Origin of the sequence: Methanospirillum hungatei JF-1, assembly GCF_000013445.1 — an archaeon.
Lineage (GTDB): Archaea > Halobacteriota > Methanomicrobia > Methanomicrobiales > Methanospirillaceae > Methanospirillum > Methanospirillum hungatei.
In genome coordinates this window covers 3,220,325-3,451,010 of sequence record NC_007796.1, presented here as the reverse complement: position 1 = coordinate 3,451,010, position 230,686 = coordinate 3,220,325, and the positions used below count along the sequence as shown (strand labels likewise).

The following is a 230,686-nucleotide window of genomic DNA, read 5'->3' as shown; positions in this document are numbered from 1 at the left end:
AGAATTATCGGGTGGGATGGATGCCCCTGTGGAAGAAGGGGTGTGTTTTTTGAATTTTTAAACCGGGTCGAACGTGCAGAAATACGGGGATGCGGGGATACCTTCCGGGTGGATCATGGAAGATAATATTCATATTTATGCAGGGGGTTGTGTAGACAAAGAACGATATGTTGAATCATTCACCGAATTGATACAGGAACTGGAGGAGAATCGTCGTGCCCTGTTTGAGTGTCCGGATGAGATCATCATTCACCTGTTTGCACACTTTGGAAAGGAGATTATTAAAGATTCTTCTCTGGCATATATTCCTGGTCTTTCTTACCTTTCCCTGTGGCTTCGGAAGGAAAACCTCCATGCAATCTATCTGGCAAATTTTGGGATAAAACCGGGCATAAGGGATTCTATCCAGGTAGATTCCCGAAGTGAGATGATTCATGTTCCCCGGGGAGTCGTCTGTCATTGGATTGCAGGAAACATTCCGCTTCTTGGTTTTTTCTCTCTGGTTTTAGCAACTCTTGGAAAAAATGCCAGTATTTTGAAAATTCATCCATCAGTCTATAAATATCTCAACCCGTTATTACAGAAACTTGAGGAGGTTACCATTGAAATTGATAGAGTATCATATAGCGGGAAAGTCATAACCTTATCAGTCTCGCTGGTTTCCTTTCCTGGAAAAAATGAGATCATGAGCCGGGACTTTTCATTGTCTGCAGACTGCAGGGTAATCTATGGCAGTCATGAGGCAGTGCAGGCGATATCCTGTCTCCCACATCAGGTCCATGCTGATACAATAGTATATGGTCCCAAATATTCTTTTGCGGTTTTTGATAAGGAAGCGGTTGAGTCACCTGAATTCTCTTCGATGCTGAAGGGACTTGCTCAGGATATTGTTCTTTATAACCAGGCAGCCTGTTCTTCGCCTCATACGATATTTTTCGAAAAGAGTAAAATGTTACTTCATGACATTGCAGAGCAGTTAAAATCGGCTTTTCAAACTCTTCCTGAAAGAATGTTTTATCCCCTGGATGAGGGGATCGCCATCTCGGTTATTAATACCCGTGCCCGATATCTGCTTGATAGTTCCAAGGATATTCTTTTATCTGATGATTTGAAATGGACTGTCTGTATAAATGATACCATCTCTCTTGAGGAACCGGTTCAGGGAAGGTGTGTTTTTGTGAAGGAAGTATCCGATATTGATCAGGTTCTTCCCCTTGTAACCCGGAAGGTTCAGACGGTTGCTTTGGGGATGGTTGATCAAGTCAGGAAAGAGAGATATGTCCGGGAACTTGCTTACCGGGGAGTGGACCGGGTGATGGCTCCAGGGGCGATGCATGAATTTACTCAGCCATGGGATGGGATGCTTGGAGCCGGAAGGATGGTCCGGTGGATTGCGGTGGTGAAAAAATGACGGGTTTACTTGAGAATAAGGTATTATTAGTAACAGGTGGTAGCCGGGGTATTGGTAAGGCCATCGCTCTTCGCTGTGCTGACGAAGGTGCAAAAGTTGTAATAACTTGGGAATCACATGAAGAGTCAGCAAAGAATGTGGTAAACGAGATTCATCATAAAAACGGTTCGGCTATGGCAATTCAGGCTGATGTCCGGAATGAAGATGATGTTAAAAAGGTAATAAATAAAATAAAAGGGGAATATGGAAGACTTGACATTCTTGTGAATAATGCAGGGATAATGAAAAATAACCTACTTCTTATGACAAAAACAGAAGAGTTTGATTTATTACTTGCAACAAACTGTAAAGGACCGTTTCTCTATTCCCGTGCTGCTGCAAAACTTATGCTTAAACATAAATCAGGACGTATTATTAATATTTCTTCTGTGGTCGGGGTTTATGGCAGTAAGGGTCAGTCGGTTTATTCAGCCACAAAATCATTTTTGATTGCTTTTACTAAATCACTCGCAAAAGAACTAGGGCCTTTCGGAATCACTGTTAATGCTATTGCTCCTGGTTTTATCGATACTGATCTAACTCATGATGTGAAGGATGAAACCCGCCAGGATTTATTATCTCATATCCCTTTAGGAAGAATCGGGCAGGCGGATGATATTGCAAAAGCCGTAGTCTTCCTTGCATCAGATCTTGGCTCATATGTGAATGGCCAGATTCTTGGGGTTGATGGCGGTCAGGTGATCTGATTATTTTTAAGTTGACAATAATATGAAAGATTTTACCCTTGAAATGTATAGGGAGTTGGTACGGTTTTTTTTAACCTCCGGATATACGATATGTTCAGTTGATGATTATCTTTCCGGGAGCAATGATGCCCGGAATACGGTAATCATGAGACATGATATTGACCGCCGGATTTACAAAGCAGTTGATTTTGCACATATTGAACGTGATTTAGGTATCCGTGCAACGTATTATTTCCGGCATCCGTATACTTTTCAGCCTCCAGTCATTCAAAAAGTCAGAGATATGGGTCATGAAATCGGTTATCATTATGAAGTAATAAGTAAAGCTGATGGCGATCCTGATCTGGCGGGTAAGTTATTTCAACAGGAATTAAATGACTTTAGAAAATATTTTCCAGTTAAAACTGTTTGTATGCATGGTGCTCCATTATCAAAATATGATAACCGTGATTTCTGGAATCATTATTCCTTTGAAGAATTTGACCTTTTAGGTGAAGCCTACCTGTCGATAAATTGTGTGTATTATTATTCAGATACCGGCCGAACCTGGAGTAATACTCATAAAATACGGGATAGATTGCAGAACCAGATAAATAGTTCATCTGAAGATGTGCATTCGACATGGGATCTTATCCGGGCTATTGATGATAATAAACCCCATATTGTGTATATTCTGACTCATCCGGAACGATGGGCAGGTTCATCCGGGGAATGGATATATTTAGGGGGAGTGGATACTGTCGTAAATGCAGGGAAAAAGGTACTGAGTTGTATCAGGTAATTATCCCTTTAAATCGTTCACGTTTTATTGTCCAATTATCCTTTACCACCATTCCAGGACCAATATTTTTCGTGACCCTGGATCCTAATGTAACATAACAGGAGTCTCCAATGTTCACTCCAGGGTGGATGGTGGCTCGAAGCCCTATCCAGCAGTTTTTTCCGATAGTTACATACTCTCCGATCTCAGAATTTGCTGTGATAAGGGAACAATCATTGACAACGGCTCCCTGTCTGATAGTGACCAGATTGTCGATATGGCATCTTTTACCTATGATAGTTGTATCCTGAAACCATGGTTTCTCTATACAACAATTTGCGTGGATAACAACATCCTGTTTGATATGGACCGATCCAAATAGATGATATTCTTTTAATGATTGATCTGAATCATCTGATTGAGGGATTGAACCGATTAGAGTATTTGGTCCGATAATGGAGTTATCTTCAATTATTGAACCTTCATGAATAATTACATGTTCATATATCTGTACTTTTTTACCGATACTTACATCGTTTTCAGAGATGATTGCAGTAGGGTGTATGCTTGCAGAGGGATGTATTTTAGTCGGTTTTTTGCTTTCTCCGGATTTCTGGTAAATCTCTTTTTGAATAAATAGTGCTGTTTTCAGAGGATTTGGGGAGATTAATAAGCCTTTTTCTGTATCAATTGGGAGAAGAATAGTCATTGGAATTATGAAACCTGCAATGGTTTCTGACAGTACGGCATATTGAAAATCCTGCTCTGAATTAATTGGAACAAGCCTTTTTTCTCCTTTTCCATGTAGATGACCAATAGTTGAAAAGTTCGCATCATTGGTTATTTTATTCTCTAATTCGGCAAAATCTGAAATCTTCATAATTGATTATCCTGATATACCGCGTGTTGCAATAGTTTCCGGTTTCAGAACAGAGTGAGAAGAGATATTGATTCGGTTGGATATCACGGAATTATTTCCAATGTGCACTTTTTCACCGATGAGAGTGTTACCCCCGATAGTGACTTTATTTCCTATAATACTGTCTGGTCCGATCCAAATGTTATGTCCAATATGAACATGTTCTCCTATCTTTGATCGAGGGCCAATATATGTATTTTTTCCAAACAGGCCTCTGTCAATGCAAGTATTGGGTCCGATATATACATCATCAGAAATTAAAACTCTTCCCGTATGAATAATTGGCAATCGTTTTGTTTTGTATCGATAGATTTGATAGCCTGAGTCACCAATTACACACTGGTCTTGGATAATAACTCCGGAATTTATGGTGGTATGAGGTTTTATAACGGTTTTTTTCCCGATTTTCACATTTTTGTCAATTACAACTCCCCAAGGAGATATGCATGCTGATGGATGTATTTGGGCAGTGGGGTGTATTTTTGTCTGTTTGGTTTTTTTATGGAGGCGCAGAATAGCGGATCCATAGATATTATAAATATAAAATAGTAAAAATAAAAAAGACCTCACTAGCCAAATTCTTTTACTTATATGGTCAAATTTTCTTATTAATAATCTATTAATTTGCATTTTGAGTATTATTTATACGGCTGTTGCTTTATTTTACCTGAATGCGATCGATTTTCGCTTTTTTTACCCGGTGATGCTATTCAATGAATTAAGATGGAAGAAATATTGCAAAAAATGTCAGCATCGAAATAATCGTTCATGTGATTTCGTATGATTCATATAAATTAGACATTGGTGAATGATTCATATACTCATGACTTGGGATTTTTGATCAATCGAATACATATAGGATTTGGTTAATAATTTATATATTCATTTTCCGCAATTGGGATAATAATGGAAACATCATCTCGTCACCATCGGATCATTCGTCCACCTGGTAGAGGAATAAATTGGAACTTTCCGGACTCTGGGCTTATCAAGAATTATTCTACATAACATCGAGAGAGGTAAAAATTCGTTATAAACAGACAATTATGGGCGCCAGCTGGGCGATTTTACAACCTCTCTTTCCGATGATATTTTTTTCGTTGCTTTTTGGAAGACTTGCCAGAATGCCCTCGAATGGAATTCCATATTCGCTTTTCTCCTATTCAGGACTCATTCTATGGATATTTTTTAGTGGAGTACTTTCTGATGCGTTAATAAGCCTTGTGAGTAACGCTCACATGCTTTCCAAGGTCTATTTTCCACGTATATTTTTCCATGCAGCACCTAAATTTCCGGACTATTGGATTATTTCATCGCTTTAATTGTTCTTTTCTTACTAATGGGGTGGTATGGTTTCATTCCCACCCTTTTAATACCGATATTGCCAGTTATCATTCTGGGCACGATGCTGTTTGCAACAGGACTTGGATGTTTTCTCTCTTCAGTCTATGTAAAGTACCGGGATGTACAGTTTGCCCTGCCGTTCTTCATTCAACTCGCCATGTTTGCATCACCAGTCATCTACCCGGTCAGTATTATTCAGGAGCACCTTCAATGGCTCTTATATATGAATCCCATGACCGGATTTCTTGATGCAGACCGTGCTTGTACGCTTGGTCATGTGGTTTTTGACTGGGCAGGATTATTCGTGGCTTTTGGGATCAGTATTATGGTTTTTATTGTGGGAGCGATTTATCTGAAGAAAACGGAGTATTATTTTGCAGATCTGATATGAATGCCAAATCCCCTTTCATATCGATCCGGAACTTCAGTCAAATGTAAATAAGAAGTTTTCTTATGGATATTATCAGCATTGTTTGTCGGTCATCTATGCTGTCATTATATTGAATTTTACATTCATCACGGGCCGTTCCGTAGTTGATTTTCCTATAGTTTCAAATATGGTTTGTTCCCCTTTTTACACCCCTTAAACTTCTCCTGAATTTTCGACCTCTATCTTTCAGGAGATGTGTATTTCACATGTCCATAGGTTTTTTATAAGGAGTAATGGTTTTCTGCTTTTGAGGACATGAGATATTGTATAAGTTTTCAGGTACATGCAGGAGGTTCTCTCCTCTAACACGCGGGAAAAAAGAAATGATTAGATCATATATGTAACTTATTCTTGGTATGAGTTCAGATAAACTGCCCATTGGAATCCAGTCTTTTACTGAAATCAGGACACGAGGTTATGCCTATGTAGATAAGACAGCCTTTGTTGCGTCTCTTGTTGACTCTGGGAAGTATTACTTTCTTTCCCGTCCTCGTCGGTTTGGTAAAAGCCTGTTTGTAGATACGCTTGACTGCGCTTTCTCCGGGAAAAAAGAATTATTTCATGGACTCTATCTTTCTCAACCGGAGGTATGTTGGGATTTTGAAACGCTGTATCCGATATTGCGGGTTGATTTTTCCGGGTCAGCTCTTCGATCCACGATAGATCTCGAGCAATGGTTCGATCGGCTCCTTACACGATGGGAAGCCAGATTTGATCTACATAAGACTGAAGGATCTCCTGGAGAACGACTTATTTCCCTCATCTCAATGATTGTCGAGAGATTAGACAACCAGGTTGTTATCCTAATTGATGAGTATGACAAGCCCATCCTGGATAATCTGGGAGATCCGGCTCTTTCCACTCGAATGCGTGATATACTGAAGGATTTTTATGGGGCTATCAAGCCTTTGGATAATTATCTAAAGTTTGTTTTCCTGACCGGGGTTTCAAAATTTGCTAAGACGGGGATATTCTCAGGATTGAATAATCTCAATGATATAACCATGGACAGATCCTATTCTCCGATTTGTGGTTACACTGAAATGGATCTCTCCAGGACCTTTAGATCATGGATGAGTAGGTTTAATCAGGATGATGTCAGGAGATGGTATAATGGTTATTCGTGGGTCGGTGAATCAGTCTATAACCCGTTCGATATACTTCTTCTTTTTTCTAAAGGAGAGTTTAAATCGTATTGGTTTGAGACCGGAACACCTTCCTTCCTTATCAAACTGCTTTCTGAAAATCCCCGTTCTCTGCCAGTTCTTGATTCTTTTCTGGCAAGTGAAGAACTCCTGGGGTCGTTTCTCATAGAAAAAATTTTGCCAGAAACTCTCTTGTTTCAGACGGGGTATCTAACGATAAAGGGTGAATCACGGGTTGGAGAGAAACTCTTCTATTCTGTAGGATTCCCTAACCTTGAGGTAAAAAGCGCATTTTCAAGCCTAATGCTCAGTATCCTTGGTGGATCCGCGGATATCTCTATGAATCAAATCGGCCTTGATTCAATTCTGAATGCCGGTGATCCCAATCGGCTACGTGATGTTTTCCACTCCTTTTTTGCCTCAATACCTCATGACTGGTATCGTAAGAATAAACTATCCGGGTTTGAGGGATATTATGCCAGTATCGTATATGCCTACTTTGCCAGCCTTGGGTATGAGGTCATCCCTGAAGATACTACGAACAAAGGGCGTATTAATTTGACAGTTATGACTCGTACAGGTATCTGGATTTTTGAGTTCAAAGTTCAACGATCCGAGGGCTGTAAGGATCAAGGTCCACTCGCTCAGATCAGGGAACGAGGGTATGCTGAAAAATATCGTGCAGATGGACGGAAAGTATATGAGATCGGAATTGTTTTTGATCCTGAAAGTCGGAATATTGTGACATGGGAAGTTGGGTGATAAAAAAACATTTTGAATGGCGTATTCATGCACTGCAACAAATGATTTCTAGGAATATTTCCAGAGGAGATGCCCTTAATAATCGTTATTCTAGAAAGATTATTCAATCATGCCCTTTTGACTAACCCTATCCCAATTTTTCTAATTTAGGTCATTCACATGGAAGGCCACTACAGAAATTTTAGTCGAAAAAACCCGCCTGTCAAATTTCATTTCTCGATGAAAATCTAAAAAATTTTGATCATGATAGTGAGCGATCTCGTTGATTGTATAAAGTCAAAGTGCCAAAGTTAGTTTATATATCCTAACTCTACAGCGACGCAGACTATCGCTTGAGAAGAAGTCAATTCGGGTATTTTCTCTCTAAAAGGTTTTAATTTGTGCTCCAATGGAGATCATGGGTGCCATGTTGGGCTTTTATATATACTTGCCGAAATTGTATGTTTGAAAATTTTGTTTTTCATTAGATGAAGAGCATGCGGTAGATGCAACCATTATCATTCCTAAACCGATACCATATAAGAGTTTTTATGGATATATCAGTAGCGCTGATATACTCTGGCAGTTCATCATCCGACTCACCCACGATGATCAGGCGACGAACTGAATGCTGGGGACGTTTGTTTTCAATGATCTTTGGGGGATTCCCTTTCGAATCTACGATAAAGAGGGCCCCTGAATCATCTCCTCGTTCACCTCAATCACCTTCCCAGTTTCTTTTATCCGATATGGTCCAGTTGCATGAACAGGCCAGGCTGTCTGATTGGTGGAGTATGGAAGAATAAATGATCCGTTTATACTCTGCTGCCGGTACGTGAATTCTCTCCCCCGGTTTGTGATCATTGGCAGCTCAATCGTCCCTTCTCCCTGGATGGTAGCACCAGGAACACGCTCAAATATCTTGACCTTCCGGATATCATGCTCATCAGTCGTTGATAATGAAGTACTGGATTCCCAGATAAGACGATAATGCTGAAGAGCTTCAATATCCTTGAGCGGACGGGTTATGGATTCAGAAATTTCCGGATCCGGACCACCCGGGAAGATGACAAGCATATCAGTACCCGGGACTGGTGTTCCTTCCTGTTCAAGAATTTTCCGCTCACCTCGCATGCTGGATCCATCGAAAACATGGAGCCTGGTTACCATGCTTTCGTAGAATGGCTGGCGGTAGCCAATTGAACTTACCGGCTTTCCGGTTGCTGTGTCATTTATGGAGATTAATCCCATATATTGTCCGGGAGTTGCATCACGTGAATAAACCCGCATCATCATCTGCATGGTATCAAAGAGCATGTCTGCATCGGTGATGATATATTTGATAGAATTTTCTGAGGTTATTAGGTCTGCAGGTTTTTCTGACCGGCTCATGAAGAATTGTGCGGCCATATCCAGATTTGCCTGGAATGGATTTGTGACTGCCATCCGGTGGGCTATCGTAGTGATCCAGTGTCCATAATCCCACCAGGAAAGAACTCCGTATGATGAATCCGGGTATCTGAATGAATCGGCGTGGTATACCTGGTAGTAATCCACACCCGGATCAGGCGTTTCATTTTTCATCCAGAGTAATCCCTCAACCCAATCTTCTGATGCGATGTATGGTTGATAGTTATAATCTGCTGTTGCAATTATACTTGATATACATAAGGATATTCCAACAGCTCCAATGAGAAGAACAAGAGCGATAAGTGCAACTGGTCGCTTTTTCCAATTAATTATCTTATAGGTAGAGTTTTGGCAAGATTCTTCATTGTAAATTTCAGTTCTTTGGTCATTAAAATGGAAGAGCCAGTCCAGGAAATAAGCAGATGTCAGTGTTAAAGGCACAGCAAAAAGAATCTCAAACCTGATGTTGATAATAGTTAAAACTCCGACAAATCCGGTCCAAAGAAGAAGATAGACTATATTACTATTATGTTTGCGTATTCCGGTAATGAGCAGGAGTATTAGGGCGGGTATGAGCAGGAAAAGCATAACATGGTAATTAAAAAAAGCAACATCTAAATTGAGCGGGTGGTACTCTGCAATCGCAAAGTTTGTCGGGGTGGAGGAAAAAAAATCCTGTACTCCATTTAGTATCTTGGTTGCATAACCGGGGATGAGGAGGAAAAGCAGAATTGCTAAGGTTAATACTGGCAAGAAAACAGCTACAAAAATTTTTTGATGGGAGAGATGTGTCTTTTGAATGACTATCTGAATGGCCAGAAGGAAAACTCCGAATAATACGGGAATAAAAAGAAATGATGCAAGAGAAACCGGATCCAAGATGAATGGAACCTCTCCGGTCTTATCTGGTGTAAAGAACTGGAGAGTTATTATTGCTCCCATACATGATGAGATACCTATTAAGATACTAAAAGGCAGGAGAGTTTTTGTCAGCTTTATAAGTTGATATCCAGCAAGGATTACAAAGCACGTGGTGATACCTGCCGCAATAACCATTGTTGGTGCATTGATCATACCAAGTCCGAGCATCAACCCGGTGATCCCCCCTCCAAGGATTGCGACTTTAAATTTTGGTCCCCCTTCACCAGAATAAAGGCGATTGAAGGAAATTACGAGGAAGAGGGAATATGCAAGCATGAAAAAAGATTCGAAGATATGGTGGTCTACGTATCCATACATAGACCGAATCAGGTAACTTCCAGGCATAACTGCTATAAGAAGTGCTGCCGCAACTCCACACCATTCTCCTTTGATCTCTTTTCCAAAACAATATGTAAGGGGAATAGTCAGTATTGCAGCTAGTACCGGTATCCAGGAGACGAAAAGGATCATTGCTTTTTCATTTCCTGATCCTGAAATTTGGGTGAGTAATCCACCGAGCAGGGGGAGGAACGGGCCCCAGAAAATTATTGCACCATCCGGGAAATGGGTGAAAGGATCAAACCAAGTATAGGAGGGGAATGAATGAGCAGCAAGTTCTGTCTGCCTGATAATATACCAGGGATCCGGTGTCAGAACCTGAGGCGATTGTCCGGATGTGAGAAGAGAAAATGTTTGTGCATGAAGGATAAGTGTGATGATCATTGAAATTAGAATTAAAATAAAAATGATGACTGAGTTTAGTTTCATGTTCATGACTATGCCTGTACTAGAAATTGACTTTTACAGATTAATAATTCTGGAAAGGTTTGGTTCACCAGTTTATTTGTCGTGGAAATCCCCCTCTTTTTTTTAATTAGATCGACCTGAAAGATGCATTATTGTATTTTTAGGGCCCTCTTTGCGATGAAGAAGGTGCTGGTGTTGGGATTTATTGACAATAGGTTATATAACCCATATTCGTCAGATCTATTACAATTTTATATAATAGTAAACTATATAACTAAGAAGATCTCCATTACTATAATTAATGAAAGATGAGGATGTTTCATTAGAAATAGACTCCATAAAAACCATTGATCATCTTGGAATCGTTGCAGGCACGTTCCATAAGCTTGGTTTAGCTCCTATAATTGACCGGGCAATCCCTAAAATCGGTCAACATCACCTATCAAGTTCTCAAATTTTATTAGTCCTCATTCTCAACGGACTTGGATTCACAGAGAGACGACTCTATCTTTTTCCCGAATACTGCAAGCATCTTGATTTGGAACGTCTCATAGGTCCGGATATTTCTGCAAAAAATCTAAATGAATCAGTCATTGGTCGCCTTTTGGATAAGATATATGCATATGGCCCCAGCAAGCTCTTTACTGATCTTGTCACCCAGATGTTTATTGTTTACAAAGATGGAGTACAGCTTTGTCATGTTGATACAACCAATTTCAGTGTTCATGGTGAATATGGAAATGAATCCGGAGATGGATGTATCAAAATTACAAAGGGACATCCAAAAGACAAACGCTGGGATTTAAACAGATTTGCCTTAAGTATGGTGGTTAACCAACACGGGATACCGATTTTTGCTCGTGCACACGATGGCAACGAATCAGATAAGGAAGTTCTTGTGCAAACAATCCTATCATTGCAAGATTCATTCACATTTGATCCTGATGTAATCTTCATGGGTGACAGTGCCCTGTATACTGATAAAAACATCAAAACCCTCGGTCCGGAAACAAGGTGGATATCAAATGTCCCAGCCACAATAAATGAGATGACAGAGTTACTCAAATCTGATCTTCTCTTCACTCCTACCTCAGATCCACGGTATTCTTGCAGTAGCGTTGACTCACATTATGGTGGTGTTCCTCAAAAATGGATTGTTGTCTCATCTGAAGAGATGAAAGCTCGAGAATTGAAGACGTTTCAGAAAAACCTCCCTGTGAGGTTCAAAGCCGCATTAAAAGGGTTAAAACAGATTTCTAAAGTATGCTATGCATGTGAAACAGATGCCAATAACGCTCTCTTACGCTATCTTAATGAAACACCTTTAGAAAATTGGTGGATTCAAGGATCAAGGTCAGTTATAAACGGGAAAATGGTAAGAAGGGGCGCCCAAAAGCAGGAGAAACGTTAATCCCACAATATTCGATCGATGCAAGGGTTGAACTTGCTCAGGATTTCGTTGAAAGTGAAAAAAAGTATCTGGGCAGATTTATTCTTGCAACGAATGTTTTGAGTTTGGATTCTGAAACGGTTCTGAATCACTATAAAGGACAGATGCTTGTCGAAAAAGGTTTCCGGTTTTTAAAGGACAAATCATTCCGGGTTGCTGAAGTTTATCTGAAAAGTGAAAAAAGGATCGAGGCTTTATGTATGGTTATGGTTCTCTGCCTCATGGTTTACTCATATACTGAAATGCTGCTGCGAAAAAGGCTGAAAGAAGAAGATGAAACGGTGTTGAATCAGAAGAAGAAACCTACCTCTCGTCCAACGCTCAAATGGATTTTTTTTAAATTCAGAGAGATTAAGTCATGTATTATTTCAGTCAATGATGCACTCCATTCATCTATCCAGAATTTGGATCGAGAACTATTGAAGATATTGCGATTGCTTGGGCCGGAGTACGAAAAATTCTATTGTTGAAAAAAGATCTGGCGAATGTGGGTTCTAATGTCGTTGAACCTTATTAAGGAATATTTTAAAATAAAAATTGAATATATAAAAATCACGCTTATAACTACATATACCATTGAAGTCTCTAAATTGATACTAATCGTCGTGCAACAGAACCCGAGACATATAAAAACTGTAATGAATTGTATGATTCTCTTTAAGTTAGATCCAAGATGATTTTTGACCCACTCTAGTAAGATAAAAATTGAAATTACATATGAAATCACTACCGAAAATGCGGTGCCCTTTATTCCACACAAATTCGTCCCGATAATCATGAAAATTACCAATTGGGTTATCATAAATATTACAAACTGTAGATATGAGTTGTCCTCGTTTTTTGATAATACAAACCATGACAGAATTGTAATCATTATTGCAATTGGTACATACCATATTAATATTTGCATTATCATGATACTCCTAAAATAGTGTGAACTGTATAAAATGCTTATTAAAGAAGGAGTAAATAATTCTACACAACAGATAATGGGAATTGATAGGGCAAAAATAAAAACAATTACAAACTCAAGTATATTCTCGTGATCAATTCGATAATCTCTACTTTTTCTACAGAAAGCGGGAAATAATGGGATGAAAATCATTCCTATAATTGATATTAATGTCGATAAAATCCTAGATACAGCTGCATATTCTCCCAAATTTTCCGGAGAAATAAAAAAGGCTAATACAATAAGATCTGCATTAATCAAAAAAAGAGACAATATTTGGGTTAATCCTATGGGGAAACTGGAAATTATAAGGGTTTTATCCTCTAAAAGTACTCCTGTTTCAAAAAATGGTTTTTCACTCAAAAGATGTGTCAATATCAATGATACTATTGCAACTATGCTTGCAATGATGAAATAAATAATTGGTACCCAAATAATATCGTTTTGAAAGTGAATAAAAAAAATGCATAATAACAATACCCCTATTGATGTTATGGTTCGTAAAAATGCCCGTATTTCCATTTTTTCCAGACCGGTAAAAACCCATTCGAGATTAAAAGCGTAAGGAATGAGAGATGTAAAAAATAACCAGCAAATCGCGACAAAAATACTCTCGGGATTTATGTATAGGAAGATAATCCCTGAAAATGCAATTACCAATATTGCCAGAAAAATTTTAATTCGGGTAATTTTTTTTATTAAATTTAAGGTGGCAGCTTTTTTTGAGGCGATATATCGAATCCCATACATAGATAGTCCAAGATCAACAATGGCAATAGAGACTCCATAAATGGAAATAGCCGAACTATAAATTCCGAAGTTTTTCGGGCCTAATGTTGTTCCAAGATGGGAGATTAAAATTATTCCTGATAAAACAATTATTAATTGAGATAAAGTTATGCTAGAAATATTCCGAATAACTAGGGGGAATTTCACTTATAAGTATCCAATTATGATATATGCTATACTAAATGATATAATTGTTATTCATGTAAGACAGCTTTGGAGATAGATCCAGATTCGGCGACATAATTTTTCAACTTTCCGTAATATCAAATATGTCTCATACATAAACCTCGAGATACCTCTCCCACTTTATTCTACTACTCGTACGCGCTAATGTGTCACTATAGCGGTCTAAACTAAAAACATTGAAGCTTCGTATAGGCACTAGAGAAAAAAGGAAGAATTACGAGTTTTTCCTGATTTTTTACCGATAGCCAGTAGTACCTAACCCTCCATCGGGTCATTTATCCGAAGATAAGACCCTATTGAATTTCTGAAAATTTCAAGGTGAGAGTTTCGTTATTGTTGCGGTTTTGCCAAGGTGCCGCAGTGATCTTTCTAATTTATCCCATCGTTTCTTAACATTGCCTGTGCCAAATAAATTTTGATTCAATATGCTCAAAAACTCCAATCCTTTCTCTGAAAATACTTTTGACCATAGCATCTGAGTATATTTTCCTTTATCATTTTTTCGAGTCGTAGATACAATCCAGGTAAACAGATCTCTGCTAATAATAAACCGTAGCAACATGGAATAAATGTGAATAAACGCCATTGGTTCATTATTGAGTAACATTTTTCCAAGGTCGTAATCCCCTTTCAATTCCTTGAAAATAAGTTCAATCACCCAGCGAAATCGGTATAACTCATAAATATCATCAGCAGAAAAAACCTCTTTTCCGAGATTTGTGATGTAGAGATGCCATTTTTCAGTGAGAGGATTCCAAGAACAAATTACCCTGAATTCTTGAAATATTGGAGTTTTAATTTTGTTAATATGCTTGTCTCCAATATGAAATGAACAGATGAGATCATAAACACCTTTCTTTGGCATTCTATCTAAAAAATCATCACCATTTATGCTTTTAAAGCAATTATGATCTACAATTGATGTTATTTCTGGAGGGCCTGAATTAATTGAAACAACCTTAAAAACGGCATTGCTTTTTACTCTACTAGCAAAAAAACCTCCATATTCTTGAATTTTAGAGAATGTTTTCAGAGAATAGTATCCCAGATCGTTAATCAGGAGAATATTTTCAACATCAGGTCCAATTTTTAGCATCTTATAGTCATGAACTCTTTCTGTTGTAATTATTGCATTTTTTACAGAATGGTAAACAACACTGTAAACTGCATGGATCTTTAATCCTGCAGAATCGTCACGGGAACGTGCTGCGGGATGCAAATCGTAGAGCTTTTTACTAATTCGAATAATGCTGCTGTCTTGAACTAAAATATCTTTGAAATCCTCAACAATTCCCTTTAAATGAGCAGGGGACTGATGAACTATTTGATCGATATAATGATCCATCAGGGATTTCAAAAAATCTACTAATTTATAATTAAACCGTTTCCTGAAACTTTGGTTACGAATTGAGGTTTCAATCTTTGGATTATCATCAAGATCAACATAATGACGATGAATCTCCTCTAATGTGGGTTTTAGATGACTGCTGACTCCAAAAATGAGGGAAAATATCAAAAGGACAGGATCGAGTTTCCGTTTTCTCTGCATAAATCCCGTTTCCCGAGTTTTTTTCTATAAAATCAAAGGTAAATTTCTGAAATACCCAAGATTTTAGATTTTTTTGACCCTTAGAAGAAGGCTTCTTCATATTCTTTAGGTCGCCCGACGGTGCTCACCGTAGGGCGGCGCCGAAAATATATAAAGGTATCGATTTAAGGTTGGAATTGTATTCTTGCTCAGTAACACTGATTTTTGCTTAGTTAGGTATCAGGTCATAAAGCTGTCTTACATGAATTGTTATTGAGATGGGTATATGATGTATTTCTAATATTTCGTATTGAGCAAAGTGATATAATAAATGGATAATGATATATTATTTATTGACATTCGCCCTTTATTCAAAATGAAAATTGAGATATGATTAAATCTAACCATTATGGGACTGCCAAAGAGTTGGAAGGGCTCATCGAATTTATTTTTATATATGAAAAATTTAATTGTATTGAGCAGTAGTCTTCCAGATCACTGCGAAAAATTTCAAGGTAATTTTGTATTTGATCTATCAGCAGCGATATCTGAAAAAGGTGTAAATGTTGTCATATTGTGTCCTCATAACTATAAAGCAAAATTTTTTGAAAATGCAAAGGGGATACTGGTGTATAGATTTCCCTATTTTATTCCATTTTCATTTCAAAAACTTGCAGATGGAACTGGCATTGCAAAAAATATTCAGACAAGCATATTATCAGTAATTCAGATACCATTATTATTACTATCTGAAATATTTTTTACTTTCATTTTAGTTTTAAAAAACCAAATAGACTATGTCCATTCACATTGGATAGTGCCTCAAGGTTTTGTGGGTGCAATTATTTCATTCGTTCTAAAAAAACCACATATCTGCACGATTCATGCCGCGGATATTTTTTTACTGAGAAAATTATTCTTCCATAAATATCTATTGAAGTTCATAATAAGAAATACCAATCATTTTTTTATTGTGAGTAATTATGTATTTAATGCAGTTAACAATCAATTGTCTTCAAAAGATTCTGAAATTTTAAGTAAAAAATATTCCATTCTACCGATGGGGGTTCATGTAAGTCGCTTTGAACTGGATAAAAAAATAATTCCTATCAGGAAAAAATATTGTGTTGAAAATAAATTTATACTGCTATTCATAGGCCGACTTACTGATAAAAAAGGAGTAGAATATCTAATTGAATCCCTCTATGAGGTCATCCAATATGATGCAAACATACACTTACTTATTTGTGGAAATGGGCCTTTACATGAAATTTTATTGGATAAGGCAGATAACTTAGTTCTCAATAATTTCGTCTCATTTTTGGGGTATATTACCGAGAAAGAAAAAATCGAATTGTTATCAATTGCTGATGTTCTTGTTGTTCCCTCTATAGTTCTGGATAATGGGGAAACGGAAGGAATGCCTGTGGTTGTTCTTGAAGGTATGGCTGCTGGTTTGCCGATTATTGCAAGTGATGTCAGTGGAGTGAGGGATGTTATTCAGACAAATTTTAATGGCTTATTAGTTCAGGCGAGAAATTCGCATCAGATAGCGATGGCAATCCTAATGCTCATGAAGGATCCTGTTTTAAGGGAAAAACTAGGAAATGAAGCGAAAAAATCAAGTAAAATGTATGATTGGGAAAATATTTCACAATCCTATCTGTCACAATTAAATGGAATGAAAAAATGAAACCCGATTCAACGATTTTAGCATATCTTCGTGGAGAAAAGTTCTCTAATGGGACTTCTATTCATATTTACTCAAGAAAAGAGGTATTTAAGGAAAAATTTCAATTAATCGAAGAGATTGTATGTAATAAAAAGATTATCCACATAGGATGCTGTGATCATCTCCCGCTAATTGATTTAAAAATGCGCCACCATACATGGCTTCATGCCCGTTTGTGCGAGTGGTGCCAAAAGTGTATTGGTATTGACATAAATAGAAATGGCATTGATTATTTAAAAAATTCAAAGGGATATGATGATGTTTTTTGTGCGGACATTACCAATACTCCTGAGAAATTTATTCTTGAAGAAAATTGGGATTATTTTGTTCTAGGAGATATTTTGGAACATGTCGATAATCCATGTGATTTCTTAAAAAAGATTTGTGAAAATTATTCGCAATGTGTTGATAAATTACTAATCAGCGTTCCAAATGCATTATCTGGATTCAATATTTTTTATGCATTATTTAATAGAGAATATGTCAATACTGATCACAGATATAATTTCACCATATATTCTCTCTCAAAAATTGTTTACCAAGCTGGAATGACCGTTGATCGGTACTGGTTCTGCCAGTCGAAACCAAATTATCAAATCACTCTTGGACAGAAAATTCTTAAAAATTCATTTTATCTGCAAAAAATTTTCTTCCGCTTATTCCCAACATTACAACACTCCCTGATAATGATTGTTAAAGTAAAAGAAGACAAATAAATTATTATGGATCCAATATTAAATCCCAGGATCTGGGATAAATCATATCTGGTTTTAACAGAACTAGCGAAATCTCTAAAGATGTCGATAATATCCGAAATACCTCCTGAAAAAAAAGATAATGTAATTTTAGACATCGGATGTGGCACAAAACCATATTATAAGTTATTCAAACATCTTACTAAGTTTTACATCGGTATTGATATTGAAAAAAATCCTGGTACCGATATTATTTGTGATGCTGCTTATCTTCCATTTAAAGATGATTCATTTACTATTGTAATTTCAACGCAGGTTCTAGAACATGTTCAAAAACCAGATTCTGTGATAAGTGAGGGATATAGAATATTACAAAAAAATGGGGTTATTTTTCTCTCTACACATGGGGTATGGAGTAAGCATGGAAAGACTGATTATTGGAGATGGACTGATTCAGGCCTTCAATTATTATTTGCAAAGTTTTCGGACGTTCATGTTATATGTAATGGCGGGGCGATATTATGTCTCTTTCAATTAATAAATTTATATATATCTGTTTTACCATTTGGGAAACGAATTTTATGGTTAATCTCTAACATTGTAGGTGGATTATCTGATAAGGTTTATCGCTGTGAAAAATATTTAATCATTAATTATTTAGTAACCGGTAAAAAGTGATGAAATATTTTGAGAACACCGTATTTCAAAAAATATTTTATTCTTTGTTCATGAGTTGTAATTGTCAATTTTTTTGATGAGCCTAACCTCTCAAAAATCAGAGGTTTTTTTACCTTAATTCACAATCTGGATTACATATGTGAAGAGGTATTGCAAAACCGGTTGCCAAAAGGGATATCCGTTCATCTTTACATGTGAATAGATGAGGATAATCATCAATTGGATCGATGATGGGATCCCCAACATGATTGCATATAATGTTGGGAAAATATTTTTTGAGTCCCAGAATCCAGGGTATATTGTTGCGCATACTGCAATGGATAGGTATACAATTAACAATATTTTAATCATCAGCGAAAAGTGTATGTAAAGAGAAAATCCATCTAAAAATATGCTTTGATATGCAATTATTAACAACGGGCTGATGATAAATACTGAAAATAATGAATAATTCAGCCAGCGTTGTTGATTCAAAGATATCTGCGGGGATAAAAGGATAACAGAAATAATCCCCATCGGGATGTATAGAGGGGAAAAGTATCTCATATCTGGTAAACTGCCCTCACTGACAGTTGATCCATGAATCACCCGGGCATATGCAAGTACAGTTAATACTATGATGAAGAAAGAGAAGAGCAATATACTCACGGTTTCTTTCGAAAAGTATTTATTATTGTTTTTCTTGGCTCTAATCCCATAAATAAGTGCAGGAATTATTATTGGACATATTAAAAGTATGCCTAGACTCCCATTTGGTGAAATCCAGAATAGCCTGTATAGATCTAATATTTCTTCTATTCCCGGGGAAAAAAATGTAAAGATCTGATTAAGGTAATAAAATCCCTGAGAAATAACGTCGACATTTTCCGAATTTACATCCTGAATGATGGAAGTAACATTTGTTCGGCTATTTGCAACGTAGAGATACTGGGGGGGTATAAGAGGATTTTTTGTGATAAGAATATTATTTAGAAAAAATGGAACAAGGCCAATAAAAATTCCTGATATGCACGCATATATCTCCTTCTCTTGAAAAAGATGTAATAATTTCAGTTTTGTATCTTTCTTTCGTTTATACAATGACCCAAATTCCCAAATCACCAGACCCCCAAGAATGAAAGATCCATATTCGGGTCTGGCCCAACAAATGAGACCTCCCACCACAAAGAGAGAAAAGACATGAAGATAGGAGCTTTTCACCTGATAGATAGTAAAAACATACACTAAAAAAGTGATCAAAAAGGCAATCAGAAGATGATCCTTTGCTGATCCAGCCCAGAAAAGATATGATGAGCAACAAATCACTGATAGTGATCCGAATATAGAGACAATCCGTGACATCTGAATATATCGGAAGATTATATAAATCATAGATGGAATGAAACTGAACAAGATAGTGTTTGTAAAAATTATTGCGGCTGATTCTATCGGGCTATCCGCCCATGTACTCTCAAATGGCTGGTAAAAATAAATATTAAGTAAGAATAATCCAAAAAAGGCGAATAGAATGATCAAAAATATCCGTTCAATATTTTTTCTTTTATAGTCTGAAGCAATTCGCACACAGGTCAGAATCGTTCCGGTCCCAACCAAGAACCAAAAAACAAGGAAAAGTAGTCTGAATGAATCACCAGCAGTGTATATTAAAAAGAGACTTGGGGTTGAAATAACGGGAAGCATTAGGCTGTATGCCAGATAATTATCCCGTGTTGTGAAATATGCGCCCATTTCTCCTGTAAATAGTTTTCCGTACTTCCCTTCATTTTCAATAAACTGGTTCCCGGTGAAGAGTTGATTCAATTGATTGGTAGTAATCCATTCATCATTCATATAGAGAGAGGGTGAAGAAATCCCAAAACATATGCAAAATGAGAAGCCTGCTAGAACAAGCATAATAATAATATCATCTTTTGTGATCTGGGCCATATCCAGTATCAAGTTAATTTTTCATACATAAGTATCCTTCATACCTTTCAGTACGAACTATCAATATTGAAGAATAATAACTAGGTATGCAGTTAGGACGAATTGTCTGTCTTCTCATAATCTCCACTTTCCTATTTCCCGGGGTTTCTATTGGCACAGAAATAACTGATGATCTTCAGGATGACTTATTATTTCAGGCAATTGAATTATATTCTGATGGAAAATATAATGCTTCAAAAGAAATAATAGATCGATATCTGATTTTTAATGGTGAAAATGCATCTGCCCTGAATATCAAGGGTCTAATCCAGATGAATACGGGTGACCATAAGGGCGCTCAGACTAATTTTCTCAAGGCACTTGAGTTTTCGGACAATCACGCTCCTCTCTATTATAACCTTGGTCTCACCTCTTTTTACTTGAGTAATATGGAGGAAGCCGATGAATATTTCTCGAAAGCAAGGGCATGTAACACCTCTTCATTTGACTTGTTTTTTTATTCAGGACTAGTAAAATATGCTCTTGGTTCTTACAATGAAGCTGTTGAACTGCTACATAATGCTTCTATGTTAAACCCGAATGATTCAGCAACTTTGTTTAATCTAGGGATGTCATATGAACAGATAAAAAAATTTGATTTGGCTGTGAAAGCGTATGATCAGGCAATCAATATTGACCCCCAATATGAAAAACCATGGTTTTTTAAAGGAAGAATTTTCCAGTCATTTGGTAATGATACTTTAGCCATTAAAGCATTAGAAAATTATACTGCTCTCGCCCCGGAGGATGATCTGGGTTGGTTTTTTTATGCCAAATCACTGCATGATAATGCCAGAAATAATGAATCAATACGAGCTTTACGAAAAGCAATCGACATTAATCCCTCCAAACAGATGTATAAAGAATTTTTAAGTGTGTATGAAAGTGATAATCAATCCACACCGAATGAATTGATCTTTGGACGACTTTCAGATAACCTCACAATATTTATTCTAGTAATAATTTTTATTATGTGTGGATGTGCGATTTATCGTAGATAATTGTTTTTTATTTTATTTTTTAGGGTCCCACCTAAATAAAACAATCATAAGGGTATGTACCCGGTTTAAATTCATGAAATTACTATTTATCCTCCTTTGTCCGTTCGCATTGGTTTTCAGAGGTGATTAAATATTGTGTAGAAAAGAACATGGGTTAATACAGAGGTTGTTGCATAACTTTAAACCGCTGGTACAATGAGGAAAAAACCAGATTTTTTATCGCTGATTTTAGGTTCCACTCGAATGGAAATTATCTTCTTGCGGAAATGACATTTTAGTTATGCAAAAGCCTCTATAATTGTATAAATTGATTGATGTGCTAAAAACTGATAAAAATACGTTTCGAAAAAAAAGGAAGTTAGATAATAACTCCGCCATTATATCCATCGCTTAAAGTTCTTGTTACAATCGTTGATGCTCCAGTCTTCGGTTTAATTTCCAGAACAAATTTCTGTCCTGCAATTGGTTTGTATCCTGTTGGTGCAGTAATTGTTACCTTAACACGAGCACCAGGGTTTAATTGTTGATTAGTTGGAGTTATACTCGTCAAGGTTGTAACGGCTTTGTTCTCCTTAGTCCAGAGATAGGTGACATATTTAAGATCCTGAGTCTCTCCGCCTTCGGGAACCTTCACATAGAAATAAAGTTGCGCTAACCCACTGCCACCTTTAGAATATGACCCGTAGATCATACCATCAAGTATCAGGTTTGATGTTGCCTGTTTCATTCCTGAGTAGGTTACTTCTTGTGACTTCTGAGTTGCGAAGAACCCTGCACCCAGCATCACATAGGAGAACACTGCGGCGACTACAACGAATGCAATAAGCACAATCGCTGCTTCAAGGCCGGAAAATGCTGTTTCTTTTCTCATATACGATACTCCTTTCCGGATCACCCGGAACGAAGATTATATTCTACACAATTGGTAATAAAGATTAGCATAAGTGAATAAATAGTTCAACCCTAAAAAAATATTATATAATTACTCCTCCATTATACCCTTCGCTTAACCACCGTTTTATTAATAATGTGGATCCCTGTTTTGGCCGGATCTCAACAGCAAACCACCCCCCATTCGTCGGCCCCTTGACATCTGCTAGATCAATGCGGACATTTTGTCCCTCTTTAAGTAAATCAAGCCCTTGTGCAAAAAAGTGTGAATTATCTGCTACAGTTGCGCTCCAGGTATAATCTTTTGGATTTGAAATGTCACTCTGGGTATATGAGATGATCATCTGCTTCAGATCCTGATCTAAACCTTCATCCGGGACATATATGGTAAAAGAAAGTTTATCGAGCTGATGAGTTGTTTCATGCATTGTCCCATATATTCCCCCTTCTTGATAAACTGATGCAGCAGCGGTTTTTGTTCCTTCATGAACTGATAGCTGGGCTTTGTCGGCGACAAAGAATCCAGATCCGAGCGTTGCATACGCAAAAACTGCTGCAACAACCACAAAGGCAATCAGAACAATCATAGCTTCAAGTCCAGAAAACCCATCCTCATTATTCATATAATCCCTTTTTGATCATACTAATTAAAGTATTATGGTGATGGCATCATGAAAGTTTTTCTTTTAAAAATCAATACTCTCCATTCACCTAGCGTAATTAAAATGGTTTTTTCTTTACAAGTTTGTGAAATTTGCACCAGTAAAAAAATTAAGCCTTTTTCACAAAGGATAAAAGATTAATGAAACTTCATTGGCACTTTTTTATATACCCAAAATCCCTGCCCTGATAGATTATTAAAGGAGTTTCAATCAGCCCTTCTCCTGGATTTCAGTAATGTTCTTGTATTCGAAGATTTTTACCCGAGGTATCTTATCCAGCGCGGTCTCTTTTGAGGGAGACGATTCCACATCAAACAGTTTTAATGAATCCTGAACTGGTCCGGTATACGGGGTAACGGTTGTATTTGATTCGTATACTAGTCTGAAATGGTGTAATTCATCAAGGTCATATGGGGGAGAAAGAATTGATTCTGATCCCTGTTTAGCATTTCTTACTGTAAATTTCCCCTGCACATGACTTCCGTTAAAAAGATAGAGATGAATGGCAAGAGTTTCGTAGAATGGCTGGTAAAATTCAGGATAGAATTTCTCCTCCCCTGTAATGTCTGTATCTGTAAGAAAACTCAGATATTCATCAATACTTATTATGGGCGGTATCTGACTGCCACGATACAGATACATGGGCAATTCATCATTTAAAAAATCTGCAGTAACAATAAGATATCTCCCCCCGAGTGATTTCATCACCTCATCTGTAAATGACTGATTCCGGGATCCATATAATGATTCAATCAGGGCACCGTTTGTCTCTTTATTCCCGCTTGTACTGACTGGGCGCTTTGCCCAATAATGAGCAGCATATCCATAGACCCATGGAGTAATAAGAGAATATCCATCAGATGGTACTTCATAATGATTTGCTAAATATATCTGGCTCGGATTAATCCCGGTATCCGGGCTGTTATTCTGCAGCCAAATCATTGCATCAATAAAGTCCTGATTGAGAACATCGTTTTTAAAGTCATCTTTTACCCATTCATATGATACGCTGCTGAATTGCAGGATGATACAGAAAAAAATGAAAATCGCCAAAATTCTTCCAAGCCAATCGGATAACGGGATTGAATTTTTTTGAAAAAAGCTTGGTGGTATACTTTTCCCATAAGGTAAATCAGCATTATCCTGAATCAGACTATCAGTATTTTGGCTGGTATATAGTTTGAATGTTCTGATAAATTTACCTCCGTTTATCCAGATTTCATTCAGACCAGCACCTGCAAGTATCACAAATGGATAATCCAGATAATATAAATGACGTTGATGCTGAAATGCAGCGAAAAGGAAAAAAGAGAACCAAAATAAGATAAAGATCCATTGTATGTTTTTCAATTTCCATATCTGATGAATGCTATAAATAAGGCCTATTGATATGGGAAAGAGAGCAATACCATACATCTTCAAAAATCCATCAATTGTGAGCGGAGTCCATTCAAGATTTAAAGTATATGGATAAGCAAAAAAATAATTGATGAGTTCCCAGGATTGTGGTAGAAATAAATTCGTTATTGCAATTAATAATCCGGATAGGAAAATAAGAAATAAAATAAAAAATCGTTTTAATGATAGTCTTTGAAAAACCTCTGGAATTGAAAAAATTATCCATAACCAGATGCCTCCGCCCAACAGTGCCAAAGCAAGAAGATTAAACGTGCGAAAGATTACGGATGATTGACTTATAATACTTAATAGAATTAAAATAAACGTCGATGGCAGAAAGATTAAATAATAAATTAAAATGAGTCTCTTTTTGTTGATTATTAATGAATCTACAAATAAGGAAGCTATGGTTAGGACAATCATTACAATAGCAAAAAAGACCATCATTGTGATTACATTGAGTATTCCCAGCGTGAAAAATAATGCTGATAAGATTATTGCAGAAAGTGGTAATCGTATGAAAATTTCGCCATTCGAGATCTTTTCGACGGTTTTTTCTGGAAAAATCTCCGGAATCAACTTTACAAAGTAATAACAAAAACCAGCTGAAAAAAGAATTTCAAAACAATGATGATCCAGATATCCAAGAGTTGTCCTTATAAGAATAGAAGGAATAACACACACAAGAGCTGCTGCAGCTATCCCTGCAAATTTCCCATGCATCATCTTTCCGAAATAATACGTTATTGGAATAAGAAGTAAAGAGGAAAAGAATGGGATAAATGAAATTATCGAAATATTCGTTACCTCTCCACTTCCACTCGTAAGGAGCAGGATGGTAGCAGCAATCAAAGGAAGGAGAGGATTCATTTCTATAGTCTCTAATCCCTGCGGGAATCCAATAGAAGGATAGAACCACGAATACATTGGATAATTATGTGCCACGAGTTCTGTTTGTGTGAGAAGAAACCATGTATCGCATAGTCCTTCAAGTCGTGGGTGATTACTGATAATAATGCCAAAGGGGATCAGACGAACAGATACGCCGATTAATGCTGAAAAAAGGATAGCAAAATAAATTAAAATAAAATATTTATGCGACTCAAATGATTTTCTCAATTAGATTCTCCTCTCAATTTTTCCAATTCTTCCCTTGCCCTGACCCTGACTGCACTATTGGGATCATTCATACATCGGCTTATTACCGGGATAACCTCTTCTCTCTCACCAATTTTTCCTAAAGCAGTAATCGCCCGAATTCTGACACCCGCATCCTGATCTTTTGTCGCCTGGATAATATACGGAACAATCAGAGAGTTGCCAATACGTCCAAGTGTCTTGACTGCTTCACGCCTGACATAGGGCGACTCATCATATAACCGCTCAAGAATAGGATCAAGGGTAGGGATCACTCCGGATGAGACACGGAGAGCAATGAGAGATCCGACCCGGATTCTCCAGTCTTTCTCCTGAACCCCCCTCACCAAATCAGGAATAGCTACCTCACCAAGACGCCCTAACGACTCAGCGGCAGCTTCCCGGACATACCGATCATCGTCTGCCAGTGCCCTCATAAGTGGTTGCACCGCTTTCAAAGAACCTGTCTTCCCGAGTGCTTCTACAGCCATTCTTCTGACAAACGGACTTTCATCCGTTAATGTCCTAATCAGGGGAAGTACTATCCTGGGATCAGACAGTTCAGATAAAGCTTCGACAGCATCCTCCCGTTCATGCTCATCTCCGCTCCCCAAGGCCGTGATAATTGCATCAAAATCTCCGCCGAATTTTGATACTTTCTCATCCTTGTTTCTTCCCCCCCGTTCGATAAGATCAGATATTACCGCCTCAACCAATCTGCGATCCTTCACATATAACAAAAGGACCATGATAGTTGCCAGGTCAAGACCCGTATAAAGCATGACAAAGGCAATACTGAACTGATACCCAAAAATATCTGAAAAGATCCAAAAAGCAACAATAGACAGGAGAATAACCCCCAACAACCTCAACCCTGATTTCGGGTACCAGAGGGCCAGGAGAACTATTGGAATCAGATAGAGGTGTGGTATGAAGACATAAATAAACCGAAAGCCGGTCCACGGGCTCTCCCACAAGACATATATCGAGACAAATAATGCAAGAAGAGCCAGAAGAGCAATGAAGAGTATCTTTCCTGTCTCAATATATCCCCGGTGACGATGAATCATTGACAGGATTTTCTCAAGCATAATCCTGACCCCGTCAACAAAAATTATACTTCCCCGAATATCGCCATCCGCGCTTCTTTCTCGTACTCTTCCTGATTCTTGAGCGCCGCAGCCTGATGGGCAGGAGTATCCCAGAAGTAATATTTCTCAATCTGCATGAGCCGTATCCACCGGTTTGTTATCTCCTCTCCCACCTGGTATATCTGATAATACGTCTCCGGACGGGGATGCTCACAGACCGAGGCGACCTTGAGTTCCTTTAAGATATTGACCATGGCATCACCAACAAGTTTGGTCTGGTACCATGGATTTTTCTGCCACCGGTGGGTAAGCATCTCCATGAGATTCAGATTTTTGAACTTCTTCAGTTCAGGAATATTAATCATCGGGTTCAACTTCATCTCGCTCATGACCTCTCCGAGCATCAGGTCTCGGGCAAAGAACATCCCGTTATGCATGACAAAATATCGCCTGGGGATATAATCCTTGAATGAGACCAGATCATGCATGTCACGCATGCTCTCTTTCATGAGGTAGTAGACCTGCGCGTTTCGCATGACCGGACAGAGTTTTGCAACCACCACATTTGAGAGCAGAGTCCACGGAAGTTCGATGATGGATTCATGAAAGAGCATGTACAGGTAAAACATCAGTTTTTTCTTGATCCAGAAGTCCAGGTGGCGTGTCTTTTCATCTTTCAGGACATCAAGGTAGATCTGTTCCATACCGGAGGTAGCAGATTTCGCATCAAAGGAGAGGACTTTATAGCCATTGTTCTTTGCTGCAATACCCCGAAGCAGGAGCTTGATTGCATTCTGCGCGATGACAAAGTCCTTGAGCATACCGATCTGCTGGTTGGAAAATGCGATGACATTCCGTGATCCCTGGTAGGTATATTGATCAAGCAGTATCCCTTTTCGTGGGGCTTCCTGTTTTCGTGAGAGATGTATCGTTGTTCCCAGCTGTTCCTCAATATGGTCGAGAAGTGACTGAAGGGATGATGATATCTCGTACTTATTTTCCATGAACTCATCGAGTTATTTGGTCATCATCGTATTTGACGGCAGCGATATGATGGTCATGATTCATGTGAGTGAAGGCATGAGTCGTGTTTCTTCAAGGGGTGAAGGAATCAGAGGTATGGCGGGTACATCGATCCGTACAGGGCTTCGCATGTGTGATAGTCTCTTTACTTGGGCTGAACATTCGCATCGAAAGGGCGAAAGTTGGTAGATTTATGGAATAGACGAATAAAAAGTTGATACACATAAATCAAAGGTTCTCAATCCCCAGATATGCCCTCCCACCTGACATTTAAAGATATTGCCGAAGTTCCCGGGGAGAAATATTGAGGTGCTTATGTGCTGTGAACAGGAAAAACTGGGGAAGCATTCTTGCAGATGAAATCACACCTGGTTCCTCCTCTGAAACTTTCATTGCGTATGTATGTACGGGACCGTCTGGATTTTGAGGGGGAGCATGGTAATTTTTTATCGGTCTGGGTTGAGGCGAACCCTCCATAAGTTTTTTAAAACATTCTGCAAGTTAAAATATTTACACCTTAAATTTAATTGATAATAACCAATATTTCGCATAGGTTTTTCTGCAGTTCTTTCCGGGATCTCCTAAATATTTTATGCCATGATTCCGTGTTTATGGAGAGCATTCTTTACCTCCTGCAATTCATGCTCAATTTTATTGAAACGTTCATTCATTTCGGTTTTTAAGTCATATCGTAATGTTTGTATCTCTTTGTTGGTCAGTTTCTGGGTGTCAATCATCAGATCTTGTTTTCCCAACATTTGGTCCTGTTTTTCCAGCATCTGATCCTGTTTACCAATCATCACATCTTGTTTCTCGAGCATTTGATCCTGTTTCTCGAGCATCCGATCCTGTTTCTCCAACATTTTTTCCTGTGATGATTGAATACTTAAAATCGCAGGAATTCCTTTATCCAGTTGTTCAACCTGGACAAGGTGCATATAGTCCATTATCGTGATTACCCGCTTACCGTATGGCTCAATGGAAATTGTATCAACGATGGCATGAACGGGGATATTATCATGCAGATCTGTGGTAAACTCTTCAATGGATTCAGTATCTCCTTCTATGCAGATCTCAATCTGCTGTATATTATCTGGCAAAGTATGATTAAATGCAGAAAAGCCAATAAGTCCTGATTGGAGTGCACGATTTAAGAGAAAAACTCTATATCCCACATCGTGAACTTTTGGTCCCTGAATGATGATTTTATTTTTTATTGTAGTCATAATATGATTGATTATTTCGTATCAGGATCGTAAATATTTTCACAAATAACAGAAAGGTAATGAGGCCACTTCATTGTTTATAATCAAAACAAATGAGGTATTTTATAAGCAATGAATATAGGTTTTAAATCTCATGTTTCTGCAGAATTTTCATCGGGATAACTATCGTTTATATCCGATAATTTATTTAGAATTTATCGTCTATATGCGATAGACATATCTCCTTGTATATTCAATCTCTTTGCATGGATACCCGGGCAAAACTAAAAACTGCGATTGTTGAATGGCAGGAGAGTGCATTGCCTTTTGTGCACATTAGAAATCGCCCGATTCAGATGGATCTTCCTCATATACATGACATTATTGGTGTGAGACGCTGTGGGAAGACCTATTTTATGTATCAGTTAATTTCAGACCTGCTCATGCACGGTGTTCCAAAGTCATCTGTTCTCTATCTGAACCTTGATGATGACCGATTGCAGCCTATTCAGGGAGATGAGTTATCTCAATTAATAGATACATTTCGGGAACTGTATGCCTCATCGGATGATCAGAAACTCTATTTTTTTTTGGATGAGATACAAAATTTTCCTTTATGGGAAAAATGGTTAAAAGGAATCTACGATAAAAGAAAAAATATAAAATTTGTAATAAGTGGCTCAAATGCCTCACTTTTGTCAGAAGAAATCTCTTCCCGGCTGACTGGAAGGCACATTACCACCAGAATGTTTCCGTTCAGTTTTTTCGAATTCCTGAAATATAAAAACATCTCGTTTGATCTGAAAACAATCGCATATTCTGATAAGAAGATCGAGATAAAAAGGATTTTCAATGAATATCTTGTTCGGGGAGGATTTCCTGAAGTAATTATCTATCCTGCAGGAGATCACATTACATTGCTCCAATCTTATTTTGATGATATCATATACCGGGATATCGTGTCGCGACATGGAGTGCGAAATCCGAAAATATTCAAAGAACTAGCTCTTTTCTGTGTGTCCAATATTGCGAAACCTCATACCTATAACTTACCTTTCGCTGATCTTATAAGGTAAATGTTAAATTATAAAGCTTAACTTTATATCTGAGAAGTGTACATATATATGGGATGATCGCTCCGACACATCAAATTGAACACATCGGCGGAATCCCATATATCTTTGAAACATTAAAAGAACTTCAAATCATACGAATTTTGAATGAGGTATATTCGCCTCACAGAAACTGGGTGGGTTTGCCGATTGGTGAAACGATTGCCATTTGGATCTGCTACTGCCTGACCGAAAATGATCATCGTATGTGTCCCTTGGAGAAGTGGGTTACTACCAAAAAAAATTTACTGGAAAAATTGATTGGTTTTCAATTTAGTCCAAAATGCTTTACTGATGACCATTTGGCTCGTATATTATCTCTATTGCACAATAATGAACTTTGGAACCGATTTGAATCTGAATTAAATCGTTCTACACTGCGTATATATGGTTTAACGGATGAAAACATCGTCCGTCTTGATATGACAACAGTAAACAGCAATGGAATTATCGATAAAAACGGATTAATACAATTTGGCAACTCAAAAGATGACGCCTCCCTCCCTCAAATAAAAATCGTACTTTCAGTGCTTGATGTGCTGGGTTTGCCCCTCACCGTTAGTGTAGTCCCTGGAAATTGTGCTGATGATCCTCTCTATATCCCTGCAATGGAAAAGGTGAAAAAATCTACGGGACAATCTGGATTACTTTTTGTGGGAGATTGCAAAATGGGTGCCATAGCAACTCGTTTGTATACGACTATCAATAATGACTTTTATTTATGCCCGTTATCAGAAGTCTCTCATCCTACTCAGGAAATTTATTCTGCAATCATAGCACATCAGGAGTCTAATCTTTCCTTCACACAAGTTTCACGATCGTACTATGATGGAAGCGATGCGATTATAGCCGAAGGATTTGAGAAAAAAATATCTCATTCAATGGAATATGAGGGGAAAATCATAACCTGGGAGGAACGGCTAATCTACGCAAAATCATTTGCTCATGCAAATAAATTCAGATTATCACTTGAAGAGCAAGTAAAAAAAGCTTTCTTTGAGATAAATTCAATGAATAAAAGAGGAAAGGGAAAGAAAATTTACCGAACAATCGAGGAAGCAAAAGAAAAAGTACATGCTATTCTTGGAGATAAGGGATTAACAGCGGTATTCGAAGTTGAGTATATCGAGCATATTAGTAATACTCCAAAACGAAAATACGGAAACAATCCCGCCAGAATTGAACAATCGACGAGAATTGAGGTTAAACCAACTATTAACTTGCAAGCCCTTCAACAAGCGCAGGAATTATCAGGATGGAGGGTATATGTAACAAATAAACCAGAAAATGAATTATCGATGCAAGATGTTGTTCTGACTTACCGTGATCAGTATATCATAGAGCATCAATTTCATCGGCTGAAGGGAAAGGCACTTTCACTTGCCCCAATGTTTATTCAACGAGATGACAGAATTGATGGTTTAGTGAAGTTTTTGACTATTGTAATGAGACCACTTGTTATTATTGAGAAAAAAGTCAGGGATTCGCTGAAAAGTAGAGGTCAGGGTTTGAGTGGTCTTTTCGAATATAATCCAACGAAAATAGTAAATAATCCTAAAACTGAAAGAATTATTGAGTTTTTCAAAGAGATTTATTTGTTAGTTTCATTTTATGGTGAACAGGTTTTTTACACAATTACTGGGATAAATCAAAAGCATCGAGAGATTTTAAATCTGATGAATGTTGATATTAGTGTTTATACTCAATTGGGATCAATTCAGGAATCTGAATTTAAGATCAGCGAACGGTGAGTATAATTCTTTGAAAAGGCTCTTTTCTGATTACCAGAGCCTGAGTACTGATGCAATAATTAGATATCTCTCATACCTGGAAGACGCATTTCTGCTTTTTTCTGTCAATCACTACGATACGTCGTTAAAAAGACAAATACAAAAGCCCAAAAAGCTCTATTGCATCGACCATGGGATGATGCAGGCAGTCTCTTTTTGGTTTTCAAATGATATTGGGAGAATATTTGAAAATATTGTATACATAGCCCTGCTTCGTCAGGGTAAAGAGATATACTATTGGCAGGATGAAAAAGGATTTGAGGTCGATTTTGTCATAAAATCCAGGGATGACTCCATTCGGCTTATTCAGGTCTCTGTTGATATTTCAGATCCGATGACCCGTGAAAGAGAAAAAATAGGGCTGATTTCCGCAATGAATTATTTTGAGATTGGTGAGGGGATTATTATTACTTCTGATATATTAGATGAAGAGATCTTTCAGGACCGGAAAATTACGTATTTTCCCCTCTGGTTCTGGCTCCTCACCGAAGAGTCATATATATAAGAGGTTGTTGCACAACTAAAATGTCGTTTCCTCAAGAGCACAATTTCCATTCGGTTGGAACGTTAATTGGCAATGAAATTTATGGGCTTTGCCTCATTGTACTATTGGTTTAGAGTTATGCAACAGCCTCATAAATTTTCAGTTATTTCTGGAGCGGGCTGATTCTGTTCTCCGAAGATTGGGTTCCTGCTCACATCCGCGACACCGACTGCTGTTCCAAATTTCGGAGTTGCCCATTAATCTAGGCAGTATATTCGACAAACGGTGAATACGATTCAATCAGTGAAATGATGGTCTGGGATTTTTTGGGTGAAAGCATAAATACTGTCCCCACCTAATGTGAAAGAATCAGAAATATGGCAGAAAATTCAACCCACAAATTCCTTAGCAAGCGTGATGTTCTCCTCAATAAGGCTGATGCATTTGCATTGGAGGCAGATCAACTGGCATACCAGGGGAAGTACGAGGAAGCGGTGGACAAATATGATCAGGCGCTCGCAATATATCCGTCCAACCCTGATCTCTGGGCATTTAAGGCCATCACACTCTCCGGTGGCCTGGGGAGAAATGAGGAGGCGCTCGAATGCTGGGAACGGGCGAAGAAACTGGATCATGTGTTAGCGGATGCAATCACCGATGTACCTTCATCTGAAACGACCATGACTGTGCATGAACGGGACCTTGTGGATTTCAAGGGGAGCACTGCGGATAGGATCCGAAACCTGGTCAAGCAGCAGGCGATGGATAAGAAGAAGAAATAACTATTTTCTTTTATTTTTTCCTGTTGATATATAACATTTGACCCTGTTTTCCCATTTTTGAAAGTATATACCAAAATTTTAAGAACTTTTTAAATACTCTCCCAGTCACTGTTCATAGCAACTTCAATATTTATAATCTGTCTGGGGGTCTTGCCTAATAGGCAGATTAAAAACCACTTTTACAATATAAATCAAATAGCGCTTAACCAGAATTATATATAATAGTTGTGTAATAGGGATCATATTTTTTCGAGGTACTTTTCATGTCCAAGCCAATAGTATTAATATTCATTCTGATATTGCTCATAAGTATCGGTTTAGAGTCGGGAGCGGCAACATCAGTTACGATATTGCCCGGTTCACAGGCGGTGATGAAACCTCCTGATAGTGGTGTCGCTCCTCCATATTCCCTGCCGTCGATTGTAATCCCAGTCACTCCAAAGTCAACTTTACAAGGAGATGGGCCGGTATCAGGCATTGTACAGTCACCAGTTCTGTCAGGTATAATATCCTCCAAGGTGGAACCTGAACAATTACTCCCTTCTACAAACATTACACAAAATAGTTCTGTATGTGCACAAGCATATATTCCTGACCGGGTTATTGTAAAGTTTAAGACAGACCACTTTTCTCCCTTATCTTCTGTAAATCAGATTCAGGCAGAGGCACACGCAGCCATGGGCGCAACGGTTCTTGCAGACCCATCCACTCTGGGTGTTGAGGGAATGCAGGTTGTCAGTGTTCCCAACACTACCGGGACCATGAAAGCGATTGAACTATATCGGATGAACCCGATGGTCGAGTATGCCCAGCCGGATTACCTGTATTCTATAAATTCAACAATTATTGATCCTCCGGTGTCTGTAAATCAGCAGACAGTCCCCTATCCTGAAACTATTCAGGTAAAACCGTCTACAGTTCAGGTTCCGAATGTTCCTCCTCCATCATCACCGCCTTCCTGGTCGACCTGTTTATCATCGGGATATCAGAGCGGGGTAGTAGGATTTGAAGATCCGTTGAGCGAAGAAGAGCGATATAATGCAGCACAAGCAGAAGTGGATGACATAAATGCCTATGTGAAAGAACATAATCTCTCCTGGACTGCAGCGGTAAATCCAATCATGCTCATGAGTCCAGAAGAGCGTGAACATCTGAAAGGACTCCGGCATGATCTGAAAAGCAGCACGATAGTGAGTGGCGCCGGTATCACACCAATGGAAGGACTTCCCACTTCGTTTGACTGGCGGAACAATGGTGGAGATTATACCACCCCTATTAAGAATCAGGGAAGTTGCGGGAGTTGCTGGGCATTTGCAACAACCGGTGCCTTTGAATCATATAAAGAGATAAAATCCGGAAATCCGGGTATGAACCCTGATTATGCTGAGCAGTACCTGGTGAACTGTGCAGGTGATCAGCGTGGATGTAATGGCGGACTCTTCACGGCAATGGCATACTTTGTAAATAAGGCGGGTTTGAGTGGTGGAGTCGGGACGGTTACCGAGGCGAACTATCCCTATACCGGTTCGGATGGTACGTGTAAGAGTCTGTCCGGGTATACCAGGTATTCGGTAGATACGGCCGCAGGAGAGACCTGGGGGTATGTCGGTGGAGGGAATGAGTGGAGTATCCCATCTGATGATGCGATAAAGACGGCGATTTATCTCTATGGTCCGGTTGCCGCCGGAGTCTATGCAGAGAGCACCTTTGATTCATATCGATCAGGTATACTTGACAGTACGTCCAGTGCATCCTATGCAAATCATGCAATTATTATTGTGGGATGGGGAACGTTAAATGGCCGGACTTACTGGATTTGTAAGAACAGTTGGGGGACATCCTGGGGCGAATCAGGGTGGTTTAGAATTTTCTCAGGAAGGCTCCGTATCGGGGAAGGTGCTGCATATTTTAAATATACAGCCTCAAATCCTTCTGGCGGGACGATTGCTTTCAATTCTAATCCATCCGGGGCCCAAATCTGGATTGATGGGGTGAACACCGGTCAGGTTACTCCCTATACTCAAACATCAGTTCCAATCGGAACCTATTCGGTGACCTTGAAACTCAGCGGGTACCAGGAGTATACTCGTTCGGTATCTGTAACTTCAGGACAGACAACTGTCATATCTGCCACCCTTTCACCAATACCTACCGGGAGTATTGCAGTTAGTTCAACTCCTTCCGGTGCACGGATCTGGCTTGACGGGGTTGATACCACAAAGAGCACACCTGCGACGTTATCTTCCGTGCCGATTGGTTCACATGCTGTATCACTGGTTCTCTCTGGATATAATTCATATTCGACCGTTGTGATGGTTCATGAGGGTCAGACAAGTATAGTCTCCGGAACTTTGAATCAAATTAACCCTGGCACCCAGGTTCTTCCGAATGATCCTTCATTTAGCAGTCTGTGGGGACTTCATAATACCGGACAGAGTGGAGGAACAGGTGATGCCGATATAGATGCTCCGGAAGCATGGAGCATAACCACCGGTTCACTAGGGGTTATTGTCGCGGTTGTTGATACCGGTGTGGATTACAATCACCCAGATCTGGTCGCAAATATCTGGAGGGATCCGGTAACAAATACTCCCGGGTATGATTTCTATGGTTCTAATGATCCAAATCCCATGGATGAACATGGTCATGGGACTCATTGTGCCGGGACGATTGGAGCAGTCGGAAATAATGGGATTGGTGTGACCGGGGTGAACTGGAATGTGAAAATTATGCCTCTTCGGTTCCTTGGAGCTGACGGGTATGGCTCTACAAGTGATGCGATTGAGGCTTTTGCCTGGGGATATGCAAAGGGAGCGAGAATTTTCTCAAACTCATGGGGAGCCTATGGTATCGATTATGCTCTTCGTGATTCCATTAATCTCTATCCCGATGCACTCTTTGTATGTGCGGCCGGAAATGGCGATATATATGGAAATCCCTATAATACTGATTCATATCCCCATTCTCCATCATCGCTGGCTAATGTGAATATTCTCTCTGTAACAGCAACAAACCGATATGATCAAAGAGCTTCCTGGGCAAATTATGGTGCGACAACGGTTGATGTTGCTGCACCGGGTGTGTCTATCATGAGTACTACCAAAGGCAACTCCTATGGCACCATGAGCGGGACCTCTATGGCGACCCCGCATGTGGCAGGTGTTGCAGCCCTCATAAAGGCACAGAACCCTTCATATTCAGCATCCCAGATAAAATCCGCCATAATGAATAATGTTGATCTCAAATCCGGACTATCTGGTAGATGTGTTACCGGAGGTCGGATCAATGCGTTCGCCAGTCTGGCCTCCTCCCTTCCACTTAAGGCAAAGTTTTACGGGGTTCCTGATACAACAATCAAACCTCTTCGAATCCGGTTCTATGATGTCTCTGAAGGGATAATCTCCTCAAGACTCTGGAACTTTGGGGATGGAAATACTACTGGTGAAGTTAATCCATCGCACACCTATTATAATCCAGGCATCTATACTGTCACGCTTCAGGTAAATGACGGTGTTGGTACTCATGCCTCTGTGCTGGAGATACAGGGAGGTTGATTTCATTATTCTTCCAAAATTTGTTTTTTTCCGAGCAGAGGTATAGCAGTGAAATCCGGATTAGCTATGTAATTATTTGATAGTATTCTGAAAAAATGGAAGATATTGGTTACCATCCTTCGAATAAAACAGAAGGATATCATTGTAAAATCTGTGACGGTATTTAATCTATTCGTATGGGCGTTGCCTAATAGGATGTCTCTAATCTTTCTTGGCATATAAAACATGAAGCGCATGCACACTATTATATATAATAATTGCGTATTAATTCTTAACTTTCGAGGGTGATCAATCATGATGAAACAACTAACATTCATTTTCATTTCTCTCTTGATTATCAGTATGGGTTTACATACGGTTGCGGCGACTTCAGATCCATTTACTCCCGTTCTATCGACGGTGGTCAAACCTCCAGATGTGGGAGTTCCAACATATCATTCCCCGCCATCGATAGTCGGTCCGGTACCGCAAGTGGCTGGCCCACCGGTTAGTAGACCAGTTATGAGCATTGTCCAGTCCCCAGTGATGAGCAGTACAATGTCAGGTCTGACGCCAACAGAGCAGAGTGGATTGTCCATGAATAATACTCTTAATAATTCGTTGGAGAGCCCTGAATATGCACCTGACCGGGTTATTGTTAAGTTTAAATCTGCTTTAGGCTCTGAAAAGTCATCCTTAAGCCAGGTACAGGCAGAAGCACATGCAGCCATGGGTGCCACGGTGATAGCTGATTCAAAAACTCTTGGCGTGGAGGGTATGCAGGTCGTCAGTGTTCCAAACTCTACCGGGACCATGAAAGCAATCGAGCTGTACCGGATGAACCCGATGGTTGAGTATGCACAGCCGGATTATGTGTATCAGGCATATCCGGTTGAAAAGATCCACATCCCCGTGAATGTAAATCAGAATGCCGTTTCATACCGTGATTCTATTGTTCAGGGTAAGGTGAGTACCCCCTCTGGAGGGCCATCTCCCGCACCCTCTGATCAGAATGACCATCCCTCGGCACCTCCATCCAGTGTATCTGCTGGTGCCATTTCTACGATGAATGAGACGGAAGGATTTGGATACATGCGGTTGTCTCTTGAAGATATTGCACAGATCCAGAGCGATTACAATGCCGCTGTTAAGGTGGAAAATGCGCCTCTCTCTACCACGTTGGGGAGTAAAAGCCTTCTTTCCAATATCCAGTACACCCCATCGGAGCGGAACCAGGGGAACTGTGGGAACTGCTGGGTATGGGCTTCAACCGGGGTTATCGAGAATGCCCTGACCGTTCAGAATGGGATAAAGGATCGACTGTCAATACAATATTTTGATTCGAATTATAATGGCGGAAGTGCAATAACCGGTGCATGCAATGGCGGATGGGCCAGCACGTTTGCAAATTTCCACAGCACCTCCGGATTTAAACAGGTTATCCCCTGGTCAAATACCAATGCCTATTACAATGACCGGTATGCCTGCTCATATGGATGCGGGGCACAGACCCCTGCCTCAAGTATTGCAACCTCTCCGAACTACCCGATAACCAGCATTTCCACCAGCTGGATATCGACAAACGGAGTCTCACAAGCACAGGCTATTGCCAATATCAAGGCACAGATCGATGCAAACAAAGCGGTCTGGTGGGCGTTTTTCCTTCCGGACAGTTCATCGTGGTCTGCATTTAATTCATTTTGGGCATATCAGACCGAATCGACTCTCTGGAATCCGGATCCGTATAACAATATCGCTTATGGATCATCCGGAGGTGGTCATGCGGTTGTCATAGTCGGTTATGATGATACCAGCAGTGATCCAAACCAGCGGTACTGGTTAGTCCTGAACAGCTGGGGCAGCAATTCTAAGCGCCCGAATGGTCTTTTCAGACTTAAGATGAACATGGACTACAGCGGAAAGTCGTCCCAGGGGTACCAGAATCATTACTTTTCAATCTTCAACATCAACTACGGGATAACTGCCCAGACTGGATCAATAAGTGTATCCTCCAGTCCGTCCGGGGCCCAGATCTGGCTTGACGGGGCCAATACGGGGAAGGTAACTCCGAATACCCTCACATCCGTGACTGCAACATCCCATACCGTCACGGTGAAACTGACCGGGTATACAGATTATTCTACCTCGGTTACAGTTCCATCCGGTGGGACTGCGACAGTATCGGCCACTCTTACTGCAGTTCCAAAAGGATCGATATCAATAAGTTCAAATCCGACTGGTGCGGCCGTGTATCTGGATAGTGAGGCAAAGGGAGTTACCACTCCTACCACTTTGAGTGATGTTCCGGCAGGAACTCATACGATCAGGCTGACCAAAACCGGGTATCAGGACTGGTCACAGAGTGTGTCGGTCACTTCAGGTCAAACGACACCCGTCAGTGCAACGATGACTGCTGTTTCACCAGGGGGCCAGGTCATTCCAAATGATCCTTCGTTCTCTTCCCTGTATGGTCTCCATAATACCGGACAGACGGGGGGAACTGCTGATGCAGATATTGATGCCCCTGAAGCCTGGTCCTATGTGACCGGGTCATCTGATGTCATTGTTGCTGTGGTGGATACCGGGGTTGACTATAATCATCCGGATTTAGCAGCAAATATGATTGCCGGGTATGATACCCGGAATAATGATAGTAATCCGATGGATGATCACGGTCATGGGACCCATTGTGCGGGTACAATAGGAGCGGTCGGGAACAATGGTATTGGGGTCGCTGGTGTGAACTGGAATGTGAAGATCATGCCACTCAAGTTCCTTGATTCATCCGGGTCAGGATATACCAGTGATGCGATTGAGGCCTTTGCCTGGGGATACTCCCGAGGAGTGAGAATCTTCTCAAATTCATGGGGTGGAAGCGGAATTGATACCGCTCTTCAGGATTCTATCAGCAGTATGCCGGATGCTCTGTTTATCTGTGCAGCGGGGAACAGTGCACTCAATACTGATACAAATCCACACTCACCCGGTTCACTGCCAAATGCGAATATCCTCACCGTTGCAGCAACCGACTCACGCGATGTACTCGCTTCGTTCTCAAATTATGGAGCAAGCACGGTTGATGTTGCAGCTCCTGGTGTGAGTATTTACAGCACCTATCCGGGGAATCGATATACTACCATGTCCGGGACCTCGATGGCAACTCCCCATGTTGCTGGTGTTGCGGCATTACTTAAGGCAGCAAATCCTGCGCTGACAATGGATCAGATAAAGACAGCAATCATGAATGGTGTGGATGTAAAGAGCGGTTTATCCGGGAAATGTGTGACCGGGGGCCGGGTCAATGCATATACCAGCGTTCGTGCGGTGTCCCAGGTTCTCGCGAAATTCTATGGGGTGCCGGAAACGGTGGTTTATCCTCTGACTATCAGGTTTTATGATGTATCAGAGGGATCAGTGGCATCCCGGACCTGGAACTTTGGTGATGGGAACACCTCCACGGTTCAGAACCCGGTTCATACGTTTTATAATCCGCAGACCTACACCGTCACATTGCAGGTCAGTAATGGAGTTCAAGGAGTAAGCTCAGTTTCGAACGAGGTCGGGGGGCTCTAAGTCCCTTTTATTTCCTGGAGGTTGATATCAGTAATAATTTGATGAATTTTGAATGCCTGGATAAAGCAACCTTTTTGTGGCGAACTCACATCGTATTGGAATGCAGAGGGGATAGAGGTTTGAAGAACGGAGAAAAACAATTAATAGAAGTCAAATATCTTATTCGGAAAAAATCCTTGTATTCAAATCGCGAACCTTTTTTTTATTGTGATGTCTATCGCATCGGTGTTGATGATTCGGGCTTGGAGGATGTGATCCGGACCTATAAGGTTAAATCTGGGGTTTTTGCCAGGTCAGAACATAGATTTTATCCACTCAAAATTGATATTGATAGCATTTTTGGATAGAGTAGACCTCTTTCATAGGCTGTCGCTATGTCCGGATCTCTTTCTCATCGTGGAATTCCAGGTGGCGAATCCTGTAATGATAGCGTGCCTCTATATGCTTATTATTATTCGGATTTTAGGCAAACAGACTGTTAATTGAGGTTAGTTCTGATATTAAATCTAATTCGATCCCTTTGTCGCGTAATTTTCTGAATAGATGGTAATATACCCGTATTTATGTAATGCAAAATTGGGAATATGAGTAATATACTTATATTTATTTAACCCCACCTCAAGTTTAATTTTAAATTTTAAGATTATCTCTCGAATCACGTCAGAGGTTTGATTGGAGTCGATTTTTTTCGGGCAGGGCTTCGGAGGGAGAGGATCCAAAACTGGTTCTTCTTCAGGTTTACAAAGCCAATGACTTTAGGCCGGTTCTGTGTATGCCCGGATGTCCGGTTTTGGTCCGCAGTGGAGAGATCCCGGGTATTTTCTGCAGGAATGGTGCGGGCAAATCAACGCTAAAAAGGGATTATCACAGGCCCATGATTTCTTCCTTCGGTGAAGGAGTATTCTGGTGTATCTTTATTTGATTCGCCTTTCTGATGTTTACATCTTCATTTTTTGGAGAAATTCAAAATTATACTAGAGGCTGTTGCATAACTCTAAACCGATAGTACAATGAGGCAAAGTTCATAAATTTCATTGCCAATTAACGTTCCAACCGAATGGAAATTGTGCTCTTGAGGAAATGACATTTTAGTTGTGCAACAACCTCACTAATGAGCAAATAAAATAAATTTTCCCGAATACGTTCAAGAAACCTCTGATAATACTGAACTCTTGATTTTCCGGGTCTGGACCTTCCAAGGATAACTGGTGTGTTACAAAATGAATATGCCGGGTTGATACCCGGGATAAGTTTTAGATCTCGTATTCTGGCTGGAGAATGGCATGATACTGCACATAGAGGAGCTGACCGAATTGATAGCAGAGGATCGATTCGGGTTGTATACTATGATCTTCGCGTATACATACAACACCGGGTCCGTATCCATATGGCCTTCCTTTCCGCGTAATATTTAAAAAAGAGTGATTCAATAACCATTAATTCGATTGTCTTCAGTATTCTGTTCGTCATCTGGTTATTAAGATCCGGAATGCTCATGAAGTACTGGAATGGGCAAAATCTCCTGGAAAACTGTTAAACTCCTGAATTCAAGGCAAAGGGCAGTTGGGTTTGTACTCTTTTGGAGAGGATGATGAGGTCTCTTCATGCAGCAACACCAGCTTTGATTGAGTAAAATAAAGAGGAATTTATTCCCGGTATGTATGGTGAATTACCATATCTTCGGCTGAAAGTTTTCCTGGTTGATGATACTTGCACTATCTCCCGTTGCTCGTATGACAAAAAGTCCCTTTTTCTCTGCCATTGCTGCTGTGCCTGCATCTTCGGATATGAATGCCATCGCCCCGTAAATATTTTTATCTGAATATTCCGGCATCCAGTTTTTTGCCTGCTTCAGTTTTTTCAAAAAATCACGAACATCTCCTGGTCTTAAGGTTGTCTTTACCTCAATGATTACGATATCTGTCCCATTTATTGCGATAATATCAAATTCGTAGTCTATTCCATCACGTCGTCCCGTTCGTCGCCTCAGGGTATCAGTAACTTCTATCCCTCGTTCATTCAGAATTTTAATTACGTCTCCTTCTACCAGGGATTCCACAAGTTTGCCCCATTGTGAGGTGAATAATTGCTCGAGTTTGTTGAGTTTTTTATCCGTCTCTTTAAATTTATTATCCGTTTCCTGGAACTTTTCTGTTAATAATCTGTCAGTCTCCTGAAACTTTTCAGTCAGTATTTTATCCGTCTCTTTGAATTTTTTATCAGTCTCTTTGAATCTTTTATCCGTCTCCTGAAACATAAGCCATACTTTTTCGAATGAAAGGGGGCTATTGATAGATTCGGTGTCAGCTGGTGGGGATGAATTTGTCTTTGAGGATGGAACCATATCAGGATATATTGTCGGTATAATGCGAAATATCTATTCAAAGTTTTTCTATCTGATGAAGTTGAAGCATGAATAAAAGCACTTGGAACTAACTGATTTTAAGCTTTGATAGAGTACAAGTAAGGGGATTTTATTCCAGGTCCATATGGTGAATTACCATATCTTCGGCTGAAAGTTTTCCTGGTTGATGATACTTGCACTATCTCCCGTTGCTCGTATGACAAAAAGTCCCTTTTTCTCTGCCATTGCTGCTGTGCCTGCATCTTCGGATATGAATGCCATCGCCCCGTAAATATTTTTATCTGAATATTCCGGCATCCAGTTTTTTGCCTGCTTCAGTTTTTTCAAAAAATCACGAACATCTCCTGGTCTTAAGGTTGTCTTTACCTCAATGATTACGATATCTGTCCCATTTATTGCGATAATATCAAATTCGTAGTCTATTCCATCACGTCGTCCCGTTCGTCGCCTCAGGGTATCAGTAACTTCTATCCCTCGTTCATTCAGAATTTTAATTACGTCTCCTTCTACCAGGGACTCCACAAGTTTGCCCCATTGTGAGGTGAATAATTGCTCGAGTTTGTTGAGTTTTTTATCTGTCTCTTTAAATTTATTATCCGTTTCCTGGAACTTTTCTGTTAATATTCTGTCAGTTTCCTGGAACTTTTCTGTTAATAATCTGTCAGTCTCCTGAAACTTTTCCGTCAGTATTTTATCCGTCTCTTTGAATTTTTTATCAGTCTCTTTGAATCTTTTATCCGTCTCCTGAAACATAAGCCATACTTTTTCGAATGAAAGGGGGCTATTGATAGATTCGGTGTCAGCTGGTGGGGATGAATTTGTCTTTGAGGATGGAACCATATCAGGATATATTGTCGGTATAATGCGAAATATCTATTCAAAGTTTTTCTATCTGATGAAGTTGAAGCATGAATAAAAGCACTTGGAACTAACTGATTTTAAGCTTTGATAGAGTACAAGTAAGGGGATTTTATTCCAGGTCCATATGGTGAATTACCATATCTTCGGCTGAAAGTTTTCCTGGTTGATGATACTTGCACTATCTCCCGTTGCTCGTATGACAAAAAGTCCCTTTTTCTCTGCCATTGCTGCTGTGCCTGCATCTTCGGATATGAATGCCATCGCCCCGTAAATATTTTTATCTGAATATTCCGGCATCCAGTTTTTTGCCTGCTTCAGTTTTTTCAAAAAATCACGAACATCTCCTGGTCTTAAGGTTGTCTTTACCTCAATGATTACGATATCTGTCCCATTTATTGCGATAATATCAAATTCGTAGTCTATTCCATCACGTCGTCCCGTTCGTCGCCTCAGGGTATCAGTAACTTCTATCCCTCGTTCATTCAGAATTTTAATTACGTCTCCTTCTACCAGGGACTCCACAAGTTTGCCCCATTGTGAGGTGAATAATTGCTCGAGTTTGTTGAGTTTTTTATCTGTCTCTTTAAATTTATTATCCGTTTCCTGGAACTTTTCTGTTAATATTCTGTCAGTTTCCTGAAACTTTTCTGTTAATAATCTGTCAGTCTCCTGAAATTTTTCCGTCAGTATTTTATCCGTCTCTTTGAATCTTTTATCCGTTTCCTGAAACATAAGCCATACTTTTTCGAATGAAAGGGGGCTGTTGATAGATTCAGTGTCAGCTGGTGGAGATGAATTTGTCTTTGAGGATGGAACCATATCAGGATATATTGTCGGTATAATGCGAAATATCTATTCAAGGCTCGTCTAATTGATGAGGGTTAGAATATTCATTTGACTAAACCCCGATTGTGGGGCTACCTGGTACCTTACTGACAGTTATCTTTTGAAGGCTAATTATATAATTAAAATAAAATTACCCGAATTATATCTTCAACGGTTCAAAATCGAGGTCGTTTTAGGATTTAAATTCTCTCCGTATTGGTTTTCTTTCAGGTGCAATAATAATACTGATACACTCCGGTTATGTTGATGTCAATGCAACTAATGTCATAGGTAATTCAACAGAGATCACCTGCACAATCCCAGTCAAGGGATATATGCCTGGAAGATGGAATGTCGTGGATACTGCTCCAAATGGGCGATATGGTACATGAAAAATTGATGTACGATCATGAGGCGAGTTATTGATCCGGACATTTGAAAATCCTGTGAAGTACCTGATGTCGAAATGATTTCCATTCCGAAAACTTTTACGTGATATCCGCTAATTCTCCTGCCTCCCGGAGTTGGACTTTTGGTGATGGAACATCATCTGCAGAATAGAATACAACCTATACCTATGAGACAACGGGGACATATGATGTCTCCCGTACTGTCAGTGACGGGGTGACTGTCAGTATGGGTGGTAGTGCGGTCTCTGGAACTGCGGAGGAAAGGGGAATTGGTACCGGATTTCTGCGGTCAATCGAGTGGCACTAATACTGTTGTTCCGCCAGAGGATATAATCTATATAAGGTATTGGAGGGGTTGGTTGCCTAATAGGCTGTTTCGCAATATTTTATTCTATTTATGAGTTCTTGCGCACAGATCTGATTTTATATAATGATTGTGTATTATTGCATTAGGATTACTGAAGTGATTTCATACTATGATGTCTACATATACTTATATTATTGAATTCGTTTTCCGGTTCCTTCGTATGTCAGGTATCAATCCACGGGTGCTCTATCCCTGGCTATACCTTCGTCCAACGCCATATTTCGCTCAAGGTCTTGTATTAGAGGAGGAAAAATCATGAGATCAAACGCGCTTCGTCAAACCCGATCATATACTTCCGGGATAGGGTATACTGTTCTGTTGTTAATTATTACCGTCGCTCTTCTTCTGGTTTCCTGTAGTGGAATTGCCGGGGCCGAGTCTGTCCGTCCCCCGATAGTGGTCCCATCAGTGAGTGGGCCTGTTGTTGCTCCGCCTGGTCCGACGGGTGTGGTGCATTCGGATGGTACGTCTGTACTTTCCGAGACGCCGGTCAATATGAGTGAAATAAATCTTGAGTCGTTAGGTTATGTGAGTAGCACGGTGACCGTGGTTTCAGGTCCTCCAGCGTTTTTGAGTGGATGGAGTTATCGAAAGATTCATGCGATTGGTGGGAGTCCGGATGGGGATTTGACGAATTATCAGATGCGGTTTGTAGTCTGGCGAACGACCGGGACTGATTCCGGGGAGAATGTGTATGTTGGAACCAATGTCCGGGAAGATTATGGCGATCTCCGGTTTACTACGGTTGCTGGTGCCCAGATACCCTACTGGATTGAGTCGGTAAATGCGACCGCTGCGGTTGTGTGGGTGAAGGTTCCGAGTATTCCAAGGGCTGGGACGCAGATTGTGATGTATTATGGGAATCGGAGTGCAGTGAGTGAGAGCTCGGGGAGTGCTGTTTTTAATGTCTTTGAGGATTTTGAAGAGAGTGTGTTAAACGGTTGGACTCTGGATTCCGGTGTAACCGTCAGTCAGGTAACTGAGGGTTCAAACAAGGTTGGGCGGTTTACTTCAAACGGTGTTGCCGGTAGCGGAGCGTATAAATCCTGGACTGCTGGTTCCGGAATTATTGAATATTCCATCAAACCTGCCCAGACCACTGCGTATCATACTGTTTCAGCGTTTTCCGGCCATGCCTCCGGGGTAAAAGGTGCGTGGTTCTTTGCTGCAAATATTGGTAAATTCGGCTCTGCAACTCCTTCCTGGGCATATTTCACCAGTTATGTTGCAAATCAGTGGTATACTGTCCGGCTTGATCTAAAGGGGAACGGATATTATGATGCTTATGTCAATGGAGTGAAAATTGGGGCCGATTGGGCATATTATGGTGCAACCACTACTGACCGTCTAGGTCTTGTCGGGTGGACAACCGGAGGTCAGGCATACTATGATAACATCCGTGTCAGAAAGTTTACAAATACCAGACCTGTTCATGGAGGATGGTTAAGTGGAGTTACAACTGAACAATTGGCGGCCGATTTTAGTTTCACTCCGACAAGCGGTCAGTATCCACTCAATGTCACCTTCACCGATCTGTCCACTGGACCTATCACTTCTCGTAGCTGGGACTTTGGTGACAGTGGTAGTTCTACCGAACAAAACCCGTCTCACACGTTCACCGGTGCGAATACCTACTCTGTCACCCTCACGGTCAGTTCTACCTATGGACAATCACCCAGTTCAATCACAAAAACGATTGTAGTCTCTGCTCCTCCCAGTTTCCCTGCTGACTGGCAGAATCAAAAGATCTTTATCGTCTCATCTGGAACAGGCTCAACAGTTACCAACACTCCATTCAAACTCACCCTTTACCGGACAAGCGGGACAGATAGTGGGAATACTGTGTACCTTGGTAGTTCAGTTCGTTCAGACTTTGGTGATATCCGGTTTACTGATTCCGGAGGTTCACAAATTCCATATTGGATAGAATCCGTCAGTGATGGAGTTGCAGTTGTCTGGATAAAACCCTCAAGTATCAGCAGTACCGGAACTCAATTCAGTATATATTATAACTGTGCTGGAGCAACAAGTCAGTCTGATGGAAGTTCTATCTTCTCCGTCTTTGAAGACTTCGAAGAGAGTGTTTTATCCAGCTGGACTCTGGACTCCGGTGTTACGATGAGTCAGGTAACTGAGGGTTCAAACAAGGTTGGGCGGTTTACTTCAAACGGTGTTGCCGGTAGCGGAGCGTATAAATCCTGGACTGCTGGTTCTGGAATTATTGAATATTCCATCAAACCTGCCCAGACCACTGCGTATCATACTGTTTCAGCGTTTTCCGGTCATGCCTCTGGAATCAAAGGTGCATGGTTCTATGCTGCAAATAATGGTAAATTCGGTTCTGCAACTCCTTCCTGGGCATATTTCACCAGTTATACTGCAAATCAGTGGTATACTGTCCGGCTTGATCTAAAGGGGAACGGATATTATGATGCATATGTCAATGGAGTGAAAATCGGCACTGATTGGGCGTATTATGGTACAACAACCACTGACCGACTAGGTCTGGTTGGCTGGACAACCGGAGGTCAGGCATTCTATGATAACATCCGCGTCAGGCCTTATGTTTCAACTGAACCGGGAATCGAATGGATAGATCCCAGCACTCCTCTCATGGCCGATTTTAGTTTCACTCCGACAAGCGGTCAGTATCCACTCAATGTCACCTTCACCGATCTGTCCACTGGACCTATCACTTCTCGTAGCTGGGACTTTGGTGACAGTGGTAGTTCTACCGAACAAAACCCGTCTCACACGTTCACCGGTGCGAATACCTACTCTGTCACCCTCACGGTCAGTTCTACCTATGGACAATCACCCAGTTCAATCACAAAAACGATTGTAGTCTCTGCTCCTCCCAGTTTCCCTGCTGACTGGCAGAATCAAAAGATCTTTATCGTCTCATCTGGAACAGGCTCAACAGTTACCAACACTCCATTCAAACTCACCCTTTACCGGACAAGCGGGACAGATAGTGGGAATACTGTGTACCTTGGTAGTTCAGTTCGTTCAGACTTTGGTGATATCCGGTTTACTGATTCCGGAGGTTCACAAATTCCATATTGGATAGAATCCGTCAGTGATGGAGTTGCAGTTGTCTGGATAAAACCCTCAAGTATCAGCAGTACCGGAACTCAATTCAGTATATATTATAACTGTGCTGGAGCAACAAGTCAGTCTGATGGAAGTTCTATCTTCTCCGTCTTTGAAGACTTCGAAGAGAGTGTTTTATCCAGCTGGACTCTGGACTCCGGTGTTACGATGAGTCAGGTAACTGAGGGTTCAAACAAGGTTGGGCGGTTTACTTCAAACGGTGTTGCCGGTAGCGGAGCGTATAAATCCTGGACTGCTGGTTCTGGAATTATTGAATATTCCATCAAACCTGCCCAGACCACTGCGTATCATACTGTTTCAGCGTTTTCCGGTCATGCCTCTGGAATCAAAGGTGCATGGTTCTATGCTGCAAATAATGGTAAATTCGGTTCTGCAACTCCTTCCTGGGCATATTTCACCAGTTATACTGCAAATCAGTGGTATACTGTCCGGCTTGATCTAAAGGGGAACGGATATTATGATGCATATGTCAATGGAGTGAAAATCGGCACTGATTGGGCGTATTATGGTACAACAACCACTGACCGACTAGGTCTGGTTGGCTGGACAACCGGAGGTCAGGCATTCTATGATAATATCAGGGTCAGACCATATGTTGCCGCTGAACCTGGAATAGAATGGATTTCATAACTATTTTTCCATGAAATACCAGATCCTGATCTGATTTGAGGGCTATACTCTCTAGAAGATCCGGTTTTTTCATGGGAAAAAGTAAAGAAAATTATTATTGCACCTTTCATATTCTCGCTTCTATATTATGCTCTCAATATATATTTTCGATACTCCTTTATATGTGGTGCACAAATCTTTTTTTTTATAGATTAGAAGGATAGGGAGGATTTCAATTCTCCATATTCTCTTCATGGATTGTTAAAATGGTTCAAAAGAATATTTTTTTCCTAATTTTTTTAATTGTTGAGGCTGTTGCACAAACACAAAAAAAGCTTAATATAAATTATTAAAGCTTAATTATATATATTATTAAGATCAATATATTATATGTCTCATCGCTATAACATGATTAGAGGATATGGTAATGAACAACAATTTTTACTCCCTGTCAATGCGATGGACTGGCTATCTGAAAATGATATTACTTATGGCATATTAGAAATTCTTTCGATTCTCGATATTAGTCCATTTATTAATAAATATCGTGACGATGGTCGCGGTTCTGCCTTTTTTGATCCTCGTTCAATGCTTGGAATAATAATTTATTCAATGATTCGTGGAGAAAAATCTAGCAGAAAAATTGAGATGTGCTGCCATTATGATATTGGATATCGGATCGTCGCCAATAATCTTACACCTGACCATACAACGATCTATCGTTTCAAGAAGAATAATTCAAAAGAAATCAAATCCCTTTTTAAACAATTATCTCAAATTATCGTAGAATCCGGGATAGCAAGAATCGGTGTCCTAGCCCTCGATGGATCAAAATTTGGCTGTAATGCCTCTTTATCAGCCAATAAAAAATTAAAATACCTTGAAGCAGAGCTAGGTCGGCTTTTTGATGAATCACAGGAAATTGATGAGTTAGAAAACGATGATATAAATATTCAGGATATGGAGATTAACCGACTACCTGAGCATCTTTCAACAAAAGAAAAACGAAAGGAAGTTCTTAATCGGGCTAAAGAGAAATTAATTGAACGACATGATATCGAATCTAAAAAACAAGAAGAAAAGATTCTGGACCGCGAAAAAGAAGAATTAGAATCGGGTAAAAAGAAACGAGGTAGAAAGCCTTTAGAGCCTAAAAAAGAGCCATCTTCAGATTCAAAAGTAAATCTCACTGATCCTGAAAGTCAGATAATGTCAACCACCAATGGCTGGATTCAAGGGTATAATGGGCAGATTATCGTTTCTGAAAATCAATTTATCCTCGCTGCAATGATATCAGATGAGCAAAACGATAAAAAATTATTAATACCTATGCTAAATGAACTCGAAGACCTTTTTACGGGTATTCATCCATCAATTTCGCCTAATATACTACTATCTGATGCAGGTTATTTCTCATACCCGAATTCTTTAGCAGAATTGGATTATGGCATTCAACTCATCATCCCTCCTTCTAAAGAAAGAAAAATTCCAGAATATTCAGATAATGATGGGTATATCTCACGAATGGAAATGATATGTCGGGCGATTTGTATGGGAGAAATAATCACATTTCCGGAATTGCAAAGTATCGGGACGTTTGTTTGGCAATCTTTTATGAACAGAGAGAAACAAGCAACAACTCAGGAAATTTGTAAACGAGTTATGGAAGTACGTGTGAAATCCCCCACTGGTAGAGAGTTATATCGAAAACGAAAATACATGGTCGAACCAGTTTTTGGTAATATGAAACATAATATGAGGTTTAGGAGTTTCTCTCAAAAAGGGAAAGAGAATTGCGAGGGAGAATTCTTTTTAGCTGCATTAGTGCATAATATAAAAAAACTTATCAGATTTGAGGGTATAGTTAAAATTAAAGAATTTGCTACGAATATTATAAAACCGTCAAGAGGTTCAGGTTTTTCCTATATTTTTGCAAACACAGTATGTAAAGTGGGAATTGATACATGCAGGTTCATACATCAATTAGTCTATTTTGGTTGATAGCTTAAGGGGTAGAGATCGATCATTTGTGATCCTGCATGATATTGATCATTGGTGCAACACCCTCTGTTATCCTTATCAATTCTTTAGTTATGGCTGATGTTCAGGTTGATTTAGGTACTGGGTCTCAAAAAATTCTGTCAAAATCATGCGCAAATTCAGATAAAACGACAGCATATCAATCGTATCTTCTTTTAAATAATTCTCAGTCACTTACAAAAAAATCTACTGAAGAGCAATTATTTGGTTCAATTTCTCAAGATATTTTGTCAGTTTCTCCAAATGTAGAAAAAACTTCTACCGGAGACTTGGTTCGTTTTAATCCCTCTAATGAATTGAATACAATTAAGTGCGACAAGAAGCAGTAAATCGGATTGCGAACCCGGCTTAAAACCGGTAACGCCACCCAATCCATTCTGGGCGTCCCTACCTGCACGTGCGTGTTTAGTAATAAACGGGTGCGAAGCTGCAGGAACATACGTGGTGATTCCCATAGTCTCATTTGGATAAGCTGCCAGGGAAAGGTATCATGGACAAACAAACGTTGAACCGCTGCAGGATCGTTAATTATATCAGGAGGAAAGAGATTTGCCCCTGTCCCCACTGAGGGAGAATCACGGTATCAGTAGTTTGAATTATGCTGGTACGAATGGACGAAGCTGATTCCGGTCTATGGGCGGGTCCTAAAATACCACAATTATCCGATTTATTGAACTTGGAAAACCCAATACGCTCCTAAAAAAAAAAATTTTTTTTAGGTAAGAACCTTGTGAGAGGAACCACATGCGTAGTGGGAGTAGGAGGCTGCAAAACGCGAATGCCCGGCTGTAATGGCTGTGGATAGGGGTTCAAACTTTGCCCTGACCTGAAAGGGTGCCGACGTGCAGCTGGTTTTTCACGGCGAACAGGATGGTTTCAATGAACGGGATAAGTTCAATTACGCATAAAAGCGAGGACATCTCGGACAGAAAACTTGCAAAACAATGGAAGAAATTTCCATTTGCTAAAGCAAGAGATTATGTAAAGCGACTTCAGACACGTATCGCAAAAGCAGTGAAGAACGGCCAATATCGACTTGCAAGACGACTCCAGTATCTGCTTACACATTCGTTTTATGCAAAAATGTTGGCAGTACAACGAGTAACCAAAAACAGAGGTAAAAGAAGTGCAGGAGTAGATGGGGAAAAATGGACCACCCCTGAACAGAAAATGAAAGCAGCATTAACGCTTTCGGACAAGGGCTATCGGGCAAAACCTCTCCGGAGAATCTACATCCCTAAACCGCAATCGAGTAAAATGCGACCTCTTTCGATTCCAACCATGTATGACCGTGCTATGCAAGCTTTGTATGCAATGGCTCTTATGCCTTGGGCTGAGACCACAGCAGACAAGACATCATTCGGATTCCGAATGAAGCGAAATGCACAGGATGCTGCTTCATACACTTTTCAGTGCTTAAGCAGAAAGACTTCAGGTCAATGGATATTAGAAGGTGATATCCGCGGGTGCTTCGATAATTTCGCACACCAATGGATGCTTGATAACATCCCTCTTGACCAAAGAATCCTTAACCAATTCCTGAAAGCCGGCTATATTTATGATGGAATACTCTACCGTAACAAGTCAGGTACGCCCCAAGGCGGCTTAATTTCCCCCTTATTGGCTAACATGGCTCTTGACGGCATGGAAAGAATGTTGAAAGAACACTTTCCCGGAAATAAGGTTCATCTCATACGGTTTGCAGATGATTTTCTCGTAACGGCAGACTCACAGGAAACGGCACTCCAGTGCAAGGAACTCATCACTGAATTTCTTCATGAACGAGGGCTTGAACTCTCTGAGGAAAAGACCAAAATCGTTCATATCAACGAGGGGTTCGATTTCCTGGGCTGGAATTTCAGAAAATTCAAAGGCAAATTCCTGATACAACCTTCGAAGAAAGCTATTGCCGCAATCATTGATAAAGTAAGGGTAATCATTAAGTCGGCGAAGGCCTGGAAACAGGAAGACCTTATCAAAGCCCTAAATCCCGTAATTAAGGGATGGGCAATGTATCACCGGACGGTTTCTGCAAGTATGACCTTTGGGAAACTTGACTGGGTTGTCCGAAATATGTTGTGGAGATGGGCAAAGCGCCGTCATAATAATAAAGGGAAGAGATGGATTGCCAGAAAATACTGGCACCCAACACTTACCAGAAAACAGGTCTTTAGAACCTCTACTCTTATAGGAGTTACGCAGTTAACTTTTATTATAGAAAGATCTATATATATTGACAACGCCTATAATATACGTGCCTATAACGAAGCAGCCTTCAGATGTAGATTATATCAATTACCTCATCGCAGCTCGATGCGACGTTTCTTGTGTAAAAGTCGCTGATTGTTATTCGACGTCTGAATTCTCGATATCACATGATACCTTCAATCGATTCCTAACAAGACAGTCTCTAACTCCTGAGACGTTGTGGGCTGAAGTTGAGGCATATGTTGACAGAAAAAGGGGCTGGTTGGTTCTGGATGACACTATTCTAGATAAAAAACATTCCAAAAAAATCGAATGTACATATTACCAGTGGAGTGGAAAAGAGCACAAAGTAATCAAAGGAATAGGATTGATTACCTTAATTTGGACAGATGGAATCACTTCATTTCCAATTGATTATCGAATTTATGATAAGGATGTTGATGATAAGACCAAAAATGATCATCTCCAAGAAATGGCCTTGACAGCTTTCAAAAGAGGATTTACTCCTGCCTTTGTCATGTTTGATAGTTGGTATTCCGGAAATGAAAATTTGAAGTTGATTAACCGTCTTGGATGGTTTTATTTCACACGAGTTAAGAAAAATCGTATGGTCAATCCCGATGCCCAAGGTAATGTTCAAGTGTCATCATTAAATATACCAGAGGAGGGATTAGAAGTCCATTTAAAGAAATATGGATTTATTCGTCTTTTTCACTCACTAAATCGTAAAGGTGTAAGTAGATATTGGGCAACCAATTTTTTGCCGATGAATAATGAAGATAGGCTGGTTTTACAATCTATTTGCTGGACAATCGAGAATTATCATAGGGCTATCAAAGAACTATGTGGTGTCGAAAAATGCCAAGCTAGAAAGGGAATTATCCAACGAAATCATATTAATTGCTCACTTCGGGCATATTTACGATTCGAAGTCAATAAATTTTTGAATGGTGTTACTCCGTACGATGCTCAATGGCAAATCATAAAAGTTGGAATTTCAGAATATATTCAGAACCCAAAATATGCGCTATAAATTTTTTAGAGGTTGTTCTGCGTAACTCCTACTGGAATATCACGGTCACCAATACGAACATGGAATCCGGCAGTCTGACAAACGGATTTAGAATCACCAGATCCGGGACTCAAAGTAAGATCGGTATGTCAGATGGCAAGACCTGGCACCTTGATCTGAACGGAAACAATGTCTGGGACTCTTCGAGTGACCTTTCTGCCATCTTCGGTTCCGCCGGGTGGAAAGCTGTGTCTGGGGACTGGAATGGCGATGGGATCACCGAACTGGGTATATCAGATGGCAAGACCTGGTATTTTGACCTTGATGGGAATAATGTCTGGGATCCATCCATAGACAAAACCAGCATCTTTGGTCTTACCGGCTGGTTTCCGGTCAGTGGTGACTGGGACGGCGATGGAACAACCGATATCGGCGTTGTAAATGGGGATACCTGGTATCTTGATCTGAACGGCAATGCGGTCTGGGATGCATCAACAGACAAAACATTTAAATTTGGAGCATCCGGGTGGAAACCTGTCGCTGGTGACTGGAACGGAGATGGTAAAAGTGAGATCGGAATATCAGACGGCAAGACCTGGTATCTGGACCTGAACGGAAATAATATCTGGGAACCATCTCTGGATGCGAGTTCTGTCTTTGGTCTAACTGGCTGGCTTCCGTTTACCGGAGACTGGAACAGTGATGGTATTACCGAAATAGGAGTTGTCAATGGTAATACGTGGTATCTGGATATGGACGGAAACAATGTCTGGGATGCATCAATCGATAAAACCTTTATTTATGGTACATCAGACTGGTATCCGGTATCCGGTAACTGGGTATAGTCATTTTCCATTTCGGGGTTTTTCTATATGATATTACCCCTGAATTGTACCAATTTTTGCATTACCAAGGGATATTAAAAATGATAATCCCTAAAAAAATAAGTATACATGCTCCAATCTTTTTTAATGTCACTTTCTCATGCAATAAAAGCCATGAAAACAACACTATAACTACAAGGTTAAGTGATGCAATTGCATATAATAATTTTAAAGGTATTATTTTCAAAATATATACATTTATTATTGTAACTAGTAAAATTGATCCATATGCAATAATAGTGTATGGATTAAAATATGCGGTGAAAATAGAATCATTCTTATTTCCCTTATACATTGCTCCAATCTTTAGCAATACTTGACCAATGCCTGTAAAAAAAACAGTAAGGAACAAGAGTAAGAAGATGAATGTCATGATGCATTTTCCATTTCTTGTGACAGAACAAGTATCCCAAATAAAATAAAGATCAAACCGGCAATATTGAAAAACGTCACTCCTTCATGAAAAAAAACTGCCGAATATAAGAGTACAAAAAAATTTACCAGACCCATGAAAGGATACGCGAATGATAACGAAAAAAAGCGTAACGCCTGCTGCCATACAATAGCTTGAAGAACCAGGCAAAGAAGTCCGAGAATATAAAAGATATTTGTCAATATTTCAATTAGAGAAGGATTTGAAGACAGAGATAGTGTTGCATATTTCCCAATAATTCCACTAGCGGACTGGAATAATATCGAAAGAATGATAAAAGAGAAATTTAGACCCGTTTTCATTTTAAAGTTCAATTTCATCAATTACATATTGCTGCCCGTATGAAACTTCCATAAGGATTCTGCGAAGGTATTCACCAATTATTGCGATGGAAAATAAAATAGTCCCTCCTAGAAATGATAAGGCGACCATAAGGGAATTCCATCCCATTACTCCATATGATGGATCAATAATATACCTGCCAATTATCGATAATCCGTAACCAAGGCTAAAAAGACTGATGAAGATTCCGAAGAGTCCAATCATTACTAATGGGAGTGTAGAATAGTTTATTATGAGATTTAGTGAGAGTGATAAATATTTTCGGATATTGTAGTTTGACTTTCCATATTTTCTTGGGTTATGGGTTACCTCAACGTTAGTAATTTTTCTTGTTGGAACGCTTTTTTGCATCAATGCAGGTAAAAAAATATATGAGGATTTGATCGAAATCATATTTTTTACCACATCCCTTTTTAGTATTACGAAACTGGAAATAAATATGTCTGTAGGAATATCCAGAATATGGTGTATAAATCCTTGGTATCTCCTGCTAAAAAAATTTTCAATCGAACTATGATATTTAACTTTATATTTACCAAAAACAACAGAATATCCCTCCCAAATTTTATCAATTAATATCGGAATATCTTCTGGAGAATTTTGGAGGTCATCATCCATTACAATAATATATTCACCTTTAGCGTAAGAAAAACCACAAAGCAAAGCATTATGCTGACCAAAATTTTTAAGGAGGTGGATAATTTTTAGCTTATTTGTCGTTTGATGAAGTTTTTTTAATAAATTCCAACTATCATCATAACTACAATCATCAATCAAAATAATTTCAAATTGTTCGGTTATTAAAAACATTGAGGAAAGAATTCTATTGACTAACTCCTCAAGAGATTTTTCACTATTGTATACTGGAATGACGATTGAATATTGAATACAGTCATCATTGTTTTCCATTCCTCCACCCCCAAATATAATTCGGTGCTTTATCTCCACAGTTGAAAATTAAATCAATAATAGAAACCGAATGTTCAAATCCGTTCCACAATTGAGGATATTCAGGGTAACCAGAGTAGTCCTTGAATTCAAGTTCGATATTTGCATTAGAAAATTTGTCTATTTTTATATAATTCTTTGCTGCAGGGCCAGACATATATGAATTTGCTCCGATTTTTTGACAAATTCCAATTAACTTATCATCTTTTGTTCCATCTACGTTTAGATCTGTTGATTTTGAAAATTTCGTTTCTATTCCTAATATTTTTGAAATCTTTTTTATTGCAAATATATTCAATTCTGATAAAGAATCAAAATTTTTTATAAAAATATCTAAAAGCTCTTTTTTATAATTTTCATAATAATGAGCTTTACAATATGAGTGCTCAATTTGTCTTTTTTGTTTCTCGATCCAATTTGATGAATAATCAATCTTGACATCAAAAATTTTTTGATGAATCCCTCCTGTAACTGGGACTATTATCCATTTCGGACCATGAGGTGTTTTAATTCTATTTCGGTTTCTCCAGTCTTGTTTTGTATATTGAACATCCTCAAGAAAAACAAATACGTCCACATCGTGGATTATATCAAAATAACCTTTCCACGGTAAATAGTTTGATTGAATAATTGCCGCTTTCATTTTTGAATTCGTTATTAATTAATTGAATTAGGAAAATATTAAATTTTGACTTTTAAACTGTTATGATAAATTTTTTTTGCAGGATTTCCACTATAAACCCCTTTTTCATCAGTATCCGAATTTACAACAGAACCCTGACCGATTATTCCCATCTTTCGGATAATTACATGATCTTTTATAGTAGTATTCATCCCAACAAAGCAATATGGTTCAATTGTTACCATTCCTCCAATACACGCAGATCCCGCGATATAGCAATGATCTTTAATAAATGAATCATGAGCAATATAACTCGAACCATTTATTATTACATTATTCCCAATTTCTACAAATGGTTGAATAGTAGGATTCTCATGAATGAAACAATTTTCTCCAATTTTTAAATCTGGCCAATAATTAACTTTTGAACCAATATAGGAGATTAATTGATATCCCTTTTTCTTTGCATCATGATATTTTTGCGCTCTTATTGTATTAACTACTGAATAACCAATTGCGATAAACATTTTATATTCAGATGGTGGATATTGTTCCTCAATTTTCTCATATGGAAACACTGGAAGATTACAAAATTGATCTTCTTTGATATACTCTGAATCCACAGTAAAACCCATGATGTCGAAAACTGAATCGTTCAAAAGATAATAATATACCAACTGAGCAAAGGACGAATTCCCAAAAATTACCACTTTTTCCATAGAAATCACTTTTCCATTTATGAAGATTCAATTACTAATGAGCGTTAAATAGGAAAAACTGGAGAAAAAATACGTTTAGATTTTCGTTCATATATTAGTCTCCCATCCAAAAAATTTTATTTTAAGTCAATAACCGATTTATCTATATAAGATATAATTCATATGGTATCAAATATTGGTTGCGAAAAAGTATGTAAATAACTACCTTGTTAGTCAATGTGGATCAATTTAAATTTAAAAATTCTGTATTCAGAAAAAAGGACATTTTAATTTTGGACTTAAAAAAAGACGGAATATTTAGACAAATTATTAATTGGTTAATAAAATAATGATATGGGTGAATTTATGGATAATTATTTAGATGAATATGAAGAGGGATATAGTACAACAAATCAACACTGGATTGACAATCAACTCTCTATGGAATGGTATCCCCGTAGAATAATTGAAATTTCTGCATCGACTGGTAATGAATCGTTATTAGACTTAGGGTTGGGTCATGGAAAAACAACTGATTTTTTTGATAATTTTTTTAGAGATTATGAAGTGATTGAGGGTTCATCGCTCTTCATTAAAAAATATCAAATCGAAAATCCTGAATCAAAAATTATTTTTCATAATTGTTTTTTTGAAGATTTTAATTCGCCAAAAAAATGGGATCTAATAATAATGGGTTATATCCTTGAACATGTGAAAGATCCAGATCTCATTTTAAAAAAATATGCAGATTTTTTAAACCCAGGGGGTGCCATTTATATTGTGGTTCCTAATGCCGAATCACTTCATCGCAGGATTGGATATGAGGCAGGATTGTTAAATGATTTGTTTAAATTATCAAATGATGATTTGATGTTCGGTCACCAGAGATACTTTACTGTTAAAACTCTTACTGATTTCGTCCATTCGCATAACTTAAAAATCACAAGAATCGAAGGTATTTTTATAAAACCTATCACATCTCAACAGATACGAAAATTGGAACTATCATCAGAAATATTAATGGGTATGTGTAAGGTTGGTATTGAATACCCTGAACTTAGTAATAGCATTTTAATGGAAATAAAGAAAAAATGATAGAATTCAGGAAAAAATATCCCGCTTATTTTTTATTTTAAATTATCTGGCAACCATCAATACCTATAATCTGCCCGCTGATATAATCAGCAGATGATGAACTCAGGAAAACAATTACCTTTGCGATATCTTCTGCAGTACCAATACGACCAAGATTAATATTATTCAATAATCGTTGCTTCTTTTCTTCCTTAACATCTTTTGTAAGATCTGTGTCAATAAAACCAGGTGCCACCGCATTGACTGTTATCCCATATTCGTCAGATCTATTACAATTTTATATAATAGTAAACTATATAACTAAGAAGATCCCCATTACTATAATTAATGAAAGATGAGGATGTTTCATTAGAAATAGACTCCATAAAAACCATTGATCATCTTGGAATCGTTGCAGGCACGTTCCATAAGCTTGGTTTAGCTCCTATAATTGACCGGGCAATCCCTAAAATTGGTCAACATCAAATATCAAGTTCTCAAATTTTATTAGCCCTCATTCTCAACGGACTTGGATTCACAGAGAGACGACTCTATCTTTTTCCCGAATACTGCAAGCATCTTGATTTGGAACGTCTCATAGGTCCGGATATTTCTGCAAAAAATCTAAATGAATCAGTCATTGGTCGCCTTTTGGATACGATATATGCATATGGCCCCAGCAAGCTCTTTACTGATCTTGTCACCCAGATGTTTACTGTTTACAAAGATGGAGTACAGCTTTGTCATGTTGATACAACCAATTTCAGTGTTCATGGTGAATATGGAAATGAATCCGGAGATGGATGTATCAAAATTACAAAGGGACATCCAAAAGACAAACGCTGGGATTTAAACAGATTTGCCTTAAGTATGGTGGTTAACCAACACGGGATACCGATTTTTGCTCGTGCACACGATGGCAACGAATCAGATAAGGAAGTTCTTGTGCAAACAATCCTATCATTGCAAGATTCATTCACATTTGATCCTGATGTAATCTTCATGGGTGACAGTGCCCTGTATACTGATAAAAACATCAAAACCCTCGGTCCGGAAACAAGGTGGATATCAAATGTCCCAGCCACAATAAATGAGATGACAGAGTTACTCAAATCTGATCTTCTCTTCACTCCTACCTCAGATCCACGGTATTCTTGCAGTAGCGTTGACTCACATTATGGTGGTGTTCCTCAAAAATGGATTGTTGTCTCATCTGAAGAGATGAAAGCTCGAGAATTGAAGACGTTTGAGAAAAACCTCCCTGTGAGGTTCAAAGCCGCATTAAAAGGGTTAAAACAGATTTCTAAAGTATGCTATGCATGTGAAACAGATGCCAATAACGCTCTCTTACGCTATCTTAATGAAACACCTTTAGTAAAATTGGTGGATTCAAGGATCAAGGTCAGTTATAAACGGGAAAATGGTAAGAAGGGGCGCCCAAAAGCAGGAGAAACGTTAATCCCACAATATTCGATCGATGCAAGGGTTGAACTTGCTCAGGATTTCGTTGAAAGTGAAAAACAGTATCTGGGCAGATTTATTCTTGCAACGAATGTTTTGAGTTTGGATTCTGAAACGGTTCTGAATCACTATAAAGGACAGATGCTTGTCGAAAAAGGTTTCCGGTTTTTAAAGGACAAATCATTCCGGGTTGCTGAAGTTTATCTGAAAAGTGAAAAAAGGATCGAGGCTTTATGTATGGTTATGGTTCTCTGCCTCATGGTTTACTCATATACTGAAATGCTGCTGCGAAAAAGGCTGAAAGAAGAAGATGAAACGGTGTTGAATCAGAAGAAGAAACCTACCTCTCGTCCAACGCTCAAATGGATTTTTTTTAAATTCAGAGAGATTAAGAGGGTGTTGCATGACTAAAATTTGGAAAATTTTTGGTAAGTACTTTTTCTTATCAACATCTTTAGAAAATTGTCTCCGATCATTCTGCCCAAAGATGATAATGCATCGGACAATATTGAATAAGGTATTCTAATACCCACTCCCTTATTACAGATAATATGCCGCTTCTTTTGCAGGATCAGTTCTCTGAATTTCTTCAACTCCCCTCTTGAACAGACCTTCCGAAGATTCTGTGTTAAACAAATCAAACTCCATTCATCCTGACAATGTGATATTCCCCTTCTCTGCAATTTTCTTAAATTGCGATTTTCTTTAATCCATCCAAATGCGGGTTCAACAATCGTTTTTCGTTGTGAATATGTCTTTTTGGCACCATACGGAGTCATTGTCACTTCCATAATCCCTTTAGCAATAGAAGCGGGTGTTGGAATATTATCATCTTGAATGAGATTTCTCGTACACCAATCACCAATAGATGCTAACGTTGGAATACTGCAAATGCCATCAAAAAGTTGATCGGAAATTCGTTCAAGTTCAAGTAAACTTCTCTCGAGGCCTCTAATACTGAAAATATCTGGTTCATGGCATGTAGAACAGAGAAATCCAATATCCTGCTGTTTCATATACAGATAGTTTTCATAGCTCCAATAACCAGCATCAGTAAGTAAATTAAGATATTCAAGCGATAAGCCGGTTAATTGAGCAATTTCCTCTAATCTTTCATAACATGGTTGAAGTAATCTGTAATCAACGGGTGAATTACTTAAAAACGGAACCAGAATATAGCCATCCTGGTTTACAATTATCTGGCCATTATATCCTTGAATACAACCAGGCCCACTTTTCATTATTGAACTATCAGGATCTGTAGTGTTTGCAAGACTTTGCTCATCAGGGTTTTTTGCAGGCTTTTTAGGTTTTCTACCTCGTTTCCTTTTTCCAGACTCTCTCTCCTCTTCCTCCCTTTGGGCAATCTTCTCTTCCTTTTTTTGGGATTTCTCCTTATGTTCAGCCTCAAGTCGTTCTTTTGCTTGAATGAATCGTTTTATCCTTTTTGAGTGAGTCTTAAAATCATCGGGAACCTCGTTACCTGATTTATCCGGGCCATAAAGACGATCCTCGACATCATCTTTTTCTTGGACTTCCTTTAGATATTTTTGAATTTCTCCCTCAATCTTTTCATATGGCATGTTCGATCCAAGTGAAGCATTCGCCTTTAGTTTTGTTCCATCCAAGGCGAGAAGGACGTTATTGATTAATCCTGCTTCATTAAGGAGAGTCAATACTGGAATGAAAAGTTGTCCAATAAAAGAACTGTTTTTCTTGATAAATCGCGAGATTGTGGAATGGTCTGGGAGAGAATTGCGGGTTACTATTCTAAATCCTACATCGTATCTGCATTTATTCTCTATTTGACGGCTTGAACGAACTCCATTAAAATATGAGTAAATGATCAAACCAGTCATTATTTCTGGATGATAAAATGCCGCACCTTGGCCGTCTTCCCGGTATTCCTTATATAATGGGGATAGGTCGAGAATTGAGATTAAATCAATTAATATATGGCAGAAATCATCACTCGGAACCCAGTCTCTAATATCCTCAGGGAGAAGGTAAAGTTGTTCAAAATCCCGACCTATCGTATTATACATTGAGTATATGTTGGACGTACTAAGGTAAAGTACTTTTGATTGACCTTAGTTAAAAAATTATGGGGGGATCTGAGTTGTGCAACACCCTCTTAAGTCATGTATTATTTCTGTCAATGATGCACTCCATTCATCTATCCAGAATTTGGATCGAGAACTATTGAAGATATTGCGATTGCTTGGGCCGGAGTACGAAAAATTCTATAGTTGAAAAAAGATCTGGCGAATGTGGGGTTATTCCAAATTTTCCTAATTCTTTTGCTGCGGATTTTGTCATCCCAATAACAAAAGCTTTACTGGCAGAATAGACAATCTGACCATCACTTCCATTGACTCCAACAATTGAAGAAAGATTAATAATTTTCCCGGATTTCTTCTTCATCATCATCTTTGCTGCATATTGCATACACAAAAAAGAACCCTTGCAATTTGTTGCAATTATTTCATCAAATTCTTCTGATGGAGTCATGAGAAGAAGATTATTCTTCATTATTCCGGCATTGTTTACAAGAATATCCAGATGGCCGTAAATCTCTTTGATTATCCTGAACATACGCTTGACATCTTCGCCGTCTGAAATATCCGCCTGAATACTTATTACCTCGCCGCCATCCTGTTTTATCAGATTAACTAACTCGTCTGCTGCTTCGCTGTTAACATGATAATTCACTATGACCTTTGCATGATTTTCTCCAGCAAGTAGAGCGGTTGCTCGTCCGATTCCTCTGCTGGCCCCGGTTATTAACATCACTTTGCCATTGAGCATGTAATTTACCTCATCAATTGTTTCTTAAAATAACCCACCGCACCAAACGGTTCAGAGTCATTATCCCATCCCACGGCTGAGTGAAGTCATGCATCGTGCCAGGATTTACGATCCGATCCACACCTTGAGATGTAATATCCCGGGCAAAAACTTCTCGTTTTTCCTGATTCAAAATTCCAACTGATATTGCCTGAATCTTATGATTCACCAGGGGGATTACATCATTAATAGAATTTATCTCCTTGATGAATATGCATTTTCCTTGTATTGGTTCTTCAAGGCAGATCTCCTGATCAATGAGGATGGTCCAACTCAGATCACTTGGAGCAATACAGTTCTTTTCATCAGAAAGTAAGTAACGAGTCCGAGTGTTTATGATCTTCGAAGAGTGACCGGTCGAGATCTCTTGATTGCGGAGTGTTTCAGGCAAATCTTTAAAGGTATCCTGAATCCACGAGGCAATCGTCATTATCGGGTACTTATTTTTTTCCATAAACACTACATGGGGGGAAGAACAGGCCATCTGATTGAAAACTGCAATATCTTTTACCATCATTGGGAGAGAACTCTTAAAAGAGTCAGATTCAATATACTGCTTGTCAAATACAGCAAATGAATATTTCGGTCCAAAAATAATAGTTTCACAATGATCCTTACAGGGTAAAAGAGATATTGCACGAACTGCTTTACTCCCCCCAAAAATAACCCGGCAATCTCCTGCAAGAGAAAATTTCTCACTCAAGCGGGCAGATTTACCTTCAAAGGTCACTATTGCTATCGTATCAAGGAGAGTCTTTCCAGAGTAGGTCACACCATTATAATTTACTGAAATATTTACGAGTTCCCGGAGGATAGAAAGGATTAGGGGGACAAACACTTCCGGCATTTTAACAATGTTGCCATTTTTTGAAAGAATGGCCTGAACAATGGAAAAAAATCCCAGCGTTGGCATATTTGCTGCAATCCAATGGCATACGATCCCACGAGGTTGGGCCATCATCAAAAAATTCGTCTCGGTTTGTAAAAAACCATCCAAGTATCCTTTATTAGAATAATTAACCCGGCAGATTAGATCAAGGTTTTCGCGTCGAAGCCATAGTGAGATATAACTGACCCCGGGATGAGTGTTGATTTCAGGTTTTTTAAGAATCCCCTTTCCCAGAACATCGAGAATTTTTATGATGGCGTCAAGTGGTATTGCGGCAAGTGCTTTTCTCTTGTTTTCTATAATATGAGAAATTTCGTCAAAATTTTCAGTGTTTTGCGTTTCAAATTTTCCGTTCATGAGATGGCAGGTGATCATCTGTCAGACTCCCGAAATGTATCGCCACATCCCCGAGGTTCTGATTTTTCAACCCGTGACACAAACCGGAAATATCGACCTTTGCGCCCACAGGGACAGTCATCTACACCTATCATGACCCCAATATCTTCGGTCAAAACAGCCTGATCATAATAGCTATCTGCGAGGATACTCATCACCTCTATGAGACCATTCTTCCCAATTTCACAGGTATCAAGGGTGTAAGGATCACGGATAATGACTTGTGAAAAAGCGGGTATATGCTTGTTGCCACATTCACAATCAACAAAGATGATACCTGTCTGCTCGGCCATCCCGTAAAAATCGAGGATGTTCTTTGATTGGGTACAAAAGATTTCAGCAATTCTATCTGAAAAAACCTCTTTAGAAACAGCAAGATCATGCATCTTTTTCCATCCTCCCCCATGGAACAACCTGAAATCATTAAATAAAAACCTGATATTTCCCTGTCTTATTTTTTCAAAAAAGATCGTCCAAATAATATAAGTAAATCCAAAAGCATACACGTCTTCATATGAATAGTTATTCACGATATCTTCAATAATAGGAAGATTCAGGGAAAGTTTCCCGTTTTCTTCTTTCAGGAGATAGAAGATTTTTTTTGCATAAATGCTTAATCCCCGAACGCCGGCGGTTCGTGCAGAAAAGGCCATCTCTGGTTTGTTAATTCCTTCATGATCGATAACAAGAAATATCCTTCGTTTATTACCCAGATAATCTGCAAGAATTGATTTTAACGCCTTTATCTGGTTAAGAGTTGTGGCTTTGTCCAGAGGAATTTTACTGGGGATTCCACCTGTTGTCCCACTGGAGTTTAGAATCTTAACGATCTCCTGTTCAGGGCAGATTTTGAGATCAAATTCTTTAAACATCTGAACAGGGATATAAGGTATCTCTTCCAGTCTTTGTATTGCATTGATATCGATGCCACATTTATTGAAATAATTATCAATGTGTGTATTGTTACACCTGGCAACCTTCAGTTGTTCTTTAATAATCGATAAAAGAAATTCATTCTTATCCCGGTCAGAGAGCGAGTATGGAGCTAGGGCTACAATTTCCTCACGAGTTACTGCCTCTTTAGATAGGGTTGTAAGATCATTTGGCAACTTCTCTTACCTCCTTTCTTCGCTCAAGTATTGCAGCGAGTGTCTTTTTATCTACTTTATTCGAGGCATTGAGAGGAAATTCTTGAATAAAGAAAATTTGTTTTGGAATTTTATAAGATGGCAGATGTTGCGTACATCGTGTGAGGATCTGCTCCCTCAAGGATGATTCAGGGATTTTACCTGGTTGGACAACAGCGATTACGGCCTCTCCCATAATTTCATCGGGCAGCCCCAGTACTACACAACCATTGACTCCATCAATAGAACAGATGAATTCTTCAATTTTATTGGGGGAGATACGATATCCACCGGATTTGATGATGTTTTTTGTTCTTCCGATAACATAGATATACCCTTCATCATCAACAGTTGCAAGATCCCCTGTATGGAGACGGCCACTTTTAATGACACTTTGAGTACCTTCAGGATCTCCATAGTAACCCTTCATAATGTTATCACCAATAGCAGTGATTTCACCAGTCTCCCCTGACTGTACTGTTTTTCCGTCTCCATTAATTACTTCGAGAGTAACTCCTGGAATGCCCTTTCCTATGGAACCAAGCTTAGTAAGTACTTTATCAGGTGGAAGAAAAGAGAGTCTTGCCGTAGCTTCGGTTGCTCCATACATCACAAAAAACTCCTTTTGCGGAAAAGCTTCGGCAATTATCTTAATGTATTTGTTCGGCAATTGCCCTCCAGCCTGCGTCATGTATCGAAGTGTGGGCATATCCTCTTTTAAAAATGGAGTTTTATTAATAAGAATCTGATAGGTGCTCGGAACACCTGCAAATCCAGTACAGAAAAAAGAATTGATATCCCGAATAACTCCACCAAGGAAGATATGGTTAGCGATAACAATACTTCCTCCGATTCGGAGATGAGTGTGTAACAATGACGCCCCATAGCAATAAAAAAAGGGAAGTGTGGCACAGACACGATCCTGGGAAGTGAGTTTGAGATACTGGACAATTGATTCAGTGTTAGCACATAGGTTGCCGTGAGTTAACATAACACCTTTCTTAGTGCCGGTGCTCCCAGAAGTAAAAATCACAACCGCTACGTCGTTATCCCTTACATGAATTGTATTTGGTAATTTGGAAGTTGGAAGAGTAACAAGGAGATCTTCGGTAAGAATTTTTTCATTGTTTGAGAACTTTGACAAAAATTTCTTCTGGACAAAAAAAGCAGAGATACGGCATCCATTAATGATACTTGTCAGAGATTTGTCTGATATTGACGTCTCCATGAGAAGTGCCCTATTTCCACTCTTCAAAATTGCAAGGTAGGCAATTATAAAAAAAGGAGAATTTTATGAGAGCAGAAGACATTCATTCCCCCAACCAATAGTATGAGAAAGATAAGCCGCAAAATTATCAATCTGTGATTTTATTTCTTTATATGTGATACTGCCATCCTTGTACAGAATACACTCTTTTGAGGGATTTGTTTTTAGTTCAAAGAGATAATCGACGAAATTCATATCTGTTATGTGAGATACTTCTGTAAAATTACCTTTACTTTTCCAAAAGTCTCCATTGCGATGATGTCATCCATCTCAATCTCTATATCAAATGTTTCCTCAAGCATAGCCACCAACTGAAGGTGTTTTAATGAATCCCAATGAACGCATGAGTTATAGGAAAGAGAATCGGTTACCTCCCGAGCAGGTAGTCCCAGAACTTCACAAAATATGTTTTCTATTTTTTTTTCATCATAACATGTCATATTATTTCTCCTTTTGAATAATGCAGAATGCTAGAGCCATACTGGAACTGTGTGAAAGACTTAGTTTTATGCGGAGGTTTTCATTCTCATTTGAATTAATTCTAACATTTGGGACTCCTGATTCGTTATTAATTATTTCTATTGCTGGATAAAAAATATGAGTGACATTAAGACTATAGAGTGCCTTGATAACAGCCTCTTTTCCTGCATAACGTGCGGCTAGGTGAGGAGCAGGTGCATCTTTAGACATGCAGTATTCCAATTCTGGTTTCGTATAATTTTTTTCAAGAAATACCCTAAATTGTCTCTCCTGAAAATTCTCGAACCGCCGGATTTCTTCAATATCAGTACCAATACCGATTTTTTCAAATGAATCATATTTCATGCTCAGTAATTCACCTCCATGAATAATTTAATGAGAGTGATACAAACAACGTTTTAGATCGTTCTTGTTTTTTCAGGTTTTATCATTATTTTTAAAAAAAACCCTATCCGATGAAGATCACTAACACTAAAGAAATTAATTATTACGTCTTAATTCCTCAACCACCTGTTTCAGACGAGATAATATGAAATTTTCCTCATCATTACTCATTCCTGTAAATAATGGCAATCTTAGCAATCGACCACTAGTCTCTTCTGTTACCGGTAAATCACCATCCTGGCAACCAAATGTCTGTCCCATCGGTGAGGAATGTAATGGGATATAATGAAATACTGCATGAATCCCCGCTTCCTGTAATTGTTTCATCACCGTATCTCTCACACTCTGTTCCTGGAACAAAACATAAAAAATATGGGCATTATGTTCGGCGTAATCGGGAATTACCGGTAACCTGATCACTCCCGACTCCTCAAACGGTTTTAACTGGGTATAATATTTATACCAAATCTCCATCCTTTTCTGATTAATTTCATCCATTGCCTCTAGTTGAGCAAATAAAAACGCAGCCAGAATTTCACTCTGCACATAACTGGACCCAACATCCACCCAGGTATACTTATCAACCTGACCACGGTGAAACTTACTCCGGTCAGTTCCTTTCTCCCGGATTATCTCCGCCCGCTCGATTAGGTCAGGGTCATCCCGGTTAATAACGAGGGCTCCACCTTCACCACAGGTTATATTTTTGGTTTCATGGAAACTGTAACAACCAAAGTCTCCGATGGTTCCGAGATACTTACCCTTGTATTTCGCACCAACCCCCTGTGCTGCATCCTCAACAACCCATACATTGTACTTTTTTGCAATGGCCATTATCTCATCCATCGGACAGGACACTCCGGCATAATGAACCGGATAAATAGCCTTCGTCCTTGGAGTAATTGCCTCTTCTATCTTTGCCGGATCGATATTGAGTGTAACCGGGTCGATATCCACAAAAACAGGTCTTCCTCCAGCCATTACCACCGGGTTTGCGGTAGAGACAAAGGTGAAGGAGGGCATAATCACCTCATCTCCGGGCTGTATATTGATGAGACGGGTAGCCATCTCAAGAGCACTCGTGCATGAGGTGGTGAGAAGAACCTTCCGTGCCCCGAACTTCTCCTCCATTAACTGTTCGCACTTTTTTCCGTAAGGTCCATCACCACTTATTGGTGCTCCGTTCTGAATATTCGTTAAGATATCATTGATGTATTTTTGTTCATTTCCGGTTCGATAAGGGCGGGTAAATGGAATTTTCATGAAGAATTCTCTATGATATTATCTCTTGAAAGCATAAGCTCATTTGCATACACCAGTGACTCAAACGTTCCGGCATCAGTCCAGTCCCCGGAATAGTACTCATACTTCATCAGACCCTGCTTTACGTACCAGTCATTCACCGAACTGATCTCAAGCTCACCACGATGAGATGGACTAACGCCCCGGATGACATCAAACACATCAGGATTATAGAGGTATACCCCAATCACCGCATAACAACTTTTTGGCTGACATGGTTTCTCCTCGATACACAGGAGCATCTTCTTGTGCTCATCAAGTGCAGCAATCCCATACCGCTCCGGATCACCAACTGCCTTTAAAAGAACCATAGCACCTTCTTTTTGTTCAGAGAACGCAACAGCATACGGACTGATACTTGAGGTCAGGATATTATCCCCAAGGATAACAACCATCTTTTCATCATGCACAAACCCTTTGGCAAGAAGGAGTGCATCAGCAATCCCGCCGGCAGTATCCTGGACTTTAAAAGTGAAGTGGCATCCATACTCGGCACCACTTCCGAGGAGTTGGACAACCGCTCCCATGTGATCCTTACTGGTAATTACAAGAATATCTTTGATGCCTGCTGAGAGGAGTTGTCTGACTGGATTTAATATCATTGGCTCCTTGCCCACCGGCAGCAGATGCTTATTGGTAACTTTCGTAAGAGGATAAAGCCGGGTTCCCGTCCCTCCGGCAAGGATTATCCCTTTCATTTCATTACAGGTTTTTGTGCAATGCAGATAAGACTACTGCCAACGGGGAGATCAAAAAAGTGGATCAATTTCCGTTCAAGCCATAAAGCGTGATAAAGCAGTTCATTAAGAACCCCCGGGATCATCAGTTCATCCACCCCATAATCTTCTTCTCCCTCTCTATTGCTATGTAATAGAAAGATATCTAAAAGCATTCTTTTAATCAGAAGGATGGGATAAGGGATTGTCATAAAATACGAGAGCCGAATCGGAGTAAAACCTGCCAATGATACCTTCTTCATTAATCCTTTGGCATGGTATCTTCGCTTATGACCTGCATATTGATCAATAGCGGACCAGAGTGACTCACCAGCGGGGACAGTGATCAGACAGATGCCACCTGGTTTTATGGCCTGATACAGTCGGTGAAGTGCTAACTCATCATCATCAAGGTGTTCAAGGACATCACAAGCAATAACTGCATCAAACTCATCATAAAACGGAAGATCATAGAGATTGCAGCGGAAGAATTTTTCTCCGGAATTTCGTTTTCTTGCAAAGGAAAGGCCCTCCAAAAACATGTCTGCACAAGTCATCCGGTACCCCATTCTTGTAAGATACTGGGAAACTAGACCTGTCCCACACCCAACTTCACACACCTGCGGAAGGAAATCCACCTCTGATACACCATCACCTGTATGGTCAGCATTGCCCGGGAGGTATCGCTTTAAAAATGCTCCAATAATTTCGTTTCTTGATCTGAACCAGAAGTGCTTTGCTTCATGTTTATAGAGGAGAGAAAATCCTTCTGTCGGGAAGAAATACTCATCAGAACCAGAGACAGGGAGACAAAAAACTCCATCCCTCTCTTCAATTTGATAATTGCATGAGGGACAGCAAAGCGGAGGTTTACCCGTCTTAAAGAGGGATTTACATTCAGGACACTGGATCATTGTTACCTTCTAATATACTGATCTTTCCTTCTGGTCCACATTTTCATTGAAAATTTTGGTAGTGCCCTGTTAGCAAGCTGGTAATACTAAGTGCAAATAAAGTATTAAATTTTATGTACTAAAAATTAATATAAGTTTAGATATAATTATTTTCATGGTTGGAAAACGTGGTCCTATATTGATTACGTGTCAAAATCCGGATTGTACTTATTTTCAAATTGAAGATGGAAAGAATATTACTAAAAATGGGCATAATTCTGCAGGCAATCAACAGTACTATTGCCATCACTGTCGACGTTTTTTTATTGAAACTAAAAATACTCCTCTGTATGATTCTCGTTTACCACGAACTGCTGTTCTCATAATTGCGAAACACTCGACTGAAAAAACTTCAATTCGAGGAGTATCTCGAGTTACCGGACACCATCGCGACACTATATCTCGATATTATCACTTAATCGGTGAACATGCTGAAAAACTCAACGATTATTTTATTCATGACATTTCCGCGGGGGATTGTGAGATGGATGAAATTTGGGAGTTTGTTCAAAAAAAAACAAGAATCTCCTAACAACTGACTCTGAAGAATTAGGTGATTGTTGGTCCTATACTTGTTTTAAAAGGGATTCTGGATTATTTTTAGCATTTGAATCTGGAAAAAGAAATATTGATACTTGTGCAGATATGTTAGTTCGATTTTTTAACCGAATGGAACTTCCAACGCCAGAAAACAAAATATCGATTTTTACTGATGGAAACGTCCAATATAGCATTTGTTTACCTGAATTATATTGTGAGCCATGCTTGGATTATGGTCAGGTGATCAAAGTAAAAGAGAAGAATAAACTTGTTTATGTCATTCGAGAGAAAATTATGGGAAATCCAGATAGTAAAGCAATCTCTACCTCAGTCATTGAGGGCTACAATAATAAAATCAGACAACGATTGAGCCGTTTTGGAAGGAAAACTGCCTCTTTTTCAAAAAAACTCAATAGATTCATTTCAGCGCTAAATATCTTTCAATTTGTGCATAATTTTATCGAAGTAAAAAGTAGTCACAAGTCTCCAGCAATGTTAGAAAGTATTACTGATCATCTTTGGAATTGGAGTGAGTTTTTAAACTACCATGTTCAGTTCTAAAGGAGGCCAGTACCAAAATTTTGCGGTGATATTAAAACCGATAGATATTGAGTAAAAATTCCCAGGTTTTACCAATTCTTTGGAACAAAGTCATCGGCGTTCACAATACTTGCGCTATCTCCTGTCGCTCTTATCACGAAAAGTCCGTTTTTCTCAGCCAATGCTGCTGTCCCTGCATCTTCAGATATGAATGCCACTGCTCCGTATATTTTCTTATCAGTGTATTCTGGCATCCAGTTCTTCGCCTGTTTAATTTTTTTTAGAAAATGCTTGATATCTTCCGGCCTTAGTGTGGTTTTTACTTCAACTATTACAATTTCAGAACCGTTAATCCCAATAATGTCAAACTCATAATCGATTCCGTCACGACGGCCTTTCCTTCGTTTAATCGTGTCAGTAACTTTTATTCCTCTTTGGTTAAGAAGGGTAAGAATATCTCCTTCTACCAGAGACTCGACAAGTTTACCCCATTGAGAGGTGAAAAGCCGTTCCAGTTTGTTAAGCTTTTTATCGGTCTCTTTAAATTTCTCACTGAGTAAACGGTCAGTCTCCTGAAACTTCCGATCAGTCTCCTGGAATTTTCTATCCGTCTCCTTAAACTGTTTACTTGTTTCCTGAAACATAAGCCAGACTTTTTCAAATGACAGAGGCCGTCTATGATAGTTTCTTCAGATGAGGAGGACGATTTTGGTTTTGAAGAAGGAGTCATATATGATTATACTATTACATCTTGAGTAATTATCTGTTCTGGGAATAGTCTGAAAACCTTTTTCAATCCCGCCCAGCCACGATCTTGTTGCTGTAGGGATCTATCGGGTCTGGAATTTTCCATTATGGATAATGTGTCCATTTTATGACCAAAATTCGATATATCCTTTAAATTAAATAATTTCCAAAAGTCTTCAAGAATAATCTCTACTTGATTCATTATCATTCGAAGCGTTCCTCTTGCAATTACAGGATGATTTGGAACAGTTACTGGTCTCCGGGAGAGGTGACGGAGGTGAATATGGCTTCCTTTTTGGTCATTTACCACGTAACCGATTTTTCCAAGAACTTTTACTACTTCAATTCCGGAAAGAATGGGTAATTTTCCCTGTTTCATATTTGAACTGACACAAAACTTTCAGTTTTTTTCAAATTAGGTATGATGGGAATCCCATCGCGTGCCAAAGCGGTAAGATGAAGTTCGATTGCTTCGGTGATTTTTTCCCTCGCTTCTTCCTCAGTTTTTCCCTGAGATATACAACCGGGAAGAGATGGAACAGACACAACATACCCCCCCTCTTCATCCTTTTCAATAATTATTTAAAAATCTATTTTTATCACAAATAATTTAGATTTCGGGCCTTAATATTATTCTTGTTGTTTCAGATACCACCTGATCGTTTTAACCAGTCCTTCCTTAAATGTAATCTTTGGACACCAACTAAGTTCTCTGGTAATCTTATCGGGATCAATCGCATACCGGAAATCATGCCCCTGTCGGTCAGGAACAAAAGATATTAAATTTTCCGATACTCCTGGATCACCCGTAAGATCCCGGGTTATGTTGATAATTTTTTTGACTAAATCCAGATTCTTCCATTCATTTTTAGAGCCGATATTATAAACCTCACCAACTTTCCCATTTTGCATCACTGTAGCAATACCTGAACAATGATCTGATACATGGATCCAGTCACGGACATTCAACCCATTACCATAGACCGGGATCTTTTCTTTTTGAAGACATCGTTGAATCGTCATGGGGATCAGCTTTTCCGGGTGCTGCCAGGGGCCATAATTATTTGTGCACCGGGTGATGTTCACCGGCAGACCATATGTCTCATGCCATGCGAGAGTGAGGAGATCAGCACTAGCTTTACTTGCCGCATAGGGGCTTCGGGGTTTTATTGGGCTTGCCTCTGTGAAGAAACCATCGGGACCGAGTGTTCCATATACTTCATCAGTTGAGATCTGGATAAATTTTAAATCATCGTGTTTTCTGCATATTTCAAGCAGGTTGTAGACTCCCTGAATATTCGTCGAGATGAACGGCGATGCGTCTGTGATGCTTCGGTCCACATGTGACTCAGCGGCGAAGTTAATGATGATATCCGGGTTTGTGGTGGTGATTGCATCAGTGACTGTAGGGAGATCACAGATATTACCGTGAATGAAGTGATAGTTTGGGTTATTTTTTTGTTGAGTCAGCGCTTTCTGATTTGCGGCGTAGGTGAGGGCATCGTAGTTGATGATGGAGATGTCCGGGCAATTGTCAAAGAGATAATTGATAAAATTAGAACCGATGAATCCGGAGCCGCCGGTGAGGAAGATGGTGAGAGGTATTTGTAAAGTCATGAAGATATTTCCATATTATTTTATGCTGGATGATATAACCGGTATAAGAATTCTGATTATACTTTTTGTCCACTTTAGATGATATTATGACCGGATCTGAAACCTCATACGTACAATATCTGCACAAAATAATTCATTCTTCTCGTTTACCTTTTCTCCTGGGATTAATTATTGTTCTTCTCTATATTGCACCAGTTCTGATTCAATGGGAAGATGCACCTGTTCTCAATCATGACTGCCTTGATTCTAATGTGGTATGGTATTTAATTCTTGGCCAGTCCGGAAAACTCTTTGGATCATATGATGGAACAATCGAGCAGATAATGGGAGGTATTTCCCGGAATTCTTTTCCATCTGAATTTAATGTCGTAACATTATTATTTACTTTCTTCGAACCAATCACTGCATATTTTCTGAATTTTTCTATCATCCATCTCATCGCTTTCATCGGGATGTTTTTCTTTCTGCGTGAGTTTTATCCCGGAGGGAAAGAGTATCGATATTTAATCCCCGGGGTCTCTTGTGCATTTGCATTATTGCCATTTTATCCACCTGCTGGATTGAGCATTGCAGGCTTACCGCTCATGTTATATGGTTTTTTCTCTCTCATTCGAGATGGGTGGAGATTGTGGTCACTTCTGCCATTAATATTATATTCTTTCTATTCAAGCGGGGTCTTTACCGGATATTTCTTACTCCCGATTCTATTCCTGTATTGCGTTTTGATTTCGGTTTATCAAAGAAAAGTTTTATGGAGAGGTATTTATGCGATATTCTTCGCGGGTCTCCTTTTTTTAATTTGTGATTATCGACTATTCTGGGAGATGTTTTTAAATAATTCATCCATCTCTCATCGAGTCGAATTTTCATCTATTGGGTTACCTTTCATTGATACTTTTCAGACAGGTTATGGTATGCTTTCCTCCGGACAGTATCATGCTGAAAGCCTGCATCAGCTCATTGTTCCCGTGTTATGGGTATCTTTGGCTCTGATGGTTATTCACCAGTTAGGGAAAAAGAGAGATATTAATCGATATATTATCTATTTTGGTACCCTTTTATCAGGAGGTTTAATCCTTTCTCATTTAACGTCCCGTGTGAATGGAGATTTAATCACTCTTTTCTTATGGAGTTCGATAATTTTCTTTCTTTTTCTTCTTCTTGGACTTCATCTTAAAGGAGTATCAAAAGGAAAATTTTTAACTATTGAATGGATTATTGTCGGATTAACAACTCTTGTATTTCTTTTTTCATTTATATATCAAGTTTCAACGTTGGATTTATTCCTTTTTATTAAATCACAATTTTTTGTTTTAAATGCACTGCAAATGCGGTTTTATACATTATTACCAGTTATTTGGTATCTCATATTTGGGATATGTTCTATTTACATACTGGAAAGATCCAAAAAATTAAAAATCTTTGTTTATGGAGTGATTCTGATTCAGATAATCTTTTTATTCTCATTTCAGGGGGGTACATATCAAACTGGTGGTTATGGAAATCTTCAGGATGGTCAATATTCTTTCAATGAGTTCTATTCACCTGATGTTTTTGAATCCATCAGGGATGAAATCGGAATAAACCAAAGTAGTTATCGGGTTGGCTCAATCGGGATTCACCCGGCAATAAGTCAGTATAATGGGTTTTACACCGTCGATGGATATTTTGCTAATTATCTTCTTCAATATAAACACCAATTCAGGGAAATAATAGCCCCTGAATTGAATAAAAGTGAAAGATGGCGTGTATATTTCGATGGCTGGGGATCCAGGGCGTATATATTCTCATCAGAACTCGATGGAACATCTTATTCAAAGGGAAATGGGATTGTTCTTCAGGATCTTGACCTAAATATTACCGCTTTCAAAAATCTGGGAGGGAAATACATCTTTTCAGCAGTTGAGATTGATCCAGTTGTTAAGGGTTTATCTTTAGAGGGTGTTTACTCATCCGAAAAATCTCCATGGGAGATACGAGTGTATTCTGTTCAATGAAAGAATAATGAGGAGACTTTTTAATTTTTTACTAAACAAGTATGTCCCAACTTACCGGAGTTCCCTTTTTTAAATCCCTGTTCACCTGTTTTCCAAGTAATGTCCTATAATATTTTGGTGACAATCCTAGTCCCGGTCTGATACTCCGCAGGTTTTCTTTTGTGAAAATATCTCCTGCCTGCATATCTTCTGCAACATAAAGAGATCGTCGAAAAATCACAGATTTTTTTCCCTCTTCACCAGGCCCATATTGTACACACCCAAGTGACTGCCAGGCCCGTCTCGTCTCTTCAATTAGAATCCGGAATTCATGTGGTTCCATGGAGAATGCACTATCCACCCCGCCATCTGCCCGTGAGAGAGTAAAATGTTTCTCAATCACCGTTGCACCATGAGCGACAGCTGCAACCGCTGCGCCGATACCCATAGTATGATCAGACAGACCGACCTCACAATCAAACAACTCCCGGATATGAGGAATTGTAAGGATATTACTATTCTTCGGACTTGCCGGATAGGTGCTAGTGCATTTAAGGAGGACCAGATCCCGACACCCGGCATCCCTTGCAGTCCGGACCGCTTCATCAATCTCAGCGACGGTTGCCATCCCTGTTGAGATAATAAGAGGTTTTCCGGTTTCTGCTACCTTTTGTATCAATGGAAGATCAACGACTTCAAATGATGCGATCTTGTAGGCAGGGACATTCAGGGTTTCAAGAAACTCAACAGCGGTCTCATCAAATGGGGTGGAGAAACAGATAAGGCCGAGTTCTTCTGCCTGTTTCATGATAGGGGCATGCCACTCCCAAGGGGTATGTGCCTGCTTGTAGAGATCATACAGACTTTGTCCGTTCCAGAGGCTATTCCTATCGCTGATAAAGAATTCTCCCTCTGCGATATCCAGTGTCATCGTGTCAGCGGTGTATGTTTGGAGTTTTATTGCGTGGGCACCGGCTTGTGCAGCTGCTTCAACAATGGCAAGTGCCCGATCGAGGGAGTGGTTGTGGTTCCCGGACATCTCGGCAATGATAAATGGAGGGTGATTGTTTCCGATGATGGATCTACCGATTTGCATAATTTTCACCAGTCATTCTTTTGCATTATCTAAATTGCTTTTAGCGGTAATTTTAAGAAAAAATTTACGTCCTTTATACTCAAACCAAGCAGGGTACTTATTATTATCTACCGTTCTTAACAGATGGAATTGTGATAAAAGGCTTTTCTGAACGTCAATCTTACTATCTTCAGGGCCACGGTGTGGATAAAAAGATGGCTCACCTTCTTGCTTCAGTCCAAGTTTTGCACTATCTGGATATCCACTGACAAAATCCCTACATAAATCAACAATTTCATTCGCTAATCCACAACGCAGTTCTTCAATCAATTCATTACCTGAAAATGATACAAAAGCTTTCTCGTATATGGGTCCACTATCAACTGATTCTCCGGCTTCAAATATCGTTACTGGAATTTTATCTTTTCCTTCAAGAATTTGCCAGGTAAGAGGTGACCAACCCCTTCCTTTCGGTAAATCACTAGCGTGAACAACAAGATTGTTTCGATGCTGCATCAACCGATTTTTATCTACTATCTTCTCATAACTCAAGAAAAAACACATATCTCCCGCGGGAAGTTCTGCTGCATCATGTGCCCATCTCACTTCATGACCATCATCTATCCAATCAAAGATTAAAACCGGGATATATTCGTTCATCCAGCTTCCAACATCAGAGCAGACGCTGATACGCCACCCCCCCCCCGTCAGATTTGGCTGAGAAATTAAGTGATTCAAAAACTTTACATGAGGTAGTATTCTCTTCTTTTACTCTTCCAAATATTATTACCCCTTCATGTTCTTTTCTGAATGCGCAAAGACCAGCCTTCAGAAGGGGCCTTCCTACTCCACGGTTCCTGAACTCGGTGGCAAGAGAGTAATGAATTTCCCATATTTCACTTTTTCTTTCAAATCTCACCTGTCCGATGGGAACCTTATCCTCACTCTCAACAATATAGAGAAAAACATTCTCTACATCTCGGAGTTTATCATAAAACCATTGATGGTGTCTGTCTGGAGAGATCTCATCCAATGTGAAAGAATTCTTCCGGTTTAATGGGTCATTCGCCCATGATAACAATATTTTTTCGTCAGAAAGCTTAGCACGTCGAACATGTAATGCTGTATCCGGAGATATCGTAAGTGCAGTAAAAACCCTCATTACCCCAAGGCCATCAACCCTTTGTGAGCACTGTGAGGACCAATCCCTAATATCCCTTCTTGACAACAGTTTAGAAATAGATTCGCGAATCATATTTGCTGTTACGGTATCAGCATTTCCTAGCCATTTAACTAGACCTTGCTCTTTAAGACCATGAGCAATGGCTTTCTGATTCTCTGCTGTAGTTATCACAATGGTAGGAAGCCCCAGGCACAATCGTTCCCAACACGTTGTCCCGGAAGCCCCGATCGCTAGATCCGCTTTCGCAATCAGGGGTGCAAGAGATGGAAGGTTACTGTGTACTACTATGCCCGGTCTGCCAACAATCTGATCCCGGATAGTATTATAAAAAGGGGATTTTTTTGATATGACCACATCAACCTTGATATCCGGATGGTTCAACTCCATTACTGCGGAAAGGGCTATTCCGGTCAGGTTATTCTGGTCTACCCCGCCAAAAAAGATAAGAATTCGCCTGATTGGACCTTCACGAGGGGGGATCTTATCATGTAGTTCTGAATAAATCGGCTGAAGCAAAGCATACTCTGGTCCCAGCATCTTTCCACACGAGGATGGGATCTTTTCATCGTACCTCGTCTCCATCCCTTCAACCAGGTTTTGATCCAAAAGAAGATCGCAGTCATGCACCCGGTCAGCAAGATCATCAATAACAAAGATCCGGGAAACATATGGGCGGAGATACCTTTCCCATCTCTCATCCAATGCATAATGATCAACAATTAACCAGTCCGGTTTTCTGTCCAGTGTAGATATTATCCTGCGAGTTTCTTCGGAATCCTCTTCCCATGAGACTCCAAGCCAAGGGGCATGATATGGATCAAACGCCGGAGATGGAAATACAGGATCGGCACCTTTCCTTAAACGATGGACTATAAACCCCTGCTCCTCGATGCGGTCACAAAGATGCCCATCATGTTCACGGCAGATAAATGAGACCGATGCACCTCTATCTCTCAAAACTCCGGCAAGGGTGAGGCAACGCATGACATGACCCGTGCCGATAGCGGTAGATGCATCGGTGCGGATTATTATTAAAGAATTAAACATATTTTTGTAATGATTGGATAGAAAATTTCGTTCTCTCAATAATACCAAAATTTGTTATGAAAAAAGGATCATCATTGTTTTTTCTCTAATAAAAACCAATTAATGTCATCCTGTGGAAAATTCCAATCCCTATGGTACACAAAACCATAATCGGTAAGAATGAGATCTTCATATAGATCTAGCATTTCTCCACAAAAATCTCGTTTAAACAATCTTTTCTGATGGCCTCTATAAGTAACCTCAATAGGTGATGGATTATAATATTCACAAATTAATAAATACCGATTAGATGATTCGTACAACAAATTGTATACTTTTTCCAGATATTCAGGATTGATATGGATTAGAACACCTTTGATTAAAACAAGATCAAATGTCTTTGTTGGTGAGTATTCTAGAATTGATTGCGGGAAAATATTTTGTTCGGGAAGAAACTTATTTAGTTCGGTAATTGCATCCGTATTTATCTCAATTGCATATTGATTTAGTTTAGGAAGAAGTATTTTTAATGCTTTTAGATTTATTCCAATATTTGCTCCAAACTCAATACAACTATTAATATTACGAGTATGTTTTAATGCAGCAGCGAAGAAAGCAAGATTTTTTGAAATAGAATCACGATTTGCATTTCTTGATATGTATTCCGTCCCAAATTCCCCAGCCCAAAATTTTTCCTGATCTGTCTTATATGATTTCATTCTACCTCTTCTTTAATTATTTACACTTATGATTAAAAATTCGATGTCGAAGAAATGACAATCCACGATATATCATAAATTGTTGATTACATGCACTTGAACATCATCTCCGCTCGGATCCAGTCTTCCAAAGTATCAATATCCTGAACCCGGTATCTTGGCAGAACAATCGGAACTGATCTCTCTGAAAATAATATAACTCCCTCTTTCCAAGCAGATGCTTTCCCCCAGTAGAACTGACCGGCATCATGGTATGCTTCTTCGAGATCCTGGGACCGTGTATTATAATACTCCGGATAGAACATCTCAAGTGTGCCGGTAGTATTTATTTTTACAGCCCGCTGTATCGGGAACGGAAAACTCGTTACCGTGAAAGCATAGTCTGCATTACTTGAATGAAGTTTCTCAAGACCGGATTGAATATCTTCTGCCCTGATAAAAGGAGCCGTTGCATAGATACAGCATACCTCCTCGTATAAGATCCCATTTCCCTCAAACCACTCAATCGTATGACGGACAACCGCTGCCGTCCCGGTATAATCATCAGCCAGTTTGGCCGGACGGAGAAATGGAACCTCTGCCCCAAATCTTCTTGCAACATCAGCAATCTCCTCATCATCCGTCGAAACAATAACCCGGTCAAAGCATTTACTCTGGAGAGCCGCTTCAATTGACCAGGTAATGATTGGCTTTCCGCAGAAATCCCTGATATTCTTTCGCGGAATCCTTTTGCTTCCGCCCCGGGCAGGGATGATTGCAAGTCGCATAATTATTCTCAATTATTGGTGATGCTACCAGTTAGAGATAGTGTTAAACAAGTTTTAAGTCAGCATATACTCTTTTTTCAAACATCTCCTGCACTCCAACAATAACCCGTTCTACATCCTCATCACTCATCGCCGGAAACATCGGCAGGGATATTTCACTTTGGTAAAAATTCTCTGCAACTGGAAAATCTCCATCGTGATATCCAAATCTCTCACGGTAATATGGTTGGAGATGGACCGGAATATAATGGACCTGGCAGAAGATCCCTATTTCCCGAAGGTCCATGAAGATCTTTTTCCTATCAACTCCTGTGAAACAGACCGGATAGAGATGATAGGCATGGCGGGAATTTTGGGGAGGTTTTGGAGGGTTCACCAGTTTTTCATTCCCCCGGAATGCTTCATCATACATCCGGGCGATCTCATTCCGGCGCTTAACAAATCTCTCAAGTTTTTCAAGTTGTGAGAGCCCGAGAGCACACTGAATGTCAGTTATCCGGTAATTATATCCTAGGTCTTGCATTTCGTAGTACCATTGGCCCTCATTTTTGTGAAGTAATTCTGGATCTTTTGTTATCCCGTGGCTTCGGAATCGTTTCATCGCCGCGGCGAATTCCCGGTTATTTGTAGTAACAATACCCCCTTCTCCGGTAGTGATATGTTTGACCGGATGGAAACTGAACATCGTCATATCTGCTTCAGTACCAACTTTCACATCACCCCGGATTGCCCCAAGAGCATGGGCTGCATCTTCCACCACTATGCAAGAATGGTCTTGTGCTATCTCCCGAATGGATGTCATATCAACCGGATATCCGGCAAAATCCACCGGAGCAATAACCTTCGTCCGGTTGGATATTGCTTCATTGATTTTATCGGTGTCAATACACCATGTCTTCTTATCAATGTCTACAAACACCGGACGGGCACCCAGGTATACTCCGGCGTTTGCGGTTGCAACAAAGGTGATGGGACTGGTAATTACTTCATCTCCGGTTCGGACCCCGGCTGCGTAATATGCTCCATGGAGAGCAGAGGTCCCGGAATTAAATGCAACGGCATATTCTGATCCGACATATTCCGCAATCTTCTGTTCAAAGCTCTCAACCAAGGGGCCCTGGGTGAGCCAGTCTCCTTTTAAAGCAGCGATAACAGCGGTAATATCGTCGTCATCGATCCATTGCCTGCCGTATGGAAGGGGATAGGTCATATTTTGCATAGATATTGGGTCGCGATTACGTTATTATTACACATGTTTCACAGGATCTCTTTCTTTTTTTGTTGAGTTACCCTACTTTTATTGCCTAGCATGGATGTAATAAGAATATACAAGTTAATTATGACTTTTTAAAGCATAATATACTTGATTGATTACAACAATACATTGTAAAACCGGTTATGAAGGGTTAGGCGAGATTATGACATGTAATTCTGAAGAATGGTATAAACAGGCGAATTTTGACATTGCAGCTGCAATAAACATGTCGGAATCTTCCACCTATCCATATGCGGTCTTCTTTTGTCAACAAGCCATTGAAAAAGCACTTAAAGGATTGTATATTAAAAAATTCAGAAAACAGCCTGATAAAATACACTCGCTCGTTGCAATTGCAGTCAAGCTGGATATGCTCATTCCAAATTCTATCAGTGCAACAATCCAGTTATTAAATGCCGCATCGATATCAATCCGATATCCTCCTGACCTTGAAGAATTGTTTAAGATATACAGCCAGGAACGTGTACAAGATATTATTAATCGAACTGAGGAGGTGCTTGATTGGATACTCAGGCAGTAGATGAGGTAATTGACTGGTTCTGCAGGAAACTTGAAGAGTCTGGGATTAGGGTTACTATGATTGTTCTTTTTGGTTCATATGCTAAAAACAGAATCTCTCAGCATAGTGATATTGATCTGGCAGTCATCACACCCGACTTTGAAAATGTCCATATTCTGGATAGAATACCAATGGTAAGTGAGGCAGAATGGTCTACAGTGAGAAAATTTAATGTCCCACTTGATCTAATTCTCCTCACTCCGGAAGAATATGAACAGGAGGACTCAATCCGGATGTCTTTTGTCAGGCAGGGGAAATGCATGCCGGTTCATGCATAAATGAAATTGGATTAAAAATCCTTTATGGGTGGGATTCAGCAAGCATCTGCTTTAATCCCTCTTCATCCAGCCATTCGGTATTGGTCTCGCTGGAATACCGGAACCCTTCAGGGAGTGTGTAAGAATAATCCTTTCTATGCCCGTTCCAGAACGATATCTCCGGATCTATAATATAGTATTCTTTAAGATCGCGGGTATGGCGGGCTTCATCTTCGGTAATAAGAACTTCATGGATCTTTTCTCCAGGTCTGATGCCGATATACTCATGGGGAATACCAGGAGCTATAGCCTCTGCAAGGTCGGTGATCTTCATGCTGGGGATCTTGGGCACAAATATCTCTCCTCCATTCATAATCTGGGTACAATTTTCAACAAAGGCTGCACCCTGGTCCAGGGTAAGCCAGAACCTGGTCATACGGGGATCAGTTATAGTAATCTTTCCCTCTTCTTTTTGCATCTTAAATAAGGGAACGATGCTTCCTCTGCTTCCAACCACATTTCCATACCTGACACAGGAAAACCGGGTTGTTTTCTTACCTGAATATGCATTCCCCTGGATAAACAGTTTCTCCGCTACCATCTTTGTTGCGCCGTAGAGATTGACCGGGTGAACAGCCTTGTCAGTGCTCAGGGCTATGAGCCGGTCGACATTGTTGTCAATTGATGTATCTATAAGGTTTGTTGTCCCGTCGATGTTGGTTCTCACGGCTTCAATCGGATTATACTCACATGCTGGAACCTGTTTAAGCGCTGCTGCGTGAACCACGATATCGACATCATTCAAGGCGCGAGTGAGACGGGCTTTATCTCGGATATCACCAATGAAAAACCTGATGCGGCTGTCGGAAAACTTTTGCTGCATCTTCCATTGGAGATATTCTCCACGCGAGTAGATCCGGATACTATGCGGATTATGGTTATTGAGAAGGCGGGAGGTGAACGCGTTGCCGAAAGATCCGGTTCCGCCGGTTATGAGTATGGTTTTATTGTCGAAGAAAGACATTTCTTAATTCTTGTCTGTATAAAATGATAAAGGTAAACGGTTCCAGTTTTTTAATAGATGAGATAATATGTCTTAAAATGAAAATTATGTTGACATTTGATTATTTCAATTTTTAAGGGACTAATATGATCTCATCTCAAATTGATAAAGCTGAATTCTGGACTATGGAGATTTCTCCAAAAAGTGGGTGGTTGGATTTAAATCTCCGTGAAATATGGAGATACCGCGATTTACTGAGATTTTTTATGCACCGCGATTTTGTTGCAAACTATAAACAGGCGGTACTAGGTCCTTTCTGGTTCATTTTAAACCCTCTTTTAAATACTATCGTCTATACAATCATATTTGGATTAATTATCAGGGTTCCAACAGATGGACTCCCCCCGATTTTGTTCTTTATGTCCGGGATAATCATATGGAACTATTTTTCTGCATGTGTATTGAATACATCCAACACTTTTCTGGCACACGCGCATATTTTTGGGAAAATATATTTTCCACGTTTAATTATTCCTATTTCAACTGTAATTATAAATTTGTTAACTTTTGCAATTCAATTTGGGGTATATATCTGTTTTATAATCTATTTTGCATTTCAGGGTGTCCCTATTCACCCAAATATCTTCATATTGTTACTTCCTCTATTATTGATTCAAATTGCAGCATTTGGTCTTGGAACCGGACTCATCGTTTCTAGTTTAACCACAAAATACCGTGATCTTGCCTATGCAATGGGATTTGGTATTCAACTTTGGATGTATGCAACCCCGATATTTTTTCCGTTGTCTCTTATTCCGGAAAAATGGCAATGGATTTTTGCTGTAAATCCGATGACATCAATAGTTGAGACATTTCGGTATATCCTTCTGGGGAACGGCTATTTTCAACCATGGATTTTGAGCCTTGGGGCAGTTACTACATTAATTACTCTCATTATCGGACTGGTGTTGTTCAACCATATAGAAAAAACCGTAATTGATACGGTATAATAGGAGGGTGAGAAATGAATGATGTTGTAATCAGGGTTGAAAATGTCAGTAAAATCTATCAACTCGGTGTTATTAATCATGGAACATTGCGAAATGACCTGCAGAGCTGGTGGGCCCACTTAAGGGGCAGAGAAGATCCAAATCGCCTGATTGATATCTATTCTGAAGAGAAAAACCGATTGAAAGGTGATCTTTTTTATGCACTAGATAACATCTCCTTTGAAGTTAAGAAGGGAGAAAAGGTCGGGATAATCGGGAAAAACGGGGCCGGGAAATCCACCCTCCTGAAGATCTTGTCCCGGATTACTCGTCCGACTGAGGGAAGGGTCCGGATTAACGGAAGAATTGCAAGTTTGCTTGAGGTTGGGACTGGTTTTCATCCCGAACTTACCGGGAGAGAAAATGTCTATCTCAATGGTTCGATTCTAGGGATGACACGGGCAGAGATAACCGAAAAATTCGATGAAATTGTTGATTTTGCTGAAGTTCGCGAATTTATCGATACTCCGGTCAAGCGATATTCAAGCGGGATGTATGTCAGGCTTGCATTTGCTGTGGCTGCCCACCTTGAGCCCGAAATACTGATTGTTGATGAGGTTCTTGCTGTTGGTGATATCGCTTTTCAAAAAAAGTGCATCGGAAAGATGGGTGATATCTCGTCAGAGGGTAAAACTGTGCTTTTTGTCAGCCACAGTATGGCCGCAGTCAAGCAATTATGCCCGAGAAGTCTTTTGATACGTGATGGGAAGATCATCGCTGACGGGCCTTCAGAAAATATTATCGATGAGTACCTTCTGCAGTCTGGTTCGGTGGATGGGATAACAGAAGCAACATTTGATGAAGATCGGGAAAAGGAAGCACAATTAAGGAAAATCCGCGTTTTATCACAGGAAGGGAAAGTGAAATATAGGTTTTCCTGTGATGAACCAGTTATTCTTGAATTAGAAATGCATTTTAATAAAAAGATACCTGGGTTGTATGGGTATATGACGATATCCAGATCTGATGGAACTCTTGTTATGCAATCTGACTCTTTTGACTCTTCCCCGAATCCGCTTGATGACGTGGAAATAGGTACCCATTATTTTACGATAACCATTCCTGCACGATCTCTTGCTCCAAATAAGTATTCAGTATATCTAAACTTTACTAGTAATAGGGCGAGGAGTTGGAATGTTGATTCACCAAGAACGGTCTGCTCTTTTGAGCTGGAGGATCATACTTCCCGGAGGGGGAATAATAGGCAGGGGTTTTTTAGTACGATGTTGGAGTGGAAAGAGTGTAAAAAGAGATCATTTTAGCATTTTGAGAAAAAATGGGATGATTAATGGTTTTGCTCGCTTTAAAAACATCTTTGCTCCGTCATAATAATAGATATTACCCCAAAAAGTAATCAAATTGAGGAATGCTCCTCTTTTTGTATCCATAGGAGTGTACTGTTGAAGAATTTTCATACATTTCCTAAAAATTCGAACAGATAAATAACAATTCATCAGTTTACTTTTAAGAATTTGAAGATCTGCAACTAATTGCAAATTAGCTCTCTCTTTTTGATTAACTATTTGTAATAGCTCTGCAATCGCTAAACGCAATTCCAAATGTGATTCTTCAATAAATTTTTCAGTTATTGTAGCTAAATCAACATCGTTAATAGGATTTTCAATTCCTTCGGATGTTGGATGGGCTGTGAAGACATATTGAAATACATTAGAATCAGGAAGGGATTTAACAAATTCTAGCAATTTTGGATGAATTTTCTCTTCATTAACTTTCAATTCCGTTGAGCCTACATCAATTATTACTCTGTGAAGATTATGTATCTCATATCCACAGTTGGAAAAATCTTCATAAATATTTTTTAATCCAAAAAAATGAATATGGGTCTGGTCAAGCAACCCTTGAGGAGTATAATGGAAATCTCCTAATAAGATATTTAAAATAACATCACCGTGGCAAAAATTTGGAATTGAAACTACTAAATATCCATCTGGCTTTAGGAATTGTTTCAATTTCTGTAAAAAAACAGAGGTATTTTTAAGATGCTCAATAATATCGCCACATAAAATAACATCAAAAAAGTTCTTATTTAAAAATTTCTCTAATTCAAGAGTTTCAACATCGCCAATAATCATCATTTGGCAGTAATTTCTTGCAATATTTCCCGCATCTACATCTATTTCAACTCCGTAAATAATATTATCATATTCTTTTAATATTTTGCTAACATATCCTGTTGATGTACCTATTTCTAAAATTGTTTTTTGGGTACCTATTAATTTGATTGCTATGCATTGACTATTGTTATTATCATCTAAATTAACAAATTCAGGTTCATATCTTTTTGACGGAAGCATAATAATCAGGGTATTATTAGTTAATATTAAATTCTATATGTAAATATAATTTTTCCTGGATATCTTTTTAAATAATAAATGAATTTTTATCGATTTTCCGTTAGCCTCTCTAAATCGTTTTTTAATAAATTATTGATTACTGAACTAATCGTCTGATAATTCTTATTCTCAAAATAATATTCAGAAAATGTTGATAGTTTGGTTTTTATCTCATTTATTGAATCAATATTGGTAAGAATTTTCTGTATCATTTTTATCAATTCTTCTTTAGAATGGATGATATAAATGCCTTTTTTTAATATTTCAAATTCATATCTATTGTATTCCATGGTGTTCATAAATAATTTATCATTTATATACTCAATAAAGGGGATTTTGTGTTCCAAAACCTGAATTAGAGCAGAACCATAATAATTCACTCCAATTACCAAATCTGTTTCATTTAATATTGGCTTTAATTCCGCATCAAGTGGTAAAATATGACTTAATATCTCATTATTTAATGATTGAAACAGTTCAAGTTCTGAAAAACCGGGGTGTAACTTAAATTTTATCGATAATTCATTAATATATTTCTTGGCTATTTCTTCAAGGTCAATAATAGATTCAATCTGTTTTCGTGGATTTTTATGTGGGAATATATGTCTACTGGCACTTGTAGGGTATATATATAATGACGTAGGTGAAAAAAGGACTAATATTTTTAAGACATTATTAGGATAATTAGGAGAAATACATCTTGTGTAATGAGAATTAATATCTGTACAATTTTGACAGGGAATGAATTTTTCTGGAGATAACGAGCGATTTTTAGTTAAAATCTCTTTAGAGAATTTATTTAAATATAGATGATAATCATATCTGAAAATAAGATCTGAGTCTATTACTTTTTTAGTAGAATTTACACTGACACTATGTGGAATTGAAATAGATTTAATTCCTAATACTTGAGCAGATAGAATAGGAATACTCCACTCAATTCTATCAAGAAGTGCTCCAATGACTAATTTTGGGGGAAATCTTGAGAATATGTCAATATAATAATGGAACTCATTAATCAATTTAGGCCATCGTTTATTGCAATAATATTCAAAGTGGAATGGGAGAGTTGTAAGAATTTTATCCCATTCATTTCCTGTCGATCTTTTTATTAATGAATGATAACCATTGAGTAGTTTTCCTGAAATCCCATCATCCGAATCAGGTCTGTATGGTTCAAGAACTGGAATTGAATATCTACTCATTGTACTAATAAGGTCTAAATCGTTAATTTCATTCGGAATAATGATGACTTGTTCTTGAAAAGAGGATGTTAAATCCAGAAGCAGATCATGGGATCTTCTAAGTTCAATATCTGATGCAAAAAATGCTATTTTATTTTTTAAGAACGATACTGGGGAAAATAAAAGCTGTTTTATATGAGGTGGGATGTTAAATACGGAATTGTTCTGGAAATCATTTTTTTTGGATTCTAGAAATTTTACCCGGTCTTTTAACTCACTTTCCCAGATTGTTTTACAAATAGAGCCAAACAGATGATAAATAACGGGGCTACCAACATTTTGATTAATTAGTAATAATTCTCTGACATTATTATTATAAAATTTCTCTGATAATTTTAATGATAATATCGAATCAAGCCAGAAAAAACTCATAGCTTTATGATCTAATTCAGGCCAGCATATTCCACTTATTAAGAAATCCTCTTTTTTATTCCGAAACCAATTAACCTCACAATCCCATGCAATATCTTGTATTTCCATGAGTTCGTTAGGGCTGATCCAATCATTAATTATGGTATATGGGACTTTTGACTTTGATGCAGATTCTATGGCTCTTGAATCTAAAGCAAGGATTGTATAATGCTCTGTAACAATATTATTTAAAAAATTATCTGAATATCCCTCAATGTCCGTACCAAAAAAAGCGAATATCTTTTTAGAATTGCAATCTATATTTAATTCCATGTAATCTATTTGAAAAATTTTTTTGAATTTTTACATCTAAAATAGAATGATTTGAGTTTAGATATAAGTTTAAATAGATTTGATCAATCCCTTGGAATGAACCAAATAAACCAATTATCATCCTAAATTTATTTTAATTTTTTAATTTATTGTACACAAATTGCATCCACTGTTTATTAATTCCAATTCTCGCTAAAAAATTATGCGAGTAAACTAAAGGAGCATCAAAAATTAGAGATGATGAAATAATCTCATAGATCGCTTTACCTTGCATTGGTTGTTGCAATAAATTAGTATTTAATGCAGGGAACCAGCAATCAATGGCAATTTTATCAATATGCCTTTCCATTTGTATTTCTCGCGTGCGATTTCCGATATCTCTCCATCCATAATTATACTGATATTCTAATGCCTCTATCCAGGAGGCATATGTATTTGATATTAATTTGCAGTCTTTATTTATCGAAGTGTCTGAGTAAGGAGGTGAGTGACTATATATTCCTGGGTGACCATATCCATCAAATAAAAGGATTTTTAAATCAGATTTTCCTGCGATAAAATCAAGTGTTTCTTCATCAGAAGAGGTTTCTAATGGAGCAATTCCAATACTGGTAGTGGTAAATTCAAGAAGTTGAAGATTTGATGAAAAATCAATTTCTCCCATTATTATTTGGTTGGGTAATGTAATACCATTCAACACTGATTTACCAATAAGAACTATTGGTAAGTGGTATTTTTTAGAGAAATCGGACACCGCATTAATTATTAAATCATGGCTTTCAGTCAATGCTGAAATATCACTTTGTATCCATAGAATTTTATCAGGTTGGTTATTTTTAATTTCTATATTAATTGGATAGGGAAGTGCATTGGGTACGACAATTGTTTTTTTATACAGCGACAATTCCGAATATTTTTCTAACAAAGAAATTAACCTTTTATTCGGCGTTATTAAAGCAGAACAACCTATTAATCCCTCTAATAGATCTAATTCGGCTTTCAGGCCACGATAACTAGCATTAGCTAATAAATTATCATCAATGTCCAACAAATATGGAATTTTTCTCTTATTTAGAGAATTAAAAATATAATTAGGGGCTGCTCTCTGAATTAATAATGCATCATAATAATCATTATCACCAATTAGTTGTGATAGCGAATAATCAACTATTTTATATCCAGAAATCTTATTTTTCCGATGTAATGCTCGAAGAGGATTAATGATCCTTAATTCTGCTATTGCTCCTGTATTTGGTGTTATTGCCAGTATTTTCATTGTTCTTTTCACCTTTGAATCGAGTTTCCATTAATATTATATTGGAGAGAAAAATTAGTGTTTTTTTCTATCATTGATTATCTAGATATTTTATCCATGAAGGTGGCATATTTTTCCCGACCTCAATTGCAGTAAAGGGTTTTAGTGGTCGGATGGTTGTGGTTTTTGCCCATGCTGCCATCTTTTCTAGTCCATCATCAAGGCTGGTATGTGGTGAATCTCCAAAGACTGACTTTGCTTTAGAATGATCACTGTATGCAATACCTACTTCATTTCGCGGCGGGAGATGAACGGTGGGGTGATCCGGCTTTCCAAGTGCGATGGCTACTTTACTAGCCAGCTCATTAACGGTGTATGGTTTATCTGCACCAACATTGAAAACATTGTTAAGTGCCCCTGGTATTGTCGGTGATTGAACAATCAATGGGATGATATCCCCGACATAGCTGAATGCACGTTGTTGCTCTCCATCTCCAAAAATTGTCATTGGCTGTCCTTCAAATATCTGTTTCATAAAAATGCCGATAACATTCCTGTAAGGATCTGAAAGATTCTGATACTCCCCATAGACATTATGGGGCCTGAAAATAACATAATTAAGTCCGAACATCGAATGTGCAGCCATTAAGTCCAATTCAACGGCAAGTTTTGAGATGCCATACGGGTCTTCCGGATGGGGAGTCTTTTCTTCGGTCATGGGTGGTTCAATGGCACCGTATACCGCGATGGAACTGGTAAAAACAAAACATTTTGTCCCAACTTTCACCGCCTCATTAATAAGATTTATACTTCCAATGAGGTTATTGGTATAATTGAACCTCCGGATAAAATGGGAGAGCCCTTCAGCTGCATAGGCGCCCAAATGATACACATATTCAAATTTATATTTTGTAAAAAGCTCTGTTATCAGATTTGCATCAGATACACTGCCCTGTATGAAGGTGACTCCTTGGGGGATATTCTCTATAAACCCCCCGGAAAGATCATCTAATGCAACAATATTGTATTCGTCTTGGGTTTTTTGTAGTTCCCTGACAACATGTGTTCCAATAAACCCGGCAGCACCTGTGACAAGAACATTTTTTTGATTATTTCCTGACATTTTACCCGATATCCTGAAAATCAAGTTTTCGTGTTCAAAGATAACACATTAACGTTATACTTAATGCATACAATTTTTCACTTACCTCTATTTATATTAACCCCCTCCGATAATCCGCGGTGTACAAAGAAGATTTTAGAATTATTTACACTATTCGCGCGGCTGATAAACTTGGATTGTAAAAGTGCAATGCGGATTCAATCCTTTTAAGAATTAAGAAAAAAACCGAAAGATCAATGATAAAAGAGGGAGAATTCTATTTGATAATTTTGAAAACTCCCATAATAGTAGACACTTCTGATCATAAATGGATTTTGCTGAAGAAAATTCTAGGTGTTTTAGAGACACGTAGATGCCGCCAAGAAATTGCAAAATTTGGGATAAAACCAGCAAATCAGGCTTACACGAATTTATCTATCGTATTGCTGTCAATGTTTTTTTCAGTAGAAATTTCCTATGCAATAAATGAAATTGAAAAAAGAATAGAATTGCAGCAATTTTTACGAATAGATAATATTCTTACTCCTAATGGTGTTTATCGTTTCATGAGTCAATTTTCTGCAGAGCAATTTATTTCAATGACTCATGGTATTTTAAACGCAGTTTGCCCCAAGAAACGACATTATTTTCGAAAAACAATAATCATTGATGGGACATCGCTGTCTGTCGATATAAATTGGTTCAGAAAACGCATTCAAAAATCAAAGTTAGTAAATAAACCCTATAATTGGCAATATTCTCCTTATAAGGGATTTTATATTGGTTTAAAATTAACACTTGCGATCGATCAGAATAATCTTCTTCCATTAGCGTTTCTTGTTCATCAGAATCCAGTCGCTGATTCAAAAATATTCCCGTTAATTCTTCAAGAATTGAAACGGAGGAGAATTTTAAACAAAGGAGATAGAGTGTTACTCGATCGTGGGTACTATTCTTACAAAAATTATGTATTATCATTGATAGAATACAGTGTAATTCCTTTAATTCTTCCGAAAAAAGGATTTTCATTCTCAAAATTAGAGAACTATTTAATTAGCCCCCTAACATGGTTTGAAAACAAAAAAAGTTACCAAAAAGTCATTGAACTCTCCCATATGAAAAAAGAACTAAAGGATGCCCTCGAAAATTCGGATGAACTTGCCGCACAAAGATAAATTATTGAAGATGTTTTTAAATTTGGAAAAGAAGCACTGAATTTAGATAATATTCATCGCTATACTTCCCGCTCTTTAAAAAAAGAGTATTGCATTATGTGCACTTTTAATGGGGCTGCTTATTCATTTCGAATTTAACAAAAAGGACAAGTTACAGAGAGCCTCTTCCGGATAAAATTAGGAGGGGGTTACTATTTATATAGTAAGTATTCTTTTCATTTCCTGATAGTCTATTTTTGATTTAATGGAAAAAATTTACAATAAATCCCCTGAATTTCTTTCAGTAGTTTAGAAAAATACGAAGGCCGAGGATTTTTTAGCGTAATCTGTTATTCAAGATATAATACAAATTCAAAAGGGCATTTTTCTGGACACCCAGTTTAAGCAGCACTTGGTATCCTTTCAACATTGGCATATATCTTCTTCTTGTTCTCATCACCGTAGCATATATCTCCCGGCCAGACATTGGCTTATCAAGTCTGGATCTTTCGATTGCCGGCATCCAGTTATCGCGGGCAATTCGGTGGATATCCCGCTCCTCTTGGATACGGAGTGCATCAGGAAACACATTCTTCCATCCGGTATGGTATTGGAACTCCAGCGCATGATACCAGTCATCGTATGTATTCGATACAAGTATTCCGCAATCCCTGAACGGGGAATCCTCGTAAGGCGGTGACCTGCTGTATACACCCGGGTGTCCGTACCCGGTAAAAAGGAGCATCTTCAGGTCAGATTTTCCTGCGATGAAGTCACCGGTCTCTTCATCTGCAGAGGTCTCTAGGGGTGCAACTCCTATTCCGGTAGGATACTGTTCCAGGAGCTGCAGATTTGCGGTAAAATCAATCTCTCCCATTATGACCTGGTTAGGCAGAATAGCATCCTCCAGTACATTTTTACCGATTAACACGATTGGGAGGCTGTATCTTCGTGCGAAGTCACCAACTGCCCGGACAATCTCATCCAGGCTGGCTGTCAATGCAGCGATATCACTCTGGATCCAGAGTAACTGTTTTGGTTGCGATATGGTTTCCTCTGTGATGCCGTAGTATGGGAGGGCATTTGGGGCGACAACAGACTTACCCATAAGTGAATACCCGGAGTATTTCTCTAGGAGTGCCACAAGGCGGGTATGAGGCGTAATAAGAGTCGTGCATCCGGATAGACCGGTCAGGATACCGGTATAACGGGCATCATCCCGGTATGCTGGGATGGCGAGGATATTATCATCAATGTCGAGTGCGTAGGGAATATCCCGTATATTAAGTGCCTGGTAAATGTATTCAGGGACTGCCCGCTGGATGAGTATGACATGATACAACCGGCTGTCTTTTTTCAATCTGTCAAGGTTGGTATCAACCACTTCATACCCTGTGATTAGGTGCATCCGGTGCAGAGCACGGAGCGGATTTAAAAGCCTGAGTTCAGCAATTGCCCCCTGATGTGATGTTATGGCAAGAACCCGGAAATGGTCATCATTATCGGCAAGATTATTCATTTGCACCATCATATTCAGAAATATTTTAATTATTTTTCAGCTCAAAGTCATTATCTTGGCTTTTTTTCCCTCTTTCTTTCAGCCGGTTATGCAGACTCATGATATCATTTTTCTGAAACCCTAGCCGTAATAACAGGTTATATCCTAAAATGAGAGGGATATATTTCCTTCTGGTCTTTCTGATTGTATTATATATATCCATCCCCCTCATAGGGGTGGATAAAATGCATGATTGAAGGGCAGGTAAGAGATTTTTGCAGGCTATCCGTTCAATATTTCTTTCCCGTCGTATATACTCCGAATTTAAACATACATCCTTCCATCCGGAATGGTACTGATATTCCAGCGCATCAAGCCATGCTGAATACGTATTTAAGGTCAGCATACTGGTATTTATCAAAGGAGAGTCTTCATATGGGGGAGATCGGCTATATATTCCCGGATGGCCATATCCCGTAAATAAGAGCATCTTCATATCAGATTTCCCGGCAATAAAGTCCATGGTCTCCTCATCTGCCTGGGTCTCCAACGGAGCTAAACCGATACTTGGCGGTGCATATGATAAATACTGTAGCAATGCAGTGAGATCAATTTCACCCATTTCGACCTGATTTGAAAGCGTCCTTCTGTCAAGAACATTACGCCCGATAAGGATGACCGGCAGATCGTATTTCAGTGAAAAGTCATCAATTGCCCGGACAATATCATCAATACTGGACGATAATGCCGAAATATCACTCTGAATCCACAGCAGCTGCTCCGGCTGGGCTGGTTTGCGGTGAAACGATCTCGGATACGGAAGCGCATTCGGGACCAGCCGGGATTTTTCTGATAAGGAGTACCCGGAATATCTCTCCAGAAGATGAACCAATCGGGTAGTGGGTGTTATCAATACCTGGCAACCCAAAAGACCTTTATGGATGGCATTATATACGACATCTTTCTGATAGGCCGGGGTTGCGAGCATATTATCATCAATGTCGAGAGCATAGGGTATACCCCGGACATTAAATGATTCATAAATATATTCCGGAACAGCCCGCTGGATGATGATGATATGGTACCGGTTTTCATCACTCCGAAGTGGATGAAGATCACTATCAACAACTTCAAATCCAGCAATGATATGCATTCGGTGCAGAGCACGCAGGGGATTTCTCATCCTGAGTTCTGCGAGAGTGCCCAGATTTGATGTAATGACCAGCACCCTTGGGAGATCTTTCGGTAACTCAATAATAGTAGATAGAGTCATAAAAAAAATATCGAGATATCAGGTGCAGGAACATTTTTTCCTTCTTTCTTCCGGTATAGGATTCTCTTCCTTTTCAGATAGATTGCAGGATTCCTGCTCACATCAGAATTTTTTAAGTTACGACACTGCAATCATCGCCCGAAGGCCATAATCCAAGCTTATCTGTGGTTTCCATTTCAATACCTCTGCAGCTTTGGAAATATCCGGAAACCGCCGTGACGGATCATCTGGTGGAAGCGGGTGATAACTGATCGATGACTGTGATTCTGTAATCTCAATGATCTTCTCAGCAAGTGAAAGAACCGACATTTCCAACGGATTTCCTATATTAATAACAGACCCGTCTATCCCATCATATCCGGCCAGTTTCAAAAGGCCGGTTACTTGGTCGGTCACATAACAGAAACTCCTGGTTTGAGAACCATCGCCGAAGATGGTGATAGGCTGGTTTTTCTGTGCCTGATCCAAAAAACGGGGTATCACCCGACCGTATAGCCCGTCACTTCTCATCCGTGGGCCATAGGTATTGAAGATTCTGACTATCCGGACGTCCAGATGATGCTGACGATGATACGCCATACAAAAAGCCTCTCCCGCCCGTTTTGCCTCGTCATAACAACCCCGGATTCCTAAGGTATTAACATTGCCACGGTATGTTTCAGGAGTGGGAAAAACCTGTGCCTCACCATATATCTCACTGGTTGAGGTGAACAAAAACCGTGCACCCGAATTTTTTGCAATTCCAAGGGCATTCATCGTCCCTATTGTATTTGATTTTAAAATCTGGATGGGATAATCGGTAAATTCAAGAGGAGATGCACGTGAGGCAAGATGCATAACCAGATCTACTGGTTTTTCCGGAATATAAGGTATAGAAATATCATGGTCTACTCTGGTAAAAGATGGATCTCCTAAGAGATGATCGGTATTCTCCTTTCTTCCAGAAGCATAATTATCCAGACAGATAACCTCCGCACCCTTCCTTATAAGAGCATCACAAAGCCATGATCCAAGGAACCCTGATCCCCCGGTTATCAAAACCCGCTTATTATCAAATGAAAGATCATTGGTATTATTAATAATTTTTTCAATACCCTCTTCAATAATGTGAGATGCCATATATAATTACTCCTCTTTCGTCAATTCCCTGAATAAATCTTTCAATTCATCTTTAAACTCATCCCGTAGGTAAGATAACTCTAAAAATGCCTTCATCCACCCGAGTTTATCACCAATATCATATCGCCGGCAATTAGTAACAAGACCTATTGGCCGATCAAGTTTTCTGATTGCATCGGTTAGCTGAACCTCTCCTCCATGTCCCTTCTCAGTCTCCCGAATATTATCAAAGATATCCGGAGTGAACAGGTAACACCCGATAGCTCCAAGGTTTGTTGGGGCATCCTGAACTGCTGGTTTTTCAATGATGTCCGTGATTTGGTATGTATTTTCTTCAATTAGGGTTCCATCAATGATACCATAATCCTTAATTTTATATTCTGGAACCGGTTCGACAGCAATAATTGATCTCCCATATTTTTCATATCCCGCAATCATCTGATGGGTACAGGTTGGTTGCCCCTTTGGTGTAAGGGTTATGGTATCTCCGAGCAAAACCACGAATGGTTCCCCATTGCAATGTTTTTCTGCGAGAAGAACCGCATCACCAAGACCCCTCTGATCACGTTGTCTGACATAATGAATCTCCGGATATTGCGAGAGATCATTGAGAGTGTCTTTAAAAATATTCATACATGTCTCATTGAACTTTATCTCAAGTTCTGGACACCTGTCAAAATGATCCTCTATCGATCGTTTATTTCGTCCCGTAATTATTAGTATATCATCTATTCCTGACAAAATTGCTTCTTCTACTACGTACTGAATGACCGGTTTATCAACAACGGGGAGCATCTCCTTTGGCTGCGCTTTCGTCATCGGCAGGAAACGGGTACCAAGCCCCGCTGCCGGGATTACCACTTTTCGAACAGATTGTGTACTCATATTACCAGCAAATTCCCTCAACCTCCGGTCGTTTTATAATCCGCCGTCCTTCAAGGATTACCGGAGGCTGCTTCATGAGAGAGAACTCTTCAGACAAATGTGAAAACTCCGGCCATTCAGTCATTATCAAACATCCGTCCGCATCTTTTAGGACATCTTTAATACTCTTTGCATAGGTAATTGATGGGAATAGCCGCTTCATATTGATCATTGCCATAGGATCATATGCAATGACATCCGCTCCTTCTTTGATAAGTTCCTCAATAACCGGGATTGATCTCGAATCACGGATATCATCAGTATTATCCTTGAACGCAAGTCCGAGGACTGCAATTCGTTTACCTTTCAGATCCCCGATTCGTTTACGGACAAGTTCCAGCATTTTATGTGGCTGTTTCTCATTGATTTCAATAACGGCATGCAGCAATTGAGGTCTTTCCCCTACACTCTCTGCAAGACTGATAAGTGCTGATACGTCTTTGGGAAAACAGCTGCCTCCAAACCCTGCACCTGCATTGAGGAAATGCGATCCGATACGGTGATCAAGCCCGGCCCCCTTCATCACATCATACACATCTATTCCGAGTTTTTTACAAATATTCCCGATTTCATTGGAGAATGAAATTTTTGTTGCTAAAAATGAGTTTGCGGTATATTTTATCATCTCGGCAGCAGTGAGCGATGTAGAGATAATGGGGGCATTCAGAGTTGAATAGAGGTTCTTCAGAACCTCTTCGGCCTGTTCATCAGATGAGCCAATGACTATCCGGTCAGGGTGTAAAAAATCCTCAATCGCTCTTCCCTCACGTAAAAACTCAGGGTTCATACAAAAACCAAGGGTATCAGAATCTCTCCCGGAATTCCTCCGGACTTCAGGAAGAACAATCTTTTCAGTAGTTCCCGGAGGAACCGTGCTCTTTACCGTTATCACATGGTACCTGGTATTATCTTTCAGAGCCTCTCCAATGGATGTTGCTGCAGATCTGATATATTCAAGGTTAGAAGAACCGTCAGGATTCGGCGGCGTTCCAACGCAGATAATTGAAACATCACTTTCTGCAACGGAAGCATAAGAATTGGTAGCAAATAATCGGGTTCCCGAATTCTTTTTTAGTATCTCTTCCAGTCCTTCTTCATAGATGGGGGGAATCCCCTTGTTTATTGAATCGATCTTTCTCTGATCTATTTCAATAATGGTTACCTTATTACCGAGTTGAGCAAAACAGGCACCGGTAACAAGGCCTACATACCCCCCCCCGATAATTGAAATATGCAAAGACATAAAATTCAATCCATATCAATTATATTTTAGGTAAATTAAGGGTACTGATAATTGATCTAATGAGGATAACTAAAAACCCCCCTTTGGTGATCGCTAGTATATAAAGTATTTATAAACCACAATTTGTTGTAATGGGGTTTTTTAGCTATTCTCTGATACTAAAAATTTAAAATATATTGAAGAAGATTGCATAATACTTACACATTTCATGAGCGGTATGCAATAATTTTCAGGTATTTCTTCCAAAAAAAAGAATTAACTCCCTTCTTTTGTGAATATTTCCTCCGAATTATTGGAGGGAGTCCTTTTATCCCATCCCATTTAGCTCTTAATACAACTCTTCCTCTTCCCTTTTTTCCATAATACAGTATTGATCCAATATTTCGTGCACAAATAAAGAAAAAACCTAATAGTATAAGGTAATTAGGATAATTTTTATAGGTATTCCAGATAATATTGCGGTTTCCATAATAGACAGAAAAATCTGAACCCACGCCCGTAATACCCCCATGGTGATGGACTACTGTTGAATGAGGAAGAAACCGGCATTTCCATCCCGCTGATTGCATTCGAATAATGATATCTACATCTTCCATAAAGAGAAAAAAACTCTCGTCAAATCCATTAATTTCCAAAAAAGGTTCTCGTTTAAAAACTGCTGCTCCGCCACATGGTCCAAATATCTCATCAGGTTTATCATATTGCCCGATATCTTTCTCCCCTAGTCCCCTGTCCCATGCTGCTCCGGATAATGAAATACAAAGCCCGGTTGAATTAATTTTCCCGTTAGGATAGATCATCTTTGGAGCATACATTCCATAATCCGGGAAGAGATGAATTCCCTCATCTAAATTTAATAAACAATCAGGAAGGAGTGTGGTATCTGTATTCAGAAAAAAAAGATAATCTCCTTTTGATGCTTTAGCACCATCATTACATCCCCCTCCATATCCCCGGTTTATTGAATTCAAGATGAAGATTACGTTTGAATAGTGCTCTTTGACAAAATTGACACTATTGTCTATAGAATTATTATCTACGAAAATAACTTCAAAATCCTTGAATATTTGATTTTCCAGTGAATCAAGACAATCCTTGATAAATGACAGTCCATTATAATTCGTAATGATTATACTGAATCTGACCATTCTTCATACGTCTCCAAGACGACAGTCTTAATTCTCTCATTAAAAAATCTGATATCAAATAAATCTGCCCTAGCCTTGCATATCTGGCAATAATTTTCAGGTTCTTTTGAAAGCGTCTTCACTGCAGTAATTATTTCCTTGACATTCGGTTGAATAAACCTCCCACATTCGGAAGTAACAGTCTCCAAAAACCCTCCTTCTTTGACAGCAATGACTGGTTTTCCACTTGCCATCGCCTCAAGTGGAGTAATTCCGAAGTCTTCATCAACAGCAGTGCAAATCAGTCCCTGACACCGTGAATATAAATCCTTTAGTTCCTTATCTGATATTTGACCAAGAATTTGTATATTATCTATATCAGAAGCCATCCTGTAGATTTTCCCGGCATAAGGAGCGGCATGGTCACCAGTACCAACACCCCCAACGATAACGAGTTTCTGGTCTGGCATTTTAGCAAAAGCATTTATCTGAAGTTCTATTCTTTTCTCTGGATATATCCGGTTGACGGATAGCCAATAATCTTCATATCCTGCACAGTAATATTCCTTTGTCTTAATTGGGGGGTATATTATTGACGAATCCCTGTTATAATATTTTAAAACTCTTTTATATGTGTTTTTAGAATTTGTTACTATTTTGTTAATTCTTTTTATAGAACGCTGATCCATCGATCGCATAAATGATGACCAAACCACAAACCCAGGTCTTAAAGATTTGGGAATGCGATTTTTAAAAACCGGAAATTGATCATACAACACTCGAACTGGAGTATGACAATAAAAAATTGAGGGGCTATGGTGTAGTGAGGCATGATGTGCCCAGTTCCCACTAAAAATAAACATATCATATTTACTTGAAACATCTGACATGGAAAAACGGATAAGAGAACCCATCTGTCTGAAAAAAGGTTTATGAGGGATTCTTCCTAATGAAAAAACCTGGTTTTGGTGCAAATCATCAGGCAATACCGAAGTATCTGTTGTATACACTACTGCCCCGAGACATTCTGCAATATTACTGACTACCTTCTCTCCTCCTCCAATCGTGGAAAAATAATCATGAAATATTGCAACTTTCACAGTTATCCGGATATTTTGTTGACATTAACACTATTAAAGATTGATGATTATAATAATAGACACTACTTATTTGAAGTAACAATATTTATTTAGATTAATTCTGATTGATTGGTGCCCTGTGACAATAAAAGGAATAATTCTCGCCGGAGGGGCAGGAACCCGCCTGTATCCCCTGACTAAAAGCATCTCAAAACATCTGCTCCCCATCTATGATAAACCACTCATATACTACCCGCTTTCCGTCCTGATGCTATCCGGAATCCGTGATATCCTCATCATCTCCACACCCCGGGATCTTCCCTTATACAAAGAACTCTTTGGAGACGGAGCGCAATATGGCCTCTCCCTTTCGTATGCGATACAGGAGGAACCACGTGGTCTTGCTGATGCTTTTATCGTCGGTGAATCATTTATTGGAAAGGATCGGGTTGCCCTAATATTAGGAGACAATATCTTTTATGGGCAGCATTTTTCAGAAATACTCCGGAGAGCAGTCTCCCGTGAGACTGGTGCTACTATCTTCGGCTATTATGTCCGCGATCCCACCGCTTTTGGGGTAGTTGAATTTGATCCGGATGGAAAGGTTATCTCTATCGAAGAAAAACCACAAAAACCAAAATCTCATTATGCGGTGCCCGGATTGTACTTCTATGATAATGACGTGGTAACCATTGCAAAAGGTCTGAAACCATCCGCACGAGGTGAGATTGAAATAACCGATGTAAACAACATCTACCTTTCCCGAGGTAATCTCATTGTTGAGTTATTTGGCAGAGGTATGGCATGGCTGGATTCAGGAACCCACGATTCACTTCTCGAAGCATCTCAGTTTATTGAGACAATCCAGAAACGGCAGGGATTATATGTGGCCTGTATCGAAGAGATAGCATTCCAACAGGGATACATAGACAAACGTCAACTCCTGGAACTTGCACAATGCCTGGATAAAACCGAATATGGTCAGTATCTTATCTCTCTTGCTCTTGGGAATGGAAGATAGACATGGGAAAATTAACCATAACAAAAACACCACTTGCGGGTATCCTTCTGGTAGTGCCGCAGTACTTTAAAGACTCGAGGGGTTTTTTCGTTGAAAGTTACAACAAAAAAGATTTCTCTCATGCAGGAATTACTGATGAATTTGTCCAGGACAATCATTCAAAATCACAAAAGGGAGTCCTTCGTGGTCTTCACTACCAGTACCCACACGCGCAGGGAAAACTTGTCCGGGTACTGAAAGGCTCTATCTATGATGTTGCGGTTGATATCCGGATAGGATCACCCACTTATGGAAAGCCTTTTGCAGTGACCCTGCGTGAGAATGATCCTGCAATGCTGTATATTCCCGTAGGTTTTGCACACGGTTTTCTGGCTCTTGAAGACGATACCGAAGTTATGTACAAGGTTACCGATCTCTATTATCCATCGGGAGATGCCGGCCTGTTATGGAATGATCCAGACTTGAACATTCCATGGCCTCTAGATATAATTGGCATAAAAGAGCCGATTTTATCTGAAAAAGATACAAAGCATCCGATATTATCTGAACTCAGGTCACCTTTCACTTATGTGTAGGAAAAACTGATGAAAATACTTATTACCGGTGCCAATGGCCAATTAGGGAAGGATACTACAAACCTCTGTAGGAAGTATGGGCACGATGTCACTGCCTGGACTTCAAAGGATCTTGATATTACAAAATATGATGTAGTAACTAAAACGATACAGAACCTTCAGCCAGACATCATCATCAACTGTGCTGCATACAACGCCGTAGATCTGGCTGAAACAGAATATGAGAAGGCTTTTTTGGTTAATGGCATCGGGCCGAAAAACCTCTCCCTGGCAGCAAATAAAGTGAACGCATCTTTAGTCCATTACTCAACCGATTATATCTTTAATGGAAAATCATCCCGACCATATACCATAGCCGACCATCCGGATCCACTAAGTCGGTACGGTGAGAGCAAGCTCCTTGGTGAACAGGAGGTCATGCGTCATGCAACACGTTACTATCTCATCCGGGTATCATGGGTATTTGGCTCCGGAAATATCAACTTTGTAAAGAAAGTCCTGGAGTGGAGTGACAAATCAAACATCATTACCGTTGTCGATGATCAGATTGCATCCCCCACATATACTCACGACCTGGCAAAGGCAACCCTTGACCTGATCCAAACTGATCAATATGGACTCTATCACTGTACAAATACCGGTCACTGTTCACGGTTTGACTTTGCTGCATATATTTTGCAGCAGGTTGGCTGGTCAGGTGAACTCATCCCGGGAAAAAGTACTGAATTCGAGACCCCGGCAACCCGCCCGGAATTTTCAGCTCTTGACAATTTTGGACTCAAACAGGTGATCGGATATAACCTGCCCTCTTGGCAGGATGCAACGGAGCGGTTTTTAAAGGAAATTGGGAGAACATAAACATGTATATCTTCATAACCGGAGTAGCTGGATTCATCGGTTCAAATTTTGTATATCACTACCTTGACATCCACCCGGAAGATATCATCATCGGGTATGATGCCCTTACCTATGCCGGGAACCCTGAAAATCTGGCCGCCCTTCCGGAAGATCAGAAATCCCGATTCATTTTCATCAAAGGAGACATCACAGATCCAGAACAGGTTCAATCGATATTTTCCCGGTATGATATCCAGGGAGTCATCAACTTTGCGGCTGAATCCCATGTGGACAGGTCAATTCATGATCCTGCGATCTTCCTCAAAACCAATATCCTGGGAACCCATACGCTCCTTGATGCCGCACAAGCAGCATGGCGAAAGAATGGGACGTGGAAAAAGAACACAACCTTTCTCCAGGTCTCAACCGATGAGGTCTATGGCTCACTCGGTCCGACAGGTCTCTTTTCCGAGACTACCCCTCTCGACCCACACAGCCCCTACTCTGCAAGTAAAGCAGGATCAGATCTCATTGCAAAAGCATACCATGATACCTTTGGCATACCTTTGGTAATCACCCGGTGCTCGAATAATTATGGGCCTTATCAGTTCCCCGAAAAACTCATCCCTTTAACCATCACCCGAGCCCTGGAACACCAGTCCATACCGGTATATGGTGATGGCCGGCAGATCCGCGACTGGCTCTATGTCATGGATCACTGCCGGGCAATAGATCTAGCCTTCCATAAGGGAAAACCAGGAGAAGTATACAATATTGGGGGCTCGAATGAACGGGAAAATATCATTATTGTAAAAACAATACTGCGGCTTCTGCATGAAATGACCGGAGACCCGGAGATCAACGAAAGCCTGATCACGTATGTTACCGACCGGCTTGGACATGATCGGAGATATGCCATTGATGCCTCAAAGATCAAACGGGAATTCGGATGGGCACCTCAAACTCCCTTTGAGGAAGGGATCCGAAAAACAATCCGGTGGTACCTGGAACATCAAAGTTGGGTAAAAAGTGTCATATCTGGTGAATATTTGAGTTTTTACCAGAAAAACTATGGATGACCTGTAAAGAGAGAAGCAAATCTCATGAAAATGCCCTGTATATTATACATCGGGCCTGATGAGTATCATCATGCCATCCTTTGAGAATTTTTGCCTAAAAAAGGTCTGGAAAAAGATAACAAAAAATACGGAATTGCAATTTTGAAAGAGAAATTGAAGATAGATAACTTGAATTATTTTCAACAAGATGACGAGTACCGAAATGTCCAGAAAATTGGTACCAAAAACCTCATAAGAAGTCAGGAAATTTAAATTTTTTGAGAAATAAGCGATTCACATCGTTGTATGAAGATCTGGGCACCCGTCAGAATCTCATCAGATTCTTCCTGAGTAATTCTTTTTGGTATAGAATAGTCGGCTTCTCTCGAAGAGTCTCAGACAAAGGCAGATATTTCCACACCATTTCTTCAAATTCTCCCACTCTCACAAAATTACTATTCAGTTGTGAGATCGTCCCTCTGTGAGTCCTTGTAATAATATCCTTTGTTAGAAGCACCGCTTTAGCAGCATAAAACATTGAATAATATGCCCTGGATACAGCGTCATTATAATGGTGGTTTTGATGTAGCTCGCATGCCACGGTATACGTTTCCTGAGCACGTCTGATAAAAAGAGATATTTCCTCACTATTAGGCAATTTGCTTTCCCTCCATTATTACAGTTTTAATGAACGAGAAGTCCCTCTCTTGTTCGAATTCGTCTTCAGAAAAAACCTTAATTGATAGGTATACATTTGTTTTGGTAAAAAAAGAGCAAGCAGTCCCTATTATGTCTATTTTGGATTTTATCGGTAATTTTGAAGTAATAACCAATAAATCAACATCAGAACCAGAATTACCTTCACCCCTGGCCCATGAACCAAACAGAATTACTCGTTTAATTTTTTCCCCATATTTTTCTTGTATCTGTGATGCATATGAATAAATAACATTAAATATTACCTTTTCATCGCTCGAAAACCCCTCCTGATCTCTATTCATCTTGAATACATTTGTAATTCTGATGTATTATATACCCTATGAGGAAGGAGAACTGACTTTCAGTATGAATTGACAAGCCCCTGGTGGAATCGGAAAGGTGATGAGATAGATCGTGTAGCAATAGATCTTGATCGGACACTCATGGCGGAATGCAAAACCGTGATCAATCAGAAGATCAGGCCCCGGATATTCTCGAGAGGTAATGAAAAAAGCAGAATTCATCTCTCACCTCACTCATCCGGTTACCGGTGGAGTGACAACCCGAAAAATTATGAGCAAAGAATAGCTGAAGCAGGATGGCAATTTTTTCTGGTACCTTCACTTTTTTCATTATTTCTGAAAAAACCATCTATATGGCAATAAATTCAGGCTTAATTTTCCACTGTTTTTAAACCTGTAAAATTTTTTGAATGATAGGTATTTCTTCTCATAATCAGCAACAATATAAAGAAAAAACTGATATGAGATATTCATGAAACGTCTAATAATTACTGCAATAGGTGAAGTTCAGCGTGTCGGATACCGGGATCGGGTCACAAAGATCGCCAGAAAAAATAATATTACAGGGATTGTCCGGAATTGCCCAGGATATGATGTTGAAATTATCGCAGAAGGCAATGAAGTTGACTTGGATCGGTTTATTTCTCAAATAAAAATACATGAGGATCCTATCTATGTTGAATCAATAAAAATTGACAAAGGAACCTATGAAGGGAAATGGGAGTATTTCGAGATTCAAAGAGGGAAACCAGACGAAGAACTCGGAGAACGCCTGGATGCTGCCCTCACGTATCTGGTACGTATAGATTCGAACAGTCGCCGTTCTGTTGAAATTGGAGAACAAATGCTGGTCAAACAGGATCAGATGTTGGATAAACAGGATCAGATGTTGGATAAACAGGATCAGATGCTGGATAAACAGGATCAGATGCTGGATAAACAGGATCAGATGCTGGATAAACAGGATCAGATGCTGGATAAACAGGATCAGATGCTGGATAAACAGGATCAGATGTTGGCGAACCAAAATTATCAGATCTCTCTTCAAAAAATTACAAATCAGGAGATTCAGGAGATGAGATCAGATATCAAAGATTCTCTCAATACAAAATATCAATTTATAGAACAACAATTACATGAAATTCAGACAGTTCTAAAAAATGCAGGTATGATGTCATAATTATTAAATATTAATTTTAGAAGTTGTTGCATAACTTTAAACCGCTGGTACAATGAGGAAAAATTAGATTTTTTATCGCCGATTTTAGGTTCCACTCGAATGGAAATTGTCCTCTTGCGGAAATTGCATTTTGGTTATGCAACTGCTTCTTTAATAACCTCCTTATTGTTCGGTCTGCTCACTTAAAAGAAGACGGGAGTTAAGAGATCGTTGTTCCTGAAAACCATTCTTATGCAGTAAATTTCTTAAATCATAGTAATTGATTTCCAGGTTCGCCCTATCAAAAAAATATATCAAGAGGCTGTTGCATAAAAGTTTTTCATTAGCATTATATGGCAAATTAAACATGTGAACTTTTATATTAACATCGTTAATTTCCCGTATTGTATGTTCAAAATTAATCTGTGCAACAGCCTCTCACATTATCCCATAAACCCTGAGCATCCATCCCGTTCACACTGGAGAAGCATCATACTCACATGAAGTGCCGTAAATATTATTTGAAGGCCGATTATCACACTTGATAGCGAAAGAACAGCGTTTGTTATTTGAGTCAGTGGTCCGGAAACTGTAATCCACTGACTTAATATGTATATACCGCTGGTAAAACCCAGGATCATAAACAACACACCAATGAATAGCAACTTTTCAAGTGTCTTATATTGTAGTATCTGAGTAAACCATGGTCCACAGTCATCCAGTTGGTGTGTAACACTATAGGATTTCATAACCACACCGGAAAGAAGAAACTGAAGACCTCCAAGCACGAGGATATCTCCTAGAATAAATGAATGAAGCCCCTGCAGTTCAACTGATTTTATTAGCCCCACTCCTACCATCAGGGAAAATCCCAAAAGAATAAACAGGAGGCCTGGGACTATTAAAAAACGAAGAGGCCTGATCAGCATAATAAACCGTATATGCCTCCACCCGTCAGCAAAACTGTGCAGTTTTGAAGGTCCTTTTCGTGGATAATAGGTGATCGGGATCTCTTCGACCCTCAGTCCCTTTTTTGCAGCCTCAATAAGCATCTCTGAGGCAAATTCCATCCCTCCGGTATGGAGACTTAACCTCTGAAGTGCATCTTTCCGAATCGCCCGCATCCCACTATGGGTGTCACTGAAGTTTGAATGAAAAGTGAAATTTAATAACCTTGTCAGGAGAGGGTTACCGATATATTGGTGGAGCCATGGCATCGATCCCGGAAGTATTTTCCCTTTTAATCTTGATCCGATTACCATATCTGCCCTCTCTTCTTTTATCGGTCTGATTAATTCAGAGATCAAAGAAAAGTCATACGTGTCATCAGCATCTCCGATAACAACGATCTCTCCTTTTGCCATAGGAAAAGCGGCTAGATACGCATTGCCATATCCTTTTTTATCAGGATGAATAATCCGGGCTCCAAAGGAACGTGCGATTTCCGGGGTTGCGTCTGTTGAGGAATCAGAGATAATAATTTCAAATGGTATATTGTGTTTTATACACCCTGCCCTGACTTTTTCAAGACAGGATCCAATTGTCTTCTCCTCATTTAAGGCCGGAATTATTATCGTTACAAGTGGTTCAATTACCATGCCATGACCAGTTTTACTAATAACTTTCATTCAAAAGGATAAATGATCTGGTAACTGAGGAAAATCTTGGGAAAAAAACTGACAAAAATAATCATAGCCTGATTAGACTCGGATTCCTTCACATGAAAGGGCGTTTTCAATTGCCTGTAAATTCTTTTTAATATCTGAAAATTCAGTTTCAAGATAATTGGATGAGTCTTTGCGAAATCCATTAATTTCATCAACCGTATCCTGTTGAATATGGATCATCTGATCCTGTTTATCTAGCATAGTTTTCTAAAGGGAGATCATCTCATGTTGAGACTCATCAATTATGAGAATCGCTGGAATCCCCGTGCGTAATTGTTTAAATTAAAGATCCTGAAGGAACGTTCCTATAGGTACAACTTCTCCTGTACTCTTCAGATCTGATCTCTGTAACCTCGTCAAAATAAGGTCTATTGGATGATATATACGAAAAAAAAGAAGATATTTTCTCTTCTGTTTCACAAAAGGTGATAAGGGCTTCTTGCGTCCATTAAATGAATTATTTATTGTAAAAAAGTGGGTAAAAGCGTTCACCTGGGCTTATTAGAGTAAAAAGGGCAGTAACCTACATCATGAGCTCTTGGGCCGGTAATGATTATTTGTTTTTTCCATATATGAGTATAGTATTGCCATCCTGACGAAACTACTTTTGTATGCAAATTATTTCCATTTTAGCTGGACTTCGATTTAAGGCACTTATTGATGCAACCCTCATGATAGAAGAACTGGGGATGCTCTCTTGTTCGGAAATGAATACTTAAGGAAAAAGTCAGATAGTACTCATAATGACAAGATCAAAAGACTGGCTGAATACACATTCATCGCACCTTCTTCTCCTCCTTGTGATTGCCTCTGCCCTCCTTGGACTCTGGCTCCGGATTTTACCCATGGATTTCCTTGGCAATGGTCCGGTTCAGAAACTCATTTTCATGGATACCTGGTACTCAATGCGTCAGATTGAGCAAATATCTGCAAATTACCCCGGATATGCCTGGTTCGATCCCATGACTGCGTTTCCCACAGGAAAGGATGTCGACTGGGGTCCGCTCTTCCCATTCCTCTGTGCATCTGTCTGTGTTCTTGTTGGTGCCCTGTCAAGACCGGAAAATATGATTGTCGCATCATACGTTCCTCCTTTAATATTTCTCCTTCTCATTCCCATAATCTGGTATCTGGGAAAATTATCCGGGGATGAAAAAACTGGGTGGATAGCAGCAATACTTCTTCCGGTCATCTCCGGAGAGTTATTATATCGTTCTTTTTATGGATATCTCGATCATCATATTACAGAAACACTCTTCTCAACCCTTTTCATCACCCTCATAGTCGCTCTCCTACTCACCACGAGCACCATTCAAAAGCCCTGGTATACGAAAAAAAGTATCCTCCTTGCCATCTTTGCTGGGATTGTATATTTTCTGGGTCTTATGAACATTCAGACCATGGTGCTTTTTGCAGCAATCTGCGCCCTTATCTTCCTGATCCATGCATTAGTACTCCGGGACCGGAATCATCTTTTCATTCTCCTTCTACATACCTGCCTCTTCTTTATTACATTTACAGTCCTCTATCTCCCTCTTGGATTAACACATGATGGGTTTTCTTTGAGCAGGTATTCGATAGGACATATTCTGGCAGCTCTGGCAATCCCTCTTGAACTGGGATTTCTCACTCTCTTCGCACATCTGTTCGCAAAGAAACCGCGGTTTCATTATATTGGAACTGTGTTGACCTCATTCGCCGCGGGATATGCATTCATTGCGATGCTTACCCCTGATATTGCTGCCCAGATAAACAACTCTATCCACTATTTCTTTTTCTTTTCATATGCTGAATCATATATTAATGAGATGCAGATGTGGGAACCGGTACGGGCGTGGTACTCCTACAATATTGCCATATTTCTTGCATTAGTAGGTATTGTCATCTGTATTATCAGGCTGATTCGTTCGTATCAACCTGCCTTAATGGCAATTCTTGTATGGGGAATCGTTCTCATGTATGCGACTCTGATGCATGTCCGGTATGAATATTACGTAAGTATAGTTATTGTGCTATTTTCTGCGATCGCACTCAGCACAATATATTCAAAAATTGCAGCGAGTGAGCAGCCTGAGAAACGATCAAAGAAAAACCTGGAGATGAAAGATCAGAATCTCCCATATCGTGCAATAGCAGTGGTAGGGATTTTAATGCTTATCATCGTCGGATTTTCAGTCCAGACGGTCATGACCGTTGCAGATAAGCAGATCGGTCTCATCTCAATGACAAATGACTGGGCTGACTCTCTTACCAGGCTCTCACAGATCTCCCCTGATACAGGTGTTGATTATCATAAAATCTATCAAAAAACAGAATTCACCTATCCGGAAAAATCATATGGCGTTCTTTCTTGGTGGGATTATGGACACTGGATAACCTTCCTTAGTCAAAGAATCCCCATAACATCACCCTTCCAGGATAATGTCCCTCCGGTCGCACAATTCCTGGCAGCTCAATCGGAAGAGAATGCAGAATTAAACGCGGATGATGTAAAAGCAAAATATATCATCACAGACTTTGCTACCGTCACCTCGAAATTTGCCGCCCTTCCCCTGTGGGGATATGGCAGAGATCGTATCTCTCAATACCAGGAGACCTATTATCAACCGTCCGGGCAGGGTGGCAGATATGATCCAGTTCTCGTCTTAAAACAGCCATATTTCGAAAGTACCGCTGTAAAGTTACATCTCTCCGATGGCTCATATTCTCCGGGCCAGGGAGGATCACTCCTGACCATTGAGCAATCACCAATGAGCGGAGGCTCCTTTAAATTAATCACGAATGCCATTCAAATCTCTTCTGAAGACGCACAAAAATTCCCCACATCCGATAACCAGATCGTCGGTTCCATCCAGTTCACCAAACCCATCACCGATGTCCCGGCCCTTGGTCATTACCGGCTCATCTATGAATCACCGACAACTGTTGCAGCTGATGAAACCCATCAGATAAAAGAAGTGAAAATATTTGAACGGGTGAAAGGATTCACTCTGCCCGGAACAGGAACCATTGAACTCCCTATAACCACGAATCAGGGACGGAACTTCACCTGGCAGCAAAAAAGTATGAACGGGACATTCACTCTCCCATACAGCACCCAGAACAACCCATACGAAGTACGGGCCACCGGGCCATACCGGATTATTGAAACCGGAAAAACAATTGAGGTATCTGAAGATCAGATCCTCTGATCCTTATACCCGTTTAAAGTCATCCTCGGTCCGCTCGATATCATCCTCTTCAAGATACTCACCTATCTGGACTTCAATCACCTCAAGGGGAATCTTTCCTGAGTTCCCGAGCCGGTGCATAACTCCCGCAGGGACAAACGTACTCTCACCCGGTCTGACAAAGAGCTGCTTTCCATCAAGTTCCACATCAGCGGTCCCATGCACCACAACCCAGTGTTCACTCCGGTGATGATGTCGTTGCAGTGATAAGCGCATACCAGGATTCACCGTCAGTCGCTTAATCTGAAACCCGGGCCCGGTTTCAAGCCCAAGATAGGACCCCCAGGGTCGGTAAACCAGACGGTGTATTTCAGTAATCGGGTTCCCCTGCTTTTTCAGATCCTTAACCAGGTCTCCTACTCTTTCTGCCATGTCGCGCCGGCAGACAAGTAATGCGTCACAAGTCTCGACAACAATCGTGTCTTTTATCCCGATAAGGGCTGCAAACCGGTCCTTGGTCGTCACAAAATTTCCATATGACTCTATGGCCATACAATTCCCTGAATTGTCACAAGCATCCTTCCCCGATATCTCATACCATGCATTAAAATTACCAAGATCGGACCAACTGGAAGAAAGAGGAACAACAGCTACGTTATTTGAATGTTCGAGAATGCCGTAATCTATTGAAACTGAAGGAAGTTCATCCCAGGAACCCCCCTTTTCAAAAATGTCTGCAATAATCGGCTGATATCGTATCAGTTCATTCATAAAAACCTGAACAGAAAAGAGAAACATCCCGCTGTTCCAGAAATATCCATCCTTCACATACTGCCGTGCAGTATCCTCATCTGGTTTCTCTTTAAACTCGTGTACCTGGAATCCTTTCTCCAATGGATTGCCAGGCGCAATGTATCCATATCCGGTATGCGGACTGTCAGGAATAATTCCAAATGTAACCAGGTAGTGTTCACATAAAGGGATTGCTGAACGCAACTCCTCACCGGCTGATGCTCCAAGGAGGTGATCGCTGGGAAAAACCATGATAACCGAATCCGGGTTTTTCTTCGCGATTTCTGTAACTCCCCACGCAATTGCCGGGAGGGTGTTTTTTCCTGAAGGTTCGAGCAGGATCTGCTCATCTGCAATTGGATATCTGAGTTCATTTATCTGATTTTTTACCAGGAAATGATGTAGTTCATTCGTTACTACATAAATATCTGAAGGATTGCTGTTTTCAACTGCTCTCAGGTACGTCTTTTGAAAGAGTGAGTGACCATTCACCTGAAGAAACTGCTTTGGATAGTAGGTTCTCGAAAGAGGCCAGAGCCTGGTCCCGACCCCTCCTGCTAAAATGATGGTGTATATCTGATTCACGATAGTACATCTGCGTGAAGGAGCATGAAATGAGCTATCTTTATGTGAGAATCAAATAATGGAAAATAATGATTGGAAATGATTGGAATGTATGAATCTTCGTGCAATATTCTATCCAAAGAAAAAAGTAAACCTCTGATACGATATGCAGATTATTACCGGTCAATTATTAAAGGAGTCTGTCCGAGAAATCGAGTGCATAAATATCTCTAAATTGGAGATAAATAAGTGGCTAAATTCGAATTAGACCTTATATACTTACTTAAATAAATAAAAAATCATATTCTTGGATAGTCTCCGGTGTAATGAGAATTTAATGACGGTGATAGATACGGCCAAGATACTATTTCTTACTATTGGCTGACTTTACCATTCTTTGCAAAATACACTAAAAATGACATGATATCTCAAAAGGATATAGTCATAAGTTAAAAATTAAAAAAATTAGTATTTAGGAAAATCTTCTCTCTCTATCAGAACTAATTCAATATTTCCTTTTGGAACAGGATACAGGGTAACTGTTACTGTATTAAAGTCGGTAATATACTCATTATCGTTGTATGGAACATAATCCCAGACAATTTTATAAGATTCTACGGTGTTATGTCCTTCGGATACTAATTCAATTGGCTGATCAATCTTTCCGACTTCAATTTCCTGAGCAAACGCTTTTTTTGTAGATATCCAACCTTTTCCTAGGATATAATAAATATCATACAATCCTGGCTTCATCTTCTCAAATGTATGTGATTCCCCTTTTGGAAGATAAATGGAGCAGATTGGATTTGGCCAGTTTGGTTGCGTTAGAACTACTAATGCATCTAGTTCACCTTGAGAATTATCAATAGTCAGTTTATTCAGACCTCCAGTCGGCTCCCTTCCTGAAACCAGTGCACCTTGCACAAATGACACGATCAATCCTAAAATAATTAATATGATAACACTTTTCAGAATTCTCAAATTGATAGACATAGTTATCCCTCTTCCTGCAACTAAATAAAAGTATCGAAAAAAGATGGGCTCGCTGAGATTCGAACTCAGGATCTCCGCCATGTCAAGGCGACGTCATAACCAGCTAGACCACGAGCCCCCGGTTGTGCCTTACAATGTAGCCTTCCAGTCCATTTATAGATTTTGATCTGTTCTTGAAAAAAAGATTAGATCCTGGCAAATTTTGCTGAGTAGATACCCGGCATACCACGGATCGCTTCCATTACCTCTTCCGGAACATCCCCATCAACATTCAGGACCATGATTGCTTCCTCACCTGGCTGGAATCTGCCGACCTGCATGCCGGCAATATTGATCTGATGTTCACCAAGGATGGTGGATGCCCTGCCAATAACTCCCGGACGGTCAAGATGCCGTGAGATGATAACCGCTCCTTCGGGGACCATGTCCATGGTGTACCCTGCAATTGACACTATCCTCGCGCCACCCTTATACAGAACTGATCCGGCGATCACCAGTTCAGAACTATCAGTGGTTACCTTCATGGTGAGGAGATTTTTATACCCTGCAGACTCGCCGGTTGTTGTCTCAGAAACGGCAATACCTCTGTCCTTGGCAATGTACGCGGCATTTACCATATTGACCGGGAACCGGAGGATAGGATCGAGCAGTCCCTTGATCGCCATATGGGTGATAAGTTTCGTGGACTGCCCAAGGGCAGCAAGATCCCCGCCATAGATCATCTCCAGTTTCTGGACACGCCCGTCAACGATCTGGATCATGAGCCGGCCTATCCGCTCTCCCAGGGTTGCATAGGGCTCAATGATCTCATGTTGTTCGGATGGGATGATCGGCGCATTCACGACATATTTCGCATCACCGCCACCAAGAACCTCAAGACACTGCTTTGCTATGGAGATTGCCACATTCTTCTGGGCTTCCACCGTACTTGCCCCAAGATGGGGGGTCACTATGATATTTGGAATGCCGATGAGCGGAGAGTCTTTTGGCGGCTCTTCTTCAAATACATCGATAGCAGCCCCGGCTACCTTTCCGGATTTCACAGCCGCCGCCAATGCCGCTTCATCAATGATTCCTCCACGGGCACAGTTAATAATCCGGACCCCGTCTTTCATCGTGGCGATGGACTTTTCATTGATGATATGCCGGGTCTCTTTGATGAGTGGGGTATGAACCGTGATGATGTCGGCTTTGGTAAAGAGAGCCTCAAGAGACATCGATTCGATGCCCATCTCCGCTGCTTTATCCGGAGAGATAAATGGGTCATATCCAATGATATGCATGTTAAATGATGATGCGCGTTTTGCAACCTCTCGTCCGATACGCCCAAGCCCGACAATCCCGAGGATCTTCTCATTCAGTTCAACACCCATGAATTTGGATCGCTTCCATTCCCCTGCCTGCATGGATGCATTCGCCTGGGGGATATTCCGGCAGAGTGACTGCATCATGGCCATGGTATGCTCGGTTGCTGCCAGGGTATTTCCTTCAGGAGCATTGGCAACTATCACGCCACGACGGGTGGCAGCATTCATATCAATATTGTCAACCCCGGCCCCTGCACGCCCGATAAACCGGAGTCTCTTGCCTGCCTCAATGACCCGCTCGGTCACCTGGGTGCCTGACCTGACAAGCAGCGCGTCATAATTCTCAATGGTTGCTACCAGTTCATCTTCAGAAAGCCCGGTGTTTACATCCACCATGGCATGTTCGCGAAGAATTTCTATGCCTTCTTCCGCGAGTTCGTCACTAACAAGGATGGTATATGTCACAGTACTCTCTAAGAAATCACAGTGAGATCACTTGATAGTTCGCAGATAGAGAGCCTGATTCTACTCAGTATGCCATTCACGAAATTAATGAGTTACTGTCATCGTATACGTTTTCTTTTTCCTTTCGCAGCGTCTTCAAGATATCTTTCGCAGCGTCTTCAAGATATAAAAGTCCCTGCGTACCAACCTGCTCATCTGATACGTTATAAATGCATATCCCGGTTCGTTTTGCATTCTGTACAAAAGGAAGATCAGATTCCTGAATCGTGTAGGGAAAAACATCGACACTCATTCCCATGTCCGAGAACATATCCTGGTACCTTTCTATCCTATCGATGAGTCTTTTTTCACTTTCTTTCATAACAAGGAGCAGATCGATATCACTCCCGGGGACTGCTTTTAATTGTGCAAAAGAGCCAAACACCCAGACTTCAAGGATCTCAGGATAATCCTTAAATTTCTCTAAAATCTCCTTTAATCTTTCTGTTATGAGAGGGTAATCAAGCCAGAATATCCTGACAGAATCTAAGGATATTTCCTGCACTGCTGATTGCCACATGTGCATCTTCCTTGGTAAAGTGTTCATGAGGTGTACCATATGTCAGCCCGTCCGGGTATCGGCTGATAATATAAAGTCTGTCAAGTCGTTTTGCATCAGAGAGTAACTCTCGAGAGATCTCAACATAGTCTGTCAACCCGATGAATAGTTTCTCGACAGAATGACCCCTGGCGTCACCTCCATAATACTGGTACAAGGCTTTTATGGATTTCTCTGCTGCCTGCTCTGATATAAAACATGCCCATTCATAATTTCCAGCTTTACAATTATCAACCGCTGCTTTCAAATCGAATTTCGCCTGCGCTATCCAGTCCTGACTTCTCTCTGGCATAAAAAATTTTCTCTCGAACAGGGATGTCTGCACATCCCGGTCTACCATGGTAATGCACCGATCATCAGACTGCTCATCCCTGATCTCAACCGGGTAACATCCGGTCAGACATCCAAGACACAGGTCATGACGGGGGAGACCTATGGCACGTACCAGGGATTCAATAGATATATAATGAAGACTGGTGGCGGTGATACTTTTCCTGACTTCATCTACGTCCTTGTCACTGCCGATAAGTTCTGCCCTCGTGGGCATGTCGACCCCCAGGTAACACGGAGCCTTGATGATAGGCGAGCCTATTCTCATATGTATCTCCCGTGCCCCGGCATCCCGCATCGTCTCAATAATCCGGCGTGATGTCGTTCCTCTGACAATGGAATCATCGACCAGGATGATTGACCGATCACGGAGATGATCCGGTATCGGATTGAGTTTTATCCTGACTGCCCGCTCACGTTTCTCCTGGGTCGGCATGATAAAAGTCCGCCCCATGTACCGGTTTTTAATCAGGCATTCCATGAAGGGAATAGAGGACCGCTCAGAAAAACCGACCGCATATGCAGTCCCCGAATCAGGGACCGTGCAGACAGCATCTGCCTGAACCGGGTTTTCCTCATATATCATCGCCCCGATCTTCCTGCGCACATCATACACAAGAGATCCGTCAATACGGGAATCAGCCCGTGCAAAATAGATAAACTCAAAGACACAGTGCCCCTTCCGCGAGGCTACAGCTATCTGTTTAAACCTGATCTCATCCCCGGAGATATGGATCATCTCACCCGGGAACACATCCCGTTCATATTTTCCATTCAGGGCATCAATCGCTACACTCTCTGATGCAACCATGTACCCTGATTCTGTCCTGCCAAAACAGAGTGGCCGGATACCATGCGGGTCACGAAATGCATAGAGGTCCCCGTCGTAGAGCATCACCACTGAGTAGGATCCTTTCAGACAGGCCATGCATTTCTTCACCGCATCCTCTATGGTGCCTCCTTTTCTGATTGACTCGGTAATTATCTTGGAGATGATCTCCGTATCTGATGTGGACCAGAAGATCTGCCCCCGGTCCTCAAACTGAGCTCTGAGCTCCCGATAATTCACGAGGTTCCCATTATGCGCCAGTGCGATCACATGCCCGCGAAATGTGAATAAAAATGGCTGAATGTTCTCAGGCCGGTTCTCGCCGGTGGTCGGATATCTGACATGCCCGATTCCAACGGTCCCGACCAGCGATCTGAGCATCTGCTCACTGAATACTTCAGAGACTAAACCGTTTCCTTTGTGTTTACACAGGCCTGAACCGTTAAATGTGGCAATGCCCGCACTCTCCTGACCACGGTGCTGGAGAGCATATAACGCATAATAAAGAGAAAAAGAGACGTCGGCAGAACTAGTGATGCCAACGATCCCGCACATGATTAATGGGTTGCAACTTTCGGCCGCTTGGTGATCCAGCCGTAAGAACGCATGCGGGTAGAGCGACCAAATCCACATGATGAGCAGATTTTATGACGCTTGTGATAGGACATCCGACCGCATCTTCTGCATGTCAGGTGAGTCTGAGTCTGTCGTTTACCTCGTGATGGTGTTCCTTTTGACATTTATTCTGCCTCCTTATTGGGGATTCGGGGAGATGTAGATTACATTATCGCCGCGAATAATCAGGGTACCGATACTCTGTGCCTGTCCTTGCACGATCTCCTCGGCTTTATCGAGCACAAGGTTCATGTGGACGTCGTATCCCTGGAGAACTCCTTTGATTTCTCTGCCCCCTTTAAGGGATATCAGTACTGGTTGGCGATTCAGGACCTGATCTAAAATATCCATAGGTCTTTTAGTCATATCAATACCCTGCACTACTCGAAATGAGTGAATAAATTGCGCCGGGATGATTCATAAACATACCTGTCATCCCATCAGTCAGCCGGGTGCGTATTGTTTATGGGAGTTCAGGTAGCCGTACTATAGAGCATATGGGTAAACTGACCTCAAAAAGAAGACATTCAATACGAAAATCCCAGGTGAGCGGCATACTGGAACGGCTCAGAGAAGAGATCGGGGATGGAGCAGATCAGTTCGAGGGGAAAAATATCGAGATAATCGAGACGAACCAGGATGTCCATCTCTATCTTATCGATAAGGAGCCTGTCCTTCTTGAAAAGGATGGGATTTTATTTCCCAGTCTGCGGGGTGCGGTAAGCCGTCCCTTCCCCCAGAAACGTATCGTGGTTGACATGGGGGCGGTGTCCTATGTGGTGAATGGTGCTGACATCATGCGACCTGGTGTAGTTGATGTAACGCCTGATGTTACTGCCGGGAAACCCGTTCAGATAGTAGATGAGCGTCATGGAAAACCACTGGCCCTTGGGATAGCATTGTATGATGCCGCCGACATCCTCGCGCAGGAGAAAGGAAAGGTTGCCCGGACCTGGCATCACGTCGGTGATGATATCTGGAATCTTGAGTTCTGAAAAGGGAAAGGACGCCTGTCAGGCCTGAAAAACCAGTATCTTTATTACAACTGACAGAAAAGGTTCTTATATGGGACTTCGCGACCTTCTCTTCGGAAGCAAGGATACCTCTTCCCCGGACGAATATAAAGATCTCACTCTGAAAGAGTACGAACTAAGTGAAAACCCAGCCCTTCTTGTCAAGGTCGCCACGGTTACTGGTCTGCGGGAAAGTCAGATCGTCAAAGATCAGGTATATGACGGGAATATTGTTATTGTTGACATTACCCGCCTGAAAATGGACAAGATCAATTATGAACGGGTCATGAAAGACTTCTACCAGGTGGCCCGTGATGTTGACGGAGATATTGTCGGCCTTGGTGATCAGCAATACGTGATCATCACCCCAAAAAACGTCAAGATCTCCCGTGACCGCATCGGTGGCGGTGCCTGAACTTGGAACAGGATGTCAGAGGGATCTGTCCGGCCTGCGGGGAAGAGGTTGACTGGACATATAAAACGGAGAATATTCCCTATTTTTCCGATATACTGATTATTACCTGCTCATGTCCTGAGTGCGGGTATCGGTTTTCAGACGTGCAGAATATCAGCACGAATGAGCCGGTCCGGTACATCTATTGTGCGTGCTGTGAGGATGACCTCTCGGTCAGGGTTGTCAGGAGTAGTGCTGCAAAGATTACCATCCCTGAACTTGGGGTGGAGATCAATCCCGGCCCGGCCTGTGAAGGGTTCGTGTCAAATGTGGAAGGGGTTCTGCTCAGAGTTGACAAGGTTCTTGATGGGATTCTGATCGATGGCGAAGATGAACAACGGAGAAGAGCACGTGCCCTGAAGGAGAGAATTATAAACATCCGGGATGGAAAAGAGAGCATCACGCTTATTATTGAAGATCCTCACGGAAATTCACTCATCTATTCGGACAATGCAAAAAAAGAGATATATTGTCCTGAATCAGAATAACTTCTTTCCATTCAGACGAATGCCCGGTGTGCCGGTAATATGCCCTACTATCTGCGCATCAGGGAAATATTTCTGAACGGTTTTTACTCCCTCTTTTGGAAGGATGAACACGTACCCCATCCCCATATTGAAGGTCCGGTACATTTCAGGTTCTGATATCTGACCAGCCTTTGCAATCCACTCAAATATCTCCTGGGGTGGAAGTGGCGCATCAAACACGTAACCAAATTCCCCAAGCCGGTTCAGGTTTAAGAGCCCTCCACCGGTGATATGACACATCCCATGAACCGCTGTCTCCGCGCAGACTTGGATGGCATCTGCATAGATCCGGGTTGGTCGCAGGAGCTCATCACCCAGTGTAGCCCCGGATGGCAGGCGATCAGAATAGGATCCGTGCTGCTCGACCATCCGGCGGGCAAGAGTCAGGCCATTGCTGTGAATTCCTGATGAAGGGATTCCCACCATGCAGTCACCTGGAGTTATGGCAGATCCGGAGATGACTTTCTCTTTCTCCTGAATGCCCAGACATGCCCCGGCAAGGTCAAGCCCGGTCACAAGACCCTTGAGTGTTGCCGTCTCACCACCGAGGATGGAGAGGTTAGCTTGCCTGGCTCCTTCATTGAGGCCCTTTCCAATCTGACGCATCTGTTCCTGTGAGAGTTCTGAGGTTGCGATATAATCAACAAAGGCCACCGGTTCAAGGTTCATGACGTACAGGTCATTGACATTCATCGCGATGCAGTCGATACCAACGGTGGACCAGTCCTGTAAGGCATCGGCAACCAGCATCTTTGTCCCTACACCGTCTACCGCCATTGCCAGGACATACTTGCCAAATGAGATGAATCCGGCAAAATGTCCAATCTCCGATGCCATACCGAACTGGTCTGTTCTCCGGTAGGTCAGTTCGGAGATGAGGCTTTTCACGGCTGCTGCTTCAAGATCAATATCCACACCCGCTTCCCGGTACGCATCCTGCTCCATCTTCATGCCTCCTCATTCATGAGATTAAATTCGTCATGAAGGACCTTGACTGCACGTGGTCCGTCCTGCTGGCGGACGACAAATGAAATGTTCACTTCAGATGACCCCTGTGAGATCATCATCACATTAATCCCTGCCTTCCCAAGGGCTGAGAAAGTCCTTCCTGCCGTACCTGCCATCCCGGCCATGCCTGATCCCACGACTGCCACTGCACAAACATCCTCGTTTGCTGTGATATCCCTGAACACACACCGCTCCTTGAGGGGTAATAAAGCCTCCATCGCGGTTCGGACCTGGTTTGCTTCGATTATCAGGGTGATATTTGCTTCAGATGATCCCTGTGAAATCATCATGACATTGATCTGATGTTCAGCAAGAAGCGTGAAGATATGCCGTGCAACTCCTGGTCTTCCAACCATCTGTGCTCCGGCGATGGTAATGGCAGCGACCTTGTCTATGTAGGTGATGGCCTTCACTACCCTGGAGTCTTTCTGCTCACCGCCCTCAATGACGGTTCCTGGATAACTGGGATTGAAAGTGTTCTTCACCCACACCGGGATCCCCTTCTGCATGGCCGGCTCAATGGATCGGGAGTGCATGACCTTGGCACCAAAGTACGAGAGTTCCATGACCTCGATGTAGGAAATCCGGGGGATGACCCGTGCCTCAGGGACCAGGCGGGGATCGGTGGTCATGATCCCGTCAACGTCGGTCCAGATCCATATCTCATCAGCATCAAGAGCAGCGCCGATGATGGTTGCCGAATAGTCTGACCCGGATCTGCCCAGCGTGGTAACGACTCCTTTCTCTGTACAGCCCATGAACCCGGTGATCACCGGAACAGAATGGTCTATGACCGGTTCCAGCCGGCTTTTGATACGCGCCTCACCTGCCGGGAGAGCTATGGCATCACCATGGTTTTCTGTCGTAAGGATACCTGCCTCGCATCCGTCAAGAACCATGGACGGGATCCCCCGCTGGCGGAGTGCGGCACTGATAATCGGTGCGTTCAGTCGCTCACCAAAAGAGATGATATAATCACGGGATCTGACCGTCAATTCCCTGAGATGGTAGACCGCATAGAGAAAATCACGAAGGTTCTCAATGCGCCTCGTTATGATCCCGCTGACTTCAGGGGAGAAGTCCGGGGCTACCTCTTTCAGGGTTGAGAGGTGCCCTTCAGTCAGATATTCGACGAGATCTGTTACTTCAGCCGCATCCCGGGAAGTGACCATTGCTTCTGCGCAGGTGATCAGCCGATCAGTAACCCCCCGCCGTGCAGAGATTACAATTGCCAGACGATCATGTCTGGAATAGCGATCATATACAATATCTACAGCCCTTCTGACTGACTCCGCGTTCTGGACAGAAGTGCCCCCAAACTTCATGATGAGCTTCATGCAGGTGCAACTCTCCGTTACTATGGATCTTTTTTTCTCAAAAGGGATGCTACAGGCGTGGCTGGAGGAGAGACTGTCCTACCAAAACATCAAAGTCGTTCTGACTGTGACGTGTATATAATGCAGATTCAGGAGATCATCCGATCCCATGTTCTGGTAATCGGGAGCGGAGGTGCAGGAGTCCGTGCTGCCATCGAGGCCTCTGCGCACGGAACCTGTGTACTCATTTCCCGGACCATTGCCGGGAAAGGCGGATGCACAATCATGGCTGAAGGCGGGTATAATGCGGTGATGAATGAGGCAGATTCTATCGCCGATCACTTTGCTGACACCATGAAGGGTGGGGCATATCTCAATGATCAGGATCTGGTGCATGTCCTGACTAAAGAGGCCCCTGACCGGATGCAGGATCTCATCTCCTGGGGCGCGGTGTTTGATGTCACCGACTCATGCACGATCTGTCAGCGACCTTTCGGAGGCCAGTGTTTTCCACGGACCTGTTATGCCGGAGACCGGACCGGACATGAGATGATGATAACTTTGATGGAACGGTTGGCACACACACCGGTCCGTGTATGTCATGAGGTTGCCGCCTTTGATCTGCTCATCTCTGAAGGACGGGTGATCGGCGCCCTGGGTCTTGACCGGAAAGGCAGGCTCTATACGTTCCTTGCTGATGCCACGGTCCTTGCAACCGGCGGTGGGACACGGGTCTATGATATCTCCACAAACTCCACGAGTGGGACTGGTGACGGATATGCGATGGGGTGGCGCGCCGGGGCAGAATTGATCGATATGGAGCAGGTGCAGTTCCATCCGACCGGTGCGGTATATCCCTGGGATGCACGGGGGAGGCTGGTCACTGAAGCAGTACGGGGAGAAGGGGGAGTTCTCAAGAATTCCCTTGGTGAGCGGTTCATGTCCCGGTATGATCCGGATCGGATGGAACTCTCAACACGGGATGTCGTAGCACGCGCTTGTGCAACCGAGATCATGCAGGGGAGAGGGACTCCTCATGGTGGTGTGTGGCTTGACGTCACCCATCTCCCCGCCCGGACCATTGAGGAACGACTCCCGGTTATGCTGGAACAGTTCCTGAAGTACGGGGTTGACATCCGGACCGAACCAATGGAGGTCGCTCCTACTGCGCATCATATCATGGGTGGTCTTCGTATTGATCCCTCCTGTCAGACCACGCTTCCTGGTTTGTATGCCTGTGGTGAGGTTGCCGGAGGGGTGCATGGTGCGAATCGTCTGGGTGGAAATGCCCTTGCAGAAACACAGGTCTTTGGGGCGCGGGCAGGGGCGTCAGCAGGGAGAAATGCCCGTCGGGAAGGAGAGGTCCCGGATGATCAGATTTCCTCTGCAGTCCTGATGCTCGAGGGATATCTCAACGGCGATATCCTGCCTGACCAGATGAAGGGTGAAGTGCAGCGGATCATGTGGAAGGGAGCAGGAATTTTCAGAAACAAGGCTGCACTTGAGGAAACAAGGGCCGCACTCGATGTACTGTCAAGAAAAAGGCTCAAAGCAGTTGATCCATCGGGATTCATAGATTGTTGTACGACCCGGAACATGATTGATACTGCGCGGCTTATCGTGACCGCGGCACTTCTTCGGGAGGAGTCACGGGGAGCACATGTCAGGACTGATGTCACACAGGACTGGGATAATCAGACGTCCCCGTTCGGGCATACGATCCTGACCAGGACCGGGGCGACAATAGAGCGGAGGAGATCCTGATGCACGTTTCAGTACAAGTCGCGCGGTTTAACCCGGACACCGATGCAGAACCCCGCCTTGAACCCTGGACCGTGGAGGTTGAAGACGGCGCGCGGGTTCTCAATGTTCTGGATGCGATTCACAGCCGGGATCCCACCCTTGCATACCGATCCAGTTGTCGCGCAGGTCAGTGTGGGAGTTGTGCGGTCAGGGTGAATGGAGAACCGGTCCTTGCCTGCACTGAAGAGGCACGGGATGGTATGGTCATCGAACCGCTTGATCTTCCGGTTATGAAAGACCTGATGGTGGATCTGGTATCAGGTATATCCTCCATTCCCCGAATCCATACCTGTGAGTGTGGCATTCTTCCAAAACAGGAAGAGATAGAGCGTATAAAACCACTTCGTGACTGCATCGAATGCCTCTCCTGTGTCTCGATCTGCCCGGCGATGAAAGTCACTGATTTTCTGGGGCCTACCTCTATGCGCTCTCAGATGCGGATAGCCCTTGATCCCCGTGAGCCAGGAAACCGGATCCGCGAAGCCCTGTCTCAGGGGCTCTTTACCTGTACCAGCTGCAACCGATGCTGGCGGGTCTGTCCGAAAGATATCGAGACACCGGGAAAAGCCATTGAAAAACTCCGAGAGATTGCAAACCGTGAAGGACTCACTCTGCCCAGACACCTGGAAGTTGCTGAACTGGTCAGAACGACAGGCAGGAGCGTTGAGCCGGGAAAACAGATCTTCCTTGATCTCGTGGATGAGGTCATTGAGCCATACGGAGAAGTGAAGCGTGAAGTGGGATTTTTCTCCGGTTGTATGTTCAATGCACGGCTTCCTGAACGTGCCATGGATATGCTTGAAGTTATGCGAAATGCCGGTATCAGGGTGATCATTCCAAAAGAACAGGTCTGTTGTGGGTCTCCGCTTATCAGAACCGGACAGACCTCATTCCTGAATGAATTGAAAGAAAAGAATATCCGGGCATTTCAGGATCGGGGAATTCAGACGGTCATGACCATGTGCGCAGGATGTGGCGCGACACTCAAGCACGACTATGAGACTCCTTTCGAAGTCAAAGATGTAACAGAGATTTTAACCGAAACTGGTCTTCCACCTCTGACAAAAGTCCCGGTGACGGCAACCTATCATGATCCCTGTCACCTGATGAATGGCCAGCAGATTACACATCAGCCCCGTGAAATTCTGGAAAAGGCCGTTGAGCGGTTTGTTGAGATGCCTGCACAGTGTTGTGGTTCTGGTGGCGGTGTCAGGTCAGGACTGCCTGATGAAGCAGCGGCACTTGGAGAACTCAGACGCGCTGCTATCAATAAAACCGGGGCTGATATCGTCGTGACTATCTGTCCGTTCTGTGAATACCACATCCAGGAGCATAGTGACCGGCCGGTGAAAAATCTCATGACGGTTCTGGTGGAAGCACTGGGTAAAAAACCCACCACGCTGTGATGAAGCGGGATCCTTTCTTTGTCCATGAGTATCTGCGGATGTTCTCCCTGCCTGATCAGGATGGTCAGACCACTCTCCAGCTGGATCAGACAACCCGGTGTGATACCCTGTGTATCAACGACGATGAGTACTGCAGGTATACCAATGAGTTCTGGACGGCACGGCAGCGGCAGGCATCAAAACTTCATGAGATCTCATACCGTGCCTGCTTCAAACCTCAGCTCCCCCGGTTTTTCATAAGTCTCCTGACTGAACCGGGAGAGAGAGTCTATGATCCCTTTACCGGCAGGGGCACAACACCACTGGAGGCAGCACTGCTTGGCCGTCAGATCATCTCTAATGATATCAATCCGCTCTCCCGCATCCTGACTGAACCCCGGCTTTTTCTGCCGGTGTATGAAGAGATCAAAGCACGCCTGTATGCAATCCCTGACAATCCGGAAGAAACCAGCGAGATCGATCTCTCGATGTTCTATCATCCTGATACCCTTCGCACCTTGTGCAGTATCCGTGGCTACCTGCTTGACCGGGAGAAAAGAGGGGAGCTGGATCGAACCGATGCATGGATCAGGATGGTAGCAACAAACCGGCTTTCCGGTCATTCACCAGGTTTTTTCTCAGTCTACACTCTTCCACCCAATCAGGCGGTATCACCGGAACGTCAGATTACCATCAACCGTGACCGGAACCAGATACCTCCCTATCGGGATGTCAGAGAGATAATTCTGAAAAAGTCACGGTCATTACTCCAGGGGATTGATCAAAAACAACGGGAGAACCTCATCCGTGCGGCAGATTCCTCACTCTTCATCACTGGTGATGCACGACGTACTCCTGAAATCCCGGATAATACGGTATCTCTGACTGTAACCTCTCCTCCCTTCCTTGATATCGTGCAATATGCCACCGACAACTGGCTGCGGTGCTGGTTTAATGGTCTTGATGCAGAGGAGATAGGAAAACAGATCACCATCACCAGAAAACTTGCCGACTGGGAAGCGGTTATGGGGGAAGTATTCAGGGAGTTATTCAGGATTACCAGACCTGGCGGATATGTGGCATTTGAGGTGGGTGAAGTCAGGAATGGTTCTGTCAGACTTGATGAACATGTCATCCCCCTTGGGATCACAGCAGGGTTTACCTGTACTGCCGTTATCATCAATCAGCAGGATTTTACCAAGACTGCGAATATCTGGGGCGTGAATAACATGTCCGTAGGGACGAATACCAACCGGATTGTTTTATTTTTTAAGAACCCTGAATGAGGTATGCGTTCGGTTTAGTAAAAAGAATAATTAGCATTAAATTCCCATTAGTAATGGGATGATAGATCTCTTCTCTCTTGATCAGGCTATCCAGGATCAACAATACAGGTTTTTCAATAAAGACCCTGGAATTCAGAGAGACATCGATTTTCAAAAATATTCTGCCCACCAGGGGATAGTAATCATCTCCGGTATCCGCCGGTGTGGAAAATCAACCCTGCTCTTACAATTCAAAGATTTTTATAATCACGTCAGTTATGTGAATTTTGATGATGATCGGTTTATCAGATTCACGCATGATGACTTTCAGACGCTCCTTACGTTGCTCTTGAAGTTAAATCCAAATGCTGATGCTTTTTTCTTTGATGAAATCCAGAATATTGCGGGATGGGAACGTTTTGTCAGGAGACTTCATGATGAGGGTTATAAAATTTTCATCACTGGTTCAAATGCATATCTCCTCAGTTCAGAATTGGGCACTCACCTGACCGGCCGGTATGTGAAGATTGAATTATTTCCCTTTTCATTCAGGGAGATCCTCCAAGGGAAAAAAATTGATCCGAGTGATAAAACAACGCAAAACCTCGCCCTGGTTCTGAAAGAATTTGAAACATTTCTGAGTGACGGGGGATTTCCTGAGTTTATCCACTACCAGGAACCAGAATTTGTAATCCGGACATATGAGGATATTCTCTATCGGGATATTGTGGCACGGTATGGAATCCGCGATGTCAGTGCGGTGAAACTTCTTGCTCATTACCTGATGACAAATTTCACCCGTGAATATGCGTATACCTCACTTGTTCAGGTGTCAGGACTGAAAAGTGATACATCAGTCAGAAATTACATTCGATTTTTTGAAGATGCATATCTCCTGTTTGAATGTGTGAAATACGATTACTCGTTAAAACGGCAGTTTACCCAAGGAAAGAAGATCTACGCAATAGATTCCGGGATGAGAAATGCCATATCCCTGAAATTTTCACAGGATATTGGAAAGTCATTTGAAAACCAGGTGTATATCGAGCTCATCCGGAGGGGATATGAGGTCTGGTATTTTCGGGATAAGGGTGAATGCGATTTTATCGCCCGAAGACCCGGTTCAATGCTCGCCATCCAGGTCAGCTATGAAGTTACGCCAGATAATTTTTCCCGGGAAATCAACGGCCTTACGGAAGCGCTGGAAAAAACTGGAGCAGAAGCAGGAATTCTTCTCACGATGAATCAGAGGACAATTCCAGATTACGGAGGAAATATGGAAAAAGAAATTCAGGTGATCCCTGCATGGGAATGGTTTACCTATCAGTCTGACTACTGTGTCATCAGATAGTCAAATGCTGAAAGAGCTGCTTTTGCCCCTTCACCACAGGCAATGATGATCTGTTTTCCTGCAATTGAGGTGACATCCCCGGCAGCAAATATACCAGGAGCACTGGTCCGGCAGTTAATATCTATCACAATCTCTTTCTGATCATTTAATTTGAGCAATCCCTCAACAAAGGAAGTATTTGGAATCCATCCTATCTCCGTGAACAATCCGTCAAGCTTTAAGGTCTTCTTCTCACCGGTCTCCCGGTTTGTAATAATAATGCCTGAAAGCCGGTCATCTCCGATAAGTTCGGTCACTTCATATCCGGTATGGGTGATGATGTTCTGCTTTTGCGCGTATTGTGAGGTGTACACTGCATCAGCCCGAATGCTGCTCCGGACAATGAGATGCACTTCTTTTGCAATACCACTCATCTCAAGTGCAGTCGTAAGCGCTGAGTTCCCCCCACCGACAACTCCAACCACCTTCTCTTTAAAGATCGGCCCGTCACATGTTGCACAGACTGAAAGACCCCTTCCGATGAACTCCTCTTCTCTTGCCACACCGAGTTTTCTTGGCTTTTTTCCCTGGGAAAGGATTATTGTTTTTCCTTTATATTCCTGGTCTGATACGGTTTTCACCGAGAATCCGCCACTGGTCGGGAGAAGAGAGTTGACCTGATCAAGTTCAATCCTGATCTCCAGTTCCCGGATCTGCTCTTCAAACTTCGCCATCAGGTCATCACCGGTGATCATCCGGTATCCCATGTAATTCTCAATATTCCAGCTCTCAAGAGCCTGACCTCCGATGTCCGGTGATATCATAAGCGTTTTCAGATTCTTCCTGACACAGTATAACGCAGCAGTCAGGCCTGCAGGGCCTGCACCGACAATAATCACATCAAACATATCCGGCTTTTTTCCGGTGGTAAACAGGGCCCTGAGTTTGTCTGTATCGAATCCGACGATGACCTCCTCACCTGCAACGATGACCGGAACCCCATATTGTCCTGAGAGTTCAACCATCTCCTTGGCTGCTTTCCGGTCAATTCCCACATCTACCGAGCGGTATGGAATATTATTTCTGTCTAAAAACGCTTTTGCAAGCCGGCAGTATGGACAGTTCTGAGTTGAATAGACCGTGACCTCTGGCATATGAGATAGGTATGTGTCGGTCACGTAAAAAAAGAAGCGGGGTGCAGCATTAGTCTCTGCGGGCAAGAATGATTAATGCAAGTCCTGCTGCTATCGGGGCGATAAAGAGCGGTGCCTTCGTCTGTGTCTCTGTTGCTACCGGTGTTTCTTCACCGGTCGGGACATTGGCAATGGTTCCAGACTGGGACGGGGTGACTGATGCATCGATGCTCCCCTCTTTTCCAGGGGTGAAGGTCAGATCAAGTTTTTGAGACTCACCTGCATAGAGTTTGACCTTCTGGGCAGCCTGCTTCTCTCCAATCCAGAAGGTGATGTACTCACCTATCTGGTCTTCAGCTCCATTGACTACCAGACGGCGGTCAAAAGTCCCCGCTCCCCCATATGCACCAGGAGCAGTAGTGGTGATGTTACCAACTTCGGTCCCATTTACTTTCGCGATAATTATTGTTCCAACTTCTGCGGGTGTTTCGTTTATTGATACATTACCATAGAATTCGTATGGCAGCGGAGGAATTGCTGATACTCCTGCGGCGAGAAGGATAATAAACAGAAAGCATAATCCGGTTTTGTACATCATGTTCCAAGTCTCCATTCTGAATATGTCCTAAGAAAAGGGAGTATAAAAATATAGGGTTTGTTTTACGTACCTGGGCTGAGGGTGCCGGGTGCATCAAGATAAATCCAGAACCCCTCCCCCGGAGTCAGCATAATCTGGTTCTGTCCCCCTTTTATGCCTGCATCCCGGTACTGCTGCCTGCCAGCGTCGTACGAGACAACATATGACCATGATGAGATTCCTGACAGGGCAGTTTCAGCAGATTGCGTTGAGGTGCCGCTGATCCCTGCAAGATTCCAACCTGCGTTCAGGTTCTTCGGTCCGGTTGGTGATCCCTGAGCGGTCAGAGGGATGGTGACCGGACTGGTTGTGTATATCCAGTATCCCGTCATGGGGATCAGCCGGTCGCCTTTCCCTATAGTTATCCACCCGGCTGAAGGATCATATGTCAGAATCGAATGGCCGGCACTCTGAACATCTTTGAAAATATCCGCGTACTCAAAACCGGCAGCAGGCTGCATGGGGATACTGATAAGGTTCCATCCGGTCTGAAGAGTAACCGGGATCTCCTGGGTTGATGGTTCTGTCGGAGGTGCGCCTCCGGATACCGTTACCGTCCCGCTCTTTGCTTCTGCCTGAAGGGGATTTCCTGCATCATCATCGATCTGGAGGTTCTGAATCGTAATCTGTGCAGTCCCGCTACCGGCCGCCTGTACTGAGAGGGTGGCAAGGGTGACCTGTGTTGCACCCGCCTCTACTCCGCTGTTCAGATCAATAGCCCGGAGAGCATACGATCCCCCGTCACCAGGTACTGCTTCTGAGAGAGCAGCCCAGGAAGGAAATGTTGCTCCGGTCACCACAGCTACTGCAGCATTGTCAGACTGCACGGTCATCTGGTACCCGGATATTCCTGTTGATGCCGAGTCAAGCAGGATATCTACCGTACCTGTATTTCCAGGCGAAAGTGTTGCAGGCTGTATGGATACTGTCGCGCCCTCAACTCCTGAAATAACAAACCCGATCATAATAATCAGGATAATACATACTGGGGAAATTTTCATGATTGAATCTCCGTAAATAGTGCCTGGACATCGCTCAGATCCAGGGCTCCGTTCTCATTAAAATCAAATGCAGATACATATCCCTGACTCTGCAGCCAGGAGAAATACTTGAAGAATACCGTTGGATCCTGCAGGTCCGTCTTGCCATTTCCGTTCATATCCTCATATCTGCCATCACCATCAGGATCGGTCGGAACCGGGCCGTCTCCACCCAGTGGGCCGATCGCAGGTTCTGCCGGAATCGTCATTGCTGGCAGTGGTTCAGACTCTGAAACCGGCTGGGCAGTACTCCCTTCCACCTCAAGGATCCAGAGATCACCACTCGAATGATCCCCTGATATATCACCATCTGATGATGCAGTCATACCGGTGATCATCAGGGTATCGGCGTTGGTATGTTTCACCCAGGATCCCCGATCAACTGATGAGCCTCCGATCTGTCTGTACCAGAGCAGGTTCCCGTCTCCATCCACTTCAGCTATCAGCAGATCCGACTCACCATGATTACCGGTAAAGTGACCATCAACTGAGTAGCTGTCTCCAACAAGGTATGCTCCTCCTCCCGGTGACGGCTCAAGTTTCCAGACATTGTCACTAAAGCTTCCGCCATAGGTCTGTTTCCAGACAAGGGTTCCATCAGGGGTAATCCGCATCAGCCAGACATCTCCTGCTCCATGGTTTTTCCCGACATCACCATCCCCCGATGCAGTGACTGCAGCAACCATGAGGTCTCCTGATGTAAGTTCGATGACCGAATGGCCCCATTCCAGTCCCGAACCCCCAAAGGAACGCTCCCAGATCACGGTCCCGTTCAGATCGGTTTTTATCACCCATACATCGCTGCTGGTCCGGTTTCCGGATACCATACCGTCGGTTGAGTTGGTATTTCCACACGCAACGAGGCTATTGTCTCCGGTCAGGGTAATACTGGCCCCGCTGTCACGTCTGCTCCCGCCATAGGTCTGCTCCCACAAAACGGTTCCATTCCTGTCCAGTCTGATAAGCCAGAGATCTCCCCCCCCGAGTTGTCGTCTGGTATATCCGTCTGAAGACATGGTATACCCGCACAGAACATATCCTCTGTCCGGCAGTAAAACAACGTCCGATCCCTCATCAGTCAGACTGCCACCAAGGGCCCGATCCCAGCGGATATTTCCGTCTGGTCCAAGATTAATGAACCATAGATCTCCGTTTCCATGATAGCCGGTTACATCACCATTGTATGAACCGGTGGTACCGATGACTGCCGCCCCCCCATCCGGAAGATTCCTCACAGACAACGCATAATCGGTCTCATTTCCCCCGAAGAGTTTCTCCCAGATGATAGACCCGTTCGTATCAAATCTGAGGACCCAGGCATCGCCATTCCCCAGGTGCTCAAGATTAATTGATTGATCCGGATATGCTACACCGCATACGGTTGTATTCCCATCAGGTGAGGTATCCAGGCCATACCCCCATTCAGCCCCCTCCGGAAGTCCGAATACCTGGTTTTTCAGTATATCTCCTGGCGCTGCCCCACATACCATTACCGGGAGTATTGCAAGGACACCGAAAAGTATCAACGAGTAATGCCTCAGCACGATTCTCTCCCCCATTCTGAAATATTCGGAGAAAGTCAATATAAAGGTTCTTCACCAGCCTCCCTGTTCAGTCCGTAATACCTCCCTCACGTCGACGTTTTATGTCATCGTTCCGGCCATATGGCATGACAGAGCGTAAACAAGCAGTATTGATTGGGGATACCCTTTCTTCGTGAGAAAACCATATAATAAGTAAGGTTTGATTGGGGGTCAGGTGTGTTCCATGATGGATGATGATATTCAGATACTGTATAAAAATGGAATTGAGGCATATCGGAGAGGAGAATTACAAAAGGCATCCGATCTCCTGATGCAGGTGGTTGAGGCATCAGAAGAAGATCATCGTGCCTGGAATGCCCTGGGGGTGGTCTTTACCAGGATGAAAAAATATGAAGATGCCGAAGTGTGCTTTGAGAATGCCCTTACTCTTGACCCCTCCAATGAAGTATACATGAGAAACAGGGAGAAGAATCAAGGCCATATGAAAAAAAGTGTGAAGGATCACCTCTCCGCATTACAACTCCCTCAGCTTTCAGAAATTCCTGTTTTATATCGTGCCATCGGGATTGTCGGCATTATCGCCCTTATCGTCATGCTAGCCCTGGTTCTCCCTCCTGTTCTCAATCCTCCTCCACAAGCACTATCATCTGGAGAGATCCCGGTGATCATTGATATCACCGAAGATCTGGTGATCATCAATAATCCCGGTGGCCCTGGTTTAGAAAAGGTGCAGAAATTTGAGATAACAGTAAACAATCAGAGCATGGACTCACTCGGCCCCGTCCCCCGGATATTGAATCCATATCCTCCCTCAACCCTGGCAATACCTATTGATGACCTCTATCCTGTCTCTGATAATAATATTGTCACATTCCGGGTGACTGCACTGTTCCAGGATGAATCTTCCCGTGAGGTAATAACAAAGACCCTGACCCTCCCGGTGATAGAGGAAGAACCGGTTATCGAAGAACCGGTATTCATCCCCCATGATCCGCTGTTTAAACCCGGGGATGTTCTGCTCAGAAAAGAGAATGGGACCTACCTGCTCATCTCTGAACTTCTGCCAGATAACCAGTACCGGATTGAGGAATTAATCAGACGAAATGACGGGTATTTTGTAGTTCAGCCAGGCCTTGCCAGGAATGGAAGCATGCAGGAGTACGAGTTGCTCTATCAGAAAACTGCAGAGCTGCCGGTACCGGCTGATTCAGTCTTCAAACCTGCAACTCCCTATCAGGCACGAAGCACCACGACCTCTGCAGCAGGAAAAAACCCTCTCTATGTTCCCGGTGATCTCATCTCCCGGTCATCAGGATCCACCCAGGAGGTACGTGTTGTCCTGGGATATGATCCGGCAACCGATGAATATGCAATTGATACAATCAGCAGGTACTACACGGGAGAATGGGGATACCGTCCTGATACCACTGCCGAATGGATGAGTAGGGCCGATCTTGAACACACCTATCCTGCCCGAGTAAACCGGATCGCTCTCAGCCAGATAGGAATAGGGGCAGACTCCTCTCCTCCGGGTACAGAGCCCAAATATCGGGAAGGTGATATCGTTGCCCGCGACCGGGGTGCAGATGCCGCACAGCTCCTCATCCTCTCTTACAATCCGAAGACCGGAGAGTATGGTACGGATATCATCCGCCGTTCATATGATGGAGGATGGGTTAGGGATGGGCAGAATACCCCTGTACTTCGTTCAACCCTTGAACGGCAGTACCCATACAAGGCTAGAAATGTGGATGTCTCCCTGGTTAAAATCAGATAGAGGAGAATTCATCCGGAATAACAGGAGCGGGAGCAAGAGAAGAGGGCTCCCCCATAATTATAATGGGGATTGAAAGATTTTTTTCTTCATACCCGTCCGCATGAGCAGAAATAATAAGGCGATACATGCTCTCAGGTTCAATAAGCGAGATAGGAACTCGTGCAGAGAATGATCCATTAGATGTTGTGTTTGCTGTTGTATTCATGCCCTGAAACTGAAACAATAGTCGTGACTGCACCGGGATATTTTCCTCTCCTGAAACCGTCCCTTTTATCCTGATAATATCACCCGGACTATAATAACTCCGATCTGTTTTTGCCTGAATATTCAGGAATTGATCATCAGCTCCTCGTACCGGGTTTGCGGGTATCGAAGGGATGAGGATGGCAATGACCATCATCATCGCAGTTATTTCATAGAGGATTGAAAAATTTCGCATCATATCACCAGAGTCGTGCCCGCTCAGTCTCGTTCAGGTAGAGTGAATCACCAGGATTGATATCAGGAAATGCCTCATAGAATGCATCCAGGTGGTAAGGGATTGTATTTACTCTGAATTTATTCCAGGGATGATCCTCTGTGGCGGTAACATTACGCAGATTCTCATCGGTAATATTCCCCCGCATGGCCTGGGCAAATGCAACAAAGAACCGCTGCCTATCAGTCAGGCCGTCAATTCCCGGTATATCAAGTGTATCGGGATCTGATCGGGATTTGAGAAATGCATTATATGCAAGCGTAAGGCCTCCAAGATCTGCTGAACTCTCTATCAGCATCTGTGTCCCGTTCAGGGTCAGGTTATCTTGAACCTGCGTTGAATTAACCTGCACTATCAGAGGCCATGCCGCATGGAAATATTCGTTAGCATCGCTGTCTGTCCACCAATTCTCCTTTTTACCATCAGGGTGATACTGCTGGCCACCAATGTCGATCATGTGAATGAGTTCATGGCCGTACACCCAGCCGAATGAACCGTAATTCCAGGCATCATCGATCTTCGGATCAAAGAAGGGCGGGTTTAAAAATCCAGCCGGGGCAATGATCCGGTTATGGACAAGATCATAGTGTGCCTCAACACCATGCGGGGATACATACCAGACATCCGGGTCGGAGGGCTCACCAGAGAGCTGCAGGCTCCCGTTGGTGAAGTATTCAGTCAGGGCCAGCATGTTTTCAAGGTATGACGTGTCTTCGATGGTCAGGTTCCGGTACTGCCCCCACTCCTCCGGATATCCTGCCTGCTCTTTCAGGTAATCCATCTTTAAAAGGGCAATATCCTTCGTCTCCTGACTCATCCAGGAGAGGTTCTGCACCCGTTCCCTCATTACCTCCCTGATATTCCGGACGATCTCTTCTGCCTTTGCCTTGTCAGAAGCACTAAAATACCGATCCACATACAGATGGGCGATCGGGTTTCCCAGGTAGAGGTTCATGATGCCAAAAATCCGATCCTTTTGAGGTGTTATCTCCCCTTTTGAGAGTTTCACATCATAAAATTCATAATACCGCTCCTGCATTTCAGGGGTGGCATAAGGTGCTGCATACTGGAGAACCCGCCAGGTCAGGAAGAGTTTCAGATCTTCAACCGGTTCTGATGAGAGTATCCTGCCCACTTCCCGAAGGTAATGCGGGTTCATAATGTAAATCTCCTGAAGATCAGGTCTTCCTGATCTCTCCAGAAGAGCATCCCAGCTGATACCTGGAAAGAGGGTACGCAGATCCGCTACCTGGTATGTTCCGGCTTTGAGTTCTTCAGAGGAGTTTGCATGGGAAGTATTCATACCCATCTCGGCCTGAGCCATCCGTCGTTCAATCCTGAATACCACATCGGCTGCATGGAGGGCTTTTTCACGATCCATTCCCTGTTCCATGAAGGTTGTAGTGACATACTCTTTCATCAGATTCTGAACCCTGATGGCCTCATCAAATTCAAGTTCATAGAATGGAGGGAACCGGATGGTGAAATCACCGGTCTCTATGGTCGCGATAAGCTCCTTTCTCTTCTCCGGGTTTTCATCAATATACAGGATAAAAAATGGGTCAAGTCCCCGTGCGGTGAGATTTGATGTGACAATGCGAATCTCACTCCGATCCGATGCCTGTGCAATTTCCTCAAGTTCATCCTGGACCGGGGTAAGTCCTGTCCTTGCATTTGACTCATCGTTCAGGGCTGCACGGTAAAATGATCCGAGTAACTGCCGGGGGGTTCCCTTTTCTGCATCATAATCTGATGCTGCTTCTTCTACAAGCGTTCTCACCCGGCTGTCAACCAACTCTTTTACTTCTTCAAAAGCAGTATAGAATTTTTGATCTTCAGGGACCGGATGGTCGGCAATCCAGTGGTAATTTGCGTATGAAAAGAAATCCTCTCCTGGATCAATTGACAGGTTCATACCTGGCGGCGTTGCTGTGGAGATCGGAGTGCCAAGCACCGGACCGGTCAGGACCAGAATAGTGATCAGGACTGATACGGGAACTACGGTGGAGTGTGACATCATCCTGATAGTAATTACTGAATGTTTTTCGCGCGATGTATTCTGAAAGATGATAGTATTGGAATTCATAATCGGATATTCCTTATAAAACATGAACTGATGGGAAGCCCTCTTGGCTTATGACATGAAAGATGTAAGAACTGCAATGGATCCGTCTGATAACCACTATCATTTCGTTCTTATCATCATTGTTATATCACTCATTATCGCTGCAGGAATATCTGTTTTATTTACCGCTGGACCAGGTCCGGAACAGAGCAGCAATACATCGCTTCTTCCTCACATTTCCGACAGTTCCGGACAGGACCTGAGTTCTGCTGATAGCTGGATTGTACGAATTTTATGGGTCGATCACCAGAACCGAACCTACTCTTTTCAGGATTATCCACAAGAAACAAGACCGGATCCTGATGTGTATACCTTTCAAGGAGATCCTCCTCCCGGGGCAGAGGCAGCCATGATCCGGTTTCTCTCCTGGGACGGGAGTACTGAACGAACACAGGGAGCGCGCTACATCATGGACCAGGAGATGGTAACATCTGTCCTGAACCGATACAGCCTGATGGCTTCCCTGTCAGCTCTGCCGGTTGCCACCCCTCTCGCTACCCAGACTCCTGTTCCATCCGGGACACCGGTTCCGGGGATGCTGATTCCTGAATCCGGAGTGGTATGCAGAAATGCCGATGGTTCTTATACTGCCAGATTCGGGTATATATCCAGACATGATCACCCGGTTTCCCTTCCGGTCGGGGAATTAAATATGTTTCATCCCGGTTCTGCAGACAGGGGTCAGCCGGTTGTTTTTCTGCCTGGAATTCACCACGATGTCTTCACGATCACATACCCTGCTGATGCAACCAACCAGGCCTGGTCTTTGATGAATAAACAAGTATCAGTCGGGACGGTCCCTGAAGTAAATACCATAATTACTATCGAACCAGTATCAGGATATGCGCCACTTGAGGTCAGATTCAGCCAGCGCTCAACCGGGTCGGTGACGAACAATCCCCTGTCAGGGACATGGAATCTCGGAGATGGAACAACAACGTCAGAATCAGATCCATTCTTTCACCGGTATGAAAACCCCGGACGATATCTCGTCAGTTATACGGTCTCAAATCTTTGCAGCCAGGCACGGGATACGGGGGTCGTTGATGTGTATCGTGCATCATATACCTGGGAAGATGATCCCAATGATCCAGCCACCATCAGGTTTCATTCCACATCCGGTGGGGATCCTGACGTCTGGTTCTGGGATTTTGGTGATGGATATACCTCGTGGGAGGAGAATCCTGTTCACCGGTATCAGAATCCGGGAACCTATAAAGTCGGTCTGACCTTGTCAGGAAAGCATGGGAAAGGAACCGTAGTACATAGTATCATTGTTCCTTCTTTATAGCCTTTGAATATTTGTCAAATAACCGGTAAAAAGGAGCAAAAGAAAATGCAAAGTATCAGGTTCTGGATTTTCCCGGCGGACCGAGAATTTTCTGAACTGCACCAAGAAGATTATCCGCGATATAGGGCTTTACTACATATCCCCGTGCACCCATCCGCCTGGCAAGGTCTACCATGCTCTCCTCACCGACTGATGTACACATCATTACCTTTGCATCAGGGGCATCGATCCTGATCCTTCGCAGGACCTCAATTCCGTTGATGTCTGGCATAATGAGATCGAGCATGACCAGATTTGGCTTTAATGCATGATATTGCCTGATTCCCTCTTCACCACAGGTAGCAAGGCCTGATATCTCATACCCCGCAGAGAGCAGAATGGATCTGAGGAGATTGCGATCAAAGTCTGTATCGTCTACAATCAGGATTCCCATCTGTATCTATCCCTCGCTTTTGAATCTTTAAAAATTCCACACATTCATCCGTGCAGGGTCAGGTGCTCCGACTACTTCCTTTACGGTTGCGAGGAGGGATCTGGCCTGGAATGGTTTGATGATATATCCCTTTGCCCCATATCGCATGGCCAGATCAACAACCGGGTCAGAATGGGCTGATGTGCAGATCAAAGCGTTTGTCTTGGCATTCTCCTTCATCAGTTTTATGAGGACCTCCATCCCGTTCATCTTCGGCATCATAAGATCTATGGTGATAAGATCAGGCTTGAGTGTTCGACTGAGTTTTATCCCCTCTTCTCCGCTTCGTGCTGTCCCGACTACTTCATACCCTGCAGAAAGCAGAATGGAGTGAAGGACTTTCCGATCAAGATCCTCGTCGTCAATAATAAGTACCGTTGGCATATATCCTCCAGTTTATCCCGCCTCTTCCGGAAGGGTAAAAAAGAAGGTTGCTCCTTCACCGGTAGCCCCTTCTGCCCATATCCGTCCACCATGCCGGTGCACTATCCGTTGTACTGTTGCAAGGCCGATGCCATTTCCAGGGAACTCCTGGTGGGAGTGAAGCCGTTGCAGAGGGATGAAGAGGAGGTTTGCTTTCTCGGATGGAAAACCTGCGCCGTTGTCTTTGATAAAGAACACCCGTGTCTGACCCTGCATCAGGCTACCTACCTGGATCTGTGCATTATTAGTATGCATCGTATATTTCCATGCATTTCCGATAAGATTTTTAAGGGCAATCTCACACAAGCCAGGATCTCCATATGCTGCCAGTCCTTCCTCAACCCTCCAGTGAACCCTCCGGTCAGGATCATGCGTTGCCAGCTGACCCAGGATATCACGTGCTATACGGGAGATGTCAAGTTTCTCCATCTGGAGTGGTGCCCGGGTTACTCGTGAGAGCCGCAGAAAGTCCTCGATAAGCTGGTCCATCTGGTTTGCTGCCTGCCTGATTCTGGACAGACATTCAACACCGTCAGGGGGAAGGTACCCGGCATAGGTCTCTTCAAGGATACGGGAGAATCCATCAATAGCAATGAGTGGTGCCCGCAGATCATGCGATACTGAGTAACTGAACGAATCAAGTTCCCGGTTTGCCGCCTCAAGTTCTGCTTCAAGCCTGGATCGCTCCCGTGCCATCTCAATTGTTACGTACAGGTCCCGTTCTCTGAATGGTTTTACAAGGTATCCAAAGGGACCTGCTTCTTTTGCACGGGCTATGGTCTGTTCGTCAGCATAGGCAGTTAGGAAAATCACCGGGATATGATACTGGCTTGAGATCCGATCTGCGGCCTGTATCCCGTCCATCTTTCCTGCCAGATGAATATCCATGAGGATCACATCAGGCCTCGTTTTTCCAGCTTTATCTACTGCCTCTTCTCCGGTCGGAAGAGTATCAACCACTTCATATCCGTACCGGCGAAGTTTGGATGCGATAGATTCAGCCACAATTGCCTCATCTTCAACGATAAGCACCTGGGTCATATATTTCCTGCCTGTTTCGGGAAGGTAACGGTGCAGATCATTCCTGCACCAGGTTCACTCTCAATACATAATGATCCGCGTATCTGCCTTGCAAGGATACGCACAAGTCGCATCCCAAGACTGGAGATCTTTTCAATCTCAAATCCTGGTGGGAGACCAACTCCGTCATCCGAATACCGCATCTTGCATCCCTCATCCTCACACGTCAGCCTGATGGTGATAAGCCCTGAAGGCCGGTCCACAAAGGCATATTTCATGGAATTTACCATCAGTTCATTTACGATAAGTCCGATGGTGACAGCGGTATCCAGATTGAGCATGATACTTCCGACATCGATATCAGTCCTGATATCCCTTACGGTTGCAAATCCCTCGGTCACTGCCTGTGCAAGATCCTCAAGATACTGCCCGAAGGGAATGCCTGCAAGTGACTCGGTCCGGTATAATGTCTCATGGACAAGGGCCATTGAGTCGATCCGCTGTTCACAATCATGGAGGGCTGAGAGGATGACTTCATCGGTGATGTACTCTTCCTGCAGCTGGAGCATGCTTGATATGATCTGCATGTTGTTCTTTACCCTGTGGTGCAGTTCACGAAAGAGCACATCCTTCTCCTCGATCATATGGTGGAGTTTCTCCTGATACCGCTTGTTCTCGGTAATATCAATGAGGATACCCCGGGTGCCGGAGAAAACCCCGTCACGGAGGATGGGGGCAAGGGAAAGATGAATAATTCGCGGATCCGAAGGGTCTCCTGCAGCAATAAAGTCCCCGGAAACCGGCATCAGATCATTTGCGACCTTTTTCAGAATGGTGGAAAACCTGAGTTGCTCCTGCGCGGAAACCAGTTCTGATGCCATGGTGATATCGGTACCCGGAACATGTGATGCACTAAGAAGAGCGAAAACGCCACGGTTACAAAAGGTTAGCTTTCCGTTTGTATCAGCTTCAAAAAGTGGTTCGGGCAGGAGATCAGCCATCTCACGAAACCGGCGTTCGCTCTCAATCAATGCCTGCTCCTGCATCCGCTGACTTGTTTTATCACGGATAAGCAGAAGGATTGCATCTTCTCCTGCATGGGAGATAGGAACGCTGATGAGCTCACCATATATCTGTCGGCCATTTTTCGTTTTGAGAAATCCTTCGCCTGCTCTTGGACTCTTCTCTCTGGCCTTGGTCTTCAGGATCTCATGAAACCAGTTCTGCAGGTCAGTATCAAGAAAATCATGGAGTGGTTGTTTGATAAAGACATCAGGGCTGTCCACTTCAAAGAGTGCATTCGCAGCAGGATTCAGATAGACTACAGAATTACCTGATAAAATTGCAATGGCATCAGGAGATGTCTCTGAGAGCTGCATATATCGCTCCTCACTTTCAATAAGAGCATCCCGAAGTGCTTCTTCAGCCTCAATTCGTGAGATAACATTTCCTATCTGTGACGCAACTCCCTCAAGAGGACTTCTTATCTCATATGGGACTTCGATCAGGTTGTCTGAGGCCAGGATGAACCAGCCGGTTACCTCTTCATATCTGATAATTGGGATGAATGCAAGTGCAGTAAACCTGCTTTCATACCGGTGCAGGTCAGTCATGCTCATATAGAGCGGATCTCCGGTATTGAGGATCATTTCATCTCCAATCCTGGAAAATTCCTCGTAGAGTCTGTGTAATGCTGCCCGGTATGGCCCCTGGTCAAGGAACGGGGAGAGTTTGCCAGAGGTATGGTCATACAGATAGACTGCACCGGTCTCAAGACCGCCTATCTCTATCGCTGCAGACAGAGAGAAACTGAGAGCAGATTCAAGGGTTGAACTACTGGCAAGTGAGATCCCAAGTTCTCTGAGTATGGTTCCCTGCCTGTCAAGCTCCCTCTGTCTTGATATGTCTCTGCCAACTGCCTGTATCTCCTGGATATCGAACCGATCATCGAATATGACTCTGATTACCCAGCTGTGCCAGATGGTCTTTCCATGACTTCCCTGAAATGGCAGTTCCAGTTGGGCTGAAGGATTGTCCGGGTCACAGAGGGAGATGACCTCTTCTATCTCCCGCTTATGGTCCGGGTAGAGTGAGTAAAATGTCACTCCGTTCAGAGTATCAAATGGTATTTGGAGACTTTTTGGAAAGGCCGAGTTGACAAAAAGGATGACTCCTTCTGCATTCATCCTGCAGACGAATTCGGTCATATCCTCAACAACCGCCCTGTACCGGCGTTCTTTTTCCACAAGTGACTGCTCAGCCCGGTGTCTGCTGACACCTGTGCGGATAAAATGCGCGAGTTCAGTGAAGAGTTCCTCTGGATTCCCACCCTTTTTGATGTAAAAATCAGCCCCGGCGTTGATGGCCTCCATCGCAACATCTTCATGTCCCTTTCCGGTGAAGATGATGATGGGAATATCAGTATTCATCTGACGAATCTCTTTTAAAAGAACAATTCCGTCGATGTCCGGCATTTCGTAATCAATAATCAAGCAGTCAAATCCAAAAAGATCCTCCCTGGTAAGGGCTTCAGCACCGGAATTACAGATATCAACCCCGATGGAATGAACTATGGAGAGATAATCCCGGATTGCCTGGAGCATCCCGGGTTCATCATCCACAAAGAGCACCCGTATCGGAGGATCAGAAACCATATTTTTACCTAGCATACTGCATCCAACAGCCCGATTGGGATTTTGCCAGTTATCGTGACAAATATACTTATCCTCTCCGGCGTAGATACACTAATCCGTTACAAAGCATTATGAAGCAATACACATATTTCCTTCTCCTTGGTGTCATCGCAATTCTTGAAGTCGGGATATTTTTCTGGTCGGTAGAGAACCTTGAACCCCTGGTTATGACAGGAGCGGTTATAATCGGGGTTTTGGCAGCCTGGATTTCAAGGCAGATGGTTGATGATGTGATTACTGATGAACGCTCACACCTGATCACTGAGAAAGCTTCCCTGCGAACCCTGCAGGTTATGGGAATAACGCTTTTTTCATATGCCCTTGGTGGCGTGGTAATCAGTCTCGGGGGAGACACGTTTGGACCATTCTCGTACCAGATTGCCCGGTTTTCATTCCTCCTCATGTTCATTGTCTTTCTGATGATCATCGTGTACATCCTTTTCATCTCCTGGTACGAGCGGAAATTTGGTGCCGGAGGGGAGGATGAAGAATAAGATCAAGGTTTTCAGAGCTATGCATGACATGACTCAGGAAGACCTTGCACGGGAAGTTGGCGTGACAAGACAGACCATTCTTGCAATAGAGAAGGGAAAATATGATCCTTCCCTTGAGTTAGCCTTTAAAATGGCACGCCGGTTCCATGTTACCATCGAAGAGATATTTGTATTTGAAGAATCTTCTCCTTGAATATGGGTTGAAAATGCGCATAATTGCTGACAAAAAGCTGAGAGTCCTTGTCCATGAGGAAAGTAGATATAACAGAATGTAAATATAACTATACATGCGCAGGAACTGTCCTGCACGAATGGTTCGGAGGTGATACCAAAGCTGGAACGCAAAAAGCCCCACACCTACCCATCCGGTATGCCATCCTCACCAGAGGATAATACAAAACCAGAAGAGACATGACCGGTTCAGGCAATCCAAAAAACCCCCCATCCAGCACTCCCCGCACAATAAACTGCACTGGACCGGAAATGGATACACCCCATAAACCTTGTTTTCAGGTCCGGGATCCCCTCCCGGATCATCACTCATGAAATTTTAAATTAAGCTTCCTTTTCCTGGTGCGGTGCTCCCAGGATTTTGGAAACTGCTGCAAGAAGTGATGAATCAGAGATAGGTTTGTGAAAAAGAGCATCAGCACCGGATCGCTTTGCAAGGTCTGCAATCATCTCATGGCAGATGGACGTGCAGATGAGAAATGATACCATTGGACTTGTCCCCTTCATGATCCTGAGGAGATCCATACCGTTCATATCAGGCATGATAAGATCCAGTGTTACCAGGTCTGGTTCCATCTGATGAAACATGGTTATCGCTTCAGCCCCTGACGAGGCTTTACCGGTTACCAGATATCCGGCATTGGTGAGTATCTCCGCAATCTGATCCCGGTGCGCGGGCTTGTCATCAACGACCAGTATTCCTGACATGGGACAATCCTGGGAATAAATCATCGTCTTTTATTTGTCATATTTAAAGATATGCCCTGCAATACCTGCGTGTGCCCAGTCAGATGCTTTCGTAGGGTATTGCCATCAGAAAAACCGCATAGATACACATCTGAAAGAATGTCACCGGAATACCATATCTGCAGAATAATCTCATGGAAATATGAACTCCCTGTCGCTCTGCCTGCTGGACGATGATGACATTGCTGGCTGCACCGAGAATGGTAAGGTTTCCTGCGATGGTGCTTCCTGACGCAAGAGCCAGAACGATTGATGGGGAAACTCCCGATGATAACAGGAGCGGCTGGAAGAGAGCTACAAAAGGGACATTTGAAATAACCTGTGAGAACAGAATCCCTGCAACCAACACAAGCAGAATGTCCGTCCCTCCTGTCTCCGGTATCAGCCCTTGGAAGAACCCGGTATTATACACACTCTGCATCAGGACAAACATCGCTGCAAAGAAGATGAGGGTGTGCCAGTCGATATTTCTCAGAAGTCTTATCCGCTCTTTTGAAAAAACCAGAACCGGAATGGCGGCGGTGATTGCAATCCACTCGATAGGAACTGCCCACCCCATCTGAAAAAGCCCGCTGATAATCTGCAGTCCGATACCGGTGAATATACAAAGAAAGGAGAGATACACCGGCCATGGTTTGGTATCCGGAGATATCTCCCCGAATCTGCATCCTTCAGCAGGGTTACTGACTTCCCTGAAAAGCGGACGCAGGAAGAGGAAGATCACACCGAGGGAGAGGAGAGTCGGAATAAAAAGGCCTGAAAAAAAGAGGAGATACGGGGACAGATCTGGAACATATGAGGCGATGAGATAATTCTGGGGATTTCCGATAGGGCTGAATACACTTCCGGTTGTAACCGAAAAGCAGAGGGCAATCATTGCTCCGGGTTTTGAGACCCCAAGTCGCCCGGCCAGAATCAGGATGAGGGGTGCTCCGATAATAGCGATGGTGTCATTCATCAAAACTGCTGATAATAGTCCCATGGTCCCGATGATGAGAACCAGAAGCATGGTACCTGATGATGCATGCCGGCAGATCCACGTGATACAGTCTTCCAAAAGTCCGCTGTTTTTTACCCCTTCTCCAACGATGAACATGCCAAACAAAAAGAGCATGACTCCGGGGTTGATGGCCAGGATCGCATCATACGGTGATATCTGTCCGGTAATAAGAGTCAGAACTGCCCCGGCCAGCATAACCTGCCATATCGAGAAGGAAAACCGGCCGACCTGACGGATTGCAATCAGGACAAAGACAAGACCCAGAATAACAAGAGCGAACTGCGTGATAGTACTCTTCCTTCATGGAATATGATGCTCTCGCCTTACCAAAGTCCTTCAGCACGCAAATATCTAAAAAAAGCGAAAATGATACTTTATTATGGATTTGTCCAGATTTTTCCTGATACTCATACTCACTCTTCTGCTCTTCGGGACCGGGGCATATGCACTGGATTCAAAAATTCCAAAGGAAGGGACGGTATTTGTCGGAGAAAATGACCTTGATATATCAGATTGTAATGTCAGGGCCGGGGATGAGATCGCATTCTGGAGTTCAGGCTCCCCTGAGGGAACACCTGACTCCCGTGCGAAAGTAATGGATACCCGGCATTTTTTTGTGGATCCTGCATTCTTTTCCGGTAAAACCGGAACATGGTACGGGCTCATCAGTAAAAAACCCGTGTTCAAGGTTGAAGATCCCTGGATTCAGCTTGATGTGGTAGAGCAGGGGATTGATCACGAGCCGGAATGGATCAAAAAGGGGAACCTCGTTTCATTTAAGATATCATCCAATATGTATCTGTTACAGGAGCGGCCAGGTTCAGCAGGAGTTCCAGTCAGGATTAATCTGACCGGTCCGAATGAGACGACATTCACGACGCTTCAGTCACCAACCGGGACATATAATTTAGAGAAAATATTCATCTACTATAGTCCCTTTGATACCGGTGCAGTCTGGGAAACTAAGGATGATGACAAGTATCCTGAAGGAGAATATACCGCATGGGCCACCATTCTGGCAAATGATATCGCCGAGAAGAACTCAGGTGACGGCGTGACAACCAGTCTGAAAACGACCTTTGTGTTAAGCAAGATAAAACCAGAAAAGGAGAAGGAGTCAGAGAAAGATGGTTCAGATAAAAAATCCGGAACTGAATCTGAAGATACTGATTCAGATAATTCAGAGAAAGAAACCGATATTCCCACCCCGACACCGACCCCTACTCCGACTGAAACACCGGTTCCAGAACTGACCCTTGATATTACTCCAATCATCACTCAGTCCTCTATCGATGTGACCGCAAAACCGACGAAACCTCCGCTTCCCTCTCCACCCAAAGAAAAACCATCAGCACAAAAACAGCCGCTTGGCGTTGTAGTCTGCCTTCTTTCTCTTGTGGCAGTGATGATGACGATGGCAGCAAAAAGAAGATAATACAAATATCCCAACTTTTTTGATTTTGATCCGGTTCTGGTCGTCAGACCGGATGTCCCAGTATCCTCATTATACCTGATGACTCACGTAGTACTACATGAAGCGTGCACTCCTTTCAGTCTGGAACAAGGACGGCATCATCGACCTTGCCCGGACGTTGCACCAGGCCGGGATTGAACTTTTGAGCTCCGGGGGAACCGCAAAAGTACTCACTGCCTCAAACATTCCCATCATCGAAGTATCAGAATATACCGGGTTTCCTGAGATGATGGACGGGCGGGTCAAGACATTACACCCGAAAATTCATGGAGGGATTCTCGGCCGGAGAGGTACTGACGATGCCATAATGAAAGAGCACAATATCGGGCCGATAGATCTCGTCGTGGTCAATCTCTATCCCTTTGAGGAGATGACAAAGCAGTCTCTTCCCCTCGATGAACTGATTGAATTCATCGATATTGGCGGGCCGGCAATGATACGTGCTGCAGCTAAAAATTTTCAGGATGTCCTTGTCGTGATTGATCCGGCAGATTATCCTGCTCTCATGAATGCTGTATCATCTAAAAAGTCATTCTCCAAGGAAGAGCGACTTGCCTATGCCAGGAAAGTCTTTGCACGTATGGCCGCTTATGACGGAGCCATCAGCAACTATCTGTATGGTCTTGAAGAAGAGTTGCCTTCTGTCTATTCGGTTCAGTTCAGGAATGGCCGGATGCTGCGGTATGGTGAAAACCCTCATCAGATTGCTGCAGTCTATGGTGAGAGTGGGATTGGTGGCAGTCTTCCGCTCCAGGGGAAAGCCATGTCATATAATAATTATCTTGACGTCGATGCTGCAGTCGGGCTTCTCCGTGAATTTGATGAATGTGCAGCAGTTATTGTCAAACATAATAATCCCTGCGGGGTTGCGACCGGGGAGATCATCCGCGATGTCTATATTGCAGCCAGGGATGTGGACCCCGTCTCCGCGTATGGTGGCATTGTAGCGGTTAACCGGGAGGTTACCCCAGATCTAGCCAAAGAGATAGCCTCGACCTTTATAGAAGTGCTTGTTGCCCCATCTTTCTCTGAAGAGGCGAGAGAGATTCTTAAGACCAAGGAAAACCTCCGGCTTCTTCATCTCACCGATCCTGCAGGACATGCAGCGATAAGAACCATTGATGGTGGTGCTCTCGTTCAGGTGACACCGGTTCAGAGAGAGGAATGGCGGGTGGTAACTGACCGGGATCCGACCGCTGATGAAGAGGCGGCGATGATGCTTGCCATGAAGGTCTGTAAGCATGTGAAAAGTAACGCTATCATCTTTGCAGATAAAAACAGGGCCCTTGGCATTGGTGCCGGCCAGATGAGCAGAGTTGACAGTGCAAAGATAGCCATCTCGAAGGCGCAGTTCTCCTTGAAGGGTTCTGTTGTTGCATCAGATGCATTCCTCCCATTTTCTGATACCCTTGAAGTCGCCGCCGAAGCAGGGGCCACCGCCCTTATCCAGCCAGGAGGATCAATCCGGGACAACGAAGTCATTGCTGAGGCAAACCGGAGGAAGATGGCAATGGTCTTTACCGGAATCAGGTATTTCAGACATTAAGCAAAGGAACATGAACTTCCAAAACCAAAAAAAATATTGCATATTTCATGTCTTCACCATCCACAACTGAACCATGTATCCCCCTCCGGGATATCATGTCCATGATGATCTCCCGCATCGGTGAGATTGCCGAGACTCTCAGGCAGGATCAGGTTGATTGTTTTATATCTGCATTGATGTCGGCAGACCGGATATTTGTCATCGGTGCCGGCCGGTCAGGGTTTGTAGCAAAATCCTTTGCAATGCGCCTGATGCATCTGGGCCTGACCTCCTATGTGGTAGGAGAGACCGTCACCCCCTCATTTCACAAGAATGACACCCTCATTGCATTTTCCGGCTCAGGAAAGACAAAATCAGTCATGGAGGCATGTGAGACCACCCGTCAGATAGGCGGTCAGATCTGTCTGATAACCGGGACCAGGGTCTCACCAATGGCAGAGCTTGCGGATTGCGTGGTTCTTTTGGATACCGAAGAAGAGAGTTGCCATGTCGGTCCTGATCATTTTGACCTCAGGCAGCTCCGTGGTGAACACCGGTCAATATCAGCTGCCTGTACCCCCCTCGGAACCCTGTTTGAGACTACTGCCATGATATTTGCAGATTCTGTTATCAGTGCCCTGATTGAGATGAAACATTGTTCCATTGAAGAGATTATGCACCGGTATACCAATATGCAATAATCTCCTCAATCTCTTTTCAGGCGGTATATTCTCAGTTCCTCGCCATCTTCAAGGATCTCATGATCGGCGATAGTATATGAAAACCCGGTTTTTTTAAAGATCTCCTCGCATTTTTCAAAATACTGGAGTGAGGAGATTACAATCAAAACCCGCCCACCGGGTATCAGAACATCGGCAACCTGATCAAGAAACCGGGTAAGTGGTCCTCTCCCGTCCGGCCCTCCGTCAAGGGCATACTCAAGCCAGTCGTGGCATCGTTCATCAGGTCTCGTAGGTATGTATGGGGGATTAAAGAGAATAAGAGAAAAAATCCGGCGAAGTCCTGCGATAAGGTCTGTTCTTACAACCTGGATTCCTCTTTCATGAGCAGAGAGCACGGCATGAGGGTTTATGTCGGTTGCAAAGACCATCCGGCAGTCCTGAATGGATGAGGCAACATACCCGCTCCCGGTCCCCACTTCAAGGACGATATCATCTGGTTTTACCTCCGCCTGAGCCATTCTGAGCAGAAAAAAGGTATCTTCTCTGGGCGGGTATATCTGCCCCTCATCAGGAACTGAGCTGGTTGGAGATGGTGGCAAAGTCTTCAAGGTAGAGTGCCTCTGGTCGTGATGAGAGAATTTCCGGATTTAGATCCCTGACGACCGAATCAATCTTCTCTTTTCCAAACATCCCTGCCAGTGCTTTCAGGGTGGACTGCACTGTCTTTCTCCGCCTGGTGAAAAGTTCGCGGACGAGGTCTTCATATATCTTCCGGTCATGAATCGGGAATAATGGTTCTCTGGGTTCAATCCACATGACCGTTGACCTGACGGCAGGCGGTGGAGAGAAAGCTCCGGGTGGAAGATCAAAGCACCGGTTCGCCCGTGCATAGGTCTGGAGCATAATAGAAAGTCTCCCACAGTCACGGGTCCCCGGATGGGCCATCATCCGGTCTGCAAACTCTTTCTGGTACATAAGTATTGCAGCTTCAAAACCGATGTCCAGCAGCCGGAAAGTTATGGGAGAAGATATGGAATACGGAAGGTTTGCCATAACGATCTCAAATGGCGGGAGCGGCACCTTTACGGCATCCCCCTGGAGTAATGTAAGAGATCCGTCTGCAATTTCAGATGCAAACCGCCGTGATAATCGTTCGATAAGGGTTCTGTCAAGTTCAACAGATATGACTCTGGCACCCCGTTCAAGAAGGGCCTCTGTTAAAATGCCTTCGCCCGGACCTATCTCAAGGACAATCCGGCCGGAAATGTCAAGTATATCTGCTATCCGGGCAACAATCCGGGGATCAGTCAGAAAATGCTGGTCCCGGTATGCTCTCATCGTGACGTAAAGAGATGATATTTTACGTTCGGATCCTGAATCTCTTCCAGTATCCTGTTCAGGATCATCCGATCAGGGTGCGGGATGGTTTTGATTCTTTGAGATATATCTGCAAAGCTATCAAATTGTTTCTTCTCGCGCTCTTCGATGATCTCCCACATCAGTTTCTTCCCGATACCGGGGAGCAGGTGGAGCATATGCAGTTTCGGAGTGATCGGAATTGCACGGTTGTAAAAGTCGACAAAGTCTTTCTCCCGATCCTTTACTATCCGTTCAATTGCAAAAGAGAGCTCCTGAACTGCACTATGGGTCAGTTCATCGTACCTGAGTCGACGCTTCACCCGTTCGATCTTGGGCCGCTCTCCACCCCCGATGTAAACCAGTTCACCGATGTCAAGAGTCAGGTTTTTTGGGATCAGTTCAAGAAGTTTGAACTGTTCTACACCGACTGCCTGAACAACCGGCTCCCTTTTATACATCGGTCTGGGATCATCAGGGTATCCTTTGGGAAGGATATCCAGAACTACTGCATTGATCTCTTTTTTTTCCTCTTTCATGAGTACCAGCCTATCTGAAGTGAGAAATCACCAGATCAATGATTGCATCGAGTTCTTCGGGGGTGTGAGAAAATTTATCCCTGCCAAATACTGCCCGCACTTCATCCCGTGTCCGTGGCATAACATTTGCAATGCGGTATGCCACGTCAGGTTTTACCTTATCCAGCTGCAGTAGTGCCTGCACGAGTTCCTTGGATTTCTCTGCAGATGTTTTTGAGATCTGATTGGCATGTTCAATACTGCGCCGAAGCTCATATGACATCTCTTTGCCCTTTTCAAGTCGTGCAGCTTCCACATTCAGGAGCTCTTCTTTCAATTCGGGGAGAGTAATTGCTTTTTCCTGCAGGATTCCTTTTATCTTCATGCCAATCTTCCTCTATTTCCTTTAGAACTGCTGTGCACGAAGGTGCTGGGGGCGTGAGATGACCGTTTTGAATTTGTTACCGTCACGGATCTCAACCAGCCAGGCACGGCCCCGCTGACCGACTACTGAGCCGGTCTTGCCATGGAATCTGCGGTGAGGCATTCCTTTCTGAATGCTCGGTTCACAAACGATATGAACCTTTTGTCCTAGTTCAAACTGCTGGATGACCCGGGTTACCGGAAGAACACCACGTGATCTGAGATCTTTCTTGAATTTATACCGAGTCTTTTTTCGTGGACCGTTATGAAGTGCCATGAGATTTCACCTGATCTATTCCTTCTACGTGAATGACATCGAGCTGTACAACACGTGCAGGAGTGTTCAGGACCTCTGTCAGACTAGGCGTCGTCCGTCCCTGGTCACCGGATATCAGCTCCTTAATATACAGGCCGGCTTCACCGGTGACCTCAAGTACGAAGTCCTTTCCCTCTTTTCCTGTATATCTGATATCGAGAACGCCCCGTTCACGTACTTTATCTGCTCTCCGGTGGGCTACTCGTGTCGGCGTGCGCTGACGAATTAAAGCCCCCGATAGTTGCTGTACGGCTGATTGAAGGGCAGTATCCGGGACGGAACCGTCTATATCGACCAGAATCCTGTATTTTTTATGCCCTTTGTGACTCTTTAAGGTTTCCACCTCTGATCGGGCACTCCATCTGATGTCAGTTACTCCTACCCGGCCTTCATTATACTTATTAATGGCATCTTCGAGGGCTTTTGGATCAGCATCCCTGATCCGGGGATTCACAATCTCCAGGATAAACGGCCTTCCTGACCCTACCATTATCGCATCGATGTCTTCTCGTCCTGCGCCGTGAAGAAACACCCGTTCTGCCTTAAAAATGGGGAGCAGAGGTGCACCGATGAGTTCTTCCACCGAGTCCCGGTACTGTTTTCCGGTCCCGTCACACGCTTCACACCCGGCGCCCTTACAGGCTCTGCATGCCCAATGAGTCTGGGGGATCCCCCGTTCGTATTTAAAATATCTTCCATAGAGAAAGAGCGGACGAATCTGTACCTCAATGGTGCCATCACTGATGTTGAGGACTGCAATCAGATCCGGGTTCTTCGTATCACCAACAAGGGAGGATTTTGCTGCAACACGTTTTCCTACCTCACGGTTTATCTCAGATTTGAGTGGTTCAGGATCAGAGAGGACGAGATCACTCCACACCATCTCTTCAGACTCACTCATGAGGGGAGGAACCTTTGATCCGATGACAAATGTCTTTCCTTCAATGCCTGAAAATGCGTCAATGACCCGGTCAGCCCATGCATCTGCGGACTTAAAAAAGTCTCCACAAATCCAGCAGGGTTCCTTCTGTTCCTGATATGGCTGGTTCAAAGTCAGTGCAGCTGCAATCCGGATGCCTTTCCCTCTCTGATCGTTTGAGAGGCCAAAGGATCGTTTCGCGACCATCCGACCAAGACAGTGGTCACAAATATCTCCATATTCTATTACTTTCTGGTATAATTCAGTCAGATCCATCCTGATCTCCTTCGGTCGATTTCATTGAGGATAAGAACAATCGCATGGTCTGCATGCACAATAGCCGGTCCGAGAGAATATTTGGGGATATCCCTTATAAGTTCCATCTCGTCATCTGAAAAGTTCCGGTTATCTGAGAGGAGAAATGCATCAGGCAGTTCTTCAGTGGCCACCTTCCTGATATCAACTCCGGACTCATCAAGAACGGCATAATGTTTCTCTGAAAGCTGGTCTGCCAAGGTTCCTTTTCTGGTCAGAAGACCTGGTCCTGCTTCGCGGAAGGTTTTTCCGGCAGGGATCGCTAATGCTCTCTTAATTGACGACGCGATATTCCGTTCATCAGGAGAGAGGCTTCTGAGTGCTGAGCCATCAAACCGGATAATCCGGCCAGGATGCGGCTGACCAAGAAGCATGATATCACAGGTGGTATCCTCACGGATGCCATGAGACAAAAAAAGGGAGGATGCGACGGCCCGGCAGAGGAGGTCCATTCGCCCCCCTTTTCCGGGAAGATCATCAAGCGGGAACGATGCATCTGTACATGCGGTATGGCCGATGACGGTAAAGGATGTCATCAGCCCATTTTCCCAAACTTCTTCATCAGTCGCTGCATTCCCTTTTCTCCTCCCTTCAGGCCTTTGAATGTCCGCTTCATCATCTTATAGTATTTGATCAACTCACGGACTTCTTCAAGCTGGGCACCTGCACCCTGTGCGATCCGCTGGATACGTGATCCATTCAGGACGGTTGGGTCATCAAGTTCAGTCGCGGTCATCGAGTCCATGATAACCCGGTACTTACCCATCTTTGAAGCGGTCACATCAAGCGCTTCGGTGGGGAGATCCATCCCGCCGAGTGGCAGCATGGAAAGGACCTGTTTTAACGGCCCCATCTTATTGACCGCTTCAAGCTGGCGGTACATATCCCGGAGTGTGAACTTGCCGGAGAGCATGGCATTCACATCGATGTCCTGCTCATCGATCGACTCCTGAACCCGCTCGGCAAGAGCCTTGAGATCACCCATGCCAAGAAGTCGGGAGATGTAGCTGTTCGGATCAAACCACTCAAGATCCTCAATTGTCTCACCCTGACCGATAAAGACGATACCGGATCCGGTCTCGGCAACTGCCGACATAGCACCACCACCTTTTGCGGTACCGTCCATCTTGGTGATGATGACACCGTCAATGGAGACCGCCTCGTGAAAGCGCCTGGCCTGTTCGCGTGCCTGCTGACCAAGTGCAGCATCCAGAACCAACCACCGGTGTGTTGCCTTGGTAATCTCGTTCAGGTCGATGATCTCGGTTATAAGATCATCTTCAAGGGCATGACGACCCTGGGTATCAACAATGATGACCTCTTCCTTCAGCTGGGCAAGGCCTTCCCTGACGATCTTTCTGGCATCATGTTCAGATGGATCGCCATAACAGGGAACATGTACCTTATCACAGAGGGTTTTTATCTGAGTGTAGGCACCAGGACGGAAGGTATCGGCACAGATGACTGCAACCCGCATCCCCTTTCGCTTGAAAAACCGGGCTAGTTTTGCAGTCGTTGTGGTCTTACCTGAACCTTGCAGACCGGCCATCAGGATGATCTGCTTTCCAAGGGTTACCTCAACCTTCTGACCGACAAGGGCGACCAGTTCCTCATAAACGATCCGGAGAACATGTTCCCGTGCGGTAACACCTTTTGGCGGCTGCTCATCGAGGGCCCGCTTTTTGATAGTCTGTGAGAGTTGCATCACCTGCTTGACGTTCACATCCGCCTGAAGCAGCGCCCGCTGGAGATCCTTAACCAGTTCTTCCACTGCAGCCCGGTCAATAACGGTCTTGCCGGCAAGTTTTCGCAATGCATCCTTCAGGTTCGATCCCAGGTTGTCAAGCATTATGCATCACCCAGCAGGTCAGCAACAACAAGACGGGGGTTGAATGCCATGACATCATCATACCCCTGTCCGGTTCCGATAAAGAGGAGAGGTTTTCCAACGGCATATGCAACAGATATTGCAGCCCCTCCTTTTGGATCCATATCGACTTTGGTGAGCATGATGGCATCCATCCCGACAGATTTTGCAAACTCTTCAGCACGGATGACGGCATCATTTCCGGCAACTGCCTCATCAACATACACGATGAGGTCAGGATTAATAACTCTCCGTATCTTTGCCAGTTGGTTCATCAGGTTTGCCCGGTTATGGAACCGTCCGGCGGTATCACCAAGAACCACATCAATCTTATGTGCCCGGGCATATTCCACTGTATCAAAGAGGACGGCGGTCGGATCTGATCCCTCCTGGTGCTGAATGACCTTCACTCCAAGCCGCTCACCATGAACATCTATCTGTTCGATGGCACCGGCCCGAAAGGTATCCCCGGCACCAAGAACAACAGAAAATCCGTTTTTCTGTAAAAACCGGGTGACTTTTGCAATCGAGGTGGTCTTTCCTGTGCCATTTACGCCGGTGAAGAGAATCTTGACCGGACGTTCATGCTCCCTGATAAATGCACAGATATCAACCCCTTCTCCAAGGACTCCAAGAAGTGCATCAGATAGTGCGTTCCGGACGATCGAGTCAACGGATGTTCCTATCTTCCGTTTCGATCCGGAGAGATCAGCCTTAATTCTTGCAAGAATCGCTTCAGTTACAGAAAAGGCTACATCACTCTCGAGCAGCCCCATCTCAAGCTCATCAAGGATATCATTGACATCCTTTTCAGAGATGATAAACTCACGATCCCTGACAAAAGAGACGATCTTATCAGTGATCTTTGGGGAAGCCTTCTTCACCTGTTCAGGAGCAGGGGTCTCTACTTCCTGCTGAGGGTGTATCTGCTCTGCTCTGGATATGCCCTGAGGTTTTTCATTCTGGGCCGGAGTGTTTACTTCGATAGAATGTTCCAGTTTTTTTCTGGCAGAAAAGAGTTTTTCTTTCAGTGCTTTGAACATGTTCCGTCACCTGCTGCCAAACAAAAGGCAGGAGTTCAGAGGGAACCTGCACCCTGTTGTTCAGCCTGGGCCTGTCGGTATAATTGTTCAAGACGTTTCTGAATGTCTTTTACCTGTGCATCAATCTTCTGCAGCACCTCAGTCAGATTCTTGGCTGTTGCCTCCATCTCCTTAATCCGGTCCTGCAGGTACGATATTGCACCTTCATTCGTCTTCTGAACAATGATATCCGAGCCAATACTGACAAAGACCTCATCTGGCTGAATGATGGTAGCCCTGATATTCAGTCCGCCACCTATCGGCATGAATACCGGTGCTTCCCCTGCCTCTGCAAGGGCCTTCAGCGTCTCAATTGAAGCGTTTGCCTCACGAATACCTTCTTCCATCATCCCAAGCTGCCTGGAGTATACCTCTGCCTGCTGGGTGTACTGGTTCAGATAGGTCTGAAGAGACTGAACTTCCCTGGGGTCAACGGGGGCAGCCACGGGTATCACTCTCCACTCAGTTCGGAGATAGATTCAACCTTGATGTAAGGACGTGCAAGGCGGTGTTTGCTTCCAATGATTGCAAAAATCCGCTCTTTTGCCTGGGTGGCATTTGGTGCAGAGAGAACTTTTGTATATGGTTTCCAGAAGTCACGCTTCTCCTGGTACGTTCCTTTTACTTCGAATTTCTTCTCATCCATCTTTATTCCTCCTCAAAACCTAAAATGTCTTCAATTCTGCCGAGTTCATATCCGCTTGTCCCGACTCCGGCCAGATACCCGTAACGGTTTGCAACGAGGCCTGTCCCGACCATTGCATTCCCCATGGTAACAGTCCCTTTCCCGACAGGCAGGGAACATACCTGTTCCAGTCTCTGTATTTCTCCAGGGGTAGTCCGGGGACTGACAACAACACCTGAATTCGTTGCGACTGCCGCCATCCCGACTGTCTTGACATCACCAAGGGTCAGGGGAATGACCGGAACTTTCAGAAAGTCACTCAAGGCATCCATGAACTCCTCATCCATTTCAGGATGAACAGCCGCAAAGTGATCGTTTGCCAGAATAATATTCCCGGCAGCATTCATACCCTCTTCCAGCAGCATCAGGTCACGATATTCTGAGAGGGTTGCTATTTCTTCTTCGGTTGCCATTCCCGTGATTACCAGTCCGTTATTGTTTCCGACCAGAAGTGAACCAATGATCGGACTTCTCTGGATGGTGGTCCTGACAATTTCAACCTTTAATGCCTCTTCGTACCTGGTGGTAACCTCTTCAGGTACATCTGGTGGAACAACCGCGATATCATCAAATACGCGGGTGAAAACGCCTATATGGGGATCGCCGGCTATCGAGACAAAACGGTCCATCTACTCCTCAGCCAGCTCTGCCTGTACATGCCCGTCTTCGAGCTTCATAGCCCGGACGCGGACCCGTGCAGGAGGCTTTTCTGTACCCCTGGACCAGACTTTCTCATTGATATCCTGGCCAAGGCGGACATCATCACTCTTCATATGACGGCTTAAGAATGCACGGATATCCTTCATCGCCTTTGCACTCCGGCGCCATCTCGGTACTCTCTTCACTCCCCCGAGGGGAATCACATACATCTGTTCCTGAAGTTTCTCTACCATATCTCTCACACCTTAAGGGTGCTCCGCCGCCAGCTGTGACGCTGTGGATGGGCCATTACTGCTCTGGCTGTCTTTACCATAACCCACTGGGGAACCCGGCGGTTCTGTGTGGTCTTTTTTGATAACCGAATCTTACGGCATTTTGTCAGTTTGCTCATGATACACCTATGAATTGGTTTTTCTCCCGGTGACAAGCGACTGCTGGTGTGCAGGCGGGAAGAATGATTCAGGAGAAAGACCTCTTCGTACGAGTTCTCTCCGAATCCCGGTTTCATAATCCCCGTTCTCTATCTCACCGGTTACTCCGTTTGTGATGATCAGGTGTCGGGAAACCAGTCGTTCAACCTCTTTTTTTGGAAATCCAATCAGGGGCCTGATATAGGAGCATCCGTACCGGTCCCCGATACTTCGAATCTCATCATCGGTGAGGAGGGGGACACGGTCACCAAACCTGGTTCCGTCTGCAATCACTTCATACTCATCGCATAAACACCGGATAGCCTCACGGTGAACCTGCTGGATTGCATTATTTGGAAATCCTTCCCTGATGATGAGATCTACCATTTCACCAAGGAGTTCTTCCCTGAACTGGCGGATATGGTGCGGAAAACCGAGTGATCCTGCGGCTTTCCTGACCGCGTCGATGTTCGTATCCTGGCTGAAGAGATAGGTATTCAGTTCGACCTCGTACCAGGTGGAGAGGAGAATGGCAGCAAGCGAGCTGTCCTTTCCACCTGAAAAGAGGACGGCTGCCCTCATCCCTTCCGCCTGATATTGAATTCCCGTTTCGCCGGGGTCACCTGCTGGAGGATGACCTTCAGCTGATCATCTGATATTTTGTTCTTGATTCTGCCACTTTGTGCAAGCATTACCAGTTGTTGCTCAACAGCCCTGGCAAAATCCGGTTTGGTGAGTTTGATGGTATTGAGTCTTTCCCTGGCTTCCGGCTCAAGAATCTGCATGAGTGCCATCTGCATCTGAGCTTCGTACTGCTGCTGACGCTCCATATCCTGTTGTTGCATTGCAGCGTGCTGCTGCATCTCTGCCATTTTTCTCCGGCGGATCTCAGCCAGTTCATCTTCAGCCATCTGTTTCACCACTCCTGTTTACTGGTTCTCTTTGCTGACGGTATAGGCGATCCCATCAAGGAATGAAGCGCCTGCAGGGGTAATGACTCTTCCGTTCTTCTGTTTTGCAACAAATCCCGCTGCTTCAAGCTGCTGCAGTGATTTACGGAGGATAGAGCCGCTTCCTTTTACCGACTTGCTCGGCTTGGAACCACGGTCTTTCTTACCGCCATAAACCGAACGCATTCTCTCAACACCGACCGGTCCATCAACATATACACGCCTGAGAACTGCTGCTGCACGGGTATACCACCACTCAGGATCTTCCGGAGGCATCTCACGGTGTGTACCGGTTTTTACAAATGGTGCCCATTCAGGCGCGGTTATTTCGGCTTTTTCCTTCAGTTCCATTGCCGCTTTCGCGATGAGCTTGTCGGCCGGAACATCATATACAGTAGTCATCGATAGTCCACACTCTCAATACGGATCGTAGTCTCTACTTATTCGCGTGGAGTGTACATATATATTTCGAGGTTTCGATCACTGGTAGAGTTTGGAATCTCCAAGTACCATCGTTCTTCCGCGGACCTGAAGGAGTTTTGTCCTGCTTTGTGCTGCAACCGATTCAGGATCTATCTCAACACTGGAAAGCCACTTCACTTTAATGACTTTTCTGACTTTGATCTGGTTTTGTATCTCGTCCAGTATGGTATCGCTCATGCCCTGTTTGCCGATCCATATCGTGGGTTTCAGGTCATGAAATCCCGAATCACTTCTTTTCTTTTCCATTGGTAGTGGTACTCCTGGTAGTTGGTATTCTTCGATGCCAGCCACAGGTAAGACAGGTGATGATCACCCTTCCCCGGTATATTCTCACTCGTCCGGTTACACCGGGTACCAGGTATGCATTACATCTTCTGCAATATCTTCTTCTCAGCCATGGGGGGATTCTTACCCGCTCCTTCATGGCTATCAGGCGGGCGGATCTGACACAGTGGTGACTGTATTCCTGGTTCCAAGAAAAGAAAGATTCTGCCTGGGAGAACAGGATGGAGATCCGTTCCATGGCAATATGCTTTCTATCTGAACGCGTCCCCTTCCTGCTCATGAATCGGGAAGAATCCGTACTCTCCGACCCTCAATCCGGAGCCTCTTTTCAAAAAAGAGTTTGATGGCCTCTGCATATGCCTGATGCTCCTCAACAAGGATCCGGTCAGCGAGTGTCTCCTCGTCATCATCATCAAGGACCGGGACTGTCCGTTGTATGATCACCGGTCCGGCATCCATGTCATGGGTGACAAAGTGGACGGTGCATCCGGCTACCTTTGTTCCGTAGGTCAGGGCCTGTCTCTGCGCATGAAGACCCTGAAATGCAGGGAGAAGAGATGGATGAATGTTCATCATCTTCCCGGTGTATGCATCAACGATCCGCTCACCGAGAAGCCGCATGTAACCGGCCAGCACCACGAGGTCAGGATTATACCGCGCAAGAACTTCCATGAGGGCATTCTCATACTGGATTTTATCCGGAAAATTACGGTACGGGACGACCTCCGCAGGAATTCCCGCATTATGAGCTCGCTTTATCGCATATGCATCCGGGTTGTCAGTGATCAGCCCGGAACATTCAGCATTGATATATCCATCATGTACTCGGTCGATGATCGCCTGAAAATTGGATCCCCTGCCTGATGCAAGGACTACAAACCTTCCCTGGTTCAACCTGTCATCTCCTGTTCATCAGAGGGTTCTGGCGGGTGTATCCTGATAAGTTTCAGGCGGTTGATTCGTTTTCCGGTCATCTGGATAATCACCAGGCGAACTCCCTCTTCGGTCAGGTCACATACATCCCCAATCCGGGGGATATTACCGAGCCGTTCAATGACAAGACCTGCAATGGTTTCATACGTCTCACTCGTTGGCAGATGCAGATCCAAGTGCTTGTTCAGGTCCTCCACCCACATGCGTGCATCAACTGAGTAGACATCCTCTGCCACTCTGACAAGTTCGTGCTCTTCGGTATCAAACTCATCAAGGATATCCCCTACGAGTTCCTCAAGGATATCTTCCACGGTCACAATCCCTACAAAGCTCCCATACTCATCAAGGACAATGGCCATATGGGTCTTTTTCGCCCGTAACTCCCGAAGAAGATCATCAATATTCTTTGTTTCAGGAACAAAGAGTGGTTCAGACAGGAGTTCTACGATAGGAATGGATTCATGCGTCTCAAGGACTGAGAAGATGGCATCTTTGACATTCAGAATCCCCTTGATAGTATCGATATTCCCATGCCATATTGGCAGACGCGAAAATCCGGTATTTTTAAAGATCTCCAAGGCTTCATCAGAGCTGGATGTATCCTCAAGCATAACGACATCAATCCGGGGTGTCATAACTTCGCGCACACGGGTATCAGAGAACTCAAAGACTGAATGAAGCATCTCCTGTTCATCCTTCTCTATCGTTCCTTCTTCTTGTCCTACATCAATCCATTCCTTGATCTCTTCTTCTGTTATCATATGGTGGGCAAAAGCTCCGGCCATGGTCATCTTCCCGGCTATTTTATTAAATATGAAAATTACCGGGGAGAAGATCCGGGATAAAAATAGAATGATCGGCGAAAACCGTAATGAAAAACTGGTTGCATTCCTGGATGCATACATCTTGGGCCAAATCTCTCCAAACACAAGCAGCAGTAATACCACAATGATGGTTGATACTGTGACAGCAATGCCCGTCTCTCCAAGAAATCCGATTGCCACTGCGGTTGCGACTGATGCCGCAAGAATATTGACAATATTGTTCCCGATAAGGATGGTGATGAGAAAGCGGTCCGGATTTTTTTTCAGGGTAGCAAGAGCTTCTGATCCTGGTTCTTTTTCGTTGACAAGAGTTCTGACTTTGGCTCTCGTAATTGAGAACAATGCCACCTCCGATCCGGAGAAAAAACCGGATAAAATGAGGCATAATATGAAGATGATTATATAAAGGTAGTATTCTATCATTCAGCGATCACGCCGGAATACGGCATAGACAATTGTGGTATGAGAGGTATGACCTGACAGATTATACCTCTGCCTCACTGTTCCTACATGATATTGTAACCAGAGACAAAAAGATACCCCCTGATCTCACAATGAAACAGGTATACTCCAGCACTGACAGAATATTCATTATAATATGATTCATATCGCCCCTGTCAATTCCACCTCCCCTTTGAACGCTTTTCTTATCACTGCTATCTCCTGCTTCAGCAACGAAATTTTTTCCTGGTATGATAATGCCGATGGCAGAACCAGGTCATTGATCTCAAGGGTTATCTGCCCGTCATACCTGTTATCCCTGAGCTCTCTAAGGAAAGGAGTGGCATTTTCATCTGAGCTGACCGGACCATGCATCTGTCCATTTCCTGCTCCTGAAATATGGATATTTACTATTTTTCCGGCACCTCCATCAAGAAAGGACGAGACCACCTGAGGTCCGCTCCCAACCGCATGCGCATAATCAAAGGTGAAATAGAGCCAGGATCGCTCATCCAGAACTTTTATTATCTCATCCGGAGTGGTCAGCAGGGCATTTACTGCAGGCTCCATATTCTCTATGGCGATCTTCACCCTGACCTCGTCTGCAATCCGTTCAATCCGGTCAAGCATAAAACCGAGCCGTTGATAATCGGTGATACTCGGAGGCCGTTTTGCTGTTCTCCGACCAGGATGGATGGTGCAGACAGATGCTTCGATCTGCTCAGCAAGTTCGATTGATCGTTCAATCCACCTGATTGAGACTTCCCGCACATCCGGGTTGATTGAGCAGGGATTCAGGTCAAGTACCGGTGCATGAACTGACAGAGGAGATCTGGTCGGACTGGCTTTTACCTGTCTTTTCAATTCATCAAGACAGAGACCTTTCAGCCAGAAGTCAGGCGTTTCAAGCCAGAACTCTAGGCAGTCTGCCCCTGATTGTTCAGGGGAACGAAAGATATCCTCAAGAGGTGCATCATGAAAGAACATACTTGAGAACGAAATATCCATTACCAGACATTATCTATCCGGATGAAGATAATCGATCAGGTGATCATGGACCAGGCAACACTCGACAACTGGACGAAAAAGGACGGCCCCGTGACACTCCGGGTTTCAGAAGTCTCCAGAATGATTACCCGGCTCCTGGAGGATCCATCCCTGCAGAATATCTGGATAATCGGGGAGATTACCAATTTTAAGAGACACAGTTCTGGTCATCTCTATTTCTCCCTGTCCGAACAGATTGCCGGAAAGGAGTCTGTGGTTTCATGTGCCATATGGAAAAGTGCCGCACGATACCTGGATTTTACACCCGATGACGGGATGGAGGTCCGTGCCTATGGCTCTATCTCTCATTATGAACCAGGAGGCCGGTACTCCTTTCAGATAACCCAGATGAGGCCGTCAGGTGCCGGAGAGCGGGCACTCCTAATTGAGGGGTGGAGGCGTGAGATGGCCGCGAAAGGATGGTTCAGCCCTGATAGAAAACGCATTCCACCGAGGTATCCGGTCAGGATTGGAGTAGTCACCTCCTCGACTGGTGCGGTGATCCATGACATCAGGAATGTCATCTCGAAGCGGTTTCCTGCTGAAATAATCCTTTCACCAACCATGGTGCAGGGAGCATCTGCTCATGAGGAGATCGCCCGGGCAATCATCAGGGTACAGGATATGGTGGATGTTATCATCGTCGGTCGGGGAGGAGGGAGTTATGAGGATCTCTTCGCATTCAATCACCCCTGTGTGGTCGAAGCCATCGTCACGTGCCCGGTGCCGGTGATTGCCGCAATCGGTCATGAAGTGGATATCACGCTTGCCGACCTTGCCGCTGATGTGAGTGCCTCTACCCCCTCACATGCAGCAGAGCAGTGCGTACCCGACCGGGAGAGTGAGCTCGATGCCCTCATACATATGAGAAAGCGGATGTTTTTACAGCTCATGAACCGGCTGGAATCAGCACAGGAAGACCTGAATGGGATCAGAGATCGCCTCTCCTCCCCACGATTACTTCGTGAAGTAAGGATGCGGCAGGAGGCTCTCGCAGATCTGACCGACCGCATGGAACGGGGAGCTCAGGGATTAAAAGATAGAGCACAATCCAGACTTGCTGAACTTCGTGGCCGCCTTGAGGGGAGAAACCCGCTGGTGTATCTCAGGCGCGAACTTCCGGAACGAAAAAATTTCCTTGCTGAAATAAAGGGGCGGCTTTCCTGTGCAGTTCAGGTCAGACTTCAGGCAGAGCGTGCCGAACTCACATCATTGTCTGCCATTCTCAAAGCACGGGGTCCTGAAGCCCTCTTTCAGGCCGGGTACTGCATGGTCAGTTCAGCAGGGACGGTAATCAGATCCTGTACTGAACTTACCCCTGGTAAGATGGTGACGATACGACTGAGGGATGGAACCGCAGATGCAGCAATAACGCAGGTGTATCATGACAAAAAAGTATGAAGAACTGATAGGCGAGTTAAAAGAGATTGTACGAAAGATGGAAGACGGCAACACGAGTCTTGATGAGATGATTACCCTGTATGAACAGGGGATGATTCTGGTCAGGCAATGTGAGGACCGGCTGGCTGAAGCTGAAGTAAAGATTACAGAACTGGGGCGCGAATCATGAAACGAATCCTCATTGTATCAATATTTATTCTATTTGCCGGGTTTGTCCTGTGTGCCGGATGTAGCAGTTATGCTCCTCCTGAACTCAATATCGTCCCTGCCATACAGCAGGTGAATATATCGCCTGAAACGAATACCATCACCTATGAGGTCAGCCTTGATATAGAGAATGCCGGGGGAAATAATGCATATGATGTTGAGATCATGGCTCTTGTAAGTACACCAAAGGACCTCCCTGAGTACCGGTTTATTCATGAGAATATTCCGGTCGGTACGGTTGAAAAACGCAGCACGATATCGGTAAAAAGAACGCTGTCACTTCAGATGACACCTGATAATTTCAGAAAACTCTCATCAGGTGAACGACAGGCTGAGGTGGAAGCCAAGGTAATCAAAGTCAGTTCCAATATCATGGGGTAAATGAAGAACTCATCACAATTATTTTATAAAAAGAGCGGGAATGATTCATCGTGACTGCCCGGAACAGAGCGCTGATACTGGTAGAGTTATTCTTCGCAATAGTTGCACTTGTATGCGGAACCATGGCTTTTACTTCGCTGGTCAGCTATGCAGTGCTCACGATAAGTCTGGGAAAAGCTGCCCCATATACATACATGTGGATCCTGGCAATGATGCTCCTGCTCGTGGTTACTATATATGCCTACCGGAAGATAGAGCATGCGCCACTCAGAGTGCTGGTTGTAATTCTGCTCTTCGTCCCGCAGATCGTCTTTCTGCTTCTGGATCAGACCGTGCCATTCCCTGATGTCGGATTTTTAAATCCGTAAAAAAGGTTTATTTATCGTTTTAGAGTGTTGTCCCGCCACCGGTTAAACCTGTGGATTTTTTATCTGATGCGTAAAACGTCAGAGTGTTACTGGTACAGGCAAGATATTTATCATTTCCTTCAAATACTGCCCTGACCGGAACGCCTCCGCCTTCCCAGGTACTGATGGTTGCAGAGAATCGTCCATCACCATCGGTAGACGTGGTAAGCAGCGGCAGGAAATCAGTTCCATAATCCGGGACCTCTATTGTGATGCTGACACCAGGCACTCCTTTTCCTGAACTATCAACAAGCCGGCCGGTGAGCTCCACGTCTGTTCCCACTGTGGGGCGGAGGTTATTCGCAGAAAGAGTCATGCTGGTAATCTTTGGAAGGTCAGATGCCGGTGCAGGTACCTGTGTTGAGGCTGCAATGACAGGCCCGGGTGATGGTGATGTCGGAACAGATGACTCAGCCGGAACATACCCGGAAAGCCCGCTGGTCTGGACAATCTCTGATTTTGCCATCGCCCCACTTACTTTCGCAACAGCCTGGAAGTAGGGTACTGATTTCAGTTCATCTGGTACCGCCCAGACAAAAACACCATTCTCCTGGGCTTTAGTGGTTACAATATCATGAAATTCATCATCGGCCTTCATCTTGCCGGTGATGGTAACCTCTGCATTGTAGTTCCTGCCACCCACATATCCTGCAAGAATTGCGGGTTGACCTGCCTCAGTTCCGGGCGGATAGTAGGCCAGTTTCACCCAGGTGTCGCTGGATACTTTCGGGAGAGGTCCTGCTGTTGGTTTTGGCGTCCAGTCAACCTCTACAGTTGGAAATAGTCCGATTCCTGCTACTGATGAAAGTTCAATATCCCATCCCTCGTATGGGTTCCATGAGTGTGTCTCAGGAAAATCCGCACTCACCGTCGGAATCATGCACAGAACAAGTCCTGCAATGAGAAGACCAAACAGAAAAATCCTGCATAATGCAGGGTGTCTGATACACCCGTAATCTGTCATATGATAGGGTGTACCATATGAAAAGAAAGAGTTGCTGAGATAGAGGTTAATACAGATTATCTTCCGAGAGTACTGTGGGCACGGGCAAGGTGCTGAGCCGCGAGTGCTCCAAGGAGGGATAATTCTCCGGCAAGAACACCAGATGCAACGATCTCTGCTAACTTTCTGGCATGTGAGCCGGGCGGGTCACCACTGCCGGATACGCCAAGCATCCGGAGGCACTCTGCCTGGGTTTCAACACTGGTTCCGCCCCCGACTGTCCCAATTGGAAGAGCCGGGAGTGTGACCGAAACATAGACCCCCTCATGAGCTGGATCCACGGTGGTTATACAGAGTGATCCCTCCACCACATGGGCAGGATCCTGTCCACAGGCAATAAACATCGCTGCAATGATATTTGCTGCATGAGCATTGAACCCGAATGAACCGGCACGGGCTGATCCAACCAGATTCTTTCTGGTATTGACTTCAAGGAGGGAGGCTGCATCGGTCTTTAATACCTTGCTTATCAGTTCCTGGGAGAGTAAAACTCCGGCACTGACGGTCTTGCCCCTCCCCATGACAACGTTTACCGCTGCCGGCTTTTTATCTGTGCACCAGTTACCGGACAGGGCGATAAGGCGTGCCCCGGTCTCCCGGCTGATAAGATCTGCTGCTTTTGCTGATGCGATGGTAACCATATTCATCCCCATTGCATCGCCGGTAACAAAGGAGAGTCTGACAAAAACAGATGTTCCTGCGGTTGTCATCTCTATCCCGGTCAGTTTCCCGAACCGGGTCGTGGACTCGGCCTCCGCCCTGATCTCTCCCTCATGAGCATGTATCCAGTCACACACGGCCTTTGCATGGACAATGCTGTCAGCAGCAAAAACGGGGGCACGGGTCATACCGTCCTTTAATATTCTGACATCGGCTCCTCCTGCTGCTGTAATAAGGCTGCAGCCCCGGTTCACTGATGCAATAAGTGCCCCTTCTGTGGTTGCAAGCGGGAGATACATCGTTCCGTCTGCATACTCTCCTTTTATCCTGACAGGTCCTGCAACCCCGAGTGGTACCTGGATCGTGCCAATCATATTCTCGCAGTTCTTCTTTACCACTGCGTCAAGAGAGATGGTACAGTCACCAATCCGGTCAAGCGGAACTCCGGTCTCTTCTTCGATAAACTTCCGGCGGATGGAAACAGCATCAGCGGGGGCAAGTTCTTTCTCAAGCGCATATAATTTCAGTGTTCCATCCCGCAGTCTGCGGAGGTACTCATCCATGCATACCTGTTATACCGGCCCGGCCATAACACATGAGGGATGCAGACAAAACGCTGGTGCCTTCAGGTGCACCGGTCAGAAGGGGAGAAGACCAGAAAAAGGCTTCTTGAAGAGGGGGTGCTTGATCGTCTGTGTCGGATCAGGTCGGATGGGGAGTATCTGCTCATCCCGGTTATCAGAAAAATTGAGGGCGCGGTTTGTCAGGAATTCACCTGTGAACAGGAGAAAAAAGATCTCCCCCGGTTTGAACAGGTAGGTGGAATTGCCATTATGCAGGATGATGATCCCTCTGGTGCCGCTGATATTCTTGCGTCAAAAAAGACGTATCATACCGTTCTGTTTGCGGAGAGTGCGGTTGAAGGGCCGTTCCGGACAAAAAAGTTCAAAGTGCTTGCCGGAAGAGATACCACAGCGACTGAATACATCGAATATGGTCATCATTTCTCCATTGATCTCGCTCTCGCGTACTTCTCGGCCCGTCTGTCCGGCGAACGCCAGCGTATTCTCTCACTGATGAATGAAGGAGAGCGTGTCATTGACATGTTTGCCGGGGTCGGGCCTTTTGCGATACCCCTTGCAAAAAAAGCCTCCATTGTCTATGCGGGAGATATCAATCCTGAAGCAGTCATTCTCATGGTCAGAAATATTGCACGAAACCGCCTGACCAATGTCGTTCCCATCCTTTCGGATGCCATCAATCTTCCTGACATCATTATGCACCCTGCAGACCGGATTATCATGAACCTGCCCCTCCATTCGATCCCGTTTCTTACAGCAGCGTTCAGGATGACACGGCCGGGTGGTACGATACACCTGTATGCCCTGGTGAGCCGGGAGGATGAATATATTGATACTCTACGGACATTTCCTGCAAAAAACGTCGAACACCGGTATGTCAGATCCTATTCTCCGGACCGGTTTCACGTGGTATATGATATTGTTCGTGGTGATGGATAGCTCTGCTGACTACCCTGTAAGAATGACTGATGGGATTATCATACAGAAATGACATTCCATTGGTATCCCAAGCAGCACTAATTTTGGAAGGCTTGTGTCGGTTTCCATGCTGAGGTTATTATAATACGCTTCAATTGACTCGTTTTTTGAGTAATGACTGGTGGTATTGAGCGTGAAATTGATCTGGGCTTCCTTCACGGGACTTGCAGCGGAAAAGGAAAAAATCACGGGTGATGAATTCGTGACATCATCCTCTTCTGCCAGAACCATGCTACCTAACCCGAGTAGGATGATGATGCATATGAGCGTGATCGGATGCTTCACACTGGTACTATAGGTAAAAAAAAGGGATAGTTCTTCTCACCGATCAGATCGTCGGGACAATACGAGAGCTACTGCAGCAAGGCCGATTCCGGTACAGAGTGCAAACATTGGTGCGGGTGACTTTGTCTGCGTCGGCTCAGAGGTCTGTGTCGGTTCCTGAGTCAAAGGTGCAGTCGGTACCATCTCAATAACAACATCCGTGGTATTCCCACCAGTTATGCTGACCTGCCTGACAGCATCATCATATCCATTTATCCGAAGGGTCAGGGCATGCTCACCAGGGGGTACTGAAGGAAGGTTCAGTGGTGTGACCCCTTTAAACAGGTTATCAAGGAATATTGCTGCCCCTGAAGGATTGGATTGCACCATCAGGGTCCCATTAACAGTTGCCGGAACAGGTGCTGCCTGCAGGGCAACATTGACCGTACTCACCTGTCCTGCATTAACAGCAACCGTTCCCTGGTAATCCTGGTTCTGGGGATGGCTAATCCTGATTGCATATATACCCGGATTGAGCATGGGGATATCCAGGTATCCGATATCGGGCGTCTTCCCTTCATAATTGTCATTCAGGAAAATCTGTGAGGATCCGGGCATGCTTGCAACCTGGATTGCCCCTAACTGCGGTCCCTGTGGTTCAAGGCTGGCTGAAATCTGGTTCTGCTGACCTGCAGAAATTGTTACACCGGATTTCCAGGTGTTATATCCCGCCAGCCTGAGCATGAGACTATGGCTGCCGGCAGATGCAGAGAGGGTATATGGTGTCTGTCCGTAGTATATGCCATCAAGCTGGATGTCTGCACCGGAAGGAGTGCTGGAAACATAGAGTGTTCCGGTCTGGATTATCTGATTCAGCTGAGCCTGGATTTGTGACTGTGATCCTGCGTTTACCCGGACCTGCGACATGAATGGCTGATATCCGTCTTTGATAACTTTGATTGTATGAAGCCCGGGCATCAGGTCTGAGAACGTGCAGGGTGTCAGATCCTGGTTTCCTCCATCAAGGATTGCAATACTCTTCGTCGGATGTGACGTCACCCGGATACTCCCATACTGTGCCTTCGGGACCAGAGTGGCAGTAATGGGGATGGTCTGATCCGGAAGCGGATTCTCTCTCAGGGACGAGGTCCAGTCATAATATCCGGTCATTCTGACGAGGATCTGGTGTGATGGGGTGCCAGTCGTATACACTTTGACAAGAGCCGGGGCAGAGCCCTGGTAGGTACCATCAAAGGTTACTTCAGCACCGGAGGGCACTGACTCAATATACACCCATCCATAATCAGAACCGATCATAGTGGGGGTTGGCGTCGGGGTCCATGTTGGTGTCTCGGTAGGAGTCCAGGTCGGGGTATACGTAGGGGTTATTGTCGGTTCCATCGGCACAAGGATTGCATTGACCGGAATTGTCTGGCCTGGTGCGGGGAGTTCTGAAAGGGAGGTGCTCCAGTCCTGGTATCCGTCCATTGAGATGTAGATCTGATGGAACCTGGATTCAGTCAGTGAGACCTGCACCGTTACCGGACTCAGACCCTGATATGATCCATCAAAGGTGACCATGGCACCAGACGGGACCGAGTTTATTAAAACCCATCCATACTGCTCCTGTGGTGTTGGTTCAATGGTAATAGTTGGATATTCTGTGGGTATATCTGTCGGGATATAGGTGGGGGAATTGGTCGGGTAGTCAGTCGGATAATACGGGGGATTGTCATCTTCATAGCCATCGGGAATAAACCCGGTTGGTTCTGCCTGATTGGAGAGTTCTTCAGAGATCCCAACACCTGTCAATGCCAATATTAACAGGGAGCTGAGTATCCATAACCGGAGTGGTGCCATAAGAATGAGTTGGGGTAGTATCCGATATAGTTACTGCAATGCGATGCAGTTCTGTGTCATCCAGATACACATATTGATAATTCACGGCGTGAAACATGTTCTCACCGGAGATATGACATGGAAAAACTTCGGTAGTGCCCTGTTAGCAAGCTGGTAATACTAAGTGCAAATAAAGTATTAAATTTTATGTACTAAAAATTAATATAAGTTTAGATATAATTATTTTCATGGTTGGAAAACGTGGTCCTATATTGATTACGTGTCAAAATCCGGATTGTACTTATTTTCAAATTGAAGATGGAAAGAATATTACTAAAAATGGGCATAATTCTGCAGGCAATCAACAGTACTATTGCCATCACTGTCGACGTTTTTTTATTGAAACTAAAAATACTCCTCTGTATGATTCTCGTTTACCACGAACTGCTGTTCTCATAATTGCGAAACACTCGACTGAAAAAACTTCAATTCGAGGAGTATCTCGAGTTACCGGACACCATCGCGACACTATATCTCGATATTATCACTTAATCGGTGAACATGCTGAAAAACTCAACGATTATTTTATTCATGACATTTCCGCGGGGGATTGTGAGATGGATGAAATTTGGGAGTTTGTTCAAAAAAAAACAAGAATCTCCTAACAACTGACTCTGAAGAATTAGGTGATTGTTGGTCCTATACTTGTTTTAAAAGGGATTCTGGATTATTTTTAGCATTTGAATCTGGAAAAAGAAATATTGATACTTGTGCAGATATGTTAGTTCGATTTTTTAACCGAATGGAACTTCCAACGCCAGAAAACAAAATATCGATTTTTACTGATGGAAACGTCCAATATAGCATTTGTTTACCTGAATTATATTGTGAGCCATGCTTGGATTATGGTCAGGTGATCAAAGTAAAAGAGAAGAATAAACTTGTTTATGTCATTCGAGAGAAAATTATGGGAAATCCAGATAGTAAAGCAATCTCTACCTCAGTCATTGAGGGCTACAATAATAAAATCAGACAACGATTGAGCCGTTTTGGAAGGAAAACTGCCTCTTTTTCAAAAAAACTCAATAGATTCATTTCAGCGCTAAATATCTTTCAATTTGTGCATAATTTTATCGAAGTAAAAAGTAGTCACAAGTCTCCAGCAATGTTAGAAAGTATTACTGATCATCTTTGGAATTGGAGTGAGTTTTTAAACTACCATGTTCAGTTCTAAAGGAGGCCAGTACCAAAACTTCCGTGTGAGACAATAGTGTGGGATTCGCTCCCGGCAATACGTGCCGCGATAGCAGGAGAGATGGTCAGGTGCGGGCTTTCACAGAAGATGGTGGCAACTATCCTGAACATGGCACCTTCGGCAGTATCACAATATCTCTCCGGAAAACGAGGATACCGGATTGTATTTTCAGATAAGGTATCTGATGCCATCGCCGAACTGGCAAGGGATCTCGTATCAGGAAAGATCAGTGATCCACGTGATCGGATATGCAGGATATGTGTGCTGATCCGTGATGGAGATACCATGTGCTCTGCATGTGATAGTCCTAATAAAGAGGGTTAAGCTGATACATTCGTCACAGATTCAATGTTCCCGAATAACGATACACACTCCACTGACGATATTTTCCTGAAAAGACAATCGGGAAGTAGAGATCAGAACTCTTTTCTTTCTCCCCCCCCTTGCCCTGATAATCGCCTTTACATCTCGTATCTCCTCTCCGTTACAGGTTTCCAGAACCAGGTCTCTGCCGGCATTCAAATCAGGGGTGATTATTGAGAGTGCCGTGCTGCCGATCAGCTCATCACGGGGATACCCGGTCATCAGTTCAGCACCCCGGTTCCATGAAAGGACCTTTCCAGCAGGAGTTGTGGTTATCACCGCTTCATGGAGCAGATCCATGAGGGATGCAAGAAGAACCGAGGCAGAACCTCCTTCCTGAAACCCGGTAATGTCACGTGAAAACCCGATGATCTCTCTGACTTCCCCTTTATTGTCCTGAACCGGAAATAATCGTTCATCAAACCACCTGACCTGATCCCGCTCCTGTATCGAGAAAAGAATCCGGTACGGTTCATTTCTGCTGCATACATACTTTGCAGCTTCCTGAATCAGTGGTTTTGCATGATGATCGCAGATATTTGTCCGGCTCTCCCCGATGAATGACTCTGGTTCCCGATGAAAGGCCCGTCCGAACCGGGGATTTACATAGGTAAAGACAAGTTCCGGCGTCATGACAAAAACCCGATCATCGGTTTCTGCTGCCAGAGCGTGAAAGAGAGCATAATATCTTCTCTTACTCTCTTCTGCCTCTTTCCATTCATGCACATCTTCAATGACGAAATAATGCCCCTTTGCTCCGTCATACATGACAACATCTGCAACAGTCAGCCAGACAAACCGTTTCTGATCTGACCTGACAAGTTCAATATCTGAAGCAAAGACCAGGGACCGGTCTGGGGAGAGTATTCTTGTCCTGACCTCCGGTTTTAAACCCTGTAATGTAAGAAGGTCCAGAATATTACGCCCGGTCATCTGAGTAAGGTCGGTGTCAAGTAATTCAGCTGCAGAGATATTTGCACTTTGAATGTAATACCGGTCATCAGTCTGAATAACCGAAGATGAAAGGTAATTAAGAAGTGTTGTGATCGGGATGCGTTTGGATAAAAAAAATATCTTCGCCTTTCCGACCGTTCGCACATCCACCATTCCGGAGAGAAACATCATTTCTATATATTTCCCAATGGTGTTCCGTGACATGGACAAACCGGTTGAAATTTCAGATATTGTCATTCCATCCCGATTCTCACGTAAAAAATCAGCGATCCGTGAGATGTAATAATGGGTATTGTCCATCGATGGAAAGAGGTTGTCTATGTCATAATAAATAGTTAATGTATGCCCTCTCAAAAATGAAACCAATCGTTCTGTGGTTTATTGAGGATGCAGGTTTTCAGATCGTATCTTTTTACGTGCTTCCATCGCCTGTTATCATCAGGTGGCCTCTCCTCAATGTTTAAATCCTGAAACAGTGCATCCTGCATTATGACTCACTCCCCAAACAGGCTGGTAAAAGAGCACAGTCCCTATCTTCGTCATCATGCACACAATCCAGTAGACTGGTATCCCTGGGGTGATGAGGCATTTGCGAGAGCACTAGAGAATGATATGCCGGTTTTTGTCTCGATTGGATATGCTGCCTGTCACTGGTGTCATGTGATGGAGACCGTCTGTTTTGAGGATGAGGTGGTTGCATCACTGCTCAATACTCATTTTGTCTCAGTTAAGGTGGATAGAGAGGAGAGACCGGATATTGATCAGGTCTATATGGCCGTTTGCCAGGCAATGACCGGGTCTGGCGGATGGCCCCTGCATGTCTTTCTTACTCCTGATAAACGTCCATTTTATGCAGCCACCTTTATCCCGAAAATGAGCAGTCCGAATATGCCCGGTATGCTTGATCTCCTCCCATATCTGGCATCAGTCTGGAGAGATGAGAGAGAAAAGGTCAGTGATCTATCTGACCAGATTATGTCAGCGATACAGGAACAGACCAGGCGGGGCACCCTGCATGATCCTGATGAACTGATTCACACTGCTGCCAGGCGTCTCACTGCGTTGTACGATAAAAAATATGGTGGTTTTTCACCTGCTCCAAAGTTCCCTTCTGTTCCCGTTCTCCTCTTCCTCCTCAGGTATGCGGTCATACATCAGGACCGGTCCATTCTTGATATGATTACGACGACACTTAACCGGATGGCCTGGGGTGGCATGAGAGATCATCTGGACGGAGGATTTCACCGGTATGCAACCGATACGGCCTGGAAGTTACCTCACTTTGAGAAGATGCTCTATGATCAGGCGATGTGTGCGATAATCTATACTGAGATCTGGCAGGTTACAAAACAGGACCGGTACCGGAGGCTAGCTCGCTCAGTTCTTGAGTACATGACTACTGTCCTCTCTGACGCGCCCGGCGGGTTTTCCTCATCTGAAGATGCCGACAGTCCGGGTGGAGAAGGGGCATATTATCTCTGGTCGTATGATGAAATTGAAAAGATCTTCGGAGAAGAAGCACGGCTTGTCTGCACCATGTTTGGTATCACCAGGGAAGGGAATGTGTCCGGGATGCATGGGATGAAACCCGGAGATAATGTTCTCTTCCCAGAGCGTGATCCCCTGGAGATTTTATCGGCAGCGGGAGTCAGAGACCCGGAAAAAACCTATGCCTCAATTCTCAATACGCTCACGAATGCACGGAAAGAGCGGGAAAGACCGCCCCTTGATGACAAGGTCCTGACCGACTGGAATGCCCTTGCAATCCAGGCACTTGCCTTTGCCGGTATGGTCTTTCATGACGAATCACTCTGCACAAGGGCAATATCTGCAGCAGAATTTCTCTTTTCGAACATGGTCCGTCCTGACGGGAGTGTGCTACACCGGTGGCGGAATGGTCAGGGCGGTATTGAAGGAACTGCAGGTGATTATGTCCATCTTGCATGGGCCTGTGTTACACTCTATCAGACAACAGGCAATTCGCTGTGGCTTCGGCGAGCTATATCACTGGAAAAGAGCGCATCTGACCGGTTCTATGATTCTGTACACGGTGGATATTTCCAAGTCCCCTCAGAGACTGATCTGCCGGTAAGAATGAAAGAAATGACAGACGGCCCGACATTTTCAACGAACGGAGCCGCCTACCTGCTACTTTGTGCCTTGTTTACCATTACCGGGGATGAATTATATGGTCAAAAATCCCGGCAGATAGAGGAGTATCAACGTTCACTGGATCCCCGGATGATAACCGGCTGCTGCACCTTTTTATGTGGACTTATCGAGAAAAACCTGAGAGGCACTGCTGTACTCTGTAATACATCAGGAAGTACGGGAGACGATGAGATCTGGAGCCTTCTCTGGTCCTCGTATCTTCCCGGTATGATAAGAATCCATATCAGGGAGAGATCTGACTCATACTTCCTCCCTCTGTATGTCCATTGTCAGGGGGACACACCTGCCCTTCACATCTGTTCACACCAGCAGTGTTATCCCCCCATCACGACGGTCGGTGAGTTACGGCGGTATCTCCGGGGTTTACATATTTTTCAGGGCGATGAGATTTCTGACACCATTCAGGCGCCAGACAAGTGAGCGCTCCTCTTTACAGATTGACTCCGGCGGGTCCTGCGGTGAGTGACCGAGGGCTGCAAGAATGTTGGTGGAGAGATTCTGCTCACGGATCAGGTTCACAAATCTCTCTCTCGTGAGCTTCTTCTCGATAGAATCATTCACCTCTTCAAGATATCCCTGGAGTGTCACAAACATGTAACAGGAGAGATCCTTTGTATACTTGTCAATCTCCACGGAGACGTATGGGGATTTTCTGAAGTACTCTATCTTTTTGCCATATTTTGTGGAGAGGAAATAGAGGTGGTTTCCGTCATACACATAGAGGAATGGCGCAATATAGGGATATTTTTCCCCAGAAAAGGCGATTCGTGCCATAAAACGGCTGTGAATCAGCGCATCATACTCTTCTTTCTCCATCCGGGGGATTTTCACGATCTCCATGATACCTAAAACAACATACACGTTCCATCTAATAAACTATGCAGACCTGCATCCCGGATCGAAATCTATCAGATGCTATACTCTTTCAAGAAATGATAAAACGAGGTCTTTTCTTTTGGAAAGAGAAACTACTTTATTGAATCCGTCACACTCTCATTGGATTCTTTGAGTAAAATACCGATGGAATTACCTATGACCCGATGGCAAGGCATGGTTCTGGCAATCCTTCTCTTAATGGCAACCACGTTTGTACTCTGTCCTGTTGTACCTGCTCAGAATATTCAGGACGCTACGGTTTGGATAAACAAGGGAAAAGATGCTTTTCAAAAGAAGGATTATGTAAGCGCGATCGCAGCCTATGATCAGGCCCTTCTTCTGGATGAATATTACACAGAAGGGTGGAAATTACGCGGCGATGCGATGATGGAACTGAAGCGGTATGCAGAAGCTGCCGAATCATATGATCGCGCCATCACCATCGACAAGACGAATGCAGATCTCCTGGGAAAAAAAGGTCGTGCCATTTATGAGCTGGGAAATTATCAGGAAGCGCTGGATATCTATACAAGGGCCGTCTCTTTAAATCCCTATATCTTTCAGAATCAGGACGGATATGGAGATGTGCTTGCTGCCTTAAACCGGTTTACCGAGGCGGATTATGCGTATACCTCAGCTCTGAAGATAGATCCGAAAAATAATGCGACATGGAATAAAAAGGGAGAGGTACTTGCAAAGATGTACCGCAATGATGAAGCCATAGCTGCATTTAATCAGTCTATTCAGATCTATCCTGATTCTGCGGAGGTATGGAATAACCTCGGAAGCGTGCATTTTACCATGGGCAATATGAAAAATGCCCTGAATGCATTTGAAAAAGCAATATCACTGGATGAAAGTTACATCCCGCAGAAGTATAGTGATACATTAAACAGACTTGCAAAGGTGAATCCAGAGATCAGGAAAGCCACGACACATGAGGAGATAGAAATGCCGGCGATGAACGCTCCCTTTGTCATACCTCCGGCGATATTTGTTCTGAATTATCTCATGATCGGAATTGGTATCATTGCCATTATTATCCTCGGTGTCATGGGGGTTATAAAAAAGCGGCCAGTGAAAAAAGAGCAGGGATAACAATCAGGAATATCTGGAAAGGATCTCCTGAATTACTTTTTTCCGGTCAGTCTGTTTGATCTCACGTTTCTCCGGCAGTGATGGGCGAATTGTTTTGTAAAAGATACCGAGCGGGATCGGTCCTGGATCAGAATAGTTCCATTGCTGCCCGGTCCGGCAGGCCATATCAAACTGTGAAACATTTGCTTCAGATGTTTCGTATACCTGCTCATCATAGACGGAGGTCATGTTAAAGAAGGTTGCACAGATCTGCAGTACGTCAATATGGGCAAACCCTGGATGAGAGATGGCTTCGTGTATAACCCGTTTGAGGAGGGGGATATTCCGCGAGTATGCCCTCGCCACAAAGCCTGCCCCTGACCCGAGCAACACCTCAATAATATTCAGCGGGTACTCATGGATCCCGTTCGGGGTGGACCGGCCCTGGTAGCCATACGGGGATGTCGGGGTATATTGTCCGGTAGTAAGCCCATACACCCGGTTGTTATGACAGATAACCGTAATGTCGATATTTCGTTTTGCTGCATGGATCAGATGATCAAGTCCCTCTGCATAGAGGTCTCCGTCTCCAGCAAAACAGACGACTTTCAGATCAGGATTTGCCATCTTAATCCCGGTAGCAACAGGGATTGTCCTTCCATGCAGGGAGTAAAAACTGTTTAAGTTAAAATAATCCACAATTTTGGCATGACATCCGATGCCTGAAACCAGGACAAACTTCTCTTTTGGAATACCCTCTTTCTCATATTCTTCGATAACATATCGAAACGCATGCTGAATTGCAAAATTTCCACACCCCGGGCACCAGGTGTTTTTTGCTTCAGATACCAGTGTTGCGTTCGGACTCATAATACCCTCCTGATCCTGGTTTCCAGTTCTTCAATCGTCGAAGGTCTTCCGTCATACCGCAGGATGATCTCATCTGGGACAATACCATGCTCTTTGAGAATTTTGTCTATCTGCCCTGTTGCACTCTCTTCAACCACAATGATCCTGTCAACTCCCTCCAGAGCAGCCATAAAGGTCTTTATCGGGAAGGGTTCGAGGATAAGAGGGGATACAAACCGGAATGAGTTATCTTTTGCAATCTCCGCCACCTGTCCACGGACAGAACCCCATGCAATAACACATACCGGTGCTTTTTCATTCCCGGTAATTCTTATACTCTCCGGCTGGTCTGTATACTCTTTCAAAGCCAGCTCTTTTCGTTTTCTCTTCTCAACCATGGCAATGGTTATCTGGGGGTCTTCTGTTGTGATGCCTTTGAAATCATGGGTATAACTGTTTACTTTTACAACCTCACCAGGATGTGGGGGGGCAAGAAGGGGTGAGATACCATCAGGCATATCCTCATACCGGTGATAGGGAAACGCAGGAGCAGAGACCCGGTGAGGGGGGAGGTCCGGCAGATCAGCCGATCCGGTAAAGAGCCCCTCCGAGAAGGTTTTATCGGATATGATAAATGCAGGGACCTGAAATTTCCATGCAATACGAACCGCCTCCGCTCCGAGAAAGATTGCTTCTTCAGGTGTTCCGGGAGCTGCTATCCAACGGGGAAATTCTCCCTGTCCTGCATGGCGGATGAACATCAGGTCAGATTGTGCGGTATATGTCGGCAGTCCGGTTGATGGGCCGGTTCGTTGTGAGACGACGATGACGATTGGAATTTCTGCCTGCCCAGCAAGGGAGAGTCCTTCGGTCATCAGACAGAAGCCCCCGCCAGATGTGCCGACCGCTGCCTTCTTTCCGGCATAGGAAAACCCGAGTGCCATGAGGATGACTGCTATCTCACTCTCCGGATGATATACCTGAATCCCTGCCTCATCTGCAATTGAAGCGAGAAAATGCAGGATGCCTGACGACGGGGTCATCGGATAGGCCACATAGGCATCAAGCCCGCCGGCCAGAAGGCCAAGTCCAATCCATTCATTACCTGAAAGGAAGGGTTTTGGAGAACCCCCGGGGATACCCAGTTTCCGGGATGGTGAGAGTATGTCCCAGGCGGCCCGGGCAATCTCAAGATTTTTCTCTGTTTTCTTAGGATTCTTTCTTTTCAGGACCGGTTCTATCCTGTCCCATGGAACACCAAGATACCTGAACAGGGCACTGATCATAGCGGTATTTCCCATGATCGGAATCCCCTGGTGGGTGTTTATCAGTTGGCCAAGCGGTATCTCAAGGCCTGGTGCCTTCACCCGGTCGGCATCAGAGATGATGATCCCGTCATCTGACAACCGGCCTTTATGAAGATCAGCAGTCTGCTGATCAAAGGCGATGATGACATCCACCCCGGATCGGAATGCTGTCACCGGATACTCTGCAGCACGAATGATACAGAAGTTATGCCCGCCCCTGATGAGCGAGGGATAATCGACATACTGGTACACATGATATCCCAGTGAGGAGAAGACAGAACCGATAACCTGACCTGCCTGTGAGATGCCGTCTCCTGCTTTTCCTCCGATAAGGACTGAAAATTCTGCCACCGTACCTGCCTCTCTGTGGGAACTGTGCTTTATATGGTAATCAATATTGCCACCGGATGAGAGGGATGTATACGATCTCTCTGTATAAAAACAAAAAATATATTGTGATATTTTATTCTATAGTGAAACCATAGAAACTCCGGGAATATTGTGTAATCAAAATAGGGATACCAGTAATTTTATATGGTATCAGATCCTGGTCATATACATGCGCGTTTTATCTCTCTCCGGAAGTCATGTGAAGAAGGGCAATACCGGTCTGCTTATCGGTTATCTGAATGAGCAGATAGAAGAGGCCGCCATTGAAGATCTCAAGATGAAATCGGTGTCCCTGGCTGGTGCAAAGATAGGTCCCTGTAAGGGATGCAGAAAATGCATGGAGGCCGGATATTGCGTGGTGAAGGATGATTTCAATTCTATTGCCAGAAAAATGCTCAAAAGTGATCTTATCATCATCGGCTCACCTGTGTATTTTCAGGATGTATCTGGTCGTGTAAAAAATTTCATCGACCGGACGTATTCTCTCTGGCATGACCGGCAGCTCAAAGGCAAAAAGGTCATTCCGGTCGCAGTCAGTGCGGTCTCCGGAGAAGATCGTGCCCTGGAGACCATCCGCATATGGGCACAGGCTCATGAGATGAAGATAATCAGGTCAGTACACGGGCATGGGTACAAGAGAGGTGAAGTACTCAGAGATCAAGAGGCCAAAGATGATGTAATAACAGTAGTCCATGATCTTGTCGGGGAACTGAAGTCAGAACACTGATGATTTCCGTTATCCACGGTGAGTATCAATCTGTAACTTGGTTCTGAAGGTTCTGAAGAATGAATCCTTTTCAGACTCGACGGCCCATATCTCCAGTGAGCAGTCTGATATGCAGGAGACCGATAAAACAACCCTGTCTTTTTTCCTGATGAACTCCGCCTTCTCAATACGCCGGTCATGACTACGGTCAAGGTTTTCAGCAATTCTGAGCAGGAGAGAAAGAACCCTGACTATTCTCCGGTCGGTCCGGTCCAGTTCCTGAAAAGGATTGTCCCGTTGCCGCGGTAGTTTTTTCCGGTGATATCGTGCAATAAGACCGATCATCAGAACCTCATGCTGGTTAAAACCAAGAAGGGGAACCTGTGTTATCAGATAGAAGGAGTGCTGATGATGGTTGGAAAAAGAGATAAACTGCCCGACGTCATGGAGATATGCCGCATGTGAAAGGAGTTCTTCTGCTTCGTCATACGATGGAAAAAGTCCGGCTCTGATCCCTGAGTGGTAGAGTTGCAGAGAGAGTTTGACAATATGGGAAGCATGAGGCTCATCAATATGGCAGAGCCGGCCCAGGTGCCGTACGGATCGTTCCCGTATGGAAACAGGTTCCGCATGGGGAAAGCCCGGGATCCGGGTGATGTAATCAACGAGCAGGCCGTCCCGAAGAGAGCGGGATGACGTATACACTCCTTTGAGCCCGCTCACCTTTACTATCTCATGAAGAATAACTGCCCCTGCGATGATTATATCTGCCCGGTCAGAATTCAGGCCCGGGACCTCTTTGCGCATGTGCAGCGGCAGATTTGAGAGATATCTGATAAGAATATCCAGTTCTTCGATACTGATAAAACCGGGAATATGAGACGAAACACATGGTTTATGTGATGCAGCGACAGTTTCAAGGGAGAGGATGGTTCCTGAACTACCAATCGCCCTGGTGATATTCCAGGTGTTTATGTGCCTTGCAATATGCACGATCTCATGCTCAATCCGCCTTCTCAAAGAAAAGAGCATGTGCTGTGATACTCTTCCATCTTTTTCAGCCTGTACAAACATACCCGTTGTTCGGATAGCTCCCAGTTTCAGACTTCTCAGAAAGAACGGTTCATGCTGATCTCCGACTATAATCTCTGTCGATCCACCCCCGATATCGATAAAGAGAGCCGTTTCACCTTTTAGGTCAATCCCGCTTGATACGCCTAGCCATATCAGCCTTGCCTCCTCTGCCCCGGAGATGATATGAATCTGCACACCGGTAAGGTCCTCAATCCGGTTGCAGAGTTCCTCACCATTTGATGCCTCCCGTGTTGCAGATGTGGCAACAGCGACAAATTCTTCGGCCCCCCTGCTTTTTGCAAGTTCAATCAGCCGGACGATTACACCTGTAGCCCGCTGCATGGCTGCATCGGTCAGCCGGTTATCAGTAAATTCCCCTTCTCCAAGTCTGATTACCTCTTTCTGCTGGGTAACGAGAGTGTATGATCCGTTCTGATTCAGTCTCACAACAAGAAGACGAACGGAATTCGTCCCAAGATCAATAAATCCAATAATCCGTGGAGTATTCAGGTGCATGAAAGACAAATCCTGCGATGGGTAAGTTCTTGTAAAAGCATGCTTTTCTCTGCAAAGACTGGTAAATCATAGTAGAATGAGGTTTTACAGGTACAGGAGAGTACAATCTCTTCTGATGCAATAAAGCAGCGAATTTCTCTGACCAGATTCTGATGTGCCCGATCAAGGACGTCAGCTACCCGGAGGATGCCGGAGCACCAGGAAACAATCTGCTTATCATCCTCACAGAGTTCTTTAAAGACGGCATGATCAGGCCTTGGATGAGACTTCCGGTGGTATCGTGCAATTAACGCAATTATCTTTCTCTCCCTGGATGTCAGGTTCATTGTTGTATCATTGAGGATTATGTCCCGTGATGCTTTATGATGGGGCTTATCTGCTATACTCCAGCCAATATCGTGGAGAAGAGCTGCCGCTTTTAATAAATCCCGGGTATCAGGGGGCAGATGGTGCAGGGGGCGTAAATCGTCAAATAACATACCTGATAACCGGCATACCTGTTGTGCATGAGGAGGATCCGGGTCCAGCCTGTCTGAATAGTCCTGGATAACCGGCCAGACCGATCTCTTCATCAGACCGAATCCTCCGGTTCGGATACGATATCCAGGGGCTTTCCTTCGGAGACGATCCTGGCAAATGAATCAGGAAGGTGGCGGTTTCTGATGGCATCAATTGCCCGGTCAATATCATACGGTACCCGTACATGAACGATTGAGAGCGGGTCTAATGTCAGCAGGGCATAGCAAGCACGGGGATCGCCATCTTCTGTTCTCCCGACACTCCCGCAGTTCACAAATACCACATTATCAATCTCCCTGATGGACGGGAGATGGGAATGACCGGTTACAATAATATCTGCCTTTGTCTTTTGTGCAATCTCACGAAACCTTGACTCCGGCGTCTCCTGGACAAGATATTCAGTAAGCGAATCAGGGCTTCCATGGGTGACCAGAATGGTAGTTCCTTTTACCCTCAATCTATATTCCCTCGGAAGCCCTGCGAGGTAGGCACGATTCTCCTTTGAGAGATGATGGTATGCAAACCGCATCGCGATCTGCTTGTCTCGTGACCTGGGCCTTCCTGTCTTCCATTTTTTCACAAGGACTGCCTGGTCATAATTTCCAATAACCGAGAGGACATGTGATGAACGAAGAGATGATATGACCTCGTCAGGAAATGCACCATATCCAATACTATCACCAGCATTGAGTACTGCCGTAGCACCCTTCTGCCGTGCATCAGCAAGTACCGCCTCAAGGGCAGGAAGATTTGCATGAACATCTGATATCAGGGCAATCGTAACCGGCCCGTCATGGCACTGGTCTGAACGTTCCTGGAATGAATGATGGACAGGAATTGATACCTTTTCCATCAGCTCGTCCCAGAATCCCTCCTGTTTGAGTGAGTCCCAGAGGGTATGCAGTTCGGAAAAAAGTTCTGCCCTTTTCTTCTTCCGGTTATCAAGGAGTTTATATAACCCCTCCTGGAGGATAGAGAAAAAGTCAGAATTTCCAAAATACCTGAGTGCTCGTTTCTTCTCATCCCTGATGAAGAGGGGGATTTTCTCAATCCAGACATCGCAGTCATGCATGTCACCAAGAACATCCTGAAGATTTTTAAATGTCTTAATCTCGGTTTTCAATCCGCATTCAAACAGACCTGCGAACGACTCCAGGGTATATCTAAGTCGTTTTGCAGCGATCCGCATCTCATGGTGACGATGGATATTATCAGGTTCTAAAAGCCAGGGTTCATACCAGAAGAGATCGGAGATGGCGGTCATGATATTGACAAACGCCTGTTCATAGGAGAATGGAGAAACGTCTCCACCATCCTCAATCTCTGCTCTGACCTTCAGTTCATGCAGGCAGGTCGTTATTGATTCAAGAACCGCTGTCTTTTCCAGTTGGTCGACGGCGCTGACAAGATCCGGTTGTATCTGTTGACGCCGGGTTTTTAATCGGTGGAGCAGACATTCCAGACCTGGTCTGTGTATATCAAATGAGGTGCATGAAAGAAGGCTCTCAGATACGGATTCCTCACCGGTTTTCCCTTCTGTCACTCTGAAAAAGAGCGGGTGATACGAACGTTCATTCCCTTCATTATCAGGTTTATTGTCTGCTAATGGGGAGGAATAGTAGAATACCTCTCCCTGACAGGAGTCCCTGCATTGTTTCGCAATAAATGAACTGATAAAATCAGTCTGGACATCCAGGTCACGAGCCTCACCAAGTGACCTCGTAATGTTTCTGATGGTGCGTCTCCATCTTTTAACATTATGAGACGGGAGGCAGGGGGAGAATATGGTAAGGCATGCCCTGAGCCGTCGGGTTGCAACCCGTGCCCGATGGACATATTCGATATCATCTGCCGTTTTGACTCCTGATAACTCCTGCTGTAATGATCGGAGGAGCGGAAGCATCGTCAGAGCAGCATACCGGGAAAAAGCAGGATCCTGTGTATGTCTGTGATCACATCTCATCAATTTCCTCCCGTACTGGAGCAGTAGGCAACCTGGTATGTATGGTATATGGGGGAGCCTATTTCACTCCTTTGATCCTGCTGCCATCCGTCGTGTGAACTGAAGTCAGGGGTTATTTCTCCACTTCAAGGCGGTAACAGTAGTCAGCAGCAGAATCTCCTGTTGTTTTTTCTTTCTTTTTGTCATAGAGGGCGGCTGAAAGGATGGCTTTTATTACCATGGCTATTGAGAAGATACATATTCCCAGCACGACCCACATCAGAAGTGAGACATGGTCAGATATGACCGGAATATTTCCAATCAGGTATCCGCCTCCGACAAGCCCTCCGGTCCAGAGTATTGCACCGGTGACATTATAGAACAGAAACCACTGGTAGTGCATCTTCCCGATCCCAGCCAGGAACGGAGCAAAAGTCCTGACAATCGGGACAAACCGTGCGATAACGATGGTTGCCCCCCCATATTTCTCAAAGTAGTGATGTGTCTTTTCCAGCCATTCTTTATGAATGAATGCAGAAAGCCGACCCTCCATGATCTTACACCCGGCATATCTGCCGATCCAGAAGTTTGCCGTATCTCCGATGATTGCAGCAAGCCCGATAATAAGAAGCAGAACCCAGATATTAAGGATCCCGGTTCCGGCAAGGGCTCCTGACACGAAGAGAAGCGAATCTCCTGGCAGGAACGGGGTTACGACAAGTCCTGTCTCACAAAAGATGATGAGAAAGAGGACGGCATAGATGAGGAGTCCTAATTCGCCGGCCATCTGCTCAAGTGATGAATCAATATGAAGAATCAGATCAATGAGGGTTACGTCCATATCTGCGGATCTGTTCCCTCTCCGGGGCAATAGGGTTTCCCATACCGGAATCAGGGATAAAAAATATGATCAGGAACATCAAGCGTCTTTATGGGTCATAATTCACCATCCAGGTCCCCATCCGGGTGAATCAGAAAGACTCCGTGATGACGGTGCAGGTATTTGAGTATCTTCGTGGACTCATGCCATCGCTGGTCAAGCTGGTCTATCATCTGGTCGATCTCCCTCACCTGTGCGAGTATCGGTCCAGCTCTATCACCAAGAGTCAGTTCTGCCTGTCCTGCGATAACGGTGAGAGGATTTCTGACCCCGTCATTTAATATGGCTAATTCGGCAAGATTTTTCTGAATCTGAATGATAACTTCTTCTTTCTGGGATTCGATACGTTTTTGCTCTGAAATATCGGTGAACGTCCACAACGTCCGCACTCCCATATCAGGCCCTCCTGTCAGCATCTTTGCTGATAGTATGACCGGGATCTCTCTTCCGGTCGAGTGGAGGATGATAAGTTCGGATTCATACATTGATCCAAATTCAGAGATATCAAGGAGGAACCGTTGAAAATCATTGAGACACTTTTCAGGAATATAGGTCATGAACGATCTGCCAATAACCTCGTTCCTCTCATATCCCATCAGTCTTACCCAGGCCTCATTCACCTCGATTATCTCCCCTTTTTCATTCAAAGACTGGTACGGAACCGGGGCCTGTTCAAAGAGCAGACGAAACCGCTCTTCACTCTCCCGAAGTGCATCCTCTGCACTTTTTTTCGCAGTAATATCACGAAAACTCCACACCTTCCCGACTATCTCCCCATCAATCATCTGGGGCTGGGAGTACCGCTCATACATCTTCCCGTTCCGTAGTTCAATAATATCTATCCCCGGTCTGATTCCTTCTCTGATCCGGTAATCGGTGCGGTTGAAAAAATGATTCGGGTTTGTTATCTGCGGGAGGATATAACTGAGAATCGCAGAATAGTCCCCTCCTTCCACAAGATGATAGGGGATATTCCACATCTGAACAAATTTCCTGTTCCAAGCGCAAATCTTTCCTTCGCTGTCAACGACGATGATACCATCCGCGGTGGATTCAAGGGTCGAACGAAGTAACGCAGTGGTCTCTTTCACCCGTTTTTCCGCATAATATTTCTGAATGGCAAGGTTGATCTTTGAGTAAAGATCTGCAAATTCCCTGCCCGGCTCTCCTGACTTTTGCAGGTAAAAGTCTGCACCGTTATTGAGAGCATCGATAACAACATCTTCCCTGCCTCTGCCGGTATAGATGATGATCGGGCAGTCAAGTCCGCTCTGTCTTACCTCTTTTAAAAAATCAATACCATTTACATCAGGCATGTAGTAGTCAAGAACGATGGTATCATACCCTGTCTTTCTGACAAGATCTTTTGCTTCATCTGCAGAAGGGCATGTATCAACAAGCATTGATCCATAACTTTCCAGGTACATCCTGACCAGTTCTAGGATACCTGGTTCGTCATCTACATACAGCACGCGATACATGGGAGGTCCAGATTATTGAGTTATGAAAATTATGCAAATTATAATTGAAGATTCTGATCCTGAAAATGACCAGTGAATAGTAAAAGTACCGTCTATCTCTATAAATAAGTCTCCAGATGTCAGACATTCATATCTCTATGGCACTATAGAGATATCTGATGTCTCTATATTCTCTGGAGATAATCAGTTTAATATCTGGTTTCGTTATAGGTGTTGATACGTGAGTTACCATGGCTGGTAAGACTACAATTGTATCAGGAATTATCCTGATTGGACTATTTATTTGTGCCGTGCTCCTCTGCGGATGTACAGGGACAACTGAAACTGAAAAAACCACCCCGGTTTCAACCGGTGAAAACCCGCTGAAAGAAACAAAGGTTCAGCCCGGAGCAGCCGGTGTTCTGACGATTACCGGTTCAACCACTGTGCTTCCGGTCGCAGCGCAGGCAGCAGAAATCTATATGGATACTCATCCGGGTGTTGATGTGCAGGTCAATGGTGGGGGTTCCGGGGCTGGAGTCCAGTCGGCTGGAGAAGGGACCGCCATGATCGGAATGGCCTCCCGTGATCTGAAGAAAGAAGAGAAAGAGAAATATCCTGAGTTACTTGAGCATCAGATTGCCATTGATGGAATAGCCATCATCACTCACAAGACAAACCCGATCGCTTCTCTTACTCTTGATCAGGTAAAAGCTATTTACAACGGAAATATTACCAACTGGAAAGAAGTTGGAGGGAATGATGCATCAATTGTTGTCATCGGCAGAGACAGTGCATCAGGGACAAGAGAGTTCTTCCATGAGAAGGTTATGAACAAAGAGGATTTTGTTCCGACTCAGCTTGAAAAGAACTCAAATGGTGCGGTAAAACAGAGTGTTGCACAGACTCCTGCAGCAATCGGGTATGTAGGTCTTGGCTACATCGATGAGACCATCCACGCAGTGCCGATCCTTGTTGATGGAAAATCAATAATCCCCTCGATTGAATCGGTAAAGGACAAATCATATCCGATTGCCCGTCCGCTTAATTTCCTGACCAATGGTGAGCCATCCGGAATTATTGCTGAATTCATTGCCTTCATCGACAGTCCTGAAGGGCAGAAGATCGTTACTGAAGAAGGGTTTGTTCCCCTTACCAATTAAGCCCCCTTTTTTCCTTTTTCCTTTTTTTACGATCGCTGACTGTACTGTCTATTGCCTCTCATTTCTCCCTTTGATATTCATATAACAGGTGTTATGGAGACATCCGGCTCATTACTATTTTTCTGGTCAGAGAGCCGTTCGAGATGGGTGTACAATTTCATACTGATACGAAACCAATACCAAAGTTCAGAAAAAATCAGTATGAAAATATGATAAAAAAGGGAAAAATCAGGTTATTTCTACTCGTTCGCCGGTGACCATATATATCGTCATCTCGGCAATATTACATGCCTGATCACCACATCGCTCCAGGTACCGGTCAATGATGACATACCGTGCGAGGATAGGAACATCATCTTTTTTCTGTTCCATTCTTTTGATGAGATCCCGCATAACTTCACAATACAGACGATCAATCTCTGAATCCCGCTCTCGCATATTCCTGATACGGTTCACGTCACGATCCTCAAATGCATCAAATGCATCTTCAATCATTGAGAGTACTTTTCTCCCGACAATGATGAGTTTATCAGGATCTGCAAGACCACAGCATTGTGAAAGGGTTTTGATGGTATCCCCGATATCATATCCCATCCTGCCGATACGCTCAAAGTTATAGATGATACGAAGCGAAGCGACAATCTCCCGCATATCCCGTGCAACCGGCTGATACAAAGCCAGATGTCTGAACATGGTCTCTTCTGTGGCAATAAATCGTTTCTTCAGCTCAATCTTCCGGTTACAGACATCCTGGGCAAGTTGTGTATCTCCCCGCTCAAAAGCATCAATACTGTCCCGGAGCATGGTAATAGCATATGTTCCTAAATCACATGCATCGGTGTGGATTTGTGAGAGTTCAGAACGTTCTTTCTCAGTCATGGTCTTATCCGAATCTTCCGGTGATGTAGTTCTCAGTCAATTCTTTGTGTGGGTTCTCAAATATCTGTCTGGTCTCCCCAAATTCTATGAGGTCACCAAGGTACATGAATGCAGTATAATCTGAAACGCGGGAAGCCTGGGACATACTATGGGTGACGATGATCACACAGTATTCTTTCTTCAGTTCCTCAATAAGATCCTCGATCTTTGAAGTTGCAATCGGATCAAGAGCACTGCATGGCTCATCCATGAGGATGATCTCAGGATTGACGGCCAGTGTTCTTGCAATACACAGACGCTGCTGCTGACCTCCGGATAGGCTCATTGCTGAATCATGCAAACGGTCTTTTACTTCTTCCCAGAGTGCAGCCTTATGAAGGCATGACTCCACGATCTCGTCAAGATCTCTCTTGTTTTTTATTCCATGAATCCGTGGACCGTATGCAATATTCTCGTAGATGGATTTTGGAAACGGGTTCGGTTTCTGAAAGACCATTCCGATCTTCCTTCTAAGATCTACCGGGTCTGCGCCTGTCCCGTTAATATTCTGTCCATGATAGAGAATATCCCCCGTGACACGACAACCTGAAACCAGATCATTCATCCGGTTAAAACATCGGATAAGGGTTGATTTTCCACATCCGGAGGGACCAATGAGGGCAGTGACCTTTCTGTTCGGGATTGGCAAAGTTACATTGTGCAGAGCATGATTCTCCCCGTACCAGAGGTTTAAACCCTGCACATCGATGATAATTTCTTCATTCATAGGTTACCACCTGATTTTTTTATCATAATGATTTCTAATGAGAATCGCTCCTCCATATATCATGATTACGAGGATCAGAAGGATGACTGCCGTAGCATACTGGTTATTTCTGGCGCCCGGGACATTGGTTGCCAGAATGAACAGATGATAGGGGAGAGCCATGACCGGATCAAAAAACGAATCCGGAAGGCGTCGCTGCATGAATACGACGGCTGTAAACATAATCGGGGCCGTCTCACCTGCTGCACGCCCGATAGAGAGGATGGCACCGGTGATAATACCGGGGACCGACGGGGGGAGGACAACCCGCCGGACCGTCTGCCACCTGGTCGCTCCAAGGGCATACGATCCTTCACGAAGACTGTCCGGAACACTCTTTAATGCCTCCTCCGTCGTTCTGATCACCGTTGGGAGGACCATAAGGGCAAGGGTAATCATGCCGGCAAGGAGTGATATACCAAATCCAAGGAAGAGAACAAGAAAGGTGAACCCGAACAGCCCGAAAACGATAGAAGGAGTCCCGTTCAGCAGGTCTGTTGCCGTCCTGATAAACCTGGTAAGGATGTTCTCTTTCGTATATTCCACGAGGTAAATAGCAGCTCCGATCCCAAGAGGCAGAGCGATGAGAATAGAACCAATAACCAGGTAGAATGTTCCGATAATAGCAGGAAATATACCTCCTCCGCGACCCAGGTTTCGCGGTGATTCGGTCAGGAAATCAAGCGTAACATAAGGAAGACCGTTTGAGAAGATGTCATACAGGATGAAGATAAGGATAAAGGTTACAATTCCCATCATGATCGTGATCAGAGAGAACCAGATCTTCTGCACTGTCTGCCTGATACAGTACCGGTCCACCAGTCGTGCAATTAGATAAAGGATCAGAATACCTGCCGCTCCCTGCCATAATCCGATTAGAAGTAGGAATAGTCCGAGAATGGCTGTCACTCCAATCGGAAGATACGGTATGATCCCGGACAGCCGGTCTGTGATCATGAGGCATGAGAATACTCCTGTTCGTGAGCATCCTCCTGTCTGTGAACTCTTGAGACGTTTCATGACCGTCAGGGCTGTCAGGTTGATGATCAGTGTAATGAGAAGTAAAATAACAGCAACTCCGAACAGAGCATGGTAATGGAGTGATCCGACCGCAACCTCTCCCATCTCAATCCCCAGTGTTCCGGTCAGGGTTCGGACCGGTGAAAGGATATTCCAGATTGGGGACGGGATGATCGCTGCGTTCCCGGTAACCATGATGACCGCCATCGTCTCACCGACAGCACGACCGATTCCAAGAATCACAGCCGCGGTAATACCTGACAGTGCAGCAGGGACGATGACCTGTGATATGGTCTGCCAGTGGGTCGCCCCAAGGGCCAGGGATCCTTCCTTCAGGTATCTGGGAACTGAACTGATGGCATCCTCTGATACGCTGATAATGGTTGGAAGGGACATGATACCAAGAAGTATAGATCCGGCAAGGACCGACTCTCCGCTCGGGACCGAAAGGAGATCCTGTAAAAATTTCACGAGGATGGCAAGCCCGAAGAATCCATAAACCACAGATGGAATCCCGGCAAGAAGCTCAACAGCCGGTTTCAGAATATTTCTCATCCGGGGGCTTGCAAGTTCAGCGATGAAGATTGCACAGGCAATACCGAAAGGAACGGCAAAAACCATTGCTCCCATAGTGACAAGCAGCGTCCCGACGATGAGGGGGACAAGTCCGTACTTTGGCATGATACTGGTCGGATCCCATCGTTCCCCGGTGAGAAATGGAATAAGGCCGATATCTAGAAATGCCGGTGCTGCATCATAAAGCAGGAAGATGAGGATGAAAAATATGCCGATGATCGAAGAAATGGCACAGATAAACCATACGATATGCATGGTCGTTTCAAGCGGTCTTCGTTTCTGACGGAATTTCAGGGTGGTTTGCTGACCAGTTGTCACGATCTCTCTGACTCCTTAACACGGCGTTTCCGGACTTTTGAATGTTACCCTATTGTATGCGGAGGTATGAACATGTGCATTGGCAATCTGGTCCGGACTACACAGGTTCTGTATGATGCTCCTGAAACCTACATGAGAGTATGTTCTAGAGATTATGGAGAACTATAGAGAGATATGATGTCTCTATATAAGTTCTATTTTACATCTCTATGGGCATCGGTCTAAATTGAAGAAGATAATATGGTACTAAAGTATTGTATTATCTCAATTATTATTCCCTCATTGTATTAATTTATTATATAATGGGGTAATGTTATTATCCAGACTCGCCTACTATATATTCAGGATGACAGAGGAAACCATCAGGGATATAACCATACTACCTGGACGGAACCGTAAGGGGATAGAGGAGGCGTTTGATGAGATACACATCAGACCTGGCGATACCCTGTCCATCGTCGGTCCGACCGGGTCAGGAAAAAGTGCCTTTATCAACGATATCGAGATATTTGCTAACCGGGATACGGTAACCGGGCGACAGATCCTGGTCAATGGGAAACTTCCTCCGGAACGGTATGTCCGTGACCCGGCAGCAAAACCGGTTGCCCTTATCACCCAGAATACCCGGTGCCTGTGTGACCTTAGTGTCTCTGACTTTTTACGAATGCATCTCCTCTCCCGTGGATATATGAAAGAGTCCTGCATTCAGGAGACCATCAATCTTGCAAATCAGTTCACCGGAGAACCTATCACCGCCCATGTCCGGATGACCAGCCTTTCTGGTGGACAGACACGATCCCTGATGGTGGCAGATGCTATCCTCATCTCAAACACACCGATAATACTGCTTGATGAGGTTGAGAATGCAGGGATATTCAAAGAAAAGGTGATAGAAGTCCTCCGTCAGCATCACAAGGCCCTGCTCTTTGTCACCCATGATCCCCTGGTCTCCCTGCTTTCAGATCGGCGAATCGTTATGCAGGATGGGGCAGTATCAAAGGTCATCGAGCCTGACGGGGCAGAAGAGCATGCAATCAGGCAGATGCTTCACATGGATGGTATTATCGGGCGGATGAGAGAGATGATTCGTGCCGGTGAACTGATCACCACGCCCGTTCCGGGATCCTGGTAATGAAACTCGTTATCATCGCCGGCCCTCCCTCGGCTGGAAAGACTGCAGTCACCAGGCAGATAATCAGGACCCATCCTGAGCTCAAATCTGCATACCTGAAGATAGATGTGGTCTGTGCCACCGAAGATGAAGAGATCAGGAATGAGTTTCATATCCCTGCAAAAAAGGTCTACTCAGGCGATCTCTGTCCAGATCATGCCGGAATCATGATCCTTGATGAGGCTATAGAGTGGGCCAGGAAAGAAGGGGCAGATATGCTCATCGTTGAGAGTGCAGGTCTTTGTCTGCGATGCACTCCGTATACGACCCAGTCATTTGGTATTGTTGTCTTATCTGCAATCTCCGGCATACAGTCACCTGCAAAGATGGCACCCATGATAGCCCTTGCCGATATCGCGGTAGTGACCAGGATCGATCTCGTCTCACAAGCGGAGAAGGAAGTGTTCAGAGAGAAGATTCGGGGCATTCGGGGAGATATTGATATTGTTGAGACCAATGCCGTGCAGGGGACCGGTATGCGATACCTGACAAGAGCGATAGGGGAAGCACCGGATATTGAGAACCTGTCCACTATCACCCTCCGGGGTATCCCTCCGCTCGGCGTCTGTACGGTCTGCATTGGAAAGACGAACATCGGATGGAAGCATCATACGGGAGTTCTTCGTCAACTTGACGGAGATGCACTTATGTTCAGGGGTGACTGATGGGAGAGGACTGGATATTACCCGGCAGGAACTGTGGTGCATGCGGGTATGGGACCTGTGATGAGTTCTTCGCCGCAATTCAGTCCGGGACAAGAAAAAAAGAGGAATGCCCGTTCTCTTCTCAGCACCTCTGTCAGGAGATACCCTGCACTCAGGCAGTTCCGGGGACTGTTGACATCCTTGGAGATTCCTTCGATTTTATCCTGCATCCGTTACCTGGGGAATGCTCGGCCAGGAAGATCCTTCTTCCCTTCAGACCTGATCTCGTAGAGAAATGGGAGATTCAGCCGGGTGATATCCTCACCGGACGGCCCATGGGAGCCGGATGTCCGGTCCAGCATGTCCTTTTGGTATTGTCAGCAAATAAAGTATCAGGAGTAATCGTAACCCATGTCATAGGCCCTCTCTATTCACGGGGGAGAGAGGTAAAAGATCTTGAGGCCTATCATATCATCGGGTTTGAAGGAATGGTTGAAAGTGTCCGCCAGGTACCGGTATTTGGGAGGAGAATGCGGTTTCTCCCTGCGTACTGCATGATGAATCTTGCTCATACCGGCGTTGTGAACCAGGTATTTTCCAGAAAGGAAGGTCTGCAGGTACGGGTGGAGGATATACGGCTTTTATGAGATCAATCGATGAGATCCGGACTGCTCTTGCCGATGGTTCTGCAGTTATCCTGACGGCATCGGAGTTGAAGAAAAGAATTACACAGGGAGATACCGTCTCTGATGTTGATGTTGTCACCTGTGGGACCTGCGGGGTCATGTCAGGCACATATGCGGTCCTGTCAGTCCCGGTTGCTCCTCCCGGTACCTTTTCACGAGCAGATACTATCTCACTGAATGGGGTGCCGGCAATTCCCGGCCCCTGCCCGAATGAACGACTGGGACTTGTTGATCTGATGGTATTCGGGACCGCCCATGCAGATGACCGGTACGGAGGCGGACATCTCTTCCATGACCTTATTGCCGGAGAAGAGATTCATATCGCAGTTACCTCGGCCGGAAAGGACTATGAGGCATATGTAACCCTTTCTGACCTCCCGTTTGCCCGGTTATTTACTACCCGGAGTGCGTTTAAGAACTACTCTGCAATCATCAATCAGAGCAGCGGACCGGTAAAGACCATATTTTCTGCCCTGCCACTTCAGGGCACCAGCACACAGGCTACCGTCTCCGGATGCGGGGAGATAAACCCGGTAGAAAATGATCCAACCCTCCGGTTCCTCTCTGCCGGTTCTCCAGTGATCCTAAACGGGGCTGGTGGCCGGGTGATCGGAACCGGAACCCGGAGTTCTCCTTATCGGCCCAATCTCTCTGTCCATGCCGACCTGAAGGAGATGGATGCACATTTTTGTGGCGGTTTTCGTACCGCTGCAGGGCCTGAGTGCATAACCAGCATCGGGACCGCGATTCCGGTTGTTGACACGGATGTCCTCAGCTCCCTTTCTGTCCTGGATTGTGATATCGCCATGCCGGTTGTGGATATCAGTGATCGTCAGCCGGTTGGGACTGCCTCGTATGAACAGGTGTGGACCGGAACTGCAACACGGGTCTTGTATCATCCGGAGCGATGTCTTCACTGTTCTCCCTGTGATGCCAGAACTGCATGTCCAGTTGATGCAATCCGGGAAGATGGGACGATCAATCAGACGCAGTGCTTTGTGTGCGGAACCTGTGTGCAGATCTGCAAGGGTTCGGTATATGAAGGAAATTTTGGTTCTATCACGTATGAAGGAGCTGGCATTCCGATTGTTCTCCGGCAGTCTGACCGGAGAAGAGCAGAGATACTCTGCAGAAGAGTGCGGGATATGCTGGTCAGGGGTGAATTTCAGATATGACCGGATATACGCTCACCTGTCCGGTATGTAACAAGGAGTTTTCTGATTCCTACACCCTTACCTGTCCGGGTGGGTGCCAGGGACTTATTCGGGCGAAATATGCTGCACGTCAGATAACGCTCCATGATGCACCGGGGGTTTTCAAATATATGGACTGGCTTCCGGTCACAGGAGTCCTTCGCACCCGGGCTGAACCGGTCTGTTTCAAAAGCGAAGGTCTTGCACGGGCATTGGGTCTTTCAGATCTCTGGATTGTCTTCTCCGGGTACTGGCCTGAAGTGGGGGCCTTTGCCGTGAGCGGTTCATTTAAGGAGTTTGAAGCATTCCCGACGATGCAGCGGCTTTCCGAGCGGACGAAGGGAATCATCCAGGTTTCCTCTGCCGGGAATACGGGCCGGGCCTTTGCCGAGGTATCGGCAGAGACCTGTCAGCCGGTTATCATTGTCGTTCCTGAATCAGCACGCGACCGGCTATTCACGACCTCACCAGCACATGATACCCTCCTGATCACCATCTCCGGAGATTATACGGATGCCATCAATCTGGGAAGCAGGATCTGCACCCTCCCTGGCATATTCCCGGAAGGAGGGGCAAAAAATGTTGCCAGGCGGGATGGCATGGGCACCGTCATGCTGGCAGGAACCCTTGCGATGGGAACACTTCCAGACTGGTATCTGCAAGCAGTCGGGAGCGGTACCGGGGGCATCGCTGCATATGAGGCCTCGCTCAGGCTTATTGCAGACGGCCGGTTTGGGACAAGAATGCCCCGCCTTCTTCTCTTCCAGAACGAACCGTTCATTCCGATGGTCAGAGCCTGGCAGGAGAAGAGACGGGAGATAAAAGATGAGGATATGCCTGATGCTGAACAAGCCATCTCCCAGGTATATTCAGATGTCCTGACAAACCGGACACCTCCCTATGGCATTGTCGGAGGGGTATTTGATACGCTCATCGCAACAAACGGACTTATGGCCGGTGTTTCATCAGCAGATGCACAGGAGGCAGGAAAGCTCTTCTCTTCATCTGAAGGAATAGATCCTGATCCTGCTGCTGCGGTGTGTGTGGCAGGTCTCATGAGGGCCGTTCGTTCAGGTGTAATCAAGCCGGATGAAAAGATCCTCCTTAATATCACCGGGGGAGGATACGCCAGAGGGAGAAAAGATCTCCCCCGGTTTGTAAAAGCGCCTGATATCATGGTATCTAAAGAGACACCGTTTGAGAAGATATCTGCAAAGGTGCAGGAATGGATGAGATATTATGCATGAACAGACTGTTTCCGGGATATTAAAAAAGGAAGCAATTGAGTATATCATCTCGCTTCCCTGCGATCGGACAAAAGATCTCTGTGAGATCCTTGAGAAAGAGTATCGGTACATCACCATCTCAAGAGAAGAGGACGGTATCGGGATTCTGTCCGGCCTGTCCCTGATGGGAAAACGTGGCGTATTACAGATGCAGAGTTCAGGCCTTGGAAATTCTCTCAATGCCCTGATGACTCTTCCCTATCTGTACGGGCTTCCCCTGCCAATCCTTGCAAGCTGGAGGGGATATTATCAGGAGAAAATATCAGCACAGATCCCGTTTAATGAGAAGATCCCGGATCTTCTGAGATTATACAACATTCCCTGCACGATCATCAGGGAGCCTGAAGATATTGACCGCATCACCTCGGTCATCAGTGATGCCTGGATCGAAAACAGACCTCATGTTGCTCTCATCTCACCAAAGGTCTGGGAAGGAGAGGAGGAACACCCCCCAATCAATCAGGCCCCGATTCGGGAACGAACCGTCCATCTCTCCTATCAGGGAGCATTTTCAAACCCGGTCATGCAGCGGGCGGATGCCATTCGTGTCCTTGCGTCTATGATGACCGATGAACTGGTCGTTTCAAATATCGGTGTTCCTTCAAAGGAACTCTACCATGCAAGAGATAATCCTGCCAATTTTTACATGCTTGGTTCATACACACAGGCAAGTCCTCTCGGATTTGGAATTGCTCTTGGAACAGACCGGAGGGTGGTTGTCCTGGATGGGGACGGAAGTCTTCTTGGAACAGCTGTCCTTCCTGTCATTGCCAGCGAATCCCCGAAAAACCTGATAATCATCGGTCTTGACAACGGAGTGTATGGCAGCACCGGGAACCAGTGCTCTCCTGCACACAGCACGGTTGATCTTGAACTCCTGGCTCAGGCAAGCGGGTTTCACAGGACCTGGAAAGTGCATACACCAGATGAACTGAAACAGGCATATGCACAAGCTCAGGGAGGATTATCATTTATTCATGTGATCATCAGACCGGGAAACAGTAAAGCCTCCAATATCCCGCTCTCCCCTGCTGATATAAAAAACCGGTTCTGCTCTGAAGCAGGCCGAAAATAATATTTAAACTGAGAATTTTTCAGTCTCAGTATTCAGGTTTTCTGCAACCTTATGGACCTGTGCTATCTGTTCTGATATCTGGTCGATTGCTGCTGCTGCCTCTTCACTTGCTGCAGCTGATGCAACAGCGTCCTTGGCGGTTCCTGAAACCAGCGTATTTACCTCATGAATGGATGCCGTGATCTCTTGAACTGCTGCTGCCTGCTGTTCTGCTGCCTTTGCCACATTATCCATCTGAAGACTGACGGTATTTACCGAATCGATGATCTGGTTAAATACCTCAAGTGTCTCATTAAGGGCCCTTCCTCCCTCCCTGACGACCATGACACTCTTATCCATGGTATCTGATGCATCCTGTGTCTTTTTTGTCAGGCCTTCGATCATCTCTGAAATATTCTCCGCGGACTGCCTGGATTCAAGTGCCAGGGATTTTACTTCGCTTGCCACAACGGCAAACCCCCGTCCGGCCTCCCCTGCCCGTGCTGCTTCAATTGCTGCGTTTAATGCGAGGAGATTTGTCTGTGATGCGATATCTGAAATGACCAGTGAAATCTTACTTATCTTCCCCATCTCCTCCATGATCTCATGGACAAGACCGGTCACAACATCAGTGGAACTGGTGATCTCCTTCATTCCCTGCTCAGCCTGATGAGCCAGAGCCGATCCCTTCTTGGAAAGGGTGTTGGTATCGGAGGATATCTGGTTTACCTCAGCGGTCCGTGATGAAACATCAGATACATTGACCGCCAGATCCTCCATCGCTCTCAGAATCTGGGAGAGCCCTTCACCCCCCTGTTCTGCTTTCATACTCACATTCTGTGCGATCTCTGCAAGAAGTGATGAACCGGATGAGATATCCTTGATACTGGCTGATGCCTGTGCGGTTGCCTTATTGAGAACGTCTATCTGGCTGGTAATGATCGAAATTGCATCTGAAACATGGTGGCCGACATCATCAAGGGCCTGCTGAAATGCCTTCCACTCCCCTGAGTATATGATACTGGTATTCATCCGTCTGGTAAAGTCATACCCGGCATACCCTTTTGAAACCTCCATCGCCTCATGAACCGGGATTACGACGGAGTCAAGGGTTTTATTGATGCCTTCGATGATGGTTCTGAAATCACCTTTATGTTTTGAGGGATCTGCCCGGACCATCAGTTTTCCTTCAGACCCAGACGTTACCAGCATATCAACATCAGCGATAACGCTCCTTATATTATCCCGCATTCTTACAAGGGGGCCATGTATCTGGTCTTTATTAGATGCCTGCATGATCTCTGCGGTCATATCCCCGTCTGCTATCCTGGTCACATAGATGATCAGACCATTCAGCCAGTCATGTACCGCATTTATGGCATCCCGTATCTTGGCATGGTCACCGACGCATTCAATCTCCACCCGCTCACTGAGATCTCCTTTCTGTATCTTCTGAAGAATACGGTTACCGGCACGGATGGGGGTGAGAATTGCATCAAGCATCTCATTTATCCCTCTGATGGTGGCTGCATACTCACCGGAAAAGAGGTCTGGGTTTCCCCGGTTTGCAAGATCTCCACGCTTTGCAGCATCGACCATCCGGGATATCTCTTCATGGACTTTCCTTGTGATATCTGCAACCCCGTTGACCGCTTTGCGTATCTTTTCATGCTCACCGGAGTATACCTGCTCAATTCCCCCTGACATATCCCCCCTGGCAATCTTCTGAAGAACCTTATTCATATCCCTGAACGGATGGAGGATACCGTCCAGCATGGCATTGATACCGGTGATGAGTTTGTACATATCACCCTGATATCCCTCTGAAGAAAGCCGTGACCTGAGGTTTCCTTTCTTCATCTCTTCTGCAAGTTCCAGAATATCTTTGATAGCGTGATGTTCAGCGGTATTATCGACTATGGTGAGGATGAGGTAAGAAGAACCGGATGCTTCAGACTGGCGGACTGTTACCTTTCCGGAAATTTCTGATTTGTCAAACCGGGTAAATACCCATTCGAAACGGGTATTCTTCCCTTTCTGAACCGATTGAAGGAGGTTTTGAATGACGACGGCTGATGATGATCCATCAGGCTGGGAGGTAGGAGAGAGATCTGAGAGATACTTACCGGTGAGTTCGTCGGATTGGCGCGCTTTAAACAGGCGAACTGCCGCTGCATTTCCAAAAATGATCCGGTTCTCTGCCAGTACCAGGAGAGCAGTCGGGATATCGTTCAGAATCAACTGACAATCCTGATTCTGATACCCGGACAGATATGTATTCAGATCTGATGAATCCGCCATATTAATCAATTCTTCTTCCAGTTAAGAAATAGTATGATTGAATTGGCGGATAACAAGAAAAAGGTAATGAAATGATCAGCTTTTCAGGGCTGCTTCAAGCCTCTGGTTTACCATATCCCATCTGATGATATTCCAGAAGTTCTCAATAAACTTTGCCCGGTCATTCATGTAATCAAGGTAGTATGCATGCTCCCAGACATCTAGAACCATCAGAATACGAAAACCGGGATATACATGAACATTATGCTTCTCTACCTGCATGAGAAGCAGCCGTTGTGTTCCCAGGCAGACTGAGAGCACTGCCCATCCTGATCCCTCTACCGAGGAAGCTGTCTGGGTGAATTCCTTTTTGAACCGGTCAAGGGATCCAAAGTCCCGGTTTATCCAGTCTGCCAGGATTCCGGACGGAACACCGCCTCCCCCTTTTCCAGCCGGAGCCAGGTTTTCCCAGAACAGAGTGTGAAGCCGGTGTCCACCGATATGAAATGAGAGTTCTTTAAGCAGGGCTTTTTGATCCAGATCTCCTCCTTCACGTCGTGCCATCTCCAGTTTTTCAAAGATAGCATTTGCACCGGTGACATAAGCCTGGTGATGCTTCTGGTGATGCAGGGTCAGTTGTTTCTCCGTGATAAATGGTGCGAGGGCGCCATACTCAAAGGAAAGGGCCGGTAATGTATACTTTTTTGAATCGTCCATGAGCTTCCTCCTGTTTGTGGAATAGTCTGCATCAGTACTTAAATTCATCGGATTGTATCTCGCATGACAGGGCATACATGGTTTCCATGAACATATCATGTATGGATGTCTATGATGTCAGAATTCCCCATATGAGGGTTGCAGATAACTGCCTCCTTGCAGAGCTCTTTCATCCGCTCAGAATTGGAAAGGACATACAGTGCCGGTACAGTATAGCCCATGCACAGGTTCCGGTTGGCGTAACAACCCTTCCTCACCGGCTTATCAGGTCTTCAGAGGTATACTACATCCTTTCCGGGACCGGGATAATGCATATCGGGGATGAGCATATGGAGATCGGTGAGGGGCAACTGGCGTACATTCCACCTGGAAAGGTCCAGTGGATTGAGAACACCGGCACGCGAGACCTCATCTTTCTGGCGATCTGTGATCCGCTCTGGAGAGAAGAGGATGAAGTAGTTGGTGAAATTCCCCCCACAGCCCCGGTTTTGGACGATCCCTTTATGGAAGCAGCAATTCAGGAAGCAGAGAAAGGAAAAGAAGAAGGAGGTATTCCCATAGGTTCGGTCCTGGTGCGGGATGGTGTCATCATCGGAAGGGGTCATAACCGGCGGGTGCAGAATAATGATCCGATGGTTCATGCAGAGATCGACTGTCTGCAGAATGCCGGGCGGATCGGTTCATACCAGGATTGTATCCTCTACTCAACTCTGATGCCCTGTTTCCTCTGTGCCGGGGCTGTTGTACAGTTTCACATCCCCCGGGTCATTGTGGGCGAATCACGGACCTTCTCCGGTGCACGGGAGTTTATGGAGGCCCATGGGGTAACGGTCATTGATTATGACCTGAATCGGTGCCAGATGATGATGGAGACCTTTATTCGTGAAAAGCCGGAACTCTGGAATGAGGATATAGGTATGGTTTAATCAGACCGCGACGATGCTCGCATTTCTCAAATAAAAATTATTTTTTTGCCGTTACCACATCAGACACCGATGCAGCATACGGGTACAATCCTTTGAACCGTACCTGAAGATCCTCCGGGGGAGATGCGGCCGGTCTGAAGAACATATAGGATCCATCTCGTTCCGTTCTGGTAACTTTCAGGTACTGGAATTTTCCTGGCGTTGCACCGGCAGCGGTTGATTCAAGCGTTATCCATTTATTCCCGAGAGGTTCTCCGGTGCTTGAGATGAGTGTGCCGGTAATGTAAAATGGTTGTCCGATCTGCGGGTGAGCCGGGTCCAGGGCAATTGAGATGATGGTTGGTACCCGTTCTTCCTGCGGGAGAGCACTGACCCCGCTTATCATCAAAAACAGACATATCCCACATATTATGCCTAGTCCCCATCTCATCTGCGGACGATGATTCAATTTCATGCACATTGATATATCCCTTGAGGTCATCAGGTTGCCTGTTCCATAGAGAGAACAGGGTGGTTCATCCCTCTCTTCAGGTAGCATATTTGTGGTTCAAGCAATAACATTTAGATGATCATCTGGTGCACCTACAAATCCCGAGCTGGCAGCATTTCTTAGTGTCTGGGGATTTTTTGCTCTTGGATTATTTGTCTGTTCATTCAGGATGCACCGGGTACTGCAGGTGACTTTGTTCTTCGTCGTGGTATTAGTAGCTCTTCTGGTCGCCGGTGAGCTGACGGGAATCTCCACACTGGGTATCCTTGGAGGGGGAGCAGGACTTATTGCCGGTCTTCTTGCCCTCTACATCGGAATGGGACAGGTTATCAATGAAGTATACGGGAGAAAGATCTTCCCGGTTTAATCATTCAACTTTTTTTAAATTTCCCAATCAGGACGGGAAAAAGAGTTAATGCACCGGAGAATAATCTGTTCTCCGCTCTACCAGAGTTCTCCCGAGATCCTCAGAAATATATCGCATATCTGCAGGGTCCAGGTATTCACCAGCCTTTGCACCAGCCGATGATGATATACTCTCTTCATAAAGGGTGCCACCGATATCGTTTGCACCGGACATAAGGCCAATCTGAACCATTTTAAGCCCGAGCTTTACCCAGGAGACCTGGATGTTGGTAAAATTATCCAGGAAGAGTCGTGAGATGGCGATCATGAGCATATCCTCTCTTCCGGTCGCTCCCGGACGTGCCATACCCTTCCGGTACAGGGGAGTCCCGGGATGAATGAATGACAGCGGGACAAATTCAGTAAATCCATGAGTCTCATCCTGAATGTCCCGTAATATGGAGAGATGCCTGACCTGGTCTGTGACCGACTCACAATGCCCGTACATGATGGTCGCAGTAGACCGAATCCCAGCGTTATGTGACTCTTTTATGATACGTACCCAATCATCGGTGGATATTTTCTCCGGACAGATAACATCACGGATCTCATCGACAAGAATCTCGGCTGCAGTTCCACACAATGTTCCGACACCGGCATCCCTGAAAGCTTCAAGTACTTCCCGTGTAGAACATCCTGTTTTTCTCGCCGCATATGCAACTTCCATCGGATTTGAGGCATGGATATGGACACCTGGTGCATTCTCCCTGATTGCCTGATATATGGAGAGATATGAGTTCAGGTCATATGCAGGATGCAGTCCGCTCACGGTACATATCTCAGTTACTCCCCGTGATGCTGCAAGTGCTGCTTTCTCTCCGACTAATTCCGGTGTCAGTTCAAAGGCCTTTGAATCACCTGGTTTACAGGAATATCCACAAAACCCACAGGAATTCACACACACATTTGAACAGTTGATATTCTGGTTTTTCACCCAGGTGATAGCGTTGCCACATCTCTTCTCCCGGAGTGCATCAGCAGCTGCAGTGATAAAAAAAGATGAACGATCCCGGACTTTAAACAGGTTCTCTGCCTCATCGACTGTCAGGCGGTGGCCCTCACTGACATCATCAAGCAACGTTTTGAGCTCATGGAGGTCTAATGTCATGGTTCTAATTATAAATTATAATGGTGCAAAACCATGAATGTTTACCCTCGCTGTGGTGCAGACCATCATTTTATCAGGAATCGGAAATCATCGATGATATGAGTTTTGCACATACTTTCTTCTGGTAGAAAAACTAAACATCAATTATTACTATCCGGAGTGGGTTTGATTAGTAATATTGACGATGAATGGGAAGAGGAAGTAGGTGCATCTGAAAAGGCCGGTCCGGATGATGAAATTATCCGGGTTCGCCTGCCTAAAAAATCCAATAATGAGCAGTTTGCAATTGCGGAGCTGATGATGGGCGCAAATCACATCAGGGTCCGGTGCTCTGATGGGGTTACCCGTCTTGGCAGAATTAAAGGGAAGATGAAAAAACGAGCCTGGATACGGGAGGGTGATATTATCATCATCGTGCCCTGGAGTTTTCAGGACGACAAATGCGACATAACCTACCGGTACACTCCCCCTCAGCGGGATTGGCTCCGTCGGAATAATTATCTGTAATTATTCTTATTTCTCCTCCCTTTTCTTAACCAGAATATTCAGGCAGAGTTCTTTTCCTTGTGCTGATCCCCCCGTATGAGTGATTAATTATGGGGTGAGGGATAATTGCGAATTATCTGCAGATATATCCTGTTAATTTTGCTATTCCGGGGGTATTTTCTCACCATGCCTGCATAAAGACGTGGTTAATTCACCAGCCCATGCAGTGCAAAATCTTTTAGTTATATCCATACATCCATATCATGATGATTTCTGTCCTTTGTGTGGACGATGAGCCAAATATGCTCTACTTATCAAAGACATTTCTCGAGAAAACCGGGGAATTTGTCGTTGATACGGCATCATCTGCACAAGAGGCACTCACGCGCTTACAACAAACCGAGTATGATATCATCGTCTCTGATTATATCATGCCGGTGTTATCCGGTTTGGATTTCCTGCGCATACTCAGAAAACAAGGAAATCACATTCCATTTATCCTGGTATCCTGTCGTGGGCAGGAGATGGAGATTGTAGAGGCGATTAATGATGGATTGTCCGGATATCTTACCAAAGAAGGTGATCCTGCCTATAATTTTGCCATGCTCTCTCATCGGATCAATCAGGTCGTGTCCCTGAAGAGATCTGAAGAGGGATGGAAAGAGAGTGAAGAGCGGTTCCGGTTTTTATTTACTCACATGGCCGAAGGGGTTGCTCTCTTCACGCTCATAAGGGATGAGAACGGGAATCCGGTTGATTTCAGGTTTGAAGATGTAAACCTCCGGTATGAGGAGATATTCAATTATACAGCTGATATGGTCAGGGGGAGATGTATATCAGATATTATCGGATACGTCCCCTGCCTTCTGGCATGCAGTTCGGTGGTTGAATCAAAAACCCCAATCTTCTTTGAAAAATTTCTCAAAAGGCCTTCAAAATATTTTTCCATATCCGTATCTCCCTGGCTTGAAACTGGTTTTGCGATGATATTTTCAGATATCACCCGGAGAGTAAAGGCTGAAGAGCAGCTGAGAGAGACGAGTGAATACCTCCAGAAACTTATCACCCATGCGGGGACACCGATCATCGTCTGGGATAAGGAAGGGAACATCACCCAGGTAAATCGGGCATTTGAGGATCTTACCGGGTATGCCCAGGATGACCTGATTGGCAGGACCATCCGGTGCATTCTCCCCGAAGATGATACCGAACGGTTGTTTTCAATCATCCATCTCACCAGCCTTGGCATGCATCTTGAATCAACCGAGATACCGGTCAGGATTAAAACCGGAGATATCAGGATACTGAAGTGGAATTCCGCAAATATTAAAGATAATCAAGGATCACTCCGGGCAACCATCGCTCTTGGAGTCGATATCACCAGGGAGAAAGAACTTGAAGAGGAGAATGCAACCGCAGTCTTCCAGCTCAAACGAAACCTTGCAGAGCTTGCAATCCTCAACGACGGGATTAGAAACCCGCTTGCGGTAATTCTGGCCTGCGCAGAGTTTCAGGATGAGACATCCTACCCCCGGATCACGCACCAGGTCTGGGAGATAGATAAGATGATTGACCAGCTGGACAGCCGGTGGATAGAATCAGAAAAGATCCTGAAATTTCTTGAAAAGCATTATCGTATCGGGTATACCGGCAAATCCGGAAAATACTCCGAGAGTTCAGATATTGATCAGGTATCAGGGTAAGATCTCTCCCTTCTTATGATGAATGCCACAACCTTTAATCATCGTATACGCGAGAACTTCCATCAGATATGATCTCTGTGCTTTTTGTCGATGATGAACCGGTCCTGGTAGATATTGGGCGTCTGTTTCTTAAACGGGCAGGAGATTTTTCGGTAACCGGGGTTCTGTCAGGGCAGGAGGCAGTCAGACTTCTGCAGGAGAACACCTATGATGTGATCATCTCCGACTACCAGATGCCGGGAATGAATGGTATTGAGCTCCTCCGTTTTGTGAGAAAACAGTGTGGTGATATCCCATTCATCCTCTTTACCGGCCGCGGTGATGAGGCAATTGCTGGGGATGCGGTCAACACCGGAGTGGACTTTTATGTCCAGAAAGGAGGCGACCCAAAGCTTCAGTTTGCAGATATTGCCCATAAGATAGAGACTGCAGTTGAGCGGAGACGGGCACTTCAGGCAATAAAAGCATCAGAGCAGCGGTTCCATGACATCATCAATTTTCTCCCGGACGCAACCTTTGCCATCAATACTGAGGGGATCATCATCGCCTGGAACCGGGAGATTGAGCGGATAACCGGTACCCGTGCTGAAGACATGATCGGGAGGGGTGCATATTCCCATGCAGTCCCGTTTTACGGATCACGACGGCCCATGATCATTGATCTCCTCCTTCGCCCTGATCCTGGTGTTGAAGCTTCCTATCCATCACTTCACCGGGAAAATTCCATCATCACCGCAGATGGAGTGTTGTATATCGCCGGAAGGAAACACTTTTTCCTGGCCAGAGCATCTTTCCTGTATGATCAGCATGGGAAAATAGCCGGAGCAATAGAGAGTCTTCGGGATATTACCCCTCAGAAAGAGTCAGAAGAAAAGCTGATCAGAATTATTCAGCATCTGCCGGTAGGTCTGCAGCTATTCAGGATAGAGGCCGATGGACGACTGGTCTGTCATGGTGGCAATCCGGCTGCTGAAGAGATGACTGGGATGAGCGGGAGATGTGCCCCTGGAAAAGTGATTGAAGAGGTTTTTCCAGATGATGAAGGCCGGAAGATATGTATCATTTGCAGGAAGATTGCCATGGAAGGCGGTCGGGACTCCATAGACAATGTCCCCCTTTCAGCTGACGGATGTGTAAAACACTATAATATCAGGATGTTTCAGACCGACCCTGGAGAAGTTGCTGTACTCTATATCTGAAAATCCGGTATGAATGAAGAGGAAAGTGATTATAGGTACCAAAACATATGAGATACATTATGGGCCAGTCAAGAAAATACGAGTTCAAATGGGAGCTTTTAGGAGATATAGAGAAGGGCAGACCGAATCTTGGGAACACTACCCGGCTTGAGATCTACCGGCTCATGCAATATACGCTCCGTGATGTGCTTGAGCAGCGGTACGGTGATGCTGAAGCAGACAAAATATTCAGGGAAGCCGGACGGTTATCTGGAAGGGAGTATTATCACCACCTGCTTTCCGGATGCACGGGGATGCATGATTTCATCAGGAAATTCCAGGAATCACTCCGGGAGCTGGGTATCGGAATTCTCCGGGTTGAGGAGGCAGATGAGCTGAGTGGCAGTTTTACCCTCACCGTCGCGGAGGATCTTGACTGTTCAGGGCTTCCTGAGCTGAATTATCCGGTATGTACCTTTGACGAAGGGTTTATCCGGGGTATTCTTGAGGAGATGACCGGATCCGAATACGAGGTCAGAGAGGTTGACTGCTGGTGCACCGGAGATAGGACCTGCCGGTTTGAAGCCAATGTCCGCAGTTCCTGACAGGTTTTCCATGACTGAGAATTCAGGTCAGGATGCACTGACCCTGATCGAAGATATGATTGAGAAAGGGGGAGATATTCCAAAAGATCTCCCCGGTTCTTTGGAGGAACAGGAGAAACTCAAACGAATTCTTGGAAAGATACATGAGATGCATTCTTTTATCTCCCGTATGTCTGAAGGGGATCTGGACGCAAAGCTCTCTTTTCGGGGCTATATCGCGGGTCCCTTGAAGGCTCTTCAGTCATCACTCCGCCACCTTACCTGGCAGGCAAAGATGATTGCAGAGGGGGATCTCTCTCAAAGGGTTGATTTCATGGGAGATTTCTCTCTTTCCTTTAACCGGATGGTAGCAAATCTTGCTGATAACCGGGACCAGCTGATCAGCCGGAAGGAAGAGCTCGAACGGTCATATGCTGCCCTCTCCCAGGCAAATAACAAGCTCAATATCCTCTCTTCCATTACAAGGCATGATATTCTCAATCATGTGATGGTGATTGTGAATTACTGTTTCCTGCTCAAGGAAGTGATTACAGATCCGAAGCTGAAGAAACAACTAGAGGCGATTGAGTTCAGCGGGAAGGAGATCCAGCATCTGATCGAGTTTACGAGGAGTTACCAGGATCTCGGGGTTCTTGAACCTATGTGGCAGCGTATCCCGGTAATTTTTACAAATCCTACCATATCAGGTCTTGTAAAGGATATCTCCGTGCAACTCCCGGACCAGTGTTATGAGATATTTGCCGACCAGATGCTGGTCAAGGTGATGTATAACCTTGTGGAGAACTCGATCCGTCATGGTGGCGGAGTGACTGAAATCCGGATCTCCTATGTGGATGAACAGTCTCTTCTCCGGATTATCTACGAGGACAATGGATCCGGGATCTCAGCAGATGAGAAAGAGAAGGTCTTCAAACGGGGATATGGAAAGAATACCGGTCTTGGTCTCTTCCTTATCAGGGAGATCCTCTCTATCACCGATATCAGTATAAAAGAGACCGGGACACCGGGTAAAGGGGTCAGATTTGAGATGACTGTGCCGGAGAAGTATTTCAGGAGATGTTGATCCTGAGCTACTCCTGCCGAATTGTGATAATTCCCGGAAAGAAGATCAGCGATGCCGAGTTTATGCAGTACCGCATCCCCGTGGGTGGTGGCCCGTCATCAAAGACATGCCCCAGGTGAGCATCACAAAGACCACAGAGAACTTCGGTTCTTTCCATTCCATAACCTGAGTCCTTCCTGGTCCTGATGTTCATGGCTGACACCGGTCCTGAAAAACTCGGCCACCCGGTCCCTGAATCAAATTTATCCACTGACGAGAAGAGGTCTGTCCCACAACAGGCACACCGGTAGAGACCGGCTATCTTGGTTGCGTAAAATGCCCCGGTGAACGCCGGTTCTGTCCCTCCTTTCCTCGCAACATCAAAGACGGGTTTATCAAGTATTTGGCTCCATTCTTCGTCGGTTCTGATGACCTTTTTGAGTTCCCGAACGGTTCCGGTGTCAGCATGATAGATAGGGATGAGGTCAGAAGATGGCATATGATGTAATAGGGTGATAAAATGGATAAAATGATATTATCTGAAGTCCATCGGAGCCGCGGTCATTTGTATGTTAATAAGAAAGAACGGGGGTTTCAGACCAAAATTTACATCTCCCCTGAATATCTCTCAACCATTTTTCCCGTCACCTGGTACCATCTCTGCCAAAAATCACTCACCATGATAACAGATATTTCACGACCGGTATGCATCGAATCGATATTCCATCATGTTCGATAACATCTTCATAATCGTTCGTAAGCAAAATGGATTCAGGATTATCATCTCCCTGAAGCGGTATGATAAACCTGGCTAATTCACGTGAAGGTATCTCCCTGACTGAAATGTCATCATACCAGACCTGAATCCGCCGCCTGATATGCATCCCTTCTTTTACGATGAAATCTATCTCGTTTCCATTTTTCGAGAAGTACACTTCCTCATACTGTTGCCTGAGAAAACAGGCGATGACATTTTCGACCTGCCATCCGGTGTCTTCGGAAAATGAGAATGCAACCCGATTACGAAGTCCATTGTCGATTGCATAAGGTTTGAATCCTGATCGCATGGAATGTTTTAATGAATACGAGAAGCTGGTTATCTGAAAGAGTAGGTAACTTTCCAAAAGTGCAGAGATATATGATTCTGTTTTATCCTGTGATATGGAAAAATTCTTTTTTAGTTTAGAGATATTTGTGGGCCGTGCTACCTGTGTCAGCAGATAGACCGCGAGATTTCGAAGACTTGTCACATCCCGGATCTCATACCTGGATACGATGTCCCGATAGAGTATATCGTCAAAGTAACTCTTCAGGAGGATCTTCTTCTCATTCTCCGTTTTTTTGAGTGTCACTTCTGGAAAGCCACCATACATGAGATATTCATGGAATAAATTTCGTATTGTGGTTTTTTTATTGAAATAATCCAGTTCTGTTCGAACATCCACATCGTTGAACCGTAGATATTCGATAAATGAAAGGGGGAAGACCTCAAAAGTGACGTTCCTCCCGGTTAGTTTCGTTCCGATCTCACGGGAAAGGATGGATGCTGAAGAGCCGGTTACAAAAAACTTGATGTCTTCTGTATCCTGCCTCCCCCGAACCCATGATTCCCAGTCGGTCACCTGTTGTATCTCATCAAGAAAAACCCAGCATTTCCCTTCCGGATATACCCTTTCCCGATACGTCCGATAGATATCTTCGAGAAGGGTGATGGAATACTCTGAAGCAAAGAGTGGCTCTTCCAGATTAACCCGGAGGACAGCAGTAGGAAGGATCCCTGTTTTTAAGAGCTCCTGAATAACCTGGTTCATGAGTGTGGATTTTCCGGAGTGACGTATTCCTTTCAGAACCAGTACTTCTTTGGATTGAACTTGTGCACAGCAGGCAGGGAGCAGATCCCTGGGAATGCCCGCATCAATAGCCCCTGATATCCAGAACGGGTTATATGCAGATAATATTTCAAGGATTTTTGATGAGTTCACGAAGGTCACCGATATATCGGTTAAGTATTTGGGTTACCTCCCGATTATCTCTTCATACACTTTGTCAATCATATACTTCGTAACCTGCTCTTTGAACTCCTCACTCTCAAAAAATTTATTCACGATCTTCTCGTTATTCTCCATTTCTTTCTGGCATCTGAAATTACATTCCTGACTGCCTGCAGCAGGTGATACCGGGGAAAGATGATTCGTTCGGTGACGTGTTTCTTCCCTTCCCTGGTCTTCTCCTCTTTCTGCAGGTGAATGAACCGGGCAAGGATGTCAAGCAGGCGTCCCGTGCCAGGATCTCTTCCCAGAGGTATGTGGTTTTGTAGTTGGTCCCGTTCGGGGGGTTTCCTTTTCATCCGTCGTTCCCTTTATTGAACGGGATGAACCGGGTATGAGGACCGTCAAGACGGGTTGTCATTCAGACTTCTTCCGGGTCGGCGGCGAAGTGAACAAAGGTCCTCTTCTTAAACTGGAATATGAGTTCTTATGGATCCCGGTCCTCCTGATACTGGTAGATGGCATCTGCGTAGGACTACCCGATCATGGGGTTTTTGAGTTCAATGGTGATGACAGGGATAGCATTGATGAGGATTGTAATGTCAAGGGAGTTCTCGTTCTTCTCCGAGTAATGGAGCTGGCGGATGATGGTGAGTCGGTTTGCTTCATAGAGCCGTGTGATATCGGCGTTTAAGGAACTCGCCGGTGCAAAGGAGGCTGTCCTGAATGTTCTTCCGTAACTTTTGAATTCCTGGCGGAGGACCTTCAGGCATCCGTCATAGTCAGAGTTCAGGGCCTTGGAGAGGTCATCGATGATCCGTGAGCCATTGTTCCGAGCTGAGATTCAAGGTAATTCCAGTCTTTGGGCTGGGTGTCTTTGATGAAGGCGATGACTTCTCCGGGGTCAAGGGCGAGGGAGCGGTCAAAGGTTTCCGGATCTCCTTTCTGGTATCCATGAGCGAGGAGATGGTCTTCGATTGCAGCTTCGAATGCTTTTTCGGTATATTGCCTGGAACTTATGTTTTTACCCTGATTCACCGGTTACGTTTGACAGTACATGAAAAGGGAGTTTCTGAGCATGAGGAAAAAGAGGGGTAGTCAGGGGTTGCGCATAACTCATCAAGATTCTCATTGAGGTAATTCCATCTTTTAATAGAAAATGAACATTTCAAAGAAAAAGCGATAATAAGCAGGCAATAGAAACCATAAGATTAGTCCGGGGAAGATGCGTCCAAACAACTAACCCGGACCAGAAAATTACAATGGTAGTACGATCACAAATCGTACATACCTTTCTCGTGTGGGCATGTGCCCGCTCGGGTCTGGTAGAAAAGAGTTTGTTAATCGCGGATATTATCATTATTGGTCAACATGTTGGCTTCTGGTAATATCTGCTTACCCTCTTTTTTACCCTCTTCTTCTGTCAGGGGTTCAAACCTGATGCTGAGATCTATGGGATTTGTTTTGAGAACTTTACGTGCTATGTATCTTTATTGATGGAATTTACTCGCAATTTGTTTCTACCACCGGGTTCCCATTCCCATCCTCTGCAACCAGATCAACGGGAGAAGTCCCCGGCTGATTGCTCCCGGGTTACGTTCTCAAGGGCCATCCCGATGGTCTCGCTTAGGATGTCGATATTCTCCTCAAGTCAGGTAGTAAAGTCAAGGGCTTCGTGTTTCCAGACCTCCCGGAGTGGGACTCTGGTGATACGACCTATCATGCGGTGGCCTCGAATACTTTCTCTGTATGTTGGATCATCTCACCCACCTGATTACCCGATTATTGTATCCTTTTTATCTCTCTCAGATATTCTTCGCTATCTCGACCGGAGATGGTTTTCCCCATAGCCTGCTCGATGATGGTGAGTAATTCTCCTGCCCGGTGTTCGATAAATCCGGCAAAATCATCAGATCGAATCTTTCCGGGATCGATCAGATGAGAAAGAAAAATCTCATCAAGGCGGTCAGGACTGATCTTCTCCTGTTTCTGGATTGACTCAATGTAGGTACTGGGCTTATACCCCCCGATAACCCGGTTTGTCCTGCTGGAAAGAGGGGCTTTGTTAATAACCGAGTTCCAGAGTTCCCGGCGGTATTTCTGTTTTTCACAGTATGCTTTTGGAAATATGTGGTGGATATCGATTGCCTGGTCAAAGTAGGTCTGGATGTCTACCGGATCCCCATTGACAAAGTCACAACCTCCTTTCTTCATAAGAAGGGCCATGAGTCCTTTGTATGCCGCACTAAGCCTACTCTGCAGCGTTAGGAGTCGAAGCGGGCTGAAATTTGCATCCCGAATTGTAGCCGGAATCTCTCCCCCGTTGAGCCAGGAGAGAACGCCGGTAATATCAAGGGCATACCTGGTTTCATTTGCACCGCCATAGAGTTCTCCAAGCACTCCACACCAGTACCATTGCATGATCTTCGACTTTATCGTATCATTCTGCAGTTTTTGTCCAAGAAATGCACAAATTGCAGATAAGGGGATCATCTGGGTCTGGTAAGGGATGGTCTTGATATCAAAGATCTTCTCTTTTGCCAGGAGTTGTGCTGCATCTTTCAGTCCTTTAATAATCAGGATTGAGTTCTCCTGGTATTCAGAAAGGGAGAGGTTGAGAACGTCCTTGCGTTTACAGCTGACAGCTGAATTTGTACTCTGTTGCTTCTGATAACTTGTCAGGAGGGTTATTGCGGTGAGGTAGGATGATTCGTCCACTCCTTTCAATGCGGGGATATCATACAGGGTTTTCTTTTTTGATTCCCAGTCGTCACGGAGATGGAAGTTGTCTGAAGCGAAGGTGGCCGTTAGGAGTTCAAAGACAGATAATGACACTCCCCCGGTGTTTACCGCCTCAAAGACCTGACACACCGCCTCTTTCGGGGTCTCCTTCGTCAGTCTGATGACCGGTACTTTGTACTGTTGGAACGGAAGCCAGATCTCCATATTAAACTGGTCAATGAGTTGAGTCTTTGTCTGCTCATGCTGGTGATGAAGTTTATACCCGTTTGTCCATTCCATATGAGCAGCTGGATCGAATATCGCTGGGAGTGGATACATTCCCTGCTCATATTCATGTTCCCGGGTGCTCAGGTCAAGATCAATCCTCCTGCCAAAATCACTTGTGAGTTTTTTCGTCTCCGGTATGGAGACAACCGCATCAAACCGGTCTTCTGTTGGATCCAGACATTTGGCGATATCAAGATAATAATAGCGGAATATCTCCTGTTTCTTTTCAGTCTGGGTTTTTACCGGCCCTTTCGAGAATAGGGAGAGGTACATGGAGGTGAGCCGTTGTTGTCCGTCTAGAACGAGGACTTCCGGTTGTTTGCCTTTCGCTTCGTCTGCTCCCTCAAAGTGTCGTGGGCGGAATCTGACGTTCTCGCCCACTGCCATCGTCATGACTGCACCGATAGGGAAGGAACGCGATACGCTGGCAATCAGGGAACGGATATGATTATCATCCCAGACCCAACCCCGCTGGAAATCAGGAAGCTGGGCTTTTCCGGTGTGAATGTGAGTAAGAAGTTCTAATAATGCGGGTTCTGCGGTTTCGAACGTGGATACGTGGGGTGTCATGATTGGGCCTCTGAACGAGTGGGTATGGTTTCACGGACATCGATCTTTGCGGTTACAGCGGCGGAGATGAGAGCGGAATGATATTCTTGGAGTAATACTTTTGATTCGAAAATTTTATTCTGAATTTTTGATAAATTTTGAATAAAGGTCTCGATTGTTTCAACAATTTTTATCTGTTCTTGGATAGGTGGCATAGGTATTACCCACGATAATATGTGCTCTTGAGAGATCTTTACCATTGATTGACTTGAACCTCTCGCGTCTCGAGTAATTTGATGCCGGCCAGATTTGCTTAACCAGTAAAAACTAACATATTTTTTATCCATTATTTTCTCATCACCAGTAATTCGATAAATCAAATCACAAAGAAGTAGTTTTTCTCGGATATCATGAATTACACAAGTATCACCGACTAAAGCAGGAGTATTATTGCATCACGGGGATTCACTCGATGAAAATGCGTAAGCATTGGGTTATTTATCTCTTTCCTTCTTCTCACAATGCCTGAATATCAGCCTCAATCTTCTTAAGATCACTCTCGATCTCCTCTAACGACCGGGGAGGCGTGTCCTCATAGAAATATCGATTAAAATTAATAACGTACCCAATCTTTGTCTTACTCTCATCAACCCATGCGTCCCGAACATGCGGCAACACCTCGGGCCATATTCAGGATACGTATCTATCTCACAGAACTTCTGGACGATCAGGTAGAGCCGGTTGTTCTTCTCAAGTTTTCCGTTGCGCTCCTCAAACCCGAAATGTTCAATGAAATCCTGAGCCTGATTTGAGAATCCCTTGATATTGTTGAGAAGATTTTTTCATACAATACTAAATCCCTCACCCCTTAGTCGGACTCTCGTAATTCCCGCGTCATCAATCCCGGGTCAGATCCTAATACCAGAATGAAACTCTGTCATACGTGTAATAAACTGAATAATATCACCTCTATCTCCAAATCAATCTCAATTATCCGATATACACGTCGCATAATTCAGGTTCACCATGGTGACCAAATAATTCATCCAAAAATCCCATTTCGGTATCTATTAATAGATGCCGGATGGATCTTGTTCCCCCATTAGGGATTGAAAATCGTAAAATCAACCCAAATGGAACTGTTCCAAAAAAGGAGCATGGTACAATGAATACGAAAAAACGAGATCTCTCCCTGATCTTCCGGGCACCGCTCTCAGAGGATCAGCTACAGGAAAAGAAAACCAGCTATAATCAGAAGAAGAATGAATCCCCCAACCATGAAAAAGCCGGCCAGCTCATCACAGATGGGGTTCTTTCTATCTTTCCTTTTGGACAGCAAAAAAGCCTCCTGTCCCAAAAAATCGCGACTCTTCCTACACAACATGGCCCCGGCGAGGGAAGAAAACCTGACCACCTGGACAAGGGCCTGCTTACAAGGGCTTTGAATAGTACGTTCAAATCTCCAGAAAGGATTTGCACCCGGATATGTACCTCTCTTGATCTCTTCGGATCGCATCCAAATCAGCACATTCACCAGGGCAGAGGGATGATCCATGTCTGATACCCCTGATTACTCAACCTGCCGGACAACCCCTCACGCAGCTCGCCGGCTTCTTCAGGAGCTGGGATATACCGCAGTCAGGGTCGTAACCCCAACCCTCCCGATTGACATCATTGCATGGAAAAACCGGCAGGAGATCCTCTTAATCAAGGTAAAATCCCTGAGACGCCCGCTCAAAAAAGATCGTCTCGTAAGCGAGATGAACCCGCTCTTTCAGATGGCAGCATCAGGCACCTGTCCGGGAACTATCCAGCTCTGGATCAGGCAGGCTGCCGTCTGGGACCGGTACCATGTCATGGCCGGTGGATTTGCAGCAATAAAGGAGGGAGTTCATGGCATTTGATCGGAGATCAGAGATCCTGCGAACCCTTCACCTCATCTCCTCCCCTGGCAGAGTGGTGGAAGTCAGAATTATTACGAACGACGGCATCGGTTCAGGATATTTCGACGACTTTGAAAAACTCGCTGATCAGGTCTGTATCCTGGACGACAACCCTCAGATCCGGGGTATTTACATCACCTTAAACGAAGTAAACCCGGCACTCCTTGCCAGGCGTGCGAACCGGATCATAATACGGCTCTCAAAAAAAGATGCCACAACCGCCGACAAAGACATCATAAGAAGGCACTGGTTCCCTATTGACATCGATCCGGTCCGCCCCTCCGGTGTCTCATCATCAGACGAGGAACACCGGTATGCTCTTGCAAAGGCTAAGGAGATATCTGCATATCTTCATTCAGTCGGGTGGCCTGAACCGATCATCGCCGATTCAGGAAACGGAGCTCATCTTTTATACCGAATCGATCTCCCCAATGATGATGCTGCGACAGATATTATCAAGAAATCTCTGAATGCACTCTCTGCCCGGTTCTCTGATGATATCTGCACCATCGATACCGCGAACTACAATGCTGCCCGGATATGGAAACTCTACGGCACCATGACACGGAAAGGGGATAACACCCCACCCCGTTCACACCGGGTCGCTTTCCTGACAGAAGAATCATCATCCCTGTCACTGACCGGTTGTGACCATCTTGCAACCCTAGCCTCCCTGTACCCGTCCGAACCAGGACACCAACCATCAGAGAAGTGCCTCTCAAAATGCCAGAATGATACCCCGGTTGACCTTGCCACCTGGCTTTCCAGGCATGAGATCGGATACATGCAGAAACCATACGGAAACGGCACCCTCTTTATCCTTGATCAGTGCCCGTTCTCCGATGCTCACCAGGACGGGGCATATGCCATACAATTTGAATCAGGAGCCATCTTTGCCGGATGTCATCACAATAGTTGTGGCGGTGGAATGCAGCGGTGGAAAGACCTGAAACAGAAATATGAAGGCAAACCTGATTTAGAAGACCGGCTTTCAAGGATGCATAAAGACAATGCCCGGAGACGGTATCGTGCTGAACAGGACGGTCTGACAATGCAGAGATCAGAGAGGCCTGATGGAGCAGACCCAGCTGATCCTGGACTATCAGAGATATCCAATCTTTCCATGCCCCGTCACCAGAAGAAGAAGCCCAAAAAATCAGGCATACAACAAGAAACTCCCACTGGCTCTGATAATGAGGAAAGCCCGGAAATAACCCGTAAAGCAGAAGAGATCCTCAGAAAAGGAAATCCGGTCCGGTATATGCGTGATACCTTTGCTCTGGATCATGTCGGGGATCAGGTTGTTGCAGAATGCCTCATCCTCTCACTCGCCTCCCGGATAGTCATCAACTCAAAAGGACTTCATGTCTCAATCACCGGAGATTCAGGAAAAGGAAAATCGCATGCCATCGACACCATGCTGGCCCAGGTTCCTGAAGAGTTCCGTTTATCAGGCCGGATAAGTGACAAGGCGCTCTTTTATTCACAGGATTTAAAACCAGGGACCGTCATCGCCCTTGATGATGTCTCCCTCTCTGAGCAGATGCAGGAGATCTTAAAAGGAGTCATCACCTCGTTTCTTAAGCCCTTCAGGTACCGGACCGTCACAAAAGACAGAAACGGAATCACCTGTACCATCCCCGAGCGATGTGTCTGGTGGGTCGCAAAGGTTGAAGGAGTCGGAGATGATCAGATCTTCAACCGGATGCTCACCGTCTGGATAGACGACAGTGAAGAGCAGGATAAGAAAGTGCTGGAACGGACACTTCGGGAGGCGGCTCAGATACCGACCGCAGTCTCATCGGTCAGGGAAGAGATCCTGGTAATCAGGCAGATGTGGCGGATGGTTGAGGAAACCTTTGTTATCATCCCCTATGCAGAACAGATAGAGTTTCAGTCTGCAGCAAACCGGCGAAATCCTGACATGCTCCTTGATCTCATCAAGACAAATGCCGCTCTCATGCAGTTTCAGCGGGAGAGAAGAACCATTGAGGGAACGGAGTACATCATCGCAACCCTGGATGATTTCAACCAGGCCGTCAGACTATACAATGCCCTGAACGGAGACACCGGCGGGCAGATAACAAAGCTTACCCGCAATGAAGCATCCCTCATTGATGCCATCCGGACGTTAAACCAGGAAGAGCTCACCGTCCTTGACATCCAGCGGGTGACCGGATGGACCAATTCTGCCATATCAAAACTTCTGAACGGGTATGCATCACGGGGACACCTGTATTCAGGCCTCCTGCAGAAATGTCCGGCTCTCTCATTCTATGATCGGTCGGTCACTGTTGGAGATGTCGGCAAGACCACCCACCGGAGAAGTAAGGTGTACGTCTGGGACAACTCCCTGTATCTCGCTTGGGTGAAGGGTGGAGCAGTATCACTACGCCAGCAGGATGAAGACCACCATGATACCACCACTCCGCCCGATGATCCAGAGGATGATTTCAGAAATTTTTCTGCAGAGAGCAACCGGTTTTCTGCACCTGCAGAAAATGAACGGACTTCAGATCTCTCTCAGAATAGTACATGTACACATATACTTAGAGATAGAGAATCATTTTCTGAAACAGGCACATTCACAGAAGAGGCTGCAGATGTCAGGATCAGCACTGGTAATCATGAGTGTGAATCCCTGTGTCCGGACCGGGCTGCAGAAAACGAATCCCTGCTTTCATCAAATCAACCCTCTTTATCCAATCAGGGCAACCAAAACGGGCGGATCACTGCAGAAAATAGCAGAAAACATGCAGAAAAGATTGCTGCAACCATCAAACCGGATGACTACCTCCGCATCGAAGGGTGGCCGGAGAAAAGACCCTGTCATCTCTGTGGACGATCCTATGTCCAGTACCGGAAACGGTCTCTTAAGGAGAATGAAGAGCCAGCATTTCTCTGTGCAGATTGTTACAACAAAGCGGTCAGCAGATATGTTGCATCCATTATACCCCTTCCCGGTCTCATCAGCACTGATCAGATGGTCAGACTGAATGCCGGTGCAGGAAAGTGTCATGTCTGTAATACAAACCCGCTGGTCTGGTATGATCATGCATCCCATCTTGGCCTCTGTGATGCCTGTTATCTTCGGGAGCAGTCGAAAAAGTCTGAAGGAGGTAGTTCATGTACCCCATGAACCGGCCATCCACCGGGATCTGTTCCATGAAAGGATGTCCGCACCTCCTCTGGGAACGGTATCTGATACGGGGAGATCCACAAAAGCCGGCACGACGAAGAATCTGTGAACTGGCCGGACACACCCCCTCATATCTTGACCGGTGCCCCCTCGAGAACGGGGGGAAGATATGAACCCGTTTCCAGTCAGGACGGTCCGAACGACCCGGAAAGCTCCCTTTGAGCGGTGTGGGAGAATGTTCCTGGATGGTGATCTCCTCCGGATAGGTATTGATGGCAAGGGATGCTCTGCCATTAGCATCGATGAAACATGGGTAGTCCTGCTTGGCCTCGGAGAAAGTCCGGTCACTGGCCCTGATGGTGAGATCTCCGGTTCTGCATGGCTGTCAGAGAGTGGAAAGGGGTTTTACTTTGTCATCGGAAGCAGCGTGTACTCGACCCCGGTCCAGCGGGTAAAGATGGTCCTCTCTGGAAAACACAAAAAAGCACCCGTGTTTGAGAAAATTCCCATAACCGGATGTGAAGAGTTTCCCTCCCAGTCAACACCTGTGCCTGATCGGATGGAATCATAAGGAGACAGGGCTGATCCTCCTCTTTCCGATAATTTTTCAGATGCAGATCCCGACTGATGATACCAGGACTGTTGTATGTTCACCGAAATGTTTCTCTCCATGGGTATTCTCTAAATCAAAGCGTAATTACTGCTCAAATACGACAATCGTCTGCTTTCTTTTATCTCTGCCCTTTCAACCTGATAGTGCCGGAGTGCACACGGCAGGGGAATCGAACATGGCAGATTTTGTCTCAAAATCAGTAGTGAAAAGTGCAGAGCGGGAACTCGCAACCCCTCTTGCAGGAAAGGCAGTCTTAAACACCATCGTCGGAAATATTCTCGCCGACAATCCATGGGGATGCACTCCCTATACATCAGGGGGAGAGACATTTCCGGCAGTGGCAAAGAGCTCTGAATACTATTCAGGGACAGTCATTTATGAAAATAACGATGGAAAGCAGGTCGGAAGGATATCGGTCCGGTCACCGGCATCAGGTGCCTTTGACACCATCATCGCAACCATTCTGGCAGACAATACAATCGAGACCGCCATGGGTGGAACACCATCACATGATAGCTCTGAAGATGGCTATAGTATCACGCTCAAATGTCATGCAGCAAACGGAGAACTCTACAATGTCACTTTTAAGCGGGACAAAGTGAGCATCTCAAGTTATGAATCTGACAGCATCCTGACTACCGTCGAGACCTGGGCAGATACGGTCAGTGAACTGGCCTGATACCCCATTTTTTGGAGATCGGATGAACAAGGTTCTGGTCACTCTGGGAGTATTGTTCCTCGTCATACCCTGTGGACTGACACAAGCGGATTCTATCTCATCATCAATCGTCTGTTCAGGAGCAACCTGGGTCTCGTCTTCGGTGATCAGTGATGCCCGGTCGTATGCAACATCCCTGTTTACTTCCGACCTCGCAGTGGTAAACCGCACCCTCAATATCGGAGAGGCGATAACTGCACTCGTATCCGGCAGATCAACCGGGCCGATGGGGATAGATGAGTATACCGGTCAGGCACACAATCAGACCACACGGGATCCCACCTGCCTGTTTACTGATCTGAATCAAAAACCCGGTCGTCAGGATGATATCTCAACGCATGGCCTCTTTATCAGTGGTGATTATCTCTCACACCGGATCCTGTCCGATAAAACGGTTGCAGGTTCAGTCGTAAACGGAAGCGGGATCCTTCTTTTGAAGGCTCATTCGGATGATGAAAACCGCACGGTTTCACATGCTTCAGATATTGCAGGGTCTATGAATGTTACCGAGGAGATTGTCTTCGGGGAGGAAGCGTATGATTGAATTGGTTCTGGCTGCAGAATGTGCAATTACATCGATAATCAATGTCCTATGTACTGTCCTGCTCTGGATGAAGTGTGCAGATCAGGCAGGGATCATCTCACTGGTCAGGACTGATGAGGATGGGAATGTAACCGTCAGGTATCCTTTCCTTTCACGGGGGAAGTAAGATGCATTGGGCAGATACCCATCCCCCCGGATATTTCCGGGCAGAGAGGGACTGGCTCTCTCCTCCTGACGATGGGGATGATGATTACCAGGAGGTGATGGATTTTGAGACAATAGCAGGCTGATGAACCAGGTTATCCGGTTAGGTGGTATTGTCTGAAGTTCATCTTTCGGCTATCTTCACACCCGGCCCATTTTTCCATCATCATTTCAGAATGTTCATGCTTTTCTGTCGCATACCTGTTTTTATACGATTCTATGAATACATCTGTCCCTGCAGGCCCGGATCCAAAAGAGAACGGTGCAATATTTTTAGGTTGGCTCAAAAAACGTGGCGGATTACGCGGTGTGGTGGATTGTGAGCGAAAATGTAAAGAGAACGGATTTGAAGCAAAACGGTTTATAAAAGACATGGGGGGAAGAAAGAATTGCCCTCTATCTGTCACGGGGAAACAAGGTCATTGTATTGAAGGATAAGGTTTGGGCTGATCAATGGATGATACACTATGATCTTGAAGTGCCACATCACAGGCATTGGATTGATCTGTAAAAATTATTATTAATTGAGATCATTTTTTTACACTTCCTTCTCCAATGATATTCAAAGGTGGTGTCATGTGATACCAATTACTCAGGAGGGGATGAATACCATGTCAGAGAGAACATTGCCGGAATTACCCGAAAATCTTGAGGAATTTTTGGACATCCCATATGGGGGGTTATTTGGGAATTCAGCGCTGGCACAGATTGTTGAAGAGATTGTTGCCGATCCAACCATCCATTATCGCCCGAAATATCTTGAAGAGTTAACGGGAAGAAAACCAAAGACGGTAAGAGATGCGTTACAAAAACTGGTCCAACTCGGGTTAATAGAGAATGTGTCAAAAGATTCTCACCATCCGGTATATCGGGTAGTGGTAGAGTCGAAAAAGTTCATAGCATTATCACTCCTGGCATATGCACTGCTGGATGACCGGGATAAAACCCGGTGTATGGACACTGCAATCCTGGATTATTATCATAAAAACCTGGAGAACCAGGATAAACCATTGGCACATGCAACAGCATCTCCTGAAATGTGGGGAATTACGGCAGACGGTAAACCACATAAACACGGGTTTGTAGTTGCAGAAGGAGTGTAGCATTGATGAAAACAAGTGAGAAAAATAATCCCGGGACTCTTGATCTTCATGAATTATATGCATATAAACCGGAAGATCTGAGTCTGGATATTACCCATACCTCATACTCAAACATGGCATATGTTCAGGTCTCTTATCGGGATGTGTCAATTGATTTTCTTGAAATGCCTGGAGTAAGAAGTGAAGGTAAAAATATTGTCAAAGGGTCAAGGGTATATATGTCTCATGCAGCGGCTCAGAAATTAGCCGAATCATTATCCAAACTCCTTGATAAAGTTCATTCAGACGGTGAGATGGAAACATATACTCCGGTTTCAGATCATACTCAATCAAATAGTCCAGCAACTAAAAAATCAAAATAAATCGGTATAATACGTTATCATAGGATCAAAGGCTTCATTTTTAGCATTTTCCAATCATTGTTCCCTCCCTTCACCTTTCTTCCCTCGAATCCCGACGAGAAGAGCCTATTATAAATTTTTATTTTTCATTTTTCACAAAATATTTATTAAGAATTATAAATATATGGACATCTGTTATTCTACATAACGGGGGGCTTTTCTATGACATACAAAACCGTACGTGATACACCATATCTCATACTGCTTATTCTGGGCATATTCCTTCTTTGTCCATGCATTGCGGCTGGTTCAGAGATCATCTCACCGGTCGTATTTGAATCCGGATATCACAATATGACTGAAGATAGGAGTGGAGTATCGGCAAATGAGACAATTCAGGCTGATTCACTCACGCCGCCGGTCGCCTTATTCTCATTAAGTCAGTCAACCGGCCCGGTTCCTCTGACCGTTCAGTTTACCGATCATTCCACCGGAAACCCGACACTCTGGGGATGGTACTTCGGTGATGGCGGAACCTCCAATGAACAGAACCCTGAACATACCTATTCTGCACCGGGGGTGTATCCGGTCGGTTTCCTCGTCTCCAACAGTGCCGGATATAATAAGACATTTGTTCCCGGGCTGATACAGGCACAAAACCCACTTCCAACTCCTGCTCCGGTCCCGACACCGGGCACCTATCCGCCGGCTGCATCATTCATAGGATCACCAACTACCGGATCGGTCCCACTCACGGTTCTCTTCATCGATACCTCTGCAGACAAACCTACATCATGGGCATGGTACTTCGGTGATGGCAGTTATTCACCCCGGCAGCATCCCTATCATACCTACACCCGTCCGGGGATATATCCGGTATCACTCACCGCTTCGAATGCAGGAGGATCTGATACCTTCATCGCAGAGAGTTATATCGTTGCATCCACCCCGGTCCCGACCCCGACACCACGACCAACGATTAGGCCGCCTTGTCCTCTCGTCCTCTCTCAGTCAGCAGCAGTGACTGATCCGGCCTTACCGGTTGCGAAGTTCAGTGCAGAGATCATTGACGCATCTGATATCACCATTATACAGTTTCTTGATGAATCTCTCGGAGATCCTACCTTCCGTCTCTGGTACTTCGATGATGGCAGCTATTCAACTGATATGAATCCGGTCTATACCTATACGAGGCCGGGAACATACCAGGTATCCCTGATGGTCGTCAATGATGCCGGTTCCAGTTCGGTTTCAGGAAAGGTTGAGGTAGGGAATAAGATCGGTACAGGGGGTACCGGAAATCTGACTCGAACTCCCTTTTTGAAAACCACTCCTCTCTCACCAGAGTTTGCAGAGATAGTTGCACAGGATCCAAAATCCTGGGCCTGGTTCTTTGAAGAATGGAATACATCAGCAGGGAATGTCCCTCACATAAATCTGACTCCCGGTGGGGTATCTCAATCTGGGGATTTCGGGAAACATGCAGAAGAGAGTATGGCTCTCAAAGAGGGGATAATCAAGGCTGGCTTTGGTGGATTGTAAAGAGTGGGAATGAGGTAATCCAGCGTGTGATAGGTAAAAAAATCTCGCTTCCGGATTTTAATTTTGAATATCGTTCGTCAGCAGGACCCAACGGGAAAAAGATAGTGCCCGACTCCTGAAGCCGGGTCCTGTTGTCGCATACAGGGGGCAAAAGTGAAATTTTCTGAAGAATGAAAGGATTTTTCGCAACCCCCATTCAGATCGTCATATTAGTTAATATGGGTATACACATGTAATTGTTTACTGTTCTTATAAGAGTGAATGAGCAGGTGACCGGTTAAAATTCCCTGAAAGAACATCCTAGAGAGACGTACTGTGATGTAATCGAGAGGCTGATAAATATGACTGTCGATGATGAACCCCTCTCTGATGAAACCTTGAAAGGAATTGAGGAAGGTTTAGCAGACCTCGAAGCAGGAAGAGTGAGACCCCTCATGGATATTGCTAAAGAAATGGGTATTTGATGAGTTATACCGTCCTCTTTTCAAACAGACCCAAGAGATCAACCGGAATATTGAGAGATCAAAACTAGCCAATAAAGCTATCATGGCTGTTGCAAACGAGATAAAGAATGGTAATATCAATGCAACCATCAATACCTCGGAGCACGAAGGGGAATTTTTCGTAACGGTCCAGAGTGTCAATGATCTAATCAGAGCCTTTGTTCATCCTCTTCAGGAGGCCATGAATATTGTCAATAAGTATGCTACCGGTAATTTTACCGCCCGATATGATACGAAGGCGCAGGTGAAGGGTGACTTTGAAAAATTCAAGATTGCCCTGGATAACAGTGGAATGAGTGTATCTGACGCAATCAACGGCGTTAAGGGAGAGGTTGAGACATTACAGGCGTTGATGGAAGAGACCAATGCCAGTGCAACCGAGGTCTCCAGTACAACCACTATGCTTGCACAGAACTCCTCATCGGTAAGCGGGCTTGCAGAGCGGAGCAGCAGGAGTATTACTCAGGTCCTCTCGGCCATGGATGATCTCTCAAAAGCAGTCGGAGCTGTTGCCGCTGCTGCAGAGGAGGCATCAGGAAAAGCCATGGAGACTGTGCAGTTATCAGAAAAAGGGCTGAAACTTGCAGGAGAAGCCGAGCGAGGAATGAATGGAATCATGGTCTCATTTGAAGATACGGGGAGCAATATACAGGACATCAATAACCAGATGGAAGAGATAGGAAAGATAGTAGGCATTATCACCGGGATTTCAGAGCAGACCGGTCTTCTCGCACTGAATGCGGCCATTGAAGCAGCCCGGGCTGGAGAAGCCGGATTGGGATTTGCAGTCGTAGCTGATGAGGTCAAATCACTTGCACAGGAGTCACAAAAGTCAGCAGAAAATATTGCCACTATTATAGGAAACCTCCAGAAAAAGTCACAGATCGTTTCAGATTCCATGACAAAATCACTGCATGAGGTGAAATCAGGGAACGAGGCAGTCAGGGAGACATTACGAGTGTTTAATGAGATTGTAGCCGCTATTAATCTCATTTATGAACAACTGGCAGAAGGAGCCAGTGCCTCAGAGGAACAGGCTGCAACAGTGCAGGAGATAACCGCAATTGTCAATGAGATTGAAAACATGGTTCGGCAAACCGCAAAAGAAGCGGTGGATTCTGCTGCAGCAACAGAAGAAGTAACCGCCTCAATAGATCAGATATCCAGGGCAATTTCAGAAGCAACTCTAGCAATTCAACGAATAGCAACCGGGATGGGACACTTTACAGTGGCATAAAAATAAACTGATATAAGAACTAAGAAAAATTGAGTATATTGATACATGGTTGCATTGTCGCACAGTTGTGATCTGTTCCTGACTGGATATGAGGCTCTGCCGAATGGCATCGTCATAACCGATCCAAATCTCTTATTATTGTTTTTTAATCAATCATTCCGGGAGATGTTCCATCTGGATGATAGTTACCTTAATAATCATCTTATTGAATTATTGCCAAAATTTATTGACCTGAATATCGAACCAGAGTCGTTCCTTGAACTGGTAGAAAGGATCAAAGATAATCCGCATCTTGAGTTCTCTCAAAAATTCTCATGTCTTACAGGAGATAAATGGCTGGAAACAAAATCTCTTCTAGGCAAAAATGATGAAATAATGGGAAGAATCTGGATAATATCAGATATTTCCAAAAATATTCAAACCACTGCAACTTTAGAAGATGAAGAGGGATTATTTAAAACAATTTTCAATCTCGCACCGGAAGGCATTGCTATTAGTGATCTAACCAACGGCCAGTTTTTTGAAGTAAATAAGCAATTTACAGATCACTGGGGGTATACAAGGGATGAAGTGATTGGAAAGAGTGCAATCGATCTTGATTTCTGGGTAGATCTGAATCAGAGACAAAACATCGTTGATTTGATGAAAAAAGACGGGTCTTTCAGCATGATTCCGGTGAAAATGAGGGGGAAGGATAAGAAAGTAAAAGATATTCTTATCTCCGGCGTAATGATCACCATTAATCACCGGCCATACATGCTTACAATCCCCCTGGATATCACAGATATTCTTGCATATGAAGAGAAGATCTGGTCCCTTGCATCTTTCATTGAATTAAATCCGAATCCTATCTTTGAAATGAATGGGGATGGCAACATTACCTTTCATAATACAGCGACAACTTCGGTTATTCGAAAACTTACCAATACTGCGGATATTTCTCTCTTCATTCCCGGAGGTCTTGATGAGATTCTCAACGCTGTTAAAAACGGAGATGAGATATCATTTCATCGGGAAATAACAATCTCCGGGAGATTTTTCCATGAATATATCTATATCACAAAGGTGTATCGGACTGCCCGTGTGTATGTGACTGACATCACGGAGAGAAAGCTGGCAGAACAAGAACTCATACGTAAAAATGAGGAACTTGGAACAGCATATGAAGAGATTCTCTCTGTTGAAGAAGAGCTCAGGCAGAATTATGACAAACTCATCATTCAGGAACAGACACTTTTTGAAAATGAGAAGAAACTTCGCATGATTGTGGATCATATCCCAGGTATTGTGGTGACAACTGATACCAACATGGTGGTGAAAAGCATCTATGGAGAAGGTCTGATCAACCTGGGGCTGAGTTCAAATGAGAGAGTCGGACAAAAAATCGGGGAGGTCTTTCATCAGGCTGATAATGCATTCCTTGAAGCGTATTCCCAGGCTCTTATGGGAATTGTCACAACCATGGAAGTTTCATATAAAAACCGGAGGTATGTGCTGTTCACCTCCCCGCTGCGGGATGTTACAGATTCGATAACCGGGGCTATCGGGGTTGCTATAGATATTACTAACCAGAAGAAAATGGAAGAAGAAAGAAAAAGACTTCTTCTCCAGTTAGAACACAACCTTGTAGAACTGGCCCTGCTGAATGACAAAATCAGAAACCCGCTCACGGTAATTTCCTCACTTGTTGAGATGCATGCACCAGAGATCGAAGAGTCTGTTATCGCCTGTGTTCAGGATATCGATAATATTATTACCAATCTCGATAAAAGATGGGCAGAATCAGAAAAAACTATGAGATTTTTACAGAAACATTATGGCATCGGGGCCCATCTGACCTGAAATCTCATCCCTCTTTCCAGGCATTCCGGCCATCTGGTGAAAGAAGGGAACGGAAAAATACTATCTATTCCAAAACTATGTTTACCAAAGAACGAAACGAACAAACAGGAGCACCTACCCTCCCGCCTCCTCCTCTGAATAACCTGCAAGGTCCGGTGCTGGACAACCCATCTGATCTGACCCTTGCAACCGTGATCCTGATCGTCTTTGGCATATTCATGCTCCTCTTCGGCCTGCTCATGTTCCTGATTCAGGCCGGACTCCTCCCCTTTAATCCGGACAGCACCTTTGGATTACTCCTTGTCCTGCTCTCAATTCAGATGATAACGCTTGGGAAAACTCCGTTCGGGACCTTCCGCCGTACCTGGATAGTCATCATCCTGGGATTCTCAACCGCCATTATCGGAACCGGTGCCTGTTTTATTCCAGGATTTCTGGCCGGAATAATCCCTCAACTGGTCGGGTGCATCATGATATCCGGCGGAGTTATGCTCTTTTTTAATCTCCTCTTCTCTGAAGGAAGGGCAAGACAGTGGATCAGAATTCCGGGTGTATTACAGCACCTGACCGTTGCATGTGGGTTTGTATACCTGACAGTGATTTTATTCGGCTTTGTGGTTCTCTTCCCCAGGTTTCTGCCAGATATCTTTACCGGTCTCCTCATGCTGGTCATGAGTGCCGGTCTTTTCTATCTCGCATGGTGTATCCAGACACTATCACTGCAATACCCCATGAAAGAACGAGATCCAGAAACATCGGAGGATAAGGGCACATCAGGTATTGTCTGGTTTCTCCTGCACCATGAAGCCTCCCTTTCTGTACCGGTCTCATTCATCCTTCTTCTCGGGATTATTTTCATTGAATGTGCGATTATTCTCATTCCATCTGGTAAGGGGTATTACCTGTTCTCCCGTGACGGCCAGTTTGGCCTGCTTATGGTCATCATGGCAGTTCAGGTACTGGCCCTTGGAAAAACTCCCTTTGGTGTATACAAACGTTCCTGGTTCCTGATCTGTATCGGAATCCTCATCGCCCTTCTTGGTATGTACTCCTGCATCGTCCCCGGATTATTGGGCGGCCGGATGCTCTTAATCCTGGGATTCTGGAATCTTCTCACCGGGAGCACCGGTCTTACAAAGATAGTCATTCCGGTTCTGCAATCGCATCGCTCCTCTCCGAATACGCAGGTCTCCCTGTCAAAGAGTAAGAAAAAACTGCTTTGGATCGTCATAATCCTGCACCTTCTGACCATCGGATTTGGGATGAACCTGATCCTCCCAGGAATTATCCCGTCAATAGTAGTTCTTGCGAATCTCTTCATACTCGGGTTTCTCATGATACATCTGGCATCCATGCTGAGAACGATCCCACTACCCCTGTGAGCGGATCGAATATTATAAACCGAGTTACAAAAAAGTATTTCATATCACACGCCTGTCTCTTCTGATGTTGGGCATGGTTATGAAATGAGGATTATTATGACAGATGAAATCAACATTACCTCCCTTTTCGGGGCTGTTGGAGATGATAAAGCGTTCCGTGACCGGTATGGTGATCAGATCGGTGTCGGTATGGCTGCAGTCATCTATGCACGAAATGGAATCGCGGCAAAGGTATTTCGGGAAAATCAACCCCCACATCAGGCTTTTCTGGAAGCATACACCATGGCGGTCATCAATGAACTCAATATCCCCGCTCCCAAGGTCTATGGGGTTGAGACCTTCTGTAACCGGACGGTCCTGCTTATGGATCAGGTTAGGGGAATCTCTCTTTTAGACGTCATGCTTGAAGATCGGAATAGAATACCGGAGTGCATGGATACCGTTGTCAAGCTTCAGGCCGCGTTACATAAAGTAGAGTTTTCAGGGTTTTTGCCGTTGAAAGTGATGCAGAAGAGAATGATTGGGGCAAGTCCGGGTCTGACCCCTGATGAGAAAGAAAAACTTCTTAAGATTCTTGATTCACTCCCTGACGGTAATTTCCTCTGTCATGGTGATTTCCACGGGGGGAATATCCTCTGTGAGGGGGAATCATGTATGATTATCGACTGGGCTGAAGTCTCCTGTGGGGATCCGGCTGCTGATGCATGTCGGAGTTACATGGATTATTCCATCTCCGGTCAGGGATTTGAAGAACTCTATCTTGAGAAGTACTGTGCTATAACGGGCAGAAGGAGGGAGGATATCCTTGCATGGCTTCAGGTCGTTGCCGGTGCTGTATACGGGTATCTCTCACCAGAAGCGCAAAAAGCAGTCCGGCCTTTGTTCTGATCTGTAGAGTATTTCTGGATGTATCAATACCGGGTTCAGATCTGATGTGGTTTTTGAAAATCCCTGGAGGAAAATATACTATATGATAAATATAACCTGCACCATATTGTCAGTATAATAATGGCAGTGTAAATCTTAGGCTGCTTGCTGCTTGTGTACAGGAAGGGGAATACATGGTAATGAAAGTAAGACACTGGCTTGACAATGCTACGATAGGGCAGAAGATCATTCTTATCTGCCTAATACTGGTCATCGTTCCGACGATCACCCTCGGGTATGTCGCATATAGTAGTGCTGAAGTCACGATTAAGAATGATATCCGGATGAGTCTTGAGATGCAGACCGCGGATATCACTGAAGAGACGAAGACGGTCTATGACCTGACACAGGTCAAGGTGAACAGTGATCTCAATGTTCTTCGCCAGCTCTTTTACGAAAAAGGAAAACCTTCCATCGTGAATGGGGAGCTCATCCTTGGTTCTTCGTATCGCGTGAATAATAATTTTGAGATAGTTGATGAGGTTCAGGAGCTTCTTGGCGGAGCTGCAACGGTATTCCAGAAGAAAGGAAATCAGGCAATTCGTATCTCAACCAATGTCATCGGTGAGGATGGAAAGCGGGCAGTCGGTACACCCGTCTCTGATGCGGTGTATGATGCGGTCATTAACAAAGGGCAGACCTATTATGGGACTGCAAATGTTGTCGGA

Annotated in this window: 221 protein-coding genes, 1 tRNA gene and 4 pseudogenes (2 of these 226 cut by a window edge); 95 read left to right on the top strand and 131 right to left on the bottom strand. The window is 43.8% G+C overall.

The window, feature by feature from the left end; translation table 11 throughout:
* The 4 genes in view from MHUN_RS16475 to MHUN_RS16460 are tightly spaced (at most 22 nt apart) and all read left to right on the top strand, a layout consistent with a single transcriptional unit that may run on beyond the window.
* A protein-coding gene (locus tag MHUN_RS16475) for an acyl-protein synthetase (RefSeq protein ID WP_011450084.1) crosses the window boundary here: on the top strand, positions 1 to 126 show its end. It extends 993 nt beyond the left edge of the window; the window shows 126 of its 1,119 coding nt (coding positions 994-1,119); its start codon lies beyond the left edge, outside the window; its stop codon occupies positions 124 to 126.
* On the top strand, positions 116 to 1,411 hold the full coding sequence (locus MHUN_RS16470) for an acyl-CoA reductase (protein ID WP_011450083.1): 1,296 nt from the start codon (positions 116 to 118) through the stop codon (positions 1,409 to 1,411). Before MHUN_RS16475 ends, MHUN_RS16470 begins: the two co-directional genes overlap by 11 nt.
* Entirely contained in the window at positions 1,387 to 2,157 is a 771-nt protein-coding gene (locus MHUN_RS16465; protein WP_239441541.1) for a 3-oxoacyl-ACP reductase family protein, read from the top strand. Before MHUN_RS16470 ends, MHUN_RS16465 begins: the two co-directional genes overlap by 25 nt.
* Positions 2,158 to 2,179: 22 nt before the next feature.
* The gene (locus tag MHUN_RS16460) at positions 2,180 to 2,938 is read left to right on the top strand and encodes a hypothetical protein (RefSeq protein WP_011450081.1); all 759 of its coding nucleotides are present in this window, start codon (positions 2,180 to 2,182) and stop codon (positions 2,936 to 2,938) included.
* Here MHUN_RS16460 and MHUN_RS17960 read toward each other — a convergent pair.
* Entirely contained in the window at positions 2,931 to 3,797 is an 867-nt protein-coding gene (locus MHUN_RS17960) for a UDP-3-O-(3-hydroxymyristoyl)glucosamine N-acyltransferase (protein WP_011450080.1), read from the bottom strand. The two genes, MHUN_RS16460 and MHUN_RS17960, sit on opposite strands and share 8 nt — an antisense overlap.
* A gap of 6 nt (positions 3,798 to 3,803) precedes the next feature.
* Positions 3,804 to 4,247, bottom strand: coding sequence for a hypothetical protein (locus MHUN_RS16450; RefSeq protein ID WP_052288926.1), 444 nt, complete (start codon positions 4,245 to 4,247; stop codon positions 3,804 to 3,806).
* Between the two features lie 889 nt (positions 4,248 to 5,136).
* On the opposite strand from MHUN_RS16450, the gene MHUN_RS19835 reads away from it, so the two are divergent.
* Both MHUN_RS19835 and MHUN_RS16440 read left to right on the top strand, forming a co-directional pair.
* Positions 5,137 to 5,571, top strand: coding sequence for an ABC transporter permease (locus MHUN_RS19835; RefSeq protein ID WP_275039195.1), 435 nt, complete (start codon positions 5,137 to 5,139; stop codon positions 5,569 to 5,571).
* Between the two features lie 395 nt (positions 5,572 to 5,966).
* A complete protein-coding gene (locus MHUN_RS16440; RefSeq protein ID WP_011450078.1) occupies positions 5,967 to 7,517 on the top strand; it encodes an ATP-binding protein in 1,551 nt (516 codons plus the stop codon).
* Between the two features lie 657 nt (positions 7,518 to 8,174).
* Here the strand turns inward: MHUN_RS16440 and MHUN_RS16435 are convergent.
* Positions 8,175 to 10,595, bottom strand: a complete 2,421-nt coding sequence (locus MHUN_RS16435; RefSeq protein WP_048067643.1) for an oligosaccharyl transferase, archaeosortase A system-associated — start codon at positions 10,593 to 10,595, stop codon at positions 8,175 to 8,177.
* A 280-nt stretch (positions 10,596 to 10,875) separates the two neighbouring features.
* On the opposite strand from MHUN_RS16435, the pseudogene MHUN_RS16430 reads away from it, so the two are divergent.
* Positions 10,876 to 12,494, top strand: a pseudogene (locus MHUN_RS16430) (IS1634-like element ISMhu5 family transposase).
* Here MHUN_RS16430 and MHUN_RS20130 read toward each other — a convergent pair.
* Positions 12,485 to 13,912 (bottom strand): oligosaccharide flippase family protein, encoded by a 1,428-nt coding sequence (locus MHUN_RS20130; protein ID WP_011450076.1) that lies wholly within the window; start codon positions 13,910 to 13,912, stop codon positions 12,485 to 12,487. The pseudogene MHUN_RS16430 and the gene MHUN_RS20130 sit on opposite strands and share 10 nt — an antisense overlap.
* A gap of 332 nt (positions 13,913 to 14,244) precedes the next feature.
* A pseudogene (locus MHUN_RS16420) lies at positions 14,245 to 15,600 on the bottom strand (IS4 family transposase).
* A gap of 288 nt (positions 15,601 to 15,888) precedes the next feature.
* Between MHUN_RS16420 and MHUN_RS16415 the strand changes: the two are divergent.
* The 3 genes from MHUN_RS16415 to MHUN_RS16405 are packed head-to-tail and all read left to right on the top strand — an operon-like array spanning position 15,889 to position 18,584.
* On the top strand, positions 15,889 to 17,172 hold the full coding sequence (locus MHUN_RS16415; protein ID WP_011450075.1) for a glycosyltransferase family 4 protein: 1,284 nt from the start codon (positions 15,889 to 15,891) through the stop codon (positions 17,170 to 17,172).
* On the top strand, positions 17,169 to 17,927 hold the full coding sequence (locus MHUN_RS16410) for a hypothetical protein (RefSeq protein WP_011450074.1): 759 nt from the start codon (positions 17,169 to 17,171) through the stop codon (positions 17,925 to 17,927). Before MHUN_RS16415 ends, MHUN_RS16410 begins: the two co-directional genes overlap by 4 nt.
* 6 nt (positions 17,928 to 17,933) lie before the next feature.
* Positions 17,934 to 18,584 (top strand): class I SAM-dependent methyltransferase, encoded by a 651-nt coding sequence (locus tag MHUN_RS16405; protein WP_011450073.1) that lies wholly within the window; start codon positions 17,934 to 17,936, stop codon positions 18,582 to 18,584.
* Positions 18,585 to 18,698: 114 nt separating this feature from the next.
* Here the strand turns inward: MHUN_RS16405 and MHUN_RS17945 are convergent, their stop codons facing one another.
* A complete protein-coding gene (locus tag MHUN_RS17945) occupies positions 18,699 to 20,510 on the bottom strand; it encodes a hypothetical protein (protein WP_011450072.1) in 1,812 nt (603 codons plus the stop codon).
* An 86-nt stretch (positions 20,511 to 20,596) separates the two neighbouring features.
* Here MHUN_RS17945 and MHUN_RS16395 point away from each other — a divergent pair, with 86 nt between their 5' ends.
* On the top strand, positions 20,597 to 21,550 hold the full coding sequence (locus tag MHUN_RS16395) for a tetratricopeptide repeat protein (RefSeq protein WP_011450071.1): 954 nt from the start codon (positions 20,597 to 20,599) through the stop codon (positions 21,548 to 21,550).
* A 358-nt stretch (positions 21,551 to 21,908) separates the two neighbouring features.
* On the opposite strand, the gene MHUN_RS16390 is transcribed toward MHUN_RS16395, so the two are convergent.
* From MHUN_RS16390 to MHUN_RS17935, 7 genes and pseudogenes are all read right to left on the bottom strand, one after another.
* Positions 21,909 to 22,421 (bottom strand): flagellin, encoded by a 513-nt coding sequence (locus MHUN_RS16390; protein ID WP_011450070.1) that lies wholly within the window; start codon positions 22,419 to 22,421, stop codon positions 21,909 to 21,911.
* Positions 22,422 to 22,524: 103 nt separating this feature from the next.
* On the bottom strand, positions 22,525 to 23,064 hold the full coding sequence (locus MHUN_RS17940) for a flagellin (RefSeq protein ID WP_011450069.1): 540 nt from the start codon (positions 23,062 to 23,064) through the stop codon (positions 22,525 to 22,527).
* A 249-nt stretch (positions 23,065 to 23,313) separates the two neighbouring features.
* Positions 23,314 to 24,156 carry a hypothetical protein gene (locus MHUN_RS19635; RefSeq protein WP_239441539.1) on the bottom strand — a complete coding sequence of 281 codons (843 nt, stop codon included), beginning with the start codon at positions 24,154 to 24,156 and terminating at the stop codon, positions 23,314 to 23,316.
* A 273-nt stretch (positions 24,157 to 24,429) separates the two neighbouring features.
* Positions 24,430 to 25,620: pseudogene (locus tag MHUN_RS20125) on the bottom strand (STT3 domain-containing protein); the annotation flags it as partial.
* The gene (locus MHUN_RS16375) at positions 25,617 to 26,729 is read right to left on the bottom strand and encodes a HEAT repeat domain-containing protein (RefSeq protein ID WP_011450067.1); all 1,113 of its coding nucleotides are present in this window, start codon (positions 26,727 to 26,729) and stop codon (positions 25,617 to 25,619) included. The pseudogene MHUN_RS20125 and the gene MHUN_RS16375, both read right to left, overlap by 4 nt.
* A 23-nt stretch (positions 26,730 to 26,752) precedes the next feature.
* A complete protein-coding gene (locus MHUN_RS16370) occupies positions 26,753 to 27,733 on the bottom strand; it encodes a hypothetical protein (RefSeq protein WP_011450066.1) in 981 nt (326 codons plus the stop codon).
* A gap of 609 nt (positions 27,734 to 28,342) precedes the next feature.
* Complete coding sequence (locus tag MHUN_RS17935; protein ID WP_011450065.1) at positions 28,343 to 28,978, bottom strand: acylphosphatase; 636 nt, start codon at positions 28,976 to 28,978, stop codon at positions 28,343 to 28,345.
* A 245-nt stretch (positions 28,979 to 29,223) separates the two neighbouring features.
* On the opposite strand from MHUN_RS17935, the gene MHUN_RS16360 reads away from it, so the two are divergent.
* From MHUN_RS16360 to MHUN_RS17920, 6 genes are all read left to right on the top strand, one after another.
* Complete coding sequence (locus tag MHUN_RS16360) at positions 29,224 to 30,033, top strand: ATP-binding protein (RefSeq protein ID WP_052288922.1); 810 nt, start codon at positions 29,224 to 29,226, stop codon at positions 30,031 to 30,033.
* A 53-nt stretch (positions 30,034 to 30,086) separates the two neighbouring features.
* Positions 30,087 to 31,820 carry an IS1634-like element ISMhu4 family transposase gene (locus MHUN_RS16355; RefSeq protein WP_011447340.1) on the top strand — a complete coding sequence of 578 codons (1,734 nt, stop codon included), beginning with the start codon at positions 30,087 to 30,089 and terminating at the stop codon, positions 31,818 to 31,820.
* A gap of 10 nt (positions 31,821 to 31,830) precedes the next feature.
* Positions 31,831 to 32,364, top strand: coding sequence for an ATP-binding protein (locus MHUN_RS18530; RefSeq protein ID WP_158498249.1), 534 nt, complete (start codon positions 31,831 to 31,833; stop codon positions 32,362 to 32,364).
* 356 nt (positions 32,365 to 32,720) lie between these two features.
* Positions 32,721 to 33,125 (top strand): tetratricopeptide repeat protein, encoded by a 405-nt coding sequence (locus MHUN_RS18525; RefSeq protein ID WP_011450064.1) that lies wholly within the window; start codon positions 32,721 to 32,723, stop codon positions 33,123 to 33,125.
* A 263-nt stretch (positions 33,126 to 33,388) separates the two neighbouring features.
* Positions 33,389 to 36,679: a S8 family serine peptidase gene (locus tag MHUN_RS17925; protein WP_011450063.1), complete on the top strand. Its 3,291-nt coding sequence runs from the start codon at positions 33,389 to 33,391 to the stop codon at positions 36,677 to 36,679.
* 537 nt (positions 36,680 to 37,216) lie between these two features.
* Positions 37,217 to 40,231, top strand: a complete 3,015-nt coding sequence (locus MHUN_RS17920; RefSeq protein WP_158498248.1) for a S8 family serine peptidase — start codon at positions 37,217 to 37,219, stop codon at positions 40,229 to 40,231.
* A gap of 1,669 nt (positions 40,232 to 41,900) precedes the next feature.
* On the opposite strand, the gene MHUN_RS16315 is transcribed toward MHUN_RS17920, so the two are convergent.
* The 3 genes from MHUN_RS16315 to MHUN_RS16305 form a co-directional block, all read right to left on the bottom strand.
* Complete coding sequence (locus MHUN_RS16315) at positions 41,901 to 42,575, bottom strand: hypothetical protein (protein WP_011450061.1); 675 nt, start codon at positions 42,573 to 42,575, stop codon at positions 41,901 to 41,903.
* Between the two features lie 153 nt (positions 42,576 to 42,728).
* Positions 42,729 to 43,436, bottom strand: a complete 708-nt coding sequence (locus MHUN_RS16310; protein WP_011450060.1) for a hypothetical protein — start codon at positions 43,434 to 43,436, stop codon at positions 42,729 to 42,731.
* Between the two features lie 153 nt (positions 43,437 to 43,589).
* On the bottom strand, positions 43,590 to 44,276 hold the full coding sequence (locus tag MHUN_RS16305; protein WP_011450059.1) for a hypothetical protein: 687 nt from the start codon (positions 44,274 to 44,276) through the stop codon (positions 43,590 to 43,592).
* A gap of 1,038 nt (positions 44,277 to 45,314) precedes the next feature.
* Between MHUN_RS16305 and MHUN_RS19330 the strand changes: the two genes are divergently transcribed.
* From MHUN_RS19330 to MHUN_RS16275, 6 genes are all read left to right on the top strand, one after another.
* Positions 45,315 to 48,803 (top strand): DUF2341 domain-containing protein, encoded by a 3,489-nt coding sequence (locus MHUN_RS19330; protein ID WP_011450058.1) that lies wholly within the window; start codon positions 45,315 to 45,317, stop codon positions 48,801 to 48,803.
* A gap of 369 nt (positions 48,804 to 49,172) precedes the next feature.
* The gene (locus MHUN_RS16295; RefSeq protein WP_011447087.1) at positions 49,173 to 50,783 is read left to right on the top strand and encodes an IS1182-like element ISMhu2 family transposase; all 1,611 of its coding nucleotides are present in this window, start codon (positions 49,173 to 49,175) and stop codon (positions 50,781 to 50,783) included.
* 38 nt (positions 50,784 to 50,821) lie between these two features.
* The gene (locus MHUN_RS18805) at positions 50,822 to 51,151 is read left to right on the top strand and encodes a hypothetical protein (RefSeq protein WP_143709555.1); all 330 of its coding nucleotides are present in this window, start codon (positions 50,822 to 50,824) and stop codon (positions 51,149 to 51,151) included.
* Between the two features lie 550 nt (positions 51,152 to 51,701).
* Complete coding sequence (ltrA, locus tag MHUN_RS16285; protein ID WP_011450057.1) at positions 51,702 to 53,165, top strand: group II intron reverse transcriptase/maturase; 1,464 nt, start codon at positions 51,702 to 51,704, stop codon at positions 53,163 to 53,165.
* Positions 53,077 to 54,063, top strand: coding sequence for an IS701 family transposase (locus tag MHUN_RS16280; RefSeq protein ID WP_011449276.1), 987 nt, complete (start codon positions 53,077 to 53,079; stop codon positions 54,061 to 54,063). Before ltrA ends, MHUN_RS16280 begins: the two co-directional genes overlap by 89 nt.
* Positions 54,064 to 54,122: 59 nt before the next feature.
* Positions 54,123 to 54,887 carry an FG-GAP repeat domain-containing protein gene (locus tag MHUN_RS16275; protein WP_011450056.1) on the top strand — a complete coding sequence of 255 codons (765 nt, stop codon included), beginning with the start codon at positions 54,123 to 54,125 and terminating at the stop codon, positions 54,885 to 54,887.
* A gap of 61 nt (positions 54,888 to 54,948) precedes the next feature.
* Here MHUN_RS16275 and MHUN_RS16270 read toward each other — a convergent pair whose 3' ends face one another.
* The 4 genes from MHUN_RS16270 to MHUN_RS16250 all read right to left on the bottom strand — a co-directional run bounded on the left by MHUN_RS16270 (position 54,949) and on the right by MHUN_RS16250 (position 57,990).
* Positions 54,949 to 55,299 (bottom strand): EamA family transporter, encoded by a 351-nt coding sequence (locus tag MHUN_RS16270; protein ID WP_048067635.1) that lies wholly within the window; start codon positions 55,297 to 55,299, stop codon positions 54,949 to 54,951.
* A gap of 363 nt (positions 55,300 to 55,662) precedes the next feature.
* Complete coding sequence (locus MHUN_RS16260) at positions 55,663 to 56,610, bottom strand: glycosyltransferase family 2 protein (RefSeq protein WP_011450055.1); 948 nt, start codon at positions 56,608 to 56,610, stop codon at positions 55,663 to 55,665.
* Positions 56,597 to 57,292: a WbqC family protein gene (locus tag MHUN_RS16255; RefSeq protein ID WP_011450054.1), complete on the bottom strand. Its 696-nt coding sequence runs from the start codon at positions 57,290 to 57,292 to the stop codon at positions 56,597 to 56,599. The genes MHUN_RS16260 and MHUN_RS16255 overlap by 14 nt, the downstream gene beginning before the upstream one ends.
* Before the next feature lie 38 nt (positions 57,293 to 57,330).
* Positions 57,331 to 57,990: an acetyltransferase gene (locus MHUN_RS16250; RefSeq protein ID WP_011450053.1), complete on the bottom strand. Its 660-nt coding sequence runs from the start codon at positions 57,988 to 57,990 to the stop codon at positions 57,331 to 57,333.
* 333 nt (positions 57,991 to 58,323) lie between these two features.
* Here MHUN_RS16250 and MHUN_RS16245 point away from each other — a divergent pair, with 333 nt between their 5' ends.
* Positions 58,324 to 59,064, top strand: coding sequence for a class I SAM-dependent methyltransferase (locus tag MHUN_RS16245; protein WP_011450052.1), 741 nt, complete (start codon positions 58,324 to 58,326; stop codon positions 59,062 to 59,064).
* A 37-nt stretch (positions 59,065 to 59,101) separates the two neighbouring features.
* Here the strand turns inward: MHUN_RS16245 and MHUN_RS16240 are convergent, their stop codons facing one another.
* Positions 59,102 to 59,314: an SDR family oxidoreductase gene (locus tag MHUN_RS16240; RefSeq protein WP_083758495.1), complete on the bottom strand. Its 213-nt coding sequence runs from the start codon at positions 59,312 to 59,314 to the stop codon at positions 59,102 to 59,104.
* A gap of 77 nt (positions 59,315 to 59,391) precedes the next feature.
* Between MHUN_RS16240 and MHUN_RS16235 the strand changes: the two genes are divergently transcribed.
* Positions 59,392 to 60,915 (top strand): IS1634 family transposase, encoded by a 1,524-nt coding sequence (locus MHUN_RS16235; RefSeq protein WP_011450051.1) that lies wholly within the window; start codon positions 59,392 to 59,394, stop codon positions 60,913 to 60,915.
* Here MHUN_RS16235 and MHUN_RS16230 read toward each other — a convergent pair.
* The 11 genes and pseudogenes from MHUN_RS16230 to MHUN_RS16185 all read right to left on the bottom strand — a co-directional run bounded on the left by MHUN_RS16230 (position 60,912) and on the right by MHUN_RS16185 (position 70,826).
* Positions 60,912 to 62,549, bottom strand: coding sequence for an IS1182-like element ISMhu1 family transposase (locus MHUN_RS16230; protein WP_011447217.1), 1,638 nt, complete (start codon positions 62,547 to 62,549; stop codon positions 60,912 to 60,914). The two genes, MHUN_RS16235 and MHUN_RS16230, sit on opposite strands and share 4 nt — an antisense overlap.
* Positions 62,550 to 62,703: 154 nt before the next feature.
* The gene (locus MHUN_RS16225; RefSeq protein WP_011450050.1) at positions 62,704 to 63,312 is read right to left on the bottom strand and encodes an SDR family NAD(P)-dependent oxidoreductase; all 609 of its coding nucleotides are present in this window, start codon (positions 63,310 to 63,312) and stop codon (positions 62,704 to 62,706) included.
* 13 nt (positions 63,313 to 63,325) lie between these two features.
* Positions 63,326 to 64,615, bottom strand: a complete 1,290-nt coding sequence (locus tag MHUN_RS16220; protein ID WP_011450049.1) for an acyl-CoA reductase — start codon at positions 64,613 to 64,615, stop codon at positions 63,326 to 63,328.
* Positions 64,612 to 65,745, bottom strand: coding sequence for an acyl-protein synthetase (locus tag MHUN_RS16215; RefSeq protein WP_011450048.1), 1,134 nt, complete (start codon positions 65,743 to 65,745; stop codon positions 64,612 to 64,614). The genes MHUN_RS16220 and MHUN_RS16215 overlap by 4 nt, the downstream gene beginning before the upstream one ends.
* Entirely contained in the window at positions 65,735 to 66,193 is a 459-nt protein-coding gene (locus tag MHUN_RS19880) for a class I adenylate-forming enzyme family protein (RefSeq protein WP_338040862.1), read from the bottom strand. Before MHUN_RS19880 ends, MHUN_RS16215 begins: the two co-directional genes overlap by 11 nt.
* Positions 66,191 to 67,042 (bottom strand): annotated as a pseudogene (locus MHUN_RS16210) (AMP-binding protein); the annotation flags it as partial. The pseudogene MHUN_RS16210 and the gene MHUN_RS19880, both read right to left, overlap by 3 nt.
* 188 nt (positions 67,043 to 67,230) lie before the next feature.
* Positions 67,231 to 67,470: an acyl carrier protein gene (locus MHUN_RS16205; protein ID WP_011450046.1), complete on the bottom strand. Its 240-nt coding sequence runs from the start codon at positions 67,468 to 67,470 to the stop codon at positions 67,231 to 67,233.
* Between the two features lies 1 nt (position 67,471).
* Positions 67,472 to 67,855 carry a holo-ACP synthase gene (locus MHUN_RS16200; protein WP_011450045.1) on the bottom strand — a complete coding sequence of 128 codons (384 nt, stop codon included), beginning with the start codon at positions 67,853 to 67,855 and terminating at the stop codon, positions 67,472 to 67,474.
* Between the two features lie 135 nt (positions 67,856 to 67,990).
* Positions 67,991 to 69,157, bottom strand: coding sequence for a dTDP-4-amino-4,6-dideoxygalactose transaminase (gene rffA, locus MHUN_RS16195; RefSeq protein ID WP_011450044.1), 1,167 nt, complete (start codon positions 69,155 to 69,157; stop codon positions 67,991 to 67,993).
* A complete protein-coding gene (locus tag MHUN_RS16190; protein WP_011450043.1) occupies positions 69,154 to 69,894 on the bottom strand; it encodes a sugar phosphate nucleotidyltransferase in 741 nt (246 codons plus the stop codon). The genes rffA and MHUN_RS16190 overlap by 4 nt, the downstream gene beginning before the upstream one ends.
* The gene (locus MHUN_RS16185) at positions 69,891 to 70,826 is read right to left on the bottom strand and encodes a class I SAM-dependent methyltransferase (RefSeq protein WP_011450042.1); all 936 of its coding nucleotides are present in this window, start codon (positions 70,824 to 70,826) and stop codon (positions 69,891 to 69,893) included. The genes MHUN_RS16190 and MHUN_RS16185 overlap by 4 nt, the downstream gene beginning before the upstream one ends.
* 154 nt (positions 70,827 to 70,980) lie before the next feature.
* On the opposite strand from MHUN_RS16185, the gene MHUN_RS18520 reads away from it, so the two are divergent.
* A protein-coding gene (locus tag MHUN_RS18520) for an IS1-like element ISMhu11 family transposase (protein WP_143709314.1) occupies positions 70,981 to 71,966 on the top strand; the annotation gives its coding sequence in 2 pieces (ribosomal slippage) (positions 70,981 to 71,374 and positions 71,374 to 71,966; 987 coding nt in all).
* Between the two features lie 68 nt (positions 71,967 to 72,034).
* Here the strand turns inward: MHUN_RS18520 and MHUN_RS16175 are convergent.
* From MHUN_RS16175 to rfbB (MHUN_RS16165), 4 genes are all read right to left on the bottom strand, one after another.
* Positions 72,035 to 72,589, bottom strand: a complete 555-nt coding sequence (locus tag MHUN_RS16175) for a hypothetical protein (protein WP_011450041.1) — start codon at positions 72,587 to 72,589, stop codon at positions 72,035 to 72,037.
* A 92-nt stretch (positions 72,590 to 72,681) separates the two neighbouring features.
* Positions 72,682 to 73,071 (bottom strand): type II toxin-antitoxin system HicA family toxin, encoded by a 390-nt coding sequence (locus MHUN_RS18515; RefSeq protein WP_011450040.1) that lies wholly within the window; start codon positions 73,069 to 73,071, stop codon positions 72,682 to 72,684.
* Positions 73,068 to 73,268 carry a type II toxin-antitoxin system HicB family antitoxin gene (locus MHUN_RS18510; RefSeq protein WP_275039224.1) on the bottom strand — a complete coding sequence of 67 codons (201 nt, stop codon included), beginning with the start codon at positions 73,266 to 73,268 and terminating at the stop codon, positions 73,068 to 73,070. The genes MHUN_RS18515 and MHUN_RS18510 overlap by 4 nt, the downstream gene beginning before the upstream one ends.
* Positions 73,269 to 73,322: 54 nt before the next feature.
* A complete protein-coding gene (rfbB, locus tag MHUN_RS16165) occupies positions 73,323 to 74,309 on the bottom strand; it encodes a dTDP-glucose 4,6-dehydratase (protein WP_011450038.1) in 987 nt (328 codons plus the stop codon).
* Positions 74,310 to 74,395: 86 nt separating this feature from the next.
* Between rfbB (MHUN_RS16165) and MHUN_RS16160 the strand changes: the two genes are divergently transcribed.
* Positions 74,396 to 76,306 (top strand): DUF6044 family protein, encoded by a 1,911-nt coding sequence (locus tag MHUN_RS16160; RefSeq protein WP_011450037.1) that lies wholly within the window; start codon positions 74,396 to 74,398, stop codon positions 76,304 to 76,306.
* Between the two features lie 31 nt (positions 76,307 to 76,337).
* Here MHUN_RS16160 and pseI read toward each other — a convergent pair whose 3' ends face one another.
* From pseI to pseC, 6 genes are all read right to left on the bottom strand, one after another.
* Complete coding sequence (pseI, locus tag MHUN_RS16155) at positions 76,338 to 77,381, bottom strand: pseudaminic acid synthase (RefSeq protein WP_011450036.1); 1,044 nt, start codon at positions 77,379 to 77,381, stop codon at positions 76,338 to 76,340.
* A gap of 12 nt (positions 77,382 to 77,393) precedes the next feature.
* Entirely contained in the window at positions 77,394 to 78,020 is a 627-nt protein-coding gene (locus MHUN_RS16150; protein ID WP_011450035.1) for a formyltransferase family protein, read from the bottom strand.
* 13 nt (positions 78,021 to 78,033) lie between these two features.
* Positions 78,034 to 79,590, bottom strand: coding sequence for a UDP-2,4-diacetamido-2,4,6-trideoxy-beta-L-altropyranose hydrolase (pseG, locus tag MHUN_RS17910; protein ID WP_083758493.1), 1,557 nt, complete (start codon positions 79,588 to 79,590; stop codon positions 78,034 to 78,036).
* 71 nt (positions 79,591 to 79,661) lie between these two features.
* Positions 79,662 to 80,288 carry a pseudaminic acid biosynthesis-associated methylase gene (locus MHUN_RS16140; RefSeq protein ID WP_011450033.1) on the bottom strand — a complete coding sequence of 209 codons (627 nt, stop codon included), beginning with the start codon at positions 80,286 to 80,288 and terminating at the stop codon, positions 79,662 to 79,664.
* An 86-nt stretch (positions 80,289 to 80,374) separates the two neighbouring features.
* Complete coding sequence (gene pseF / locus MHUN_RS16135; protein WP_011450032.1) at positions 80,375 to 81,055, bottom strand: pseudaminic acid cytidylyltransferase; 681 nt, start codon at positions 81,053 to 81,055, stop codon at positions 80,375 to 80,377.
* A gap of 43 nt (positions 81,056 to 81,098) precedes the next feature.
* On the bottom strand, positions 81,099 to 82,265 hold the full coding sequence (pseC, locus tag MHUN_RS16130; RefSeq protein ID WP_048068127.1) for a UDP-4-amino-4,6-dideoxy-N-acetyl-beta-L-altrosamine transaminase: 1,167 nt from the start codon (positions 82,263 to 82,265) through the stop codon (positions 81,099 to 81,101).
* Positions 82,266 to 82,473: 208 nt separating this feature from the next.
* Here pseC and MHUN_RS16125 point away from each other — a divergent pair, with 208 nt between their 5' ends.
* Positions 82,474 to 82,851, top strand: coding sequence for a HEPN domain-containing protein (locus tag MHUN_RS16125; RefSeq protein ID WP_011450030.1), 378 nt, complete (start codon positions 82,474 to 82,476; stop codon positions 82,849 to 82,851).
* Positions 82,833 to 83,168 carry a nucleotidyltransferase domain-containing protein gene (locus tag MHUN_RS16120; protein WP_011450029.1) on the top strand — a complete coding sequence of 112 codons (336 nt, stop codon included), beginning with the start codon at positions 82,833 to 82,835 and terminating at the stop codon, positions 83,166 to 83,168. Before MHUN_RS16125 ends, MHUN_RS16120 begins: the two co-directional genes overlap by 19 nt.
* Positions 83,169 to 83,190: 22 nt before the next feature.
* Here the strand turns inward: MHUN_RS16120 and pseB are convergent, their stop codons facing one another.
* Complete coding sequence (gene pseB, locus MHUN_RS16115) at positions 83,191 to 84,171, bottom strand: UDP-N-acetylglucosamine 4,6-dehydratase (inverting) (RefSeq protein ID WP_011450028.1); 981 nt, start codon at positions 84,169 to 84,171, stop codon at positions 83,191 to 83,193.
* Between the two features lie 125 nt (positions 84,172 to 84,296).
* On the opposite strand from pseB, the gene MHUN_RS16110 reads away from it, so the two are divergent.
* Together MHUN_RS16110 and MHUN_RS16105 are read left to right on the top strand one after the other, a co-directional pair.
* On the top strand, positions 84,297 to 85,160 hold the full coding sequence (locus MHUN_RS16110) for an ABC transporter permease (protein WP_011450027.1): 864 nt from the start codon (positions 84,297 to 84,299) through the stop codon (positions 85,158 to 85,160).
* A gap of 14 nt (positions 85,161 to 85,174) precedes the next feature.
* Complete coding sequence (locus MHUN_RS16105) at positions 85,175 to 86,461, top strand: ABC transporter ATP-binding protein (RefSeq protein ID WP_011450026.1); 1,287 nt, start codon at positions 85,175 to 85,177, stop codon at positions 86,459 to 86,461.
* Here MHUN_RS16105 and MHUN_RS17905 read toward each other — a convergent pair.
* From MHUN_RS17905 to MHUN_RS16085, 4 genes are all read right to left on the bottom strand, one after another.
* The gene (locus MHUN_RS17905) at positions 86,453 to 87,514 is read right to left on the bottom strand and encodes a class I SAM-dependent methyltransferase (protein ID WP_011450025.1); all 1,062 of its coding nucleotides are present in this window, start codon (positions 87,512 to 87,514) and stop codon (positions 86,453 to 86,455) included. The genes MHUN_RS16105 and MHUN_RS17905 overlap by 9 nt on opposite strands.
* Positions 87,515 to 87,600: 86 nt before the next feature.
* Positions 87,601 to 89,481, bottom strand: coding sequence for a hypothetical protein (locus tag MHUN_RS16095; RefSeq protein ID WP_011450024.1), 1,881 nt, complete (start codon positions 89,479 to 89,481; stop codon positions 87,601 to 87,603).
* 133 nt (positions 89,482 to 89,614) lie between these two features.
* Positions 89,615 to 90,757, bottom strand: a complete 1,143-nt coding sequence (locus MHUN_RS16090) for a hypothetical protein (protein ID WP_011450023.1) — start codon at positions 90,755 to 90,757, stop codon at positions 89,615 to 89,617.
* 70 nt (positions 90,758 to 90,827) lie between these two features.
* Entirely contained in the window at positions 90,828 to 91,859 is a 1,032-nt protein-coding gene (locus MHUN_RS16085) for an NAD-dependent epimerase/dehydratase family protein (RefSeq protein ID WP_011450022.1), read from the bottom strand.
* A 236-nt stretch (positions 91,860 to 92,095) separates the two neighbouring features.
* On the opposite strand from MHUN_RS16085, the gene MHUN_RS17900 reads away from it, so the two are divergent.
* On the top strand, positions 92,096 to 93,013 hold the full coding sequence (locus MHUN_RS17900) for an IS5-like element ISMhu10 family transposase (protein WP_011450021.1): 918 nt from the start codon (positions 92,096 to 92,098) through the stop codon (positions 93,011 to 93,013).
* Positions 93,014 to 93,329: 316 nt separating this feature from the next.
* Here MHUN_RS17900 and MHUN_RS16075 read toward each other — a convergent pair whose 3' ends face one another.
* The 7 genes from MHUN_RS16075 to MHUN_RS16045 form a co-directional block, all read right to left on the bottom strand.
* Positions 93,330 to 94,523 carry a hypothetical protein gene (locus MHUN_RS16075; protein ID WP_011450020.1) on the bottom strand — a complete coding sequence of 398 codons (1,194 nt, stop codon included), beginning with the start codon at positions 94,521 to 94,523 and terminating at the stop codon, positions 93,330 to 93,332.
* Positions 94,524 to 94,536: 13 nt separating this feature from the next.
* Positions 94,537 to 95,763, bottom strand: a complete 1,227-nt coding sequence (locus MHUN_RS16070) for a hypothetical protein (protein WP_011450019.1) — start codon at positions 95,761 to 95,763, stop codon at positions 94,537 to 94,539.
* 117 nt (positions 95,764 to 95,880) lie between these two features.
* Positions 95,881 to 96,882, bottom strand: a complete 1,002-nt coding sequence (locus tag MHUN_RS16065; RefSeq protein ID WP_011450018.1) for a UDP-glucuronic acid decarboxylase family protein — start codon at positions 96,880 to 96,882, stop codon at positions 95,881 to 95,883.
* 6 nt (positions 96,883 to 96,888) lie between these two features.
* Positions 96,889 to 97,767, bottom strand: coding sequence for a UTP--glucose-1-phosphate uridylyltransferase GalU (gene galU, locus MHUN_RS16060; protein ID WP_011450017.1), 879 nt, complete (start codon positions 97,765 to 97,767; stop codon positions 96,889 to 96,891).
* Position 97,768: 1 nt separating this feature from the next.
* Positions 97,769 to 99,049 (bottom strand): UDP-glucose dehydrogenase family protein, encoded by a 1,281-nt coding sequence (locus MHUN_RS16055; protein ID WP_011450016.1) that lies wholly within the window; start codon positions 99,047 to 99,049, stop codon positions 97,769 to 97,771.
* A 206-nt stretch (positions 99,050 to 99,255) separates the two neighbouring features.
* Positions 99,256 to 100,197 carry a glycosyltransferase family 2 protein gene (locus tag MHUN_RS16050; protein WP_011450015.1) on the bottom strand — a complete coding sequence of 314 codons (942 nt, stop codon included), beginning with the start codon at positions 100,195 to 100,197 and terminating at the stop codon, positions 99,256 to 99,258.
* Complete coding sequence (locus MHUN_RS16045) at positions 100,179 to 101,276, bottom strand: glycosyltransferase (protein WP_011450014.1); 1,098 nt, start codon at positions 101,274 to 101,276, stop codon at positions 100,179 to 100,181. Before MHUN_RS16045 ends, MHUN_RS16050 begins: the two co-directional genes overlap by 19 nt.
* A 124-nt stretch (positions 101,277 to 101,400) precedes the next feature.
* Here MHUN_RS16045 and rfbA point away from each other — a divergent pair, with 124 nt between their 5' ends.
* Genes rfbA through rfbB (MHUN_RS16025) form a run of 4 tightly spaced genes read left to right on the top strand, consistent with a single transcriptional unit; the run spans position 101,401 to position 104,767 of the window.
* Positions 101,401 to 102,276, top strand: a complete 876-nt coding sequence (gene rfbA / locus MHUN_RS16040) for a glucose-1-phosphate thymidylyltransferase RfbA (protein WP_048068122.1) — start codon at positions 101,401 to 101,403, stop codon at positions 102,274 to 102,276.
* 2 nt (positions 102,277 to 102,278) lie between these two features.
* Positions 102,279 to 102,851 (top strand): dTDP-4-dehydrorhamnose 3,5-epimerase, encoded by a 573-nt coding sequence (gene rfbC, locus MHUN_RS16035; RefSeq protein ID WP_011450012.1) that lies wholly within the window; start codon positions 102,279 to 102,281, stop codon positions 102,849 to 102,851.
* 9 nt (positions 102,852 to 102,860) lie between these two features.
* The gene (rfbD, locus tag MHUN_RS16030; RefSeq protein ID WP_011450011.1) at positions 102,861 to 103,709 is read left to right on the top strand and encodes a dTDP-4-dehydrorhamnose reductase; all 849 of its coding nucleotides are present in this window, start codon (positions 102,861 to 102,863) and stop codon (positions 103,707 to 103,709) included.
* A 2-nt stretch (positions 103,710 to 103,711) separates the two neighbouring features.
* A complete protein-coding gene (gene rfbB / locus MHUN_RS16025) occupies positions 103,712 to 104,767 on the top strand; it encodes a dTDP-glucose 4,6-dehydratase (RefSeq protein WP_011450010.1) in 1,056 nt (351 codons plus the stop codon).
* 304 nt (positions 104,768 to 105,071) lie between these two features.
* Here the strand turns inward: rfbB (MHUN_RS16025) and MHUN_RS20120 are convergent, their stop codons facing one another.
* Complete coding sequence (locus MHUN_RS20120) at positions 105,072 to 105,404, bottom strand: HEPN domain-containing protein (RefSeq protein ID WP_011450009.1); 333 nt, start codon at positions 105,402 to 105,404, stop codon at positions 105,072 to 105,074.
* Positions 105,397 to 105,747 carry a nucleotidyltransferase domain-containing protein gene (locus tag MHUN_RS16015; RefSeq protein WP_011450008.1) on the bottom strand — a complete coding sequence of 117 codons (351 nt, stop codon included), beginning with the start codon at positions 105,745 to 105,747 and terminating at the stop codon, positions 105,397 to 105,399. The genes MHUN_RS20120 and MHUN_RS16015 overlap by 8 nt, the downstream gene beginning before the upstream one ends.
* A 472-nt stretch (positions 105,748 to 106,219) precedes the next feature.
* Between MHUN_RS16015 and MHUN_RS16005 the strand changes: the two genes are divergently transcribed.
* The gene (locus MHUN_RS16005; RefSeq protein ID WP_011450006.1) at positions 106,220 to 106,927 is read left to right on the top strand and encodes an acylphosphatase; all 708 of its coding nucleotides are present in this window, start codon (positions 106,220 to 106,222) and stop codon (positions 106,925 to 106,927) included.
* Between the two features lie 422 nt (positions 106,928 to 107,349).
* On the opposite strand, the gene MHUN_RS16000 is transcribed toward MHUN_RS16005, so the two are convergent.
* On the bottom strand, positions 107,350 to 108,534 hold the full coding sequence (locus MHUN_RS16000; protein WP_011450005.1) for a glycosyltransferase family 2 protein: 1,185 nt from the start codon (positions 108,532 to 108,534) through the stop codon (positions 107,350 to 107,352).
* 72 nt (positions 108,535 to 108,606) lie between these two features.
* On the bottom strand, positions 108,607 to 108,753 hold the full coding sequence (locus MHUN_RS19095) for a hypothetical protein (protein WP_204222988.1): 147 nt from the start codon (positions 108,751 to 108,753) through the stop codon (positions 108,607 to 108,609).
* Positions 108,754 to 109,316: 563 nt separating this feature from the next.
* Here MHUN_RS19095 and MHUN_RS15995 point away from each other — a divergent pair.
* Positions 109,317 to 111,764, top strand: coding sequence for an oligosaccharyl transferase, archaeosortase A system-associated (locus MHUN_RS15995; RefSeq protein WP_011450004.1), 2,448 nt, complete (start codon positions 109,317 to 109,319; stop codon positions 111,762 to 111,764).
* A gap of 3 nt (positions 111,765 to 111,767) precedes the next feature.
* On the opposite strand, the gene MHUN_RS15990 is transcribed toward MHUN_RS15995, so the two are convergent.
* The 8 genes from MHUN_RS15990 to MHUN_RS15960 form a co-directional block, all read right to left on the bottom strand.
* Positions 111,768 to 113,120, bottom strand: coding sequence for a mannose-1-phosphate guanylyltransferase/mannose-6-phosphate isomerase (locus tag MHUN_RS15990; RefSeq protein WP_011450003.1), 1,353 nt, complete (start codon positions 113,118 to 113,120; stop codon positions 111,768 to 111,770).
* Positions 113,121 to 113,564: 444 nt separating this feature from the next.
* Positions 113,565 to 114,092, bottom strand: a complete 528-nt coding sequence (locus MHUN_RS15985; RefSeq protein ID WP_011450002.1) for a hypothetical protein — start codon at positions 114,090 to 114,092, stop codon at positions 113,565 to 113,567.
* A 44-nt stretch (positions 114,093 to 114,136) separates the two neighbouring features.
* Positions 114,137 to 114,210, bottom strand: a tRNA-Val gene (locus tag MHUN_RS15980).
* 67 nt (positions 114,211 to 114,277) lie between these two features.
* Entirely contained in the window at positions 114,278 to 115,864 is a 1,587-nt protein-coding gene (serA, locus tag MHUN_RS15975; RefSeq protein WP_011450001.1) for a phosphoglycerate dehydrogenase, read from the bottom strand.
* A gap of 76 nt (positions 115,865 to 115,940) precedes the next feature.
* Positions 115,941 to 116,423, bottom strand: coding sequence for a nucleotidyltransferase domain-containing protein (locus MHUN_RS17895; protein WP_158498245.1), 483 nt, complete (start codon positions 116,421 to 116,423; stop codon positions 115,941 to 115,943).
* Complete coding sequence (purF, locus tag MHUN_RS15965; RefSeq protein ID WP_143709553.1) at positions 116,365 to 118,176, bottom strand: amidophosphoribosyltransferase; 1,812 nt, start codon at positions 118,174 to 118,176, stop codon at positions 116,365 to 116,367. The genes MHUN_RS17895 and purF overlap by 59 nt, the downstream gene beginning before the upstream one ends.
* Before the next feature lie 2 nt (positions 118,177 to 118,178).
* A complete protein-coding gene (locus MHUN_RS18500; RefSeq protein WP_011449998.1) occupies positions 118,179 to 118,361 on the bottom strand; it encodes a 50S ribosomal protein L37e in 183 nt (60 codons plus the stop codon).
* Between the two features lie 13 nt (positions 118,362 to 118,374).
* Complete coding sequence (locus tag MHUN_RS15960) at positions 118,375 to 118,602, bottom strand: LSM domain-containing protein (protein ID WP_048067628.1); 228 nt, start codon at positions 118,600 to 118,602, stop codon at positions 118,375 to 118,377.
* 131 nt (positions 118,603 to 118,733) lie between these two features.
* On the opposite strand from MHUN_RS15960, the gene MHUN_RS15955 reads away from it, so the two are divergent.
* The 3 genes from MHUN_RS15955 to MHUN_RS15945 all read left to right on the top strand — a co-directional run bounded on the left by MHUN_RS15955 (position 118,734) and on the right by MHUN_RS15945 (position 120,191).
* On the top strand, positions 118,734 to 119,231 hold the full coding sequence (locus MHUN_RS15955) for an RNA-binding protein (RefSeq protein ID WP_011449996.1): 498 nt from the start codon (positions 118,734 to 118,736) through the stop codon (positions 119,229 to 119,231).
* Positions 119,232 to 119,301: 70 nt separating this feature from the next.
* On the top strand, positions 119,302 to 119,664 hold the full coding sequence (gene sepF / locus MHUN_RS15950) for a cell division protein SepF (protein ID WP_011449995.1): 363 nt from the start codon (positions 119,302 to 119,304) through the stop codon (positions 119,662 to 119,664).
* A gap of 2 nt (positions 119,665 to 119,666) precedes the next feature.
* Positions 119,667 to 120,191 carry a ZPR1 zinc finger domain-containing protein gene (locus tag MHUN_RS15945; protein WP_011449994.1) on the top strand — a complete coding sequence of 175 codons (525 nt, stop codon included), beginning with the start codon at positions 119,667 to 119,669 and terminating at the stop codon, positions 120,189 to 120,191.
* Here MHUN_RS15945 and purM read toward each other — a convergent pair.
* Together purM and MHUN_RS15935 are read right to left on the bottom strand one after the other, a co-directional pair.
* Positions 120,183 to 121,175, bottom strand: coding sequence for a phosphoribosylformylglycinamidine cyclo-ligase (purM, locus tag MHUN_RS15940; protein WP_011449993.1), 993 nt, complete (start codon positions 121,173 to 121,175; stop codon positions 120,183 to 120,185). The two genes, MHUN_RS15945 and purM, sit on opposite strands and share 9 nt — an antisense overlap.
* A gap of 2 nt (positions 121,176 to 121,177) precedes the next feature.
* Positions 121,178 to 122,575, bottom strand: a complete 1,398-nt coding sequence (locus MHUN_RS15935; protein WP_011449992.1) for an aspartate kinase — start codon at positions 122,573 to 122,575, stop codon at positions 121,178 to 121,180.
* Between the two features lie 120 nt (positions 122,576 to 122,695).
* On the opposite strand from MHUN_RS15935, the gene tfrA reads away from it, so the two are divergent.
* From tfrA to MHUN_RS15915, 4 genes are read left to right on the top strand one after another with little or no spacing between them, the layout of a single operon-like run.
* Positions 122,696 to 124,318: a fumarate reductase (CoM/CoB) subunit TfrA gene (gene tfrA / locus MHUN_RS15930; RefSeq protein ID WP_011449991.1), complete on the top strand. Its 1,623-nt coding sequence runs from the start codon at positions 122,696 to 122,698 to the stop codon at positions 124,316 to 124,318.
* Positions 124,315 to 125,763, top strand: a complete 1,449-nt coding sequence (gene tfrB / locus MHUN_RS15925; RefSeq protein ID WP_143709551.1) for a fumarate reductase (CoM/CoB) subunit TfrB — start codon at positions 124,315 to 124,317, stop codon at positions 125,761 to 125,763. Before tfrA ends, tfrB begins: the two co-directional genes overlap by 4 nt.
* A complete protein-coding gene (locus MHUN_RS15920) occupies positions 125,763 to 127,028 on the top strand; it encodes a DNA methyltransferase (RefSeq protein ID WP_011449989.1) in 1,266 nt (421 codons plus the stop codon). The genes tfrB and MHUN_RS15920 overlap by 1 nt, the downstream gene beginning before the upstream one ends.
* A gap of 58 nt (positions 127,029 to 127,086) precedes the next feature.
* The gene (locus tag MHUN_RS15915) at positions 127,087 to 128,358 is read left to right on the top strand and encodes an ATP-binding protein (protein WP_011449988.1); all 1,272 of its coding nucleotides are present in this window, start codon (positions 127,087 to 127,089) and stop codon (positions 128,356 to 128,358) included.
* Here the strand turns inward: MHUN_RS15915 and MHUN_RS15910 are convergent.
* From MHUN_RS15910 to MHUN_RS15895, 4 genes are read right to left on the bottom strand one after another with little or no spacing between them, the layout of a single operon-like run.
* Entirely contained in the window at positions 128,340 to 129,491 is a 1,152-nt protein-coding gene (locus MHUN_RS15910) for an FAD-dependent oxidoreductase (RefSeq protein ID WP_052288917.1), read from the bottom strand. The genes MHUN_RS15915 and MHUN_RS15910 overlap by 19 nt on opposite strands.
* A 49-nt stretch (positions 129,492 to 129,540) precedes the next feature.
* A complete protein-coding gene (locus MHUN_RS15905; RefSeq protein WP_143709549.1) occupies positions 129,541 to 130,083 on the bottom strand; it encodes a hypothetical protein in 543 nt (180 codons plus the stop codon).
* 47 nt (positions 130,084 to 130,130) lie between these two features.
* A complete protein-coding gene (locus MHUN_RS15900) occupies positions 130,131 to 131,108 on the bottom strand; it encodes a hypothetical protein (protein ID WP_011449985.1) in 978 nt (325 codons plus the stop codon).
* A complete protein-coding gene (locus tag MHUN_RS15895) occupies positions 131,105 to 132,706 on the bottom strand; it encodes a hypothetical protein (protein ID WP_048067626.1) in 1,602 nt (533 codons plus the stop codon). Before MHUN_RS15895 ends, MHUN_RS15900 begins: the two co-directional genes overlap by 4 nt.
* A gap of 208 nt (positions 132,707 to 132,914) precedes the next feature.
* Here MHUN_RS15895 and MHUN_RS15890 point away from each other — a divergent pair, with 208 nt between their 5' ends.
* Entirely contained in the window at positions 132,915 to 134,468 is a 1,554-nt protein-coding gene (locus MHUN_RS15890) for a tetratricopeptide repeat protein (protein ID WP_048067625.1), read from the top strand.
* Here MHUN_RS15890 and MHUN_RS15885 read toward each other — a convergent pair.
* Both MHUN_RS15885 and MHUN_RS15880 read right to left on the bottom strand, forming a co-directional pair.
* Complete coding sequence (locus tag MHUN_RS15885) at positions 134,461 to 134,910, bottom strand: hypothetical protein (RefSeq protein ID WP_048067624.1); 450 nt, start codon at positions 134,908 to 134,910, stop codon at positions 134,461 to 134,463. The genes MHUN_RS15890 and MHUN_RS15885 overlap by 8 nt on opposite strands.
* Position 134,911: 1 nt before the next feature.
* Entirely contained in the window at positions 134,912 to 137,032 is a 2,121-nt protein-coding gene (locus MHUN_RS15880; RefSeq protein WP_011449981.1) for a M13 family metallopeptidase, read from the bottom strand.
* Between the two features lie 55 nt (positions 137,033 to 137,087).
* Between MHUN_RS15880 and MHUN_RS15875 the strand changes: the two genes are divergently transcribed.
* Positions 137,088 to 138,362: a PKD domain-containing protein gene (locus MHUN_RS15875; protein ID WP_048067622.1), complete on the top strand. Its 1,275-nt coding sequence runs from the start codon at positions 137,088 to 137,090 to the stop codon at positions 138,360 to 138,362.
* 55 nt (positions 138,363 to 138,417) lie between these two features.
* On the opposite strand, the gene MHUN_RS15870 is transcribed toward MHUN_RS15875, so the two are convergent.
* The 4 genes from MHUN_RS15870 to MHUN_RS17890 are packed head-to-tail and all read right to left on the bottom strand — an operon-like array spanning position 138,418 to position 142,931.
* Positions 138,418 to 138,795, bottom strand: coding sequence for a response regulator (locus tag MHUN_RS15870; RefSeq protein ID WP_011449979.1), 378 nt, complete (start codon positions 138,793 to 138,795; stop codon positions 138,418 to 138,420).
* Between the two features lie 27 nt (positions 138,796 to 138,822).
* On the bottom strand, positions 138,823 to 139,218 hold the full coding sequence (locus MHUN_RS15865) for a response regulator (RefSeq protein ID WP_011449978.1): 396 nt from the start codon (positions 139,216 to 139,218) through the stop codon (positions 138,823 to 138,825).
* A 12-nt stretch (positions 139,219 to 139,230) separates the two neighbouring features.
* Positions 139,231 to 140,298, bottom strand: a complete 1,068-nt coding sequence (locus tag MHUN_RS15860; RefSeq protein WP_011449977.1) for a hybrid sensor histidine kinase/response regulator — start codon at positions 140,296 to 140,298, stop codon at positions 139,231 to 139,233.
* Positions 140,295 to 142,931, bottom strand: coding sequence for a PAS domain S-box protein (locus tag MHUN_RS17890; protein WP_011449976.1), 2,637 nt, complete (start codon positions 142,929 to 142,931; stop codon positions 140,295 to 140,297). Before MHUN_RS17890 ends, MHUN_RS15860 begins: the two co-directional genes overlap by 4 nt.
* 110 nt (positions 142,932 to 143,041) lie before the next feature.
* Between MHUN_RS17890 and MHUN_RS15850 the strand changes: the two genes are divergently transcribed.
* Both MHUN_RS15850 and MHUN_RS15845 read left to right on the top strand, forming a co-directional pair.
* On the top strand, positions 143,042 to 143,464 hold the full coding sequence (locus MHUN_RS15850) for a DUF2178 domain-containing protein (protein WP_011449975.1): 423 nt from the start codon (positions 143,042 to 143,044) through the stop codon (positions 143,462 to 143,464).
* Positions 143,454 to 143,657 carry a helix-turn-helix transcriptional regulator gene (locus tag MHUN_RS15845; RefSeq protein WP_011449974.1) on the top strand — a complete coding sequence of 68 codons (204 nt, stop codon included), beginning with the start codon at positions 143,454 to 143,456 and terminating at the stop codon, positions 143,655 to 143,657. Before MHUN_RS15850 ends, MHUN_RS15845 begins: the two co-directional genes overlap by 11 nt.
* Positions 143,658 to 143,843: 186 nt before the next feature.
* Here MHUN_RS15845 and MHUN_RS19325 read toward each other — a convergent pair whose 3' ends face one another.
* The 3 genes from MHUN_RS19325 to MHUN_RS15835 all read right to left on the bottom strand — a co-directional run bounded on the left by MHUN_RS19325 (position 143,844) and on the right by MHUN_RS15835 (position 145,688).
* A complete protein-coding gene (locus MHUN_RS19325) occupies positions 143,844 to 144,008 on the bottom strand; it encodes a hypothetical protein (protein ID WP_204222986.1) in 165 nt (54 codons plus the stop codon).
* A gap of 11 nt (positions 144,009 to 144,019) precedes the next feature.
* The gene (locus MHUN_RS15840) at positions 144,020 to 144,403 is read right to left on the bottom strand and encodes a response regulator (RefSeq protein ID WP_011449973.1); all 384 of its coding nucleotides are present in this window, start codon (positions 144,401 to 144,403) and stop codon (positions 144,020 to 144,022) included.
* 79 nt (positions 144,404 to 144,482) lie between these two features.
* Positions 144,483 to 145,688 carry an SLC13 family permease gene (locus MHUN_RS15835; protein WP_394296022.1) on the bottom strand — a complete coding sequence of 402 codons (1,206 nt, stop codon included), beginning with the start codon at positions 145,686 to 145,688 and terminating at the stop codon, positions 144,483 to 144,485.
* A 133-nt stretch (positions 145,689 to 145,821) separates the two neighbouring features.
* Here MHUN_RS15835 and MHUN_RS15830 point away from each other — a divergent pair, with 133 nt between their 5' ends.
* The 3 genes from MHUN_RS15830 (at position 145,822) to hxlB (ending at position 149,142) form a co-directional block, all read left to right on the top strand.
* On the top strand, positions 145,822 to 146,877 hold the full coding sequence (locus MHUN_RS15830) for a DUF3821 domain-containing protein (RefSeq protein WP_011449971.1): 1,056 nt from the start codon (positions 145,822 to 145,824) through the stop codon (positions 146,875 to 146,877).
* 97 nt (positions 146,878 to 146,974) lie between these two features.
* Complete coding sequence (gene purH, locus MHUN_RS15825) at positions 146,975 to 148,462, top strand: bifunctional phosphoribosylaminoimidazolecarboxamide formyltransferase/IMP cyclohydrolase (protein ID WP_011449970.1); 1,488 nt, start codon at positions 146,975 to 146,977, stop codon at positions 148,460 to 148,462.
* A gap of 47 nt (positions 148,463 to 148,509) precedes the next feature.
* Positions 148,510 to 149,142, top strand: coding sequence for a 6-phospho-3-hexuloisomerase (gene hxlB / locus MHUN_RS15820; protein WP_143709547.1), 633 nt, complete (start codon positions 148,510 to 148,512; stop codon positions 149,140 to 149,142).
* Positions 149,143 to 149,147: 5 nt separating this feature from the next.
* On the opposite strand, the gene MHUN_RS15815 is transcribed toward hxlB, so the two are convergent.
* The 22 genes from MHUN_RS15815 to MHUN_RS15720 all read right to left on the bottom strand — a co-directional run bounded on the left by MHUN_RS15815 (position 149,148) and on the right by MHUN_RS15720 (position 162,599).
* Positions 149,148 to 149,723 (bottom strand): HemK2/MTQ2 family protein methyltransferase, encoded by a 576-nt coding sequence (locus tag MHUN_RS15815; RefSeq protein ID WP_275039194.1) that lies wholly within the window; start codon positions 149,721 to 149,723, stop codon positions 149,148 to 149,150.
* Positions 149,692 to 150,462, bottom strand: a complete 771-nt coding sequence (gene rsmA, locus MHUN_RS15810) for a 16S rRNA (adenine(1518)-N(6)/adenine(1519)-N(6))-dimethyltransferase RsmA (RefSeq protein ID WP_011449967.1) — start codon at positions 150,460 to 150,462, stop codon at positions 149,692 to 149,694. The genes MHUN_RS15815 and rsmA overlap by 32 nt, the downstream gene beginning before the upstream one ends.
* A complete protein-coding gene (locus tag MHUN_RS15805; RefSeq protein WP_011449966.1) occupies positions 150,459 to 151,019 on the bottom strand; it encodes a DUF655 domain-containing protein in 561 nt (186 codons plus the stop codon). The genes rsmA and MHUN_RS15805 overlap by 4 nt, the downstream gene beginning before the upstream one ends.
* Before the next feature lie 10 nt (positions 151,020 to 151,029).
* Positions 151,030 to 151,383: an RNA polymerase Rpb4 family protein gene (locus tag MHUN_RS15800; RefSeq protein WP_011449965.1), complete on the bottom strand. Its 354-nt coding sequence runs from the start codon at positions 151,381 to 151,383 to the stop codon at positions 151,030 to 151,032.
* Positions 151,384 to 151,404: 21 nt separating this feature from the next.
* Complete coding sequence (locus MHUN_RS15795) at positions 151,405 to 151,698, bottom strand: 50S ribosomal protein L21e (protein ID WP_011449964.1); 294 nt, start codon at positions 151,696 to 151,698, stop codon at positions 151,405 to 151,407.
* On the bottom strand, positions 151,685 to 152,932 hold the full coding sequence (locus MHUN_RS15790; protein ID WP_011449963.1) for a tRNA pseudouridine(54/55) synthase Pus10: 1,248 nt from the start codon (positions 152,930 to 152,932) through the stop codon (positions 151,685 to 151,687). Before MHUN_RS15790 ends, MHUN_RS15795 begins: the two co-directional genes overlap by 14 nt.
* Positions 152,923 to 153,507 carry a tRNA (pseudouridine(54)-N(1))-methyltransferase TrmY gene (gene trmY, locus MHUN_RS15785; protein ID WP_011449962.1) on the bottom strand — a complete coding sequence of 195 codons (585 nt, stop codon included), beginning with the start codon at positions 153,505 to 153,507 and terminating at the stop codon, positions 152,923 to 152,925. Before trmY ends, MHUN_RS15790 begins: the two co-directional genes overlap by 10 nt.
* Complete coding sequence (locus MHUN_RS15780; protein ID WP_011449961.1) at positions 153,507 to 154,820, bottom strand: signal recognition particle protein Srp54; 1,314 nt, start codon at positions 154,818 to 154,820, stop codon at positions 153,507 to 153,509. Before MHUN_RS15780 ends, trmY begins: the two co-directional genes overlap by 1 nt.
* Positions 154,820 to 155,881 carry a signal recognition particle-docking protein FtsY gene (gene ftsY / locus MHUN_RS15775; protein WP_011449960.1) on the bottom strand — a complete coding sequence of 354 codons (1,062 nt, stop codon included), beginning with the start codon at positions 155,879 to 155,881 and terminating at the stop codon, positions 154,820 to 154,822. The genes MHUN_RS15780 and ftsY overlap by 1 nt, the downstream gene beginning before the upstream one ends.
* 35 nt (positions 155,882 to 155,916) lie before the next feature.
* The gene (gene pfdA, locus MHUN_RS15770; RefSeq protein WP_011449959.1) at positions 155,917 to 156,366 is read right to left on the bottom strand and encodes a prefoldin subunit alpha; all 450 of its coding nucleotides are present in this window, start codon (positions 156,364 to 156,366) and stop codon (positions 155,917 to 155,919) included.
* Positions 156,367 to 156,371: 5 nt separating this feature from the next.
* Entirely contained in the window at positions 156,372 to 156,566 is a 195-nt protein-coding gene (gene rpl18a, locus MHUN_RS15765; RefSeq protein ID WP_048067620.1) for a 50S ribosomal protein L18Ae, read from the bottom strand.
* A 2-nt stretch (positions 156,567 to 156,568) separates the two neighbouring features.
* Positions 156,569 to 157,234 carry a translation initiation factor IF-6 gene (locus MHUN_RS15760; protein WP_011449958.1) on the bottom strand — a complete coding sequence of 222 codons (666 nt, stop codon included), beginning with the start codon at positions 157,232 to 157,234 and terminating at the stop codon, positions 156,569 to 156,571.
* Entirely contained in the window at positions 157,235 to 157,498 is a 264-nt protein-coding gene (locus tag MHUN_RS15755; RefSeq protein ID WP_011449957.1) for a 50S ribosomal protein L31e, read from the bottom strand.
* Between the two features lie 5 nt (positions 157,499 to 157,503).
* Positions 157,504 to 157,656, bottom strand: a complete 153-nt coding sequence (locus MHUN_RS18495) for a 50S ribosomal protein L39e (protein ID WP_011449956.1) — start codon at positions 157,654 to 157,656, stop codon at positions 157,504 to 157,506.
* A 7-nt stretch (positions 157,657 to 157,663) separates the two neighbouring features.
* The gene (locus MHUN_RS15750; RefSeq protein ID WP_011449955.1) at positions 157,664 to 158,257 is read right to left on the bottom strand and encodes an alpha hydrolase; all 594 of its coding nucleotides are present in this window, start codon (positions 158,255 to 158,257) and stop codon (positions 157,664 to 157,666) included.
* Entirely contained in the window at positions 158,254 to 158,586 is a 333-nt protein-coding gene (locus MHUN_RS15745) for a DNA-binding protein (protein WP_011449954.1), read from the bottom strand. The genes MHUN_RS15750 and MHUN_RS15745 overlap by 4 nt, the downstream gene beginning before the upstream one ends.
* 18 nt (positions 158,587 to 158,604) lie before the next feature.
* Positions 158,605 to 159,027 carry a 30S ribosomal protein S19e gene (locus tag MHUN_RS15740; protein WP_011449953.1) on the bottom strand — a complete coding sequence of 141 codons (423 nt, stop codon included), beginning with the start codon at positions 159,025 to 159,027 and terminating at the stop codon, positions 158,605 to 158,607.
* 78 nt (positions 159,028 to 159,105) lie between these two features.
* The gene (locus MHUN_RS15735) at positions 159,106 to 159,354 is read right to left on the bottom strand and encodes a YhbY family RNA-binding protein (RefSeq protein ID WP_011449952.1); all 249 of its coding nucleotides are present in this window, start codon (positions 159,352 to 159,354) and stop codon (positions 159,106 to 159,108) included.
* Positions 159,335 to 159,673 (bottom strand): ribonuclease P protein component 4, encoded by a 339-nt coding sequence (locus MHUN_RS18490; protein WP_011449951.1) that lies wholly within the window; start codon positions 159,671 to 159,673, stop codon positions 159,335 to 159,337. The genes MHUN_RS15735 and MHUN_RS18490 overlap by 20 nt, the downstream gene beginning before the upstream one ends.
* Positions 159,670 to 160,287 carry a phosphoribosylglycinamide formyltransferase gene (purN, locus tag MHUN_RS15730; RefSeq protein WP_011449950.1) on the bottom strand — a complete coding sequence of 206 codons (618 nt, stop codon included), beginning with the start codon at positions 160,285 to 160,287 and terminating at the stop codon, positions 159,670 to 159,672. Before purN ends, MHUN_RS18490 begins: the two co-directional genes overlap by 4 nt.
* Complete coding sequence (locus MHUN_RS15725) at positions 160,284 to 161,573, bottom strand: hemolysin family protein (RefSeq protein WP_011449949.1); 1,290 nt, start codon at positions 161,571 to 161,573, stop codon at positions 160,284 to 160,286. Before MHUN_RS15725 ends, purN begins: the two co-directional genes overlap by 4 nt.
* 180 nt (positions 161,574 to 161,753) lie before the next feature.
* Positions 161,754 to 162,599 carry a sugar phosphate isomerase/epimerase family protein gene (locus tag MHUN_RS15720; RefSeq protein WP_011449948.1) on the bottom strand — a complete coding sequence of 282 codons (846 nt, stop codon included), beginning with the start codon at positions 162,597 to 162,599 and terminating at the stop codon, positions 161,754 to 161,756.
* Between the two features lie 21 nt (positions 162,600 to 162,620).
* Here MHUN_RS15720 and xseA point away from each other — a divergent pair, with 21 nt between their 5' ends.
* The 4 genes from xseA to MHUN_RS15700 are packed head-to-tail and all read left to right on the top strand — an operon-like array spanning position 162,621 to position 164,995.
* Complete coding sequence (gene xseA / locus MHUN_RS15715; protein WP_011449947.1) at positions 162,621 to 164,039, top strand: exodeoxyribonuclease VII large subunit; 1,419 nt, start codon at positions 162,621 to 162,623, stop codon at positions 164,037 to 164,039.
* On the top strand, positions 164,023 to 164,208 hold the full coding sequence (gene xseB / locus MHUN_RS15710) for an exodeoxyribonuclease VII small subunit (RefSeq protein WP_011449946.1): 186 nt from the start codon (positions 164,023 to 164,025) through the stop codon (positions 164,206 to 164,208). Before xseA ends, xseB begins: the two co-directional genes overlap by 17 nt.
* The gene (locus MHUN_RS15705; protein ID WP_011449945.1) at positions 164,205 to 164,627 is read left to right on the top strand and encodes a hypothetical protein; all 423 of its coding nucleotides are present in this window, start codon (positions 164,205 to 164,207) and stop codon (positions 164,625 to 164,627) included. Before xseB ends, MHUN_RS15705 begins: the two co-directional genes overlap by 4 nt.
* A gap of 50 nt (positions 164,628 to 164,677) precedes the next feature.
* Complete coding sequence (locus MHUN_RS15700; protein WP_011449944.1) at positions 164,678 to 164,995, top strand: hypothetical protein; 318 nt, start codon at positions 164,678 to 164,680, stop codon at positions 164,993 to 164,995.
* Positions 164,996 to 165,014: 19 nt separating this feature from the next.
* Here the strand turns inward: MHUN_RS15700 and MHUN_RS15695 are convergent, their stop codons facing one another.
* Both MHUN_RS15695 and hmgA read right to left on the bottom strand, forming a co-directional pair.
* Positions 165,015 to 165,998 (bottom strand): hypothetical protein, encoded by a 984-nt coding sequence (locus MHUN_RS15695; RefSeq protein WP_011449943.1) that lies wholly within the window; start codon positions 165,996 to 165,998, stop codon positions 165,015 to 165,017.
* Between the two features lie 56 nt (positions 165,999 to 166,054).
* A complete protein-coding gene (gene hmgA / locus MHUN_RS15690) occupies positions 166,055 to 167,260 on the bottom strand; it encodes a hydroxymethylglutaryl-CoA reductase (NADPH) (RefSeq protein WP_011449942.1) in 1,206 nt (401 codons plus the stop codon).
* Between the two features lie 39 nt (positions 167,261 to 167,299).
* On the opposite strand from hmgA, the gene MHUN_RS15685 reads away from it, so the two are divergent.
* The gene (locus MHUN_RS15685) at positions 167,300 to 168,217 is read left to right on the top strand and encodes a class I SAM-dependent methyltransferase (RefSeq protein ID WP_011449941.1); all 918 of its coding nucleotides are present in this window, start codon (positions 167,300 to 167,302) and stop codon (positions 168,215 to 168,217) included.
* Positions 168,218 to 168,226: 9 nt separating this feature from the next.
* On the opposite strand, the gene MHUN_RS15680 is transcribed toward MHUN_RS15685, so the two are convergent.
* Together MHUN_RS15680 and MHUN_RS15675 are read right to left on the bottom strand one after the other, a co-directional pair.
* A complete protein-coding gene (locus MHUN_RS15680; protein ID WP_011449940.1) occupies positions 168,227 to 168,541 on the bottom strand; it encodes a hypothetical protein in 315 nt (104 codons plus the stop codon).
* Between the two features lie 36 nt (positions 168,542 to 168,577).
* A complete protein-coding gene (locus MHUN_RS15675) occupies positions 168,578 to 170,380 on the bottom strand; it encodes a PEGA domain-containing protein (RefSeq protein ID WP_011449939.1) in 1,803 nt (600 codons plus the stop codon).
* A gap of 227 nt (positions 170,381 to 170,607) precedes the next feature.
* Here MHUN_RS15675 and MHUN_RS18485 point away from each other — a divergent pair.
* Positions 170,608 to 171,593, top strand: a protein-coding gene (locus tag MHUN_RS18485) for an IS1-like element ISMhu11 family transposase (RefSeq protein WP_143709314.1) whose coding sequence is annotated in 2 segments (ribosomal slippage) — positions 170,608 to 171,001 and positions 171,001 to 171,593 — 987 coding nt in all. Because the reading frame shifts where the segments join, the coding sequence is not laid out codon by codon here.
* A 36-nt stretch (positions 171,594 to 171,629) separates the two neighbouring features.
* A complete protein-coding gene (locus MHUN_RS15665; protein ID WP_011449938.1) occupies positions 171,630 to 171,938 on the top strand; it encodes a transcriptional regulator in 309 nt (102 codons plus the stop codon).
* A 21-nt stretch (positions 171,939 to 171,959) separates the two neighbouring features.
* Here the strand turns inward: MHUN_RS15665 and MHUN_RS15660 are convergent, their stop codons facing one another.
* Positions 171,960 to 173,231, bottom strand: coding sequence for a PAS domain-containing protein (locus MHUN_RS15660; protein ID WP_011449937.1), 1,272 nt, complete (start codon positions 173,229 to 173,231; stop codon positions 171,960 to 171,962).
* Between the two features lie 189 nt (positions 173,232 to 173,420).
* Here MHUN_RS15660 and MHUN_RS15655 point away from each other — a divergent pair, with 189 nt between their 5' ends.
* Complete coding sequence (locus MHUN_RS15655; RefSeq protein ID WP_011449936.1) at positions 173,421 to 175,523, top strand: thioredoxin domain-containing protein; 2,103 nt, start codon at positions 173,421 to 173,423, stop codon at positions 175,521 to 175,523.
* Here the strand turns inward: MHUN_RS15655 and MHUN_RS15650 are convergent.
* Positions 175,467 to 175,943: a pyridoxamine 5'-phosphate oxidase family protein gene (locus tag MHUN_RS15650; protein WP_048068114.1), complete on the bottom strand. Its 477-nt coding sequence runs from the start codon at positions 175,941 to 175,943 to the stop codon at positions 175,467 to 175,469. The two genes, MHUN_RS15655 and MHUN_RS15650, sit on opposite strands and share 57 nt — an antisense overlap.
* Before the next feature lie 192 nt (positions 175,944 to 176,135).
* On the opposite strand from MHUN_RS15650, the gene MHUN_RS15645 reads away from it, so the two are divergent.
* A complete protein-coding gene (locus MHUN_RS15645; protein WP_158498244.1) occupies positions 176,136 to 177,077 on the top strand; it encodes a tetratricopeptide repeat protein in 942 nt (313 codons plus the stop codon).
* Positions 177,078 to 177,080: 3 nt separating this feature from the next.
* Here the strand turns inward: MHUN_RS15645 and MHUN_RS15640 are convergent, their stop codons facing one another.
* Together MHUN_RS15640 and MHUN_RS15635 are read right to left on the bottom strand one after the other, a co-directional pair.
* Positions 177,081 to 177,926 (bottom strand): thiamine pyrophosphate-dependent enzyme, encoded by an 846-nt coding sequence (locus MHUN_RS15640; protein WP_011449933.1) that lies wholly within the window; start codon positions 177,924 to 177,926, stop codon positions 177,081 to 177,083.
* Positions 177,923 to 179,563 (bottom strand): 2-oxoacid:acceptor oxidoreductase subunit alpha, encoded by a 1,641-nt coding sequence (locus MHUN_RS15635; protein ID WP_011449932.1) that lies wholly within the window; start codon positions 179,561 to 179,563, stop codon positions 177,923 to 177,925. Before MHUN_RS15635 ends, MHUN_RS15640 begins: the two co-directional genes overlap by 4 nt.
* Before the next feature lie 208 nt (positions 179,564 to 179,771).
* On the opposite strand from MHUN_RS15635, the gene MHUN_RS15630 reads away from it, so the two are divergent.
* Complete coding sequence (locus MHUN_RS15630) at positions 179,772 to 180,329, top strand: flavodoxin family protein (protein ID WP_011449931.1); 558 nt, start codon at positions 179,772 to 179,774, stop codon at positions 180,327 to 180,329.
* A gap of 9 nt (positions 180,330 to 180,338) precedes the next feature.
* On the opposite strand, the gene MHUN_RS15625 is transcribed toward MHUN_RS15630, so the two are convergent.
* The 5 genes from MHUN_RS15625 to MHUN_RS15600 all read right to left on the bottom strand — a co-directional run bounded on the left by MHUN_RS15625 (position 180,339) and on the right by MHUN_RS15600 (position 186,720).
* Positions 180,339 to 181,898: a Ppx/GppA phosphatase family protein gene (locus MHUN_RS15625; protein WP_011449930.1), complete on the bottom strand. Its 1,560-nt coding sequence runs from the start codon at positions 181,896 to 181,898 to the stop codon at positions 180,339 to 180,341.
* On the bottom strand, positions 181,889 to 182,470 hold the full coding sequence (locus MHUN_RS17885) for an HD domain-containing protein (protein ID WP_011449929.1): 582 nt from the start codon (positions 182,468 to 182,470) through the stop codon (positions 181,889 to 181,891). The genes MHUN_RS15625 and MHUN_RS17885 overlap by 10 nt, the downstream gene beginning before the upstream one ends.
* Positions 182,470 to 184,380, bottom strand: coding sequence for a CHAD domain-containing protein (locus MHUN_RS17880; RefSeq protein WP_011449928.1), 1,911 nt, complete (start codon positions 184,378 to 184,380; stop codon positions 182,470 to 182,472). The genes MHUN_RS17885 and MHUN_RS17880 overlap by 1 nt, the downstream gene beginning before the upstream one ends.
* A 112-nt stretch (positions 184,381 to 184,492) precedes the next feature.
* Complete coding sequence (locus MHUN_RS15605; protein ID WP_048067616.1) at positions 184,493 to 185,200, bottom strand: VTT domain-containing protein; 708 nt, start codon at positions 185,198 to 185,200, stop codon at positions 184,493 to 184,495.
* Between the two features lie 95 nt (positions 185,201 to 185,295).
* Complete coding sequence (locus MHUN_RS15600) at positions 185,296 to 186,720, bottom strand: PAS domain S-box protein (protein ID WP_011449926.1); 1,425 nt, start codon at positions 186,718 to 186,720, stop codon at positions 185,296 to 185,298.
* 230 nt (positions 186,721 to 186,950) lie between these two features.
* Here MHUN_RS15600 and MHUN_RS15595 point away from each other — a divergent pair, with 230 nt between their 5' ends.
* Positions 186,951 to 187,862, top strand: coding sequence for a phosphate ABC transporter substrate-binding protein (locus MHUN_RS15595; RefSeq protein WP_011449925.1), 912 nt, complete (start codon positions 186,951 to 186,953; stop codon positions 187,860 to 187,862).
* A gap of 228 nt (positions 187,863 to 188,090) precedes the next feature.
* Here MHUN_RS15595 and phoU read toward each other — a convergent pair whose 3' ends face one another.
* From phoU to pstA, 3 genes are read right to left on the bottom strand one after another with little or no spacing between them, the layout of a single operon-like run.
* Positions 188,091 to 188,741, bottom strand: a complete 651-nt coding sequence (gene phoU / locus MHUN_RS15590; RefSeq protein ID WP_011449924.1) for a phosphate signaling complex protein PhoU — start codon at positions 188,739 to 188,741, stop codon at positions 188,091 to 188,093.
* 4 nt (positions 188,742 to 188,745) lie between these two features.
* Positions 188,746 to 189,507, bottom strand: coding sequence for a phosphate ABC transporter ATP-binding protein PstB (gene pstB / locus MHUN_RS15585; protein ID WP_011449923.1), 762 nt, complete (start codon positions 189,505 to 189,507; stop codon positions 188,746 to 188,748).
* Positions 189,508 to 189,510: 3 nt separating this feature from the next.
* Positions 189,511 to 191,460: a phosphate ABC transporter permease PstA gene (gene pstA / locus MHUN_RS15580; RefSeq protein WP_011449922.1), complete on the bottom strand. Its 1,950-nt coding sequence runs from the start codon at positions 191,458 to 191,460 to the stop codon at positions 189,511 to 189,513.
* 346 nt (positions 191,461 to 191,806) lie between these two features.
* Between pstA and MHUN_RS15575 the strand changes: the two genes are divergently transcribed.
* The 6 genes from MHUN_RS15575 to comE are packed head-to-tail and all read left to right on the top strand — an operon-like array spanning position 191,807 to position 197,515.
* Positions 191,807 to 192,592: an ATP-binding cassette domain-containing protein gene (locus tag MHUN_RS15575; RefSeq protein WP_048067614.1), complete on the top strand. Its 786-nt coding sequence runs from the start codon at positions 191,807 to 191,809 to the stop codon at positions 192,590 to 192,592.
* Positions 192,592 to 193,296 carry a GTP-binding protein gene (locus MHUN_RS15570; protein ID WP_011449920.1) on the top strand — a complete coding sequence of 235 codons (705 nt, stop codon included), beginning with the start codon at positions 192,592 to 192,594 and terminating at the stop codon, positions 193,294 to 193,296. Before MHUN_RS15575 ends, MHUN_RS15570 begins: the two co-directional genes overlap by 1 nt.
* Positions 193,296 to 193,922 carry a (Fe-S)-binding protein gene (locus tag MHUN_RS15565; protein ID WP_011449919.1) on the top strand — a complete coding sequence of 209 codons (627 nt, stop codon included), beginning with the start codon at positions 193,296 to 193,298 and terminating at the stop codon, positions 193,920 to 193,922. The genes MHUN_RS15570 and MHUN_RS15565 overlap by 1 nt, the downstream gene beginning before the upstream one ends.
* Complete coding sequence (locus MHUN_RS15560) at positions 193,919 to 195,136, top strand: methanogenesis marker 16 metalloprotein (RefSeq protein WP_011449918.1); 1,218 nt, start codon at positions 193,919 to 193,921, stop codon at positions 195,134 to 195,136. Before MHUN_RS15565 ends, MHUN_RS15560 begins: the two co-directional genes overlap by 4 nt.
* Positions 195,133 to 196,401 (top strand): cysteate synthase, encoded by a 1,269-nt coding sequence (locus tag MHUN_RS15555; protein WP_011449917.1) that lies wholly within the window; start codon positions 195,133 to 195,135, stop codon positions 196,399 to 196,401. The genes MHUN_RS15560 and MHUN_RS15555 overlap by 4 nt, the downstream gene beginning before the upstream one ends.
* Positions 196,394 to 197,515, top strand: a complete 1,122-nt coding sequence (gene comE, locus MHUN_RS15550) for a sulfopyruvate decarboxylase subunit beta (RefSeq protein WP_011449916.1) — start codon at positions 196,394 to 196,396, stop codon at positions 197,513 to 197,515. The genes MHUN_RS15555 and comE overlap by 8 nt, the downstream gene beginning before the upstream one ends.
* A 3-nt stretch (positions 197,516 to 197,518) precedes the next feature.
* Here the strand turns inward: comE and MHUN_RS17875 are convergent, their stop codons facing one another.
* Together MHUN_RS17875 and MHUN_RS15540 are read right to left on the bottom strand one after the other, a co-directional pair.
* Positions 197,519 to 199,795: a methyl-accepting chemotaxis protein gene (locus MHUN_RS17875; RefSeq protein ID WP_011449915.1), complete on the bottom strand. Its 2,277-nt coding sequence runs from the start codon at positions 199,793 to 199,795 to the stop codon at positions 197,519 to 197,521.
* Positions 199,796 to 199,870: 75 nt separating this feature from the next.
* Positions 199,871 to 200,491, bottom strand: a complete 621-nt coding sequence (locus MHUN_RS15540) for a superoxide dismutase (RefSeq protein WP_011449914.1) — start codon at positions 200,489 to 200,491, stop codon at positions 199,871 to 199,873.
* Between the two features lie 86 nt (positions 200,492 to 200,577).
* Between MHUN_RS15540 and MHUN_RS19625 the strand changes: the two genes are divergently transcribed.
* Positions 200,578 to 201,417, top strand: a complete 840-nt coding sequence (locus tag MHUN_RS19625) for a deaminase (RefSeq protein ID WP_158498243.1) — start codon at positions 200,578 to 200,580, stop codon at positions 201,415 to 201,417.
* Positions 201,418 to 201,454: 37 nt separating this feature from the next.
* Here the strand turns inward: MHUN_RS19625 and MHUN_RS15530 are convergent, their stop codons facing one another.
* Positions 201,455 to 201,955 carry a hypothetical protein gene (locus MHUN_RS15530; RefSeq protein WP_048067613.1) on the bottom strand — a complete coding sequence of 167 codons (501 nt, stop codon included), beginning with the start codon at positions 201,953 to 201,955 and terminating at the stop codon, positions 201,455 to 201,457.
* 58 nt (positions 201,956 to 202,013) lie between these two features.
* Between MHUN_RS15530 and MHUN_RS18475 the strand changes: the two genes are divergently transcribed.
* Entirely contained in the window at positions 202,014 to 202,274 is a 261-nt protein-coding gene (locus tag MHUN_RS18475) for an acetate uptake transporter (RefSeq protein WP_083758488.1), read from the top strand.
* Between the two features lie 45 nt (positions 202,275 to 202,319).
* Here the strand turns inward: MHUN_RS18475 and cofH are convergent, their stop codons facing one another.
* Positions 202,320 to 203,420, bottom strand: coding sequence for a 5-amino-6-(D-ribitylamino)uracil--L-tyrosine 4-hydroxyphenyl transferase CofH (gene cofH, locus MHUN_RS15520; RefSeq protein WP_011449911.1), 1,101 nt, complete (start codon positions 203,418 to 203,420; stop codon positions 202,320 to 202,322).
* Between the two features lie 168 nt (positions 203,421 to 203,588).
* On the opposite strand from cofH, the gene eif1A reads away from it, so the two are divergent.
* The 5 genes from eif1A (at position 203,589) to MHUN_RS17870 (ending at position 208,455) form a co-directional block, all read left to right on the top strand.
* Positions 203,589 to 203,927, top strand: coding sequence for a translation initiation factor eIF-1A (eif1A, locus tag MHUN_RS15515; RefSeq protein ID WP_394296021.1), 339 nt, complete (start codon positions 203,589 to 203,591; stop codon positions 203,925 to 203,927).
* Between the two features lie 242 nt (positions 203,928 to 204,169).
* Entirely contained in the window at positions 204,170 to 205,609 is a 1,440-nt protein-coding gene (locus MHUN_RS15510) for a PAS domain S-box protein (RefSeq protein WP_011449909.1), read from the top strand.
* Between the two features lie 68 nt (positions 205,610 to 205,677).
* Positions 205,678 to 206,808, top strand: a complete 1,131-nt coding sequence (locus tag MHUN_RS15505) for a response regulator (RefSeq protein WP_011449908.1) — start codon at positions 205,678 to 205,680, stop codon at positions 206,806 to 206,808.
* Positions 206,809 to 206,867: 59 nt separating this feature from the next.
* Positions 206,868 to 207,392 carry a V4R domain-containing protein gene (locus MHUN_RS15500; protein WP_048067610.1) on the top strand — a complete coding sequence of 175 codons (525 nt, stop codon included), beginning with the start codon at positions 206,868 to 206,870 and terminating at the stop codon, positions 207,390 to 207,392.
* Positions 207,393 to 207,402: 10 nt separating this feature from the next.
* Positions 207,403 to 208,455, top strand: a complete 1,053-nt coding sequence (locus MHUN_RS17870; protein WP_011449906.1) for a sensor histidine kinase — start codon at positions 207,403 to 207,405, stop codon at positions 208,453 to 208,455.
* 7 nt (positions 208,456 to 208,462) lie between these two features.
* On the opposite strand, the gene msrB is transcribed toward MHUN_RS17870, so the two are convergent.
* From msrB to MHUN_RS19090, 8 genes are all read right to left on the bottom strand, one after another.
* Positions 208,463 to 208,933 carry a peptide-methionine (R)-S-oxide reductase MsrB gene (gene msrB / locus MHUN_RS15490; protein ID WP_011449905.1) on the bottom strand — a complete coding sequence of 157 codons (471 nt, stop codon included), beginning with the start codon at positions 208,931 to 208,933 and terminating at the stop codon, positions 208,463 to 208,465.
* A 175-nt stretch (positions 208,934 to 209,108) separates the two neighbouring features.
* A complete protein-coding gene (locus tag MHUN_RS15485; protein WP_011449904.1) occupies positions 209,109 to 210,416 on the bottom strand; it encodes an ATP-binding protein in 1,308 nt (435 codons plus the stop codon).
* A 119-nt stretch (positions 210,417 to 210,535) separates the two neighbouring features.
* On the bottom strand, positions 210,536 to 210,781 hold the full coding sequence (locus tag MHUN_RS15480; RefSeq protein WP_048067609.1) for a hypothetical protein: 246 nt from the start codon (positions 210,779 to 210,781) through the stop codon (positions 210,536 to 210,538).
* Positions 210,782 to 210,957: 176 nt separating this feature from the next.
* Positions 210,958 to 211,068 carry a type I restriction endonuclease gene (locus tag MHUN_RS20115; RefSeq protein ID WP_394296020.1) on the bottom strand — a complete coding sequence of 37 codons (111 nt, stop codon included), beginning with the start codon at positions 211,066 to 211,068 and terminating at the stop codon, positions 210,958 to 210,960.
* Positions 211,069 to 211,211: 143 nt separating this feature from the next.
* Entirely contained in the window at positions 211,212 to 211,460 is a 249-nt protein-coding gene (locus MHUN_RS19305; RefSeq protein WP_048067607.1) for a hypothetical protein, read from the bottom strand.
* Between the two features lie 744 nt (positions 211,461 to 212,204).
* Positions 212,205 to 214,001, bottom strand: a complete 1,797-nt coding sequence (locus MHUN_RS15465; RefSeq protein WP_011449903.1) for a GmrSD restriction endonuclease domain-containing protein — start codon at positions 213,999 to 214,001, stop codon at positions 212,205 to 212,207.
* Positions 213,998 to 214,327, bottom strand: coding sequence for a restriction endonuclease subunit S (locus tag MHUN_RS15460; RefSeq protein ID WP_048067606.1), 330 nt, complete (start codon positions 214,325 to 214,327; stop codon positions 213,998 to 214,000). Before MHUN_RS15460 ends, MHUN_RS15465 begins: the two co-directional genes overlap by 4 nt.
* 169 nt (positions 214,328 to 214,496) lie before the next feature.
* On the bottom strand, positions 214,497 to 214,655 hold the full coding sequence (locus MHUN_RS19090) for a hypothetical protein (RefSeq protein WP_158498242.1): 159 nt from the start codon (positions 214,653 to 214,655) through the stop codon (positions 214,497 to 214,499).
* 409 nt (positions 214,656 to 215,064) lie between these two features.
* Here MHUN_RS19090 and MHUN_RS15455 point away from each other — a divergent pair, with 409 nt between their 5' ends.
* The 19 genes from MHUN_RS15455 to MHUN_RS17855 all read left to right on the top strand — a co-directional run.
* Positions 215,065 to 215,541, top strand: coding sequence for a hypothetical protein (locus tag MHUN_RS15455; RefSeq protein WP_011449902.1), 477 nt, complete (start codon positions 215,065 to 215,067; stop codon positions 215,539 to 215,541).
* Positions 215,534 to 215,884, top strand: a complete 351-nt coding sequence (locus MHUN_RS15450) for a hypothetical protein (RefSeq protein ID WP_011449901.1) — start codon at positions 215,534 to 215,536, stop codon at positions 215,882 to 215,884. The genes MHUN_RS15455 and MHUN_RS15450 overlap by 8 nt, the downstream gene beginning before the upstream one ends.
* A complete protein-coding gene (locus MHUN_RS15445; RefSeq protein WP_011449900.1) occupies positions 215,874 to 219,062 on the top strand; it encodes a hypothetical protein in 3,189 nt (1,062 codons plus the stop codon). The genes MHUN_RS15450 and MHUN_RS15445 overlap by 11 nt, the downstream gene beginning before the upstream one ends.
* Complete coding sequence (locus MHUN_RS18800) at positions 219,059 to 219,235, top strand: hypothetical protein (protein WP_204222983.1); 177 nt, start codon at positions 219,059 to 219,061, stop codon at positions 219,233 to 219,235. The genes MHUN_RS15445 and MHUN_RS18800 overlap by 4 nt, the downstream gene beginning before the upstream one ends.
* The gene (locus MHUN_RS15440) at positions 219,232 to 219,633 is read left to right on the top strand and encodes a hypothetical protein (protein ID WP_011449899.1); all 402 of its coding nucleotides are present in this window, start codon (positions 219,232 to 219,234) and stop codon (positions 219,631 to 219,633) included. The genes MHUN_RS18800 and MHUN_RS15440 overlap by 4 nt, the downstream gene beginning before the upstream one ends.
* Positions 219,634 to 219,850: 217 nt before the next feature.
* The gene (locus MHUN_RS15435) at positions 219,851 to 220,354 is read left to right on the top strand and encodes a hypothetical protein (protein ID WP_011449898.1); all 504 of its coding nucleotides are present in this window, start codon (positions 219,851 to 219,853) and stop codon (positions 220,352 to 220,354) included.
* A gap of 22 nt (positions 220,355 to 220,376) precedes the next feature.
* A complete protein-coding gene (locus MHUN_RS15430) occupies positions 220,377 to 220,937 on the top strand; it encodes a hypothetical protein (RefSeq protein ID WP_011449897.1) in 561 nt (186 codons plus the stop codon).
* The gene (locus tag MHUN_RS19085) at positions 220,930 to 221,103 is read left to right on the top strand and encodes a hypothetical protein (RefSeq protein ID WP_158498241.1); all 174 of its coding nucleotides are present in this window, start codon (positions 220,930 to 220,932) and stop codon (positions 221,101 to 221,103) included. The genes MHUN_RS15430 and MHUN_RS19085 overlap by 8 nt, the downstream gene beginning before the upstream one ends.
* Before the next feature lies 1 nt (position 221,104).
* The gene (locus tag MHUN_RS19830) at positions 221,105 to 221,227 is read left to right on the top strand and encodes a hypothetical protein (protein ID WP_275039193.1); all 123 of its coding nucleotides are present in this window, start codon (positions 221,105 to 221,107) and stop codon (positions 221,225 to 221,227) included.
* Between the two features lie 133 nt (positions 221,228 to 221,360).
* Positions 221,361 to 221,579, top strand: a complete 219-nt coding sequence (locus tag MHUN_RS15425; protein ID WP_239441538.1) for a hypothetical protein — start codon at positions 221,361 to 221,363, stop codon at positions 221,577 to 221,579.
* 140 nt (positions 221,580 to 221,719) lie between these two features.
* Positions 221,720 to 222,244 (top strand): hypothetical protein, encoded by a 525-nt coding sequence (locus MHUN_RS15420; RefSeq protein WP_204222981.1) that lies wholly within the window; start codon positions 221,720 to 221,722, stop codon positions 222,242 to 222,244.
* Positions 222,245 to 222,249: 5 nt separating this feature from the next.
* Entirely contained in the window at positions 222,250 to 222,606 is a 357-nt protein-coding gene (locus MHUN_RS15415; RefSeq protein ID WP_011449895.1) for a DUF3467 domain-containing protein, read from the top strand.
* A gap of 201 nt (positions 222,607 to 222,807) precedes the next feature.
* Positions 222,808 to 224,127, top strand: a complete 1,320-nt coding sequence (locus tag MHUN_RS17865) for a PKD domain-containing protein (protein ID WP_011449894.1) — start codon at positions 222,808 to 222,810, stop codon at positions 224,125 to 224,127.
* A 341-nt stretch (positions 224,128 to 224,468) separates the two neighbouring features.
* Positions 224,469 to 224,591 (top strand): hypothetical protein, encoded by a 123-nt coding sequence (locus MHUN_RS19825; protein ID WP_275039192.1) that lies wholly within the window; start codon positions 224,469 to 224,471, stop codon positions 224,589 to 224,591.
* 82 nt (positions 224,592 to 224,673) lie between these two features.
* On the top strand, positions 224,674 to 225,867 hold the full coding sequence (locus MHUN_RS15405) for a methyl-accepting chemotaxis protein (protein WP_083758516.1): 1,194 nt from the start codon (positions 224,674 to 224,676) through the stop codon (positions 225,865 to 225,867).
* 45 nt (positions 225,868 to 225,912) lie between these two features.
* Positions 225,913 to 227,709, top strand: coding sequence for a PAS domain-containing protein (locus MHUN_RS15400; protein ID WP_011449892.1), 1,797 nt, complete (start codon positions 225,913 to 225,915; stop codon positions 227,707 to 227,709).
* A gap of 77 nt (positions 227,710 to 227,786) precedes the next feature.
* Positions 227,787 to 229,091, top strand: coding sequence for a hypothetical protein (locus tag MHUN_RS19300; RefSeq protein WP_011449891.1), 1,305 nt, complete (start codon positions 227,787 to 227,789; stop codon positions 229,089 to 229,091).
* Positions 229,092 to 229,187: 96 nt separating this feature from the next.
* On the top strand, positions 229,188 to 229,979 hold the full coding sequence (locus MHUN_RS15390) for a phosphotransferase family protein (protein ID WP_011449890.1): 792 nt from the start codon (positions 229,188 to 229,190) through the stop codon (positions 229,977 to 229,979).
* Positions 229,980 to 230,152: 173 nt separating this feature from the next.
* On the top strand, positions 230,153 to 230,686 hold the 5' portion of the coding sequence (locus MHUN_RS17855; protein ID WP_011449889.1) for a methyl-accepting chemotaxis protein. The gene runs 1,887 nt beyond the window's last position; 534 of the gene's 2,421 nt are visible here — the first part of the coding sequence; its start codon is at positions 230,153 to 230,155; its stop codon lies off the right edge, out of view.

Bases quoted from the DNA above. Each gene is read 5' to 3' on its own strand.
- MHUN_RS16470 (WP_011450083.1), top strand. From the start codon at position 116: ATGGAAGATAATATTCATATTTATGCAGGGGGTTGTGTAGACAAAGAA.
- MHUN_RS16460 (WP_011450081.1), top strand. From the start codon at position 2,180: ATGAAAGATTTTACCCTTGAAATGTATAGGGAGTTGGTACGGTTTTTT.
- MHUN_RS17960 (WP_011450080.1), bottom strand. From the start codon at position 3,797: ATGAAGATTTCAGATTTTGCCGAATTAGAGAATAAAATAACCAATGAT.
- MHUN_RS16440 (WP_011450078.1), top strand. From the start codon at position 5,967: ATGAGTTCAGATAAACTGCCCATTGGAATCCAGTCTTTTACTGAAATC.
- MHUN_RS16435 (WP_048067643.1), bottom strand. From the start codon at position 10,595: ATGAAACTAAACTCAGTCATCATTTTTATTTTAATTCTAATTTCAATG.
- MHUN_RS16415 (WP_011450075.1), top strand. From the start codon at position 15,889: ATGGGACTGCCAAAGAGTTGGAAGGGCTCATCGAATTTATTTTTATAT.
- MHUN_RS16410 (WP_011450074.1), top strand. From the start codon at position 17,169: ATGAAACCCGATTCAACGATTTTAGCATATCTTCGTGGAGAAAAGTTC.
- MHUN_RS16405 (WP_011450073.1), top strand. From the start codon at position 17,934: ATGGATCCAATATTAAATCCCAGGATCTGGGATAAATCATATCTGGTT.
- MHUN_RS17945 (WP_011450072.1), bottom strand. From the start codon at position 20,510: ATGGCCCAGATCACAAAAGATGATATTATTATTATGCTTGTTCTAGCA.
- MHUN_RS16395 (WP_011450071.1), top strand. From the start codon at position 20,597: ATGCAGTTAGGACGAATTGTCTGTCTTCTCATAATCTCCACTTTCCTA.
- MHUN_RS16390 (WP_011450070.1), bottom strand. From the start codon at position 22,421: ATGAGAAAAGAAACAGCATTTTCCGGCCTTGAAGCAGCGATTGTGCTT.
- MHUN_RS17940 (WP_011450069.1), bottom strand. From the start codon at position 23,064: ATGAATAATGAGGATGGGTTTTCTGGACTTGAAGCTATGATTGTTCTG.
- MHUN_RS16375 (WP_011450067.1), bottom strand. From the start codon at position 26,729: ATGCTTGAGAAAATCCTGTCAATGATTCATCGTCACCGGGGATATATT.
- MHUN_RS16370 (WP_011450066.1), bottom strand. From the start codon at position 27,733: ATGGAAAATAAGTACGAGATATCATCATCCCTTCAGTCACTTCTCGAC.
- MHUN_RS17935 (WP_011450065.1), bottom strand. From the start codon at position 28,978: ATGACTACAATAAAAAATAAAATCATCATTCAGGGACCAAAAGTTCAC.
- MHUN_RS16360 (WP_052288922.1), top strand. From the start codon at position 29,224: ATGGATACCCGGGCAAAACTAAAAACTGCGATTGTTGAATGGCAGGAG.
- MHUN_RS16355 (WP_011447340.1), top strand. From the start codon at position 30,087: ATGATCGCTCCGACACATCAAATTGAACACATCGGCGGAATCCCATAT.
- MHUN_RS18525 (WP_011450064.1), top strand. From the start codon at position 32,721: ATGGCAGAAAATTCAACCCACAAATTCCTTAGCAAGCGTGATGTTCTC.
- MHUN_RS17925 (WP_011450063.1), top strand. From the start codon at position 33,389: ATGTCCAAGCCAATAGTATTAATATTCATTCTGATATTGCTCATAAGT.
- MHUN_RS17920 (WP_158498248.1), top strand. From the start codon at position 37,217: ATGTCAGGTCTGACGCCAACAGAGCAGAGTGGATTGTCCATGAATAAT.
- MHUN_RS16315 (WP_011450061.1), bottom strand. From the start codon at position 42,575: ATGGTTCCATCCTCAAAGACAAATTCATCCCCACCAGCTGACACCGAA.
- MHUN_RS16310 (WP_011450060.1), bottom strand. From the start codon at position 43,436: ATGGTTCCATCCTCAAAGACAAATTCATCCCCACCAGCTGACACCGAA.
- MHUN_RS16305 (WP_011450059.1), bottom strand. From the start codon at position 44,276: ATGGTTCCATCCTCAAAGACAAATTCATCTCCACCAGCTGACACTGAA.
- MHUN_RS19330 (WP_011450058.1), top strand. From the start codon at position 45,315: ATGAGATCAAACGCGCTTCGTCAAACCCGATCATATACTTCCGGGATA.
- MHUN_RS16295 (WP_011447087.1), top strand. From the start codon at position 49,173: ATGTCTCATCGCTATAACATGATTAGAGGATATGGTAATGAACAACAA.
- MHUN_RS18805 (WP_143709555.1), top strand. From the start codon at position 50,822: ATGATATTGATCATTGGTGCAACACCCTCTGTTATCCTTATCAATTCT.
- ltrA (WP_011450057.1), top strand. From the start codon at position 51,702: ATGAACGGGATAAGTTCAATTACGCATAAAAGCGAGGACATCTCGGAC.
- MHUN_RS16275 (WP_011450056.1), top strand. From the start codon at position 54,123: ATGGAATCCGGCAGTCTGACAAACGGATTTAGAATCACCAGATCCGGG.
- MHUN_RS16270 (WP_048067635.1), bottom strand. From the start codon at position 55,299: ATGACATTCATCTTCTTACTCTTGTTCCTTACTGTTTTTTTTACAGGC.
- MHUN_RS16260 (WP_011450055.1), bottom strand. From the start codon at position 56,610: ATGGAAAACAATGATGACTGTATTCAATATTCAATCGTCATTCCAGTA.
- MHUN_RS16255 (WP_011450054.1), bottom strand. From the start codon at position 57,292: ATGAAAGCGGCAATTATTCAATCAAACTATTTACCGTGGAAAGGTTAT.
- MHUN_RS16250 (WP_011450053.1), bottom strand. From the start codon at position 57,990: ATGGAAAAAGTGGTAATTTTTGGGAATTCGTCCTTTGCTCAGTTGGTA.
- MHUN_RS16245 (WP_011450052.1), top strand. From the start codon at position 58,324: ATGGGTGAATTTATGGATAATTATTTAGATGAATATGAAGAGGGATAT.
- MHUN_RS16235 (WP_011450051.1), top strand. From the start codon at position 59,392: ATGAAAGATGAGGATGTTTCATTAGAAATAGACTCCATAAAAACCATT.
- MHUN_RS16230 (WP_011447217.1), bottom strand. From the start codon at position 62,549: ATGTATAATACGATAGGTCGGGATTTTGAACAACTTTACCTTCTCCCT.
- MHUN_RS16225 (WP_011450050.1), bottom strand. From the start codon at position 63,312: ATGCTCAATGGCAAAGTGATGTTAATAACCGGGGCCAGCAGAGGAATC.
- MHUN_RS16220 (WP_011450049.1), bottom strand. From the start codon at position 64,615: ATGATCACCTGCCATCTCATGAACGGAAAATTTGAAACGCAAAACACT.
- MHUN_RS19880 (WP_338040862.1), bottom strand. From the start codon at position 66,193: ATGAAGGGTTACTATGGAGATCCTGAAGGTACTCAAAGTGTCATTAAA.
- MHUN_RS16205 (WP_011450046.1), bottom strand. From the start codon at position 67,470: ATGACATGTTATGATGAAAAAAAAATAGAAAACATATTTTGTGAAGTT.
- MHUN_RS16200 (WP_011450045.1), bottom strand. From the start codon at position 67,855: ATGAAATATGATTCATTTGAAAAAATCGGTATTGGTACTGATATTGAA.
- rffA (WP_011450044.1), bottom strand. From the start codon at position 69,157: ATGAAAATTCCATTTACCCGCCCTTATCGAACCGGAAATGAACAAAAA.
- MHUN_RS16190 (WP_011450043.1), bottom strand. From the start codon at position 69,894: ATGAAAGGGATAATCCTTGCCGGAGGGACGGGAACCCGGCTTTATCCT.
- MHUN_RS16185 (WP_011450042.1), bottom strand. From the start codon at position 70,826: ATGATCCAGTGTCCTGAATGTAAATCCCTCTTTAAGACGGGTAAACCT.
- MHUN_RS16175 (WP_011450041.1), bottom strand. From the start codon at position 72,589: ATGTTTCAGGAAACAAGTAAACAGTTTAAGGAGACGGATAGAAAATTC.
- MHUN_RS18515 (WP_011450040.1), bottom strand. From the start codon at position 73,071: ATGAAACAGGGAAAATTACCCATTCTTTCCGGAATTGAAGTAGTAAAA.
- rfbB (WP_011450038.1), bottom strand. From the start codon at position 74,309: ATGACTTTACAAATACCTCTCACCATCTTCCTCACCGGCGGCTCCGGA.
- MHUN_RS16160 (WP_011450037.1), top strand. From the start codon at position 74,396: ATGACCGGATCTGAAACCTCATACGTACAATATCTGCACAAAATAATT.
- pseI (WP_011450036.1), bottom strand. From the start codon at position 77,381: ATGCAAATCGGTAGATCCATCATCGGAAACAATCACCCTCCATTTATC.
- MHUN_RS16150 (WP_011450035.1), bottom strand. From the start codon at position 78,020: ATGAACGAATATATCCCGGTTTTAATCTTTGATTGGATAGATGATGGT.
- pseG (WP_083758493.1), bottom strand. From the start codon at position 79,590: ATGTTTAATTCTTTAATAATAATCCGCACCGATGCATCTACCGCTATC.
- MHUN_RS16140 (WP_011450033.1), bottom strand. From the start codon at position 80,288: ATGAAATCATATAAGACAGATCAGGAAAAATTTTGGGCTGGGGAATTT.
- pseF (WP_011450032.1), bottom strand. From the start codon at position 81,055: ATGCGACTTGCAATCATCCCTGCCCGGGGCGGAAGCAAAAGGATTCCG.
- pseC (WP_048068127.1), bottom strand. From the start codon at position 82,265: ATGACCTATCCCCTTCCATACGGCAGGCAATGGATCGATGACGACGAT.
- MHUN_RS16125 (WP_011450030.1), top strand. From the start codon at position 82,474: ATGACATGTAATTCTGAAGAATGGTATAAACAGGCGAATTTTGACATT.
- pseB (WP_011450028.1), bottom strand. From the start codon at position 84,171: ATGTCTTTCTTCGACAATAAAACCATACTCATAACCGGCGGAACCGGA.
- MHUN_RS16110 (WP_011450027.1), top strand. From the start codon at position 84,297: ATGATCTCATCTCAAATTGATAAAGCTGAATTCTGGACTATGGAGATT.
- MHUN_RS16105 (WP_011450026.1), top strand. From the start codon at position 85,175: ATGAATGATGTTGTAATCAGGGTTGAAAATGTCAGTAAAATCTATCAA.
- MHUN_RS17905 (WP_011450025.1), bottom strand. From the start codon at position 87,514: ATGCTTCCGTCAAAAAGATATGAACCTGAATTTGTTAATTTAGATGAT.
- MHUN_RS16095 (WP_011450024.1), bottom strand. From the start codon at position 89,481: ATGGAATTAAATATAGATTGCAATTCTAAAAAGATATTCGCTTTTTTT.
- MHUN_RS16090 (WP_011450023.1), bottom strand. From the start codon at position 90,757: ATGAAAATACTGGCAATAACACCAAATACAGGAGCAATAGCAGAATTA.
- MHUN_RS16085 (WP_011450022.1), bottom strand. From the start codon at position 91,859: ATGTCAGGAAATAATCAAAAAAATGTTCTTGTCACAGGTGCTGCCGGG.
- MHUN_RS17900 (WP_011450021.1), top strand. From the start codon at position 92,096: ATGATAAAAGAGGGAGAATTCTATTTGATAATTTTGAAAACTCCCATA.
- MHUN_RS16075 (WP_011450020.1), bottom strand. From the start codon at position 94,523: ATGATGGTGCAAATGAATAATCTTGCCGATAATGATGACCATTTCCGG.
- MHUN_RS16070 (WP_011450019.1), bottom strand. From the start codon at position 95,763: ATGACTCTATCTACTATTATTGAGTTACCGAAAGATCTCCCAAGGGTG.
- MHUN_RS16065 (WP_011450018.1), bottom strand. From the start codon at position 96,882: ATGGCATCTCACATTATTGAAGAGGGTATTGAAAAAATTATTAATAAT.
- galU (WP_011450017.1), bottom strand. From the start codon at position 97,767: ATGAGTACACAATCTGTTCGAAAAGTGGTAATCCCGGCAGCGGGGCTT.
- MHUN_RS16055 (WP_011450016.1), bottom strand. From the start codon at position 99,049: ATGTCTTTGCATATTTCAATTATCGGGGGGGGGTATGTAGGCCTTGTT.
- MHUN_RS16050 (WP_011450015.1), bottom strand. From the start codon at position 100,197: ATGGTCAGATTCAGTATAATCATTACGAATTATAATGGACTGTCATTT.
- rfbC (WP_011450012.1), top strand. From the start codon at position 102,279: ATGGGAAAATTAACCATAACAAAAACACCACTTGCGGGTATCCTTCTG.
- rfbD (WP_011450011.1), top strand. From the start codon at position 102,861: ATGAAAATACTTATTACCGGTGCCAATGGCCAATTAGGGAAGGATACT.
- rfbB (WP_011450010.1), top strand. From the start codon at position 103,712: ATGTATATCTTCATAACCGGAGTAGCTGGATTCATCGGTTCAAATTTT.
- MHUN_RS16015 (WP_011450008.1), bottom strand. From the start codon at position 105,747: ATGAATAGAGATCAGGAGGGGTTTTCGAGCGATGAAAAGGTAATATTT.
- MHUN_RS16005 (WP_011450006.1), top strand. From the start codon at position 106,220: ATGAAACGTCTAATAATTACTGCAATAGGTGAAGTTCAGCGTGTCGGA.
- MHUN_RS16000 (WP_011450005.1), bottom strand. From the start codon at position 108,534: ATGAAAGTTATTAGTAAAACTGGTCATGGCATGGTAATTGAACCACTT.
- MHUN_RS19095 (WP_204222988.1), bottom strand. From the start codon at position 108,753: ATGATCCATATTCAACAGGATACGGTTGATGAAATTAATGGATTTCGC.
- MHUN_RS15995 (WP_011450004.1), top strand. From the start codon at position 109,317: ATGACAAGATCAAAAGACTGGCTGAATACACATTCATCGCACCTTCTT.
- MHUN_RS15985 (WP_011450002.1), bottom strand. From the start codon at position 114,092: ATGTCTATCAATTTGAGAATTCTGAAAAGTGTTATCATATTAATTATT.
- MHUN_RS17895 (WP_158498245.1), bottom strand. From the start codon at position 116,423: ATGTGGCAATCAGCAGTGCAGGAAATATCCTTAGATTCTGTCAGGATA.
- purF (WP_143709553.1), bottom strand. From the start codon at position 118,176: ATGTGCGGGATCGTTGGCATCACTAGTTCTGCCGACGTCTCTTTTTCT.
- MHUN_RS18500 (WP_011449998.1), bottom strand. From the start codon at position 118,361: ATGTCAAAAGGAACACCATCACGAGGTAAACGACAGACTCAGACTCAC.
- MHUN_RS15960 (WP_048067628.1), bottom strand. From the start codon at position 118,602: ATGACTAAAAGACCTATGGATATTTTAGATCAGGTCCTGAATCGCCAA.
- MHUN_RS15955 (WP_011449996.1), top strand. From the start codon at position 118,734: ATGGGTAAACTGACCTCAAAAAGAAGACATTCAATACGAAAATCCCAG.
- sepF (WP_011449995.1), top strand. From the start codon at position 119,302: ATGGGACTTCGCGACCTTCTCTTCGGAAGCAAGGATACCTCTTCCCCG.
- purM (WP_011449993.1), bottom strand. From the start codon at position 121,175: ATGGAGCAGGATGCGTACCGGGAAGCGGGTGTGGATATTGATCTTGAA.
- MHUN_RS15935 (WP_011449992.1), bottom strand. From the start codon at position 122,575: ATGAAGCTCATCATGAAGTTTGGGGGCACTTCTGTCCAGAACGCGGAG.
- tfrA (WP_011449991.1), top strand. From the start codon at position 122,696: ATGCAGATTCAGGAGATCATCCGATCCCATGTTCTGGTAATCGGGAGC.
- MHUN_RS15920 (WP_011449989.1), top strand. From the start codon at position 125,763: ATGAAGCGGGATCCTTTCTTTGTCCATGAGTATCTGCGGATGTTCTCC.
- MHUN_RS15915 (WP_011449988.1), top strand. From the start codon at position 127,087: ATGATAGATCTCTTCTCTCTTGATCAGGCTATCCAGGATCAACAATAC.
- MHUN_RS15910 (WP_052288917.1), bottom strand. From the start codon at position 129,491: ATGCCAGAGGTCACGGTCTATTCAACTCAGAACTGTCCATACTGCCGG.
- MHUN_RS15905 (WP_143709549.1), bottom strand. From the start codon at position 130,083: ATGGAGACTTGGAACATGATGTACAAAACCGGATTATGCTTTCTGTTT.
- MHUN_RS15900 (WP_011449985.1), bottom strand. From the start codon at position 131,108: ATGAAAATTTCCCCAGTATGTATTATCCTGATTATTATGATCGGGTTT.
- MHUN_RS15895 (WP_048067626.1), bottom strand. From the start codon at position 132,706: ATGGGGGAGAGAATCGTGCTGAGGCATTACTCGTTGATACTTTTCGGT.
- MHUN_RS15890 (WP_048067625.1), top strand. From the start codon at position 132,915: ATGATGGATGATGATATTCAGATACTGTATAAAAATGGAATTGAGGCA.
- MHUN_RS15885 (WP_048067624.1), bottom strand. From the start codon at position 134,910: ATGATGCGAAATTTTTCAATCCTCTATGAAATAACTGCGATGATGATG.
- MHUN_RS15880 (WP_011449981.1), bottom strand. From the start codon at position 137,032: ATGAATTCCAATACTATCATCTTTCAGAATACATCGCGCGAAAAACAT.
- MHUN_RS15875 (WP_048067622.1), top strand. From the start codon at position 137,088: ATGAAAGATGTAAGAACTGCAATGGATCCGTCTGATAACCACTATCAT.
- MHUN_RS15870 (WP_011449979.1), bottom strand. From the start codon at position 138,795: ATGGGAATCCTGATTGTAGACGATACAGACTTTGATCGCAATCTCCTC.
- MHUN_RS15865 (WP_011449978.1), bottom strand. From the start codon at position 139,218: ATGCCAACGGTACTTATTATTGACGACGAGGATCTTGATCGGAAAGTC.
- MHUN_RS15860 (WP_011449977.1), bottom strand. From the start codon at position 140,298: ATGACCCAGGTGCTTATCGTTGAAGATGAGGCAATTGTGGCTGAATCT.
- MHUN_RS17890 (WP_011449976.1), bottom strand. From the start codon at position 142,931: ATGGTTTCTGATCCTCCGATACGGGTGCTCTTTGTGGATGATGAACCC.
- MHUN_RS15850 (WP_011449975.1), top strand. From the start codon at position 143,042: ATGAAGCAATACACATATTTCCTTCTCCTTGGTGTCATCGCAATTCTT.
- MHUN_RS15845 (WP_011449974.1), top strand. From the start codon at position 143,454: ATGAAGAATAAGATCAAGGTTTTCAGAGCTATGCATGACATGACTCAG.
- MHUN_RS19325 (WP_204222986.1), bottom strand. From the start codon at position 144,008: ATGAGTGATGATCCGGGAGGGGATCCCGGACCTGAAAACAAGGTTTAT.
- MHUN_RS15840 (WP_011449973.1), bottom strand. From the start codon at position 144,403: ATGTCAGGAATACTGGTCGTTGATGACAAGCCCGCGCACCGGGATCAG.
- MHUN_RS15830 (WP_011449971.1), top strand. From the start codon at position 145,822: ATGGATTTGTCCAGATTTTTCCTGATACTCATACTCACTCTTCTGCTC.
- purH (WP_011449970.1), top strand. From the start codon at position 146,975: ATGAAGCGTGCACTCCTTTCAGTCTGGAACAAGGACGGCATCATCGAC.
- hxlB (WP_143709547.1), top strand. From the start codon at position 148,510: ATGTCTTCACCATCCACAACTGAACCATGTATCCCCCTCCGGGATATC.
- rsmA (WP_011449967.1), bottom strand. From the start codon at position 150,462: ATGAGAGCATACCGGGACCAGCATTTTCTGACTGATCCCCGGATTGTT.
- MHUN_RS15805 (WP_011449966.1), bottom strand. From the start codon at position 151,019: ATGAAAGAGGAAAAAAAAGAGATCAATGCAGTAGTTCTGGATATCCTT.
- MHUN_RS15800 (WP_011449965.1), bottom strand. From the start codon at position 151,383: ATGAAGATAAAAGGAATCCTGCAGGAAAAAGCAATTACTCTCCCCGAA.
- MHUN_RS15795 (WP_011449964.1), bottom strand. From the start codon at position 151,698: ATGGCACTTCATAACGGTCCACGAAAAAAGACTCGGTATAAATTCAAG.
- MHUN_RS15790 (WP_011449963.1), bottom strand. From the start codon at position 152,932: ATGGATCTGACTGAATTATACCAGAAAGTAATAGAATATGGAGATATT.
- trmY (WP_011449962.1), bottom strand. From the start codon at position 153,507: ATGACATCCTTTACCGTCATCGGCCATACCGCATGTACAGATGCATCG.
- MHUN_RS15780 (WP_011449961.1), bottom strand. From the start codon at position 154,820: ATGCTTGACAACCTGGGATCGAACCTGAAGGATGCATTGCGAAAACTT.
- ftsY (WP_011449960.1), bottom strand. From the start codon at position 155,881: ATGTTCAAAGCACTGAAAGAAAAACTCTTTTCTGCCAGAAAAAAACTG.
- rpl18a (WP_048067620.1), bottom strand. From the start codon at position 156,566: ATGGATGAGAAGAAATTCGAAGTAAAAGGAACGTACCAGGAGAAGCGT.
- MHUN_RS15760 (WP_011449958.1), bottom strand. From the start codon at position 157,234: ATGGACCGTTTTGTCTCGATAGCCGGCGATCCCCATATAGGCGTTTTC.
- MHUN_RS15755 (WP_011449957.1), bottom strand. From the start codon at position 157,498: ATGGTAGAGAAACTTCAGGAACAGATGTATGTGATTCCCCTCGGGGGA.
- MHUN_RS18495 (WP_011449956.1), bottom strand. From the start codon at position 157,656: ATGAGCAAACTGACAAAATGCCGTAAGATTCGGTTATCAAAAAAGACC.
- MHUN_RS15750 (WP_011449955.1), bottom strand. From the start codon at position 158,257: ATGAGGGCAGCCGTCCTCTTTTCAGGTGGAAAGGACAGCTCGCTTGCT.
- MHUN_RS15745 (WP_011449954.1), bottom strand. From the start codon at position 158,586: ATGGCTGAAGATGAACTGGCTGAGATCCGCCGGAGAAAAATGGCAGAG.
- MHUN_RS15740 (WP_011449953.1), bottom strand. From the start codon at position 159,027: ATGACTACTGTATATGATGTTCCGGCCGACAAGCTCATCGCGAAAGCG.
- MHUN_RS15735 (WP_011449952.1), bottom strand. From the start codon at position 159,354: ATGGAAAAGAAAAGAAGTGATTCGGGATTTCATGACCTGAAACCCACG.
- MHUN_RS18490 (WP_011449951.1), bottom strand. From the start codon at position 159,673: ATGAGCAGGAAGGGGACGCGTTCAGATAGAAAGCATATTGCCATGGAA.
- MHUN_RS15725 (WP_011449949.1), bottom strand. From the start codon at position 161,573: ATGATAGAATACTACCTTTATATAATCATCTTCATATTATGCCTCATT.
- MHUN_RS15720 (WP_011449948.1), bottom strand. From the start codon at position 162,599: ATGGATATTTCGTTCTCAAGTATGTTCTTTCATGATGCACCTCTTGAG.
- xseA (WP_011449947.1), top strand. From the start codon at position 162,621: ATGAAGATAATCGATCAGGTGATCATGGACCAGGCAACACTCGACAAC.
- xseB (WP_011449946.1), top strand. From the start codon at position 164,023: ATGACAAAAAAGTATGAAGAACTGATAGGCGAGTTAAAAGAGATTGTA.
- MHUN_RS15705 (WP_011449945.1), top strand. From the start codon at position 164,205: ATGAAACGAATCCTCATTGTATCAATATTTATTCTATTTGCCGGGTTT.
- MHUN_RS15695 (WP_011449943.1), bottom strand. From the start codon at position 165,998: ATGACAGATTACGGGTGTATCAGACACCCTGCATTATGCAGGATTTTT.
- hmgA (WP_011449942.1), bottom strand. From the start codon at position 167,260: ATGGATGAGTACCTCCGCAGACTGCGGGATGGAACACTGAAATTATAT.
- MHUN_RS15685 (WP_011449941.1), top strand. From the start codon at position 167,300: ATGCAGACAAAACGCTGGTGCCTTCAGGTGCACCGGTCAGAAGGGGAG.
- MHUN_RS15675 (WP_011449939.1), bottom strand. From the start codon at position 170,380: ATGGCACCACTCCGGTTATGGATACTCAGCTCCCTGTTAATATTGGCA.
- MHUN_RS15660 (WP_011449937.1), bottom strand. From the start codon at position 173,231: ATGGACAATACCCATTATTACATCTCACGGATCGCTGATTTTTTACGT.
- MHUN_RS15655 (WP_011449936.1), top strand. From the start codon at position 173,421: ATGACTCACTCCCCAAACAGGCTGGTAAAAGAGCACAGTCCCTATCTT.
- MHUN_RS15650 (WP_048068114.1), bottom strand. From the start codon at position 175,943: ATGGAGATCGTGAAAATCCCCCGGATGGAGAAAGAAGAGTATGATGCG.
- MHUN_RS15645 (WP_158498244.1), top strand. From the start codon at position 176,136: ATGACCCGATGGCAAGGCATGGTTCTGGCAATCCTTCTCTTAATGGCA.
- MHUN_RS15640 (WP_011449933.1), bottom strand. From the start codon at position 177,926: ATGAGTCCGAACGCAACACTGGTATCTGAAGCAAAAAACACCTGGTGC.
- MHUN_RS15630 (WP_011449931.1), top strand. From the start codon at position 179,772: ATGCGCGTTTTATCTCTCTCCGGAAGTCATGTGAAGAAGGGCAATACC.
- MHUN_RS15625 (WP_011449930.1), bottom strand. From the start codon at position 181,898: ATGCACCTGAATACTCCACGGATTATTGGATTTATTGATCTTGGGACG.
- MHUN_RS17885 (WP_011449929.1), bottom strand. From the start codon at position 182,470: ATGAAGAGATCGGTCTGGCCGGTTATCCAGGACTATTCAGACAGGCTG.
- MHUN_RS17880 (WP_011449928.1), bottom strand. From the start codon at position 184,380: ATGAGATGTGATCACAGACATACACAGGATCCTGCTTTTTCCCGGTAT.
- MHUN_RS15605 (WP_048067616.1), bottom strand. From the start codon at position 185,200: ATGGACGTAACCCTCATTGATCTGATTCTTCATATTGATTCATCACTT.
- MHUN_RS15600 (WP_011449926.1), bottom strand. From the start codon at position 186,720: ATGTATCGCGTGCTGTATGTAGATGACGAACCAGGTATCCTAGAACTG.
- MHUN_RS15595 (WP_011449925.1), top strand. From the start codon at position 186,951: ATGGCTGGTAAGACTACAATTGTATCAGGAATTATCCTGATTGGACTA.
- phoU (WP_011449924.1), bottom strand. From the start codon at position 188,741: ATGACTGAGAAAGAACGTTCTGAACTCTCACAAATCCACACCGATGCA.
- pstB (WP_011449923.1), bottom strand. From the start codon at position 189,507: ATGAATGAAGAAATTATCATCGATGTGCAGGGTTTAAACCTCTGGTAC.
- MHUN_RS15575 (WP_048067614.1), top strand. From the start codon at position 191,807: ATGACAGAGGAAACCATCAGGGATATAACCATACTACCTGGACGGAAC.
- MHUN_RS15570 (WP_011449920.1), top strand. From the start codon at position 192,592: ATGAAACTCGTTATCATCGCCGGCCCTCCCTCGGCTGGAAAGACTGCA.
- MHUN_RS15565 (WP_011449919.1), top strand. From the start codon at position 193,296: ATGGGAGAGGACTGGATATTACCCGGCAGGAACTGTGGTGCATGCGGG.
- MHUN_RS15560 (WP_011449918.1), top strand. From the start codon at position 193,919: ATGAGATCAATCGATGAGATCCGGACTGCTCTTGCCGATGGTTCTGCA.
- MHUN_RS15555 (WP_011449917.1), top strand. From the start codon at position 195,133: ATGACCGGATATACGCTCACCTGTCCGGTATGTAACAAGGAGTTTTCT.
- comE (WP_011449916.1), top strand. From the start codon at position 196,394: ATGCATGAACAGACTGTTTCCGGGATATTAAAAAAGGAAGCAATTGAG.
- MHUN_RS17875 (WP_011449915.1), bottom strand. From the start codon at position 199,795: ATGGCGGATTCATCAGATCTGAATACATATCTGTCCGGGTATCAGAAT.
- MHUN_RS15540 (WP_011449914.1), bottom strand. From the start codon at position 200,491: ATGGACGATTCAAAAAAGTATACATTACCGGCCCTTTCCTTTGAGTAT.
- MHUN_RS19625 (WP_158498243.1), top strand. From the start codon at position 200,578: ATGAACATATCATGTATGGATGTCTATGATGTCAGAATTCCCCATATG.
- MHUN_RS15530 (WP_048067613.1), bottom strand. From the start codon at position 201,955: ATGCTACCTGAAGAGAGGGATGAACCACCCTGTTCTCTCTATGGAACA.
- cofH (WP_011449911.1), bottom strand. From the start codon at position 203,420: ATGACATTAGACCTCCATGAGCTCAAAACGTTGCTTGATGATGTCAGT.
- MHUN_RS15510 (WP_011449909.1), top strand. From the start codon at position 204,170: ATGATGATTTCTGTCCTTTGTGTGGACGATGAGCCAAATATGCTCTAC.
- MHUN_RS15505 (WP_011449908.1), top strand. From the start codon at position 205,678: ATGATCTCTGTGCTTTTTGTCGATGATGAACCGGTCCTGGTAGATATT.
- MHUN_RS15500 (WP_048067610.1), top strand. From the start codon at position 206,868: ATGGGCCAGTCAAGAAAATACGAGTTCAAATGGGAGCTTTTAGGAGAT.
- MHUN_RS17870 (WP_011449906.1), top strand. From the start codon at position 207,403: ATGACTGAGAATTCAGGTCAGGATGCACTGACCCTGATCGAAGATATG.
- msrB (WP_011449905.1), bottom strand. From the start codon at position 208,933: ATGCCATCTTCTGACCTCATCCCTATCTATCATGCTGACACCGGAACC.
- MHUN_RS15480 (WP_048067609.1), bottom strand. From the start codon at position 210,781: ATGAAAAGGAAACCCCCCGAACGGGACCAACTACAAAACCACATACCT.
- MHUN_RS15465 (WP_011449903.1), bottom strand. From the start codon at position 214,001: ATGACACCCCACGTATCCACGTTCGAAACCGCAGAACCCGCATTATTA.
- MHUN_RS15460 (WP_048067606.1), bottom strand. From the start codon at position 214,327: ATGGATAAAAAATATGTTAGTTTTTACTGGTTAAGCAAATCTGGCCGG.
- MHUN_RS15455 (WP_011449902.1), top strand. From the start codon at position 215,065: ATGGATCTTGTTCCCCCATTAGGGATTGAAAATCGTAAAATCAACCCA.
- MHUN_RS15450 (WP_011449901.1), top strand. From the start codon at position 215,534: ATGTCTGATACCCCTGATTACTCAACCTGCCGGACAACCCCTCACGCA.
- MHUN_RS15445 (WP_011449900.1), top strand. From the start codon at position 215,874: ATGGCATTTGATCGGAGATCAGAGATCCTGCGAACCCTTCACCTCATC.
- MHUN_RS18800 (WP_204222983.1), top strand. From the start codon at position 219,059: ATGAACCGGCCATCCACCGGGATCTGTTCCATGAAAGGATGTCCGCAC.
- MHUN_RS15440 (WP_011449899.1), top strand. From the start codon at position 219,232: ATGAACCCGTTTCCAGTCAGGACGGTCCGAACGACCCGGAAAGCTCCC.
- MHUN_RS15435 (WP_011449898.1), top strand. From the start codon at position 219,851: ATGGCAGATTTTGTCTCAAAATCAGTAGTGAAAAGTGCAGAGCGGGAA.
- MHUN_RS15430 (WP_011449897.1), top strand. From the start codon at position 220,377: ATGAACAAGGTTCTGGTCACTCTGGGAGTATTGTTCCTCGTCATACCC.
- MHUN_RS19085 (WP_158498241.1), top strand. From the start codon at position 220,930: ATGATTGAATTGGTTCTGGCTGCAGAATGTGCAATTACATCGATAATC.
- MHUN_RS19830 (WP_275039193.1), top strand. From the start codon at position 221,105: ATGCATTGGGCAGATACCCATCCCCCCGGATATTTCCGGGCAGAGAGG.
- MHUN_RS15425 (WP_239441538.1), top strand. From the start codon at position 221,361: ATGAATACATCTGTCCCTGCAGGCCCGGATCCAAAAGAGAACGGTGCA.
- MHUN_RS15415 (WP_011449895.1), top strand. From the start codon at position 222,250: ATGAAAACAAGTGAGAAAAATAATCCCGGGACTCTTGATCTTCATGAA.
- MHUN_RS17865 (WP_011449894.1), top strand. From the start codon at position 222,808: ATGACATACAAAACCGTACGTGATACACCATATCTCATACTGCTTATT.
- MHUN_RS19825 (WP_275039192.1), top strand. From the start codon at position 224,469: ATGACTGTCGATGATGAACCCCTCTCTGATGAAACCTTGAAAGGAATT.
- MHUN_RS15405 (WP_083758516.1), top strand. From the start codon at position 224,674: ATGGCTGTTGCAAACGAGATAAAGAATGGTAATATCAATGCAACCATC.
- MHUN_RS15400 (WP_011449892.1), top strand. From the start codon at position 225,913: ATGGTTGCATTGTCGCACAGTTGTGATCTGTTCCTGACTGGATATGAG.
- MHUN_RS19300 (WP_011449891.1), top strand. From the start codon at position 227,787: ATGTTTACCAAAGAACGAAACGAACAAACAGGAGCACCTACCCTCCCG.
- MHUN_RS15390 (WP_011449890.1), top strand. From the start codon at position 229,188: ATGACAGATGAAATCAACATTACCTCCCTTTTCGGGGCTGTTGGAGAT.